Source organism: Aporhodopirellula rubra (assembly GCF_014192335.1).
In the GTDB taxonomy this organism is placed as follows: domain Bacteria; phylum Planctomycetota; class Planctomycetia; order Pirellulales; family Pirellulaceae; genus Rhodopirellula; species Rhodopirellula rubra.
Genome location: NZ_JACHXU010000004.1, coordinates 1 through 230686, shown reverse-complemented (window position 1 = coordinate 230686; position 230686 = coordinate 1). Strand labels below are relative to the sequence as shown.

Here is a 230686-nt window from a genome sequence, read left to right as displayed (position 1 = left end):
ACGGTCGAGAAGAGTTGCCGGTAATCTCCCATCGACGCGTTATCGATCACGTGTCGGTCGACAAGAATTTCACCCGAGTGTGCCGGATAAAGGCCGGTGAGAATCTTGGCAAGTGTGGTTTTCCCACACCCGTTGCCTCCGACGATGAATAACGCTTCGCCAGGACGGATCTGCATGTCGATCGGTCCCAAATGAAAGCCGGTCTCACCTTCGATCGGCGATTGATACGAATACGAGATGTCTCGCATTTCGATGCTACGGAATCCCGTGTCGGCGGAGTTGACCACGGGCGCCTTGGCGGGGTCGATCATGAGCCCGAGTGCGTTGATCTTGTTGAGCGAAATCGCCGCGTGATTCAGAGCCGGTAACCAACCGAGGATGTTGTCCAACGGACTCGTCAGATAGATGATGGTCAGCGTGTAGCCCATCAATGTTTCTGGCGTGACGGTCCACATCCGTGGCCAAACGAAGATCAGTAGTCCGATGCCAATGAACAGCGACAATCGTCCCCAGGTATGGGCGCCACCGAGAATGTCGGTGCCCTTGATCAAACGCTGTCGCATGGCCGTGTCGGCGGGCAAAAGGACTTCATAGATGAAGTCGATGCACCGACGATTGTTTGCTTTGAGCTCCTTGATGCCAAACACCATCGCTTGAAGTTGTTTGGTGACTTCGTCTCGGTCTTCACGAGCGCGTCGAAGGTGATAGTTCGCCCAGTGAACCCCGGCGAGATAACTGGCGACGGCGATCGATGCCATGAACACCGTGCAAAACGCCAGCGGGATCGAAAGGTTCGCGAGATAACCGATTCCGCTGACCAAAACCATCGCGCTGGCGCAGACGGATGGGAAATTGGACAGGGCCCCGGTGATGGCACCGACGTCGCCTTGCAAGGTTCCCAGCAGCCGGTGAGGGCCGACCGATTCGAGTTCGGGCAGTGGTGCCGCCATGATCCTGTTGCACAATTCGAATTGCAAACGGGCAGCAGTTGACTGGGACAATCGCGTCAAAATGCATTTCGAAAGGATCTGCAGTACCAACACGGCCACGCATGCAGCGACAAACAATGCAGGTAATACCGTTGACTGCATTCCCTCGTTGGAAAACGATTTGTGAATCAGCGTAATCAATGCCAACGTCGCGAGACCGCTGGCACCGCCGAGCACCACCGAAGCGAGGCTCGCCTTCCACGATGATCGAAGCATGAGGAAAAAGAGATTCATGGACGTCTATTCCCTCGTGGAATTCACTTGGTTGGCTCTCTCGAGATAGTTTGGGATCTGGCGTGTCGAATTGACGACTAGCCCGTGTGGACGTGTAGCAAAACCCACTCGACTAAACCAAGGCCAGTCCTTGATTTGACGTGGAAGGATGGGGGAGATGGGGGAGAGTCGCGTCGAGGGGGGGAGTGCCGGGGGCCGGAACATGGCGGCGAGCTGCGAGAAAAACGGTGGGCGTTGCTCCGTTAAGAGGAAGCTCCGGCAGATCGTGTCGATCTTGGGCGGTCGTTCGACCGTCGCGGCGGGGATTTCTGCGTGAGTATCCGGGGCCAAGGAAACCGTGTTCGGTGGGGACGGCTAGACAGTCGATAACAATGCCGCATTGCTAATCAAACAACCGGAGCCCGCGATGCAAAAAATCCAAGCCTACGCCGCACACAAATCAGGTGGTCCCTTTGAACCGTACGAATACGATCCAGGTGAATTGCAAACCCATGACGTCGAAATCGAAGTCGAATCCTGCGGAATCTGTCACAGTGACCTGTCCATGCTGGACAACGAATGGCAGTTAACGCAGTACCCATTTGTCGGTGGGCACGAAGTGATCGGGCGTGTCGCTGCGATGGGGGACAATGTTCCTCACCTGCAACTCGGCGACCGCGTGGGATTGGGATGGACTAGCCGCAGTTGCATGCACTGCAATCAGTGCATGTCGGGTGATCACAATCTCTGTCCATCCGCCGAAGGAACGATCACACATCAACACGGCGGATTTGCCGATCGAGTCCGTTGTCACTGGGGTTGGGCGACTAAGGTGCCTGAAGGCGTGGATGCGGTTTCGGCCGGACCGTTACTCTGTGGCGGGCTGACCGTGTTCAATCCGCTGCTGCAATACAATCTCTCGCCGACGTCGAAGGTCGGAATCGTGGGGATTGGAGGACTGGGGCACATGGCGTTGCAGTTTTGTGATGCTTGGGGGTGCGAGGTGACCGCAATTTCGCGTAGTCGATCGAAAGAGGAGGAGGCAAGAAAGCTCGGCGCGGATCATTTTCTCGCGACCGGAGAGGACGGTGCACTCGAGTCCGTTGCCGGTCATTTCGATTTGATTCTCAACACCACCGACGCTGAGTTGCCATGGGACGCGTACATCGCGGCGTTGGCGCCCCACGGCAAACTGCACACGGTGGGGGCAGCGCCGAAAATCGAGGCAACGGTGTTCCCGATGATCATGGGGCAAAAGTCGCTTTCGTCCTCGCCGACGGGCAGCATCGCGGCAACCCGAACGATGTTCGACTTTGTCGCCCGTCATGATATTCGGCCGATGACGGAGGTTTACCCGATGTCGAAAATCAACGAAGCATTCGAGAAGCTTCGAAACGGATCGCCTCGTTACCGTTTGGTACTCACTCGAGAAGTTTGATCGGCAACCAACGTTATCAATTGACGCGTTAAGATTCAGTGCCTTCGCGGTCGGTTCCGGCCGCAGGTGGAGCGATATGCGGCGAAGAGTATCGCTTTAGAAATTCTGCTGGCCAAACGGCGCGGAAAGACACCGCATTGTGAAGGTGCGGAAACCAAACGCAAGGAATTCGCGCTGAACACCGTCAGGTACAAACTGCGAGGCAATCCTCCTTCGTACTCGATGCGGGTGCTGCAGCGAGGTTGGTGCCGTCGCGCACGCCTTTGTTCTATTAAGAATCCAGTATCGGCGTCGGACATGGCAGCATTCGCCCGCTGTCCCCTTTCCGGTTTGAATCCGCACTCGCTCGTCTCTTTGCGAGCTGCCTGGGCGAGGGGCCGAGACTCACCGCCGCGATTGCGGTCGGTATGTGTACCAGCGGCGCGGTCCGCAAATGATTGACTCGTTTCTCCCGTGGCAGTGCCGCTTCCGGTACCAGCGCCGGTTCCACGCTCAGCAGGTTTCGTGCCCGTTTTGCTTCGGATTAGTCTTCGAATATCGCGTTAAGCGGCGATTTTGCTTGAATGTATAGATCTATTGGGCAAGGGATGGAGAAAATATTATCGAAAATGGTCAAAGCGTGGGATTTGAGTTAACAAGACTCGATGGATTTCGGTATGGTGTCAGTTGTTAACAAGCCGTTAGGTGCTTGTAGTGTTGTTTTTGGCCCCGTTCTCACCTCCTTCTCAAAAAAGGTAGTCGCATGAACCATTTTTCTCTTAGGCGACGGGCGTTCACTCTTGTTGAGCTGCTCGTTGTTATCGCCATTATTGGTGTTCTCGTCGGATTGTTACTTCCCGCTGTTCAAGCTGCACGTGAAGCCGCACGTCGGATGAGTTGTAGTAACAACTTCAAACAGATTGGTCTGGCCATCCATAATTACCACTCCGCATACAACCAATTGCCCGTTCATGGTGGTGGTACGATCGACAACACCACTGCGAACCAGTGGCGTCCTTCGGAGGTGTCGAACATGAGTAAGCTCAGCTTCCTCGTCGGTTTGACCCCTTTCATGGAACAGCAAGCGATCTGGGAACAGATCTCCAACCCGATGAACGAAGACACGCTCGGCAATTCGCCACCGGCGCCGAACCCGAGTGGTTCGGTCCAGGCACGTCGGGCAGCCGGCGCACCGTTCCCCGCGATGGGCCCGACGCCGGAAGATATTGCCTACTACCCGTGGGCAACTGAAATTCCAACTCTTCGTTGCCCGAGCGATCCAGGGAAAGGGCTGCCTTCACTCGGTCGTACCAACTACGCCGCATGTTTGGGTGACTGCTGTGACCGTGCCGAAGGCGATCTGCAACGCGTCGGCGGTGTCTGGGAACACAAGGCGAACCTCGTCGAAGAGTGCCGTGCTTCGCAGCGTGGTGTTTTTCGCGGCGTCAACAAGACCCGATTCCGTGACATCTTGGACGGTCTTGCCAACACGATCGCGGCCGGTGAAATCGCCACGGACCTGGGTGACAGCGACAACCGAACCATCGCCTTGAGCCATCAATCCGAAGGCTCCGGTTGGAGTTCGATTCGCGACATCCCACCGGTTAAGAACCGTTGCGAACCTGAGATCGATGCGACTCGTCCTCAGTTCTGGGTTTCGTCTTACGCAAAGGTCGGTGCCACCGACGGACGCGGTTATCGTTGGGCACACTACAACCAGTGCTTCTCTGGTTTCTTCACCGCCAACCCGCCTAACAGTGCTGTCTGCACGGGCTTCAATGCCGGCGGCGACGGATGGTGGAGTGCATCGAGCCGACACCAAGGTGGGGTGCACGTGTTAATGGCTGACGGTGCCGTGAAATTCATCACTGATTCAATCGAGAGCGGTGCCGCGAATACCGCCACGACTCGTCCAGAGTGGTTGATCAACAAATGGCTCAATCCTGGTGGAAAGAGCAAGATGGGTTTGTGGGGTGCGTTGGGTAGTCGTGCGGCCAAAGAGGTTATCGACCAAGAGATCTAGTCGATGTTGGGGAAGTTATGAAGCACCGCTTCATTAAAAGCGATCTTGTCATCACTCTTCCCCCACTCGAATCTAGAGGTGAACGCAGAAAGTACTTCGTGTACTTTCTGTGTCCTCGCCTCCCGATTTTTTAAATTGCGACCGGCAAACGCAGTTGCTTGGCCGGTCTTTCTGGGGTCGAACGCGGTTGCCCGTTCGAGTCAAGTCCCAATCCAAACGGCTTCATCGTCGGGCGGGCAACAGCAACGTGTGACTTAAAACGTGTAATCCATTTCATCGGTGTACGGAAATTTAAAGTGAAAAAGCTATTCATCCTAATAGGGTTGGCATTGGTTGTCGGTTGTGGCGAATCCCAACCAACAAACGTTGCCGAAGGGGCATCTCTTTCCGAGATCGAACAGTATCGACAAATGGTCGAAGAGTCCGAGAAAGCTGCGGCGGCGGGCTACGAAGAGGCCGAGGCTGCATACTCGGCGGATCCCAAAAGCTAGACGTTAACTAAAAACGAAGACAATATCGCCAGACTTTGAGGGACTGAATTCTGGCGAATCGAGAGTCTGTGAACGGACTCTTCATCATTAGAAATGCTGAACTTTGAGTCGACGCGAATGTGGCGATATCGGTTCAAATGTGATTACACAAGAATGCATTGCTTCGGGGGCATCCGACTGCGAGTCCTCTCGCGGTGATGTGACCTATTGAACTGCCCTTGCGTATTGCACCGGGAGAATGTCCTTGGCCACGTCGTCACGGAGTGCTTTTGCCGCGTGATAGGGCCAATAGGGGTCACGCAGCAATTCTCTCGCCAACATCACCATGTCGACCTGGCCGGAAGACACAGCTTCTTCCGCTTGTTCAGGTTCAGTGATCAGCCAACTGGTTGTCGTTGCAATTTCGGCTTCGCGGCCGATTCGCTCAGCGTGTGGCAGCATCATTCCCGGTGACCATGGGACTGCGTCGACACCGGGAGTCACGAAACCATGGCTGACGTCGAGCATGTCGAGTCCGGCGTCTTTCAACCGTCGTACTAGCTCAATCGATTCCTCGACCGTGACCCCTCCGTCGATCCAATCGGTCACGGACAGTCTCGCAGCCAACGGCAGATTTTCTGGCCAAACGTTTCGGACGGCAGTGAACGTTTCCATCAAAAATCGGATTCGATTCTCGAAACAACCGCCGTACTCGTCCTCGCGTTGGTTCGACAACGGCGAGTAGAACTCATGAGCCAAGTAGCCGTGCGCGAAGTGAATCTCGAGAAATCGAAAGCCCGCGGCGAGAGCACGTTTCGTCGAGGCGACAAAGTCGGATTGAACCCGTTTGATGTCTTCGATGGACATCTGGCGAGGGACCTTGGTAATGTTCTCGCCGAATGCGATTGCCGACGGTGCGATCGTTTCCCACCCGCCCTGCGATTCGCTGATTGAGTCGTCGCCTTCCCAGGGTTTATGGACGCTCGCTTTACGACCTGCGTGGGCGAGTTGGATTCCGGAAACCGCACCGTGTTGTTCCATGAACCCAGTGATTCTGGCAAACGGTTCGACGTGATCGTCGGTGTAGATGCCGCTGTCGGCGGGACTGATTCGGCCATCGGGCGAAACCGCTGTCGCTTCGACGACCACCAACCCGGCACCTCCGACCGCTCGTGACCCGAGGTGCACGAAATGCCAGTCGTTGGGCATCCCGTCGTTGGAGGAGTACTGACACATTGGCGAAACGGCTATCCGGTTTCGCATCGTGACATCTTTGAGGGTCAGCGGTTCGAACAGCTTGCTCATACGAGTTTGATCTTGTTTGCGGGAAAAGTGTTTTGGTGATGATTAGGGTCGGATTGTTGCCAGCGCTGGCGACCTAACGGGAGGCCGGTTAAACCTCTGACGAGGCAATGTCAGTGCGCGTCGGTTGCACTCGTTGCCGCTCCGCACGGCGTGCGGGTTCAGAGCAGCGTGGAGTGACTGACCATGGCACGAGCATGCCTTATCTGACTTCACGAATGTGAAACGGAAGCCGACCGACCACGCGAATGGCCGGGTGAAAGAGTGCGTCCGATCACGACTCCATCATCCCGGCATGTCAAGATTGGCTCGCGCGTCAGGAAATCGAGACCGCTGAGACTTGATTCACATTGGGCTGTGCATCGGCGAAGTTAGCCCAAACATTCTTTTGCGTCATCACCGCTGATCCGGTGACGGTGGAGAAAGCCACGTCTGCTGCGTCGCGACCGATGCCGATACGAACCAGCCCGACCGTCGACGCCAAACGTGTCGGATCGAACAGGTACCACTGACCATCCAAGAAAGCCTCGACGAAACCATGGTAGTCTGGCGGTTGAAGATCAACCGCGTAGCCGGAAACATATCGAGCCGGAATGCCCACGCCGCGACATAGCGTGATCGTCAGGTGAGCGTAGTCTCTGCAGACGCCGGTGCGTTGCAACAACACATCGGCTGCGGTGGTGGTCGCGTTCGTGCTCCCGGGCGTGTAGTCCAAGTGTTCATAGACCCAATCGCAGATCGCTTGTACTCGGGTAAATCCTCGTTCAATATTCCCGAATTCTTCAAACGCAAACCGTCCGAGCAGATCGCTTTCGCAGTACCGGCTCGGGTTCATGTAGGTCAGCACTTCCGCGGGCATATCAGCGGGCCGTGATTCTCCGACACTATCCGGCCGATCGATCTCGTGAGTGATCTCAACGGTAGCTTGGTAATCAACCGAGAACTGGCACGGCTCCACGATTACCCGGTGCAATCGATTGCCTTCAACGCCGACCTGGCAATTTTCGACATCGAGATTGGGCGTGAAGTTTAGCTGCTCGCTGAGCACGCGTTGGTGCGATGACCAGCCTGCCGCGATTTTGAAGAGGAAAATTGTCGTTTGTCGCACATCATATTGGAGTGTGCTTCCGATATTGATTTGAGTCATGTTCCGTTTGAATAGGTTGGAGTTTGAATGAGTTCTGACGCCCACTGCATCGGCAGATTGGCGAGAGATTCGGTAAGAGCTTGCGTCCATTGCGATGAAACCGATGAGAGTTCTGTTTCGGCAAATCGTTGGAAACGTGGTGTTGATTCGTGGTTGGCTAAGACGGCGAGGTCGATCGGGTAGTCCACGTCGGTGACGCTCGTGCGAGTCGCGTCGAATGCCAGGAACGCGAGAGCGACTGCGGAGGACAACGGCGTTTCGAATCGTAGTAAGCGATCCAAGATCGGTTTCCCGTAGTACGTGCGACCGATCATGAAGTACGGCGAATCAACTGCGGCCTCGACCCAATTGCCCTCCGGGTAAACGTAAAACAGTTGCGGGCTATCGTCGGCCATCAAACGTCCGCCAATAATCGCATGAAGATTGAAAGAATGGTTCGTGGCGGCGAGCGACGGGCCGTCTTCGGTTTTGACGCGTCGAAGTTGTTCACCGAATAAATTGGCGAATTGATAAAGGCGGTCTCGCGTGCTTTCCTCATTGCGGAGCGTTTCGTCAACGTACGTGATTGTTTTGTCACGTACCGATCGCAGCCCGCTGGTCATGGTGAATAACGACTGACCTGCGTGTTGGAATTCGGCGAGCTTTTGTTTGTTGACTTGCTCGCTGCCTTTGACGATTCGGGTGTCTGCGAGGGCAACGATTCCTTCGGCAACCTTAATGCCGACGCAAAATGTCATAACGAATCTCAAAAGGTGGATTAATCATTGTCAAAAAATGAAACCACAGTGAGAAAGCCGCCTTCGATTGACATCGAGTCTTCCATCACGGTTGTTTGATCACGAGACGAATCGTCATCGCGATCACCCCCTAAAGCACACGGTGCGCCATTGCGTGAGATGTTTCGAAAACAAAATGTGCCGTTGCTTCAGCCAGTCTCAAATACGCGGCATCCGCGCGTTGAACGTCGATTATTGGTGTGGGGGTCGAATGTGGCGGCGGTTGTTTTGACGCAAAGGAGACTCCGGTTGCTCGATCAGCGACCAGTTTGAGCGGCGGGCGGTCGACGGGGGCTCAGACGCAGTACCTCGTCGACGGTCGAATTACGCTATTTGCGTGCGACACGCCCGCTGGCCGTGAACAGGGGCGGGGGTGTTCGTGAGAGGCGGTGTTGCCTGTCGTTTTGCGGTCCGCAGATCTGTTACCCGGTCGCCCCGACGTCGGTGACCCATGCTCGCGCTTTGTCCACGTCAGCGACGTCGAAGTATTGAATCGTTGCGGACGTGAACGGTTTGCAGAAGACCGACATTCCTTTCTCCCAATTCGACTCTCCCACGATCGCAAGTCGCTCGATGTGAGAATGATGTTTCCAATCGAATTTGATGTCTTCCCAAAGGGCTCCCGCATCCCATCCGTGGAAGTCATGCAGAACGACAAGCATTCTTACCTTTCCAAATTCATCAATCTTGGATTCGATCGCCGGCAGAAATGCCTCATAGGCCTCGCTTGTGAGTTTGCCCGAGATTGCGATTTCGATGACCTTGCCGTTGTCGTGTTCGGTGATTGTGAATGACATCGTCGATGTTCCTTGTGAAGTGTGCGGAAGGTGTGACACTTCGGCATTGTTGCACATTGTGTGCGATTGTTGGGGGTGAGTTTCGTCGATCGACCAATCATAAATTTTTGGGAGATTTTTTATCTTTGGCATTCACTTTGGATGGCCTGTGTGACTGATAAACGATTCGCTTTCGTGAGAGATGGGGCTTAAAACGAGGGAATGGTCCAAGGCAACGGCCTGATAGTTGCGTTGTCTGCAACTGTTTCCCACCCGCACCCCCAACGCTGGCGGCATGTCATGAACACGACCGAAACATCCCTGCACGAACTTGCGTCCGAAGATGGAGTTGTCCGCGAGCGTGCTCGCAAGAAACTGGTCGCGTCCCGCGGGCACGAAGTTGTGCACGCACTCATTAGTGAACTCGTTGACCCTCGCAAACGGGTTCGATGGGAAGCGGCCAAAGCACTCGCCGAGATCGGGGACCCCGTTGCTGCGTTGCCGTTGGTCCATGCAATGACCGATGACGATGACGAGGTCGCATGGTTGGCGGCCGAAGGCGTCGCCAGTCTCGGTGACCCTGGATTGATGGCCGTACTCAGCGGGATCACGAGAGATTGCGATTCGTTAGAGTATTGCAAGGTTGCCCATCATTCGTTGAAAGAGTTTCGCAAGATCGGCAAGCACGACGCTATCATCAAAAAGGTCATGTTGGCGTTAGAGGGATTCGAGCCCAAGATGTCTGCACCGATTGCCGCGTACAAAGCGTTGCAGGAATTGAAGGTTGGCGTTGTGAAGGGATAGAGACCTCGTCGCCGATGCCGCGGTTCCTCTCAGGCTTGCTTGGTTCAACACGTGTGCTGAGCAAGGACACGTGGTCAGTGTCATCGTCCTATGGATCGACGGGAGTGGATTGGGTTGGATCGTTTCGTTGAGGTCGCCGGTGGATCATCGGCGCGCTAAGAGCACCAACACGCAGGCTCCGTCATCGATCACGTTGATGCCGGCCTCGCGGGCCAATCGGCTCGCCTCTTCGTCCTCTGCTCCCGGTTGCATCCAAGTATTCTGACGCCCACTTCGATTGCATCTGCAACAACCTGCCTCGTTACCTGCGGCGGTGTGATGACTGACAACGATTCGGGACGACGGGCAGATCCGCGATCCGCGGGTAGGCCGTATGCCCTTCGATCTGTTCGGCGACTGGGTTGAGCGGAAACGTTTCCCGGCCTGTTGCGACGAGGCCACGAAACACCTTGTTCCCATATTTGTGTTGGCGAGCCGAATCGCCTGCGACAGCGTATGTCTTGGCTGCGAGAAAAGAGTCAATCGGATTCATGCTTCATCGTCGGTGAAAAGTCGGTAACAGAGATGCTTCACGAGACTACATCTGTTGGCATTGTATTGAGGTGGTGGAGTGCCAATGTTCACGATCGCGATTCTTCATAAGCAGGAGTGTTGTCGAGTCGTAGTATTGTCGAGTCGCAAAGTGGTCATCTTTTCGCGTGCCGCTGAACGAACGGAACTCGTCCTGGCACGTTCGCTATCCCGGAACCTTATTCGTGTGTTCACGGCATGTTGTTGTTCACATCCGAAGTGTGAGTCGTGACTTGGGTTTCATCCCCTAGTCACGCCAACTGAAGTGACGACAATTTTTGCTGATCACCCATCACGAATCACCTTTGCGAGAGTTTGATGAGCCAGCTGCCTAACTGCCCCGAATGCGATTCCGAGTTTACCTACGAAGACGGCATTCTGCTGGTTTGTCCCAGTTGTGCTCACGAGTGGTCGCCCAAGGAAGCTGCCGCTGCCGCCGAAGATGATGCCACACGCGATTCCAACGGCAACGTTTTGGAGAGTGGCGACACCGTGGTTGTCATCAAAGACTTGAAAGTCAAAGGGTCGACGACGGTGGTCAAGGTTGGCACGAAGGTGAAGAACATTCGCATCGTCGATGGAGATCATGACATTGACTGCAAGATCGACGGCATCGGAGCCATGTCGCTCAAATCAGAGTTCGTCCGAAAGAGCTAAACGCATCGCGGATTGACTGAGCCGCCAAGGAGTTGGTGGAGACAGAAATTCCGTTACTCCAGACGCATAGACGAGCCGACGTCGATATCTTTCCGATCTTATTCGTGCACGCTTATCTGTTTAGCGGTTCGGTGAACTCGAACCGACGCAAGTGATGCCAATCGGTTCCCGTGACGACGTGTGAGATACCCCAATCGAGTTCAGAGGAATCGTCCGTGTCTGAGAAGTCGGTGCGAAAAAGTCCGGCCGCAATCGGGGCTTCCTTGACGGTGCCGATCGGGGCGAAGTTGATTGCGTCGGCGGCATACTGGATCGTGTTCTTCTCCGGTCCTTGAGTGACCAACGCGCAGACGCCGGTTTGATGGGGCCACACAATGCACTCGTGCCCGCCGATGATGACCGGGTTTAATTCCGATTTCACGTAAGGTCCCTTGGGATTGTTCGCGACCGCGACGCCCCATCCGATCGGAATGCCGCCTTTGGCTACCCAGTCTTTAAGATCGCCCTCGGCAAAACGTTGGTCGGGACCTCGGTGGTATCGACTTTTGTAGTACAGGAAATAGCGTCCATCGCGTTCGATCACGCTCGGGTCATGAGCGACCAAGGCGTCCCATTCACCTTTTTCATAATCACCGTGTGAGAGAACGGGGGCGGGGGCTCGGTGCCATGGGCCGTAAGGTGAGTCTGCCCACGACATTCCGATCTTGGTCCACTTGAAATCGCCTGGATCTGGATCGTCGAGGTTGGGTGCCGTTTGGTAGAACAGATAGTACTTGCCTTTGGAAACAAGAATGTTGGGAGTGAAAACGCTGCGTGCGTCGTACGTTCCCGGTTCGCCGCGTACGACCGCGGGCCCTTGTTCTTGCCACTGGATTCCATCCTTCGACGTCGCTAACCAGATGTCACCGAGATCCCACGGATAGGCGCGAAGGGTATCGGTGGCGTTGGGGACGCCCACTCGCAAGGGGCCGCCCGCGCTGCGTGTGTACCAAAGGAAATAGGTGTCACCCATCTTGATAATATCGGTGGGGTCGCGACGGATGATGCCGACTTCTCGACCGAGGCCTTCTGCGGCGGAATATTCGATTGCGATCGTTGCATTCGCCGGCGGCGTGTCGCTCCACTGGGAGTGATACTGCACGCGGAAACGCTCCTGTGCGGCACTCTCGGCGGCGCGGTTTTCTGCGGACGCGTCAGGCAATGCAACGTCTGACAGGCCGCTCAATGTCATGATCGACGCCAGGAAGATGAATGGGTGCTTGGTTCTCATTGCGATCGATTCGTGTCGTGGGGAGATGCTGCCATGGCGATGGGACGTTCGGTCAATAAAAGATGTTATTCGAACTGAATTGCCGGTCGCATTTTAAAAGAGTTGAGAACACAGCAAGATCGGGTTGCTTCGGTTCGACTGCGGCGTGCAACGAACTGATGCAAAAACGATACAATCTGTGTTGACGTTCTCCAGTATAAGTACATTGGCGTTTCAAATCACCGTAACATTGGAATGTTCGTTTGCGGCTAAAGGTCTATAGTCTTGCTCGCGACGACGTTCCCTCCACTGCCAATTGAAACGTGATCTATCGAGAGTGACACCAGAGGATCGACGCGGACATCATGCGACCTTGCCTAACGATTAGCCTTCTCGGTGTCTGTCTCGCCGTTTTGTCGTCTGCGTCGGTTGATGCCAATGAGGGGCTCAAACGCGAGCAGCCGAACGTTCTTTTCATCGCGGTAGATGATCTGGCTAGCGCGTTGGGCTGCTATGGTGATCCCACGGCGAGGACCCCGAACATTGATCGGTTGGCATCCATGGGGACTTGTTTCCAGCATGCCTACAACCAATTGCCGCTTTGCAACCCGACACGTGCGTCAGTGATGACGGGGCTGCGTCCGGATACGATCAAAGTCTATGATCTCGATCGACATTTTCGTGACGAGCTCCCCGACGTTGTGACGCTATCTCAGTCGTTTCAACGGGCAGGTTATTTTGCTGCTCGAGTGGGAAAGATATTTCATTACAACGTTCCGGCGTCGATCGGAACGGATGGCTTCGACGATCCCGCGTCGTGGAACCGAACGGTCAATCCGAGGGGGCGCGATAAAGACGACGAGGCACTTGTTTTCAACGCTGAACCACACCGGAAAATCAGCGGTGCGTTGAGTTGGCTGGCCGCCGACGGGAGCGACGAAGAGCAGACCGATGGCATGATCGCGACCGAGGCGATCAAGATCATGCGAGAGAAGAGGGGGGAGCCGTTTTTTCTCGGCGTTGGTTTCTTCCGCCCTCACACTCCGTATGTCGCGCCGAAGGAGTATTTTGAATGGTATCCACTTGAATCATTACGTTTGCCTGACGCACCGAGCGATGATCGCGACGATATTCCCACCGCGGCGTTCGCACACAACTGCCCCATGCCCAACTATGGACTCGATCAAGACACGCTGCTTCGGGCGACGCAGGCGTATTACGCATGCGTGTCATTCGTCGATGCGCAGGTCGGTCGACTACTCGACGCGTTGACGTCTTTGGAATTGGAGAACAAAACGATCGTTGTTTTCTGGAGTGATCATGGGTATCACTTGGGCGAACATGGTGGGATCTGGCAAAAACGGACACTCTTCGAGCAGGCGTCTCGTGCCCCTTTAATCATTCGCGTGCCGGGACAATCCGCACGTGGAAATTGTCAGCGGATTGTTGAGTTCGTTGACATCTATCCGACGCTAACGGACCTAGCCAAAATTGAGTCGCCGCCTGACCTCGCGGGCCGGAGCCTTCGTCCTTTGATTAACGATTCCGCTGCTCGCTGGGACAGAGACGCGGTAACCCAAATTTTGCGCCCCGCCGATGATCGCTTGCCCGAACCCGTTATGGGGTGCAGCATTCGCACCGAGCGGTATCGCTATACGGAGTGGGCGAACGGTAAGTATGGCGTCGAGCTATACGACCACCAAAATGACCCCAACGAGTTTGATAACTTGGCCTTCGATCCCGACAGTCGTGCTCGCGAGGTGATCGAGGAGTTGCGTCCTCGATTGCGAGCGAAGGCCTCCGGAGACATTCCGAGCGTGCCGGTGAATCCGGCTCGACTTTGATACACGCTATTTCAATCAGATGATGGAAGTTCACCTGCAATGGGCAGTTGACGAAGCTCACTACTCACTCGACGCACAACACGTTTGGCACGCGTCGTCCTCCGAATTGAATCTCTCATGATTAACCGTTTCGCATTCGTATTTCTTTTTGCCGCCCTCTGTCACGGGGCAACCGATGCCGGGGAACGTGCCAACGTCGTATTGATCGTCGCCGACGACCTTGGTTTTAGTGACGTCGGCTTCAACGGCTGCAAAGAAATACCGACGCCTCATCTTGATGCTCTGGCAGCAGACGGGGTGATTTTTGAGGCTGGATACGGGTCACATTCTTACTGCAGTCCCAGTCGTGCGGGGCTGTTGAGCGGGCGATATCAACAGCGTTTCGGGCATGAATGCAACCCAGGTGCCTACGGCGAAGACGACGTCGCGGGGTTGCCACTGAGTGAAACATTGATATCCGACGTGCTCGTTGAAAACGGATATCGCACCGGTGCGATTGGTAAATGGCATCTCGGTGACGCACCGTCTTTTTGGCCGACACGTCGTGGTTTTCAAGATTGGTTCGGATTCCCCGGCGGTGGCATGAGCTATTGGGGTGACGCAGGCAAACGCAAAGGCGTGATGCGAAATGGCGAGATCGTGCCCAAGTCCGAGTTGAGCTACCTTACCGACGATTTTTCGTCTGAGGCGGTCGAGTTTATTCAACGCAATCAGGCCGATCCTTTCTTTGTGTATCTCGCATATAACGCACCGCACGGTCCCGATCATGTCACACGCGAGCACTTGAAGAAAACCGAGCATATCGAATACGGAGAACGCGCCGTTTATGGTGCAATGGTCGCGGCGATGGATGAGGGAATTGGCCGTGTCGTCAGCGAGCTCAAAAAACACGACCTCTATGACAACACGTTGATTGTCTTTTTCAGTGATAACGGCGGACGTGCGGACCACGCAGTGAATTTTCCCTACCGTGGCCACAAGGGAATGTTGTTTGAGGGCGGGATTCGTGTCCCCTTTACGGTCACATGGCCTGCGAAGTTAGCCGGCGGACGCCGTTACTCACTACCGATCAGCGCCTTGGATCTCTTTCCGACGATCTTGGATGCTGCCCGTGTCGCAGTCCCTGAAGATCTCGAACTCGATGGCGTGAGTCTTTTGCCGTACCTGAATGAGGGCACCCAAACGGCTCCTCACGAAACGTTGTACTGGCGATACGCAGCCGGAGATGATCGCTATGGCTACGCGGTTCGTCATGGCAACGACAAATTGGTTTACAGCATTTACAAGGGAAAGCATCTGTTATTTGACCTCGCAAACGATCCGTGGGAGCGAAACGATCTGGCGGAACAACAACCTGAGAAAGTGGAACGAATGGTTGCGATCTACAAGGAGTGGGATGCGGGATTAGTGGAGCCAAAATGGGGCGATCCACATGGCGCGAATATCGGTAAAGAAGAAGGTCGGCGACAGGCTGCCGTCGACGCCGCATCGCGGGGCGAAAAATAGTGCGGGTCCTATCGAGGTGTTCGAGCCGGTGCTGTGTGCCGGAAGGAATGCGGTTGTTGTTGCGATGAGGATTCGCCGGATTGTTCGACGAGCAACGCTTTCACCTGTTCCAGTTCGCCGATTCGACGTTGGAGTTTGGCAATTTCAGCGTTGATGGAAACAAGGTTGCGTTGTTCGATGGGTGACATCAGGTCGTCGCGATGGTGATCCATTTTGCTGATCCGGTGCAGGATCGGTATCGTCAAGCTGAACGCGGCGATCACGATTGAGATGGCGGCGATTAATCGCCACACGGCCGCTGAATCGATTTCGCCAATAATCACCGAGCACAGTAGTAACGCGAACCCGAGAATGACCTGGCTGCTGACGAAGTGAATCCACCGAAAGCGTTTGGCGAGTTTTGCGACCGAAAGAAGGCAGACGTGAACGATCGCAACGGCGATGATCGACGAGCAGAGCGTCAATCGCCAAAACAGTTCACCCTCGATATCGCCCCAAATGCCGACCAAGAGAAGTGCCGCGGAGACGCCCGACAGAACAGTACCCGATTTTGGCAATACGTTTCGACCGAAAGGTTCGCGTGACATGTCGCACGCGAGACCGCAGAGGCTCGTGACCGCGACGACAATGGTTGAAATCATGACGTGGATTTCAAACCAACCCCACGTATCCCGCACGATAATGGCGATCCCCAGTATGGCACCGAACAAGACCGATCCGATGAGTCCATAAAGCAGCGGTTTTTTTATTCGACTGTCATTGCTCATTTGGGGACTCTTGAACTGGATTCGTAATTGAACGTGGGTTTCGGTTGAGAACTCTTGTTATCAGTGCCTCCAGGTGTGGCCGTGTTGCGCGCTATTTTGGGAAAAGACGATTGTGTGCGAGGTTTGATTGACGATTAACGCGGTGTGCCTCACAATTCGGCCCGATCGGATGCGTGGCTCATCCGAGTTTGTGTCCCAGAGAACTCGCCTCTCTGTTAGAAATTACTCTCCGGAAAGGGACCTTGAAATGGATGTCTTGACGAACGATCGTTTGGTTGACCGTGCCGAAGTCGTCGTTCGCCAGCGGATGAGTGGTCAGGCCGCAGGGCATGGAATGGACCATGTGCTGCGGGTCTTGAAATCCGCTCGCGCGATTCAGGCGGAAGCCGGAGGCGATTTGAAAATTGTGGAATTGGCGGCGTTGCTGCACGATGTGGGCGATGCCAAGTTTCATGATGGGGTCGAGCGGAGTGCCGAGTTCGCCCGCGAAATTCTCGGTGATCTGGGGGCGGAGTCAGCTTTGATTGATCACGTCGCCCATATTGTCGATAACATTTCGTTCCGAAAAGGAATCGATTCGAGTGAACTGTCGCTCGAAGGAAAAGTAGTGCAGGACGCGGATCGTCTCGATGCCCTTGGAGCAATCGGGATCGTGAGGACGATCGAATACGGCGCCGCATTCGGCCAACCGTTCTATCTACCCGGTGAGGATGATGCAAAAACCGGGGTCGGCCACTTTCACGAGAAGTTGTTCAAACTAAAAGCGTTGATGAACACCGATGCGGCGCGACGAATGGCCGTCGAGCGAGAGGAGTTCATGCGTCAATTCCTCGATCACTTCTTGAACGAATGCGGCGGCAGTCGTTAGTAATTGCTCTACCGACCGCGAGGGGAGTTGCTCGAACGAAACGTCCTGCGTTCTTCCGCGATGGCTATAATCATATGGCGTGAACCGCCCGGCTTTACCCTTCGCTTGATTGCTCCGCTGTCATCGGCCGAAGTCTTGGGCTTCACTCGAGTGTGAATCGTGCGGCCCTATTTCGGCTCGTAGTCTTGCCACATCCACACCAGCGTGTCGGCGAGGGTGGCTTCGAACACTTTGCGTTCGCAGTGTTTGCTGGCGCGGCTGAAGACGAATCGATAGTCGTATCCTTTTGCCTTTAACGCTGCTGCCGTGCGTCGATTCGCCATCACCCAATTGTGATAGGTTTCTTCACTGTCTTGGTGGCGAAGATCGTTTTCGGCGACGTGGGTGAAAATCCGCAACGGCTTTTTCTCGCTGTTTTCGATCAGCTTCATGCCGGAATGATATTCCCATGCGCCGAGCGGGTAGTCTGCTTCCTCCGGTGCATCGTGATCTTGTTGGTCAACGAACGTTCCCGAATAGGTGATCAGTCGGCGGAAAAGATCGGGACGGAACCAACCCATCGTCAACGCGGCGGCGCCTCCGCTGCTGCAGCCCATGGCAGCCCGTCCCCAGGGATCCTGCGTGAGAGCGAATTTGGGAAACGTTTTTTTGATGTCTGCATGGTTTGCGATGGCGGGCAGGACTTCCTCGTGAATGAATCGTGCCAATCGGTCTGACATCGTGTCGTATTCGAGGCCACGCTGGCTGCCGTAGCTGTCGTCGCCTCCGTTTTCTACCGCGATGACGACGAAGGCGGGAAGACGCCGGGCGGGATCGTCAGCAATGGTCAAGTTGTCCAGTGCGTTGCGAACGAGATCCATCCGGTTGGGCCCGTCATGCATGACCACGAACGGGGCCGGCGTGCCGTCACGATACTCGGCCGGGACATACACAAAGATGCGTCGATGAGTGCGGACTTTCTTCTTGGGGTCGAGAGTCAGGTCATCGCCGCGGAAGATCTTGCTGTCCGCTAGACGCATTTTGAACTCAAACGATTTGCCTTTTGGGTTTCCTCGATCGGTCAAGTCCGGATCGATGCTGTATTCCGGTCCCACGACAAAATCGCCGCTGCCGATTTTGCCGCTGGCATTTTCAAGGCTTTGTCCGTTCGTGGGTGTTGCGGCAACCAGCAGCGTTGCGACAAGAGTCGCCGTGCAAATGGTGTGAGAACGCGAGAGGAAGTGGTCGATGCGACGAGTGATTGAGATCATGATTTGATTGGGGTGGGATTGAGCTGACAGAAAAAGGGCAGGTCGAAATCTTAGTTGATCGGATCGGAAAGATTTGGCGGATTGTGGGCTGGTTGGCACAAGAAAGTGCGTTCGAGGAGACTCTTTCCGGAAAAAAGGGATTTTGTTTGATAGATTAGGAGTTTTCGACGGGTTAGCTCGCAAGGTCTCGCTGCGTCGTTTCTGCATTTGGCCGATTCCGTAGTTGCGTCCGTTCTGTCCTTTCGGGTGGATTGCTCGAGTGGCTGGGTCGGTCCGCCCTCGTGAATTGAAACGGTGAGTATTTCAAGGCATGGATCATCAAGAACCGCAGTTAGCCCAGGAGGATTTTGTGGCGTTGTTCACGGCCAATCAGCGGCGAATCTTTGGGTTTGTCGTGTCGATATCGCCGAGTTGGGCGGACGCCGATGAGATCTTCCAGCGAGTTTGTTTGGTGTTGTGGAAGAAATGGCCTAGCTACGAACACGAGGATAAATTTTTGGCGTGGGCGTTGCAAATCGCAAGATTCGAGGTCGTTAAATTCATGTCGCAGCGAAGTCGTCGCAAAGAAATTTACAGCGACGAGGCGCTCGATTCGATTCAGACTCGAACGTGTGAGATGTCTGCCGACCTAAACGAACGGATGGTTGCTCTGGAAAGATGTGTCAAAAAGCTTCCAGAGGAGCAGCAGGATTTGGTTCGTCGGTGTTATTCGGGGACCCAGAAGATCAAAGAGATTGCCGAGGCAATCGGGATCAATGCCCAGAATCTTTATTTGAAGCTCCAGCGGATACGCAAGGTTCTTCATCAATGCGTCGACAAGTCTCTTGCGGAAATGTGATTAGAAATGAGCCAATCTGAACGTAAAGTGCCGGGGCATTTGCTCGACGATCCCGAGGTGCGGGCCCTCTGTGACGCGTGTTGTGACGGTCTGGCTACGCCGCAGCAGCGAGCCGAGATGAGCGATTTGATTTCTTCGTCGCCCGAGGTCTTGGATTACGTTGTCGCGCATTCGTTTATGATCAGCCAATTGGTTGCGATCTCCGAAGCGCCCGAAGAGGTTGGTGCGGGCGTGGTTTCTCTGGAGTCGTCTCGGGTCAGTCGTCGCCTGTCGATGCGAAGGGTACTGGCGATCGCAGCGTCGATCGCGGTCGCGGTGGCGGGCGTTGAGTTGTGGAGAGGCGGCGGTTTCGATTCTCCGTCACTGCAGGCGAATCTCGCGGTCGTGGGCAGGATGCATCGCGTTACCGATGGTTCGAGTCCCCCTGAGTTCGTTAACGTTAATGAGCGGACGCGAGTCGATATTGATGAGGGTGAGTATGAGGTTTCGCTCAGCAGTGGTGTGAAGCTGACCGTTGCGGGGCCAGGCAATTTTGTCGTCGACAATCCGATGTATTGTCGGTTGGGCTTCGGGCGAATGACGGCCAATGTTCCTAAGGGAGCTGAGGGGTTTCGCGTTCATACGGGCGATGCTGAGATCGTTGATCACGGGACGCGGTTCGGTGTCGCGGTTGATCCCAACGGCGGCACGGATGTTGCCGTGTTTGAGGGGAAGGTCGAGGTGCTTTCGCGTGACGAGCAGCGAAAATTGTCTATCGGGCGAGCTGTCTCGGTGACCAGCAACGGCGCGATGTCTCGAATGCTGGTTGTGAAGCCGGATTCATTTGAGGTTTCAAAGCGAGTGCTCAGTTCCGACGGTCCGGCGATTACCTCGGTGCGAGACAATATCCGATCGAGTGACGAGATGGGGTACTACCGAATCGTCAATGAAGGTTTCGGGGAGGATCAGCCTGCCTACGTCGATCGTGTTCACCAGTGGAACGGGCTCGGGCGAGATGGGTTGCCGAAAGAATTGTTGGGAGCGGATTACATTTTGCCGTTCAATGACGACAAGACGGTCAGGGAAATTGAGATTACGGTCACATTGGCGCGAGCGTCGGATGTTTATGTCTTGTTAGACGCACGTGTGAATCCGCCGGCGTGGTTGGTGGATGGTTTTGTCGAGACGGAGTTGTCCGTTGGGATGGACGAGGGCGAGCGTCCCGGCCATCCCGAGGATCCGCGTCGAACGTCCGTGGGTGCAGGCAATTCGATCGACTACCGCTTCTCTGTATGGAAGCGGAAGCTCGCGGGCATCGGCACGGTCACCTTTGGTGGATTGCCGCAAATCGGTGAGTTCATGTCGATGTACGGGATCGTCGCGGTCCCGCTTTCTGGGGTGTCGACGCGCGAGATCGACGCGATCTAGTTTTCAGGTTTCTTGTTGTCGGGCTCTCCGGTTCTCCCGGGGGCCGGGCATCGTCGGCTTGCTCTTCGGGCGCCTTTTTCTTTCGGTGTTCAGCTCGTTCTTGCCTGTGGGGCTTCAAGCGTTTGGGGCTTCGGGCCTCTTTGTCTATGGGCGTTTGTGTCTGTGGTGTGGCTCGCCGTTGCGTCTTTTGTTGGTCGCCGTTGGGGATGTGTGCCCCGGTGTTTCGCGGTCGTTCTGGGGTGCAGGTCTTCTGTAGTGTGCTGCGGGTTTGCGTGGGTTAGCGTGCTATGGCGGTCCTGTCCGCCGCTAAGGCATGTTTAATTTGAAGAAATGCTGTTTTCTGTCGATAGATTTTGGTTCAAGGTGAGGTTGGCTTTTTAGAAGCGTGAGAAAGGCTTCATCTAGCATCATTTCACTTACCGAGAGATTTTCATGAAACGGAAAGCATTTACGCTTGTCGAATTGCTTGTTGTGATCGCAATCATTGGCGTCCTGGTTGGGCTTTTGTTGCCAGCGGTGCAGGCAGCTCGAGAGGCGGCGCGACGTATGAGTTGCAGTAACAATTTCAAGCAAATCGGATTGGCGATTCACAACTATCACAGTGCCTACAACCGTCTGCCAAAGCAGATGGGTGGTACCTTTTCGGGCGGTGTCGGTCCGGATAACGGCAATAACCTGAGTTGGATTCCAGCGACCCTGCCATTTATGGAGCAACAGGCGTTGTGGGAGACAATCTCCAATCCATATGGAAAGGATCGTTCCGGCGCTCCGATCTCCCCTGTTTATCCCTCGATGGGCCCGACGCCGGTCGACGTGGACTACGTTCCGTGGTTGACGCAGGTTCCCGGGCTTCGCTGCCCGAGTGACCCTACGGTCAAGATCGGCACCGAGACCGCTTTCACTAACTATGCTGCTTGCATGGGGGATTCCATTCACGAAAACCACTACGGCGGTGTCGGTGGGAATGGTGTGTCGGATACGTCGACGGGGAACACGTGGAACGAAGCGTTCCTGAAGCAGTTTGATCGCAGTATGTTTTTTGTCCGTCACACGGGTAAGTTCCGCGACGTTCTTGATGGTCTCTCGAACACAATCATGTGCGGCGAGATTGTGGTCGGCAACGGAACGGGCGAAAAGCACTCTTCGATGCACCGTGACTCGAGCGTGACTCATTACGGCCCGAATCACTGGAATGGTTTGTTGGATACAGAGCGTCCGCTCTACTGGGATCTGAGCCGAGCGAACGTGAACAACGATCAACGACGCGGCGCGAACTGGGCGTTGGGTCGGTGCTTCGATACCGGCTTCACAACAGTGGCTCCGCCTAATGGTCCTTGTGTCGGGCGGAATGTCGACAGGCAGGCCAGTTGCCCGGCAGCGAGTCGTCACCAGGGTGGTTGTCATATCCTGATGGGCGATGGTGCGGTTAAGTTTATCACTGACTCAATCGAGGCGGGTGATCAGTCGGCCGTGCCGGTCGGTTCCCGCAATCCGAAGCCCGGCTACGCCAGTCCGTATGGGCTGTGGGGGGCACTGGGGACAAAGAGTTGCAAGGAAACGATTCAGGTCGAGTTTTAATCGCTGTTTCGAATGTTAACGTCGCACTCGGCTGTGGGTGGTCCATGCTCGAGTGCTTTCTTCTAGTTTGCTTTCTGTAGGTTGTTGATTCTGATGTATGAAGTCCCAAGGTTTATGAATCTGGTAATGGCCCTCGCGTTGGTCTCGCCCGTTCTGGCGGTCACCGGTTGTGGTGATAGTGGAGGGCCGGTTGAGTTGCAGACTTACGAGCCGATTACGGAGGAAGAGAAGAAAGTGGTTGAAGAGAAGAAGGAGCGTTTGAAGGACGAGCCGCGGGGTTGATTGGCTCGCGTTAGCGAGTCTTTTAGCTTTCGTGTTTTATTGTGATGTGACTGCGGGTTGTGAGCTCTTCGGGGTCGGCAGCCCGCGTTGCGTTGGTTCTTGTCGGTTGCTCTCTCGCTGTGCTTGCTTTTGGTGTTTAGGCAGGGGCCTGGTGTTTGGGTGCTGGGGGGTCTCGGTGTGGTTGTGTGCGTGGTCGCCTATGTCGCGGTACGGAGTGTCGCAATGGGCTGTGTTGTAGTGGGTGATGTCGCGATTCGCAGTGCACTGTGAGTGGATGCTCGGGTGAGATGGCGTCGGCGCGTTTCCGTTCTTTGGGTTCGTTGTAGATGATGAGTATTCGTGTTCTTTTCGCGTCGGTCTGCGTTGCTTTGGCGGGTTCGGTGTTCGCTGGTTCGGTGTTGGCGGGGCTTCGTGCGCTGCCTGAGCCTGCGGACGACACGTTGCCTAGCGTTTTTCTGATCGGTGATTCTACCGTTCGCAATGGCGATGCTTCAGGCGGGAATGGGCAGTGGGGTTGGGGCGAGCCGTTTCGTGACTTCTTTGATCTGTCCAAGTTGAATGTCGTTAATCGTGCGGTTGGTGGGTTGAGTAGCCGTACCTATTTGACGTTTGGTTATTGGGAGGTCACGAAAAAACATCTGAAACCCGGTGATTTCTTGATTATCCAGTTTGGGCACAACGATGCGTCGCCGATCAATGACGATCAGAGAGCGCGCGGGACGATTCGCGGAAATGGCGATGAGGTGGAAGAGATCCTCAATCAGATCACGGGCAAGGGAGAAGTCGTCCATTCCTACGGATGGTATCTGCGGAATTATATTCGCGAGGCTCGCGAGAAAGGCGTACATCCAATTGTGTGTTCGCCTGTGCCTCGCAAATCCTGGGACGGTGGGAAAGTCAATCGGGCGACGTCGAGTTATGCGTCCTGGGCACGCGAAGCGGCCGCAGCCGAAGACGTGCCGTTTGTTGATTTGAACGATATCGTTGCCGAACGGTACGAAGCGATCGGTCAACCAGGTGTGGAGGAATTGTTTGCGGACAAACACACCCATACATCGCTGGCCGGCGCTCGGTTGAACGCTGAGTGCGTCGTTGCGGGGTTGCGGGCTCTCGCGCTCAAAGATCTGACGCAGTTTCTGTCTGTCGATGGCGAGAGGGTTTCGCGGGCGAGAGCGAGTCAAGTCGCGATCGTTGATCAGCGACCGGTGCTCGAGGAGTCATCTGAAGCGGACGGGGCGATTCTTCGGGACGCGATTCCAACTCTCTACATCATCGGTGATTCCACCGTGCGTAACGGGCATATGGATGGCGTGGGTTGGGGCGAGGTGGTCGGGCAGCACTTCGATCATGCGAAGATTAATGTTGTCAATCGCGCAATCGGTGGGCGAAGTACTCGTTCGTTCTGGCGTGAAGGTCGGTGGGATGATGTCTATCAGAAATTGAAGCCAGGTGATTTTGTGATCATGCAATTTGGTCACAACGACGGAGGACGCGTCGGCGATATCCGGTATAAGCGAAGACCGGCCCTGCCAGGGATTGGTGACGAGACGCAGGATGTCAGTTTGGACGATGGTCGTGTTGAGAGCGTGCGAACGTACGGATGGTATTTGAAGCGGTTTTGTACGGAGACGACATCCAAAGGTGCGACGCCGATTGTTTGTTCGCCCGTTCCACACAAAGACAACTGGCGCGACGGAAAATTTGTGCCGGACTTTGCCGATCATCGTAAATGGTGCGGTCAAGTGGCAGAGGAAATGGGCGCGAAGTTCGTCGATTTAACCGCGTTGATCGGGCGGCGGTATCAAGATCTCGGTGAGGCCGAGGTCGAGACGTTGTTCGCCGATGCGCGAACGCACACGAACAAGAAGGGGGCCGAAGTCAACGCGGAATGCGTTGTCGCTGGACTTCGATCGATCGCTGCGTTGCCGTTGAATCTCGTGATGACCGAGCGTGAGCAAGGGGAACGTGTCGGTGATGTCTCGGCTCCTCTCGTCTCGAGTCGAGCGGAGTAGGTAATGGCGAGTGTTGATGATCGAGACGAGACGCTTCGAGGCGTGAACACGCGAGTGAGCGTGATCCGTGTCGGCCGTGCGGCCGACACGCTGTCCTTGGTGGGGGCGTGTTGTCGTCTCGTGTTGGCGGTCTTCTTCATCGCTGTCCTGGGATGTGTCGAAAACGTTTCCAGCGAGATTGATCTTCAGGATCGAGCAGAGTCGGTTTTGACCGCGAAGGTCCCGGTTACCTCATCTGGAGACCTAATGCAAGAAGCGGTTACGGCGTTTTCGTCGGGCGATTTTGTGGCTGCTGAAGCTGCCGTGCGGAAACAATTAATCGCAGATCCGGGCGACGTTCAAGCGTTGTTATTGGCGGGCAGTGTCGCTGAAAGACTCAACGATTGGCCGATGAGCTTAGCGTTCTACCAGGATGCGATTCGGGAATCCGAGTCACCTCGTCCGGCAATGTTGGACGGGATAACCACCTCGCTGGTAAAAGCGGGGCGAGTCTTTGACGCGATTGAAGTCTTGAAGACGTTTGTTCAACGATTTGAGAACGTTCCCGATGCACGCTTTGATCTCGCGGGTTTAGCCTCGATGGTGGGCATGCCTGAGGCTGCGATCCCATCCCTGCGGTGGTTGTTTCAACACAATCAAGGTGATATGGAATCGCTTTTGTTGATGGCGAATCCAGCCAGGAGTGAGGCTGATCTCGAATTTTGCAATGAGCTACTGCTGGGAAGTGTTGGAGACATTCGTTTGCGTTACGCCGCCGCACGGATGCACGCTAAAGAACTTGAGTGGGCGAAGGTTCTCGAGCGTTTAGCGCCCGTTGTTGAGCATCATCCCAAGTTCGTGCCGGGTTTGGTGCTGTATGGCCGTGCATTGGTTGAGATGGATCGGATTTCTGAACTCGATGATTGGAGGATCGGTTTGCCACCGGGTATCGAAGACTCTCCCGAGTACTGGATCGTGATTGGGAAATGGTCTGAGGTGAATGGCAATCCCGAGCAAGCGGTCGAAGCATTTTTGACCGCCGAGCGACTTGATTCGGCGTGCTGTTATGATTATCTCGACGGGCTCTATCACAGCTTGGTTGAGCTGGGGATGGATGAAGAGGCGGCGCTCGTTGAAAAAAAAATGGAGCAACAGGTTCGGCTCCGCGACGCGTTCAATGTCTATTTGGGCCGTGACAGTCAGTCGCAAACGGCAGCGATTGCCGTGGCAGAGGCGATGGCGGAAATAGGCCGGATATGGGAAGCCGAGGCTTGGGCTCGCCACGCCATCGCACTTCGAAACGAGCCGGCGGCCGATCTTAAAAATCGATACCTCAAAATTCGCTCTACGTTAACGGCAGACACGCCTTGGGTAGTCGATGAGCAACGTTTGGCGAGTGCAATCGAGGTGGATTTCATTGATGCGACCAACGGCGAGCTTGCGGATTCGATCCAACGCCGTCCGAAGAACACTGCTCGCTATCAAACCAAAAGTCGTTGTCCGTCGTTTCGTGACGAATCACAGGCCTTCGGTTTCGAGCATACTTGCAAACTGTCCGCCGATGCAGAGGCCAACGGACATTGGTTGCATCAAAGTTCAGGTGGTGGGATAGCGGTATTGGATTTTGATTTGGATTCCCATCCCGATATTGTCGTGACAAACCTAGACGGTGAACCCCTGAAGGCCAACTCAACCTCCAACGCGTTATATCGAAACATCGGTGATCGGTTCATCGCCGTCGGCACACGGGCGGATTACGTGGATAATGGATTCGCCCAGGGGATCGCGATCGGTGACCTTAACGCGGATGGCTTCGATGACATCTTCGATGCGAATATCGGGCAGAATCGAATGTTCATCAACAATGGCGATGGGACATTCCGCGAGGTGGCCGAAGAAATCGGAATGACGGACGAGTCGTGGACTGTCTCGGCGGCAATCGCGGACGTCGACGGAGATGGCAATGCGGACATCTACGCAACGAACTACTGTGACGGTAATGAGCCGTTTGAGCGACCTTGTTTGGAGAACGGTCGGAACTCGGCATGTGCACCACTTTTGTTCGATGCGCAGGAAGACTGTGTTTGGAAAGGCGACGGGGATGGTACCCTGACCGACATGACGAGTCGATGGATGAGTCAGTCCGTAACGGGGCGTGGTTTGGGGGTGATCGTTGCAAACCTTGACGAGCGACCTGGTTTAGACGTGTACGTTGCCAACGATATGACAGCGAATCACCTATGGTCACCCGAGACAAAAGACGGGAAGTTCACGTTGACGGATTTGGCGTCGGTACGCGGCGTCAGTGTGAACGCAAAATCGCAGTCTCAGGCGTCCATGGGAATCGCGTTGGGAGACGCGGACGATGATGGCGATTTTGATCTGTATTTGACCCATTTTTCAAACGAATACCACACGTACTATGAACAGGTGCGACCGGGTTTCTGGCGTGACCGTTCCTTCCAACGAGGGCTGGCTCAGCCGACGATTCATCTGTTGGGCTTTGGGACTCAGTGGTGTGATTTCGACAACGACGGTGCCAAAGAACTCGTCGTCACAAACGGGCATATCGACGATTTTCATCAATCGAATGTCTCGTACCGAATGCCGGGGCAGGTGTTTCGAAGGACGCTCGATGGTCGGTGGGAAGAGTGTGAACGGACGGACCTCGGTGATTACTTCCGTGAAGATCATCTCGGCAGGGCGCTCGCGATTGCCGACCTTGATAGCGACGGACGAAAAGACGTTCTCGTCACGCATCTCTATGAGCCCGTTGCCATGTTGATGAATCGGACTCCGGACGTCGGAAAGACGATCGCGTTTACTTTGAAAAGCTCTCGAACCCATCGCGACGCGATTGGCGCCATTGTAACGGTAAAGCTGCGAGATCGTACGATGGTTTCCATGCTCGCCGCGGGTGACGGATACATGTGCAGCAACCAACGGCAAGTGTATTTTGGCCTTGGTGAACTCACTGGAATAGAAAGTGTCTCGGTGCAGTGGCCTTGTGGGGAAACGCAAATCTACGAGGGGCTCACTCCCGATAGTGAGTACTTGCTCGTTGAGGGCGAACCGCCTTTTCGATTGAGATCGTTTGCGGCGTCGGAGGGCAACCGTGTCCGTGAAATGCCTGTCGCTCGAATTCCGTCCGATGAACTTCAACATGGCCGGGTTGCCGCGAAATGAATTTGTACTTGAGAAAACTAGCCGCGTGGGCGTTTGTATTCGCTCTCACGATAGGCATCCGCGATCTACCAGGGGCCGAGCCGGCGTCATCGAATTCGGTGACGGTGGATGACGAATCGACTCCTTCATGGGCACCGCTGGATGAGTTTTTGTTACACCGAGGCGAATCAAAATCAAACGTTTGGCCGACCGTCCGACCGGAGATGCGACCGGGCGCTATTTGGTGGTGGCCCAACAGCGCGGTGACGAAGAATGATCTGAGTTGGAACCTCGAACTCTACCGAAAGGCGGGATGGGGAAACCTCAGTATCGTTGGTATCTACGGCGTGCGTGGCGAAGAGGAACGGGCGATCGATTTGTTCTCGCCGAAGTGGTTCGAGATGTATAGCTACACGACCAAAGAGGCGGATCGGTTGGGTATCAACATCGACCTGACGCCCGGCGGCGGATGGCGATGGGGGGGACCACACGTCTCGCGTGACTTTGCGGAGCAATCCTTTCGAGTCGACGGTGATGCGATCTCGGTTCTGTCGAAACGTGACGCAGTCAAACGGGCTGGGAAAGGTGGAAAAGGATTGACTGTAAATCCCTATAGCAACGCGGCGGTTACGCACCATCTCGATTGGTTTGATCGTCTCATGACTGCCCATCAGGGCAACCCACCACGTGCGTTTTACTACGATTCGTTTGAGAACACGGGCAATTGGGCGCCTGAATTTCTCGAAGAATTTTGCAAGCGGCGTGGTTATCCTCTCGAAGACCAGGCAGCGTTGCTCGGAGGCGAAGGAGACTCAGAGGAATCACGACGCGTGGTGGCGGATTACCGACGTACACTAAGTGAATTGTTGATTGATCGCGTTCGCGAGATCGCGGCGTGGGGAGACCAGAGGGGCAGCGGTCTACGGATGCAGGCTCATGGTGCACCGGCGAATTTGCTTGATATGTATGCCGCCGCCAGTATTCCGGAAACGGAAGTTTTCGGTGCGTCGAAATTTGCGATTTCAGGTTTCCGTCGCGATCCTCAGTGGATTCGTGCCGACCAACAAAGCGACATGGTGAATCGGTTTGCGTCCTCGGCCTCGCACGTGGCCGGTCACGCTTTGACGACATCGGAAAGTTTTACTTGGCTGCGAAATCACTATCACACTTCGCTCGCGCATCTGAAAGCCGAATCAGACAAGTTGCTGCTCAACGGCATCAACAGCATCTTCTACCACGGGGCCTGTTTTTCACCCGAAAAGACCGCATGGCCGGGGTGGCTCTTTTACGCGTCGACGCAGGCAAATCCTCGTAACTCGATCTTTCGCGATATTCCTGTACTTAACGCGTACATCACTCGCTGTCAGAGCGTGCTGCAGTCCGGGCGTCCTCACAACGACGTGCTGCTGTATTGGCCGGTTGATGATCTATGGATGAACGGAGGAACCGGCGAGCAGCGATTCACGGTTCATCATCCGGATTGGATAGAGAAAACGGCATGCGGTGAGGCGGGACGCTGGCTAGACAAACACGGCTACACGTTTGATTTTGTTTCAGACGAACAACTGCAAAAAACAGATTGTGGCGAAGCCGATCTGCAAACTCAGGGTGGCAATCGATATCGCACTGTTTTGGTCCCCGCAGCCAAGGTCATGACGCTTGGAACCGCGAAACGGCTAATTGAGCTGGGTCGTGACGGCGCGACCGTGTTGATTTGGAAGAGACTGCCTGACGAGGTTCCAGGCTGGTTCGATTACGGTGAACGTGAACAGCAGTTGAAAAATCTGTTCAAGGAAGTTGACTTCGATGCAGACGGAATGTCCGCGTTGGGACGCGGGAAGTTGATGCTTCATGACGATTTGGAAACGCTGCTTTCTGCAGCCGGTGTTGAACGTGAAGCCATGGTCGATCAGGGAATTCAGTTCATTCGTCGAATCGATTCAAAGCAGGTCTCATACTTCATTGCGAACCATACATCCGAATCGATTGACCGATGGGTGATGATCGCTTCTCCTTGCCAATCCGTTGTAATGATGGACCCGATGACCGGAACGTCCGGACTTGCCCCACTGCGTCAACGAAATGGTCTGACGGAAGTGTTTTTGCAAATCGAATCGGGTGAAACTCGCATCCTTCGGGCTGTCGTTGATGGTGAAAAAGATCTGAATGCCTGGGCCGTCAAACGCTCGGTTGGCGATCCGATCACGATTTCGAGACCTTGGGAACTAAAATTCATCGAAGGTGGACCGACACTTCCCGCGGATGCATCACTCGACCGTGTCGGTTCATGGACTGAGTTGCCGGACGATGAAGCCAAGCGGTTCGCGGGGGCGGTTCGGTACACGGTGAAAGTCGATGTCCCTGAAGCGTCGAGCGTCTCTCAACCGGATGGCTGGATACTGGATCTCGGCGATGTGCGAGAGAGTGCAAGAGTGTGGGTCAACGATCAGCCCATTGGCGTTGTGGTGGCACACCCGTTCCGGATTGATCTCGGTCAGCATCTGAAAAACGGTGAGAATGAATTGGCGATTGAAGTCACCAATTTATCCGCCAACCGAATCCGAGATTTGGATCGACGTGGAGTTGATTGGAAGAAATTTGAGGACATCAATTTCGTTGATCACCTTTACAAACCTTTCGATGCGTCGAAGTGGAGCCTAGAGGCGTCCGGGCTATTAAAACCCGTCACTCTATCTCCTTATCGTTTGATTGAGTCTCTCGATGATATCCCGTGAGCTATCAGCATGAACGTGACATGCGTCTACTGAACAACTTTTTGACCCTTTTATCACCTTTCTGTACTGCACTTGATTCATGACAACTCTTACACGTCGACAGTTTTTGACGAAGACCTCGATGGCCGCTTCCGCGGTCGGTGTCGCCGCTTCGTGCGGAGTCCATGCGAGTGTTGCTGATGCTGCCTCACGTTCACCCAACGAGGAATTGCGGGTCGCGGTCGTCGGGCTCAATGGACGAGGGAGATCGCACATCGATGGTTTTTCGAAAGCCTCTGGATCGAATGTTGTCGCATTCTGCGATGCCGATAAGAGTGTTCTAGAAAAACACGCATCGAATTTCGACAGTGGACGCAGCACCAAGCTGAAGCGGTTCGCTGATTATCGCGAAATGCTCGAAGACGATGAGATTGATGTCATTGCAATCGCCACGCCCAATCATTGGCACTCGCTGATGACGATCGACGCGTGTGTGGCTGGCAAACATGTTTATGTCGAAAAGCCGGTGTGTCATAGCGTTTGGGAAGGACGCAAAATGATCGAGGCAATGCAGAAATATAATCGTATCGTTGGTGCGGGTTTTCAGAACCGCAGTGACACGGGATTGCGAGCGGCGATCCCGTGGATCCAGGACGGCAATCTCGGAAAGATCACAGCCGTTCGAGGCCTTTGCAATCGAAATCGTAACTCCATCGGAGTGACTTCAACGCCTACCAGACCGCCCGCCGAATTGGACTACGACCTATGGCTGGGACCGGCTGCTGATCAGCCGATCTATCGACCGCAGATTCATTACGATTGGCATTGGGATTGGAATACCGGCAATGGTGACATGGGGAATCAAGGCCCGCACGAAATGGATTTAGTGCAATGGGTGCTCGGCGATCCAGGGCATCCCGTCAGTGTTCGCAGTATTGGAGGTCGTTTTGCCTGGAACGATGGTGGTAACACGCCAAACATGCAAGTTGCGACGTTCGACTTTGGTAATGGGATCCCGGTCGTATTCGAAGTTCGGAATATCCACAACAAAGAACGTGTGGGGCAATTCAAAGACGGACCCAGCGTCGGCATTGTCGTCACCTGCGAAGAGGGGGAATACCGGGGAGGTCGTGGCGGCGGTGCGGTGTACGATAAGTCCGGTAAAAAGATCAAGGATTTCAAGGGGGATTCCGGTTCGAAGCACATGTCGTATTTCACTCAGGCCGTTCGTGCCAATGATCCAGGGAAGGTGCGGTCGACGCTTGAAAGCGCGTTTCACTCTTCTTGTATGTCGCATCTCGCGAACATCTCTGTTCGTACGGGGGAGGGCATTCATGCGGCGGAAGTGGTCGATCGTGTTGGGGACGACGCGGCGACACGCGAGGTGATCGAGCGATTCTCCACCCAACTGAGTCATCTCAACGTTGATTTTGCGAAGACGCCGTGGCGTGTCGGCACTGCCTTGACGTTTGATGCCGCAACGGAACGTTTCACCGCCGGCGATAACGCTAGCAAAGCCAACGATTTGCTCAAACGTGACTACCGCAGCCCATTCATCATTCCTGATTCGATCTAGAAACGTTCACCTGTCGCAACAAATCAAATTGTGATGAGGTGGCTAATGAAGGTCTGATCTTGAGCATGAGGTTCGTTGCTCCCATTTAACGCCAACGTCGTGCGAACCCAAATTTGAAAAGCATTACGCTCCATCCATTCCATTCAACGACGCCTATTAAACCGAGATATCGAAATGAAAATACTGACTTACCTGTTGATGTGCTTTGTCGCCGCGTGTGCTTGTCCCTCGGTTTTGGTGGCAGATGAAACCGATCGCAAGGAACAACTCGCGTCTAAGAGCGCAACCAAATCGACCGTCGTGGAAGGTTTTTCCATTGCCGAAGGCGATCACGGTGTGACGATCATGGTCGACGGAAAACCGTTCGCCAGTTATGTCGTTGATGACGTCAATAAACCGTACTTTTGGCCGATCGTGGGACCGACAGGCAAACCGATGACGCGTGCTTTTCCGATGCAGAAAGTGCCGGGAGAATCGAGTGTGCAGCGCGATCATCCTCACCACCGCGGAATTACGTTTGGACATGAGAGCATTGTTGGCCCTGATCAGAGCGGCGGCGACAGTTGGCATGAATGGATCACCTTTGGCGGACTGCGTCAGGGACCAGGCAACAATCCAGATAGTGACCAACGAATCTCGACGATCGCTAGCATCAAGCATCTCGCCTTCACCGAGATGGAAGCCGATGCCGATCATGCCGTGGTTACCGAAATTTGTGACTACGTTGATCCCAATGGGAAGCGGTTTCTGTCGGAAGAGCGTCGCATGACTTTTCGAGCGCAAGAAGACTCTCGCAGTATTGACGTCGATCAAGTGTTCACCGCGTGCGACGGTGAAGTTTGTTTTGCGGACCGCAAGGACGCGGGACTGAGTATCCGTGTTCCGGTCGGAATGGCGATCGATAGCGGACAGGGAGGACGCGTTATTAACAGTGAAGGTGAAATGGATGACGACACCTGGAGTCGTGCGGCAAAGTGGTGTGACTATCACGGGATTGTCGACGGCGAGCACCTCGGAATTGCGTTTCTAAATCACCCGTCGAGCTACCGCTTCCCGACACGCTGGCACGTTCGTAGCTATGGACTGTTTGCTGCCAATCCGTTTGCGATGCAGTCCTATGATCCGTCGCTTCCCGATGGCACCACCACTCTTCAGCCTGGTGAGAAGTTGAAGCTGAATCATCGGATTATCTTTCACATCGGTGACGCTTCCGCCGCCGGAATCGAAAAGGCGTGGCAAGACTATGCCGAAACCGTGAAAGATTAGGGCGAAGGGGGACGTTGGGTTCTCGTTCCACGCGCGAAGGACGGATGAGCCAGATGTTCACGCCGTGTAAACGACGTGGCGTTTTTGAGAATGCATCTGTTTGTATTCTCACTTTGGTAACCAGTAACATTGCGATTTGATGACCGTTCAGTTTAGGTGTCCCTGCGGAAAGCGACTTTCTACCAACTCTCACTTCGCAGATAAGGTTGTTACGTGTCCCGCGTGCGGTCAAAGTCTCGCTCTGAAATCACCTTCTGGTAAGCCGGTTCTGAGATCGAGAGAGGCTGACGACCAAATCGAATCCGCGATTTCAGTGGCCAACTCATTGTCAGGGATCAGGCTTTCTACAGGCAGTGAGAAACTCAAAAGAGGTGTCGCAGCAGTTCAACAAAGAAGCGTTACTCACGTCCCTAAAGATCGCTTTGCTTATGTGGTTGCTGGATTTGGCGTGATCGCAGTCGGAATGGTTGCCGTGTTGTTATGGCTGAGCAATCGGGGGCCTGGAGAAACATTCGTAGCCAATGCGGCCGCGTCCAAGAATGGACCAATGCAGGTGGTGACGCAGGTTTCACGCAATCAAAAATACGATAGTACCGCACGTCCGATGGAGTACTTGGATCGGGGCTTGGTGGGTTTGGAGACTAAGGGAGGAGTCTTTCTGTCTTGGAGAATGCTAGGCACGGATTCAATCGACATTGGGTTCAATCTTTACCGCAATGGCAAAAAGGTGAATCCGCATCCGTTGACAAAGTCAACGAACTATCTCGACGTCGATGGTAATGTGAATGACAAGTACGCGGTGGAGATACTTGCAGCTGAGGGACCGTTGGAGAGATCTGATGCAATTTCAGTTTGGCCGCGAAAATCTGTGGTTGCGTCGGAAGCAATTCGGAAACGCAGGCCGGGCGTAGCGTTTAAGGAAATTCCATTGGCGTCGCCACCAACGGAACAGCATGTGCCTGGTGATATGAGCGTCGGCGATCTCGACGGCGACGGAACATATGAGCTCGTGTTTGAATGGGAAGGTCCCGAACCATGGATCGAAGCGATCGACTTGGATGGAAATCAGTTGTGGCGGATCTCTTGCGGGCCCAATACAACCGCACACAAACTCGCACTTTTGGTCTACGATTTTGACGGCGACGGACGAGCCGAGGTTGCTTGTAAAACAGGTCCTGGAACGAAAGACGGCTTGGGCAATCAGTTGAACCAAGGTCCCGCTGCGACAGATGATGATTCCGAAATTGTGGAGCGGATGACCAAGCATCTGACCGTGGACAAAGCGTATATCTCCATTTTTAAAGGGGATACCGGCGAAGAGCTTACGACGGTGCCATACCTGCCGGCGTTGGGATCGAAAGAGGAGATGAAGGAAAATTGGGGCGACGGTCATGGATATCGCGCATCATCGATTAAAGCGGCAGTTCTTCATCATAAGGGCATCGGGCCGCTGCTGGTTTTCACTCGAGGCATCTATACCCGAATTGCGATGGCCGCGTTCCACTGGGATGGCAAGCAACTGAAACAAATCTGGACGTTCGATACAAAGGGGCATCCACAGTACGCCGGTTATCGTGGCATGGGAAATCATAGTGTTGCCGTGGGGGATGTGGACAACGATGGATCAGATGAATTGATATATGGCGCTTGTGCGATCGATCACGACGGGAGGGGACTCTATACGACTGGTTTTGGGCACGGAGACTCGCATGCACTCGCCGATCACGACCCCGACCATCCAGGGCTTGAGTTTTTTCAGGGGCACGAGGACGACATTCACGGACTATCCATGCGAGACGCAGCGACGGGTGAAATCCTTTGGGAGATTGGTAGCAAGTCGGATGTGGGGCGAGCTTGGGCGGCGGACATTAACCCGGACTTTCGTGGATCTGAGTGTGCATCGAGTGCGACACCAAACTTGGACTGCCAAGGTCGCGAGATCATGACCAGATACAACCCTTATGATGCCGTCGTTTACTTCGATGGTGATCTTCAACGCGAGTTGAGGAAACGCACAGCCATCGATGACGGTTCTGGACCGCTCGGACGTATTCTGACAGGTTGGTATTTCGGGGCTGCGAATCTGCATTCCACAAAATATGACGCGAATCTTGTTGCAGATGTTCTTGGAGATTGGAGGGAGGAGATCATCTTTCGTCGTAGCGACAACCGTGCATTGCTGTTGTTCACCACTTGGATTCCCACCGAACACAAGAACTACACACTCATGCATGATCCGGTCTATCGAATGAATGTCGTCGTGCAGAACATCGGCTACAACCAGCCCGCGCATGTGGGCTACTATTTTGCCGATGGTCCCCCGAAACCCAATATCAGAATGGTCACTGACCATCTCAAAAAATAGACGTTCTATGAATGTTCAATTTACATGCTCATGCGGCAAACGACTTACTGCCGATTCTCGCTTCGCAAATAAGATTGTTTCGTGTCCGGTTTGTGGTCAGCATCTCACGCTTAAAGTTGCAGCGAAGAAAACCGATTTCAGCTCGACCGGATTCGATGATCTATCGCGGCTTAAGATTCCTGAATCCAGCGTGCCGCTGCCACGGCAGGTGATGCGGGAAACCATGCCGATATACCGCCGATCGGCCTCGGTGCGTTCTGCTTCACGGATGCGATTGGCGTGGTTGCCCTACGTCGTTGGCGGCGCGGGCGTTCTCGCCTTGCTCGGCATCGTTGTCGTGATGGTACGTCCAGCACATCGGGGGTTAAGCGAGACGGTTGTTTCCGAACGTGTTGGCGAATCCGTTGGCGATTTGGTTATGGATAGACCGCACGTCGCCGATTCGGTTTCTAAACCACGAGCCTCGCGTTTGAAGACAACGCAGACGACGGCACGTGCTGACGAAACATTCACTGCGGTGGCAGCACCCGTGACCCCGATTAGCCGACTCGTCGAGAAACTAGATAGAGGCTTAGTGGGGATTCCAAAGTCAGGATCCAGTGTGTTTCTGAGTTGGCGAATGTTGGGACTCGACCCAGAGGAAATACGGTTCAATATTTACCGGAGACCTAGTGGAGGCGACGAGATTAAACTTAATGAGTCACCACTCTATGCAACTTCGTTTTTAGACGATCAGTGGGATTCATCCCACGAACATACCTGGCGAGTGGTTGCGATCAGCGATGGTTTGGATCATGAGTTGGGCGGTTCATTTATATTGCCCGCCAAGTCTCCGACGCTGCCCTACTTGAAAGTGCCCCTTCAGCTACCCGAGGATGGGACGGCACCGGATGGAAAGGAATACACATATAGTGCCAACGACGCTAGTGTCGCTGATCTGGATGGTGACGGCGATTACGAAATTCTGCTGCGTTGGGAACCTTCGAATTCGTGGGGAGGCGGGCATCCCAATCGGTATACCGGCCCCGTATTAATCGACGCGTATACGCTAAGCGGTGAGCGTTTGTGGCGAATTGATTTGGGTATCAATATCAACGCATCCTCCCATATCACTCAGATCAACGCCTTCGATTTTGATGGAGATGGACGCGCTGAGATTGCTTTGCTGACTGCCGATGGTAGCGTCGATGGACGTGGGAAGGTTATCGGTGAACAGGGGGCTGACCATCGCAAGGCTGGCGGAACGGTATTGAGTGGAACAGAGTATCTCACGATCTTTGACGGTCTCACGGGGACGCAATTGGAGACCACTCAGTATGTTCCGCAACGCCATCCCGACACGACTGATCCGACACCTGACGAAATTTGGGACATATGGGGTGACAACTATGGCAACCGTATGAATCGTTTCAATTCGTGCGTGGCCTACCTGGACGGTGTGCATCCGTCTCTTGTGACGGCTCGAGGATACTATGGTGGCCGTGGACGTGGTGGTCGCACGTGTGTCACAGCCTGGACTTGGCGAGATGGGCGACTGAAGAAGATTTGGATGTTTGATACCCTTGGCCATCCCGAATTAGCGGGCTACATCGGTCAAGGTAATCACCAAGTCTCGGTTGCCGATCTTGACGCTGACGGACGTGATGAGATTGTTTACGGTGGTTGCGCGATCGACGACGACGGCACCGGCCTCTACACCACTGGGTTGGGACACGGCGACGCTCTGCACGTGACGGATATGGATCCGAATCGGCCCGGTCTTGAAGTGTTCGATATTCATGAAGGGCGTGGGCATGATGCGGGGATGGAATTCCGTGCTGCGGACGGTTCCGCGATCTGGAAGAAATTGCCTCACAAGGACGTGGGGCGGGGAGTGGCATTCGATATCGATCCAGCGTCCCCTGGATTTGAATTCTGGAGTTCAGGGGTCAAAGGGATCTTCAATGTCCATGGAGAGAGGATCAGCGAGAAGCGTCCTCGTTGGATCAACATGGGCATTTGGTGGGACGGAGATCTTTCTCGCGAAATACTTGACGGAACAGTGATCGACAAATGGGATCCGGTGGCAGAAGCCAATCGACGTCAGTTGACCGGCTACCAGAAGCCTTATTTTGGTTCGGCTAACAATTCTTCGAAGTCTAATCCCTGTCTCGTTGCTGACATTATCGGTGATTGGCGTGAAGAATTGATTTTGCGATCGCAGGATAGTTCGCGGCTAATGATTTTCGTCAGCACCCTACCGACCGATCATCGTCTTCGGACATTAATGCACGATCCACACTATCGAGTTTCGGTTGACTGGCAGAATGTCGGGTACAACCAGCCCCCGCATACGGGCTTCTATTTGGGGACAGGAATGAAATTGCCGCAACCGCCGTTCGCAATTCAATATCTAGATTGAACCCGTAACGGCAGGCGATTTCCGTTCGAGAATCAAGGGCCGGTTGGGGTTCAATACAAATGATTTACATAAAACAGCAGGATTAATTCAGATATGAAAAATTACAGCAACATCATCGCACTTGTTTTTAGCTTTCTCATCGTGCACGGGACTCTTTCTGCGGGGGAGGTTGCGGGATACCTTTTCGTGACCTTTAAATCGGAGTCAACGCCGATGACAGAGCAGGTCTATTTTGCTCTGAGCGAGGACGGACGTCACTGGGAGGCGCTCAACGATACCAAGCCCGTATTGGTGAGTGATTTGGGAGAAAAAGGCGTGCGTGATCCTTATTTGATTCGATCCCACGACAACACGAAGTTCTTTTTGATTGCGACCGACCTTTCGATCAATCTCAACCATGATTGGAGTCGAGCGGTGCGTTCTGGCAGTCACTGCATTGTCATCTGGGAGACGTCAGATTTGGTCAACTGGTCGGCTCCGCGCCTCGTCGAAGTTGCCCCAGAAGATGCGGGCTGCACTTGGGCTCCGGAAGTGATCTACGACAGCGAAAATGGCGAGTATTTGGTTTTCTGGGCGTCGACGACGGGGCGTGACGAATTCAGAAAGCACCGGATTTGGGCGGCCCGAACGAAAGATTTCGTTGCCTTCGGTGAACCGTTCATCTTCATTGAGAAGCCCACCACGATCATCGACACCACGATTGTCCAAGACTCGGGCAACTATTACCGATTCACCAAGGACGAGAAATTCAAAGCCATCACAATGGAAGTGGCACCGGAACTGAAAGGACCTTGGAGCGAAATCGACGATTTCAGCTTGGCAAGATTACGAGGTTACGAAGGGCCCGAATGTTACATGCTCGAGCCAGCGACCGGCAGCAAGCCAGCGACATGGTGCCTCATTCTTGATAACTATGCGAAACACCGCGGTTATCAGCCTTATATCACGCACGATCTCGCGTCTGGCCATTTCGAACCGCTTGAGGGATTCCAGATGCCGTTCCAATTTCGGCATGGCTCCGTGATGCCATTGACCGAGGCCGAATACCAACGCGTCAAGAATGCCTACTGAGTCCAGGATGGGACCTTCAAACACGTCCGTGTTGAGGCCGTCATGCGGGAAGGCCTCACGCTACTGCATTGGAATGCTGCCCGCATGCTGATTTCTCATTAACGTGGCGATCGCGTCCGGTTTGCGTCAGTTTGATCGCGGACGGATAGACTTTCTGTTGCCTCCTGTCGGAATATAAAACATGCTCAATCAAATCTTGGTGACTCGAACGTGGCACGGTCTTCTGTTGTGCTTTTCGATGTCGGCTTTGTGTTTCCCCGTTGCGGGTGCGGAACACAAATTCGATTTCGGTTCAGGCATTTCGCAACCGGGGGTTGTGAACGTGACGCCACAAACAATGTATGACTCAACACGAGGGTTCGGTTTTCTGAAGACCGAGGCCGCACGAACGGGAACGTCGTCGCTGTTTGCTGTTGATGTACCGGAAGGAAACTACGACGTCACGTTACGATTTGGTGATTCGGTGGATGCAACGTCTACCACGGTCAAGTCGGAAGCTCGCCGGCTCATGTTGGAACGGATCGAGACGGCACCCGGTGAGTATCAAACTCATACTTTTACGGTCAATGTGCGAAAACCGCCGATCAGCACGGGAGGCAGAACGAGGATCAATAGCCGCGAGATGGGGCCACCCGTGATTGCAGGTTGGGACGAGCATCTGACTCTCGAATTCAGCGGGCCTCGTCCCGGAGTTGTTTCGCTGGAGATCAAGCCTGAAACGCATGCAATCACTGTTTTCATTGCGGGTGACTCGACCGTAACCGACCAACGCAATGAACCCTGGTCCGGTTGGGGACAGATGATTCCGCGATTCTTCGAGCAAGGTGTGGCGGTTTCTAATCAAGCAGAATCGGGACTGGCGTTATTTTCTTTTGAGTCTCAAAAACGCCTTGCAAAAGTGCTGAGCATGATGAAGGAGGGCGACTACCTCTTCATTCAATTCGGGCACAACGATCAGAAAGACAAACGCCCGGACGCTGGACCGTTCACCACCTATCAGGCGAATCTGAAAAAGTTCATCGAGGCAACGCGGGATCACGGCGGCATTCCCGTCCTGGTGACGCCGATGGAGCGGCGGCGATGGAGTGGCGGGAAGCAACAGCAGACGCTCACCGACTATGCGCAGGCGGTTCGTCAGACGGGGGCGGCGTTGAACGTGCCGGTCATTGACTTGCACGCGATGAGTTTGGCGTTCTATGCCGCCCTCGGAGTCGAGAATTCCAAGCGAGCTTTCGTTCACTATCCGGCGAAGACATACCCTGGTCAGGACTCCGTTTTGAAAGACGATACCCACCACAACGTCTACGGAGCTTACGAACTGGCCAGATGTGTTGTCGAAGGGATCAAGTCAAATGTGCCCGAGTTAGCCAACTTTTTGGCGGAGGATGTCGGTAACTTTGATCCCGCACTTCCGGATGCACACGAGAGCATCAACATTCCTGTGACTCCGATACTCGGCGACGCTGAAACGCCCGCGGGCAACTGACGTTATTATTCGTGATTTCCTTCGGCGTGGTCGTGAAAACCACGATGAAAATGCAACCTACAGAGAGGCCATCCGTGTTACGTTCAGTTTTGATATCTGGCTTTGTCTTACTGGCAGCGTCGATGTTAGGCGGTGAGGCCATCGCACAGAAACGAGAGGTTGAGTCACCTACGCGCATTTCAGCGAGGCCAACCCTCTGCCAAGGGCACTGGCAGAGCGAAGCTGAAGCTCGGCTGCAGCTGACTCGTCTTGCACGTACGTACGAGACAGTTGAGCAGTGGCAGAACCGGGCTAAATTGATTCGAAAGCAGATCTTGCGAGGCGTCGGATTAGACCCACTTCCGATGCGTACTCCACTCAATGCGATTGCGAAGAATCGACGCAGCTATGACCAATACACGGTTGAGTCGATTGCGTTTGAATCGGTGCCGGGGTTCTTCGTCTATGGCAGTTTGTATCGTCCGGTGAACGGTCCTGCAAAGCAAGCTGGGGTTTTGTGCCCGCATGGCCATTGGAAAGGTGTTAGCGGTGGTCGGTTTCGATCCGATCATCAACATCGCTGTGCCACATTGGCTCGGATGGGCGCGACGGTGTTTTCGTACGACATGATCGGATTTGGTGACTCAGAGTTTTTGGGGTGGGATCATCAACATCCGCAAGTGTTCCAATTGCAGACATGGGCCAGTATTCGCGCTGTCGATTTTCTTGAGTCGCTGGGCGATATCGACTCAGAGCGGATCGCGGTCACAGGAGCCTCTAGCGGTGGTAGTCAAGCGTTCTTACTCACCGCGGTGGACGACCGGATTCGTGTTTCTGTTCCCGTAGCCATGGTATCGGCTCATTTTTTTGGTGGTTGTGATTGCGAGAGTGGGTGTCCGATTCATTTGACGCCCGATTTGGAAACCAACAACGTCGAGATCGCGTCTGCCTGTGCACCTCGCCCGATGCTGCTCGTTTCGGTCGGTGGCGACTGGAGTAAGAACACGCCGGAGGTTGAATTTCCATATGTCAAACATGTGTACGAATTGTTTGGTAGCGATTCCTTGGTTGAAAATTCACATTTTCCAGATGAAGGTCATGACTACGGACCGAGTAAACGCCAAGCCGTTTATGAGTTTTTAGTCAAGCATTTGGATCTCGATTCGTCCAACGTATTGGATTCCAAATCGGGGTTATTCGATGAAACGACCAACACAATCGAATCAACCGAGACGATGCGAGTTTTTGCCGACGCGAGTGAGTTGCCCGAACATGCATTGCCACCTGGATCGCTCATCGGCTTGGAGCGAAGCAGCGAGGCGTCCGGTAAGGAAAATTCATCATTGTCGCCATCAAATTGAAACAACCGTCGCGCCAGCTAGGTTCACTTTCTTCGTCTTTCCCACACACTCTCATTTAAGGTCACATCCAGAGATGTTTCGCAATTTGGCTATCGCGTTTTTGTTGGTGTGCTGCGTCGCCGTTGCCGCCAATGCTGCCCCCATTGAATACGTGGCCGACGCAGCAAATTCAGTGCGGGACGTGATTAGCATTGACGCGAGATGGGGATTCAACCGCGGTGATGTCTCCGCCGCGAGCATGCGGGAGTTCGACGATCGTGATTGGCAAACCGTTGATGTTCCTCATGACTGGGCGATTGCCGGGCCGTTTGCGAAAGATGCCCCCGCTAGCCGCGAGGGTGCTTTTCTGCCATCAGGAGTCGCGTGGTACCGCAAGCACTTTTCAATTTCAAATGACTTCATTGGTAAGAAGGTGTTCATTGAATTTGACGGTGTCATGGCCAACAGTGACGTTTGGATCAACGGTCATCACCTGGGCCATCGTCCCAATGGCTACGTGAGTTTTCGATATGAGTTGACCGATCATCTGAAATTCGGTGCAAATGAGGAGAACGTGATTGCGGTACGGAGCGACACCGCGAAACAGGTGGCTTCACGTTGGTACACCGGCAGTGGGATCTACCGGCATGTTCGCATGGTAGTCGTCGATCCGGTGCACGTTGCGTACGAAGGTGTCTATGTCACCACACCGGAGATCACTTCGGCTCACGCGACAGTTGACGTTGAAGTGCGGGTTGAAAACAGGAACGACAAAAAACGGGAAGTCAAAGTCAGCACGACGATCGTCGATCCTGATGGCACCGTTGTCGCGGAGGGGAATGCCGCAAGTGAATTGGAGTCGGGGGCTAGCGGTATGTTCGATGTTCACTCCGTTGTTGAGAATCCGGTGCTTTGGAGTTTGGAATCACCGAAACTCTATACCGTGATTGCCAAGGTGATTGTCGATGGCGTGACACGCGATCAAGTGAGCACGCCGTTCGGGATTCGCCGGGCCGAGTTTCGCAGTGACACCGGTTTCGTACTCAATGGCGAAAACGTGAAAATCAAAGGTGTGTGCTTGCATCATTGTGCGGGCGCACTCGGTGCGGCGGTGCCGGTGAGTGCCTGGGAACATCGCCTGAGTCGCCTGCGTGAGTTGGGCGTGAATGCGGTTCGAACGGCGCATAATCCCGTCGCTCGAGAGTTCCTGGATCTCTGTGATCGCATGGGAGTTTTGGTGATGGACGAGTTCTTCGACTGCTGGACGATCGGCAAACGGCGGGAGGATTACCATCACCATTTTCGCGAGTGGGCACATCGTGACATGGCTGATACGCTGCGTCGTGATCGAAATCACCCGTCCGTGATCCTGTATAGCGTCGGCAATGAAATCCACGACACTCCCAGGGAAGAACTCGCGAAGAGCATTCTGAAGGATCTTGTTGCAATTTGTCACGACATCGATCCGACGCGCCCAGTGACGCAGGGGTTATTCCGACCGAACGTGAGTCATGACTATGACAATGGTCTGGCGGATATGCTCGATGTGATTGGTACCAACTATCGTGACCTCGAATTGTTGCAAGCGTGGCGGGATCAGCCTGGGCGGAAGATCATCGGTACCGAGCAAGGGCACGATCGAAAGATTTGGCTCGCTTGCCGTGACAATGATCATCACGCCGGTCAGTTTCTCTGGGTGGGGATTGATTACTTGGGCGAGTCATGGCAATGGCCGGTGACGACGTACAACAGCGGGTTGCTCGACCGGACGCTGCGTTCTTACGCACGTGGTCGAGAACGGCAAAGTTGGTGGAGTGAGACGCCCATGGTTCGAGTGTTCCGTCGAATCGCTCCGACGGAGAAGACGCCAACGGATCCGGGCTACGAAGGCATTCAATGGAAACGACAGCAAGTTCTGTTTGACGATTGGTCGCCGAGAGCAACGGATGATCACGAAGAGAATGTGGAGGTATACAGCAACTGTGACGAGGTGGAATTGGTACTCAACGGCCGCTCTTTGGGAGTTCAAGCGTTACCGAGCGACGCGAGTGCTCGGAATTGGAGCGTTCCGTTCTCAGTGGGGCGTTTGATTGCGATCGGACGAAACGACGGCGTCGAGGTTGCTCGGGATGAGTTAGCAACGGCGGGGGAAGCGGCCCGGATCGAGGTTCGCGTCAACCGATCGACGTTGACTCCTGGTTTTGACGAAGTGGCGTACGTGGAGGTGACAGTAACTGACTCAAGCGGCGTTCGTGTTCCCCGGTCGGAATCTGAAATCGCATTTAAGGTGGATGGTCCCGGGAAATTGATCGCGGTCGATAGTGCGTCGATCGTTAGTCACGAGCCATTTCAGGCGAGTCGGCGTCGTGCGTTTCGAGGACGCTGTATCGGCATCGTTCGAGCGACGGATTCGAAGGGCGTCATCTCTGTGACCGCATCCGCGGAGGGATTGATACCGGGGGTTGCTAAGATTGACGTTTCGCCGGAGTAAAACCAAGGGTGGGTGGGGGCTAGATGTGATCGGGGGCGAGAGGTTAGGTATAGGCGTGAACGTCTGGTCAAGAATCCTCTCACACGCCTTGCTGAAGTTCTCATGAGTATCCGAACTCTCGTTGCTGACTATCAATCGCAGACGCACCGCGTTGCGATTTTACGATTGTTGTCAGAGTATTCGGCGGATCCGGCGATCGGCGGAATTGGACTGCCCTTTTCCGTTCGTCAGCGTGTCGTTGATGAGTTGGCTCGCCGCGAGAATGCGGTTTCGTTGCTCGCGATGGAGGAAATCACGGGAGCACCGCCGCAGGCCGTGGGGCTGATCAATGCCTTTGAGACCTTTTCGACGTTTGCGGCCATGCCGGTGCTGAATCTGCACGATGTGATGGTCACTCGTAGTCATCGGGGACGAGGAATCGGTCGGCGACTCATCGAAGCGGCGACGGACCTGGCGCGGCAACGTGGTTGTTGCAAGTTGACGCTGGAAGTGTACCGCGGCAATCAGGCTGCGGCGAATCTTTATCGCCGGTGTGATTTTCAAGACCCTCCTGGCAATCGCGATCTCGGAGAAACGATCTTCTTGGCCAAGTCGCTCAAAACTTGATGAATCAGAAATACGCAGTTCCGAAACTCAGAGATCAAAATTCTTTGGCTCGAAATTTGGTGCTGAGGTGATCACGCACGACTGAACTTCTGCAACGGAGTGTTTTAGCTGTCGCGCGAAAGTTTTTCGTTCTTCGTTGCTGTCAATCAGAACGGTCGCGATCGGTTGGCCACGTTGCACCGGAGTTCCCTCCGCGGGCTGGTCTGCGATTTGTATGCGAGTCGTCTGTTTCGGTAGAACCGCTGCGGTGAGATCGGTACGCCAATCAGGGGTGAGTTTTGAGAGATGAACGCGGCCGTCGTGACGACTGTAGACGATTCGTTTGGCATGGATGCTTTTTGCAGCATTTGATTCGTTATCGAACGTCGAGCGGAACAAGCTTATTTGGTTGTCGTAATCGTTTCCCAGCACGCTTTTAATGTGCATCGCCATGAGGGATTCGTTGCTGTCGAGTCGACCGGTCGCTCTCGCCTCGCGTTCGATCACTTCACACGAGGCGCTCGGCCGTTCATTCACTTCGAGCAGCCACCATTGATTTTGTCGGTCTTGGATAAAATCCAGGTTGAATAGGCCGCGTAGGCAACGCCGGTGGGCGACTGCTTCGGCGAGTTTTTGCATCGCGTTGATTTCTCGAGTCGTCAGAAGACGCCGAGTGTGATTGGTCGAAAGAGTTCGCGATCCGGCATAGACAAACGGACGTGCGCCAAACCGGACATGCATGGATCGAGTCAGGCCGAGCAGTTTGACTTCGTTGCCCGTTGCCAAAGCGACCAATCCATAGGGGCGGCCTGAGATTCGACGTTGCAGATAGACGTTGGTGGGCAATGTGTCGTTGGCGGATTGTCGATAGACTTCAATGCCGAGCCCGCCCGTAGAATTCACTCTCTTGATCAACCAGGAGGCGTTTGTTGGTTGGCGGTTTCCGTACGTTTTTGAAAAATCGGCTGAGGTGAGGGTTTCGGGAAAACGTAAGCCGCAGGCGAGGGCGAGCGATGCTGCCGCTTCGGGTTGGATCGTGGATTCATGCTGCATGCCGCCGACGCGAAGCGTGGTCGCGTGCTCGGTGCTGGCAAACTGAGCGATGGCGTGGGCTAAATTCTGTGCGTTGGAACGTTCCGCATTTGAAATGATTTGAAACCTTTTGCAGGCGGCGATGGTGTCTTGATCTCCAAACAAATCCATGCCGACGACGCGGCAATGCGATGCGGCGGATTGAGCGGCCCACCGGATTGACGCTCCGACCAACAATATGCGGGGGATTTGAGGCATTGGAGGACCGAAATGGGCGACCTGGTTGGCGAGGTTCGGTGGGTTTGTTACCGTTTCGTTTTGCAAGACCCACCCATCACTCTTGGAATTCGTAGCTCGTGGCGTTGTGAATGACGTGCACTCTCGAAACCTCTCCACGTGTGGGGTAAGGACCTCGGGTTCCCCACCGGTCGTTTCCCAAAACTCTTTTACTTAGAGGCATCCTGTCATGCATTTTCACATCGGAGAAGCCCTGGTCGGTGACGGCAACGAAGTCGCTCACATCGACCTAATGATCGGTAGCAAGAACGGTCCTGTCGGAACCGCTTTCGCAAACGCTCTGGCCAACCAAAGCGAAGGTCACACCAATTTGTTGGCCGTGCTCGAACCCAACGTCGCCGTTAAACCGTCGACTGTGATGATCACTAAAGTGACCATCAAGGGTATGAAGCAAGCCGTCCAAATGTTCGGCCCTGCCCAAGCCGCAGTCGCGCAAGCGGTTGCTGACGCGGTCAGCCAAGGAATCATCCCACGCGACGCAGCCGAAGAACTCGTTTGCGTTTGTGGCGTGTTCATTCACCCTGCCGCTGAAGATGACGAAAAGATCTACAAGTACAACTACGAAGCGACACTTGAATCGCTCAAGTCGGCGTTGGCGAACAAGCCGAGCGTGGACGACATGTTGGCTAAGAAAGATTCCGCGGCGCACCCTTTCAAGGGTTTCTAAATCATTCGTCGCCGAGCGATGATGCGGGTGACGTTGACGTTCGAGAACGTTGCCTGAGAAAAGCCAGTGGCTTTGCCGCGACAACAGCTTCGAGGGAAAAACCTCGAAGCTGTTTTTGTAAACAGACAGTTCTTTCGCAAAAGGTGAGCGAGTGATGGCCGAGAAAATTCTTCTGCAGTTCGATGTTGATTCGCATGCGAGTTCCTTTGATGCCATTGTTGCCATCGATGCGGGCGTGGACCGTTTGTTGCAATACGATTCGGTTGAGCCATCGGGCGTGGAGTCATTGGTTCACGGTGCCATGTTCACTCGCGGCGGGGACGATTTGAAGAGCACGGCGATTTTCGTCGGTGGCAATGATGTCAACCAAGCCGAAGAGTTATTCGGTGCGGTACAGAAAGCGTTTTTTGGTCCCGTGCGAGTGTCCGTGATGCTCGACGCATCGGGATGCAACACGACAGCCGCAGCGGCAGTGGCATCGATCACCAAACACATGCCGCTCGAAGGCGCAACGTGTGCGGTTCTCGGAGGTACCGGTCCGGTGGGCCGGCGTGTGGCGCATTTGTTAACGCGTCAGGGGGCACACGTCATCGTCACCAGCCGGTCGTTGAAGCGTGCCGAATCGGCATGTCATGACATCGCGGTCGGGATCGGTGCGAGCGACTCACACAGCAGCAACCTGGAAGCGGCGGCACCGGAATCTGACGAAGCCAAAATGGAGATACTCGGTCGTGTCGATGCGATCGTTGCGTGTGGTGCCGCGGGAGTTGAGTTGTTGTCCGCCGAAGAGCTCGGTTCGTTGAAGAAAATTCGGGTCGCGATTGACCTAAATGCAGTCCCGCCCGCGGGAATCGGCGGTGTCGAAGCGTTCGATAAAGCTAAGCGTCTGCGGGACGGCGATGACGACTCGCCGATTGTTTACGGACCGATCGGTGTCGGCGGGTTAAAAATGCGAACCCATAAAGCGGCAATCGCGAAGCTGTTCGAAAACAACGACGTGGTGCTCGATGCCAACGAAATCTATGACCTGACGATCGAACAAATGGGGTAGTTTCCCGGATCGGTTGATTCCCGCCGGTTCTTGGAAACTCGCGGTGAAGTTCGTTTCGTTGAGGTGATACGAAGTCTAACTCTTTTGCTGGCGATTCCAGTTTTCAACGGCCTCGTTTTGGATCAGGCTTGTTGACTTGCCGCTCGCGGTGGCGAGTCGTTTGGCTTCGTCGTCCTCGAGCGAGAACCGCTCCGTGCCGTCGGGTAGAGTGACGACTTTGCCCTTGGCGGGACCGTGGGCGGTTTCGACTTCGACGGCTCGGCGTGACAGTTTCGTTCGATCGAGGATTTGACGACGGATACCAATTGTCGACGTGTGCTGAAACAGGATGTTTTGCATGATGGCTGCTTTTGAACCACCGCAAAGCACGGACAGAACACTGGCGAGTCGTCCCTTCTTCATCACGCAGGGAGTTTGCCAAACGTCCAGCGCACCGGCGGTGAGTAGTCGCTGAGAGACGTCGGCGAGTTGTTCGGCGGTGGCGTCGTCGATGTTTGTTTCCAGCAACGTCACACGGTCCGATTCGACTTTGCCGGGATCTGCGGCCGCATCGTGCCGTTCACCCAACGTCACTCGCAGAACGTTTGCTTGTCCGGGTAGATCGCGGGTTCCGGCACCGTATCCGACGCGGTGAGGTGTCATCGGAGGTGGCGGGCCGAACGATGACGCGAGCGTTTTGATGATCGCGGCGCCGGTTGGCGTGGTCAATTCCGATTCGATTTCGCAGTACGCCAAGGGCACGCCGGTGAGGATTTCCGCGGTGGCGGGTGCGGGGACGGCCACGCGTCCGTGGTCGATCGTGATCGAACCGGTGCCCGTCGGGATTGCTGACGAGGTGACGCTGTCGATTCCGAGGGCATCGATCGCGATGGAGGTTCCGACGATATCGGCGATCGAGTCAACGGCACCGACCTCGTGAAAATGCACTTTCTGCAAACTGCAACCGTGCACCTTTGCTTCGGCTTCGCCGATACATTGAAAGATCCGTCGTGCCAAAGTTTTGGCGCCCTCGGAGATCGCGTCCGCTGCCTCAATCATGGCTTCGATATGATGGAGGTGGCGGTGGGCCTTCTGTTCGGGGTGCTCGACACGGATGTACGTCGCCCGGAATCCGCATTTCTTGACGTCATCGACGTGCAGTTTTAATTCCGCCACATTGAGTGAAGCGAGGCCGGTGCGGATCAGGTCGGGGTCAACGCCGAGGTCGATCAAGGCGCCGAGGGTCATGTCGCCACTGATGCCACTGAGACAATCGAAATGCAGGTTAGTATTCATGAGCAACAGTACAACAAAGCGACGTGGTTTTACCAAGCACCCCCATGAATTCTGAATAAGGTATCGAGCATGGTGACCGATTGACTCCGTCCACGTCCGCCATTCCGATCTGTATATGTTGATCCACACCCGTATCGCCGTTCTGACCGCGCCGCTGATGTTTTCACTAGCGGTTGCGTTCTTGGTTAGCCAGGCGGTGTTGATCGTGATATGGGTCGACGTGCCATCGATTCGCGAGAAAACGATCGCGTCGGATGTCTCTGTAGAGGAAGGGCGTAACAATCCGATTGATTTCGAGCAGGAGGACATGCCCGTTCTCGGTCCGGTTTCGCCCACGCAGGTGTTGCTCGAACGTCTCGCGATCGGGGTGATGTGGTTGGTTTGGCCGATCGTGATCGCGGAATCGATTTATCACTGGATCATCCGTCCGAAAACGCGAGCGATGCGTTGGTTCCACGTCTATTCGGTGGTGTTCTGTATTTGTCCGTCGCTAAGAATGTGTGCCAAGAGTGCGGAAATGCACGGCTATTTATGGCTGCCGGGACTCGGATGGCAGCGGCCCAACCGGCGGTTGAGGAGACGATTGGAACAGCATTTTAGCGTCCCGATGATTGGGATCGCTTTGCTGATTTTGCCTGTGTTGATCGTTGAATTCTTATTAAAAGACCAGGTTGCTCGCTATCAATGGTTGCGGGTTTCGCTGCACATCGGGACCGGCGTGATCTGGTTCGCGTTCGCGGCGGAATTCATTTTGATGGTTTCGATTGCCGAGAAAAAACTGGACTACATTCGCCGGCACTGGGTCGATTTGGCGATCATCGCGTTACCGTTTTTCTCGTTCCTGCGGTCGATGCAAGCGATGCGGGGAACTCGGATCGCGAAATTGGCCAAGCTCCCGCAACTGACCAAACTCGCTCGAGCCTACCGGCTACGGGGAACGGTCTTAAAGGCATTCCGGGCGCTCGTTTTGCTGGACGTGTCGGCGCGACTGTTTCGAAAAACGCCCGAGAAACAGCTCGTGCGTCTGCGTGCGGAACTTGAGGTCACCCAGCGAGAGGCTCGATTGATCCGATTGCTGATCGCAAGATTGGAACGCGAGGTCGACGAGCAAAATCAGGATTCGGAACCGGAAGACGCTGGCGAGGACGACATGGCGACTGAGGATTCGGTGGCTGACGATTCGGCGACGCAAGTTTTTCGGACACAGTAAACGCCAGCAAACACGGCACACGTTCGACTCGGTGGGCGGTCCGACGGAGAAGTGTCTGGTTCCAGTTGAGAAATACGCCATGGGCGTCCGCGGCATCCGTGAGTGTCCAAACTGCGTTCGCTTTGGTGATCATCCGCTCTGAATCGTCTGAACGATCTCTATTAGACAAACTAATTCGGGGTGAGCGGCGGTTGGTTGTCCGTATCGCGTCGGCAGTCCGGTCGGTGAGGTGTCGTTGCGTTCAAGGTTTTTAGTCCGATTGGATGCCCGGGATCCGGGGAAGCCGTGACAACCGATTTTTTCAGGTTTTTCTGAAACCATCGGTTCATCGATCGGGTACTGGTTGGCAAGCGGGTGGCTCTTTTCTGATGAATTCGGCGATGCCCAGCTTGTTTCGATCCATCTCGACCGTAACCTTACCGGCGGCGCTACAATGGCACCGCGATTGTTTTCGCCGTCGCTTTCGATCTGTAAAAAACTCAAAGGATGTTTTCGTGAGACGTTTGTTTGCCCCTAGCCTTTCCTTACGATCGGTCGCCTATGCGACCGCCATGTTGGCCACCTTCGCGGCGACATTGCTGCCCGTGAACAGCCTTTCAGCTCAGGAAGCACTGACACCGGTTGCTCCGCGCGAATCGTCGGGCGCTGTTGCGACGACGACCGAGCCTGTTGTGATTGTGACGATCGGTAGCGTCAATCAATTGACGCAGGATTTCAACTACCTCAGTGGCGCGCTCGGCCAGCCACAATTCGGCGGTATGTTTGCAATGATGGCCGGGACATTCACCCAGGGCGTCGACACCAGCAAACCCGTTGGCATTTTGGTGCCGTTGGTCGACGGTACACCGGAGCCGATCGCGTTGGTCCCGACCGCCGATGTCAAAACCGTGCTCAAGCGACTCGAAGCTCAAACCGGCCCTGCCGACGAACTCGATGATGGTACGCTCGTCGTCGCCATCGGTGCGAACACCATTTTCATTCGCCAGGTTGGCAATTGGGCGGTATTGGCACGAAACCGCAGCGTTCTCGACCAAGCTCCTGCGGACCCAGCCTCTCTAATCTCAGAAATGGGGACAGACTATGACATTGCTGTGCGTTTGGATATGCAGCAAGTCCCACCCGCGATCCGGGACGCCTTGATCGGTCAACTTCGCCAAGGCTTCGACCAAGCCATGGCACGTCAGGGTGGCGACGATGCCGAATCGGCACGTGATTACGCAGAACAATCGATGGCTCAACTCGAACAAGTCATCAGCCAAACCGACGACCTGATGATCGGAATCGACATTGACGCGACCGGACGACGGATCGTAGTCGATGCCTCTTTCACCGCGATCCCTGGAACCAAACTCGCAACGATCTACGCGGCTCAAAAGCCGATTCCATCGGCCTATTCGATGGTCGTGCGTGATGGCGCTGCCGCCTACATGCACGCCGCTGCGTCGATCAGCCCCGAAACGATTGAGCAAGCTCGCGGGAGTGTCGAGAATGCGATCAAGATGGCCAGCAACGTGCTCGGTAAATCGGACAAACTCAGTGAATCGGAAGTCGGCGAAGCGACCGAAGTGATCAACCGGATCGCTGATTTGGTTCTCGCCTCGTATGAAGAAGGCAAACTCGACGCTGGTGCGTTATTGCTCACCGACGCTGGTTCGATGAAATTCGCATTTGGTAGCTTCATCGCTGATGGTGGCGAAGCGGCATCGATCGTGAAGGACATTGCGAACAAACTTCAGGGCCACCGCGATGCACCTCGTTTCGAGTTCGATCGTGACACCTATCGTGGCGTCACGATGCACTTGGTCGAAGCCGAAGTTCCTGCCGATGAAGACGAAGTCCGTAAGGTCTTCGGTGATACCGTGCGGGTTCACATCGGTACGGGCGAAAAGTCCGTCTACGTTGCGTTGGGCGACCAGAGTGTCGACCTGATGAAAGAGATGATCGATGGTGCGGCAAGCCCGGTCGCCGCGAGCGACGATTTGGCTCGCATTGAACTGAACCTTCTGCCGATTCTGCAATACGCTCAATCGGTTGAGTCCAACGACGCGATCGCTTCGATGATCGATGCTCTGTCGCGAGCCGACGACGCCGGCACGCTCCGTGTCGTCAGCAAGGCGATCGATAACGGACAACGCAGTCGCATCGTCCTTGGCGACGGTTTGCTGCGTGCGATCGGTGGAGCCGTTCGTGAAGCTCAGATGAAGAAGATGCAACAGAACAACGGCCAATTCTAGAGTCGTTGAGTCGTTGAAGAATCGAAACTGCCTGGTACGAACGCGAGAGCGTGCAACGTACCAGGCAGTTTTTTTGTGCCGAATGGTTCCGCCGAATTGGCTTTGCTGGGGGATTGGCGAGGCTTACTCCCAGTGCGTCGGTACACCTTTGGACGGCATCTTTTCCCAATGCTAGCTGCCGTTTCTGGGACGCCGGTGATTGGGACCCTCAAAATCGCACTTTATTGAGTGAAAACGCTCATCTTTGAACCGCGACCGGCAGTGCGTAGAATTCGCGGCCCTGCAAAAAATCGCGAGAAAGGCACCTCATGAGATTTCGTTTCCCGATTCTGATCATCGATGAAGATTTCCGTTCCGAGAACGCGTCGGGCTTGGGCATTCGTGCGCTGGCCGAGGCGATCGAGGAAGAGGGCACCGAGGTGATCGGCGCCACCAGCTACGGGGATCTTTCGCAATTCGCGCAGCAGCAGTCACGAGCCTCTGCGTTCATCCTTTCGATTGACGACGAGGAAGTCCTCTCGGACGACGAAGACGAAGGACCTGCGATCAAAACGTTGCGCGAGTTCATACAAGAGATTCGGTTTAAGAACAACGACATCCCTATTTTTCTTTACGGCGAAACTCGCACGTCTTCGCATATCCCGAACGACATTCTGCGTGAACTGCACGGGTTCATTCACATGTTCGAGGACACACCGAAATTCGTTGCTCGGCACATACTGCATGAGGCTCGGGCGTACACCGATTCGCTCGCGCCTCCATTCTTCCGCGCGTTGATGGATTACGCCCGTGACGGATCGTATTCGTGGCATTGTCCGGGGCACTCCGGCGGCGTCGCGTTTCTAAAGAGCCCGGTCGGCCGAATGTTTCATCAATTCTTTGGTGAGAACATGCTACGCGCCGACGTGTGTAATGCCGTCGAAGAACTCGGGCAATTGCTCGACCACACCGGACCGGTTGCAGCGTCGGAGCGAAACGCGGCGAGAATTTTCGACGCCGATCATTGTTTTTTCGTGACCAACGGAACGTCCACGTCGAACAAGATGGTGTGGCATTCAACGGTCGCGTCGGGTGACATTGTCGTCGTCGATCGAAACTGTCACAAATCGATTCTTCATTCGATCATCATGACCGGCGCCGTGCCGGTGTTCCTCACACCGAAACGGAACCATCTCGGATTGATCGGGCCGATTCCGCTCGAAGAATTCCATCCCGAAAACATCCAAAAGAAAATCGAAGCGAATCCGTTCGCGAGAGGAGCCCAGGCGGCGCACCCGGATCGCAAACCACGAATTCTGACCATCACTCAGTCGACCTATGACGGGATCGTTTACAACGTCGAAATGTTGAAGGAGTTGCTCGACGGGCAAATTGGGACATTGCATTTCGACGAAGCGTGGTTGCCGCATGCGACCTTCCATGACTTCTATCAGAACATGCACGCGATCGGTCGCGACCGGGCGACCTGTGAGGAGTCAATGGTTTTCGCGACGCACTCGACGCACAAACTGTTGGCCGGGATTTCTCAGGCGTCGCAGATTTTGGTCAAAGAACCCAAGAATCATAAGCTCGACCGTCATGTGTTCAACGAAGCCTATTTGATGCACTCGTCGACATCGCCACAGTACGCGATCATTGCGTCCTGCGATGTGGCTGCGGCGATGATGGAACCGCCCGGTGGGACGGCACTGGTCGAAGAGTCGATTCTCGAAGCATTGAATTTTCGACGTGCGATGCGTAAGGTCGATGCGGAGTGGGGCGACGATTGGTGGTTCCAAGTTTGGGGACCGGACGAAATTCCTGAAACCGATATCGGCAGCCAATCCGATTGGATTTTAAAAGCCGACGATGAGTGGCACGGGTTCGGTAACATCGCGCCGGGTTTCAACATGCTCGACCCGATTAAGGGAACCGTCGTCACGCCGGGACTGAACCTGAATGGACAATTCGCTGACACAGGAATCCCGGCCTCGATCGTCACACGGTACCTCGCCGAACATGGCGTCATCGTTGAGAAGGCGGGGCTGTACTCCTTCTTCATCATGTTCACCATCGGGATCACTAAAGGGCGTTGGAACACGCTCGTCAGTGCGTTGCAGCAGTTCAAGGATGATTACGATAAAAACCTGCCGATGTGGAAAATCCTGCCCGAGTTCGTTGCGGAGTTCCCGCAATACGAACGAATCGGGCTCCGCGATCTTAGCCAGTCGATTCACGAAACGTACAAGGAAAACGACATCGCGCGGGTGACGACTGAGATGTATCTTTCCGACATGGCTCCGGCGATGAAGCCGTCGGATGCCTATGCGATGATGACACACCGTGAAATTGACCGCGTCGAGATCGATGACTTGCTCGGACGCGTCACGGCGGTTTTGTTGACGCCATACCCACCCGGGATTCCGTTGTTAATTCCCGGGGAGTGTTTCAATCGAACGATCATCGAGTACCTGCAATTCGCGCGGAAGTTCAACGAGAAATTCCCAGGCTTCCACACCGATATCCACGGGCTCGTCGAAGAGAGCGTTGACGGTCGTAAAAAGTACTACGTCGACTGCATTCGGACTAAGGCGGCGAGTGAGTCAACGGCGAGCGAGTAAACGGCCAGCGAGTAAACGGCGAGCGAGTAAACAATGTGACCTTCGGTTTTCGGTTACGCCAAGCCGAGCAACTGTTGTGTGGCCGCTGTGATGTCCGATTGGCGCATCAGTGACTCGCCAACCAGTATTCCCTTCACTCCGCCCGCTTTCAGATGCAGGACATCTGCGTGAGTTCGAATACCGCTTTCGCCGACGATCAACCGATCCGAAGGAATGTTTTTCGCCAATCGGACGGTGTGCTCTAAATCTGTTTGAAAGGTTCGTAGGTCGCGGTTGTTGATTCCTACCAATCGTGTCTTCGTTGCGAGCACGGCGTCGAGATTATCCGGTTCGAACAATTCAATTAAGGTTTGCAATCCGAGTAGCGAGGCTTGCTCGTCGAGCGTTCGCAATTCTTCGGGTGTCAAGCATTCCGCGATCAGCAGCACCGCGTCGGCACCCGCGGCACGTGCCTGCAACAATTGGTATTCATCGACGATAAAGTCTTTGCGCAGGATCGGCAGATCAACGCTCGCGCGGACCGCTTTAAGATAGTCGAGTGATCCTTGAAAGAACGGCTCATCCGTCAGGACGCTGATGCAGGCTGCACCTCCGGTCTCGTATGCCTTCGCGATTTCGGCAGGGTCAAAATCTTCTCGGATCAAACCTGCCGAAGGGCTGGCTCGTTTCACTTCCGCGATCAACCGTACATCTTCACCGGCGGCCAACGCGGCGTGGAAATCACGACAGGGCGGCAGGCCCGCGATGGCGGCAGCCAATTCTTCGTGCGGGACGAGTCGCCGATCTCGCTCGATCGTGGCTCGTGTTTTGACAAGAATATCGTCGAGAATCGTCACCGCGAGAAAACCTGATGCATGTCGAGAAGCCGAGGGAAAACGGGATGTTACCAAGCCGAGCTGACTCATCAAAGCCGCTCCCGCGTGATCGAGTTTCTGGGCGATCGGGGCACGCTGCCGTTGAGGGGGGCGTGACCGAATCGCATCAGCACTCGGTGCATTCCACTGAGTGTCCTTGTCCACAGATTCGTATCGGCACCTTCCTCGTCGCCGAGCCAATCCCGGCAGTCCTGATCTAGGGTCCGTTTGGGGGCAGGCGTCGGCTGCGAATAGGCCCTGTGCGAATGCGACGACGTCGGTTTGTTACGGACAAAACGGCCGAACCGCAAAAAAATTCTCGAAATCGGGCCCATCCGTGTCCGAATGCGAAATAGAACCCTATGTTAGGGGGTAGGTGCCTGTTTTTGGGCGCCGACTTGAAAACCGCCGGCAACACAGTTGCGTGCCTCCCCTTTCACCGGCCAAAGAGATGCTCCATCACCGAATTTCAAGCCGTTTTTTCGCTCCATGTGGTACGACAACCAATGCTCTCACGCTGGTTTTTCTGCTATGCGGAATTGGGATTTCGGCCGATCTGAATGCCGAGTCCATGCACGCGTTGGTGATCGGAAACGGGGCGTATCCCGACGGGGCGTTAGTAAATCCGGCCAACGACGCTCGGTTGATGGATAAAACGCTCCGGGAACTCGGGTTTGAAGTCACGACGCGGATCGATCAGACCCAACAGCAGATGGATATGGAGATTGCGGATTTTTGTCGTCGCGTCCCCAAAAACGGTCTCGCGTTTTTCTTCTTTGCCGGACACGGATTGCAGATCAACGGCGAAAACTACCTCGTGCCCGTGGATGCGAAGATTCACGACGCGGTTGCGGTGAAGTACAAAACCGTTTCGCAGAACTTTGTTATCGATTCGCTCGACTCTTCATCGAGCAATATGAACGTGGTCGTGTTGGACTGTTGTCGCGACAACCCGTTTCAGCGAGCTTGGAAACGAAGCATTCGCGGCCGTGGTCTCGCCGCCACGAGCGTGATTCCGGAGGGCACGCTGATTGCCTACGCGACCGCGCCGGGACAAACCGCGTTGGACGGCGAGGGAACGAATTCACCCTACACGCTTGAGTTGGCAAAGGCATTTTCAGAACGTCCCGAATCGGGCTTGCTGTTGCGAGACGTGTTTTTTACCGCCAGTGCCGCGGTGAAGCGATCAACGGGGCAACGTCCGTGGCTGAATCTTGATGCTTCGTTGGATGCGTTCTATTTGCGTCAGCCGAACAACCTGGCTTCCCGCGAAGAGATGGAAGAGGCGGCGATGCGAATCGAATCGGGCGCGTTGAACAACCCGCAAATTGCGTCGTCGGAATTACCGCCGCCTGCGGCCGAGCCATCTGCTGCGTTGCAAAAGAAGGGCAGCGAAATCACTGCGAAAGCGAAAGAGGATATCGCCAATGAAGGTGCCATTAAAACAACCAGCCAAGCACCTCAAAGTCAGTCGTTGGTACGGCAAGCGAACACATTCTTGTATGAAGGTGATTACGACTTGGCGATTGATGCGTTCTCGGCATTGATCGGCGACTCGAGTATTCCTGAAGAACAACGACGGCAAATTCGCAAGAGTCGCGGCGTGGCCTATCTCGGCAGAAGAAGCGATCGAGATATCGAACGGGCGATAGTCGATTATAAAGCCTCCGGTTCGAAAGGCGTTCACATGTCGATCATGGCTGACCAAGCGAATCTCAAGGTGGGTGCGGAAACCAAAGCAACAATCCGAAAAAATCAAATCGCGTTGGTGACCCTTTCGAAAGGGGATTGGTTATGGATCGAATCGGTGCAAGATGACCGGAGCATTCAAGGTTGGGTTAGCAAGTCGGTGTTCATGAAGAATTCACCACCGCCCAAGACGAATGTAACGTCCACAAAAGAGGTCGTTGTCGAGCAACCTAAAACCTCTCGTCCGGTCGTGTCATCGCAGGCGATGAATTCGTCTACCAATTCGATTCCGAGTTCATCCACGCAGAGTTTCCCGACGCAGAGTTTTCCGGTTCAATCGGGGACATCCAACGGCGTGATCAGTAACCAAGGTGTTGTGCAGTCCGTGCCAATGAATAGTTCTGGTCAATTCTCGCAACAGACAATCCCACGTTCACAGTCGTTTGGCCAAAGCAGCCAAGTTCAGCCCACCCGGCAGTTCTCGACACAGTCATCGAGCCAATTTCAGCAGCAACAATTTCAACAACCTCGGAGTCAATCTTCCGGTCGCCTGTTCCAAAACAACATATTCTCGAATTCTAACTCGAACTCGATGCAGAACAGTTCATCGCGATCGAGTACACCGAGCGGAGCGGATGGGTTTACCAAGAAGTTTATGCAGCGCAACGGGGGGCGTCCGCCGAGTATTTGGCAAACGCCAAAATGGGAATCGCCTGCTGAGATTCGTCGACTTCGTGCCCAAGGTTTGGTGCGTTAACGTATCGCCTGAATCGATCGTCCATGCCGCCGGTTCGCGTAGAGGCGACGGCACTTTGCGTCGTGCGGTCTGATCATGGTTCGTATTAGACCGCTCTGGTTTTTGTCTTCAGTCGCAAACGCGGTTCGCTGGCCGCGTTGATTCGGTGTGCTGAAATTGCAATGAATCCTTCTCGCTTGGATGCCCGTTCGCTCGAAGTCGTCCATGAACGCTCGCGATACTGCTCCTTCGCTTGCAGTTGTTCTTTCTGACTCACATGCCCTTTCTTCGCGTGTTCGGCTCGCTCTTTTCGGCCCGCTCTCCTCAACGCGAAACTCACTTTCAAGGGGCAGCGTGACGGGGGCGATACGCCGTTGAATATTTGAAACATCAGTAAGACGTTGAGTATGTGAAGTCGCATGCACGGATGAGTTGCTGGCGATCGATTCTCGATCGGACTGATTATCGAACGAATTTGTTTTGAGCCAGACACTGAAGCCGAGCACAACGATTCAACCTCGGGATTGGGTTGATCAATATGCCGAGGGATTGTATCGCTACGCGATATTCCGCCTGCATGAACGAATGTCGAGTAACGACGGCCGTGCCGAGCTTGCCTCTTTCGAGCGGAAGAGGGCCACTCTTAATAGCGTGAACAAACTGGTGGCATTGTCTGTCGAGGCGAAACAATGGATGAAAAAATGCATTGACGATTCCATGCGTTAAACACGTTGAAATCACGCCGAATCGGCTTCTAATCCCTTTTCCGCCGTCGCGTGATGTCGAATCGAATGGCGGATGCTTGGCAGCGATGCGCATCCACACCAAAGCAACCGACGGATTGGGCCTTTGCTGTGACGCGCCGCGCGAAAGTTTTCGCCGTTGATCTAAGAAAGATCGAATTGAGGCGTGCCGGATCATCCAACGAGAAGGAGGTTTGTGTGACGGATATCTGTATTGTCTTGCGAAAACGGATCGAGTTAGTCGATCGCATTACCGTTGAACTCGAGTCGTTGAGCCGCGGCGTTGCCAAATTGATTTTCCGCCAACTCGACCGGGCTTTTCCCGAGAGTTCGACGCCGCGTTATTCGGAGACGTCTTCGATTGTGTCCAACGGACATGACTATTGGTTCTATCCCCAGGGTGGGCCGAGAATGTTCGTCTCGAGGCTTCGGGCGGGGCAATGGTTTCGCATCGCCGATGTTTGTCAGGGCGTGATCGAACACGTTCAGCGGAAGATGGTCGGTATGAGGTTGGTTGCGGTTTGTTCTAACCAGCAACATGAGTGGTTGCCCGCGGGGCACGGAGTTGGACCGGTAACGAGAGTCGCGGAATCCGGGCTGAGTGGATCTGCCTCGGCAATCGCCGCGGTCACTCGTCGCCCGCATGAAAGCACAACGGACGTTTGCTCTCGTGATTTTTCAACACAAGATAGGATCGCAGTGTGTCTCCACAACTTTGGTATCTGAAGGACAACGAACTTTTTAACCAGTTGCATCCCGAGCAATTGACTCAGTTGGAAGCCTGCAGTCGCTCGCGTACTTTTGCGGCCCGCCGCCCCGTCTATTTGCCGAGCGAAACGGCGGACAGCGTGTTCCTGTTGGTCGCCGGACTGGTCAAGGTATGCAACCTCACGCATGACGGAAAGCAATCAATTCTGGCGTTCATCGAACCGGGAGAAGTCTTCGGTGAGCTAGCGATCTTCGACGGTGATGAACGCGACGAATACGTTGAGGCTGTGGAAGACTCAACCGTAATCGTGATCCCTGCGTGCGAACTGCAGCGGATGATGATCGCCAGTCATGATCTGTCGATGGCGATGACCAAAATGATTGGTATGCGTCGTCACCGAATGGAACGACGATTAAAGAACCTGTTGTTTCTGTCGAATCGTGATCGGCTGATTCATCTGTTGCTTGATTTGTCCGAGCAATTCGGCGTCGATGACTCGGAGGGCGTTCGAATCCGCATCAAACTGGCCCATCAAGAGATTGCAAACCTGATGGGCAGCACGCGCGAGAACGTCACGATACTGTTGGGACACTTGAAAGCCGAAGGCGTTGTCAATGTTGAACGTCGTCAGATCGTATTAACCGATCCCGAAAGACTGGCAGCATCGGTGAATCGAAAAATTGTTTTACACGTCGCCTGATTTTTTGGGCGATCTCACGTCGGTCGGTATCAGGTCTGTGTTGCATAGGCCGTGCTAGCGTCGACGGAAAGAGACTGCCGCCAGACAAGCGAACCAAGACGCGAATTCGAGCCATGTGATCACGAAATCGAAGAATGCGGTTCCCCGATACATGGAACCGGTGACTTGAGTAGTAGGGAAAGGGTAACCAAACCAAAATCGCAAATAGTAAAGAAACACGAGTCCACTCATGAACAGCCAAACTCGGCTGCGAGCAATGGAAAGAATGGCAACGCCCACGTCCAATACCATGGGTTTTGCGTCGGACAAAGTTGCCAGAACCAAGCGAGGGTTAGGAACACGGCTTCGCCGATTCGTCGCATCGATGTCTGAGAAAACGAGTCGTCTGAGGAACGGGCATGGAGCGTGCCTTGCCAAACGATCACCAAGGCAACGACCGAGAAAATCTCGCCTGTCACGATTTGAGTCAGGATGAAAGGAGTTCGATGTAGCGATAGACTCAGTCGCGACGCGAATGACCGCACGATTCCGACGCGGATTGGATCGGGGACGATCGTGAACCATGCGCTCTCGTTCGGTGAACGATCATCGTTTGGTTTGAGGTTTTCGTTGATGAGTGCGAACAGGAAATCATTCATTTCCCAATGTTGAAGAAAAGTGACCACGCCACGACTCGGGTCGCCAACTGAATTCGTAGTCGGTTTCATCGGCCGGAGTAGCAATGCCGTTGTCACCGCGACGAGTACGCCAAGAAGAAATATCGTCCGCACGCCAAGCAACGATGAGATGCCCGACTCGCGGCAAAACCTCGGGCACTATCGGCAGCGAACGTTCTTCATTCAGCGCAGGGATGATTACGACGACCAAATCGAGATTTGAACAATCGTTGTTTGCTCGAGTGTTCGTTAAGCCGATTGGTCATTGATGGGGCGATTGATCGTTGAGTCTCCAGTCGTAGGCGAGATAAGTAACTGCGACGGATGCGGGGGCGGTCGTCGCCGCGTCGTAGGCTTCCCGCGACGGAAGGTACGGTGCGATGGTTCGAAGTCGCGCCGATTGATCGGGACCGAAGTCCTCACCAAACCACTCGAGAATTGATGAAAGCTGAAACGTTCGCTGCGTGGGATCGTAGCGGAAATGGTTGCCCGATGCGAAGAACGCGTTGGTGTTAAGCGTCAACTGTGTTTCGAGCTGATCGGCAGTGTACGCGTTGTTGAGCAACCGAGGGCAACTTCGTGAGGCACAAACGATCGCGAAATGATTCCGTGGTTCGCCCGTTTTGCGAAGCACGTCGTGTTCGATTTGGTTGAGCGAATAGTCGGTACTGCCAACATTCAATAGCAGATCTTTCCAAATGTTGTACCCGAACACTTTCGCCGTGTGATTGCGAATGCTGGCCGCGGGGGATTCGTGGAGGATGCCGCGAACGGTGACGGCATTATAGGCGTTGATCCAGAACGCGAGCCGCGCTTCGTCGTGGGCGTTCAGGTGAGCGTTGGCGTGGGAGAGGCGTGGGAGAGGTGTGCGAGGTAGCGATCGAGCGTTTGCATGTCCCCCTTTGATTGCTGCCATGAGGTGTAGGCGACGTTGCCGTCAATGTCGACGAATCTTTTGAGTAAGCGATCCCAATCGCCGTGCTCGATTTGGCCCATCGAACTTTGTTCGTTCAACGGAACATCTCGACCCACGTGGATGTTATTTCCAGCAACGAGGTCGGACGCGAGTCCAAGTATCGCGATCACTCCGAGGATTCCCAGGAGGAGGGGACGATTGGGAGACGAATTCATGAATGGGACTCCGTTCGAGGGCAGGGCGGCGGGCATCAAGCGGTGAGGTTCCCTGGATGCTGCCCCCAAATGGTGATTCATCATCTCAGTCCGCCACGACGACTTTTGCGTCACATCGAAGATTCAGCCGGTTTTACAACATGTCTCGAGCGGATCTCGCACGATGGCATTGGATGTGCTGTGAGGAACTGCGAGGATCATAGGCTGTTGGTGGTTTTCGACGCGGCGGCGTTATCCTTTCGAGGCTCTTCGAGGGCGCTCACGAGGGAATTCGAACGCGGTGATGTAAGGATTCCGGTTCAACGGCGTCTAACCAGTGAACTCGGTAACCCTCGATTTTTTGGTTGAGAATACACGGTGCTTCGTTACGGTCGTGTCCGTTACGATTTGTCTGATAACACCCGCCTTGTAATTGTTCGTCTTGTACTCAATGGCTATCGAAATGGAAAACGACAAAGCATCGTCGATCGGATCGACGTTTGAGCGCAGATCTGAAACGACGGACGCCAGCGGGCCTGCGAGTTCCGCTCGGATCCATTCCATCATCCGTTGGATTTCGGTGATACTGATCCTCGGTTCGATCTTGATGATCTTTCGCTCATTGCCGTTTGATCAAGCCATGTCTGCGATGAAAACGTGGATCGCGGGGCTTGGTTTTTGGGGCCCGGTGGTTTTGACTTTGATGTACATCGTTGCGACGGTGCTGTTCGTACCAGGGACGATCTTAACTCTCGTGGCGGGCGCAATTTTCGGTTTGGGTGTCGGCACCGTGATTGTGTCTATTGGATCGACGATCGGTGCTTCACTGGCGTTTCTAATCGCACGGTACGCGGCACGAGATCGTGTCGCTAAACTCGCTGCGGGGAACCGCCATTTCGGTGCAATCGACCGCGCGATTGGCGAGGGCGGTTGGAAGATCGTCGGTTTGCTGCGACTATCACCTGCGATTCCATTTAATCTGCAGAACTACCTGTACGGGCTCACGCCGGTCGCGTTCGGCCCGTATGTGCTGACGAGTTGGGTCGCGATGTTGCCCGGCACGTTTCTCTACGTTTATCTCGGCCACGTGACTGGTGCGGCAATCGGTGCCGATCGCGAACGCTCGACGGCCGAATGGGCAATGTTGGCAGTCGGTTTATTAGCGACCGTTGTCGTGACGGTCTATGTGACTCGGATGGCGAACAGCAAACTCAAAGAGCAGGTGAGCGACGAGACGGGGACCGAGTCGTTCGCCAATGACGCCACACGCGACGAGTCGTCCGGCGAAGCATCTTTGGAAACGTCCGAGCCACGCCCAAACGGGAACAACGCGAGCAATTTGTCTGGTCAGACTCGGACAGTCCTTTTCGTATCAATTGCGATCGTGATGCTGGCGGTGGCGACTTATGTTCGGGTTCACGCCGAAACGATCGAGAAGTCGCTTAGTGGATGGTTCGGTCCTCCTCGCGTCGAGATGACTGAGAAATATTCGGCGGTTACGTCCGGTCCCACCGTCGATCATTCGCAACTCAACACACTGTTGCAAACGTATGTCAACGACGACGGCTGGGTTGATTACGAGGGGGTGCAAAAGGACGAGGCGAAATTGAATGAGTATCTCGAGCAAATCGCGAGAGCTCCGTTTGCCGATCTCGGGCGCAACGAAAAGTTGGCGTTGCTGATCAATGCCTACAATGCGTCCACGCTTAAACTCGTCATCGAGAATCTGCCGGTCGAGTCCATTCGCGATATTGCGGAGTCGCAGCGTTGGGATGCGGTGCGGTGGAAGGTTGGCGGGCAGACGTGGAGTTTGAATCAAATCGAACATGAACAGATTCGTCCCAATTTCGCTGAGCCGCGAATCCATTTCGCGTTGGTGTGTGCGGCGGTCGGTTGCCCGCCGCTGAGAAACACGGCCTATCAGGGGGAACGCATCGCCGAACAGTTACAGCAACAAACGGAGTACGTTCATCGACACGCGACGTGGTTTGAATTTGAGAGCGACGAATCGCGTCTGCGACTCACACGATTGTATGATTGGTACCGTGGCGATTTTAAACAGGCGGAGGGGAGCGTGACGAATTTCGCGGCGAAGTACTCCTCTGAATTGAGAGAGGCGATGGAGGCGGAGCAATCGCCAACACTCGATTGGTTGCCGTACGACTGGCGGCTCAACGGATTGAATAATCAGCAGCCACGATAACGCAGCCAAGAACATCCTCAGGAATTGAACACCGTCTTGGTGATCCTGAGTGTGCATCCAATTCACCATTTGTAATCACGAACTCTGCAAAACGATGTCGAACCTAATCCAACTTCAACCGCATGACGAGCACAATCGCGAACTCGAAGCGAACGTGCATCCGACAACGTGGACCAACCCGACGTCTAGCGATCCCTATCATCTCGTTGTGATCGGTGCCGGCACCGCGGGGCTCGTTGCTGCCGCCGGTGCGGCAGGGTTGGGGGCACGTGTTGCGTTGATCGAACGTGATCTGATGGGCGGAGATTGCTTGAACGTCGGATGTGTGCCCTCGAAAGGCGTGATTAGTTCGGCGCGAGTCGCCGGGGCGATCAAGAACGCGAGTGATTTTTCAATCCATGTTTCGGACGGTGTCGAGGTCGACTTCGCGGGCGTGATGTCCCGGATGCGACGGTTGCGAGCGAAAATCAGTCGCAATGACGCCGCGAAAAGGTTTCGTGAACTGGGCGTTGATGTTTACTTCGGGCAAGCAAGCTTTGTTGACTCGGAAACCATCGATGTCGCCGGCTCGAAGTTGAAATTCAAGCGAGCCGTGATCGCGACGGGAGCACGAGCCTCGGCACCGCCGATCGACGGACTCGATGACGTCAAGTATCTCACCAACGAATCGCTGTTCTCGCTCACCGAGCTTCCGAAACGACTAGGGATCATCGGTGCGGGGCCCATCGGTTGTGAAATGGCACAGTCGTTCGTACAACTAGGATCAGAGGTCTTTCTCGTGGAATCCGAACACGGGATTCTGACGAAGGAGGATCGGTCGGCCGCCGACATCGTTCAGAACGCGATGGAACGGGCGGGAGTGAAGCTGCTGTGTTGCGGTCGCAATTTGCAGATCAAGAACGATGGCGGTATCCGATTGACGGTCGACTCACACGGCAAGGCCTATGACGAGTCGGTCGACCAACTCTTAGTTGCGGTAGGCCGGGCGCCCAACGTCGAGAATTTGAATTTGGAAGGCGTTGGAGTCGACTACGATAAAAAGGGAGTCAAGGTCAACGACCATTTACAGACCACGAATCCGAAGATCTACGCGGCGGGAGATATCTGCTCGCAGTATCAGTTCACACACGTTGCGGACTTCATGGCACGGATCGTGATTCAGAACGCGCTGTACGCGGTCGGGCCGTTTGGCAAAAAGAAAATGAGCGATCTTGTCATTCCTTGGGCGACGTACACCACGCCCGAGATTGCTCACGTTGGTATGTACGCAAAGGACGCGAAAGACGCGGGGATCGAAATCGACACTTACGTTCAACCATTCGACGAAGTGGACCGCGCGATATTGGAAGGACAAGACGAAGGTTTCGTCAAAGTGCACACCAAGAAGGGAACCGATACGATTGTTGGTGCCACCATCGTTGCCGAAAACGCGGGTGACATGATTTCTGAAATGACGGTGGCGATAACGCACGGTCTTGGTTTGTCCAAGATCGGTAGCGCGATTCATCCCTACCCCACTCAGGCCGAAGCGATGCGGAAACTTGGTGATCAATTCAACCGAACGAGGTTGACTCCACTGAGCAAAAAGATGTTGGCAGGCTTGCAGCGATTTAATGTAGGCGGGTAGATCATGCTGGGATCTGGTGTGGGTGGGTTTCTCCTCACACGTCATTGACGGCGTTCGGGATCGAAAGCTCGATGCGGTCGATAAGCTATCCCCCTCTGAACTCACGCTCGCACGACTGTGTACTGGAACGCAATCAGTGGCGTGACGTTGTGGGCAGGTGGGGGCGACGCTAAAAAAAACGGGAGCAGTCAAGCTGCTCCCGAGTGAGGTTTGTCAGATGGCTGAGTTGAGAATCAGATAACTGACTGCATTCTTAAACAGGGTCAATCAGGAATGATACCCTGTCCTACTTTTTCTTTTTCATCCGCCGACGCTTGAATCTCATCGGCCGATCGCTCTGGTGGGATCATTTGTGGCTCTCCGCCACCTCCACAACCCGTGAACGTCAGTGGAAGACAGCAGAACGTGGACAGCATTATCAGTTGAAGGATTTTCATGCGTTTAATGGTCGTGTTGATGGTGTGGAATGCGTGAGCGAAGGATCGCCGCACGCATGATTATTTATCCGGGCAGTTGGGGGATACAAAGCCTATTTGTGGACAAGACAATGTGCGTCTTACAGTTCTGTCGAGATGATTTCACGGGATGCTCGTGTTCCCAAGGCTCCCCATACTCCATAGGGACTCGCGTCTCCGACGAGGTTCTGATTGGAGTCGCTGTAGAAGTAAGGAATTGGAGCGTCTGGGTTACCAGCGTCGATCGTATCGGTAATGAACTTCACGGCACCATCGCCCATTAGAACGTGCACACCACCTTGGTGTCGGCTACTCGCCGACATTGGGCCGGAGTAGGTTGCCGCAAACGTTGAGCCCGTGCAAGAAGGACTGTTTGGCGAGTGAACGGTGTAAAAGCCGGAGAACACAGGCCCCCAGTCAGCCCATCGAAAACCACGTTTGTCACCTGTGGCCAACAGTTTTACATCGCTGCTGGTTTGCCAGAATTGCGGTCGTGCCGGATCAACGAGGTCATCACACAAACCTGGCTCAAGGAACATTTGCCCGGCGGATGGAGCCTGGGTCGATGAGCCGCCGAGTGTCCGAAGATCTGTTCTGGCATCTCGGTCACCTAGGTCGGTTGCGATCTCACCGGCCATGATGGTGTTCGACAAGCCATCGAGCGTGTCGCGAAACTTCATGGTTGCGCGTGGGCGAAACATGCCCCGATGGCTGCCGCGTGAGCGAAGTCCTGCAGTGGCAACGGAGACATTTCCTGGATAGTTGATGTTTCGTCCCCATGGATGTGGATCCGTGTAATGATAGACGTAGTGGCTATCGCCGAGGCACGATGCATAGTTGGTTCGTCCTTGTGCAGGCAACCCTTTTCCAGGATCACTTGGGCAACGTAACGTCGGAATTTCGCTAGCCCAAGGAACATAGCCGTCTTGCGTCCAAGGGTTCGGCCCCATCGCGCTCCAAGGCCCCGTCATCGTGGTCCCGGTCGTATTCTCCATGTTGGGATTAGAGATCTTTTCCCAGAGTGCTTGCTGCTCAACGAAGGGCATCAAGCCAACCAGGAAACTGAGTCGTCGAGAACTACGTCCGCCGCCGGACGTGATGTTGCCGCCGCCATCGCCGAAGCCGTTGCCGTTGGCGCCGCCACCTTGCACGGGGAGTTGGTTGTAGGTGGAGTGATAATTATGGATTCCAAGGCCAATCTGCTTGAAATTATTGCTGCAGCTCATTCGTCGGGCTGCTTCTCGAGCGGCTTGAACCGCTGGTAAGAGGAGGCCAACTAGGACTCCAATGATGGCGATCACCACGAGCAGTTCCACCAAAGTGAAACCGCGATCTACTTTCTGTTTAGACATCTTCTTTCTCAGATTGTAAGTCGAATCGAAATGAGCAACGGTGCTCTTCGTGACGCGAGCGTTCAATCGGCGGTCTGTCTGTTTTTGGCGCAACTCGTGGGGCGAAGGCCAACACAGAGGACGGATGGATTGAAGGTCAACGTCCGAGAAAGACTTTAGAAAATGACCCGGCGGCATGATTGGATGATTCCATTGTCTAGCCGCGGTGCTGCGCACAAAGGAAGCTTGTCCTACCTAAGACGCCCAAGGGAGGTTCTTAACGGTTGGTTATCCGTCTTTGCGTGATTCGCCTTTTAAGGTTTTTGCGATGGGGAGACGCGTTTCTACCACGGGGTTTTGAGTCGGACGATTGGGAATCCGGCATTCAAACTGAATACGGTCCGGGATCTGGCCTGAGGGCTCCTGTGCGTTTTCTGTGGTTTTTTTATGGAAGTTTTCGTTAAACGGATGCGTTTGCATGATTGGGAATCCGCGGGCATCAACGAAACGCCCTCTGATCGTGCCGGTCTATGAGTTCATTGACCATTCCTCCTTCGTAGGACATCGTCTCCACGATTGCTGAAGCTGCCGTCGACGATCGAGATGCCCAACCCGCCGGCGAGTTCGAGCGCGCTCTGTGTTGTCCGGTCCAGTATTCGAATGTGTTTCTCAAGGTAATTCCTGATGGGATCATTCAGAAGGATTACGGCTGCGGGGATCCGACGCCGTCTGTTCGTCTCGGCGATTCAGTCTTGGATTTAGGCAGTGGGGGAGGCAAGCTGTGTTACCTCGCCGCGCAGGTCGTGGGCCGCGACGGACAAGTGAGCGGGATCGATTGCAATCAGGAATGCTCGATCTCGCTCGCAAGCATGCTCCCGCGGTGGCCGAGCAACTCGGCTATGCCATCGTGGAGTTTCGTTGCGGGGTGATTCAAGATTTGGCACTGGATCTTGATGCGCTGGAGGTCGAGTTATCGGAAACGCTGGTGAGTGATCCGGTCAACTATTCGACGCTGCAACATGCGGAAGAACGACTGCGTCGCGATTGCCCGTTGGTGCCCAACGATAGCGTGGATTGCGTGCTATCCAACTGTGTGCTGAATCTGGTTCGTGGCCAGGACCGACGTCAACTGTTCGCTGAAATCTTCCGCGTCCTCCGGTTCGCTGGACGTGCTGCTGAGCAACGTTGCTTGGACGCGTGTCAGCCGAGTACGTCCCTGATGCTGAGTGCATCCCAGATGATCGCGTAGAGAATCGCCCGGGGGTGCTCTCACGTGATGTTTTTCTTTCTTGTTAATGCGTTTGTGTCGGCAGGACTCAATATCTTCTTGAAGGATCGTTTGTGTCATTCGCGCTCCTGCGACAAAACACAGAGTTGGCGAATGCCGCTGCTTTTTCGCTGGCTCGTCGAGCATGGTGTGGAGCAGACACGTCATCGCAAAGTGAGCCGGCGGCAACGGACGTCCCAGCAAGCGTCCCCGATGGTTCGGGAACCACCGGGGACGTCGCTATGCCAAATCAGCCGGCGGGTGGATCGGGCTCAAGGTAGCCAGGCGTTAGCGGCGGCGACAACTGCGGCACTGCGAACGGGTGTAGCTGCGTGAGCATGATCCGTTGGCACACGATTGGACGGGTTGCCACTGTGGTGCCGAAGTGTAACTCGTCGGTGCATACGAAATCGGCGCCGACATGGTGTAGTGAACGCCGGTTGATTGAGGAACCGAGGACGCGACGGGGTAACTATTGACGGGGTAGCTGTTAACCGGCTGCGCGTAGGTCGTTCGACCGCCACAGTTGCCTGAAATGCATCCCGAACCGACTGGGATCGACGTGGTCTGAGTCAGAGTGAGTTGGGCGGGGGGATTCGTCACAGCAGTGGGATGCGCGTTTCCGCTGATGACCGTTTGAGCACTGGCGGTGCCGCAGAGGCATACCAGGACGGCGGAAAGGGAAATCGACAGATACTTCAAAGCTGGCTTCATCTTTGATCCTTTTTTGGGAACTCGGAGTGTCGCAGCCGAATTGGCTACTTGATGTTCGAGCATTCTTCCCGGCCGACCGTGATTGATCTGTGAGTCAGATCACAGTTGCCGAGATTCTTTTTTGGCGAGTTTGTTCACTGGCTAGGGCATCGAAGCGATCAGCCAGAACACTTGTCAAAGTGAACACATTGATCGCGGAGAATGAAGGAAACGTTTTTTGTAAGAAGCGTCGACGTTCACTGTCATCCTTCCACAAACACTTCTTTCACCCTTTCAATCGGGACCGACAACAGTGAATGCCGTCGGGATTCAAGGCTGTTGTCCCGTTTGCGTGGTTGAACTGATGAAGTGAGTGAAGGGCGATACGCAGTTTGCAGTTCAGCAGGATGGAAAAATGTATCTGTTCCCGAGGGAAGAACAGAAGCAAATGTCTAACCGGAATCCTGCGAAATACGCGGTCGGCAAATAGGTGATGGCCACCGTTGGGTTTCGGCGAACGAAGAAAGCGGCCAAAGGACGGTCGCTATCACATTTCAGAGGTGTCGTTGCTGAAGATGCACACATCCTGAAGACATGATCAGGACGCGTTTGCGTTCCCAAGAGCAGCGGTTGTTTGAACGAGTTGCCCGACACAATTTGCGAGCATGGACTGTTGTTTCTCCGCGCGAAGATGTCCGTGTTCGCAAAACGCCGCATTGGCCTGCGACAGCGAAAATTGGCTCGGTGTCACAAGCACGCCGATGTTAGACAGGATTTCGCGGACGTGACGCAGTCCGCGAAGGCCGCCGAAACCTCCCGGCGATGCGCTCAACAAGGCTGCCGTTTTTCCTCGATACGCTGTCAGGGGCGGTTCATCGGAACTCGACGATCGTGAGACCCAGTCGATCGTGTTCTTTAGCAGGGGAGTGATCGAACTGTTGTATTCGGGACACGCCAATAACAATCCCGCGTTGGCGAAAAAGAGCTCTTTTAGCCGTTTGGCATTCTCCGGCAGCCCGGACGCCGATTCGAGATCTTGGTCGAATAACGGGAGTGGATAATCGGCCAGATTTACGACCGTCACTTCCGCTCCGGCTTTGTGGGCACAGTCGACGGCGGCGTTGATCAACAATTGGTTGAGTGATCCGGTGCGAGTGCTGCCGGCAAAGGCCAGAATCTTGGGGTGAGACATACCTGGTTCTCGTTTTGCGTGGGTGGACGTGTTTGAAAAAAAGAGCGATCTCAATAACCACAAAAGATCGCGTTGATCGAGTTCGGTGGCAAGTGAGGGGGGATTCGCGTGACAGTGTGCGCACATGTGGGCAATTCAGCACATGTGAGTGACCGCGAGAAGCGAGGGTAACAATCCTATACGCTCCCATGATGGAGATTGTGAGATGGTTTGCTGAGGAAACATCTTGGTAGCACGGTGTCGTGAGGGGATTCGTGGCGAGAGAGTCGTTTGGTACAGCGAATGCATTTCGAGTGACCCGACGCGTATTGCAAACCACGTCGCTGACTTCTCCTCTTACATAGGGAAAACCAATCATGTCTGACACCGTCACGAAAAACGAATCCAATTCCGCGGCTGCAATGCATCACGATCACCGGCAATGGGAGAGCGATGTGTCCATGTGGCGAGACGACATTGACAACTGGAAAGACGGCCATCGTGCCGCGCTGGTCGAACTAAAACGAATCGAATCGAAATTGCGAGAACATGAAGCATCGCTCGATGCCCATTGCAACCAACTCGATTCACACGAAGCGAACACGTTGCAACATGAACACAGTGTTGCGGCGGATTGTCGAAACCATACGGAGATGAATGAACAATCCATTGTCGATCACGCCAGAGAGGCTGAGGCTCATCAACGTTTGTTCCAAGCACATGAACGCATTAAAAAACATCACCACACGGTGATGGCTCATGTGGCAATGTTGCAAGCGACGCTGAATGCCGCGATGTAACAGTTCGGCTCGACGCGGAGGGGCAGGTTGGGTTGGTAAATATGGAATGGATCGAAGTCCCGCAGTTGATACGTAATGCGGATCGCTTCCGTGAGGTGGTCACGATTATGGCCAAGCACGGACTCGCCGATTGGATGTCAGGCAATCCCGCGTATTGGATCGGGCGAATTCGTGGTGCTCCTGAAGTGGAATCCATGTCGACGGGCGAGCGGATCCGCGTTGTGATGACCGAATTGGGCACGACGTTCATCAAGCTCGGTCAAGTCTTGAGTACTCGGCCGGACTTGGTGGGACCGGATCTCGCCAATGAGTTCGCAAAGCTGCGGGCGAATGCTCCGAGCGATCCGCCGGACGTCGTTGTTGCCATGATAGAAACAGAACTCGGAGCCGGTATTGACGACCTGTTTCGGAAGTTTGATCACGAGGCAATGGCGTCAGCGTCGATCGGGCAGGTGCATCGAGCAACTCTCGCTGGCGGCGAGGAGGTTGTCGTGAAGGTGCAGCACGCGGGCATTGAGCGACGGATCGTCAACGATCTTGAGATCCTGGTCAAACTGGCCGAGATTGCCGAGGAGCAGTCCTCGCTGCTCCGCCAATATCGACCTGTTCAAACGATGAAAGAGTTTCAAAGGACGCTGATGCGCGAATTGGACTTTCATCGTGAACTGAGAAACATGAATCAGTTTCGAAAGAACTTCGCGGAAGCGAACGATGTTCGGTTCGCGAAGCCTTATGCCGAATACAGTTCGCGTCGCGTATTGACGATGGAGCGTTTTGGAGGCGTGAGTGTTTCGGACAAGGCGGCGTTGCAAACTCTCGGTTTGGACCTCAATGAGGTTGCCCATCGTGGAGCGACCGTTTTTCTCGACATGATCTTTCGGGATGGTTTCTATCACGCCGATCCGCATCCCGGCAATATAATGATCCTACCTGACTCGGTATCGGCTCAGGAGCAATCCGCACTCGCTGTCAAACCCGCGATCGGTCTGCTCGATTGTGGGATGATCGGCAGGATTGACGATGAACTCCGGGAAGATTTGGAGGTCGCATTGGTCGCGGCGGTTGGACGCGATGCCAAGGCCATTGCCGAGGTTGTCTCGCGGCTGGGGCAGGTCCCCGGCGATTTCGATGAGCCCGCTTTGGTGGCCGATGTCGCAGACATGATTGATGAGTATTCCGATCAGACGATTCGAGATTTCAACCTGAGTGCCTGCCTACGAGACGTGGTAGATATCATTCGCCAACATCACGTCTATCTTCCTGCGAAAGTCGCGATGTTGTTGAAAGTGCTGGGCATGTTGGAGGGAACCGCGCATCAGCTCAATCCGGATTTCAGTTTGGCGGAGCTGATCGAGCCGTACGGCGAAGGGGCGATGCGACGGCGATTTTCACCGCGACAATTGTATGGCCGAATGAAATCGCGGTGGGACGATTGGGACCGTTTGATGAAGTTGGTGCCGAAAGACGTCGCCGAAATTCTTCATAGTCTCAAACAGGGCAGTTTTGATGTCCATCTGCAACATCGTCGGCTCGAACCGATCGTCAATCGACTCGTGATGGGGATTTTGACCGCGGCACTCTTTGTCGGTTCGTCGGCGCTATGGAGTAATCAGGTCTCGCCGAAGCTCTTTGGCGTTTCGGTTCCCGGACTGTTTGGTTGTGGTACCGCAACACTGATGGGATTGAGGATTGCAATTTCGATCCGTCGATCCGGCCGGGCTGAGAATACTTGACTCGGTATCGACAACGACAGTGGTGAACGATGGCTGCCCTAACGGCGACACGATGTGTCAGTCTCGCAGGACCAGCACGGGGCAGTGTGCCAATCGGACAACTTTCTCGGCAACCGATCCCATCACCAAAGGGCGGACGCCGGTGCGTCCGTGAGACGGGATCACGATCAGTTCAATCGCATGCTTCGAAGCATACTTGCTGATGCCGTCGGCGGGATCATCGACAATCGTAGCAAACTGAATTCCCTGGTGCAGCGAGTCTCCAAACAGATCCTGCATCGCTTCGAGAGCCGCGTATTGATGTTGTTCGTTGATGCTGCGCACCTGTGCGGTGCTGTACCTCGCGGTTCCTAGGCCACCGCCGAGTTCGTAGCCGCCGTTGTCGTCGAACCCATACAGTTGTGAGGGATCGACGACGTGCAAGACGGTAATGTTGTCGTTGTCTCCGGCAATGCTGATCGCCGTTTCGATCGCGTTCTGAGCGTCCTCGGAAAAGTCGAAAGGGACCAGGATCGAGGTGTTTTCAAAGTGGTTCATTTCTTCGTTCGCATCCTTCGCTGGCAGACCAAAGGCGACGCGTCGTCATTGGGGACTGGAAACGCACATTCGGTTAAGGTGAGCGGCAATCGACGTGCCAAGTCATCGATGGTGACATTCGCATCGGTTCAGTAGGAGATCACGGGGACGAGTCGTCGTAAGTGAAAAGTGCGCGGGCAGTCTGTGCACATGCGGACGCGCGTTTGCGCGATGCCGCTCACATGTAGCTGTGCAGAGATCAGCCGAAACCATTTTTAAAATGGATCCACTATGTTTGCCCTTATGGCACGCCGCGTGCAATTTACCGATGTCGAGTAACCTCCATTTCGATCATTCGCATCAAGGAGACTGAGCGATGTCTGCTAAACAAAATGGCAAAGAGAAGAAAACAAAAGAAGCTTTGGTCGAAGTCGATCCCATGACTGAGCTGTCACAAATTCGTTCGAACTTTGATCGCATGCTGGGCGGAATGCTACGCGGTCATTGGGAAGAAGCTTGGAACGCGGGTTGGGGATGCGACGTCAAAGACGATCCGGCTGAGTTTTTCGTTCGGGCGGAAGCCCCCGGATTCGAACCCGATGAAATCGACGTGCAGATCAGTGGCAATCGCCTCGTGATGCAAGCCGAGCATGAGTCAGAAACGGATGATGCCCACGGAAAGTCGACGCGACACGGCAAGCTGTATCGAGCCGTGACGTTGCCCGCGGGGATCGATGAAGACAAGATTCAGGCGAGTTACAAGAATGGCGTTTTGGAAGTTCATCTTCCTAAGAGCGATGCCGTCAAACCAAAACGCATCTCGGTAACAGCGAGTTAGTCACCTTGATTGAGTAACAACCGAGGTTTTTGTAACCGCCACGAAGAGACGCCTGTCAGATGTTTGTCTGGCAGGCGTTTTTTATTTGCTTTCGCTGTGAATCAGTATCGTTTGGAAACCGTGACACTGAGAAAGCGAGCCGATCGTCGCTAGCCTGCAGCGGTCTATCTGAATGAGATTATCGCCGGTGTCCGAACGCGTCGCCGGAGGTGGTGGTCGCGTGTGGAGTGGGATCGTAATAGTGACGCGTGCTGGTCAATGGATCGACGTACTCCAGACGCATGAGACGTTCCGGCGTCAGTTCGACGGGGGGGCGCAGTTGCTGGAAATCGAGTAACGTGCCGTGATGGTTGGCAGAGAGGTAGCGTGAAATGCCTTGCAGGATGTTTTGAATCGCGTCGGGGCCCTCTCGATAAACTTCAGAGGTTACCATCGCGACATCGGCACCGGCGATCATCGCCTTGATTGCGTCTTCACCACATCTGACTCCACCGCTCGCCGCGATTGATAGGTCCAGTCCGCCCGCTCGTGCATGGATGATGCCTTCGAGTATCGTGCCGAGATAGTCCGTTGGAGATAGTTCCCATCGGATGGTCCAGTGCAAACGGTCGACATTGACGTCCCAGTGTGGTCGGTGTGAGAAAAGCACGAGGCCATCTACGCCCGCGTGTTGAAGTTTGTGAGCAATGGAGGCGAGGTTGGTGAATTGTTGGTTGAGTTTGATCGCGATCGGAATCGATAAACGTCCGCACAGATCGCGGGCGATTTGCAACAGTCGCTCTTCGACGTCATCGGCGGACTCATCGGGGGCGTGGATTCCTCGTTGCCAATTCAGTTCCAGTGCATCGGCGCCAGCGGATTGGATCTCTTCCGCAAACGTGAGCCACGGCCCCACCACGGCACCGTTGAGGCTTCCGATGATGGGGATCGGACAGGAATCTTTTAGCCGTCGAATCGTTTGCAGGTAGTTCTCCACGCCGCCGTTGTATCGATCTTGCTGCGGTTGATAACCGCTTTCTTGAATTGCTGCGATCGGATCATCGGACTTCATCGCCGCGTGAATCACTTGCTCTTGCAGAATGCTGGGCAAGACGATCGCGCCGGCTCCGGCATCGCAGAATTGTCGGACGGGCTCGGGTTCGATCGTGAGTGGGCAGGCTCCAACGATGATGGGGGAACGCAGTTCCATGCCGAGGTAGGAGGTCGTGAGTTCTTCGAACATGGTTTTAAATCCAAGAAAAGAAGGGGACGCTTCCAATGCGTGCATGCGGTAGCGGTGTGATTGAGAAGTGTCAGCTATTAAAGCCGCAACACTCGTTCCGATTAACGTAACCCCAGTAGCAATCACGTGAATTCTCATGATGGCTGCGCAACTTGCGCGGCCATCGTGCGGTATCGCACGCAAACGCCCAGTCCACGATCCTTTCGTTCGACGAATCATGCTCTTTTGTCGAGTGGTCTTGCGTTTGCATCAATCCGCTGCGCACCGGTCATACACCGGACGTTGATCTTGTTTCAGAAGCCCAGCCATGTTCAAACGCATTGTTCTTTTCGTTGTTGTCGCCGGTATCGCCGCCGGGGCATGGTTTTGGTGGAGTCTCGAACGAACTCGTCTTGCCGAAAACGCGTTGCCTCCGGAAATCGTTTCTGGAAACGGGCGAATCGAAGCCGTTCAAGTTGACGTGTCGGCGAAGTACGCCGGTCGCGTCATGGACATGATGGTCGAGGAAGGAGACATGGTGACGCCGGGGCAAGTTCTCGCTCAGGTCGACACGGCGGAATTGGAAGCAACGCTCGAAAAAGCGGTGGCCCAACACGCTGAGGCGGTCGAATCACTCGCCGAAACGGAGGCGGATATCGCGAGTTGCGAGAGTTCACTGCTGTTGGCGGCGAATAATCTCGAGCGGAGTGAAAAGCTGCTCAAGCGAAACGCAATGTCGCAAGAAGAATACGACACGCGAAAGAATGTACGCGAGGAAGCGATTGCCGCTTTGAAAAGTGCAATGGCCCATCGTCGTACGGCCGAACTCGCGATTGACGCCGCCAAAGCAGAAGTCAAACGTATCCAAACCCAGATCAACGATTACACATTGCGGTCAACGATCACAGGACGCGTGCTGTATCGGCTCGTGGAAGAAGGTGAGGTCGTTGCCGCCGGCGGGAAAGTGCTAACGGTGCTCGATCTCAGCAACGTTTACATCGAGATCTTTCTCCCGTCTGAGCAAGCGTCTCGATTGGCAATTCATGCTGATGCTCGTATTCAGTTGGACGTTGCGCCGCAATTCGTCATCCCGGCTGAAGTGGCCTTTGTGTCACCGGAGGCGCAGTTCACGCCGAAGCAGGTGGAGACGATGAAGGAGCGTGACAAGTTGATGTTTCGCGTCAAGGTTCAGATCTTGCCTAAATTGGTTAGGCAGCACATTGACCAAGTGAAGACGGGCATACGAGGCGTCGCTTACGTGCGACTCGACGATGACGTTCCTTGGCCCAAACGATTGCAGAATCTGATTCCCGAACCAACGATCGATGTCCCTCTGAAATCCACGAGCGAGCCGCCGGATCCAACTGTGGCCACGGTCAGCAACGCGAGACAGCGATGAACGTTGCGGAAACAGCTTCGGTCACTCATCGCTACGGAAAAATGACCGCGTTAGATGACGTCACGTTGAAATTGCCCGCCGGAAAAATGGTTGGTTTAATCGGGCCCGATGGAGTTGGGAAATCGACTTTGATCGGTTTGATCGCGGGCGCCAAACAGATTCAAGTTGGCGAGGTGTGTGTGCTCGATGGTTCGATGGGCGATTCGGCGCATCGCCAGGCTGTGTGTCCGCGGATCGCGTACATGCCGCAGGGACTCGGGAAAAATCTGTATGCGGAACTCAGCGTCGCCGAAAATCTGCATTTCTTCGGAAGGTTATTTGGGCAGAGTGCGCGGGAACGCGAGCAACGTATTGGCCGGCTCGTCAAAGCAACCGGGCTCGATCCATTTCGCGACCGACCCGCCGGCAAACTGTCCGGTGGGATGAAACAGAAACTCGGTTTGTGTTGCGCGTTGATTCATGACCCGGACCTCTTAATACTCGACGAACCCACCACAGGTGTCGACCCGCTTTCACGCGAGCAGTTTTGGAGCTTGATTGCTGAAATTCGCGAGCAACGTCCGGGGATGAGTGTTTGTGTGTCGACGGCCTACATGGAGGAGGCCGAGCGATTCGATTGGTTGATCGCGATGAATGCGGGCCAAGTCCTTGACGAGGGGACGCCCTCGGATCTCCGCGGCACGCAGTCGGCGACCTTGGAGGAGGCATTCATTCGACTGTTGCCCGAAAGCGAACGTGGCGAGATCGAGCCTCTCGTTATTCCACCGATCGCGACCTCCGATGGGCCGCCCGCAATTATTGCCAAGGGACTAACGCGTCGTTTCGGAAATTTCACCGCGGTCGATCATGTCAGTTTTGAGATCTCACGCGGTGAAATCTTTGGATTTCTTGGATCCAACGGTTGCGGCAAAACCACGACGATGAAGATGCTGACGGGGCTGTTGCCGGCGTCCGAAGGGGAAGCAAGGTTGTTTGGCAAAGTCGTTGACGCACGGAGTCTGCAAACGCGTCAGCGGGTCGGGTACATGTCCCAGTCGTTTTCGCTCTATGAAGAGCTCACCGTCCGACAGAACCTGATGCTGCACGCAAGGTTGTTTGCTATCTCGGAGAAGCAAAAACGAGTGAAGGAACTTGCGACGCGGTTCGGTTTAATCGAGGAACTCGATCAGTCGGCCAGTTCGCTGCCGTTGGGAGTCCGGCAACGTCTGTCTCTCGCCGTCGCCATTTTGCATCGACCGGAAATGTTGATTTTGGACGAACCGACCTCCGGTGTAGACCCGGTCGCACGGGATGGATTCTGGAGACTGTTGGTTGATTTGTCGCGTAAAGACAATGTGACCATCTTTATATCGACTCACTTCATGAACGAGGCGATGCGGTGCGATCGAATTTCGTTGATGCACGCCGGCAAAGTGCTCGCCTGTGATACTCCGACTCAACTCATCGAGGCACGGGGTGAAGAATCACTCGACCGTGCGTTCGTTGGATACATCCAGGACGCGATCCCGCCCGTGAACAGCGGACGAGAGGGGGCCGAGCAAGAGCCCAAATCGCAAGAACATCATTCGAGCGAGGTGGGCCAGAAACGGATCGAAGACGTTATCGGAAGCCAACATGCAGTGGGGACGGAGACCACACGTTCGACGAAACGAGTGCCGCGTTTCGCGTTCGGGCGATTGCTCGCGTACACCTATCGTGAGACGTTGGAAGTGATGCGTGATCCGATTCGCCTCGGTTTTGCGTTGGGCGGATCGGTGCTGCTGATGTTGGTTCTTGGTTTTGGGATGACGACCGACGTCGAAGACACTCGGTTTGCAGTTTTAGATCAGGACCAAACTCCAGAAAGCCGCACGTACGTGCAAAGCTTCCGGGGATCTCGCTATTTTCACGAACAACCTGAGATCACCAGTCACTCGGAGCTGCAGAGTCGGATGGTTTCGGGTGACGTTTCGCTTGTGATTGAAATTCCCCCCGATTTTGGTAGACGACTCAAACGAGGCGACTCTCCGGAGGTGTCAGCATGGGTTGACGGAGCGATGCCGTTTCGAGCTGAGACGATCAAAGGATATGTGGAGGGAGTCCATGTCAATTACCTCGCCGACTTAGCGCGACGGGCATACGGATCGACACCGAGTTTCTACTACGCCGATTTTGAGTCTCGTTTCCAGTACAACCCAGGGTTCGAAAGCATCAACGCAATGGTGCCCAGCGTGCCGGCAATGTTGCTGGTGCTCATTCCTGCGATCTTGATGGCGGTCAGCGTTGCGAAGGAGAAAGAACTCGGATCGATTACCAATTTCTATGTCACTCCGACCAATCGGTTGGAGTTCTTGTTAGGCAAGCAATTGCCTTACATTTGTATCGCCATGGTGAATTACGCACTGCTGACATGGATGGGGGTATATGTCTTTGGTGTGCCATTGAAGGGCAGCCTCGCCGTATTGACGATCGGAGCCATCTTTTATGTCACCGCGACGACAGGACTGGGTTTGGTGACATCTTGTTTTACGCACAGTCAAGTGGCCGCGGTGTTCGCTACCGCGATCGTTGCGATGATGCCGACGGTTCAGTTCTCTGGGATGATGCAGCCCGTTTCCACTCTGGGCGGAAGTGCCCAGCTAATTGGTTCGTTGTGGCCGACGACGTATTTCATGCGAATGAGCGTGGGAGCGTTCACAAAAGGTCTCGGGCTTCATGATCTCTCCGGTGATCTTTGGGCGTTGGCTGCTTTTTCGCCGGTTTTTGTTTTGCTCAGTGCAATCTTGCTTCGAAAACAGGAGAGATAGGCGGTGAAGAAATTATCCCGAACAATCACGCTCTTCGCCAACGAACGCTGGCGCAGCGTATTGGATGCATCATGAGATCCGCACGCAACATTTTCTGGCTCACGATCAAGGAGCTTCGCAGTCTGCGGCATGACAAGATGCTGCTCGCGTTGTTGTTCTTTGCATTGACGTTCAGCGTCTACAGCCAAGCGACTGGTATCTCTACCGAGGTTCATCATGCATCCATCGGCATCGTCGATGAAGATCGAACGACATTGTCTCGCAGTATCGCCAACGCCTTCTATCCGCCCTATTTCAATGATCCGGTCCCGATTTCAGCCGACGAAGTCGAGTCGAGTATGAACGCCGGGCGTCTGATGTTTGTGGTGAACATTCCCCACGGTTTCGAAGCTGATGTCATTTCGCTGCGCGGGCCTGAAATTCAGGTCAATATCGACGCCACCGCGGTCATGCAGGCGAACATTGGTGCGTCGTATATCCAGAATATCGTCAATGACGAAATCAATCGGTTCGTCACGGGCAGTGACGAGAGTTCCGATTTGACAGTTAATTTAGTTACCCGAAAAGCTTTCAATCCCAACGGCGACCCGACTTGGTTTGCCAGTATCACGGCGATTATCGATCAGGTCACGTTGTTGACGATCGTGTTAACCGGGGCGGCGTTGATTCGCGAGCGTGAGCACGGCACGATTGAGCATTTGTTGGTCATGCCGTTGACGTCTTTCGATATTGCGGTCTCGAAAGTGTGCGCCAACGGATTGGTGATTTTGATCGCCGTGATGATATCGCTGTCGTTGGTTGTTGAAACGATACTCGACGTTCCCGTTGCCGGTTCGAGATGGCTGTTGCTCGGTGGAATTGCCTTGTACCTGTTCTTTGCAACTGCGATGGGGATATTTTTGGGAACCCTATCAGGTTCGATGGCTCAGTTTGCGTTGTTGGTATTGTTGACGGTGCTACCGTTGCAAATGCTTTCCGGTGCGATCACACCTGTCGAGAGTCAGCCCGATTGGTTGCAACCGATCACGTATTTCTTTCCGTCGCGACACTTCGTGAGCTTCTCACAGTCGATCATATTTCGAGGTGCCGGAATCCGAGACGTTTGGCAGCAATTCGTTGTCACCCTGTCGCTCGGGCTGGTTTGTTTCTTGGCCAGTCTCTTCCTGTTCCGTCGCTCGATCGCTACCTCGAAATAGTCGTGGGTGAAACGATTTAGGGGGGCAAGCCGATTTCGACGGAAGCAGTCCGCGGTGATTGCTGGGCCATTGCGATTCGCTGTCGTGGTCATTTGTGCAGGCGGACGTGTCGTCTCCTCGAGCAGCAGTTCGTCTTGACTTCCGAATGGTTTACATGTAAAGTAAGTGCGTGGGTTAACACTGACTCTTTGGAGTGTGGGCGATGGCTCTTCGTGATGAACTGAAAAAACGCGGTCCGTTTGATTCGATCGAACAGGAAGTTGGATTGTCGATCATGCGGACCAGTGATCTGATCGAAAACCGGATTGCACGGCTGCTTCGCGAGCATGGTTTGACGATGTCGCAGTACAACGTGCTGCGGATTTTGCGAGGCGAGGGGAAACCAATGCCCTGTCTGGAAGTTGCCGACCGGATGATTCAAGTCGCTCCGGCGATCACACGGGTCGTCGATCAATTGCTCAAAGCCAAATTGATTGTGAAGACGCAATCTGAATCAGATCGTCGCGTGTTTTTGATCGAATTAACGCCCGCCGCGAAACGAACTCTCAAGGCCGTGGACGGGCCTCTGTTGGACCTTCACGCTGCTTTGATGGCGAACGTGCCCAAGAAAAGTTTGAAACTCTTAATCGAGATACTCGAGCAAACGCGTGACGGTATCGGCGAATGAAAATTTTTTCATGTTGCCTGTAAGATTCCCCTTTTTGGGCAGTATTCGTGTTGTTTGTAATCCATAACGCCCGGTGATCGCACCGCGGCTATGCGAGGGAATGAAATGGACCGTTCACGTCGAAATATGCTTTCTCTGACCGCCGCTGGTCTGATTCATGTTGCTGCCAAACCGGAAGCCGTCATTGGGGACGAACCGGTCGATACCGAATTTCTCGTTCGGGAAGCGGCCCAACGCGGTCACACCGACATTGGGTGGCTGAACAGCTTTCATTCGTTCTCGTTCGGTGGTTACTACGATCAGCGACACATGGGATTCCGTTCCCTGCGTGTGATCAACGACGATCGAATCGCCGCGGGGCGAGGATTCCCGACGCACCCTCACCGGGATATGGAGATCATCTCCTATGTCCTCGAGGGTTCGTTGCAGCACAAGGACAGCACGGGGCGTGGTGCAGTCATCACACCCGATGATATTCAGATGATGTCTGCGGGAACGGGGATCACTCATAGTGAATACAACCCTTCATCGACGGAACCGAACCATTTCTTGCAAATCTGGATCGAACCGGCGATGCGTGGTGTTCGCCCGCGTTACAGCGATAACAAGGTGACCATCGACGAGAAAGTGAACCAATGGAAGAAGATCGCGGGGCCTGACGGATCTGACGCTTCGGTATCGATTCACCAGGACGCGACGATTTACGCGACCCATTTACGTGCCGGCGGGGTGAGTGATTTCACCGTCGAACGGGCACGTCACGCATGGTTGCAGGTTGCTCGTGGGCAACTGATCGTTAACGGAACGAAACTCGGCAGTGGTGACGCTGTCGCGACCAGTCGAGCCACATCCATTCACGTCGAAGCCACCGAGGATACGGACGCGTTGCTGTTCGATCTAGCGTGACCAAACGTCGTCTTTGCGTATGCCGGTTGTTGGTTGGGCGACCGGCATTTTTGTTCTTTCTCCGTATCTCGATTTTGACACCTCAGAGGACTTAGATAATGACCAAACTACTTTACATCGAATCATCGCCCCGAAAGAGTCGTTCCAAGTCCATTCGCGTCGCAAGCGAGTTTTTGAACGCCTATCGCGAAAAGAACCCTAGCGATGAAGTCTTCACGATCGATCTGTGGGAGAAAACGCTCCCTGACTACGACGGTGACACGATCGACGCGAAGTACCAAGTTATGCACGGAAAAGGGGTCGACGAAAAACAAAAGAATGCATGGCAGGGGATTGTCGATGTGTGCGACGAATTCAAATCTGCCGACAAGTATGTGATCAGTCTGCCGATGTGGAACTTCGGGATACCCTACAAACTGAAACACTACATTGACGTGATCGCGCAGCCAGGCCAAACGTTCAGCTTCGATCCGGAATCGGGATACAGCGGTTTGGTGACGGGCAAGCCCATTGCCCTCGTCTACGCACGCGGTGGCGCGTATGGCAGTGACGACGCCAAGGGAATGGACTTCCAAAAACGCTACATGGAAATGCTGCTCGGGTTCATCGGCTTTACCGATATCCAGTCGATCGTGATTGAACCGACCCTGGCGGCCCCCGATGACGTGGCGGCGACTGAGGCTGCCGCGATCGAAGCGGCGAAGTCGCTGGCGATGACCTTCTAAGAGACTGACGTTCCGTTCATTCTCCGTTGTATTTGATCCCCTTACCTACCACTCGAAAATAAGAATGATCTATGTTGCTTAGCACTCCACGACAACTTTCGATCGGGCTGTTGGCCCTCCGCGTTGCATTCGGTTGCTTCATGATGGTCCACGGCATTCAGAAGGTCATGGGGTTTTCTGAAATCTCCGCCGTCTTTCCCGACCCGATCGGCGTCGGCAGTCAACTCAGTCTCATCATGGCCATTGGGGCTGAAGTCGGCTGTTCGATCTTGTTAATCCTGGGACTCGGAACGAGGTTAGCGGTAGTGCCTCTGGCGTTCACTATGATCGTTGCACTCTTTGTGGTGCACGGAGCTGATCCTTGGAAGATGAAGGAACTCGCGGCGTTGTACTTGGCGGTATACGCGGTGATCTTCATTACCGGACCGGGGGAGTTGTCGCTGGACCAGAAACTGTTCGGCAAGACAACGCCCGATCCTGAATGACCGATGGCACGCTGAACGGTCGCCCCCGCGAATGAGATGACGCAATCGATGACCGCGTCTTCAGCGAAGGTTCGTTGGGGCGTTTAGTTGATCGCCTTGGCCCGCTTTCGATTGGCGGGCCGCGGCTTGCGTGCCGGTTGAGTGTCTTCGCCGACATCATATTGTTCGCGAAGACGCTCGAGTTCCGTGGCGAGTCTTTTGCGAATTCCTGCGTACTCTGGATTGTTCGCTTCGCTCTTGAGTTCGTTCGGATCACGAGTCAGATCAAACAGTTCCCAAGTGTCGATTTCACCGCCGTCGTGATTGGGACCATAGTAGTGAATCAGTTTGTGTTGTCCGTCGGTAACGCCAAAGTGTCGGTTGACCGAGTGGGCGCCAGGGAATTCGTAGTAGTGGTAGTAAAACGATTTACGCCAATCGGCGGGCGTTTGGCCTTTGAATAGCGGTACGAGGCTCGCACCCTGCATGTCGTCAGGGATCTCGACGCCCGCGAGGTCGAGAAAAGTCTCGGCGAAGTCAAGATTCGACGTGATGTCCGTCGCGTTGACGCTGCCCGGTTGGATAACGCCCGGCCAACGCGCGAGTAGCGGCGTTACGAGTGACTCTTCATACATCCAGCGTTTGTCGAACCATCCGTGTTCACCCAAGTACCAGCCTTGGTCGGATGAATACACGACAACGGTGTTATCGGCTAAACCGTTCTCGTCGAGGTAGTCAAGCAGGCGACCGATTTCATCGTCAACAGATTTCACGCAACGCAGGTAGTCTTTCGCATAGCGTTGATATTTCCATTTGATGATTTCGGTTTCGGTCATCGAGTCACGCCGTTCCAAGTAGTCTGCGTTTTTAGCGGCGTAGGCGGCGTTCCATGTTTTCAACTGCTCGGGGGTCAGTCCACGAGGTGTGGTGAGTTTAAGGTCATTGTCGGTCATGTCGGATGCGATCGACATTGCCTGGTTTGATGCCGGACTTTCTCGTCCCTCGTAATCATCAAACAGGGTTTCGGGTTCAGCGATTTCAACGTCGTCGAGCCAATTGAGGTATTTCGGTGCGGGCATCCAGTTCCGGTGCGGTGCCTTGTGTTGGAACATCAGCATGAAAGGTTTGTTTTTGTCACGTCCGTCTTCCATCCATTTCAACGCTTTGTCGCCGATGATTTCGGTCGTGTATCCGACGTGGGGTTTCGTAATGGGGTTGCCGTCGGCGTCGGCCGTGATCATTGGAGGGTTGTAGTAGGGCCCTTGTCCCTTGAGCACGTCGTAGTAGTCGTATCCTTGAGGAGTCGAGCCGAGATGCCACTTGCCGATCACCGCGGTTTGGTAGCCCGATTGTTGCAGGAGTTTCGGGAACGTTTGTTGATCGCCGTTGAAGGTGTTGCCGTTGCGAATGAAGCCGTTGAGGTGGCTGTATTTTCCGGTTTGAATGACCGCGCGGCTGGGACCACAGATCCCGTTGGTCACATAGCATCGGTCGAAACGCATGCCTTCCTTCGCGATGCGATCCATATTCGGAGTCGAGATGCGACTGTCGTCGTAGGCGCTCAGTGCCTGCACGCAGTGGTCATCGGAAAAGATGAATATGATGTTGGGGCGATCCGCGGCATTCGTGAGGTGGCAGGTGATGTACCAGAGGCTGAATGTGATGGCGAGGCAGGCAAGGATTCGGTTCATGGTCTTGGGTGGGGAAATGCGAGTAGGCGGGAGGTGATCCAATCAGGCAAAACACAGGATAACAGCTTTGCGACACGCGTTCCCCTTTTCGATCGAGCGATATCGCGATGCATCACAATTCGTGTCACGAGGTGATTCAGGCGGTGTCGGATCGTGCGATGGGAAAGCGAGCCGTAGACCGCTACTGCTCATTTCCTAAATACTGCAACTCGACAAAGTAAGCACCACGATCACCGCCGGTGTCCGCGTCGGTCAGCCAAGTTTGCAGAAGCGTGTGGCCTTTGCCGAGTTGCACTTCAAACGTAGCCGAGGTGTCTTCAGGTTGGACGGCTTTCGATCGTTCCTGGTCTCCTACGGTCATTCGAACGTTGTTCGCACGCATGGGGGCCTTGCTGTCATCAGGGAAACGAGACAGACGGATGGTGTAGCGGCCACCGCGTACCACATTCAGGGCCCAGAAACCGTTGATCCACAGATTGTCATCACTGAGTTGTTCTTGCTTCCAAATGACATTGCCTTCCGTGGGGTGCCAGTCACGAACGGTTAATCGGCTCGGGCCCCGCGAAGGCACGCCGATTTGAAAGCGTGTGAACGCACCGTCGTTCGCAAACACGTCTTCGAAGTACTGCTCGTATTGTTTCTTGAGTGCGGTAACCCTTTCCGGGTGATCGGAGGCGATGTTTTGTGTTTGCCCCGGATCCTTCATTATGTCATAGAGTTCTCCGTTGACTAACCTCCACCGCTGCGTCATGACGGCATAGGGGACTCGACGTCCTCGGCTGCTCGATTGAGTAGCCATCTTGGGTTGATCGGATTGGCGTTCGACGAACATCGTTCGATCCGGCCAGGACGTCTGTTGGCCTTCGAGCAATGCGGCGATGCTATCACCGTCGAATCGAATGTCACGCGGGAGGGACAGTCCGCACATTTCAACCAGGGTGGGTAGCCAGTCGCGACATGATGTCAGTTCATTGACGTCGCGTCCGGCTTGCAATCGTTGCGGCCAGCGAACAAAGCAGGCGACACGATGTCCACCTTCATGCACCGAGCCCTTCTTCGCTCGCATGCCCGCGTTGAATCCGTTCTTTGCGTCCTGGGCGTCAACGCCCGCCGCGGTTCCGTTGTCACCCATGAAGATCACAATGGTGTTGTCGGCGATGCCTTGCGTTTCGAGTGTTTGGAAGAGCCGGCCAAGGTTTTCATCAAAATTGATGATTTGCCCGTAGAATTTCGCTCGCTCCGGTGGATGTCCCTGGGCGGTGAAGGGAGCGGAGTATTCTTCGGCGACCGTATGTGGGCTGTGCATCGCGTTGAGAGGCAGGTAGACGAAGAAACGCTTCTCTGATTTTTCAGAAACGAACCGCTGGCATTGCTCGAAGAAGACATTCGTGCAATATCCAGCGATCGTTTCCGGGGTACCGTTTCGATAGTACGTGTCATCGAAGTAGTCGTTCCCGATCGGGTTGCCGATCTCATCGATTCCGCCTGCGAAATGACGAACCACTTCTTGGAAACCACGGAAACGCGGTGCGTAGGGCCACGTGTCACCAAGGTGCCATTTGCCAAACATAGCGGTACGGTAGTTCGATGCGGCGAATACTTCCGCCATCGTGACTTCATTTGAGCGCAGCAATTGTCGCCCCTCGGTCACGGCCCACGCTCCGACGCGAGACGAGTATCGCCCCGTCATCAGTGCGGCGCGTGTGGGAGTGCATACCGGATCGACATGGTAGTTTTGCAGTCGAACGCTCTCTGCATGCAGCCGATCCAGGTTCGGTGTTTTTAACCATGGGTTACCATGGCACGACATGTCTCCGTAACCTTGGTCGTCGGTAACGATGACGATCACATTGGGTTGCGATTGGTCTGCTGCGTGAGTTAACTCAAACGGAGAAAGGAATGCGAACGCAATGACAACGAGATACGCAAAACGCGAGAGCATACTGTTTGCTTTTCTATAGAGGCGGGGCGACCGGCGAGTGAATTCGCGGGTTCGATCTGATGCGTGTCCCGCAATGGTGACATCATAGATGAAAGCTTCGCCGAATGGGCGGTTGGTGGCCTATTGTTCGCATAGGCGTTTTCAATTTGAGGGGTGAAGGTTTGAGAGCTTGGTTTGTGGTGACGGCAGACAAACGAACGGCTCGTGTGGCAGGTCGCGATGGTCGTTGCAACAAGTCAACGCTTGACTTGGTCATCGAGAGCTTGGCGACACGCGATGGCCGCCTCTCGCCACTGGCCGGCTTTTGCCTGTTCGACCATTGCCATCAACGCGATGTGGGATGGGTTAGTGGCATGCTGTGTAGATAGGGCTTCGTTGAGATGATTTTCAATCTGTGTGAGGCCTTCAATGCTGCGTTGATTGCAGACTCGGTAGAGCGCGATCGTGATATCGTATTCTCGCTCATTCAGTACGACAGGCTTTTGCGATAGCCACCAACCGATACCGAAGGCGAGCAACGCGACGACGATCACGGCGCCGATTCGAAGGCTGTTGTTTCGGCGAGGTTTATCAGGGCGATTACGTGCCATTAGAGTTTTTCCCAGTCGATGACTTCGTGTTCGTTCATGCTGGACAGTTCCGCCCACAAGAACAGGTCAATGAAATTGGTGACGAACCGAACCGAACCGTCTCCGAGGCAAACGAATCCGCCACCGGGGTGTTCGGAATACATCTGACCGACGTGGTAGGTCGGAAAGTTGACCGGGTGGATGATCGGGCTGCCTGTGATGTCGAGTTCGCCTCCGGATGGTCCCGCATGCACGAGTGTGAGTGTCGCCGCAGCGTCGGGGCCGTTCTCGGGGGACGTAAAGCGAGGATGGGTGAACGCACCGGGAACGACCCCGACCCACGTCTTCTCGCTCAGCGCCGAACTGTGTTCGCCAAAGAAAATCGTGTTCGACGTGCCGTCGAGCACATCGCGGAATTTCGTTTTCGAATTTCGAAAGAACGGACCGTCCGCAACGTTGGCTGCGTCTCCGTTGATCGGAACGATTTCGGTGGCCGAGGTGTAAATGTTCGTGAACACTTCGCCGGTTGCGGCCGAACCGCATTCACCCCAGCAGCTTTCCTGGCCATGACTGGCGACGTAGTGACTGCGTCCCAACCGCATCGGCTGCCCCGCGATCACGAGTGGATTGCCGGCCTCGTTGACGACGTCGAATGGTTCGTCACCGCCGGTGGCGCTCGGGCAGAGAAACATCGGGATGGTTGCCGCGATGGTCTCTCGGTTTGCATCTGCCCAAATCGGCTGGTCGAAACGAAGTCCATCGTGAACCGAGTTTCCTTCGGCAAATGGCAGCAGGCCAGCCGCCCATCCCCATCCGGGACCCGCATCCCATGTGACCGGATCCATCATCACTGACACCGGGGCCGACCCATCGGTCGTTGGGTGAGAAACATAACCCGCGGGGAAGCGTTGGTAGGCGGCGTGGTAGTTCTGAGCGGCCAATCCGACCTGCCGCAGGTTGTTGCTGCATGACATTCGCCGGGCTGCTTCACGGGCGGCCTGAACGGCGGGTAGTAGCAGTCCGACTAAAACGCCGATGATCGCGATCACGACCAAAAGTTCGATCAGGGTGAACGCATACCGGTAGTTTCCGTGTCGGCCAAAACGTTCGGACGCTGGGCTGGATGAGTCTCGGATTCGGGGGAACCAAAGAGTGTGGCAGCAGGCCTTTGTGAGGTTTGGATGCATTGAGTCCTCGGGGGCAATGAAAGATAATGTTGCGAAAAAGTTAGCATTGGCTAACTCGAGCTGCTTGGAAAAACGAACACTGAAATCGCCATTGTTCGAAGCCTTAGCAGGACGACGTCGCTTTCAGACGCGGCGGGATTGTGTTCGTGATCGAGTTATGTTTTCGAAGCGAGTTAGCACGAGCTAACTTTTGGTTTCGGTCGAAAATACTCGAGCGGGATGGGGATATCAAGGGGATTCAGCAGGAAAGGGCAATTCGCTAAGATAGAAAGTTCACTTTGTCGAGAGTTCTGGGTGGTGATTGCACCGCATTTTGGCCCAAAGGGAAAAATAGCTTGCCTTCGAAGACATATCAGCGAATTCGGTTAGACCATGCCAGCGAGGTGGCAGAGGATTACGTCGAAGCGATCGCCGACGCGATCGCCGAGCGAGGCGTTTGCCGGGCGATGGATTTGGTGAAACACTTCGCTGTGACGCACGCAACGGTTAACAACACGATCGGGCGATTGCAGCGTGATGGGCTGGTTGTGACCGAACCCTACCAACCGATCGAGTTGACCGCGGCGGGCAAACGATTGGCCACGCAATCGCGCAAGCGGCATGAAATCGTCGAGGGCTTTTTGAGGCGGTTGGGAGTCAGCGCGGCGACGGCGGCGACCGACAGCGAGGGGATCGAGCATCATGTCAGCAAAGAGACTCTCAACGCGATGAAACGCGTGTTGACCGACGGATGGCCGAGCGAGTAACGCCGAGCTTAGCTCATCGGAGTTGATTCCTACGAAAGGCTTCGTGGTCGAACGTTTGCGAGATCGTTGGAAAGACGCGATTTCGATTTGGCGATGGCCTTCATGCTGGCATTGATTGCGGCAAAAGGCGATGAAGTGATTGTTGTTCGCTGATGCGTTGCGGTCCATCGCGGAGTTCACGCAGATCTGCGAAACTGTTCTGAAATTCGCATCCGTTTGGAAAAGACGCCCGCAATGCAAAAACTCCTCTTCGACTATTTGCAGAGAATCTTGAACGCCCGTGTGTACGACGTGGCGAACGAGTCTCCATTGGAGTTGGCGAAAAAACTATCCTCCCGCTTAGGCAACCAGGTGTGGCTGAAACGAGAGGACACCCAGCCCGTGCACAGTTTCAAGCTGCGTGGTGCTTACAACAAAATGTCTCATTTGTCGTCGTCGGAATTGGCGCGAGGCGTTGTTTGTGCGTCGGCGGGAAATCACGCGCAGGGTGTGGCGCTGAGTGCTCGGCAACTTGGGTGTCGAGCGGTTGTTGTGATGCCGGTCACGACACCTCGATTGAAGTCCGACGCGGTGGCATCCCTTGGTGGCCAAGTCGTTTTGTTTGGTGATAGTTATTCCGATGCCTATGCACACGCATTGGAGTTACAAGAGCAGTATCAGTACGTTTTCGTGCACCCGTTTGATGATCCCAACGTGATCGCGGGCCAGGGCACCGTTGGAATGGAAATCCTGCGGCAACATCAGCACCCCATCCATGCGGTGTTCGTCGCGATCGGCGGAGGTGGTTTGATCTCCGGTGTTGCGGCTTACATCAAAGCCGTGCGTCCTGAAATTAAGGTGGTCGGTGTTCAGATGACGGACTCCGACGCCATGATTCGGTCGGTTCAGATCGGATCACCTGTCGACCTGAACGAAGTCGGACTGTTTTCCGATGGGACGGCGGTAAAGCGGGTCGGCGATGAAACCTTCCGGTTGACGCGTGAACTCGTTGACGAATTCGTCACCGTGGATACCGATGCTGTTTGCGCCGCGATCAAGGATGCGTTTGAGGACACCCGCAGTATCCTCGAACCCGCCGGCGCGATGGGGATTGCAGGAATGAAGCAGTACGTCGCTCAGAACGAGCTGCAGGGTGAGGATATTGTCGCCATCACCTGCGGGGCCAACATGAATTTCGACCGGCTGCGATTTGTGGCCGAACGGGCCGAAGCGGGTGAAGAACGTGAGGCAATGTTTGCGGTGACCATCCCGGAAGAGCGAGGCAGTTTCCGAAGGTTGTGCGAAACGATTGGTCAACGCGACGTGACTGAGTTTAGCTATCGGATGTCCGATGAGCGGGAGGCACATGTCTTGGTAGGTCTGGCCATCAACGATCGCAGCGACGTGGCGATCATCAGTCAGGACCTGAACGATCAAGGATTCAAGACACTGGACCTGGGCGAAGACGAGCTATCCAAAGAGCATCTCCGTTACATGGTTGGCGGACGGAGTCGTCTCGGTGAGAACGAACGGCTCTACCGATTTGAATTTCCTGAGCGACCGGGGGCGTTGATGCGGTTTTTGTCGCACATGCATCCCGATTGGAATATCAGCCTCTTTCACTACCGGAATCAAGGCGCTGATTACGGGCGGATTCTGATTGGAATTCAGGTCCCCGGTGGAGATTTGCCCGCGTTTCGAGAGTTCATCGAGACGCTGGGATATCGGTGCGTCGATGAAACGGCTAATCCCGTTTATCACCTGTTTCTTCGATAGCCCGAAACGGCGAACCGATCGGCGTGACTCGATGCCGATATAGTTCCTGCCGGCCCGTCTGTCGCGGGATCGTAGGACGGTTCAGCGTGCGAATCCCACACGCTCTCGCTCTTTAAAACGGATGTGTTTGGTGATGGAACCGACACGTTTTGTTGAGAGTTGAGGGAAGATGCCTGTCCCCGTATATGTGTCGTGGTGGAAGTTTTTTGATGGTCAACAACGAAGCCTCCAACGTTGTTAGTGTCTTCTCGAAACACTCCTTCAATAGTAGTGCGCTTGTATGCATTGGTGTACGGAGGCATCGCAGTGGTCCTGTATAGGTCTATTACAGATAGCCGAATGTTCGTTAAGGATTATTTAATGGACGCCCTTCGAGCGTGGTCGTAGCATTGACCGCTAGCGCTTGGTTAACGACGTGGTTGGGCCCGTTGTGTCGTGGCAAGTGTATCGGTATGTGCGTGACTATCCGAAACATTGAATCCTCAGTACTTGGAAAATTCAGATGCAAACAAAAGAAAAACGTCGAGGGTTTACTCTCGTTGAGCTTCTTGTCGTGATTGCAATTATCGGCGTCTTGGTTGGGCTACTGCTACCCGCTGTGCAGGCTGCTCGCGAAGCAGCTCGACGAATGAGTTGCAGCAATAATTTTAAGCAAATCGGACTTGGTATCCACAACTATCACTCCACATTTCAGTTGCTGCCTGTGCACCATATGGGAACACACTCGGCAACCGGAAGTTATGTTAACAGTGGAATTAGCAATGTGGCCAATGGGAAAGGCCACAACGAGTACACGCTGAGTTTTTTGGTTGGGATTTTGCCTTTTGTAGAACAGCAGGCCTTATGGGAACAGATCTCTAACCCGAACAACGAGACCTCCAGTGGTGGACCTCCCGGCAATCCATGGTCGCCGATGGGCCCTTCCCCACGACAGCAAGAGTACAAGCCTTGGATTACAGAAGTCACAACCTATCGTTGCCCGAGTGACCCTGGATTTGGATTGCCCGCACTCGGCCGAACCAACTACGGCGCATGTATCGGTGATTCGCCTGACAAGTCAGATTGCCGTTGGCCGGACAACCCCAAGAACGGAAAGCTCGTTTATACGCAAAACGACGTGATTGAAGCCAAAGCCGCCTATCGCGGCATGTTTCAGCCCGGTTTTCAGGGGAAATTTCGTGAAACGCTCGACGGTCTTTCAAACACAATCATGTGTGGTGAATTCGCCACGGACCTTGGTGACAAAGCGATCACGACGACGCTCATGATCAATGGGAACGCAGGGAAATTACGCAATAATCCCGGTGATGCCTGTCGGCAATACATCGATCCGGAGCGGCCGACGTTTTATATGAGCGATATCGACTACAACAACAGTAAGAACGGGTTTGCCAAGATTTTCCAGATGCGAGGTTATATCTGGTCCGACGCCCGCTCGGGATTCAGTTGTGTGACGACCATTTTGCCTCCTAATACTGAATTGTGCATGTCGGGTGGTGACTCGGGATATGGGTTGGCACCGGCATCGAGTCGTCACCAAGGAGGCGCTCATGTATTGATGGGCGATGGTGCTGTGAAGTTCATCACCGATTCGATCGAAGCGGGTAGCGATTCAGCGGGTTGCGTTTGGTCGGGCGGGACCGGCACGCGTGCTCCTGGCTCACCGAGCCCTTATGGGCTGTGGGGTTCGCTCGGAACGCGAGCGTCCAAAGAAGTGATTGATGAAGAGTTCTGAGTTGTTCGCTTAGTTGTGCGTCTCGTCCGTGTGCCGTCTCTGGCATGAGTTGCATGCTCCGCACGCGGACGAGTGTTTGAATTCTAGTTGTTGTTACCACTTCCCTTATTTGAGATGCAAATTTGATGACTCGCTACTATCTCTTGAGAATCGCCCTTATCACAGTTGGTTTCCTTGCGGTTGGCTGTGACAAAGAAGAGAACCGTACCGTTGAAACGCAAGGTGAACTGTGGGACGAACGCGCCGCCTTTTATGCAAACGAGGATAACTTTAGCGATGCGGAGTATGTGGACGAGGAAACCGAGGAATAAATGTGGTCGTGAAGGGGGCGGGCGATTGTGCTTTGATTGCTTGCTCTCTAAAACGCCGTTGAGCGTAAGGTGTTTTGGAGAAGATCGATGCGTGTCCGATAGGCGTGTGCATCAATGAGGACGATTCAAAATCAACACGGGAGGCGTTTCGCTCTCCCGTGCTCCGAACCAGATGTCGTTTTCACCGGATTGATCCAGCGTCATGATGATCGTCAGCGGGCCGGGGTTTTTGACCGCGGCGCTGACGTCGACTTCCACCACCTGGCCGCGCGCCACGACACCGCGATGTTGTGCCACCTCGATCGTGGGTTGAGGGGCAATGGATTCGGTGAGTTTGGCTTCGTTCCAATCGCTGTGATCGCCGACGAAGAATCGAAGCGTCCCGCTGCCCGAATCGATGGCTTGGGTGAGACGTAGTTTTGCCGACCGGAATCGATTCAGCTCAGGAAGATCAAATCGCAAATAAACGATCCGGCGGCCACCCTCTACTTTGAGAAGCTGGAACTTTTTCTCGCGTTGTCCTCTATCGAGTGTCAGGTCATCGGTTGGTGAAAGCTGAACCGATTCAAGCGGCGAGGCGGCCAGGTCTTGGACGGCCAGGTCATCGGAGGTGGCCATCTGCTGAGAGCCGACTTGGACCGCCGCGCGATCGCTATTACGGGTGAGTGTGACACTGCCCTCGTAGACTTTGATTTCTGTGTTTGCTGACGCAACGAGCGAGAATACTGTGCCCATGACTTCGATCGTCGAGTGTCCGGTTAGGACCTCAAAGGCAGGCATGCCGTTTTGTCGTGGCGCGATCTCAAAGAACGCCTCGCCTTGGATCAATCGCACCTGTGAGGGGGCGTTTTCGAGTTTCAGGGTGGAGTTGGTTTCCATCGAAACAATCGATCCATCGTTCAATCTCAACATTGCTTGCGTTTGTGAGTCGCAGACAACTTCGTCGTGTTCGTGAAGCTTGAATCCGGGAGTGGCACGGAACAGATCGTCGTCACGTCGCACTACGAGGTCGACGGCGCCCGAAATGCTCATGCACACGCCGATCGAATCGCCCGAGTCGCGATGGATCCAATATCCCGCCGCAAATGCGACTAGGATTGTGGCAGCGATGGCGGCAAACGCGACTCGCCAATGCGATCGTGCGGGAGCGACATCACAAGAGGCGGTCAGCGATTGAAGCTCGGTTTGTTCAACCAGCGTTTCTCGGAGGAGAACGTTGACGCGAGATTCCTCCTGAAACCGGCGGCGGTGACGATCCGATGAGGTGACTGCCGAATGCAGTTCCGCAGTGTCGGTTTCGGAGAGGTCATCCTCGAAATACGCGGTTAGCAGTTGTTGGAAACGCTTGTCGTCCATCACGCGTTCACCTCCTGAATCCGTTGGGCCTCGTTGCTGTCGATGCAAACACGGAGTTGTGCTCGCAAACGCGATAACGTTGTGCGGATTGAACCTTGGCGAATGGCCGCCGAATCCGCGAGAGCTTTCCCTTTGACGTTATGGCCGTATCGCAGTAGCAGGAGTTTTTGCATCCGGTCGGGCAACCGCTGGAAACATCGCCGCAGCGCCGTGCGTTCGCGTCGCCACGTGTCGTCGTCGCCGTCTGCCGCGATCAACGCCAATTCGCCAATCATCTCGCTGAGTCCGTTGGACGGGGCCTGAGCCTGGCGTCGCCAGTGTTGCAGGACAATATTGCGAGCGATTCCGCACGCCCAAGGAACGAAATTTCGGGTCGGATCGAATCGCTCTTCGTTCTTCAAAATTTCAATCACTGTTTCTTGGAACAGATCCTCGGCGACTTCAAAGTCACGCACCATCGACACGATCACCGCGAGGATTCGCGAGCGATTTTCGCTGATCGTGAGAAATGTCGAGATCGAACCTTTGTCCATCAAATTGGCCACTGGTGGATTGACGATTGAGTGGGGAATCGTGCGTTTGCCTTTTGCGGGTGTCTGCCATTTGTCTATTGGAATCTCAACTCCGAATCGTGCACAAGAAAACAGAGGTTTTGATGCGGAAAGTTTTTTGTGCACGGTTGCCAGATGAATGTAAATAGCACTTCAGCAGAACCGGGAGTGCTCTCGGCGGACAGACAAATACTCAGAGCGAGGCGGATTGATGAATCGGATTATTGGAGTGGTGGCGTTTTGCGTTGGAGGGATCCTGGTCGCTGGGCACGTGTCGAACGTTGCTGCGGAGAAAGCGTCGAACCAAGACGCCGTGTCAATCTCTGGAGAACGCCAGCAGTGGCATAACGTGACGCTGACGATCGACGGCCCGAATGCGTCAGAAGACGGGAACCCGAATCCATTTTTGGATTATCGGATGCAAGTTACGTTTCACCATCCTGCCTCCGGTTTGACCTATCGCGTGCCTGGTTATTTCGCCGCCGATGGTGACGCGGCAAATACGGGGGCGACGTCCGGCAACCAGTGGCGGGCTCATCTCGCGCCGGATCACGCTGGGACGTGGTCCTACGAGGTGTCGTTTCGTCAGGGGCCCAATGTTGCGATCTCAGACCAGTCCGACGCCGGATCCCCGGTCGATCCTGTTGATGGATTGAAAGGTGAGTTTGATATTTCCGAATCGACGAAAAGCGGGCGTGACTTTCGCGGCAAAGGGCGTTTGAATTATGTCGGGAAACACCATTTGCGATTCGCCGGCAGTGGCGAGTATTTCCTCAAGGCGGGCGTTGATGCACCGGAGAATTTGTTGGCTTACCGCGACTTCGACGGCGACTTCAAAACCGATGGCAAGAAGGACAATCTGGTCAAGGACTGGGCCCCGCACGTGCAAGATTGGCGAGAGGGCGATCCGACGTGGCAAAACGGTAAAGGGAAGGGCCTGATTGGTGCGGTCAACTATCTCGCCTCTCAAGGTTTGAATGCGTTCTCATTTCTGACGCTCAACATCGACGGTGACGATTGCAATGCGTTCCCCTACACGCGGTACGACGAACGCGGACGCATTGACTGTTCACGGATGGATCAATGGGCGATTGTTTTTGAGCACGGGACACGCAACGGCATGTACCTCCATTTTAAGACGCAGGAAGCCGAGAATGTGCATCTGCTCGATGAGGGACATTTGGGACCGCAGCGGAAGTTGTACTACCGAGAGCTGATCGCTCGATTTGGTCATAACCTTGCTCTGAACTGGAATCTCGGTGAAGAAGTTGGTTACAAGAGCAACCCAAACACTCAGGACAAGAAAGATTGGGCTGACTATTTTTGGACGCATGATCCGTATCAGCACCCGATTGTCATTCACAACGGAAACAATCACTTCGATTTGCTAGGCAACGAATCCGCGCTAACGGGGTTCTCGCTTCAAACCAACAAGGAAGATTTTCGAAACGTTCACAATCGAACTCGCGAGTACATTCGTCGTTCGGTTGAGGCGGGCAAACCATGGGTGGTCGCTTGTGACGAACCCGGCGATGCCTCTCACGCGTTGGTTCCCGACGAGGAAGATCCGACACGAGACAATGCCCGAAAGAACGCGTTGTGGGGAAATCTCATGGCGGGAGGTGCTGGGGTTGAGTGGTATTTCGGATACAAACATGCTCATAGTGACCTAACGTGTCAGGATTTCCGTGTTCGTGAATCGATGTGGAAACCGTGCCGAATCGCACTTGAATTTTTTGAGAATGAGAAAATTCCGTTTTGGGACATGACTAATGCGAATGAACTGGTTGCGAATCAAGATGCCTATTGCCTTCGCCAAAAGGGGGAACTGTATCTCGTATTTCGAAAACATGGTGGGCCTATCGAAGTCGATCTGGCGGAAGCCACCGGGGTGTTTGAAGTGTTGTGGTTCAATCCGCGAGCGGGAGGTTCGATGCAGCATGGATCCACCAAAGCTGTGATGGGAGGCGGCAAGGTTGCGATCGGGACTCCGCCGGGCAACGACGAGCAAGATTGGTTGGCGATCATCCGACCCGGTGACGAGAAGTTTAGAAGCGTTGCGATGGTCAGCGAGGCGAAACGATCCCCGTCGGGTGAAGGCAGCGCGGCACCGAAGACTTCCGCGACTCGCATGGTGCTGTCGGCTCTCAATGATTTTCAGTTCACGCCCTCGGGTGAATTCGTCATGGGGTACAAGGACAACGCGCGACGTGCGATGGCGATCGACGCGGCAAAACATCAAGACAAATTTGCCGCCGCGGAATCCACGTTTCAAGGCAAGCCCGGCACCTACGATCTCGTGCTGACGACGTTGACCGAGACCGATGGAGAATCGTCGTACCGCGTTCGCGTCGCGGGCAAAAAAATTGGTGAAGTACAGAATCCGGGAGCGAACAAAGATTACCAGCCAATCAAGCATCGCTTTCGCAGAGTCGCTCTTCAGCGTGGAGACACGATTCGAGTCGAGTTTAACTCGGCGTCTAATGGGAAAATTCCCGAAGGGACTGGATTTGCGTTCTCTCGCGGGCGATGGCGGTCGATTGAGTTAATCGCTGAAGGCGGCGGCGGCGGCGGCGGCGGCGCGGCGCAGGCAAAACGTCAGACTCAAACTTCCGTTGTAGCTACGGCGGGCGAGTCGGTGTTTGAAATGACCTACGATCCGTCAAAAGCGAAAAAGGTGCATCTTCAGTCTGGTGGTGTGGTCGTTGTCGAAGCGGAGAACTACGATGCGGTCGATCGGCAAGAACATCGTCAGTGGTGTCTGACCACGTTGGAATCGACACCAGGCATTCAACCGGATCCTGATCCGAGTCACGCCGAAGGAGCGGTTGGTGGTGCCTACCTTGAACTACTACCGGACACGCGCGTCACGCATGCGGACCCGTTGGTTCGCGGCGTCAGTTTTGCTCCGCGAGGTGGTCAGTGCAGCGTCTTGTACTATCCGATCGTGTTTGAGGAGCCTGGTCGCTATTACGTTTGGTCGCGAATCTGCTGTACCGGTTCGGAAGACAACGGGATGCACGTGGGGATCGATGGCGAGTGGCCCGAATCGGGGCAACGAATACAGTTCACCGGACGCCATGGGCAGTGGCAATGGGATTCACGTCAACGGACCGAAAAGGTCCACACGGGTGTGCTCGGTCAAATTTGGATCGATGTCGCCGAACCAGGTTTGCACACAGTGATGTTTTCGATGCGTGAAGACGGATTCGAATTTGATCGATTCCTGTTGACCCAAGAGAAGAACGCGATGAAGAGCAAGAGTCTCGATGCGGGACCCGACGCCAGCCCGATGCGTTAGAATGCCAACGGTGCGGTCGGATTGATTCTGAGTTGGCATTTCCCGCCGCCGGTTTTCTAACGAAATTCCCCAACCGGCATTCGCCCCAAGGTCGTTCTTTATGGACCGGCCTTGGGGTGCTTCTCTCAATCCGGTGGTCGATCAATTCTAAAATGGACCGCGATGTCCGGGCTCCCTCGTTGAGGTGAATAGGGAGGTGATCGAGGCATGTGAAATCGGGTAAAAACGTGTCTTGCACACTGCCTCTCGATCTTTTTGCGATGACCAACATGTCCCCCATCAGCCAACTGATCCGTGACCGACGGACGATCAAACCGAAGTTCTATTCCGATCAACCCGTTGATGAGGCGATCGTGAACGAGTTGCTCGAAAATGCGAATTGGGCGCCCACTCACGGGATGACCGAGCCATGGCGTTTCACCGTCTTCACCGGTGAGGCACGGACAAAGTTGCGTGACTTCATGGGCGAGACGTACCGAAGTCTGACGACCGAGGAGACCTTTAAGCAGAACAAGTATGACGGGATGCAAGAGAGTGTGATGCACGCTCCCGTGGTGATCGCCATCGGAATGAAACGTCAGGACAGTGGGAAGATCTCGCTTCTCGATGAATTATTGGCGGTCGGTTGTGCGGTTCAGAATATGCATCTGACCGCGACGTCTCACGGTCTCGGTGGATTCTGGTCGACGAACATTGTCGCGACGAGCGACGCAATGCGAGACTACATCGGTCTCGACAGTGGCGACCAGGCTCTCGGTTTGTTTTACGTCGGTCATCCCGCGTGTGATTGGCCGGAGGGAACACGCGGCGCGGTTGATGACAAAGTCCGATGGGTACGTGCATGAGCGATCGGGGCTAGCGCATCTTCTAAGAGAATCTCGCCAAGGTCGTCCAACTTAAGGGGACTGAATTCCGGCGAATCGAGCTACTGCGTCAATGGGCTCGTCAGCACTTGAAATGCTCTCGAGGCGATTCGGAGATGACTCGCGGCGAGGACGGAATTGCGCCGAGTCCTTGATTCTAACGTAAGCGACTCGCTGCATTTTCGACGCTGAGGTCGTATCGCGATCGAGCAGAAATGTATCGCATTTGCGTAGGGTGGTGTTCGCGATCGGTGAGGGTTTGAATGATGTTTTTTGCGTGAATTGCAGTGCGAAACGGGGGTTTGTCGCGTCCGGATCGCCGTCTGAGTGTGTGAACGTGCGACTAGCTTTTGGGATGCGATTCTGGATTTAATGCAGGCAGGCAAGGCGATCGAGCAAGGCTCGGCTAACGGAGATGGTCTGCTCGTTACTGACGAGTGTCGGCTGATTAGCACGTCTATCGCATCCGCCGGTTTGCTATGCCCGTTTAGACCGTTCACCCGTCCACCTTTGCTCCCTCACATTCGAGGTCGAGTCGAGTTCCAAGGTAAAAATATGTATCACATCATTCGTCAAGGATTTCACTGTCTGTTGTTTGCGTCAGTCGTTGCTTCGATCGGCAATTGCGGCCAACCTGTCACAGTGTCTGAGCGAGATTACTCGGCTTACTTGTTTGCTTACTTCACAGGTAATGGTCCGGGCGAAGAGCAGATTCGCTTTGCCCTTAGCGACGATGGTTACCACTTTGAAGCTCTCAACGATAATGATCCGGTAATCGATTCTTCCGAAATCAGTACGTCCGGCGGAGTCCGTGATCCGCATGTTCTGCGAGGGGTGGATGGGGAGACGTTCTACATGGTGGTGACAGACCTTTACGTCCCCACGATGGGATGGAAAAACTTTGCCATGGTGCTGATGAAGTCCAATGATTTGGTTCATTGGACGTCGACTAAAATCAACATTCCCGAAACGTTTCCAGATCGGTTTGGCGACGTGTACCGAGTTTGGGCGCCACAGACGATCTACGATCCGGCGGAAGAGAAGTACATGGTTTACTTCTCAATGAAGGAGGGCAACGATCCCGACAAAATCTATTACGCCTACGCCAACGAAGACTTTACTGGATTTGAGTCTGCTCCCGAGCAGCTCTACTTTAGCCCGACCAACAGTGCCTGCATTGATGCCGACATCGTTTTTAAAGACGGCAAGTATTCGATGTTCTATAAATCGGAAAGTGGAGGTGGCATCCGGTTGGCGGTTTCAGATCGACTGACGAATGGGTACCAGCTCCACACGTCGGATCGCGTCGATTGTTCGCGCGACGCGGTGGAGGGGTCTGGGATTTTCAAGTTAAACGATTCCGACCAATACATTTTGATGTATGACGTCTATACGAAAGGGAAGTACCAATTCACCACGAGCAGCGACCTCAGGTCTTTTGAGGTCATCGATAGCGAAGTCAGCATGGACTTTCATCCGCGGCACGGAACTGTCATGCCGATTACAAGTGAGGAACGTGACCGTTTGCTCAGGCAGTGGGGGGATTTTTCTCCGGTCTGCGAATCTGAGCACGTCAACCGTCTCAATGTCGTCGTCAATGATGAAACCGGGGCAATTGAGTTGCCCATCAAGCCGGATGTCGACGTGACGAGATTGGATCCTCAATTCACTGTCGCGCATGATGCCGACGTGCGTCCCAAGGGGCCTCAGGATTTTTCAACCGGGCCGGTCGAGTACACGGTTTGGCTCGGCAATGAACGGGTCAGCACGTTCAATGTGTCTGTGGTGGTGAATCGTAACCCTGTGATTCCCGGCTACTTCGCGGATCCCGATATTCTCTATTCACACCAATTGGGAAAGTTCTTTCTCTATCCAACGAGTGACGGATTCGATGGGTGGAGTGGTACCTACTTCAACACGTTTTCGTCCACGAATTTGGTGGATTGGGTTGATGAGGGATGCATTCTCGATCTGACAAAGGATGTCGAGTGGGCCGACCGACACGCATGGGCGCCGTGCATCATCGAAAAGAAGGAAGATGGCGGGTACCAGTATTATTACTACTTTACTGCTGCTCAGAAGATTGGCGTCGCGGTCGCGAGTCATCCGTCGGGACCGTTCGTCGACAGCGGGCGTCCGCTGATCGATTTCAAACCTAGCGGAATCAACCGTGGACAAGAAATTGATCCCGACGTTTTTCACGATCCCCTCAGTGGGAAGGATTACCTGTATTGGGGCAACGGATACCTCGCCGTTGCAGAACTCAATGAAGACATGATCTCGATTGATCGGTCAACGATTCGGACCATCACACCCGACGGGACTTTTCGAGAGGGCGTTCATGTTTTCGTTCGTAACGGTACGTACTATTTTTTGTGGTCGGAGAACGATACGCGAGACGCGGACTACCGTGTCCGCTATGCGACCGCTAAATCGCCGATTGGTCCTTTGGAGATCGCCAACGATAATTTAGTTATCGCAAAATCTCCTGAGGCTGGCATCTTTGCCACCGGGCACTGTTCCACGATTCAAGTTCCGGGAACTGATCAATGGTACATCGTCTACCATCGCTTTACGTATCCGAAGGGGATCGAAATGGGAAGGGCGGCAGGTTATCACCGGGAAGTCTGCATTGACCCAATGCGGTTTGACGATCGCGGGAGAATCATTCGCGTCACCCCGACGCACCGAGGCGTCAGTCCGGTTGTTCCGCTCGCTGAATGAGCGAGGCGAACGGGACGGGCTCGGGGAACGGGTTTGCGCAAAAGCGATGTTTTTATGCGCGATGTGTATCTGTTGGATGACGCTGTGACGGGATATGGTGGGATGAGTCGCCGCTAATCGAGGCTACGTTCACCTTCGGTCCCCTTCTAAGGCTAAGGCAATGTCACGCCATTCCTGTTGGTCGTTTATTCGTTGGAATGCGTTTATTTGCTTGTTTTTGAGTTGCGTTTTCGCTCAAGCGGAACCGATCGGTAGCGTCCGTGTGCATGTTGATCAACCGACCGTTGCATTGCCTGACACGTTGTACGGGCTGTTCTACGAAGACATCAACTACGCAGCGGACGGTGGGCTGTACGCGGAATTGGTTCAGAACCGATCGTTCGAGTACTTTCCCGTCGAGGGCTGGAGTTCACGACGTGGGCAAATGCAACCCATGTATGCCTGGGAAACGATTGAACCCGCCGGCGGTCATTGCGTTGCCACGGTCGAAGATGCCACGCCTCTGAATTCCCGCAACCCACATTATCTTCGTCTTCAGATCGAAAAGGGGAGTGATGGCGCCGGCATTGCCAATTCGGGATTCGATGGTATCCGGGTTGTTGAGGGTGACGTTTATGATTTCTCGTTTTATGCCAAGCGAAACGTCAACGCTGATTCGCCCGTGCGTATTACGCTGAAGACTGAGGACGGCGATATCGGTTCAGGGCGAATTGACGGTCTAAGCGAAAGTTGGGCGAAGTACGACGTCTCCATCACCGCAAAGGAGACAACGAGCAACGCGTCATTGGCGATCACGTTTGTGGGAGCCGGCGTCATCGAAATGGACATGATTTCGTTGTTCCCTCGCAAGACATTCAATGGACGAAAGAACGGTCTGAGAGCCGATCTGGTTCAAGCTTTGGTCGATCTCAAGCCCGCTGTGTTTCGCTTTCCCGGCGGTTGTATCGCTCACGGTCAAGGGCTCGACAACGCGTATCGATGGAAGGACACCATCGGTGATGTCGCGGAACGCAAGCCGAACTGGAACCTATGGGGGTATCATCAAACGTATGGGTTGGGCTATTTCGAGTACTTCCTGTTGTGTGAGGATATTGGAGCCGAGCCGCTCCCGATTTTGGCCGTTGGTGTCAGTTGTGGTTTCCGGGATCCTCGCGAAAACGCTGGCATGGACGACTTGCAGGAATGGATCGACGACGCCGTTGATTTGGTTGAGTTTGCCAATGGGCCCGTCGATAGCAGATGGGGCAAGATCCGAGCCGAAATGGGGCATCCTGAGCCGTTCAACTTGAAATACGTTGGGCTCGGTAACGAGGACCATCACACGCCTCAATTTGAGGAGCGGTTTCCGCATTTCGTTCGTGCACTCCGCCAGCAAGCTCCTGAGATCAAGATCGTGGGAACGTCAGGATTGGGGCCGGAAATTCCGATCTATGAATTCATGAACACACACGGATGTGATCTTTCAGATGAGCACTACTATGAGTCACCTGAGTGGTTTCTGAGCCAGACACATCGGTTCGATGACTTTGATCGAAACAAGACGAAAGTGTTCGTCGGTGAGTATGCGTCCAAGGGAAATCGATTGTTCAACGCCGTCGCGGAGGCGGCTTACCTGACCGGTATCGAACGCAATGCGGATATCGTTCAGATGACAGCGTACGCGCCTCTATTTGCCCGCTACGGATTTACGCAGTGGACGGCTGCCGATTTGATCTGGTTTGACGAAAAGACTGTTGTTCGAACGCCGAACTATTACGTTCAACAATTGTTTAGCTTGAACAAAGGCGATCAGTATCTGGCCAACGAAACTCAGTTCCGGTTAGACCTTTCTTTGGAAGGTACGCCGGCAAGAGGACGCGTCGGTGTCGGGACGTGGGCCTCGCAAGCGATCTTCGACGATGTCAAAGTGATTGCCGGCTCGGAGACATTGTTCGGTGAGGCGTTTGATGGGACCGAAGGTTCCGAAGTCGCGAGTGTGATAAATGGCAGCTTCGATGTCGTGGGCGGTGTGTGTCGCCAAAATGACGTGTCCGCGACTCCGGCGATGAGGTTGTTCGATCGTTCGGTGGAGGCCGACGAGCTGATTATCTCGATGCGAGCCAAGAAGACAGGTGGTGATGAAGGATTTCTGGTCACGTTTGGCCACAAACCGTCGGATTCGCACTATTGGTGGAACATCGGTGGATGGGGGAACACCGAACATGGGGTGCAGTGTGCCGTCGCGTCGGATCCAACCAACCGCGTCCGTTTGGCAACGACGCCAGGAACGATCCAATCCAATGTGTGGTACGACATTCGAATCGAGATCGGTGATTCACGAATCTTGTGCTATTTGAATGACCAGTTGATTCACGACGTGGCGATCACCAAGCCAACGATTAGTTTTGCTGCTAGCAAAGAGACTGCAACCGGAGATGTGATTCTCAAAATTGTGAATCCGAGTGATCAAGCCTGTCCGACTCAGTTCGAGTTGAGCGGGGTTGAACGCGTTGATCCGGTCGCGAAGTTGACCGTGTTAACGGGAGGTCGCGACGACGTTAATGATCGGATGAATCCGAATCGAGTGTCGCCACAAGTGAGTGAACTCAACGTTGCGTCGGAATTTAGTCACACGATCGCCCCCATGTCGGTGCAATTTATTCGCGTTCGGACGGTGAAATAACGCGAGACTGTATGGCGTTGTTTGTCGACGCGTGGTGATTGACTCCGCCTCGGTTACGAACAAATCTCAATCGACTTTGTGGTTTCTTAAAAAACGCTTCGGCCGTGGACAGGACGCACGCGGTGACGTTCAGCTAACATGACATGACCACCGGAGGAAATGTGACCGGAAGAAAACTACCAACCAATCGAACTATGAACAGCCAGCCCAAAGTCGCATTACTCGTCGAAACCGCTCGCGGTTACGGGCGACAAATGTTGCGCGGGATTGTTCGTTACAGTCGGCTGCACGGGCCATGGGGGTTTTGTCTGACACCCGGCGATTTCGAGCAAGCGGTTCCCAAGGTTCGCGAGTGGGGCGGGACGGGGATCATTGCCAGGATCGAAACACCGCGGGTGGCTCAGGCCATTCTTGATTCGGGATTGCCAACGATTGTGTTGGATTTATCTCGGAGTCAACTCGCTGCAGAGAGTCCGTTGTTGCGATTCAGTGAAGTTAAATCGGGGTCGAGCGACGCTGGCGTGATGGCGGCCGAGTATCTGATCCAACGAGGGTTTCGTGAGTTCGCGTTTGTCGGAATTCCTGACCGCGTTTGGTCGAAAGATCGCGAAGAGGGGTTCTGCAAAGCGATTCGCAATGCCGGTTTCGACGTGCATGTGTATCAGCCGCCGAAGTCGCGTCGAGAGCGAGTGTTGGAACGAGAGCAGCCGCGTCTCGCGAAATGGCTCGCATCGTTACCACGGCCGATTGCGGTGATGGCGTGCAATGATGATCGGGGGCGGGAAGTCGCCGAAGCGTGTCACTTTGCGGACATTAAAATCCCGGAAGAGTTGGTGCTGATCGGCGTCGACAACGATGAGTTGCTGTGTGAGCTTGCCGATCCACCGTTATCTAGCGTTGCGCTCAATGCAACGGGTGTCGGATTTCGAGCGGCGGAATTGCTCGATCGAATGATGAAGGGTCAGGTTGTCGAGCCGCAATGCTTGATCGCCGAACCTCTGAGCGTGGTGACACGGCGCAGCACCGACATGATTGCGATTGATGACCCCGAGGTGGTAGAGGCACTTCGGTTTATCCATGATCGCTCAAACGAACCGATCCAGGTCGCGGACATTTTGCGACGCGTGGATATCTCGCGGCGAAACCTTGAGTTGCGCTTTTCACGAACGGTGGGGCGTACTTTGCATGCGGAGTTGCAACGCGTGCGATTGGAGCGAGCGCGAACGTTGTTGGCGGAATCGGACTTGTCGGTTCCCAAAATCGCGACCGCGTCTGGCTATGGAACACCGAGTTATTTCATTCAGGTGTTTCGGACCACGTACGGGACGACACCGTCACGATATCGGCGAGACTTGCGTGGCGAACGTGATGCCGCGAAGCCAACGATTGAGTCCTAGTGGCTCGGTTTCAGCGGTCGAGGTTTTTCGTCGGTGATCCGTTTGCGATTCTTGGTGACGTTCGTTGCCATCGGTGTTCGCTCGATCTGCTCGTGGTAGCGATTGGATGCAATGTGTGCGCAATTGCGACATTTTATTGCGCAGCCGTTGACTTGTGACTGGCCTTTTGAGGTTCTAACCTCCACGTAGATCGATTGTGGTGTTGTCGATCACGCCGGTGCGGTTCGCCAGACGCGGGTTGGTGTCCGGCTTTGGTTGTTTTACGTGTGGCTCAAAGAGTTTTGCCCCAATGGTTTTTCAGGACGCCGGTTTATGAGCGAGTCGATAAAGAAACAGTATACGATTGGCGTCGATTATGGGACTAATAGCGTTCGGGCCTTGATTGTCGACGTTAGCAACGGAGCGGAAATCGCATCCGCAGTGTTTGATTATCCCAGTGGCGAACAGGGTATTCTGCTCGACGCGAAAGATCCCCATTTGGCTCGGCAGAACCCGGCGGACTATATCGAAGGGTTTTATGCATCCGTAGTCTCGGCGATCGAGCAAGCCGCAGTGGGAAGCGAGTTCACACCTGAGTCGGTGATCGGGATCGGTGTCGATACCACAGGTTCCACTCCGATACCGGTTGATCGCGATGGTTTGCCGTTATCGATGAATCCCGAGTTCGAAGATGATTTGGCTGCGTATGCATGGTTGTGGAAAGACCATACATCGGCGTCCGAAGCTGCTGAAATCACGACGCGAGCTTCTGAAGGTGACGAGGCCTATCTCGATAAGTGTGGCGGCGTTTATTCGAGCGAGTGGTTCTGGGCAAAGATCTTGCATTGCAAACGAACGTCGCCACGCGTTTTCGAAGCCGCCTATGGTTGGGTAGAACTGGCCGACTTCGTTCCCGGTTTTATCACGGGCAATCTCGATCCTGCGAACATCCCCCGTGGTATTTGTGCGGCTGGACACAAAGCGATGTTCCATCCTGATTGGGGAGGATTGCCGAGCGCACCTTTTTTGAACCAACTCGACGCTGGTTTGGCAAAGGTTGCCGAACACTATCGAGCGGATACCTCGACGTGTGATGAAACGGTCGGCGGTCTCACCGAGGCGGTGGCGAAGCGTGTTGGGTTGCCTAGTGGAATCCCGGTCGCGGTCGGTGCCTTTGACGCTCACATGGGTGCAGTCGGGGCCGGTGTCAAACCGGGGACGTTGGTGAAGATCATGGGCACGAGTACCTGTGACATTACGGTTTGGCCGTTGGACCAACCACTTGCAGATATTCCTGGGGTTTGTGGGATCGTGCCCGGGTCTGTCCTCCCAGGAATGTACGGGCTCGAAGCAGGCCAATCTGCAGTCGGGGATATTTTTAATTGGTTCGTGCGGCAGTTGGTTCCCGGCAATCATTCAGCGACGGGAGATCCTCACGTCTCGCTGACACGGGAGGCTGAAAAGTTGCGACCTGGTGAGAGCGGACTGCTAGCGCTGGATTGGAACAATGGGAACCGAACGGTGTTGGTCGACCCATTGTTGAGTGGTTTGGTTGTGGGGCAAACGCTTCATACAACGGCTGCCGAAATGTACCGCGCCCTCGTCGAGGCGACTGCGTTTGGGGCGTTGACGATTATCAATCGTTTTGAATCCTACGGTGTGAAGATTGAAGAGGTCGTCAACTGCGGCGGGATCGCGGAAAAGAATCCGATGGTGATGCAAATCTATGCCGATGTTTGCAATCGCCCGATGAAGATCAGCCGTTCGGCACAAACCTGTGCACTGGGGGCGGCCATCTTTGGCTCCGTCGTCGGCGGAGCTCATCCGACTGTTTCGGCGGCCCAGCAAAAGATGACGGGTACGAAAGAAACTGTTTTCTATCCACGTGAGTCAGCGGTCAAAGTTTACGCGGAGTTGTATCGGCTCTATGAGCAACTGCACGACGCGTTCGGTACCAGCAACTCTACCGGCGGAATTGACAATGTCATGAAGGATCTGATCGCGATACGTCGCCGAGTCTCGGAGGATGCTAACGAATCATGTTAGAGGAACTGAAAGAAAGCGTTTTCAAAGCCAACCTTGATTTGGTCGACCAAGGGCTCGTGACACTCACGTGGGGAAACGTCAGTGGGATCGATCGCGAACAGGGATTGGTCGTGATCAAACCTAGTGGTGTCCCGTACGACCGTATGGATCCGACACAAATGGTAGTTGTGGACCTCGATGGTAAACGCGTCGAAGGCGACTACAACCCATCATCGGATACGCCGACGCACGTATTGCTGTATCGGCAATTTCAGTCGATCGGTGGCATTACACATACTCACAGTTCGTGCGCGGTGATGTATGCCCAGGCTCGGCGGGAGATTCCGTGTTATGGGACGACTCACGCGGACCACTTTCATGGCACCGTTCCCCTAACGCGTGCGTTGACCGCCGATGAGGTCGAGGCCGACTACGAAGGTAACACAGGGCGTGTCATTATCGAGCGGTTTGCAGGAATCGATGCCGCGTCGATGCCAGCAGTATTGGTCGCCGGTCATGGCCCATTTTCATGGGGCAGCACCGCACAAAAGTCCGTCGAGAACGCGGTCGCGTTAGAAGCCGTCGCTCGAATGGCAATGGGGATGATGCAAATCAATTCGGAAGCGACAGAGCTCGAATCCTATGTGTTGGATAAACACTATCAGCGAAAACACGGTCCCACGGCGACCTACGGACAATCGTCCAACACGCACCTCACCTAACTAATGAATTTCAAACTAGTGAACGCGATGCAAAACAGCACACAAGAAATATGGTTCGTCACCGGCAGTCAACACCTTTATGGTGAAGAGACTCTCCGAACAGTCGCTGACAATAGCCGCCAGGTGGTCGCCGGTTTGAACGAGGCGAACCGTTTGCCGGTTGAAGTCGTGTTTAAGTCGGTGGTCACGACCGCTGATTCCATTGTACAAGTCTTCCGTGATGCAAATAACGCTCCCGAGTGCATTGGGGTGGTTTGTTGGATGCACACGTTTTCGCCAGCAAAGATGTGGATCGCGGGATTGTCGGTATTGGATAAACCGATGGCTCATCTGCATACACAGTTCAACCGCGACCTGCCTTGGTCCACGATCGACATGGACTTTATGAATCTGAACCAAGCGGCTCATGGTGATCGCGAATTCGGATTCATCTGCACACGGATGAGAAAACCGCGGAAAGTCGTCGTGGGACATTGGCAGGACGAGGACGTGCATGCCCGCCTGGCATCATGGACGCGCGCCGCAATCGGCGCCGCGGAAATGCGAAGCCTGAAGGTTGTTCGCTTCGGGGACAACATGCGTCAAGTTGCGGTCACCGAAGGTGACAAAGTCGAGGCGCAGATGAAGTTTGGGTTGGAGGTGAATACCTACGGCGTCGGCGATTTGGTGCAACACATCGAGAACGTCTCCGACGCGGCGGCGACACAGCTCGCCGCCGAATATGATTCGCTGTATCGCGTCGCTGATTCGATGCAGCCCAACGGGCCACAACGTGATTCTTTGGTCTATGCCGCTCGAGTTGAGATCGGTCTGAGGAGCATTCTCGACGAAATCGGCGCTCGCGCGTTTACGGACACCTTCGAGGATTTGCACGGGCTCGACCAGTTACCCGGTATGCCGGTGCAACGATTGATGGCAGACGGATACGGGTTTGCAGGAGAAGGTGATTGGAAAACCGCGGCGTTGGTCCGTGTGGCTAAGGCTATGGCGAGAGGAATGGAAGGAGGGACTTCATTTATGGAGGACTACACCTATCATTTCCATCCCGATGGGCATCGTGTTTTGGGAGCACACATGCTCGAGATTTGTCCTTCGATTGCGAACGGCAAACCAACCTGCGAAATTCATCCGCTCGGCATTGGTGGGAAGTCTGATCCGGTGCGTTTGGTGTTTACCGCGCCGCCCGGACCGGCGATCAATGTCGCGATGTTGGACATGGGGGATCGTTTTCGGATGTTGGTCAACGAGGTTGATGCGGTTGCGCCCGAGCATCCGTTACCGAATCTTCCGGTGGCGAGTGCGTTGTGGGCACCACGTCCGGATTTGAAGACTGCGGCAGCCGCGTGGATCTATGCCGGCGGACCTCATCACACCGTTTTCAGTCAATCGCTCACGAGCGAGACGATCGAAGATTTCGCAGAAATGATGGATGTCGAGTGCCTTTTTATTGACGGCGACACCCATTTGCGATCATTTAAGCAACAACTGTAGCGAGGATGCGGAGTCGTTGTCCGCATGGCTCGTTTTCAGATTATCCCTTGTAACACGCTGGGGATGATTTTCATTTCATTTTAGAGTTTAAACTCGGACCAAAGCCAATGATGGAAACAATCGATTGGGTGATGATCGCCCTCTATTTCGCGGTGCTGCTAGGGGTTGCGTGGTGGGTGATCGCGAAAGGCAGTGAGACCGCAGACGACTATTTTCTAGCCGGGCGGAATCTCAGTTGGTGGGTGGTGGGTGCGTCCATCTTTGCCTCGAACATCGGTTCAGAGCACCTCGTTGGGTTGGCCGGTTCGGGGGCCAGCGATGGTGTCGCGATGGCTCACTACGAGCTTCACGCGTGGTGTTTGCTGGTGCTCGGGTGGGTGTTGATTCCGTTTTACATGCGGTCTCAAGTCTTCACGATGCCGGAGTTTCTGGAGAAACGATACAGCCCGGCGTGCCGTTGGGTGTTGTCGTTAATTTCGCTGGTGGCGTATGTCGTTACCAAGATTGCCGTTGGAATTTTTGCGGGCGGAATTGTGTTTTCGGTATTGCTGCCGGAGATGCGTCTTGGACCGCTCGATAGTTTTTGGATCGGGTCGATTTTGGTCATCGTGTTGACCGGGGCGTACACGGTGTTGGGCGGATTGCGAGCGGTGGCCTACACGGAAGCGCTGCAAACATTGATTCTCATCATGGGCTCGATCTTGGTGACTTACTTTGGTTTGCAGGCGTTGGGAGGTTGGTCGGAACTGCGTGCGATTTGCGGTTCGGAAATGTTCAATCTTTGGAAGCCGCTGGTTCCCGAGGGTGTCGAGGCGACATGGGCTCCGGTTCGCGAGGAGGGCCGGATGGCATGGTATTTCAACGATAATTATCCATGGTTGAGTATGCTGTTTTGTGCTCCCGTGATTGGACTTTGGTACTGGTGTACGGACCAATACATCGTTCAACGCACGTTGGGGGCGCCTAATGAAACGGAAGCTCGCCGCGGATCGATTTTTGCCGCGTTGTTGAAGCTCCTCCCCGTCTTGATCTTCATTATTCCCGGCATGATCTGTTTCGCTTTGGCGACAACGGGACAGTCCGAAGGGATCAGCAACGTGTTGATTGGAGACGACGGAGAGGTGATCCGCGAGGAAGCACAAAAGGCATTCCCACTCTTGGTGGCAACGGTCCTTCCCGCCGGAGTTCGAGGCATAGTGGTGGCCGGTTTGCTCGCGGCGTTAATGAGTTCGCTCGCGGGGGTCTTCAACGCATCGGCGACGTTGTTCACGATGGATTTCTATTCGCCGCTTCGCCCGAACGTTTCTCAAGAACGACTCGTTTGGATCGGTCGAATTGCGACTTGTGTGATGGTGCTGATCGGTTTGGCGTGGATCCCAGTGATTCAGGGTGGCCGCGGATTGTATGACTACCTGCAAGGCGTGCAGGCGTACCTCGCTCCGCCCATTTTCGTTGTGTTCTTCTTCGGAATCTTTTGGAAACGGCTCAACGGGCCCGGGTGCTTGGCTGCATTGCTGGTCGGTTTTGCAATGGGATTGTTCCGTCTTGCAATTGACACTCCTGTGAAGCTGATGGAGGACTTTGCGTACACGGAAGGATCGTTCTTGTGGGTCATGAACAACACGTTCTTCCAGTATTACAGCATGTTGATTTTGGCCGTTAGCGCAATTGTGATGATTGCGGTTAGCTATGCCACGAAAGCACCTGATTACGAAAAGATCAGCGGGTTGACGTTTGGTACCCTGACGGATGATCAACGAACCGAGACTCGGGAAAGCTGGAATGCCGTGGACGTATTGGCGTCAGGTGCCGTCATCGTGGCGATCCTGGTGGCGTACCTTTATTTCCAAGGATGAGAACCGCCTGAACGCTTCCGAAGCATAGGATTTGAGTTAAAAGAGATCGTTGACGAGTTCCCAGAAAGGAAGGTCGGATTCGTCGGTTGGTTCTTCGTGCGGCTCAAATGCCTTGTCAACCGCGAGTCCCCACTGATCTACGGAAACGGGATCAGCGACGGTTTTCGTGTTGAGTGAAGTTAGTCCGAATGTGGATGCCCTAATTGAGTCGGGGGTCGAATCGATGTCGGATTCAAGGCCGAGTTCTGAGCAATCTGTAGCAGCTGGCCATGTGCTAACGCATAGCCGCGCGGCGCAAAATTGCCTGCAAACATCTCTTCCGAACCAATCATCGGTTCGCCATCGGTGAGATTGCGGCTAGGAAACAGGCCGGTCAGCGCGACGGCATGGTTCACGGTGCCGTAGGGCATCCGGTTGTCGATCAACTGATTGCCACCGGTGGAAACGGAGGTCAAATATTCGACGGTTTGAATCGACCCCGGATCGACCTCAGCGGCTTGATCCATGAAGGGCAGTCGCCTGACTCCGCTCTGCAGTCCATCGTTCATCACATCGCTGGAATCAACACGGCCGTCGAGCCCCAGTGCATGATCCTGTTCATGCAACAAGGCCGTCAATAGATCATCTTGCCCATCGCGAGCGTAGCAGTATCAGGTGTGAACACGCCATTCACTTCGTGGAACTCTTCATTGACCAACGGCGTCTGATCAACGAACCACAGATTCCCGGCCGCGTTGTCGTCGATCGTGATCACACCCACCCGATACTGAGCAAGTTTGTTCTCGCCGAGATCCGCCACCTGATACTGCAGGCTTTCCAGTTCCTGAATCTGCTCACTGGAAAGTCCAGTAGACTCCCAGATGCTTTTGGCGTGCTCGGCGAGTATTTGCGTTTCTTCGAGGCTGATAACGTCGGCGGCGAGCAAGCGACGGGCTTCGAGTGATTCGACGTGGCGTTGGAGTCCACGGCGGCATTTGGGGCGGTGACGCTGTTTTCGAGATTGACTGTGTTTCCGGCTTTGGGCGTTCCAGGCAGTTCTCAACCAGTCAGTCATTGTCAGCTTCACTTTCGTTCATCGAAAGGTTTGGAAGCGTGGGGATGAGTCTGACGGCCCAAAAATGTGTCTTTTTGAACGCGTGCAAACTCGCGCAGGCTTCCTCGCTTAATAGAAGTGAATTCTCGACGCGCGGCTTGAGGAATCTTGATTTGCGGGGGGCGTGGTCTCAATTCGGCGTGCCCTTTTCGTGGCGAGAACAGCCGTGTGGCATTTTTCGCTGCGAGCCTCGGTGGGCTACCGTTTGCCGCGAAGTCGTCGTTCGAGGTCCTGTCGATCTTCGTCCGTTACGTCCGCGTTTGGCAGTAGCTTGCCAACGATATCGGGGGAATCAGAGAGCCAGCGTCGCAAGAGTCGGGCATTGACTAGCCGGCGATCTGATTCGTTCTGGATTTGGCTCGCCCATTGATACGCGGAATCGATGTCGGCATGGGATTCTTCGCCGATGAAACCTTGCAAGGCTTCGTCACGACGTTTGCTCGGCGGCAGGCTATCGATCCACTCCACCAAACTGGCACGATCGATCGGGTGCCACCACTGGGCAATCAGTTGGTAGTGGTCGTCCGAACGGAGATGCTCCGGAAGACGCGTTTCGATCCACTCAAGGATCAGGGAAGGCGGTGACGGTTTTTGACGCATCCAAGTTGCGATGATCTGCCATCCTTGTCGTGGGTTCTGTTGGCCCTGAGGGAGGCCCGCGATGTAGTTTAGCGCGGCATCGGTATCTTCCGTTGCCAACTTCCAAACCACGGATCCTGATTGCAGAAAACTGCGTAAACGATCCGATTCAAACTTCGCAACTTCTTTGGCCCACGTCTGAGCATCGAGGTCAAACTCAGGCATCTCCGTGTAACCGATCAAGTCTTCGGCTTCCTGATCATTAAGGCGGCGAAGCAGATCAAGGCTCGCCAATGGGGCTCGTTCGTGAATGGTTGCTAGCACCGCTTCCAACCCGTGAGCACGACAGTAGTCCGACTCAATTCCTGATAACCATTGCCGAGTGGCATCGACATCCGTTACGGCCCACATCGTGGAAACGTCGGCTACTCGGTGTGCCAATTCATCGGACGCGTTCGAAAAATCAGTCACGCTCAGCAAGGCAACCTGTTCGGCGAGAGGATAGCCGCGAATGTTTTCGGCGACCCAGAATTCCGGTTCCTTAATCCGCTTGACCGCTTGCAAGCGTTCCTGTGGAGTTAACCAAGCGTGGCATGAAGAAAATAGTTGGCCCGCTTTGGAATCGAGCGGTTCGTCGCGACGAAGAAGGTCTCTCAGTTGATCGGGTGCGTCGACCACAGCGTCGGTTTGATCATGCGGGATCGCGTTTTGCAGGTTGTGATAGGCCTCGGCGTATTTGTATCCGAACAAGACCGCCGAAAAACGGTTGAAGTGTGTGTTGTCTGGCTTGGGCGTTAACCCATCGGATGACACAAAGGCGGCATGGGGCAGTTCAAGTGCGACCTGTCGGTGAGCCCAGTTCACTCGGCGTCTTGAGTCATTCCAGGGACGCTCGGGAAATTGTCCGAGTTGGCCGATCAAGACGACCGGATCGCTCCCGCATTCGGCACGCAATCCGTTGAGGACGTCGAGCAGATTGGTCTTGTATTGTTGGGAGCGTTTCGGCGTTGAGTCACCTTCGCCCTGGTGCCACAGAATCCCTTTGATCGTGCCATGTTTTGCCGCGGCGTGGATGCGTTTGACCGCGTCGTCATAGGGGTGTGTTTTGGTTGACTCATGGAATCCTCCGGGCAACCAACACTCAATCGGCGATCCACCGACCGCACAGGGGATCAGCCCAATGGAGATATCAGGATGCGAGTTTGCTAGGCTGATTCCGAAAGATCGGCCCGGTCCCACGCCCGCGATCTTGGGTTTGTCGAAATGCATCGGATCGATCGCGGGCACCCACTGCTGGTCCTCGGTCCACATGAACACTCGGTCGTGCGGTTGGCGATCGGCGTCGGTCACTTCGCCGCGTCCTGCCATGTTGGATTGGCCTGCTAATACAAACAGGTGAAACGATTCTTTGTTTGGCAGTTCGATGGTTGGTTGCGTGACGGGTTTCGTGTCTTCCTGTCCGACAGAAGGACGCGCCAACAGGGCCAGTAGTATCCAACATGCCGTGATGACTCGCGAGGTGATCCTATTCATATTCTTACTGATGGTCGTCGTTTGTGGGGGCTGTTCGTCAGAACGTTGCACGACCTCAAAATGTAGCAGAATCAGTATTGGCTATCTGAGCGGGATGAGATTTTAGGGCGAGTGGCCTCCGTCAATCGGCCATGTCTGAGGAGAACGCATCGTGAGATTGAATGTCTTTGCGTTGATGTGCGAAGTGACAACGGAGAATGCATGCGATCGCGTAGAAGGCCCATGCCGACGAGAGTAGCTGCAGAGAAAAAACGGGCGAGAAACGCGTCGGCACCCAGTTCCAAATGTCAAACGGGTCGTATTGAGTGAAGGATCCGATCAAGGCAATCGGGTAGATAAGGCACATCAAAGCTGTCCACGGGATGCGTTTGAAAGAACTCGGACGGACGCTTAACCCATTCGATGTGATAAAGAATGCCCAAATGTCAATTGGCAGTGAGTCTGTCCAGTAGGCGATGGCGATGGGCCAGACAAATTGAAAAAGACCGAATCGATAAACGACTTTGCTCGTATGCCGGGCGAGTGGACGCGGGATCAGCGTCACTCCTGTTCGTGTGAAGTCGAGCGATTCGGCGTTGGGAGGAGCGTACGGGTTCACGTTTTTTGATGTGGATCGTATGGCTCGATCCCACTCGACTTGGCCTGCCAGTACTCCGCTTTGAGCCGGTTCTCATCCAACACATTGTAAAGGATTTCGCAGTCGCAGAATCCGCCCTGAAGCATCAAAACGTGAAAGACATCGAAGAGTTCGTTTTCAGTGATGCCATTGCTTAATAGGAGAGGCTTTGCGTTGCGATAGTCACCCCAACACTGAGCACGCCTTACGGTCGTGTCGTTGGGGCACATGATGTCGTCGAGTTTGCGAAAGAAGCCGATCGCCGTGAGGATTCGCATGACGTCGGGTGTGATATCCGCGATCAATTCTTCGTCGGGGTAACTTAAATCGTCAGGCGATTCGCCGGGCGCCAGTTCGAACCAAACCGACGTTGAAAGATTCTGCTCTTGATAGTCAGAGGGAATCAGGTTGGCGAGAAAGTGCCAACGTTGGTACGGATAGATCAGTGCAAACTTTGCGTCTGTGAAGTAGACGGCTAAACGCGATGGATCCTGCTGCCAATGCTCGACCCGCACGTCCATGTCTGGATAAGATGACGAGACAAATCCCCGGATATCATCAGCGATCTGTTGGGCGGTTCGACTCATCGATGCCTCGGGAGAGCGTTTTCCAAGATCATAGGGGTGGCGGCGTGACTGCGGCGCAGCGGTCAATGCGTGATGCTCTTTTTGGAGAATCATTTGCCCAACTCAAGCGTTGCGAAGCTGAAGGTTACGTACGCGAGCGGTTCGCCCGCAACTGAATCCTTGGACCTCGCATGAGTGGTGGCAATGGTCTGCTTAGAATTTTCCACGCAGATTCATCTTATCGTAACTGAATCTTAGACACTCGAAGTGCGTGATTGGAGAAGAACGCGAAATCAAGGGATCGCTATCGAATCACGCGTCTGCAGAGAACCGGAACGAGAAGAATGCCGTCAACCGATTCCTCGGTTCGAGCACGTGTTGAGTTCGCATTATGGGTGTGATCACGAATTTGGTGTTTGATAGAAACCCAGGTCATATTCATTAATGTGGGCTTTGCCGTCGCCCGACGGTGGACTACCGTCGGGCGAACGGGCTGCGGATGGTGAGTTTACATCAATTGTGGAAACGCTCTATCCGGAGACGCCTTTGGCGATGCGGTCTCCGACCGTTTGGTCAATGTTTCGCCAGTATTCGAAGGCACGCTTGAGAACGGGTTCGGTAACGTCTTGCTTGAGATGGCCAACGACGTTTGAGACGAGACGGTCGCGTGCGGCGTCATCCATCACCTCACGTACTAACGTGCCTGCTTGTCCCCAGTCGTCGTCATCCTTGCGGAGTGTGTAGGCGGCACGAACAAATTCACCGTCGGCTGACCACGTTGCCGAGTCTGGGAAACGTTCGCCGTCCGCCTTCGGGCCACCTTTGGAGTTCGGCGCGTAGACCGGGTCGGTAACATTGTCGACTCGCAGGGCACCGTCTTTGCTATAGCTATGGACGGGGCATCGTGGACGGTTGACGGGAATTTGTTTGTAGTTGACCCCCATGCGAGCGCGGTGGGCGTCGGCGTACGCAAACATGCGCCCGAGTAACATCTTGTCGGGGCTCGCGCCGATACCCTGGATCATGTTGTTAGGCTCAAACGCAGCTTGTTCGATTTCGGTGTGAAAGTCGGTCGGGTTGCGATGGAGGGTGAGTTTGCCGACCTCGTGCAGTGGGTAGTCAGAATGCGGCCAAACCTTGGTCAAATCGAACGGGTTGAAGCGATACGTTTTCGCTTCCTCGAAAGGCATTATTTGAACCTTCAACGTCCAGCTCGGATGGTCGCCATTCTTGATCGAGTTGAAGAGGTCGCGGCGGTGATAGTCTGAATCGGCACCGGCGATTCGCTCGGCTTCGTCTTGCGTGAGGAAGTCGTTTCCTTGGTCGGTTTTGAAATGGTACTTCACCCAAAACCTTTCTCCCGCTGCGTTGACCCACATGTACGTGTGGCTGGAATAGCCGTTCATGTGTCGCCAATTTTTGGGGATCCCACGATCGCCCATTAACCACGCGACTTGGTGTGCCGATTCAGGGGACAACGTCCAGAAGTCCCACTGCATGTCGTGGTCACGCAGCCCGTTATCGGCTCGTCGTTTTTGCGAGCGGATGAAGTGTTGGAACTTCATCGGGTCACGAATGAAAAAAACCGGCGTGTTGTTTCCGACCATGTCGTAGTTCCCCTCGGGAGTGTAGAACTTGATCGAAAATCCGCGTGGGTCACGCCATGTGTCCGGGCTCCCGCGTTCGCCCGCGACGGTTGAGAATCGCATCAGCGTGTCGGTCTTGGCGCCAGGCTGAAAGACGACGGCTTTGGTGTATTGGCTGACGTCGGCGGTGACTTGGAAGAATCCGAATGCACCTGATCCCTTTGCGTGAGGTTGGCGTTCGGGGATCCGTTCACGGTTGAAGTTCGCCATTTGTTCGATCAGGTAGTGATCGTGCAAGACGATCGGGCCGTCTCGGCCGACGGTCAGTGAATGCTCGTCGCTGGCGACTGGAATCCCGCCGTCGGTGGTGGTCGGTTTGGGATTTTCGTTTGGCATGAGAATCTTCTACTCGGTAACGGAGTCTTGGAAAGAGAACCGGCGTTGGCCGATTTCAACGTAACGCCACCATAACGGCGGGCGCGGTTGGTGTGTCGGTAGCATTTTGTGCGCCAAAAAAATCCTTTTTTGACGCAAGCCGGACGGGCCGCCAGCCAACGTGTTGCCGAGCATCGAGAATCGATGCGGGATAAGGTTGCCCACGCAGGTCTGCATCTAGAGCGACCGCGAAGGACGGCGATCGCGAGCAGGCAGGTCTGCGGCGCCGGCGACGTGGGTTACGGCGATGCAAATCGGGATCGCGGGACCAAAACGATCCGATGACGAAAGAGGATCGTTCGTCGGTTTGCATGGTCACCGATCGCGGAATCGCGATCGATGACCGTTCATCATGGTTGACTCGGTATGGTCTACGACGCGTCTAGCCTACGTCGCCCGTTCGCCACTGACCGTCGATCAGTCGCATCGTCTCGGCGGTCGGAGCGGAGTCTTGCAGAAGAGCGGGAAGACGGGTGGGACGAATGTTGTCGAAGCTGGTCAGCTTTCCGAAACGCAGCAGCGACGCGGGCACTCCGACGGCGGTGAAACCGGGGTGTCCTGTCGCGGGATACGGACCGCCGTGGTTCATCGCGGCGCTGACGGCGACTCCCGTTGGCATTTTGTCGTTCAGGATTCGGCCGACTTTTGGCTCGAGAACGAATGAGATCTTTTCAACGTCGGTTTCTTCGCTCGCGTCTTCTTTGGAATAGATGCACCCAGTGAGGTTTCCTTCGAGATGATCGATGACGTCGCACAGTTCAGCGATGTCTTTGGCAACCACCAACACCGACGCGTTACCGAACGCTTCGGTTTGGAAGCCTTCGGGGTCAGACAAAAATTTGGCGCCATCGATCCGCATCAGAGTGTTAGCGAATGCACACCGGTCCGACTCCGGTTCACCACCGCCGGTCAACAGGTCCGCACCAAGGTCAGTAAGGATCGAGACGCTCTTGCTCAACGACCGGGCGACTGCAGGCGAGAGGAGTGTGCCCGACTGCGTCGAGGCAAAGCGATCTTTCACGTCGCTGATGAATGATTCGGTTTCATCGCCGGCGACCAGCAGCACCATTCCAGGATTGGTGCAGAATTGGCCGGTTCCCATCAGGACGCTGGTGACGAAGTCGTTGACGATTGTTTCGTTCCGTTCGACCAGTGCACCGGGAGTGATCACAACTGGGTTCACGCTCGATAGTTCGAGGTAGATCGGTTTGCCGGCGCGATCGGCTGCGGATTTGAGCGTCAGACCTGCGGATCGACTGCCGGTGTATCCGGTGGCGCCAACACGCGGGTCAGAGACGAGGCGTTCGCCGTCGGCATGGCTGGTACGGTAGATCAACTGAACCGTTGCTTCGGGAAGGCCGGTTTCGACAACGGCTTCGTGTGCGAGTTCCGCGAGGAGACGGGTGGTTTCCGGGTGCGAGCTGTTGGCTTTTCCGATGACCGGATTTCCTGCGGCGATCGCGGCCGCGAAGTCGCCGCCGGCTACGCTATTGAACGCGAACGGAAAATTGTTAGGCCCGAAGACGCAGACCGGACCGAGGGGGCGATAGCAAGAACGAATTCCGGCTTTGGTATCGATTGTCGGCAGTGCCCAATTGCCGCTTCGGCATGAATCGGCGGCCGCCCGCAATTGGTTGCTCGTGCGGGGCAACTCGACGTCGCCGAGTCGTGGCGAACGGGCCAATCCGGTTTCGGTGTATGCGGCTTCGACGAGCGCGTCTTTCGCGGCTTCGATCTTGTCGGCGTAGAGGTACAGGAACTCAGCGATCTTCGCGGGCGGTACGCGACGCAGTTCCGCGGCCGCTTTGTCGGCGGCTTCGAGTGCGGCCTCGCAATCTTCCCACGTGCTGACCGGGAACGCTTGCGGGAGTTCCGAGTTGTGATTGGGGTCGGTGGAATGGAAAGTCGATTGCGGGGTTGCGTTGCGCCATGATCCGGCAATCAGAACACGAGCGACATCGGTGGAGACAGTGGACATGATGGATGCAGAGACTCGAAAGGGGGTTGGAGCGACACGTCTACATCCTGGAACATTCCATAGATCTTCTCAACCGGGCATCAACGACTTGGACGCACGTCGTCGAGCTGTTTTTCAAGTTCACGCATGCTTCGCGAGAGCAGCACACGTACCGCAACGTCGGTCTTGCCGAGTTGTTCAGCGATCGCTTTGGTGGGAAGCCCCTCGACATAGCGAAGGCGAATCGCTTGCTGTTGTTCCTCGCTGAGGGTGCCGATCGCCTCGCTCATTCGATGCATTCGCACGTCGCGACTGACCGCTGCACTGGGTGACGTCATGCTGGCCGCGAGCAATCGTTCGAGCCCACCGTCGCTTTCGTCGCCGCCCGACGCGCCTGGAGCATGGATGGATTTTTGTCTGCCAAAGTCACGGATTTTTGCGTCAAAATGGAAGCGATGGGCGTCAACGACTCGCCGCCGTGCGATCTGTTGTAACCACTGCATGGGGGCATACTGGTCCAGCGGCGCCGTCGCCAATCCCGAAACGGCGGTAGCGGAGATCTCCTGGATCAGATCGTCGAGTTCGGTCACCGCGAGCAAATGTTCGCCGGTGATTGAACGAACGAACCCGGCGAGCTTATCGCGATGGGTGGCGATGTATTCCGCTAACGCTTCGACGTCTCGCGACTGGATCTTTTCGATCAGCATTTTGTCTCGGTTCATCGGATGATCTTCCTTCGATGTAGTCTTGCGTCGAGTTAAGGGAGAGTGTGCGTACCTATGACAATAACAGATCAATGGGAAAAGGACCCTTTGTCCGGACACTGCGGGGCCGGTGGGGAAGAGTCGGCCGAAAAACGAAAAAAGCCGTGTCCAAGAAATCTTGAACACGGCTTCCTGTTTGGGAGTGGCGAGTCAGCCGGTGAAGGCTGGCCCGTTTCCGTTTTTCTTAACGCATTGCCAGGGTGGTGGCGTCGAAGTCGAATTCGAGTTCGACGGTGTCACCGGCAGCGACGTTGATCGTCCGTTCGTTGCGGATGCTCCGTCCGGCTACAGTCGCACTGACGACGACGGTGTAGTTTTCCCAGCTCTCACCAGCGGCGAGTTGGGTGGTGCGGAACGTGCGAACGCGACCGAAGCCGTTAGTTTCGTTTCCGGCGAGGGTAACGACCGCGTTGGCGGGAACGTGAAGCTGAACGACGGTTTCGGTCGTATCGGCTTCTTCCGCTTTCGCTTCGGCTTGCGTGTTTTCTTCCGCTTCGTCAGCGGCAGGCTGAACATCGTCGGCGTCTTGTTGGAAGACCATTCGTTCCATGTCACCAGGACGCAGTTTGATCGTCTTCGTGTCGCGTTGCTCACGTCCGTTGACGTCGTACGAGACGACGACTTCGTACGTGTAGAGGTAACCCTCTTTGAGCCCACGTGACATGAATTGACGAACCATTCCGTCGCTGGTCGTTTCGTGACCGTTGACGGTGACGCGTGCCGATTCCAAAGGAACAGCAACGGTCAACAGAGCGGCGTCGTCATCAAGGGTTGGCTTGCGAGATTCGTAGCTCGCGCCGCTGTCGATGATGGTGCCGTCGATAACCGAGCCACTCATGGGAGCGGACTCACCATGGATGACGCTGCCTTCAACGGGATAGCTGCCCGACTCGATGACGGTGCCCGATGGATAGGATTCCACGGGGTAGCTCGATTCGATCATCGGAGCGGAGTAGGTAACCGGTGGTGTGTAAGCAACCGGAGCGACATAGCCGCCGACGCTGCCGTGGGAAACCGGAGATACCGAAACGCTGCTCGAGTAGTACCCACCGCTGCTGCCACCACTGCTGGCGCCGCCGCTGGAGTACGACGCGATGTAGCCACCGGATGAACCGCCACTCGAACCACCACTCGATGCACGAGCGGCACGTTTGGCTTGGATGTGAGCACGAAGGCGACTGAACAATCCGCCACCCGATGACCCACCTGAGGAGCCTCCCGAGGAAGCGTAACTCGCCGAGTACGAACCGCCTGATGAAGCGCCGCCTGAGGAGCCTCCTGACGATCCACCTGACGAAGCACCATAGCTGCCACCGGACGAACCGGAATGACGAGCGGCAATGCGTGCACGCAAACCGGAGAGTAACCCGCCACCGCTACTGCCGTGGACGAGACCGCCGGAGCTGCCTCCGCTGCCATAACTTCCGTAGCTCCCGTAAGAGCCACCTGCTTCGGCTGATGCACTGAGTGTCAGTGCCAGCGTGAAGCATACCAACAGGTGAAAACACCTCATGTACGTTCCTCCATCCTTCGTTGTCTTGGTTAAAAAGTGGATGCCGCCGGCGATCAAGGTTTGAAAAGGACTCTCGCAACCGGCTCGGGCTGAGCCCATTGGTCGTGATCGCAACGTTTTCGGCGAAAATCGAAAGCGATGCGTCTGGCGGTGCGGACCTCGAACGCCTACTTCGCCAGTTGATAGGATAGCGAGACAGGGGGGGCGATCAAGCAGTCTGGGTAAAATTTAACGGCTCATTTTCTCGATCTGGACATCGTCGAAGTCGACCCGACCGGTAGCCCCGAACAATCCGATGCGGATGATCGCTTCCTTGGCTGCGGGCGGAACACGCAGCACACGGCTGTCTTTTTTCCAATCGCGTGTCCCCCGGTAAGGACCCAGCGTGATCATTCCGAGATCACGGCGATTGGCGTCGTAATAGCTTATCGCGAGCATGGGCCAAGCGTCCGATTCCGGACCTTTGACGACATTGTCGGTGCGGACACGCGCCGATAGGCGGATGGTGGAGACTTGGCTGCCGTCGATGGCGATCCCCTGTAATAGGTGCGAACCAAGCCCCGCCGTTTGGTTTTCGAATCGAGCCATCGCGTTCCCGTCTTCAACAAAACGGGTGACCTGACGTCCGTAATACCATCCTTCGATGAAGTCGGCCGGATTCGGTGCCGGAGCGCCGAGCGGGTGCAGTGCGTCGCGGATCGCATCAACGCCCACGGGTTCGGTGCCGACCGGTGGAACCTCTTCAGCGGGTTTGGCAGCGGGGCTTGCCTGTTCGAAATCGCCGTTGACGATCACGGGGTTTGCCGGGTCGGGCAGTGCTTTGCGGCCCGACTCGGCTGTGCCCGTCATCGGAACGAAAAGCGTCGGTCGCAGCGGTTCACGGATGAGTTTGCCGTCTCGTTTGATCATCCGGTACAGCGTTTGTTGATACCGCTCGCCGACGGGAATGATCATCGAGCCGCCTTCGCGGAGTTGTTCAACCAGGGGAACCGGCACTGACTCGGGGCTGCAGGTGACGATGATCTTGTCGAACGGAGCTTTATCAGGCCAACCGAGAAAACCGTCGCCGATTTTGGTGTGGACATTTTCATAACCGAGTCGATCGAGCACTCCCCGGGCCGTCAGCCCGAGCGACTCGACGATCTCGATCGAGTACACGTCCGCGACGAGGGGGCTCAACACGGCAGCCTGGTAACCGCTGCCGGTGCCGATTTCGAGCACCCGGTCGGTGGGCTGCGGGTCGAGGGTTTCGGTCATCGACGCGACGATGAAGGGGCTGCTGATGGTTTGTGCAGCACCGATCGGAAGCGCCATGTCAAAGTAAGCTTTATCGCGAACAGCAGCGGGAACGAATTCGTGACGCGGGGTTTCCGCGATCGCCCAAAGAACGCGTTCATTGATCACGCCCGCAGTTCGGATCCGTGAATCGACCAAGCGTTTTCGCGCCGCAGCGTAGGGATCGGGTTTGGAAGACGCACCGCTCTCGCTGCTGCCGGATGATTGTGCCAAAACGATTCGGGAGGGTTCAGACACGATGGAGGGGACCGCGAAAGCAGGGGGAGGTGAACGATGAGTGGAAGCAGTTGAACTCGCGGCATCAACATCGGTGTCGGCAGGGATATCCTGCGAGGCAACCGGTGACGCGAATTGAACGGTCAGCCACGCCGACAACGCGACTGAAAAACACAGGGGCAACGATTTCACGATCTACTCTCCGGCTCGCAATAAAACGGGGACACCAAAAATATCGCGGAACAGAGAGCTGTTCACGCGGAGGGCGAGTTGCTCGAGTGACACGTCTTCGACACCCGGAACGGAAATCACCATTTGCTTCTCTTGACGCGTGCACTGGACTTCGCGAATGCGTCCGCTACGGGTGTCATCCAACGCGATCGCCAGTCGCAACATCGCAGCCATCTTAGTCACCGCGACGCGATCCTTGCGATCGAGCGAGCTGTATCCTTCATGGGACGATTGTGGTGAAGCGCGGCGGTGGTACCGAGCGACCAAGGCGACAAGTTGCAGTTCGTGTCGGCTGAGCCCGAACAGTTCGCTGTTGCGGATCAGGTAATAGGCATGTTTGTGGTTGCTGTGCAGGTTCACGTACAACCCGACTTCGTGCAGCAAGGCGGCGACATACAGCAAGACTTCGTGTCGGGCATCGAGTTGGTGTTCGACGGTGAGTTGTTCGAACAACCCGCGGGCGAGTTCGGCGACCGCGCGGGCGTGAGCCTGATCGACGTCGTACTGCTGTCCGAGTGAGACCGCAGAGCGGATGATTTGTTGGCGAAATTCACTCGTCCAATTACCGCCCTGTTCGATGTCGGCGAGCAATCCGTCACGCAGGTTTGCACCACTGACAAAGAGGTGTTGCAGTTCGAAGTGTTTGGCAAACAGGGTGTAGGCGAGCAATGAAACCGAGAGTGTTTCGGCTTCCACGAACGTCGCACCGAATTTCTCAACGATGGCATCTTCGCTCATCGAGAGAATCTGGCTGGAGAGTTTTTCCAATTTGGAGGTCGGTAGTTTGGTGAGCGAATGCTCATCCCAATCTTCGATCAAACGGTGAGCGGCAAATCGAATGTCACCGCCCATGACAACTAACTGCAATGGCGCGTCGGCTTTCAGTTCTTCAGCAATGCGAATGACAAACCGGCGAACGTGTGTTTCGAGAAGGTTGCGCAACTGCGCCCCACGCAATCCCGTCGCATCGAGTTCTTGGATCAATCGCAATGATCCCAAACGGAAAGAGTCGGAATGCAAGACGTTGCCGCCGCGGATCATCAACAATTCCGTGCTGCCGCTGCCGACCTCGATGACCACCGATTTGGACTCCGCCGTTTCGGCCCGTGCCATCAACATGGGCGTGATGCCCATGTACGTGATTCGGTTGACTTCCGCTTCGTCGATCGGCTCGACATCGAGCCCCGTGGCGACATAAACGCGGTCGATGAAGGCCATCCGGTTGGACGCCTCGCGTACGGCACTGGTGGCGACGACGCGGATGTCTTTGGTGTCGGTCACGCCGTATTCGTTGAGCACCCGTCGGAAACGTTTGAGCACGGTCGCGGCCCGTTCGATCCCTTTGCGGCTCAGGCGTCTGGTATCAAACGCGTCGCGTCCCAGGTCAACGGGCTGCAGCAGCGATTCGAGCGTTCGGATTTGGCCGTCGGAGTAAATTTCTGCGATTGCCATGCGGATGCTGATCGCGCCGATGTCGATGACCGCAACGGTCCGCGGGGAATTCGCCGACGCAGCGGCTTCGACGTGAGGTGCGGTTTGGGTGGTTGGCGGGGTCATGATCGTGGGGCGGCCTCCAAGCTATTTTCGTTTCGCAGTACTTTGTCGGGCAACACGCCATATTCGAGTAAGACCTGTTCGGCCTCTTCCCCACCGAGGCAGACTTCCGCACGCCAGCCGTGTTCGCGAGCGGCGAGCACGTTTTCCTCACGATCGTCGAGGAACAAGATTGTCTCGGGCGACGCGTTGGCAATCTTTCCGGCGTGGTCTGCCGCGGTCTCGTAGATGAGTCGATCGGGTTTCATCGACTGCACTTCGTGGCTCACGACACAAACCTCAAAGGGGCCTTCGAGGACCGAGTAGGCCTGCGAGTTGACCCAACTCCAATGCGCGTTGCACGTGTTGCTGAGAATCCCGATGGGCATTCCCGTTTGACGGACCGCACGCAGGACGTCACGCATCGATTCGATCGGCGTGAACATGTCGCTGATCGCGGTCAGGATCGCCTCATCGCCGACGTTCTCGAATGCGGTGGTATCGACGCTATCGGCGGCCGCGGCACGCATTTGCTGACGCACGGTGGCGGCGAAGTCCGGTTCGTTGATCTGTCCGCTTTCCAGTTTGTTCTGCAATCCCTGGATGTTCAGGAAATCGTCGACATGGGAGGCGTCACCGGCGAACAGGTTGGCCACGTTTTGACAGGCGAGCCGTCGATCAAACGCGACCAGAACGTTTCCGAGGTCAAAGTAGACGAAGCGGATTTCGGAGGAAGATAGTGGCATGCGGGCGAATTGCGATCGATGGGATGGTGGATGTCCAACCCATCATAGCCATGGCGGCCACTATCCGCCAAACACCCCCTGCCCGATTCGAACGAGCGTTTCCGGCCGGATAAGCCGACGTCCTGGGCCGCTAGACGAAGGGGGAATGGTTTCTCCTGAGAGAAAGCCCGGTTGAAAAGCCGAATTATTTCTCGGCTTCGCTGACCTTGCTGACGACTTTGTCGATCAATCCGTACTTGCAGGCTTCGTCGGCCGACATGAAGCGGTCACGGTCGGTGTCTTCTTCGATTTTCTCGAGGGAGTGACCGGTGTGCTCGATCATGATCTCGTTCATACGAGTCTTGATCCGACGCAATTCGCCGACGTGAATTTCGACTTCACGAGCGGTTCCCTGCATTCCGGCGAGCGGTTGGTGGATCATGATCCGGGCGTTTGGCAGCGAGAATCGCTTGCCCTTGGCACCGGCGGTCAACAACACGGCGCCCATCGAAGCGGCCTGCCCCATGCAGTAGGTCGCCACGTCGCAGCTGACGAACTGCATCGTGTCGTAGATCGCCATTCCAGCCGTGATACTGCCGCCGGGCGAGTTGATGTACATGTGGATGTCCGCCTTCGGATCGTCCGATTGCAAGAACAACATTTGAGCGACCAACGCGTTGCTGATTTGGTCGTCGACCTGTTGGCCGAGGAAAATGATGCGATCCTTCAGCAACCGGCTGTAGATATCGTAGGTGCGTTCTTCGCGGCCGTTGCTTTCAACCACGTAAGGGATGACTGGCATATTTCTAACTTTTGTCTTGTGAATTAATTGAATGGAAAAGAAGAAAGAGGTTTCGGTTCGCTACTCGAGTTGACGATTAAGCTTCGTCTTCGTCGGCGGCGACCTCTTCTTTTTTGAGCAAATCGTCAACCAAGCCGTATTCTTTGGCCTCTTCAGCGGAGAGGAAGAAATCGCGATCGGTGTCTTTGGCGATTTGGTCGACCGATTTGCCGCTGTGCTCGCTGATGATTTGATTGAGTTTGTCGCGGTATCGGAACATTTCCGAAGCTTGGATTTCGATATCGCTGACCTGACCCGACACGCCGCCCATCGGTTGGTGCATCATCACGCGGCTGTTCGGCAGGCAGAATCGTTTGCCTTTGGCACCGCCGACGAGCAACACGGCCGCGCCGCTGCACGCTTCACCAACGCAGTAGGTCGCGACGGGGCACGAAACCATTTGCATCGTGTCGTAGATCGCGAGCGTCGCCGTCACGCTGCCGCCCGGCGAGTTGATATAGAAATGGATGTCCTTGCGGCGATTTTCGCTCTGCAAGTACAAAAGTTTCATCACGATTTCGTTCGCATTGGCGTAGTGAATCTCGCCTTGCAAGAAAACGATTCGATTTTCCAGCAAAAGATCGCCCAACGTCATTTGACGCTGACGCTGGTAACCCTGACTGGCATGGCTGCTAGCCATGCGATGATCGGAGATCGAGTTTAAGCCACCGGCCTGCAGTGGCGATAGAGAACCAAACGGATCGGACATTCGAAAATTACCTTCAGGGGTACATAGTGAGTTTCTTCAGCTGCCAGTGTTCGCGATTGGCAATCGGGTGACAAGACCGGTTCACGTTCGACTAGGCTGTATGCGCAGTTTTCCCCTCCTTTGACCCCGCCTCTCCCGCCTGGAATCCCCCGATGAAGCCCGTTTTTGCTGGCCCCTGCCGCTCGAAATCCGTTTTCCGTTGTTCATTGAACGTGTTTTTGCGATCTCGGGGGCCCGTTCGGTGGTTTCTCCCGATGGGGGCTATCGTTGCAGCAATCGGCATGATCGGGGCCGCCCCCTCGGCGAGTGGTCAGGAGAAACCAGGGCCGCAGACTAATGTGGCGACCCATTCAAAGGCCGAATCCCTGTACGACTCGCCTCTGAACGCCACCGAGGAGGAATTGAGCGGGATTCTCTCGCCCGAGGATCGAATCAAGGCGATCAAACGCTGGGATTCGGATATCGCGCGCTTTGAAAAGTTGGACAAGAGCGAATCGTATCCCGAAAACTCGGTCATGTTGCTCGGCAGCAGCAGCATTCGATTGTGGAAACAAGCCGCCGAGATGCTCGCACCCTATCCCATCATCCAACGCGGTTACGGTGGCGCCCGGCACGCCGACATGGTCGTTTTCGCGCGGCGGTTGATTTCGCCGCATCAGTTTCGCGCTCTCGTGGTCTTCATCGCCAATGACATCACCGGCTCCAAAGAGGATCGGACCGTCGAGGAAGTTCACAAAATGGTGATGCACCTCATTGGCGTCGCTCGGCAATATCAGCCCGACTCGCCGATTCTGCTGGTGGAGGTCACTCCGACGCAATCAAGATGGAAAGTTTGGCCGGAAATCCGCAGCCTCAATGCGATGTTTCGGGAAGTCGCTCTGACCGAGCCGAATGTTTATTGCCTCGCGACATCGGAATACTATCTCACCGCGAACGACATGCCTCGGACGGAACTGTTCATCGGTGACCAACTGCACCAGAACGAGGCCGGCTATCTGATTTGGGGCGACTTGATTCGCCGTCGTCTCGACGAGATTTTGTCGGACGAAGAGGTTCAGGTAAACGCTACCGCTGGTTGATGAGCCAGTCGATTTGGTTGGTGCGGCATCGAACGTGAAACCTGCCGAGATTCAGGAGAGCGATTCGTCTTCCTGTTCGAGCAGGATTCGCAGACGCCGCATCGCTCGGAGGTATCGCATGCTAGCGGCGGGCGGTTGCAGGCCGAGTGCCTCGGCAATTTCGAGGTTCGTTAGATGCTCGTAGTGACGCATCCAAATCACCTCGCGGTCGGCGTCGTCGAGGCGGTCGATCGCGGACTCAACACGCCCGGCGATTTCTCGCTGGGTCGCGACCGCGGCGGGAGTCATCGCGGGGTCACAGAGCTGGATCGCGAGGTCGACCGAGGATTCATCCACGCCGCCGCGTCCGCCCGAATGCATGGGCTGTTCGCGGTCCATGTTTCGTTTCGCACTGACGCGATGACGCCGGTACGTGTCGATGATCTGGTCCCAGGCGATTTGCCGTAGCCATAGGTGAAACGCCATCACCGGGTCGTCGAGATACTTGTCGAGCCGGCCGCTCGCTTCGACGAGCACTTCCTGAACAACGTCGCTGACGTCGACGCGTTGCTGGACTTTGCGATCGAGCCGCATTTCCACGAGGCGTCGAACGCCCTCACGGTGCCGATCTAGCAATCGGTTGACCGCATCCGGGTCGCCATCGCGGGCTGCCTGGATAAGGACCTCGGTGTTTTCGCCACGCGGCCAAATCGACTTGTTCATCTGTGTTGAATGTCTCCTGGCTGTATCGTAGCGGTTCGGCTACGTCCGGGGGACTGACTGCGTAAAAAGACGACGCAGCAGCGACGTAGATCGCTGTCGTGCTGAAGCGATCAAACGTGGGATTTGCCCGACGAGACGGTTAATTGTCAGTCCGGTAAAAAGCCTCACGGCCGCTCGACTCAGACGCCGCGCGGCCGCAGGATTGGTTAACACGGTATTCTCTCGCACCGCTGCTTTACACCGTTTGTTTCGCGTGTTTGCCTTCGGCGAATTCTTCGATCGCCTTGTCACAGAACGCGGGCAAGTCGTCCGGGTTACGACTGGTGACGAGACCCTCATCGCAGACGCACTCTTCGTCGACCCAGTTGGCTCCGGCGTTGGTCAGGTCGGTCTTGAGGCTCGGCCACGACGTGACGCGTCGGCCATCGACCACACCGGCTTCGATCAGCGTCCACGGTCCGTGACAGATTGCGGCAACGGGTTTGTGTTGTTTGAAGAAGTCACGCACGAAGTCGACTGCTTCGTCGTTGACCCGCAACGCGTCGGGGTTGAAGACACCGCCGGGTAAGACGAGTCCGTCGTAGTCAGATGCGCTGACGTCACCGACCACTTTATCGACATCGAATTGGTCGCCTTGTTTCTCGTGGTGAACACCCTGGACTTTGCCGGATTTGATCGAGACGAGATGCACGGTCGCGCCGGCTTTCTTGATCGCGTCCCAGGGTTTCGTTAATTCGACTTGTTCGAACCCGTCGGTGACGAGAAATGCAATCGTTTTGTTATCGAGTTTGTTCTTGCTCATTAGGTTTCCTTCTTTCGATCGTTATTGAGCCAACGTGGTTGGTTGGCGTTCAGAACTATTAGGCGTCGAGGCATCGACCGCGAACCGCAAATGGTTCGCGATCGAAACGCTGACGCAACGATCGAAGTCAGGAAGCGATTGCCATGCCAAAGTTGGGGCAATCGGATTGGCGAGTTTAGACTCGTCCCATCTCTTGCCAGAGTGCGGCCGACGCGTGGATGCCACGATGGAAGTCTTCGAGCGAGAACTTTTCGTTCGGGCTGTGGGCGGCATCGTCGTTCTGACCCCATCCCAGCAGCAGCACGTCGCACTCGAGCACTTCTTGGAAACGAGCGAGGATGGGGATTGAGCCGCCTTCGCGAATCATCACGGGGGCCACGCCGAAGGCGGTTTCCACCGCGGTGACTGCGGCTCGGGTGTACGGACTGGTTGCATCGGCGAGCATCGCACCGGCGCCGTGATCGGGTTTGAGTTCAAACTTCACGCCCGTCGGGCAGTGCCGAGTGAAGTGATCACGGAGTTTTTGCGTGATCGCGATAGGATCTTGGTTGGGGACCAGGCGGTGGCTGAATTTCGCCGACGCTTTCGCGGGCAATACCGTCTTCACTCCTTCGCCTTGGTGTCCTGAGGTGAGCCCGTTGATATCGAACGACGGCCGCGCCCATCGGCGTTCGTCGGTCGTGTATCCCGGTTCCCCGGCGAGTGCGTTGGCTCCGACACTGCGGGCGAACTCTTCATCGTCGCTGCCGAGTTGTTTCCACGCTTCTCGTTCGATTTCGGGGATCGGCAAAACGTCATCGTAGAAGCCTTCGACGGCGATGCGTCCGTCCGGTTCGATCATGCTCGAAAGCATCTGGCAAAGTGCGATCGCCGGGTTCATGACGGCTCCTCCGAATGAGCCGCTGTGCAGGTCATGGCTCGGTCCGTCGACGAAGAGTTCATACGTCGCGATACCTCGCAGGCCGCACGTGATCGCGGGGCGTCCAGGGCCGTACTGGCTGCTGTCGCTGACCACGACGACGTCGCAGGCGAGCGTTTCGGAAAGCCGCGGCAGGTGTTCTTCGAGGTTCGCACTGCCGACCTCTTCTTCGCCTTCAATCAAAAACTTGATTTGCACTGGAAGGGTGCGTCCACTGCCGATCCATTCGCAAACGGCGAGTACATGGGTGAGGACTTGGCCTTTGTCATCGGTCGCACCGCGGGCAAATATCTTGCCGTCGCGAATGACCGGCTCGAACGGGGGACTCGTCCACAAATCCAACGGTTCGGGCGGTTGAACGTCATAGTGTCCATATACCAGTGCGACCGGCGGGGTTTTTCCGTCGACCGGTTCGGGGAGTGGTGTTTCGGCGTAAATCAGCGGAAACCCGGCCGTCGGGATCGATTCGGTTTTCAGGCCCGCGGCCTCAAACTTATTCTTGACCCATTGGGCGGCCTTGTGAACATCTTCTTTAGCGGACGAGTCACTGCTGATGCTCGCGATCCGCAGCCACTGAATCAGTTCCTCCTCGAAACGTCCGGCATTCTGAGTCAGGAAATCGACAAATTCATCGGGCAGCGAGATGGCGGGATTGGTCATGAGCGTGTTTCGAATGGGGAGAGATTTTGGCCAACATTGAGTGTCAAAACGATTGTCCCAACGAGGGGAATTGTGACGCCGTTAACCCCTGCGGGTTGGGCGAAACGTGCCAGGACCGCCTGTGCAACCTTCGGAAAAATCAATACTTCAGGTCTAACAGGTGTAATCGTCTCGCGGCTACAATAACGTTTTTGCGGAACAATCGTGAACCGCATCAAACAGGAAGCCGTTCGCACTGAGAATTTACTCATCTGCAGCGAACCGATCAGGAGAACTCCAGGAACCATGTCCAACGAAGAGAGCATGTTTGACGAAGTCGTCGCCGTTGCCGTTGCCGAACCGGAAACCCAGCACGACCAGCGTCAAGGCACAAAACCGAAACGACAACCGCCGTATCACGTCATTCTTTGGGACGACACCGACCACAGTTTCGATTACGTCATTATGATGATGAAACGTCTGTTCCGAATGCCGATCGAGAAGGGCTTTCAGGTTGCCAAAGAAGTCGACTCCAGCGGTCGTGCGATCTGCATGACCACCACCCTCGAACTCGCCGAACTCAAACGCGATCAAATTCACGCGTTCGGAAAAGACGAACTGCTGCCGCGATGCAAAGGCAGCATGTCCGCCACGATTGAACCGGCCGAAGGTTAATTCGCAGATATGAAGTCTCGCAGCGCAGAAACCATTTTAGATGAATCCTATCTCGAGACGCGGGCCAAACTGCTCGAGGTTGCGGCGATCCTCGACCGCATCGATCGAGCCAATGGCGAGGGAGGGCGTTTGCCGGGTGATGCTGCGAAACGTCGCGAGCAACTCACCCAAGCGATCAACATTCTGTTAACCGATTCGGCCGATCGTGCTGAACAGATTCAACAGTTGTTCTCGCGTGAGTATGACCCCGATTGGCGGGCCACGTTCGGATTGCTGCCCGAACACGCATCGAACTCCGCCCCCCAATCACGAGAAAGCTGAAGCGATGGATTTCATTGACCCGCACCTGCACATGGTCAGCCGGACGACGGATGATTATGAGACGCTCGCGAGAATGGGATGCGTCGCGATTAGCGAACCGGCGTTCTGGGCTGGATTTGATCGTGGCAGCGCCGACGGATTTCGCGACTACTTCGAACAACTCACCGCTGTCGAACCCAAACGGGCCGCCCAGTTCGGAATCCAACATCATTGTTGGCTCTGCATCAACGCCAAAGAAGCCGAGAACGTGTCGTTGTCGCGTGAAGTGATCGCGATGATTCCGGAATTTCTCGATCGACCAGGCGTTCTGGGGATCGGCGAAATCGGTCTCAATAAAAACACGAAGAACGAGGCGACCGTCTTCCTCGAGCACCTTGATCTGGCGATCGAGCACGATCAGTTGATTTTGATTCACACGCCGCACCTGGAGGACAAGTACCAGGGAACGCGGATGATTCTGGACATGTTGTGTGACGATTCGCGAATCAATCCCGATCGGGTGTTAGTCGATCACGTCGAGGAGCACACGATCGGCGAAGTGCTCGACCGTGGTTTTTGGGCCGGCATGACGTTGTACCCCGTTACCAAATGCACGCCCGATCGTGCGGCCGACATGATCGAACGATTCGGCGGTGAACGGTTGCTCGCCAACTCGGCGGGTGATTGGGGGGTGAGCAAGCCGACGGCTGTGCCGGACCTCATCTATCAAATGCGTCGCCGGGGTTGTGATGAGTCGTTGATCCGGCGCGTCGTGCACGACAATCCGAGCGAGTTTTTCGCGAAGAGCGGAAAATTCGCAGCACCGGTTCGATAGAACAGTGCAACCATCGCTGCCGGTCGCGGTCCCGACGTCGTTTTCGGAATCCGGCAGCATGTCGCGATTGGGTGGCTTTGCCGAGTGATATGATTCCCTGTGCGATCTCGGACCCGTGATCGCTGGCTCTCAACACTCTGCAGAAATTGCTGATGACTTCCCATCGGATCGGGGGCGTGATTCACGCCTATCAAAAGTACGACCCCACCGCGTTCCCGCCACCGACGCAGGCGCCGCCGGATCTCGTCACGCCCGCGTTCGAGCAGGCGATGATGTACGGGAATTTTCGTCAGTTGACCGATGAGGAACTCGCCAACGCGGTTCGGTTGGATCCGTCTCAAATCGCCGGGCTGGGGCCGAGTATCGATTTTCTGCGGGCGTTGCTCGAAGAACGCAAACGCAAAATTCTCGAGACCTACGAAACTCGGGGCGTCAATAAGAAGGCACGCAAAGCGTTTCAGAAGGCCGCTGGCCGCGTACGCCCGCCGGCAAAGATGGAGAAATTGTTTCGCACCGCGGTCAATCAAGAACAGCCGTTCATGATCGAACGGTTGTGGTATCAAACCGGCGACGATAACAGCGACCTGGCGCGTGACCTGCTCGCGACCGGTGCCGCGATGAGTGACAAGCACAATATCGAAGAGTTGTCGACGAAGTACGAATTCACCGGTAATGAATCGATGACGGTGCCGCAGGCTCTCGAGATCAAAGAGGAACTCGAGAAAATCGACGAACTGCTCGAACAACTCGATCAAGCGGAGAAAACCGCTCAGATCGGGATTATCGACATGGATTTGCTGTCCGAGTTCGCGCAGCCCGGAGACATGCAGCAACTCGAAGAGATGCGTACTCAGGTCGAAAACCTGCTGCGAGAGCAAGCCGAGCGTCAAGGTCTCGAGCGTCGGGCTGATGGCAAAGGTTTCAACCTGACCCCGCAAGCGTACAAAATCTTCCAGGGGCGATTGCTCGAACGAATCTTCAGCGAACTGGCGCCCTCACGCAGCGGACGGCACGAAGGTGATGTCGTCGGAGAGGGGGCTGTCGAATTGCAGCAAACCAAGCCATACGAATTTGGAGACAGCGTCGCCAATCTCGACCTGCCTCAAACGATCATCAACGCCTTGATCCGCCATGGCGATGAGCGACCACTGAGGCTGCACAGTGATGACATCGTCGTCCATAAAACCCGCAACCACCCCAAGTGTGCGACCGCGGTCATCATGGACATGAGCGGTTCGATGAGATACGACGGGCAGTACATCAACGTCAAACGCATGGCGCTCGCCTTGCAGGGGCTGATCAATAGTGAATACCCCGGTGACTTTCTCCGGTTCATCGAGATGTACACATTCGCAAAACTCCGTTCACCCGGAGAGATCATTGAGTGCATGCCCAAGCAGGTAACCATTCACGATCCGTGGGTTCGACTGAAGTGCGACATGAGCAATCCCGAGATCAGCGAACAGCAGATCCATCCGCACTTCACGAACATTCAGCACGCCCTTCAACTCGCCCGGCAGAACCTCGTCAATTGTGACACGCCCAATCGGCAAATCGTGTTGATTACCGACGGATTGCCCACGGCGCACTTCGAGGACGAAACGTTGTACATGTTGTATCCGCCCGATCCTCAAACCGAGGCGGCGACGATGCGTGAGGCGGCGTTGTGCCAGAAAGAAGGGATCACGATCAATATCTTCTTGATCCCGAGTTGGTCGCAGAGCGAAGAAGACATTCGATTCGCGTATCGAATGGCGCAGTCAACGCGGGGTAGAGTGTTCTTCACCAGCGGTAAAGATCTCGATCGATTCGTACTATGGGATTACGTCCAAAACCGCCGCGACATCATCACGTAAGATCGGTTGCGACGCACGTCTATGGCCCTTGAGTTGTTGCAGCAGCGGTGGACCGCCCAAGATGCCTTCGTCCCAGGCCATTTCCTTCGATCCCGTAGCTACCGTCGCGAAACGGTGGACCGCGGTTTCGCGAACCTCGCGATTTGCAAGTTCCGCGATCTATCGAGAGCCGACCTCATTTGCAGAGATCTTCGACGACCGCCAAGCCGCGAGATGTTTCGTTCCGCCGCGTGATGCGAGTGAATGCTTCACGCTGCGGTTTTGTTCTGCCACTCGTTATCGGATCGTGACCGATGAGCCTTCGGAGAGAATTCCGAAAACGTCTCGAGAGTAGTTGCCCGCGATGCTGATACAGCCTTCGTTGGTGGCGCTGTCCGTTTTGGGGCTGCCGTGCAGGCTGATGCCTTGACCGAGGTCGATCCACATCGACCCGTAGGGGTTGCGTGGGCTGCCTGGTGGGATCGGCGTTCCGGCCATGTCGTAGTACGTCTTGGCCGATTTCTTTTCTTGGATGGTGTACGTTCCCGGACGTGGAGCGGGATCGTTGCCGATTCCTACGGGGAAGCGTCCGGCGTAGAGATCACCTAAAAACAAGGTGAGTTCTTTGTTTTCCAAATCAACATCTGCTCGGAAAGGGCCACGCACAACTTTCAGATCTGTTCCCGGCAGAACGGTGACCGGGTCGCTGACGCCGTTGATGTTGGCCAGCAGTTGCCACGGCACGTCGTATTTCTGAGCGATGTCCATCAGTGTTTCGTTGGAACCCACGCGATGAGGTTCTTCGAGCAGGTGTTCGGGCGAATAGATCACGTCACGTGCGAGCGGATCGAGTCGAACCAGCAGTTGTTCTCTCTGGTCGCTGCTGAGGTTCGGTGTTTCGTAGAACAGGCTCAGCGTCGCGAGTGCTTCACGCCGGCGGTCTGCATTGAATTGGCGGTCCGCTGTTGCGATTGCGTTGGCGAGTCCGGCGGCGGCGACGTCCGATGCGGCTGATTTCGCCGACGGCAACGCGGACGTTTGGCTCGAGGTGCTTGGGACATCGAGGTAGCCGAGTGAATCGGTTGCACTCGTTTGCGAGTCGGAAATCGACGTGACGCTGTTCTCGGTCATGCGGATCGCTTCGTTGGGATCCGGCAAACTGAAATCGGCACCGGTGGTCGGGTAATCGCGACCAGGGTCGGCAGAGATGGTGACCGCGGTGGCCGACTCATCCACGTCGGGCAGTCGGCTGACGCCGCGCGGTGTATCGAGATCGCTCATCTGGAACGATTCGTTTGAAAATTGGTCGTCACTCGAATCAAGGTTCGTTTCGAGATCGGCGAAGGTTTGGTCGACCGAGTTGAAACTCGATAACGGACCGTTCGCATTGTCGAGTGACGGATCGGGCTCATTCGCCGGGGCCGACATCGAGAAGTCGTCAAACGCGGTGGGGGTGCCGTCGTCGATACCGAAGCTGCCGAAGTCGTCGGGCAGGCTGTCCATGCCCGATTCAACCAACAGGGATTCGACTCCTTGCGGTAACGGGTCTGGCGGTGTCGTCATTGAGACGTACGCACTGTACAGCACGGTCATCATGAGAACAACAATTGCGGATGTCTTCAGCGTTTGCACGGCGGTCTCTCCCTGCCGGTGGCTGTCTGACGATCGACGCGTTCGCCGAGAAAGGCGTGCGTGAAGATAGGCAAACAGGTGTGCGTGGAAACGAATGAGCGGCAGCACCACAATCCTTGCGGGCCCGCATCGACCCAAGGCATAGCGGAATGGGCGATCTCGAATCCAGGTCAAATTGATTCTTTTTGGCCCAAATGCCTTCCATTTCCCTCTCGGTGGGGGAGGTCGCGGACGCCTTTGGATCGGAGAAATCGAGCCATCCATCCCGAGATGTCACGAATCCGAAAGCATTTCCATCGCTGCCATAACTACCGTCGCTCAACGGTGCAGTGGTCCTGGCGAACGTACCTCGTTCGAGACCGACGCCATTTCCTGAAACGACCCATGGGGCCGGTTTTCTCCAGACTGCCTCGTTTCTATCGCTCTACCCCGAATTTTTCCCGGTCCGTTTGTAAGGCGATGAGCGGTCTCCGGTATTCCTTTCAGACACCGCTTCGGCGGGCAACAAACAATTCAATCAGACGCTGAAAAGTTCACGCGGGAGACAGGAAAATGGGATTCGATTTAGTCGGTAGGGTCGTTTTGGTAACGGGTGCGAACCGGGGTATCGGGCGATCGATTGTCGAGGAAGCAATCCGACGAGGTGCGAGCAAGGTCTATGCGGCCGTTCGCAAACTTGATTCGGCGGCATCGCTGGTCGAGCAGTTCGGCGATCAAGTCGTGCCGATTCATGTCGACCTGGAAGACCCCGCGTCAATTACCGCCGCAGCGAATCAGGCCCGCGAAGTGGATGTTGTCGTGAATAACGCGGGCGTTTTGACCGTTTCGTCGGTGACGGATCCGGTGGCGTTCGAGTCACTGAAGTATGAGTTCAACGTCAATGTGTTCGGAATGCTGCACGTGGCTCAGGCGTTCGCTCCCGTTTTGAAGGCCAACGGCGGTGGCGCGTTCGTGCAGCTCAACAGTGTGGCATCGATTAAGTCGTTTGGTGACTTGGCCACGTATTCGGCGTCGAAGGCGGCGAGTTACTCGCTCACGCAAGCTCTCCGCGAATCGCTGGCCGAGCAGGGAACGCGAGTTGTCAGCGTTCTCCCGGGGCCGATTCAGACCGACATGGCGGGCGATGCGGGCTTCACAGAGATCGCGGAGCCTCCTGTATTGGTCGCTACGGCGGTTTTCGATGCCGTTGAGGAGGGGCGGTTCCACGTGTGGCCTGACTCGATTGCGAAGCAATTTGGAGAAGCGTATCAGAGTTTTGCAGAAAAAATTATTGAAGCTGAAGTGCAGGAAAACCCTGTGTGATGCGATGTCGTAGTGGGGTGGTGACAGGTTGGTACAATGCCGTGTCCATTCACGCACCCCTCTGAGGCATCCCATGACCGAGACTCCGCTGACGCGAGCAACACTCTTGCTCAGGTTGCGTGACACAGCGGACACGGAAGCGTGGGAAGCATTTCTCCGCGACTACGGGCCGATGCTTTATCGGTTTATTCGCAGTCGTGGTTTGCAGGACGCCGATGCGGCGGATGTTGTCCAGGACGTTTTGCGAAGTGTCGGGATGGCGATCGATCGATTCGATTACGCCAAAGAGAAAGGCGGCTTTCGGGCGTGGTTGTTCACGATCACCCGCAACAAGTTGTCGACGTACTTTGAAAAGCGAAAGCGAGCGAGCCCGACGGCAAACGACACTGCCCAGCTCGAGTTGCTCAAACAGGAGTCCGCCGGCAAAGACGAACTCCAGGAGAGTTGGGATCGCGAGCACCAGAGGCAGATCGCGGCGAAAGCGATGCGGTTGCTCCAGCCCACAATCGAACCGAATACTTGGATGGCTTTTACCATGACCGCAGTCGACGGAATGACGGCAGAGGATGTGGCCACGCGGTTGAGTATGTCCAAAGGGGCTGTTTATGTCGCGAGGAGTCGCGTCACGGCCAAACTTCGAAATGAAGTCGCACGGATACTTGCTGAAGAAGATGCAGGAGAGCTGGTTTGAAAGTTATTGATCAATGTCCCGACCCGGTCGAACTGAATGAACTCATTCAGTACGAGTTATCGGAAGCCGATACCGACCGAGTGACTCAGCACTTGCAGGATTGCACGACGTGTCAGGAAAAGCTGCAGACGATTGCCAGTGGTGATCTTCCGATCGAAGACCTCGTCCAAGGAATGAATGCGGAGAACCCGCTGCGTGACTCTGCGCTCTGGCCCGCGATTGATGGTCTCTCTCGAGAGATCCGTTCGCAACCGACGATCGATTTGGATGGCGGCAGTCAATCGCCTACGGATGCCGGGCCAACTCACGCCGCGCCGCCATCGTCGCTTCCCGATGATCTGAGTTTCTTGGAACCATCGGATGACCCGGCGTACCGAGGTAAGCTTCAGCATTTCCAGATCGCTCGGGTGATCGGGCGTGGTGGGATGGGCGTTGTGCTCGAAGGCTTTGACACGCATTTGCATCGCAGTGTTGCGATCAAGGTGTTGAACTCACAGTTCCAAGCGAACGATTTGGCGAGGCAGCGTTTCTGTCGCGAGGGTCGCGCTGCGGCCGCGATCTCGCACGAACACGTTGTGCCGATGTATCAGGTCGCGAAAGCGAACGAAGGCGAGATCGCTTACCTCGTGATGCAATTGATCGAGGGGGAAACCCTGGAGAATCGATTGCGTGGTGGTCAGCCGTTGCCGCCGATTGACGTTGCGCGGATTGCTATGCAAACGGCCGCGGGGCTGTCGGCTGCGCACAAGCGAGAGATGGTGCACCGGGACATCAAGCCTGCGAACATCATGATCGAAGCCGAGACGAACCGTGTGAAGCTGACTGACTTCGGACTCGCTCGTACGGCGGACGATGTCAAGTTGACGAAGACGGGAATGGTGACCGGGACACCGCTTTATATGTCGCCTGAGCAATCGCTCGGTGAGAACGCCGATGAACGAAGCGATTTGTTCTCGCTCGGTGCGGTGATGTATGAGATGGCGACCGGCATGGCGCCATTTCAGGCACCGTCGGCACTCGGTGTGATGCAGCGGATCGTGAATCACACACCCGAGCCTCCGCACAAGGTGAATCCCGCGATCAAGCGGCCGCTGTCCGATTTGATCATGTCCTTGCTCGAGAAGTCTCCGGCCGATCGTCCCGAGTCCGCTGCGGAAGTCGCGACGGCATTGGCGTCGATCGTCAGTGAGTACGGACCCATTTCGCCGTTGCAGGTGCCCAGCATCGCGGCGAGCGAAGTTAAAAAATTATCGGGAAGCTATCGCCGCGGTGAGCGTCGTTGGGCGATCGCGGCGTGGGTCACCGCTGCGGTCGCGATCATGGTCGCTATCGCTAGTTTCGTGATCATGCGACCTGATCTAGGCGACGATTTTCCTTCGGTCGTCTTGCCTGACAATCCGGGAACGGTTTGGGCGTCGGACTTTTCGCCGGGGGGCAGCACTCTCGCGGCCGCGGTCGAGGATGGTAGTGTTCGTATTTGGGACGGTGCCTCGCAAACGTTGCAGAAGAGTTTCAACGCGCACCGGGGTGTTGTTTGGTCGGTGGCCTATCACCCGACACGTCCGATGTTGATGACCAGTGGTGACGATGCGACGATCAAACTTTGGGACACCGACGATTATGAAGTGATCCGCGAATGGAAGGCGGCCGGCTCGGTTCGTGGCGTTGCGTTTTCCCCGGATGGTAACCGCGTCGTCGCGGGAGACCGTGACGGGGGGCTGCATGTGTACGACATCGATACCGGTGAGGAAGTCAGGTCGGTGACCACCCCGGGAACGATCTTGGGCGTGGACTATTCTCATGACGGAAAGTTGATTGCCAGCGTCGGTCATGACAAAGTACTTAGGTTGTTTGACGCTGAAACGTTGGTGGAACGTCAATCGATGTCTGGGCATGACGGAACGATCTACAACGTGCGTTTCGCACCGAAGGGGCCCTTGGTGGCGACGGTCGGTTGGAACAAAAACGTGAGGGTCTGGAACAGCGAGACCGGTAAGGAAATCCTGAATCTCGCCGGCAGTGAAGGTGATGTATGGAGCGTGTCGTTCTGCAGCGACGCTTCGCACCTGATCACGGGCGAACAGATGGGTGCGGCCCGGGTTTGGGACCTCGCAACGGGGAATCCTGTCTCGACACTTCGGGGACACTCATCCGCCGTCTATGACGTGGCGATGAACCCCGCTTCGCATCAGATTGCCACGAGTAGCCGCGACGGTACGGTGCGAATTTGGGACATGAGCCGAGTCGCCGACTAGACGATTCGCAATGACCCTGACCCCCGGGTTCGATCGAATCGGGGACGGCATGAACCGCACACTTGGTCGGATCGCGAAAGTGTGCGGAGTTGGGGCAATTCTTCCAATCGCGATGTGGATGTCACCGCGGCAAAAGGTCTCATGCCGTGCAGGATGTCGGGTGATTCGGCGACCGGTGTAACCGCCGTCATCAGGCAGTGGACCTCGTTCCGTCGAACACGGTCATGGACGAACACGGCGTTGGGAGACCACGTGCTTTGCCCGTTGTGCGGCGCGAGTTGCGTGCGGTGACAGAGTTGCGTGCGGTGACAGGCACGTTTCTTTGGCGACCGTTGTCTTCAGGAGTGGATTACGGTTTGTTTGCCGAACGTTTGCCCGCGTTCTTCTTTGTCGCGGAGGACCAGACGCCGCTATCTGTCGACGCTTGTTTGATGTACAAACGTCTTGTTGTCAGCAGCGAGGTGACGATTGGAATAGAATCGTATTCCACGAACGGTCCGAGATCGCCGGTTGGGATCGCAGGACTCGAATGAGAAGAAGGGGCCAAAAACTGCTCTTTGGCCGACTGGATCGCCCATTCGCGATCTTTTTAAGATTGATGGATCAAAAATTGCCCGGAATTGACAACCGTTTACCATTGTCTGATTAAGAAGAGGGTGGCTGAGGGGACTCGAACCCCCGACCTTCGGAATCACAATCCGACGTTCTAACCAACTGAACTACAACCACCGCATGTTTTCGGGAGCGAATGACGATGCTCGTACTGCTCCTCGAAGGCTGAAACAATATCTTTCCCGTTCCGGTCGGTCAATGGCTCCGGGGTGAGAAGTAATCGTAAAAAATTGTGATTTTGTCCATTTAATTACTATGCCTAACGTTGTCGTCACGCGAGTATATCTCGACAACAAGATGTATTTTGACGAAGGGGCTATTTTCGATCATGAATCATTGGGACGACTACTCCGGCGATGACTGGATGCGTCCGAGCAGTTCTCGCGAAACACAGGTCAAAATTGATGAAGGCCGAGCGACCAAGGGTGTTTCGAAGCGTCCAAGATTAGAAAAATCACCTTGGAAGCCTGGCGACCAGATCGCAGGATTTGAATTGCAGAGGCCGATCGGCTCAGGGTCTCACGGATGGGTCTATGAAGCTCGGGAGACCACGACCGATAAAATCCTCGCTCTGAAACTGTTTCCGAACGTTGATCCGAAAGAAGCCGTCCGCGCGAAGACTGGGTTTCGCCGGATGAGCAAATTGCGGCATCGTGGATTGGTGCGGCTGTTTCGGATTCACCACGAAAACGACCTGCTCGCGTTTTCGATGGAACGAATTGATGGTGATAACCTCGTGCAGGTTCTCCGTTATTGGAAACGTTTGCCGATTGCCGAGGCATGCGAGAATCTCGCCGAGATGCTCCGCCAGGTCGGTTCGGCACTGGCGTGGACACACGCGAATCAGTTGGTTCATCGCGACATCAAGCCGACCAACCTGATGCTGACCGGCGACGGGAAGCGGTTTGTGATTATCGATTGCGACCTGACGGGTGAATTCGCGGCCGAGAGCGATCCGGAGAATATCCGCGGTTATCTCATTTGGACGCCCATGTATGTGGCTCCCGAAGTGTTGTTCCGGCAGTCTTATTGCCCGGCCAGCGATATCTTCAGTCTCGGGATGGTCGCGCTCGAAGCGATGCGGATGTTTTCGTCGGCCGAACGTCGCAGAGACCTGCAGAATAATGACTCCTGTCCCCCTGCGTCGGAAAACAACGAGTTGCAGGACGTCGTGATCCCTCGTGACGAACGAAGCCGCGAAACGGACGAGGCACACATTGCATCGGCGATGATCGGTTTACACCCGGCGATTCCGGAGATGTTGATCGATGTCGTTAACGAGATGTTATCGCCGGATGTTTCCGATCGTCCAACGGCGCTTTCGCTGTCTCGACTCGGCAGGTCGCCGGTCGTGGGAAGTCCGCTGGCCGGTCACAACAACTCGTCTGCTCGTGCCTATCGTTTGACCGAGATCGCACGTGAGTCAGAGATGACCACTTTCCGTCGATGGTGCCACCAGGTGCTCGGCGGCGAGATGCAGCGGTTGCATATCGACGGCACCTCGGGAATCGGCAAGTCCACGTTCCTGCAGATGGGCATCGAGCGTTTGCGTTCGCAATCATGGCCGATGGTATTTGTTGCGAGATGTCAACGTTTCGAGCAACGTCCGTTGCAGGCGTTCAGCCAGATCGCGGACGAAATCGTGATGCGTTTCCGTCGCGGCGGTATCGAAAAAATCTTTGTCGATTCGGTGAGCGAGTCGATCCTGCAGACGGTGTTACCGAGTTTCGAAGAAATACTCGAGGTCGATTGGTCCGAACCGCCGATTGTGACATCGCCGACGCGGCCCGGCGGTCTTGACGCGGCGATGAAGGTGGTCAATCAGCTTCGCCAGATGGCGCCGGTGTTCTTTGTCATCGATGATGTTCAATGGGCGGACCAGGACACGATCCAAGTGCTCGATCACTTGCAGGCCAATGCGGGGCTCCGGCATGGGCCGCCGCAGTATCAAGGATTCGGCCTCATCACCGTTTCGCGATCCGATGGGGATCAACAACAGATCGCCGCCAACGAAACGATCTCGCTTAACCCGCTCGCTCGCGATCTCACGTCGGAAGCGATCGTATCCGAAGCGACGCTGCATGGCCTGGCGTTGACTCCGACGCAGTTGGAATCGCTGAACGACCAGATCGACGGGCAACCTTATCGGCTCGAGGCGTATCTCGCTGAGTTGGCGCCCGACGGCTTATTGCATCAGCGATTAACGCGAATTTCGACTCAGGCCCTTGATGCCAACGAGGGGGGGGCCGAAACGGCGGAGAACGTTCACGACGCACCTTCGATCGAAGAGGTTTGGCAGCGGCGTAAGGATCAATTGAGTCAACACGTGTCTCAATTACTCGACACGATCGTGATCGCGGGACGGCAGGTTTCGTTTGCGGAGCTGTGTTTGATCCATCCGAATACGGCGTTGCTCGAAACCGAACTCGAGGAACTCGCAGAGAAGGGGCTTGTTTTCCGTGATGGACGTGATGGTCAATACATCCGTGTCTGGCACGACCGTTTGTCGAAACAGCTCCTAGACCAAATTCAAGCCGATCGTCGAAAAACGTTGCATCGCCAATGGGCTGAGGGATTGGCGAAGGACGGGATGGCAGCGGGGCGTATCGCTGAACACTACGAACAAGCGGGTGACACGCAACAATTTGTCGTATGGGCGAAGCAGGCTGCGGTCCAGGCGTTGCAAGTTTACGCGGAAATCGAAGCGGGAAAGTGGTACGGGATCGTTGCCTCGCATACCCACGGCGATGAGCGTATCGAATCGCTGCGTCACGCGGCTGAGGCGATGCAGCGTGGTGGTCGCCTGTTTGAAGCCGCCGCGCATTATCGCGAACTCGCCAATTCATTCACCGGCCAAGCCAAGCTCGAGGTCGAGCTGGATGAGGTACTGTGCTCGATTCGTTCGGGACGCTTTGCCGAAGCGGTCGAGCATCTCGATCCGCTCTTGGCTCGGTTGAAGCTCCCGCGGCGAAAACCGGTTTGGCGACACAAGCTGTCGCTGATGTGGAACCTGATACGGCAGTCGGTTTCCAAGTGCGAGATCGAACTGCGTGAATCTCACTCGCTGCCGATGCGTCCTCAGTCGAAGGCGAATCAGATTGCCGCCTGCCAATCGTTGGTGCGTCCGTTAAGCATGATCGACAATTGGCTCGCAGCGGAGCTGAACGTTTTCAATCGTCAGAATGTCGCGAGATATGGCTCGCGGAACGAACAGATCGAAGTGCTGATCGGTAACGCGGTTTTCGGTGCCTACTTCCCTGGTAGGAATCGCCGTAAAGCGGTCGACTCGTTGTCGCAGTTACGCGCCACGCTCGGCGATGCCGATTCAACAGCGGCGTATGGCGACGTCCATGCGGGGATGGCGTGGGTGGCGGCGTTGAGCGGAGAGTGGACCGAGGCGATCAAGCAGGCGAAAGACAGCCGCGACTTTTATGCTCGTAGCGAGGCACATCGCGGGTTCGAAATTGCCCACACGAGTTGTTGTGAATCGATTGGTTTTTTCCAAGTCGGTGATCTCACTTCGCTCGCGGCCATGATTGACGACATGCAAGCCGAAGGGCGAACGTCGAACGACTATTTCATCCTCACAATGGGATCGTTCGGCTACAGTTCTGTGGCGTTCATGATGCGTGATGATTTGCAAACGCTCGACATGAATTACGACTTACTGAACCCGAGCATGAGTAAGATCGGGGATGACGCGTTCTCTCTCGTCATCCAGATGGAACGGTTGCTTCGTGTGACGTACCTCAATTCGGCGGAGGACACGGATTCAGCGATTCGCGAAATCCTTCCACTGTGCCGTCGGTCGGTCGTCTATCGGATTCAAATGATGAAGATGCTAATCACGGAGTTAACCGCCGTGGCGAGCCTGCGATTGCTCTATGAGGATGACGCTGCCGGCGTCAAGAAGTTCAAACATCTGATCAAAGAATTACGCTCGCATCAGATCGATTCGGCCACCACGAAAGCCGATTTGGTGGAAGGCATCGCGTTAGCCCGTTTACCGCGCAAGTTTGCCGGCGGCGAAGAGGTTTCGCTCAAGAAGGCGAAACATTTGTTGGAGTCCGCAAGTGTGTCCGCGGAGAGTCAACAGATGACGCCATCGGCTCTCGCTGCTCGCGACGAGTTAGCTCGATTGACCAATCCGAATCATGAGTCCGAGCTCGAGAAATTCTTGGTCGACCAAGGCGTGGTCGATCCGATCGCGTTCGCAAGACTCTATCGCGGCGGCATGACGACGTAGACGGAATCGTCAATGAGATCGATGCTGCGTCATCGGTTTGGTGCCATCATGGGATGGCACAGGCGGCGCGTCACCGAGACGCGGTATTTTGAGACGCTGTGTGCGATGAGGGTTAGCACCGCCTGTTCGCGAGGGTGGTCGACGCTCGGCTGCTTTGGATCGAGCGTTATCACGAACGATGTCGCCGCCATCGCCAGACTTCGGGGGACCGAATCCTGGCGAGTCAAACTGCGGTGAGCGGGCACGTCATCATTTGAAGTGCTTTACGCTGCCCGTCGGTAGCTTTCGTTGGAACTAACGGGGATGCGGATTGCTTCGACCTGCTCGTCGCAACGCAGCGCCGAGTTAGTGCGTAGGGCTTTCGCGATCGCGGTTTGAGCCATCGGTGCGGTGGCGCGACGGATAGCGGAGCCGACTCCGTAAGAGAGGCAGGTCGCGATGAAACGTCCGAGGCTCTTGCCCCATCCGCCGGTGCCGAATTGATCCGCGATGGCTTGCAGTCGCCGATGGTTGGCATCGACATCGGCTTGGTAATCGCCCAACAGCGAATCGCTGTCTCCAATCCGAATGTTGCAGTCTCGACTGACAACACAACGCCATCCCGCTTGACGTGCGAGCAGGCAGTAGGCCATCGACGTTTCGACGACGTCGTTGCTGCCACGCAATGATCCGGTCAAACTGCGGAGTAGGTCCCGGCGCCAGAAACTGGTCGTCAAGAAGCCGCCATCGATGCGACTGCCTTTGCCGGCTTTGACGGCGTCGGTTCCTGCGGCAGCCATTTCGCATGCCGAGCCTGCCGATTGACGCCATCCTGCGTTGGCGATTTCGTTACTGTCGGAGTGTCGGACGACGGGGGCGACGACACCTGCGTCGTGGTGTTCGAATTCCAACAGGGCTTGATCGGCCCAATCTTGCCCCGCGACGTGTCCGTCGGCGAGCACATGCACGAATCGTCCGCGCGCCACGGCGGCGGCTTCACCGATTTGCTGAATCACGCTCGTGGTACCTGCGTCGACAAAATTGACTTCGTCGCCGAGTTCGAACGGATCGTCGTAGTTGCCCGCGTGGGGGACAATTACTTCGCACGCATCAGGTCGATGCTGCAGCACACTAACGAGGGAACTTTCAAAAGAAGTCGTGTCTCCGCAGTGAGGAACGACAATGGTCAACCGCGGGATCGTGGGGAACTTTGGCACCGCTGCACCTGCATGGGTCAAATTCGAAAAAATAGCCTCGGATCACTCTCAAACGAGTGACTCCGCCGGTGTCAGGAACCCGCGTGAGAACGGGAGCGACACTGCCTATGGGTTTCGGAATCGATCGGTCATGTGGTTGAGTCGATTGTCGGGTGACCTGTTGAAATGCGACAAGTCGCGCCGACGTGAGTTTGCATGAATCCGCTAATCGTTAGCGTTTACCAGCGGCAAGGTTAGTTTCAAGAACAGCGGTAAAGTTTAACGGCATGTTCACGGTACCATCTTGCCGCGTCGGCCAACTGCTCTCGGCGATGGCGTTCTTTGTCAGAAACCGTCTCGGAAGGCTGCGGTTCGATCCGGCGGGCGAATTGATGCAGCGTTTCACTTTGCCGGCGAACCCAACCTAATCGTCGAAGTCGGCGGTCCATTGTGCGCCGAGCCGAGGCCAGGGCAGCCGCGTTGGCGTCCGCGTTTCCGGTCCGCCGGCGCCACCAGAGCCAACCCGTCAGGGCGAATAACAGGGGTAGCTGTAGCACGCGGAAGATCATCGCCAACGCATCGGTCACGCGTAACGACATGAGGTTGCCCCACAGTGTTCGCACCCAATGGGCGGCGGCGAATTCCTCGTCCAGTGAAGTGAGGTTGAAATCCGATTGTGCCAGAGTTTGGCTGGATAGGTCGATCGTTTGGTAGACGCGTCCGGGCGTCGACTCGAGTGAGTACCATCGTTGGCGTTGGTCGTCGTAATACTCTACCCAAGCATGCGCGTCGCGATTGCGGGCGATGTAATAGTCTCCGCTGTCGCTCATTTCATCCATCACGTAGCCGGTCACATAACGTGCGGGCACGCCTTGGCTGCGGAGCATCAGGGTGGATGCCGATGCGAACAATTCGCAGTGTGCGGGATGCCGTGTCCGGAGGAAGTACGTGATCGGATCGAGCCCGGAGGGGGCGGCCTCGGTTTGCAGCGTGTATTGAAAGTTGTTTTGGAAGTAGGACGCGATGCGATCAGCTTTGCCTCGCGAGGATGCCGCCCCTTTGCAAACCTTCGACGCGATCGGGGCGATCGAATTTCGCAATTCCGCATCCACTGACGTTAACAACTCGAGAGCCGCAGGAGAAAGTTCCTCTTGCTCTGGTTCCGCCGCAACACCTGCCACCCAAGGCTGTGACGTGTCGATGCCTCGGTCGATCAAACCATGCGAAGTGATCCCGACTCGTTCGCCACGTGCTTCAATCCAAAATGCCGCCGACGGTAAAAAAATCATCGCTCCCCGCTCGGGTTGCCCATGAAGTTCGACTGTCGCGACAAGGTTAGGCCCCGATTGGTTGTTCGCAACGAAATCGGATTGATCCGTAACGGTTTCTTTCGCGTCCGTGCGGGAGGTGTTCCGCGAACCATCGCGTTCGAACATTTTTAATCCCGCCACCGGCCCCGACGAGCCACTGACGCTTAGCGAAAACCGATATCGGTTGGAGCCGCCGCTGCGCACCAGCGGAACTCGTGCCTCGGAGATGCGTTCTGCCCGCTGAGCACGGTAGACTCGGCCTACCGAGCCGTCTTGGTTTCGTTGGATCCACCGTCGTTGACTCCGCCATGAACGTTCGTGGTAGTCATCAAAGACGTTGCCGCGCAGGTAGCCGGGGGATGCCCCGCAATAACCGAGTAACGCGATGCCTTCTGGGTCGCTGAGCATGCTCTTTCGCACGCTGCCGAGTCGGTGTCCGGATACATAGCCACTGCTCGAGATCGGGAGGCTCGTGTCGGCGTCCTCGAATCGGTCTTTCAACTGCGCGAACACTTCGGCTTGGAGGTCAGGTAAGACAACGCCGGTCACCTGTGTGATTGCCGACGCCGCGATCAGCACCAGTGACAGTGTGAAGAGCGTGTAGGGCCATCTTTCGAAGTGGAAGCCGCGATCGTGTTTTTCGGTCACCGTATAAGGTCGCTTTTGTCGCGACAAAATGATCTGTGCCGAAATCACGAACCCGATCATGCTGGCCAGGCCGACCGCGGTTTGGGCGGGCAATGATCGGCTCACGCCACCGCCTGCGATCGTGACCATGATCGCAATCAATCCCACGACGAGCATCGTTACGTGTCCGCGGTGAGGCCAGATCGCCCACAGAATGCAAAGGACCGTGACGCAGTAGTGCGCGATCAAATCCACTGCGAGTAATAAGATGCTTGAGGCGTCCGTGATCCCGTGGGCCATCCGCCACGAAAACGTCACCAGAAGTGCGGCGATCAAGGTGAACCCTACTACCAGCCGCCGCCCGATCGTTCGCCACTGAATTTTGCTCTCCCTCTTAGTCGGCGTCGACGACGACGTTGTGGGCAACGTGGAAGCGAGTCGCAGGCGACGGTTGTCGAGCAAAATGCCGATCATCAACGCGGCTAGGACAAACGTCAAACACGTCGGAGAGGTCGAAAACGTCTGTCCCACGAACAGTGCCAACGAAGCGATGACGCCGCCGAGCAGGAGCCGGTTGTCGATCCATCGATACTGAAAACGTTGCTCGGTCACTTCATTTATCCGGTTGTCTCGGAAACCTGTCGTGTGGAGTTCGCCATGTGTGTTTTCATCGCGGGACGCGGTGGTTTTTCTGCGCGGTCGATCTTTCGAATGTCTCGGTGCGTCACCCACCGCGTTCCAGGCGGGATGGTGATCGAGACGTTTTCGCGAGATTGGCACGACATGACTAGCAGCGAGTCGCCTCCAGACAACTGCATCTCTCGCGTCCAATCATCGAGGTCATGTGCGAGTGTCTCGCTCGGCGGTATCGGTTCCAACGTCGCAAGCGCGATCAGCAAATCGCTCGGGTCGCTTCCCGCTTCGCAGCGGAACGCTTGAAGGCGGTCGTCCTGCGTCACCCACAGTGTCACGGCGGCACCGTTTCGAGTCAGGGTTTCGATCGATGACGCGGCAATGGAAAGGATTCGCTCGAAAGGTTCGTGGGTATTTTCGTTGGTGCGAGACCACGAGCTGATTCGTCGGGTCCAGCGTTCGCGTGAACGGGGTTCGTCGTCGCAGACGTTGTTGACCCAGATGCTGATCGATCTCGCCGCCGGAGTGCTGAATTCACGCACGATCGGTTTGCCGAGTCGAGCCCAAGATGAAAAGTCCCAACGACGTACGGGGACACCTTCGCGATATTCGCAACTGCCGATGTAATGGATCTGTTCACCCTGTGAAATTCGAGTCGCAATCCCACGCAGAGTATTTTGGAGTGTACGCCAATGTTCGTCGTCTTCGCTCGACAGCGGTTTCGGTGTGACGGCAATTGTCGTGTTCGGGTCGACGTTGAGGTGCGTGCGAAACAGATAGAACGGAAAGAAACAATCGACTTCGATCACCGGCAAGGGGTGCAATCCGCGTCGTTGAAACGTCACATCCTTCAACGCTGACGTTTCCCCGCCGGGTGGCAACCAGTCGCAGCGTTGGTTGCGTTCGATCCAAAGGTCCATGCCCGGCCAGCGGCCTTGGTTAACGAGGTGCCCTGGGATTTGCGTGGACGTCCCCATCGGCAAACAACGGGGCGCGTTCACCGATGCGTGCAGTTGTGGTGCGGCGAGATAATTGATCGTTCGCCCCACGATGAACAGCGAAATGCACGTCGCGAACATGCCCGTCCAGGGGTATCCCCACACGATGTTCAGCGACACGATTCCGATCAGCAACAGTGAAACCGAAGCCCCTGTCATTGATCGCCGCAGTCCCATCACCCACCGCCATGGGTTGAGGAATCGTGCTGTCCGCGTGATCGCGTTTAGCATGAAATCATCTTCCTCGGTCCGGGACAGCGGGGCGACGCACTGAGATGCTCCGATGTGAGTAATGGGATTAGGGCGGTGGCGGTTTCGATATCGAGATCGCCGCTGCTTGAGTTCACCGTGCGGCTACTTCGCCGCGACCGGATCAGTGTAGAGGCGATGGTTTGCGTTTCCACCTGAACGAAGATAGGTCACCAAGTCGACGATCTCTTCTGCAGTCAGCGTGTCGAGCAATCCCGTCGGCATCATGCTAATTTTAGCTTCGAACGTTTCGGCGATGTCGTCACGGTTGAGTTTCGTCAGCGAAGATGGATCGAGCATGTTAGTTAACACGTTGAGTTCATTTCGATGCATGTTAATGACCCGGCCGGTGACGATTTCGCCGTCCTCGGTCAGGAACTGAGTCGCACTGTATTGATCGCTGATCACTTTGCTCGGTTCGATGATCGAAACGAGCAAGTCGTGAACGCTGAACTTTCCTCCTGCGCTCGTCAGGTCCGGTCCTAGGATACCACCTTGTAAACCCATCCGGTGGCATTTGAAGCATTGGGCGACGGCAAACATATCTTTGCCATTTTCGAAATCCGCTGGTCGGGTGGACGCGTTGACGACGCCTTCGAGTTCTTCGACGGTCCACTGTTTGACCATTGGGCGTGCTTCTGTTGGTTCTAAATCGTCCGTCACGATCGGAGGAGAGATCGACGAGGCCAGGCGTTCGCGGTCCGCGTCGCTCAGATGGCTGATGAATTCTTGTTTAATATTCTTCAGGAAACCTCCGAACGACATGCCGCCGCGAGCGGTTGCCATTTCATGGAACCATCCCAGGAGCCGTTTGCGTTTGTCGTCGTCCCATCCTTCGCTCGCCCCTCGCAGTGTCATGGCGTAATGGATTTGGCTTTCCTGGCTCGGTGATTCGAGCAATTTCGTCAGCACGCTCTCGGTCGATCCGGGGGCACGTAAGTAGACCAACATCATGGCGAGTTCACGGTCGAGTGAATCGGTGCCCGATGGGAACTGGCCGTCGAGTTTCTTAATCAGTGCGGCGCGTTGGTCATCGTTGAATTCACCCAGTCGCATGGTGACCAGTCCTGCGGCCCGCAGGAACGCGATTCGGTCGTCCGGCGTCAATGAGTCGAATGGCAGAGTTAGCAAACTGGCTGTTGCGGCGGCCTGATCGGTCGGTTTACCGCATCGTGCCAAGGCGATGATGCCGAGCGTTCGTGTACGAGGCGATTCCGCCGAAAGGATCGGTTGTTTCCAAAGTTCGACGTTGCGGTGTTCAAGGGCCACGCGAGCGGCGAAGCGAACGGAGCGGTCGTCATGGTCGAGATGTTCGATCGCCATCGAAACCGCTTCGTTCATTCCGCACGGCAATGCCTCGTCATCGACATGGAGCGATTCGAGTTGACCGCGGAGGACTCGCAACGAAGCGGCGTCGACTTTTTCGGCTGACAGATTGTCGTCAGGTTCGGAGTCCGATGGGGCATCGCCGGAGTAAAAGATGCGGTACAGGCCGCTCTGTGTTTCGCGGCCGCCAATGGTTAGGTACATCGCGCCGTCGTGGATCACCATGTCGGTCGCCGGGAGCGGAGCGGCGTTTGCAAACGTTTCGTAGGTTCCCGAATAGGTCGAACCGTCGTCATTTAGAAACACGGCATGGATGCTGCCGTAACTCCAGTCGGCAATGAACAGGGCATCGCGATACTTCGCCGGGAAGTTCGATCCGTATCCAAAACAGATACCAGTCGGTGAACCGGGGCCGATGTCAACGGCCGCACCGAAGGAATCCGGGTAGTAGGCAGGCCACTTGCCGGTTCCGTTTCGCCATCCGAATTCGGCGCCGCTGATCACGTGGTTAATACGAGTCGGTCGATACCAAGGCGTGCCGACGTCCCATTCCATGTCCGCGTCATAGGTAAACAGTTCGCCTTCGTGATTGAGTGCGATGTCGTAGGGGTTTCGGAATCCGGTGGCGATCAATTCGCGGTTACTGCCATCGGGATCGAGAGACATGATGAAGCCGCCGGGGGCCAGTCGGTTGGCGTTGTGTCCACGCGCGTCGGGCATCCGTCCGAGCAGGTGGTCCTCATCCCAATTACGTGGCACTCGGCTGTGCTCGATCGTTTCAGGCAACGTCGTGTTGTTGCCGGCGACCATCAAGATGCGTTTGCCATCGGGGGTGAGGATCAACCCGTGTGGGCCGTGTTCGGAGCCGCCATTGAGCGGCACGATATGTTCCTTGGTGTCGTATTGGTCATCGCCATCGGTGTCTGTTAACCGGTACAGGCCCGAAGGTTGGTTCCGTGAGTTCACATTGGCGTAGAGTGAACCGAACGCACACAGCAAACCTTGTGCACCTTCAAAGTCGATGTTGAGTTTCTCCACAACCGCATTGGGTTCAGACACGTCGATCCGAAACAGTCCACCGAGTTGGTCGCATGCGATCAATCGGCCCTGGGGATCAACGGTCAGGCTCACCCACGAGCCTTCGCTTTCAGGATCAACCTGATGAATCAGTTCCACTTCAAAACCCGCCGGTACTTTGAACTGATCCGGTGGCGTCACGCCGAGTCCTCCTGCTGAACTCAATCTCGCTGCAGTTGCTAGCAAGCAAAGGCTCACGATGACCGAGATGGATTTTGGATGCAGTGTGATTCGGTGCATGGCATAGGGCTCGGGGCAATGTGGTAGGAAGGGAACGAGGCGGGAGTGAGAAGTGCCAGTCTAGCTGGCGCTGCGGAGGAAGACTAACCATTGCCGCCGCCGATCACGAGTTTTGCGTTGCAATCGGTGCCGTGTGCGGGGCGCAAAAGATCATAAAAATGTTCACGTAGAGCCCAAGAACGCGGAAAAACACTTGCGAGACACATCGGCAGAGAATTACGATGGAGCTGACGCGGGACATTTACCGTCTTCTTTTCTTCATCCTGTATTGATGAGAGCACTGCTCAAATGATTCATTACACATGCGATCGTTGCCATCGTTCGATCGACACCGACGAAGGGCCACGGTATATCGTTCACATTGATGTTGAAGTCGTCGCGGTCGAACCTGTCTTGGATATCGAAGAAGAAGTGGTCGATTACTTGTCCGACCTCAACGACGCGCTCGAGCAAGAGTCCTTGGCGTCGGCGATTTGCGATGAAACAGACGAGCCACTCGATTATCTGCACGATGCGTTGTCACGCGGCGACGATATCGACCATCTCGATTCGGCGTTTTCGCCGTCACACCCAGCAGGAATGCTCGATGAGGACACCGATCCGATTCCACCGAGTTTCGATCTGTGTCCTCAGTGCTATGCGCAGTACATGAAGAACCCTCTCAGTCGTGAGCGATCGCTGAAGTTGCATTTCAGCAACAACTAGTCCGCGGCGAGACTCCAAGGACGCGGACTGATCGCAAATCGAACCGTGTCGCGGGGCGTCGGTTTGCCCCGTTGGTACCGTCCTCGCGGATTGGCGACACAAAAAACGCTTGCCTGGACGTAATCGCCAACGCGGTGGCGTCTGGGGGTGACGCCGTTTGAAGAGCTGGTTCGTTTGGCCTGTCGTGTTTGGCTGAGTTACGAAATCGAACTGGCCTGCCCATGCGTGTTGGCGCCACGTTGCCAACAGGATCGCGTCATGCCAGCAGAGTCGTTACGCCGACAGAATTGTTATGCTGACAGGGCGCTGTTCGGGCCGTTTTTGGGGAAGTTCATTTCGCTGAGCGATTTCGGGGTTAACCCGGCCGAGCGAAACAGGCGGCTGAGTGCGACCATCGTTTGGTGCCATTGCAGTAGCACTTCGGGGGTCCCCAGCGTGAGCGAGTCGTTTCGGTCGAATCCTTGTTCGCTGACCCGGATTTCCGGAGCGAGGGTCAGCAGGGCTTCGATTGCCAAATGAGCGTGGCGATCACCATCGCTGAGGTCCGCGTCGTCATAAATCCAAACATGAGACTGCATCGCCGAGTCGATCAGGTGCATCGCAGCGGCCTCGCTGTCGATGGCTTCGACGATGACGTTGCGGCTACCACATTGAACGTAAAACTTTGCCATGACGTTTTCTCTTCCGTGAAATTGCGAAGGGGGGATTCAGAGTGGCGGGCGGCATCACCGGGGATGCGGGGTGCCGTCTGCTCGACAGTGATAAGATCGCAGGGCCATGGACACGTTTGGTCACTTCACGGTTTTCGCCTGTGTTTTGGTGGGATTGGGGGGCAGGTTGCGTTTTTTGGGGGCTAGGAAGTCGCGGTGAGGGTTGGTGGTTGAGCGGGGGGCGGATGAGGAGCGTTTTGCCGCTTTGGGACGTGAATTGAGGTATCCGATGGGGCTTCGATTTGATTCCCGGGCCCCCTGCAGAGCCTCATTCTCCTAATCCCACCCCCGCGGGAAAACTTTTCAGTCCCCGCTCGGACGCTCTCCATTTACAAAACTGCACCGCGATGCGTAAACTGTCGGGCTTTCCGCTGTCTCTTGTGTTCTTTTTACACGCCGCCCGTGTTCGATTCCCTCTCCGAAGGATTGCAGTCCGCTTTCAAAAGTTTGTCCGGCAAGGGCAAACTGACCGAGAGCAATATGCGCGACGGTCTGAAAATCGTCGAAGAATCGCTGCTGGAATCGGACGTCAGCTACAGCGTCGTGAAAGATTTCATGTCGCATGTCAGCGACAAAGCACTCGGGAAGCGAGTTTTGCTGAGCCTGCGGCCTCAGGAAGAACTCGTCCGGATCGTTCACGAAGAGTTGGTCGAGACACTCGGCCCCGTGGACCCGTCGTTGCACCTGAATGCCGACCGGCCCACCATTTTGATGCTCTGCGGGTTGCAGGGTAGCGGGAAAACGACGACATGCGGCAAGCTGACTCAAATGCTCCGCGAGCAAAAGATTGAGCCCTTGCTCGTGGCAGCTGACTTGCAACGCCCTGCTGCTATTGAGCAGTTGAAGGTGATCGGCGAGCAACTCGGCGTGCCCGTCCATACCGAAACCGATCACCAAGACCCCGTCAAAGTCTGTCAAAACGGTGTCGCACGTGCGAAACGTGATGGCAACCGGGTCGTTATCTTGGACACGGCCGGACGACTCGCCATCGACGAAGAGTTGATGGCCCAGCTCAAGAAGATTGACCGTAAGGTCGGCCCGGATCAGGTTTACCTCGTCGTCGACGGGATGACCGGCCAAGACGCCGTCAATAGTGCCGGCGCATTCAACGACGCCCTCGAGCTCGACGGCGTGATTATGACCAAACTCGACGGCGACGCCCGTGGTGGTGCGTTGTTGTCGGTCAAACAGGTCACCGGCGTCCCAATCAAATTCATCGGAACCGGTGAGCGTTTTGACGCCCTCGAGCCGTTCCGTCCCGAAGGGATGGCCAGTCGCATCCTGCAAATGGGCGATATCGTCGCCGCGGCACGCGAAGCTCATCGGATCGTTGACGAGAGTGAGCGTGAATCGCTCGAAGAGAAAATGGCATCAGGCCAATTCTCGCTCGACGATTTCAAAAACATGATGCAGAAGATCACCCAGCCCGGCCTGATGGGGCGGATGATGAGTCTGATGCCTGGAATGGGCCAGTTCAAAGACGCGATGGAGAGTGCCGAGGCCGGTGGCCAGATGAAGCAAATCATCGGGGCGATCAACTCGATGACTCCCGCTGAACGCAAGAATCCAAAAATCATCGACGCGGCCCGTCGGACTCGGATCGCCGCTGGTGCCGGGGTTCAGTCGTCCTCGATCACTCAGTTGATCAAGCAGTTCGACACGATGAAGCCGTTGATGCAAATGATGGCTGGCAAGGGCGGTGGCGATCGCATGGCGATGCTCCGGCAATTGCAGTCCAGTGGTGCCTTGACCGATCCGAGTATGGGCGGCGCCAAAGTAAAACAATCGACAGGAAAGCGATTGTCGCCCGCCGAACGGGCAAAACAACGCAAGGAGCGTGACAAACTCAAACGCAAGATGAAACGAAAAGGCCGCTGAGTATGATCACCTCTCTTATGACTCAAACGATGGGTTCGCCTCATCGACGCGGCTCTTGAGCCCGCTGGACGAGTCACACTCCTGAGCGAGGGACAGGCGTCCCAGGATCCGACGCCGACCCCACTCTCACGATGACGTTTTTAATCAACCAACCGAACCAATCTACGCTAATTTTTTTTGGAGACCCCACCGAGATGGCAGTCAAAATCCGCATGAAGAAAATGGGACGCACCCACCGTCCTTTCTTTCGTGTATGTGCAATGGACCAACGTAAACCGCGTGACGGACGCGTGATCGAAGAACTCGGTGTCTACGATCCGATGTGTCCCGAAACCGATGCACGCGCACAACTCAAAGGCGATCGCATCGATTACTGGTTGAGCGTCGGTGCTCAGCCATCGGAAAAGTGCGCCACACTGATCAAAAAGTACGGCACAACCGGTACTCATCTCGACGCCCAACGTGAGGCTCTCGAGCGTCTCGGTCGTCGCAAAGACTACACGCCGGCTCCCGTGACCGCGTCGCCTCAGCCGAAGGCCGAAGAGCCTAAAGCCGAAGCCGCACCTGCTGAAGAAGCTCCCGCGGAAGAACCTGCTGCTGAAGCGGCTACCGAAGAAACCGCTTCCGAATGATATCCGTCGCCGGAGTCGTGAAGACTTTGGCCCCACCACTCGCCGAGCCCATGCCCCGTGAGGATTGACGTTGTAACCCTGTTTCCCGCGATTTTCGACGGTTACCTGACGCAAAGTTTATTGCACAAGGCGATCGTTCGCGGACTGGTTGATATCCAACGTCATGATTTGAGGAATTGGGCCGAGAATGTGCCGCATCGCAAAGTCGATGATCGTCCATTCGGCGGTGGCCCGGGAATGTTGATTCAAGTCGAACCAACGGTGAGTTGTGTTCGCGAAGTCGAGTCAGAAATTTTGAGCGAAGGGGATCAGCCCCCGGTGCGAAAGATCCTGCTCACCCCGCAAGGCAAACGTTTCGACCAACGACTCGCAGAAGACATTGCGACGAGCGAACGGATCATGTTGCTCTGCGGCCGTTACGAAGGTTTTGATCAACGGGTCCATGACATTTTGGAGCCGGAAGAAATTAGCGTAGGTGACTTTGTCCTCAACGGAGGCGAGGTCGCTGCAATGACCATCATCGACGCCGTGGTTCGGTTGATTCCCGGAGTTCTCGGTGATGAAAATAGCCATCAGGATGATTCGTTCAGCCGTGGAAATCGGTTGTTAGAATTTCCGCAGTACACACGTCCTCGTGAATTCGAAGGTCACTTCGTTCCCGAGGTATTGCTCAGTGGAGATCACGCGGCCATCGCCGCGTGGCGTGCCGAGCAAACACAGATTCGAACGAAGGCCCGTCGCAGCGACCTGCTCGATGAGCCGAAATAACCGGGAGCGAATGCTCTCGGACGCTGCTTTGAGCGAAGGCTCGGGCGGTAACCAGCGACACGCTGAACGAACCTAACAAACATCCATCCACCCCGAAACGATACGAGAGAGCGTCATGAGCAATGCCATCATGGACATGGTCAATAAGGCCAACCAAAAAGAAGAAACCCCCAAATTCGACATCGGTGACACCGTCGATGTGCACACCAAGATCCTCGAAGGCGCCAAAGAACGCATCCAAGTGTTCAGTGGCGTTGTGATCGGTCGTTCGGGCAAGGGATCCCAAGAAATGTTCATGGTTCGCCGCATCGTTGCAGGCGAAGGTGTGGAACGTAAGTTCCCAGTGCACAGCCCACGCATCGACAAGATCGAAGTCAAACGCAGTGGCGTTACCCGTCGCGCTAAGTTGTACTTCTTGCGTGACCGAGTTGGTAAGGCAGTTCGCCTGAAAGAACGTCGCCGCGTCTAGTCGATTCGTGACGAGGGCACGTGAGGCGTGGCCCTGGTTCGAATTGTGACGCACAACATCGAGGACCGGCGAATTGATCAACCGATCCTTTCGCCTTCCCTCCTTTAATCTGTGCACGACGCACCACGTTGAACACCATGAGTGAATCCGCCGACGAATCAATGGTTGTCGAACCCGCTTCTCCGGAGCGGGTTTCTTTTTGGACCGAGGACCTGCTCGCCATTGTGATCGGGTGGACGATCCTGGTGGTCTCGTTGGCCTGCGTTCGGTTCGTCACTCCTGTATCAGAGTCTCAGGCATTGGATGCTCAGGCATTGGATGCGGCCACGGTCGCTGCGGTGGAGCCCGCAACGGAGGCGGAGAGCGTTCTCGCGCCGTGGGTTGGCAAGCCAAAGCGGTGGTACTCCAATCCGATGGATGCGTTTCGCAAAGAAGGGAAATCGGACGACTCGCAGCCTGTCTTCGCGCCGGAGTTGTCGCGTTTGAGCGGCGTGGTCGGCGCGGCGTTGATTATTGGTGGGCTTTTCACGCTCACCCTGATGTTGACCGGCGGGCGCGGCCACGAGTTTTTGATCGGATTCCCCGCTGTCTTCTTGCTGGGATTACTCGCCTATGTGATGGCTGGCCAAGCCGTCGTGAGTGCCTACAACCTTGAATACGCTCTGTGGGCTCTGCTCGTCGGGCTCGTTATCAGCAACACCGTTGGCGTTCCTCAGTGGATTCGGGGGGCCGCGAGAACCGAGTTCTACATCAAGACCGGGTTGGTGCTGCTCGGGAGTGAGATTTTGATGAGTCGCCTGCTCGCGCTCGGGTTGCCGGGGGTGTTTGTCGCGTGGGTGGTGACGCCCATCGTTTTGATCACGACGTTTTGGTTCGGCCAAAAAGTGCTTAAGATCAAATCGCCGACGCTCAACATGGTAATCTCGGCCGACATGTCCGTGTGCGGTGTCTCGGCGGCGATCGCGTCGGCGGCCGCGTGTCGGGCCAAGAAAGAAGAGTTGTCTCTCGCGATCGGAATGTCGCTCTCGTTCACCGTCATCATGATGGTCGTGATGCCAATGGTGATCCGGTTTACGGGAATGGACGAGGTGCTCGGTGGGGCATGGATGGGCGGCACGATTGACTCGACCGGCGCGGTTGCTGCGGCGGGTGAATTCCTCGGGGATCGCGCACTCGAGGTCGCCGCGACAATCAAGATGATTCAGAACATTTTGATCGGCGTCGTTGCGTTTGGGATCGCGGTGTTTTGGACGACGTACATGGATCGAGATCCCGCGGCAAAGACCAGTGTCGGTTGGTCAGAGATTTGGTTGCGATTTCCCAAGTTCATTTTGGGCTTCATTGCCGCGTCGGTCGCGTTCTCTTTGATTGCCGGTTTGCTCAGCGACGGTGCGTTGTGGACGTCGGCTTCGATCGGTGTCACGAAAGGATTGCGAGGTTGGTTGTTCTGTCTCGCGTTCGTGAGCATCGGGTTGGAAACGAATTATGCCGCGATCAAAGACAATCTGAGTGGTGGCAAGCCGCTGTTGTTGTACGTCTGCGGTCAATCGTTGAATCTGGTCCTGACGCTCGCGATGGCGTATCTGATGTTCAAGGTCGTGTTCGCCGAATCGGGAATGTAGCCCGGTTCGATGGCGGCGAGTTCGTTACGCTGATTCAATCGCGAACAACACGTTCGCGAAGCCTTGTTGCCGTGCCGCGTCGAAGACGTCAATGCAATCGGCGGCGGTGACGGAATCGTCCGGATCGATGATGACGATCGCGCTTTTGTTGATGGCCGCCATCGCGGCGAGTTTCTCACGAGCGGTGGCGAGATCGGTGATCGTAATCGCACCGATCTGATAGCTGAGTCCGCGGTCATTCGCAATAATGCGAATGATGACTTCATCGCGTCGGTCTTCGGTGAGTAGGGATTCGGTTCGGGGGGAATCCGATTCGATTCCAGATGCATCGATCGCTTCGGCAGCTTTGGCGGGCATCGCGATTCTGCTCGCGAGTTCGGTTTCCGGTTTGTCGAAACTGCTCGTCCAAACGAAGAACACGAGCAATAAGAACACGACGTCGATCATCGAGGTCATCGCGAGATCGTCGTTGCCGGATTCGTTTCTCGCGGGGGCCTTCATGGCGCTGTCCCACCGGCGGTCGAGTTGCCTGAGTTTGGATTGACGACGATCGAAACGTCTCGAATCTGAAGGCTCGCGATTTCCTTTAGAACAGGTTCGATCTTTCCGTAGGGGACAGATTGGTCGATTCGCAGACGAACCTGGGTGGGCCGGTTCGCGGTTGATTCATCGCGCCCGTTTACCCAGTCCCGAATGCGGTCGGGAAGTTCGGTCATCGAGATTACTTCCCCGCCGAAGTATATTTTTGAGTTCGCGTCGAGGGTAAGAGTCAGTGGGCCCGCCTCTGAATCCGGCAGCCTGCCAGTCCCTGCGCTCGCGAGGGTTACGGGGTGCCGATTTTCTTGGCGAGAAAGATGGCTCGAGACGAGAAAGAAGATGATCAACAAAAAGACGATGTCGATCATTGGTGTCATCGAAATGCGGTCTTGCCCGCGTCGCGAATTCGATCGGTTCGATGACGGTGATCTCACGAGAAGGCTCAGTGACGTTTCGCGATTAAAGTTGGGAGAAGAGCGGCGAGATGCGAAATCTCGTTCCGTTTTTCAATCATAACCCGACGCACGACGATGCGAAACGGAACGCGGCATGCTGGATCGCCGCAGGTTGTTTTATGGGGACGCCGTAAACACGTCGAATTTTCTGGAATGGCGATTTTGGTGTTGATCGCCAGCTATGACCGTTCGGAGAGCCATCGTTCGATCGCGATTCGGTTGGACTCGAACGCCATGTCGTTGAGGATTTCGGGGCCGGGGATGCACCATTGGTATTCGCACAATTCGCTCGGAGCGAGTTGAACGTTGTTCGATGATTCGACTCGGCACATGTAGAACAGATCAATTACCTGAGCGGTCACCCCGTGGTGGGTGTATTGGTTGGGACCCGTCATCAGTAGTTCGCACTCGCAAACTTTGAGCTGAGTCTCTTCGAGGACTTCCCTCGCGAGTGCTTCCTCGACCGTTTCGTCGCGATCAACAAAACCGCCCGGCAGCCCCCATTGGTTCTTGCCGGGGTCGCGTGCTCGGCGGACGACCAGCAGTCGATCCTGCTCATCTAGTACGAGTCCGCCGACGGCAGCAACCGGACCGAAGTAGAACGCAAAATCGCACTCGGCGCAGTGGAACGGGATCGAGCCGGTGTTGGTGTTCGCGGTACCGCATCGTGGGCAATAGTGGAACGCGTCTTCGAGCGGTTGGGAGATAGGAGATGCCACGCAATTTAACCAACTGTAGTATCGAAACGAGAAACCGAACCGTCGTGAAACTGTGCCGCGCGGATCACGCCGGCGCCTTGGAAGCCCGCGCTAAGGCGACGAAGTTCTTCCTCCGAGGCGATCACGCCCATGCCGAGAGACTCAACGTCGGCATCGGCCAGTCCGCTGTGTAGGAGCACTCGGTAGCTCGCTAGCAATCCGGCGAGTTTTTTCGCGAGTACTCGGTCCATGCTCCAGTTTGCGTATTCTCCGGCCGAGGCGGCATCCGTTTCGGCGAGAGACGATTCGGCTTCATCATTGCGGTCGCCATCTTCGGTTTGGTCGGCTTCGTCACTGAAGTCATCCTGGTACTGATCGGCGAGCGCGGCGGCGAGTTCGTCGGGCGTGTCGTGTTCGTCATCAGGATCCGCGGATTGTTCGCTGCTCTTGGTGAGTTCCTTCGTCCAGTCCCGGCCCGGCGTTTCGTTGACGCGTGACCAAACGACGATCGTTCCGTCGCCCTCGATGTGCCGACTCGCGGCGATGACGGCACGTGCCACGTTGGACCATGTTTGAACGTTGGCATCGCCATCGAGGGCCGCGACGATGAGTTCGGAACGCGGGCGAGTTTCGCTTTCGTTGGTATCACTTCCTTTTTCGGAATGGAGTGTGTCGAGTTCGTCACGAATCGCGTCTGGTGTGCCCGTTAAAATACGGGCAACGCTGCCTGCGGCGTCGGCGGAAACCATCATCAGCAACTGCACGCCGAGCAACCATCCGATTTCGTTCGCCGTGCCCTCTGACGTTTGGCGGCTCGACGTGTTCTGGAATCGATGCATCGTCGATGCGTCGGCAAACATTGGGAAGACACCGGTTTTGTCGAGACGTTCGATCGCGTCGACGGCGCGGGCAGCCACAATCGGAATCGTGAAATCAGCATCCACCAAATCGCGAGCCAGGTAGATCGCTTCGGCGTCAGCATCGGCAGCGACGTAACGCAGCTCTCGCCGGTCTCGGGCGGCATGACGACTCACTGAGATTGGCATCTCGCCCGTTGCGGGGGCCGGCGAAGTCGTATCCGTATCTTCGTCGCTGTCTTTAATGTTGTGGAAACGCGTTGCCAGCGATTCGTAGCACGCGTCAGACGCTTCGGGCCAAAGGACAATGCTGACACGTCCTGCCTCGCACGCGCGGGCCACCTGGATCACGCCCTCGAGTACTTCGGCGACACGTGGCACGTTCGGGTCTACCGCTAACGCAACATGATCTCCCGCGAGCACCGCGTCACTAATCGATGGGTAGTCGACTGGCGCCTGGAGAGAAATCTCAGCCAGGCGGGTGATCGCTTCCGCGGAATCGTCGCGTGGTGCGGAGCGATACTCGATCGGACCTGCGATCGAAACGGGACGCAGTTCCCACATCTCTCCGGGCACGGCGTGTCGGTAGTCCGCAGCAGCAACGACCGGCAGCGAGATGTTTGGTTTGGAGGAAGGCATGTGTGTCGATTGTGATGGAGGTCGTTGAAAGTGGTTTGGCACCGTGGTGCTCGCGGCGGGCCGTGCCGGGTGTTTAGCACGCGGTGTCGCTTTGCGGGCAAACGAGTATGCTCGCGGTAGTCGCATGGCCGCGGATTTGCGGTGAAGGTTCGCTCAGGCAGTGAACGGCGTTGAAAGGGCATTGCGTTGATCCAGTGTGTTGGAAGAACGCATTGCAAAACGATGACGGGGTATCGGACGCAAAATCGCACGCGGGAGTGCCCCGCGATCACGGCTTGTTGTTCGTAGGCCGCTTACGATTGCTTCTTGCCTTTGTCGTTGTTGTTTCCTTTGCCGTTTCCCTGACCTTTGCAATTGGCTTGGCCTTTGCCTTTACCTTTGGCGTTCGCTGGGCTGTTTGCGTTCGCTTGCCCGCCGCCGTCTTTGCTAGCGATTTTGGCCCAGGTGTCACGCAGTCCTACGATCCGGTTGAACACCATTTCGTCGTCCCGGCTGTCCTGGTCGACGACGTAGTAGCCGAGTCGTTCGAACTGAACGCGGTCACCCACTTTGGCTTCGCGCAGAGCCGGTTCCACGAACGCGGTTGTCGTCGACAGCGAGTCTGGGTTGAGGTGATCTAGGAAGGTCTTGCCTTCCGCAACGCTGTCGGGATTCTCGACCGAGAACAACCGGTCGTAGTTTCGCACCGTAACTTCGGCGGCATGTTCGCAGCTCACCCAGTGGATCGTGCCTTTGACCTTGCGGCCCGACGTGTCCTCGCCGCTCTTCGTTTGTGGGTCGTACGTACACAGGATCTCGATGACATTCCCGTCGGCGTCTTTAACGACGTCGTGGCAGTCAACGATGTAGCCGGCCCGCAAACGTACTGCGCCACCTTTTTTCAAGCGGAAAAATTTTCGAGGTGCTTCTTCCTTGAAGTCGTCTCGTTCGATCCACAACGATCCGGAAAACGGGATCTCGCGACTGCCGGCGGATTCATCGCCGGGGTTGTTCACGGCCGACATCATCTCGACAGGCGATCCGTGTTCGTCCCAGTTCGTGATGGTCAGTTTGACGGGGTCGAGGACCGCCATTCGCCGCGGTGCGACGTCGTTAAGGTGTTCGCGAACGGCGTTTTCCAATCGGACAACGTCAATGGTGCTGTTGAATTTCGCAACGCCGATGTCGGCGCAGAACGCACGGATCGATTCGGGCGTGTAGCCACGGCGGCGCAGGCCGACGATCGTTGGCATTCGTGGATCATCCCAACCCGAAACGTGCTTCTCCTGAACGAGTTGCAAGAGTTTGCGTTTGCTCATCACGGTATATGTGATGTTCAGCCGGGCGAATTCGATTTGGCGGGGGTGGTGGATTTCGAGTTTGTCGCAATACCAATCGTAGAGCGGTCGGTGGTGTTCGAACTCGAGCGTGCAGATCGAGAAGGTGATCTTCTCGATCGAGTCACTTTGTCCGTGCGCCCAATCGTACATCGGATAGATGCACCATTGATCGCCTGTCCGATGGTGAGGCACGTGCGCGATTCGGTACATCACGGGATCACGCAAATTGATGTTCGGGTTCGCCATGTCGATCTTGGCACGCAGAGTCTTGGCGCCGTCGGGGAACTCGCCCGCTTTCATCCGCCGTAGCAGGTCCAGGTTTTCTTCCGGTGTGTTGCTTCGTCCGGGGCTCTCGCGCCCGGCTTCGGTCAGCGTGCCTCGGTATTCGCGGGTTTGTTCGGCGGTAAGATCGCAGACGTACGCATGACCGTCGGTCACGAGTTTCTCCGCCCACTGATAGAGTTGCTCGAAATAGTCGCTCGCGAAGTGCAGGTTGTCCCATTGAAAACCGAGCCAGCGGACGTCTTCTTGGATCGAGTCAACGTACTCGGTGTCTTCCTTGGATGGATTCGTGTCGTCGAAACGAAGGTTGCACGTCCCGCCGAGGTCTTTTGCCAAACCAAAGTTGAGGCAGATACTTTTGGCGTGGCCGATGTGCAGATACCCGTTCGGCTCAGGTGGAAAACGGGTGCGAACGGCGTCGAATCGTCCTGAAGCGAGATCCGAGTCGATGGCTTGTCGGATGAAGTGCCGGTGGGCTTTGTCTGGATTAGGGTTTGAATCATCGCCGCCTGACGAATCGGCGGCGTTTTTTGGATCGGCAGCGTTTGGGGAATCGTCAGGGCGAGGGGAAGCGTTCACGGCAGGAATGGGCCTCGGGAGCGGATGAGTCAAAATGAATGAAACGACAATTGTGACCTGTCGAGCCGTTTAGGGGTAGCGGAACTGGACGCGGGTTTTTCCCACGCCATTCTCGCTGTCCAAGGCCGCGATGAATGTCGAATCCGGGAGCAAATCGCCACAGTGCATCCGCGCAGTCGCAGTGATCCGAGCCATCGGGCGATTTCGAAATCGAGATCGATCTAGACGGTCAGCCACGTCAGGGTATCAAATCAGTTGAGGTCTTCGAAACTGATGACTTTTGGCCACGTGAATCGGAATTCGCTGCCGCGTGGGGAGACGTTGTGGATCTCGATTTGACCACCCGTCGTTTGCACCAGCTTTTGCACGATGGTGAGACCGAGTCCGGAGCCCTCGTCGCCGTTTTCCTGATGCAGCTTTTGGAAGATCTCAAAGACCTTCGCGTGGTACTTGCTTTCGATCCCAGGTCCATCGTCAGTCACGCTGAAGATCAGTTCGTTCTCCGTCTCCGTGTACGTGATCTTCACAGTGCCCGAGTCGCGGTCATGATGTTTGACCGCGTTGTCGATCAGGTTTTGGAACACACGCTGAAGTGGTTCGCGGACGGTCATCCATGAGAAGTCTTTCTCCGGCAGCACGATTTCAAAGTTTGGTGGAACGTCGGCGAGTTCGACGGCATCGGTGAGCACCTCGAGCAGTTCAACGCTTCGCTGCATGTGGTTGCGGTTGCCCACGCGTGAGTACTCGAGCAGTCCCGACAACAACGCGTCCATCCGTTCGACTTGATCCTGCATCTTCCTTAGATGTTCGAGGACGTTATCAGGTAGTTCGACCTTGGCATCGGCGGCGTCCTCACGGACCCAATTGGTGAGGTGGATCAATCCTCGCAGCGGGGCACGCAGGTCATGTGACGCCACATAAGCAAATTGTTCGAGGTCCCGATTACTGCGCGCGAGGGACTTCGAAACCGCCTCGCTTCGTCGCAGCATCTTGCGGACTTCTTCTTCGATCAATTTTTGATCTGTGATGTCGATCTGCGTACCCACCATGCGAATCTGGTTACCCGCCGAATCGTGGACAAATTGCCCTCTGGACTCAAACCAGCGGTACTCCCCATCGGTGTGACGCAATCGATACACGTTGAGGTATTCGTCTGATTTGCCTGACTGAAAATCCTCCAGGCAGCCGACCGCAGTGTCGTAATCATCGGGGTGCAAACCGCTTTTCCAAACGTCGACGTTCCATTCCACATCGGTATCGTGGCCGAGTTGATTGTGGAGTTCCGGCGAGATGTACACGTTGCCCGATTTGAGATCCAAGTCCCAAAAGGCGACTTTCGCAGATTTGATTGCCAACAGAAGTTGTTGTCGATCGCGTTGGTTTTCGGACAGGTCGTATGTGTGAACGATCAGGAACGGTTGGTCCGCGGCCTCCTCGTTGTAACTCACATTGACGAGTACCGGGAATTCATTGCCCTCACGGTCTCGATGCGTCGATTCGTGATGGACTCGTTTGAGTTTCCGGAATTTCTCCCATGTGTCTTTCCATGAGATGTTTTCATACCGGGGCGTGACGTCGAAAACTTTCATCTTCGACATTTCTTCGCGGGAGTATTTCAGCGACTCGCACGCGTGTTTGTTGACGTAGAAAAACGACCCGTCTTCGAGGATCAGAAAAACCGAGTGAGATAATTCGTTGGTTATCTCTTGCCAATTCAGAGTTTTTGTCAACATCAGGCTGGGTTCCGAGAGGTGGTCGTCCTTGATTCAATCACCGGCCCGTAATGTACCACGCGAGATTCAAACCGTCTGTCGCGTTATTAAGAATCCTTGCGTTCGGTCGGGTTCAGTAGGTCATATCCCGACAAACTGTCGTCGATGTGAGTCTCCAGGTCATCATGGCTGTCATTTAATCCGATTCCGGAGAGTTCGATTCCTGACTGATCAAGAAGTTTGTCGCCGCGTACCAACGTGCCGTCTTCGAGTTTGGCACGAATCTTTGCCTTAGTGGCTTTGATACGATCGTTGCGTTCCTCGACTTTTGCTTCGCGACGTTTGAGTTTGTGATAGCGTTTTCGAAACGCCTCTTCTCCCTTTTCGAGATCCGCGAGGCGTTTGGCGATTTCAGCCTCGGACGCTGACGCAGTTGATGGCGAGGCCTTATCGGACGGCGACGCGATGATCACACTGGCCGTCGAAGCATCTGAAGTCGGGCCCATCCCTGCCATGGCCACGTTCGGTTCGGGAACCTCGATTCTGCGCCAACGCCGGATCAGCAATGGGCTGACGAAGATTCCGTTGGCCGCGATCATCATTAATCCAAACGTCGCCATGCCGAGGCCCAAGGCAATGCCCCCGTGGACGGCAACGGCGATCGCTAACGTGATCGGACGTGTCCACCGTGGCCAAACCAACGCACAGTAGAACACTTCCCAAAAAAGAGTGACGTGCGTCAGCGCCGTGAAGAAACGTGGATACGCAGCGAGGAAGGTGACATCCAGCGATTGGTATTCATAGTTGCCGATCGCGTACCACATGGCAGTTCCGTCCCACCAGAGTTGGCCGCGCGCTTTGGCTAATCCACCGAACAGGTAGATCACGCAGAGGTGAATTTGCAGCAATCGTGTGGCCACATTCGCCGATACACTCGGGGCATCACTTGGGAACAGCCATTTGAATTTCTTCGAGGTCGATTCGGATCCGGCTGAGAAACGACGCCGCAACCACGCGTCCACCGAAAACACCGCCCCGCACGGAGCGAAGGCGAGGTACATGGCGCAGTAGGTCACGATCTGATCGAGGCCAAAAAGGCTGCCCAACAATCGATGGATCAACATCAGTTGAAACCACAGCGCCAACGGTCCGGTGATCCGTGTCAGGAACCCGACCATGAACGATGCCGAAACGAGGATCGTGACGAAGTGATGCACTCCGATCATCGCGGGGCTGTCGACGTTCCAGAGGTAAGACCACGCCGCGGTCGGTTCACCCAGCGTTCCGTCGTGCAGTGCGCGTGACGCGTCGTTGTTGATCCAGGCGTCAACGCCCAAGAACGATTCCAAATTGGTCGCCAGGACGACGTGCGAGTAAAGCAGCATCGCACCGGTGATGATGCGCAGGACCGCGAGGGTTTCGACATGCCGCGCGGCAAACCAAAACTCATCCCAGGAATCGAGAAACTCGCTAGCGGAATTCTTTAGACGTTGTTGGAGGCTGGTATTGGAAGTCATTGTGGGCTGACTCCTTCGGAGACCGGAGGCACCACGGCACGTTGGCGATCGATTGGTACTGTCGTCTCTGAATCACGTTCGCGTTCGTCCGTGGTTTCGGACGTTTCTGAACGATCGCGAATCGGTTCGCCGGAAGGAGCGGGGACGGTTTCACGCGGTTCAGGTTGCGGCAAATCTTGCGGGAGCACTCCGAGCAATGTGTCTAGTGTGATCGGAATGTCTTCGAGCAAAACATAGGTCGGTGGATCGTTCAGCGGTGTCGGTTCGTTCGCGTACGGAACGAAGTCCGGAATCATGTGTTCGAGCCGGTCAATCTTGACGTCCTGCGCGTCAAACTTTTTCTGCAGGTGGCGGATCATCGAATCGGCAATCATCTCATAACGTTGTCGGCCCATCCGCCATGCTTTGAGTTCTTCGATCGGCAAATCCGAGCCGACCAATTTCGCGGCTTCGCCGGGCAAAGCCGGTTGGTAGGCGTCGTTCAAAAATTCGGCCAACATGAAATGCCGGTGGTAAAGCAGGCGCGGCCACTGATCATCCAGGCTTGGATACAAACGCGTTTCGACGTTCGCATCATTTGCTTCGGCGGAGTCGTTTTCGCCTGAGGAGATCTCGACCCGCATCAAATGGCTCGGACCCGGATCGGGCGCAAAGAATGCGTACCCGCGATCGAGGTAGAGGAACTGTCCGTACGCCGCGAGCGGTGATAGCAGCAGCGAAACCGAGGGCGAAAGACCGCGTGGGCCGCGACTTTGAAACGCCAACGGAGGCGCGATGACGGCGGACAAATGGGCCAGAATCAATAGACTCAGTACGATTCTCAGCCGTCGCGAGATTCGTGGAGAGGTCGGAGGGGACAAGCGAAAACCGGTCGATAGTGGGCGTTGACGATAGTCCTTTCAAAATAGTCAGTCGGGCGACGATGTATAGCCGTGACATTCGGGCGTTTGGTCGCGTGGGGCCAGTCTCCGCAACCCGTACCGCGACCTCGGGGGAACGTTACAATCCTAACTCACGCCCCCTTTCGGGGATGTTTCGCCTTCGACAAACCAGTGAGTGCATCATGTTTCTATTGTGGTATGTTTTGGGCCTCGCGGCCTACGCCGCCTTCCGGACCCTACCTGGCTGTCTGTACACGGTTTCGCCTGACCAGCGAGCGGTGAAGACCCGATTCGGCGCCGCCGAAGTGCTGCCCATGGTGGCTGAGTCGCCCGACATCGCGCCGCCAATCGATCCCTCGCTCAGCAACGAGGAACGCGAACGCTACGCGTACCCGCAGGTTCGCGTTATCGGACCTGGTGGTCCCTATTTCAAATTGCCATGGGAAACAGTGCACCGCGTCAGTGTTGCCACCCACGCGGTTGATCTCTCATGGGACCCGTCGAAACGCCAGGACACAATCGAGGCGGTGACGAAGGATAACTTGACGACTGGCGTGAACGGCCAAATTCGATACCGGATCAGCGAGAGCAACCTGTACCCGTTTCTGTTCGGGGTCAAGAGTCCGCTCGAGCATGTGATGGGGTACTTCGTTTCGGTGTTGCGAGAGCGGATTGCCAATTTCACCGATCCCAAAGGTGCGAGTTTGCTCAGTGCAGCCGAAGAGGAAGAAGTCGATGAAAGCCAAGGGAAGGGTAGTGCGGTCGAATTGTCCGAGGGCGTTTCGATCAATGATCTCCGTAAAAACCTACCGCTACTCAATCAGTACATGGAAGAACAATGTCGTTCGACCACCGGACGGTATGGGATCGAACTCGATGCCGCGTTGATCACCGAAATCGATCCGCCACCGGAAGTCGATCGGGCGTTGTCTGCGATTAACAGCACGCGCAACCAAGTTGCCGCTGACATCAGCACCGCGCGTGCGGACTCCGAGCAACAGATCACGATGAGTGCTCGTGCCGTTGAGATCGCGACCAACAACGCGCAAGCCGAAGTGGCACCGCTGCAGGAACTCGCGGGGACCTTGGGAACGATTAAGAACGAAGGAGGATCGTCATGTTTGAAAGCCTATTTGCGAAACGCGAGGGTCCCACTCTATGGGCTCGCTTCACGTGTTGTCCTCAACAATTCGCGTTCCAAATAATCCCAACATTCTCATAGGCTAATTCCATGCAAATCTTCTTATTTATTCTCGGTGTCGCGACGATCCCGATGATTCTGACCTTCGCCCGCGCGTTCGGGATTTACACCTGTGTCAACGAATGTGAGGCTCAGGTCTTCACGCTCTTCGGCAAAGTCATCGGTACGCTCAACCGGTCCGGATTGCACTTTCCGATATCGCACTTCGGTATGCGTGCGATGTTGATTCCATTCTTTGGAAAGCGATACGTCGTTAGCACGGCATTGCGTCAACATTACCTGCGCAGCCAAATGGTGAACTCGGAAGAGGGAACCCCGATGGGTGTCGGTATTTGGTATGAAATGCAAGTTGCTGACCCCGTCGCCTACCTCTTCATCAATGCCAATCCTGATGGATCGTTGCAAGCGAACGTAACGAGTTCGACGATCTCGACGTTGAGCAATCTGGAAATGGAAACGATGCTCGAGGACCGGCACAGTCTCAGTCGAACGGTCCGTCAAGCGGTTTCGCCGCTATCGGAAAAATGGGGTTACCGGCTCGGGTCGGTTTACATTCGCAAAGTCGAATTCACCGACATGCAGATGGTTCACAACATCACCGAAAAGGTCGTCAAACGGTTGGTGCAGGTGACCAGTGCGATGAAGCAGGACGGCGAAAACCGCGTCGGACTGATCAAGAGTGAAACTGCGTTCAAGGTCAGCCAGAAAATGGCCGAGGCCGCTGCGGCGCGTCCGGAAATTGTTGGTCAGAAGCTGAACGAGATCGGGAAGAAGGATCCCGAAGTTCTCGATACGGTGCTCGAAGTCATGGAGATCAACCAGTTGCTCGAAGCCGGTGCGTCGATCGACATCCTTCCCGAGTCGAGCAACGTGCTCGTGCAATTGGGCAGCTCGAAGGAGTAGCCGATTTTCGGAGTCCACCACCATCTCACGTGAGTCCGTCTCACGTGAGATCGGACGTGGCGTACCGAGTTCGCGACGCGGTGGAAGTCAGAACATTCCACCGCCGCCCATTCCGCCGCCCATTCCGCCGCCCATTCCGCCACCCATTCCGCCACCCATTCCGCCACCCATTCCGCCACCCATTCCACCGCCCATTCCGCCACCCATTCCGCCACCCATTCCGCCACCCATTCCGCCACCCATTCCACCAAATGGGCCGCCTCCGGGAGAAGACGGTTGGGTTGCGATCGGATCAGGGCCGAAGTGCGTTTCTCGGAGCGATCCCATGAAGGATTCAATTTGGTCGTGAGTGGATGTCGTCGTGCTGATCAACAACGCAGGACGGCCCTGCGAGCCATTGCCGATCGGCATGATCGTGCTCGAGCCACCGAGTGCTTCCCATTGATCCGGCTCGAATGAACTCTGAATGAGTTCGATGACGACGTTGTAGTCACCACGCGGTAAACCGGTGCCCTCGAGAAAATAGATTCTTGGTCGGAGCTCGGTTCGTGCGTCGTCAAGAGTCGTGATGATGATGGCTTCGTCACGCACGGTGTACGTCAATTCGAGCGGTCGGAGGATCGAGTTGAGCACGACTTCAACCGATGCGCTTCGGCCATCCTCGACGGGCGGTTTGGACTCGATCGCTTGCGTTTTTCCAGTGGATGGCTGCGGTTTTGATTTTTTCGATGGTTGTGTGCTCGTTGATCCAAATGGGTCGTTGGATGGATCGAAAGCGGTAACCGGTGTCACGGTCGGTGAAATCCCAGAATAAAACTGCACGGGGGTGTCATCGGTAAGACCCTCTTCTTCTAACGCGTTTAAGTTGATCCGGATAGGGAATGCAGTTTCACTCGCCAAGTGGGCAACGGCTTCGACTAGAGGTGTATCGACAAAATCGACGGCGACTTTGGTCGCCAGGACTTCGTCGACTTGTTCGACGAGTTCATCGGATAAACCAATCCATTTGTCAGTCGAGATTCCACGACGGGTGAGTTCTGCGAAATCGGCGGTGATGACGAGTCCTTCGTCTTGAACCTCGGCGCGCAGGCCCAGTGGTTCGAGTGTTTTACGAAGGATGGTTCGTAGCGGTTGTTTGTCAGTCGAGATGTTGAGAGCAGTGCCTGTATCCAAAAGGTCGGTGAGGCCGATCGCACGTCGGTCGAGTAGGACAGCGATTCCGAGTGCGCCTGACAAGGATTCATCGAGATCGTTGAGCGAACAGGTCAGATCGATGCTGACCACGTCATCCATTTTTTCGGCCACGGTGTGGGCAACGTCGGTGCGATGCTCCGGTGCAGGGGAGGGTTGCCGTTCGGGATTCGATGGAGCGTCTGTCGGTGGCGGCGTTGTGGCGAACGATGCAGCTTGACCGACCACGAGAGTCGCCGCATCGGTGTCGCCGTTTGGGATTTTCGAAATGCGAACGGTCAGTGGCTTGCCGTCGGTCTCCCCAAAAGCGGGAACTTGAGTCAGCCAGATGCCTACCAGCGCAGCCGAGGTAAGGCATCCGGCGGTTGCCCATGAAGCGATGCGAATCATTGGAGTTCCTGAAGAGAGAAGAGAAGGAATGTGGAGAGGTTCTTGGCCCGCTGTTGCGTTGGTTATCGAGGACGCGTCGGACAGGTTGAGTTCAGAGGGAAGGGTACGGCGGGCGGCGTCGGCAGCGATCGCGTCCGAGACACGGAGAGTTTGAGTTGCGGCGAAGGCCATCACCGGAACGATGCCGCGGTGTCTCAGCCGACGGGCTAAAACTTGTTTGCCTCGTTGGACGTGGCCTCGGACTGCTCCCACGCTCGATTCAATTCGTTGGGCAATTGCCTGGTAGCTTTGCCCATCGATGAGATGCATGACGATTGCTGTGCGGTAGTGTTCCGGCAATTCGGCGATCTCTTCGTCGAGCACGGCGGCCTCGTGGCGTCGTGTCAATTGCGTCAACGCTTCGTCGTGCTCGCCGGGGATCTCATTCATCTCGTTGTGACCCAGATTGGACCGACGCATGTTTGCGGTGCCGGCCCCACGTCGTTTTCGCATTACCGCACGACTGGCGCGAGTCGCGACCCGATGGAGCCAACCGGCGAGGCGATCAGGGTTGCGAATTCGATTTGCCGATTGAGCCAAGCAGACCCAAGTGATTTGAAACGCATCATCGGCGTCCTGCTCGCTGAGGCAATGACGACGGCAAACGCTCAGTACCAACACGCGGTACCTGCGAACAAGTTCGTCTAACGCCGCACGGCATTGATCGTCCCGCCATCCGATGAGGAGATCACGGTCGCTCAATCCGGAGAACATTGTGTCGGTCGAATCAACGATCGGCGGAGGTTCTGGTGATGGGGGCGGCAGAGGACGCGGCGGCGCGGTCGGCGGGTGAGGGGCGTTCGTTTTCATGGTATCTAACTACTAGGGTATCGAAGTCAGATGCCGGCGCGCTGAATTTGCTTTTTTTCGATTGATTCCTCGGTTTTTTTGGCTTGCCGATGGTTGAGCACCACTGTCGGTGCCGGGGACATGTTCTTGTTAGATGTTTTCTTGCTTTGCGGGCAACGTCTTGTTTCCAACGAAAAACGGGACTGGTCTGCGATAGCAAGCCAGTCCCGTGAGTCGATCTCGTTGAATTATTCGCGTCGAAGCGAACCAGGCGTGTTAGCCGAGTTCCCAGCCTGATCGATATTCGCGTTGGACGAATTGGTTGACGGATTCCACGTTAGGGCTGGTTAAGTCCTTCGCGTTCCATTCGATCCGTTGGCCTTCGCCGGCCCGCATGGCCAAGTTGCCGACCAGGATGGTTTCGGTCAGGCGACCCGCGTAGCCGAAGTTGGCCATCGTTCCGGGTTCGTATTCGCCCTTGATCGTGCTGACGAATTCCCATTTTTGACGTTCGTCACCGGAGGCTTTGAACGGGATCCGCGGCAACGTTTGCTCGGGCACCTGGTAGTCTTCGTATTTGTCCTCAGGCAACAGGTAGTACTTCGCGCCGTAGTCATCAGGCGAGAACAACAGTCCCTTGCTGCCGACGACGACAGCACCGGACATTTTCGGGCCGCCTTCGCGTTGTTTTGCGATTCGTTTTTGGAACGATTTCGGCAATTGCGAGATGATGTCGTCCGAAGGAAGGTTTCCGCCGTCGTACCAGTAGAACTTACATGCGGGCAGTCCTTCACGTTCTGGGAATTCGAACATCAACGCACTGCTCGCAGGGAACTGTTCGCCTTCGACGATGCCAGGGTTTTTCACCGCGGTCACGGCGACCGGGTCCCACAGTTTCAGTGCCATGACGGGCATGTTGGTCGTGTGGCAAGCCATGTCCCCCAACGCGCCGGTGCCAAAATCCACCCAACCGCGCCAGTTGAACGAATGGTAAGCACCGGAAACAAATGGACGCATCGGTGCAGGGCCGATCCACGCATCCCAGTTCAATGATTCCGGAACCGGATCCACTTTGTCGGGACGTCCGCCGCCCTGTGGCCACACGGGACGGTTTGAGAAGATGTGAACTTCGCTGACGTCTCCGATCGCGCCGCTGCGGATCACTTCGACGGCTTCCCGCAGTCCATCTTCGCTGGTGCCTTGATTACCCATTTGGGTGATGACGCCCGTTTTTTCGGCGGTTTCCCGCATCAGTCGGGCTTCCCGGATCGACCAAGTCAGCGGTTTTTGGCAGTAGATATGTTTGCCCATGTTCATTGCCCGGACGCAGGCCGCGGCGTGAACGTGGTCTGGGGTGCTGCAGGTGACGATGTCGATCTTGTCGCCGAGTTTGTCGAGCATCTCGCGGAAGTCATCAAATTTGGCGGCGTCGGGAAATTCGCGTCCCTTCTTAGTCAATGTGTCACCATCGACATCGCAAAGGCCGGCAATGCGAACGCCTTGGTTTCCGATGTGACTAGTGTCACTGCCACCTTTTCCTCCCACACCGATACAACCGGCTGCGAGAGCGTTAAGTGCGGATTCAGGTTTCGTATCGGAGGCGAGCGACGTTCCGGCCCAGTAACCGACACTGGCGGTCACGGCTGCGGATTGGCCCAAGAAACGACGACGATTAGTTCGGTTGGTCATGCGAGAATTTTCCATGTGGTGAGCGGGTAAGGAGGGGGGGGTGGTGGGAGGTCTCCGGAGACAAAACGCATTGCTTGATCCGAAACCCAGGAGGCGGAAGATCGCTTGATCACAGATGTCGAACGATTTTCCGATGGTGCCCAGCTTAACAAGCTGCGATGCCCTCGACAATCAATAGGTTTGCAAAGCGACCGGTGTCGCCGATCCGAAGTGGAGCGATCGTAATGGCGGGATGCGGGAGGGGAATTACCCTACTCCCAGTGGTTTGCCACGGATTTGCTCAATCCCAAAACGCATCAGATTGGCGTCCAAGGCGGGGTTTTTCCGTGATTGCGTGATTTGACGCTGCCGTGAGTTTGGGGATGCATTGTAATTTTGAAGCTGTGTCGGTATTTCGGCGCGACCGCGTGACGCCAACGAAAAAACCCCGTGTCGGATCAATTCCGAGCACGGGGTCATTGTTAGGTTTCAGTTTCGCCGTCGAGCGGGCTTAGTCGAGTAATGATCTCTTAGGAGCTCGCCCTGCCGGGAAAGTGAAGTTCTCAGTGGCATCCGCAAGGTGCTTCGCAACCGCAAACTGGCTCGCAACCGCAGGTTGGTTCGCAACCGCAAGCTGGCTCAACGATTTCGCAGCAGCCGGCGTCGCAGGCGCTCTTCTTGCTGAACATGCGAGCGAAGAATCCACCGAATGGGCGGCAAGGTGCCGAGTCGCAGCAAGCTGGCTCGCAACCACAAACTGGTTCGCAGATTGGCTCGCAACCGCAAACTGGTTCGCAAATTGGCTCACAGCCACAAACTGGCTCGCAAACTGGCTCGCAGCAACCGGTGTCGCAGCAGCTCTTCTTGTGGAAGAGGCGTTGGAGCAAGCCCATCTTTGGTGCACAGCAAGGCTCTGCTCCGCAAACTGGTTCGCAGCAAACAGGCTCGCAACCGCAAACAGGCTCACAGCCACAAACGGGCTCACAAACTGGTTCGCAACAAGCGGTGTCACATGCGGATCCGCAACCGCCGAACAGGGATTTCAGGTGGCCAAAGGCGCTGGCGCTGGAGGCGTTTCCGGCAAGCAGGGCAACGGCCAAAACAGCTGGTACAAGAATACGACGCATCGTACAGGTCTCCGTGGAATTTTTTGAGAGGAAGGTTTCGATCGCCACACGACGGTTATCGTTTCGATTGGGAGGGTCAACGACGACGCTGTGTGATTTGCGTTCTCGGTAAATTGAAAGCAAGATACCGTTGCACAAGTAGGTATCGGACGGCATGAGTGTTTCGGCAGCATCAAGTTTGCGAAATCTAATCGGAATGGCTCAAGACCCTGCAGACTGTAGGATTCGCAACGCATTGCTCGATCGCTACGGATCGACAAGGCCGCTCGAGGAATCTGAATGTTTTTGAACCCCAATTCGCTTGACGCGCCCACAATCGTATGCACCACTGAAGTTCCCGGTGGTCTTTGATCCGATTCGGCGTCCCAACCCCAACGCACCCCAAAAACTCACACGCATCTAGGCAACAATGAATCTTCTTCGCTGCGGCGCCGTTTCCGATCCCGTCTCTCACGTGACGCTACCTGCAATCTTATTGGCGACGTTCTTGGTTTCCTTCCCGGTGGCCCATCGAGCGTGTGGAGAACAAACCGCTGCGCCGGAGGCCGCCTCAGCGGATGCGGCGGACGAACGATCGTCTCAAGAAAATCTGTTGCGGAAGATGACAACCGAGGGCATTGAACTCACCAATGACAAATCGTTTGTGTTGCCGGAGCCCAGTTTCGTTTCGGTCACCGGCGAGCCCGCCGACAGCCCGTCGGCAATGAAGGCGTTGGAGACTCTTGCGGGGCGACATGGTGTGAGCCGGTTCACGCGGGATTCCGTGGTGGCGCCGATCTCGGTGCAAACCGATTCGATCAAAAATGATGAGGGCGATCGCATCGGGCATTTCATTGATGTCGCGTTCGTCGTCCATCAGTCGATTGCTGAAATTCGGAAATCGGAAGCGCTCGAGGACTTTAAATCGGATCCAGATTCGCCGGAGAAAACGATCGAACTGAGCGACCAAGACAATCCGGAGGAGTTGGAGAAGAACAAAACCCGGTCACTGACCAAACAGGAACTCGCTGATTTCAACGTGACCCTCGACGGGCAGTACGAGGCTCTCGGATATCTGCAGATGCCGTTGCTCAGCAAGGTTGTCGTTCGTGGGGTCGCTCGGGCGAGACGTTCGATCTGGTCGACAGATGACGAAACCGCTCCGATCATTTTGACTTGGTTGTTGGATTCACGGTTCGGTTCGCCAACGCCGGATCCGGAATCGATCTCGAATCAATGGCGGGCGATTGAACGCAATTCCGTTGGCGAGAAAGAGCTCGGTCCGCCACATCCTTATGCCGGTATGGGGGGGTACGTCGCGATCACTCCGGTGCCGGGACAAGAACAAGCGTCCATTATCCAACTCCGTTTCGTTCTTCACGAACCCCACGATTGGTTCGACGGCCGCAACCTGCTGCGGAGCAAATTGCCGATCCTCATTCAGGACCGAGTCCGGAATCTGCGGCGTGAGCTGCAGGACTGAGCGGTTCGCTTTCCGGCAGAACCGACGAAATTGGGGCCGCGCCGGCCGCTGGCCGGGCCCGTTCAGGGTGGGGGTGACGCGAGCGGAGCATCCGCCGATCGTCGGCTGAACGCCAAAACCGGTGGAATCGGCAAACCCTGAACCTGAAGAGGGAGTGATTCGTAAAGAAAATCCGCCGCCGAGCGTGTGATTTCGATATTGAGCGAATACAATTGGCGGTTCTTCTCGTCTGACGATAGACCTTTCTCTCCCTAAAACCCAACGCCCATCATGGCCGCACGCGACGATTCCGTCATCCGTGGCAGCTTGATCGCTTGCCTGATTTTCTTGGTCCTTTCTCTGGCCTTGAATTTCTTCCTGTATCGCTGGGGCAGCGTCGAGTCGCTTACCGCAGTAGCGTCCAAAGATCGCTTGACCTCCGCTCAATCGGAACTGCAAACGCTTCAGAGCCAGGCGACAATGATGAAGGCGATGCTAGGCGTCGGTGGATTGACCCAAGCTCAGTTCGACCAACTGACCTCGAGCACGGGCGGGGACCCGGACATGGAAACGATCGAACGGCAGTTCGCCCGTGATATGTCCTATTTCGGTCCTGAAGTCGATCCGCAAAACCGCAACTATCCGAACCTCCCCGAGGTGCTCGTCAACGCGATTCGGTCCCGGAACGTTCAGTACGGTCAAGCACGTGATGAAGCGACCAAGATTCGGGTCCAAACGGCCTCGGAAGTGGATCTCGCGCGGAAGGCACAGGAGCAGGCTGAATCGGACAAAGACAAAGCGAACAAGCAACTCGAAGTGGAGATGTCAAAGTACGCCGAAGACCGCGAGAAGATGAAGGAGACCGGCGAAAAGAACAAAGACACGCTCCTGCAAACCTCGAAGAAGCTCAACGCACTGAGCAAAAAGTTGCAGACCGAACTCGCCAACTTCAAAACACGTGAAGACAAACTGCTCTCGACAATCAACACGCAATTGATCGAGTTGACCAAACTGCGCAGCGATAACTTCGAAAGCACACAAGGTGTGATCACGTACGTCGTCCGCGACGGCAACGTGGTGAACATCAACTTGGGATCGTCCGAAGCACTCCGTCCTGGCGTGACGTTTGGAGTGATCGACGGCGACGAAACCCGCCTGCAAGATGCCAAAGTGAAAGCGACCATCCAGGTCACGAAGATTCTCGGCGAGCATCGTGCCGAAGCCCGTGTCGTTGCACGTCCTGAATTCCGCTATCCGATCATCTCGGGCGACAAAATCTACTCGCCGTTCTGGTCACCAGGCCGACGCGTCAAGATTGCGTTGGGATGGAACATCGATCTCGATGGCGATGAGCGACCTGATACCGAGGGTGTCGCCTCGATGGTGCGTGCCGCGGGAGCGGAAGTCGCCGCGATCCTGCAGCCCGACTTGAGCACCGATGGTGATTTCGACAGCAGCGTCCGATTCCTCGTTCTCGGCGAACCACCTGAGGCTGATGGCGAAGCCGATGCTCGCGAAGTCGTGGCACTCGGCCGAGCGAAGACGATGGCCAAGGAACTCGGTGTGACCGTCATCCCGGCGTGGAAGCTGCAAGCTTATTTGCGAACGATCGACGATTCGTTAACGACCCCGTTGGGATCGGCCGTCCGCGGCAGCGACTTCGCTCCAGATCCATCGGACGCACCCGGTCGTTTGCCAAACAACCTGCCTTCGATCTTCCAGCAAGACAACTCTGGCGTGCAAACGACGAACGAAATTCTCGCCCCTTAGATGGCCTGAATGAGTCACCGGCATTCTCTCGGGAATGTCGGGCTCTCGAGAATATCGGTAGCCCCCGCGAGAGAGCCGGCGGGGGGCGTGAGAAGGTGCCGCGAGTGGGTGGCCCCTTTCGCGGGTGACATTGCCGATTTTGAGTTCGCTACTGACTTGCGTTTGCTGCAACGAACGCCGCGTCACCCTTGGCTCGGTGGACGCGGCGCGAAACCTGCCCGCGGTTCTGTTAGGACTCTGCGGCTTATTTTCCGTTTGCCGCGACGGTTGGGCGAACGTCGACGAATTGCATGCCGGCCCGACATGCGGCGTCGAATCCGAGTGGTGAATCTTCAAAGACCAGGCAACGCGTCGGATCGACGTCGAGCAATCGGGCGGCGAGCAAGAATGCGTCTGGTTCCGGTTTGTGCAGTTCGGTGTCTTCGCTCGTAACGATGGCGCCAAACCAGTCGAACGTTTCGATTTGTTTGAGTTGACGCTCGACGATCGGACGGATTCCACCGCTGGCGACGGCCATCGGCATTTGGCCACGGTGTCGGGCGGCACAATCGCAGACGATCTGCAGCGGTTGCAGTTCGCCCATCAAATCCTCAAAAGCATCTTCTTTGGCTTGAGCGGTGGCGTCGACATCCACACTGACATTCTGTTCGCCGCACAAGATGTCGATAATCTTGTCCGTGGGCATGCCGCCCATCGAATAGAACCGAGGCTCGGGGAATTCCACGCCTCGTGCCAGCAAAGTGTCACGCCACGCGCGGTAGTGCAGTGGCATCGAATCGGTGAGGGTGCCGTCACAGTCGAAGATCAGAGCGTCAAAGCGTTCTGAGAGGTCGTCCTGCCACCAACGCAGTTCATTGAATTCGTTCAAGCGTTCATCTCTTTCGCCGCAGCGATTTTTTGTTGCCGAGTGTTTTCGATACTTTGTTGCATGTCGGGGAACATGCGCCCGGCATCATCGGTGAAAACGCGTCCGATTAAAAGGTCCGTCACATTGCCTCGATACTGAGGGAACTCTCGCATGAACCGGCCGATGCTGAAATCTTTGTCGTAGAATGCATGCACGAGTTTGCGGATTCGTTCGGCACCGGCTTTGAATTCGGGAGCCCATTTGCCGAGTTGGTCGCCCGAGAGGTCGTTGTTTTGCAGACCCTCGACGACGGCATCACCCGCCCGCACACCCATCTCTAAGGCGAAATACACACCGGACGAGTACACCGGGTCGATGAATCCGAACGCGTCACCGACGAGGACCCATCCCGGCCCGGCGTGCTGTCGCGTCATGTAGGAAAATTCTTTCGCCGTTGTGAATTTGCCAACGCGGGTGGCGCTGCTTAGGCGTGGGATCAGGCCTGGGCAACTCGCGAGTTCCTCGCCGAAAATTTCTTCCGGTGTGCCTCGGCCCTTGAGCAGATACTCATGATCGGCGACGCATCCCACACTCGTGATGCCGCGAGATTGTGGGATGAACCAGAACCACGCGTTTTTGTTTTCGCTGTTGAGGATGATCGTGGCGCCTTCGTTGTCCCCATCGCCGCGAATCGCGTCTTTGTAATACGTCCAGATTGCAGCTTTCTTCAGGTTTGGGTTGACCTCTTTGAGACCGAGGCGACCGGCGATGAAACTTTGTTGTCCGGTGGCATCAATCACCACGCGGCATTCGATCGTGTGGTCTTCGCCTGCCGCATCACGGACAACCACACCGGTCGCGCGAGGTGGCGTGTCGGGAGAGTCCGCAGGATCGAACTTGACTTCGACGAGCCGTGTCCGGTCGTGGCAATCCGCACCCAATTCCGCGGCCCGGTCGAACAGCATCTTGTCGAATTCGCTTCGTTCGACTTGCCATGTGGTGCTGCACTCCCGTTCGTCGTGTTCACGGAAGAAAAACGGTTCGGACTCTTTACCTGTGTGCGTCACAAATTGAACGCTCTTCTTCTGTTGCCATCCAGACGTTTTCATCTGGTCGATCAGCCCGAGACGTTCGAGCGGCCAGTAGGCCTCCGGCATCAGGGATTCCCCCACGTGGAAACGTGGCACGGCCTCACGTTCGATTAACAAGGTGCTAAGGCCAGCCGAGGCAACGATGGAGGCAGCGGTTCCGCCGGCGGGGCCCCCGCCGACGACCACACAGTCATAGGACGTTTTCATGGTTTAACACCGGTTCTCAAAATCATGGTGAGAGGATTTTAGGATGTTCATCATCCGATAGGCATCGCAACTATATCCGCCGAGGAAGCCCCCCGGTGCGTCGCTGTATGCCTTGCCATGTGATCTGCGTGGGTGTGGCGGTCGTCGGACCCGAGAAGGCGGGTATGGGAGAGCCCAGTACGGAATGTTCGCGTTCGGCCCATACCGCCGTGTTTACGACGGGTGAGTGGCGGTTTCGAGCAGGCTGCTGATCAGGGGCAGTAATTGCTTCTTGCGGCTGACCACGTTGTCGAGTTTGTAGAGATTGTCTTCGAGTTGTGGGTAATTGATCTCATCCCAACCGTCGGGTTCTCGGCTCATGAGCAACAGGCTGCCGTTGCTGGAAATGTCCGTGACGAGCAGGGCCGAAAAGTCCAAATGGTTTTCGGTCGCGAGTCCGCTGAGCGCTTTGGCGAGTTCGGTTTGTCGCTGCCAAAAAAGGTCGAATCCGATTTCCTCGATCTGTGAAATCGAAAAACGCTTGCCCCCTTCTTCGAACTGCTTGCAGTCTTCCCGCACCACTTTTTCCGGAGTACACGTACGCAGGGCAGAGCCGACTTGGAAAAAGTCCGTTGCGAACTGCTCGAGCGAAAGGTTGCAGAACGTTTGCAGCCACGCGAGGATGTCGCGGTCGACGTCCGTCGTTGTGGGCGAACGCAGGTAAAGCGTGTCGCTGATGATCCCTGAGGCCATGCAGAGAGCGATGCCCGGTTCGGGTGTGATGTTCGATTGGCGGAACAGTCTCGCCACGAGCGTGCAAGTCGAACCGACGGGATCCATCGTGAACTTGATCGGACCGGTCGATTTTAGCGATCCGCCAAGGCGGTGGTGATCGAGCACCTCGATAATGTCGGCTTCGTCGGCGCCCTCGACGGCTTGTCCCATTTCGTTGTGATCAACGAGGACGAGTTGCGGACGGGGCGGGTGGACGAGGTCACTCTTGCTCAGCACGCCGATGAGTTTTTTGCCATCGGTGACGGGGAAAACCGGTTGGGCGGAGCGGAAGATTTGTTGTTTTGCCGTCGTGACCGGCATCTTCGCCGGCAACGATTCGAAGTCCTTGTCGATGGCATCGGCGATCACTTGGGCCGCCTTGATTCGCATCGTCGTCGTTGCGGTGTCGAGTTCGCTCGTGATCACCGCGACGCCCCGGTTTCGTGCCAACTCCATCAGGCCGCTCGACAGTTCGAATCCGCCGGTGACGACGAGGGCGCGAACGCCCATTTCGAGCGCGGGCAACTGGATCGTCGGTCGGTCACCGCTCACCACGAGAAGGCGGTCGACGGGGTACTGGCTGAGTCGATCGGTGAAACCGCCCGCGCTCATCGCACCGACGGTGACGATCAGGTCTTCGGTCTCGTCCGGATTCACCGCGTGCTGGAACTCTCCGCCGAGCACCGAAACGATGCTGCGAAGGGTCGAGCGAACACCGCGTGATTGCCCGCCGTCGACGCCGCCTTTGAAAACCAGTTCGAGCAATTCGAGCAGCGTTGCCAAACCGATCAGAGTGTCGTTTTCGTCGAGAACCGGGATCGATCGGAGCCCGTGGGCGTTCATCAATTTGTAGACGTCGTAGAAAACGTCGTTGGGTCTCGCGAAGATGACTTCACGGTTGCAGATGTCGTCGAGTTCAGGGCGGACGTCCATGATGATTCGCGGCATCGCGAGTTTGGCTTGCCGGAGGGCGAACTCGGTTCGCTCATTCGGGGCTCCACAACAGGCGGCGACGGCATCAGGGCGTGTCGTTCTTCGTAAGTACTCGGCGTAGGCGAGTGCACTACAAATGGCGTCGGTGTCGGGATTGCGGTGTCCGAAAACATGGACGGTCATGAGCGTTTCGTTATTGCAGAAAAAAATGTATGGATTTCGTCGACAATCTTAGTCGGTTCGCTCATTCGTCCAACACCCTGGACACGACAACTCAGCCAACCTTTTTCGGGGCCGATGATTCGGCAGCCATCGTTGCGAAGCGTCTCGATGTTGCGTTGGACAGCCGGTTGGCTCCACATCGGGTCGCTCATGGCCGGTGCGAGCAAGACGGGAGCGGTATTCTGCAGATACAAGGTGCTGAGCAAGTCGTCGGCCTGGCCATTCGCCAATCTCGCCAGGACCGAGGCCGTCGCCGGCGCGATTACCATCGCGTCCAGGTCAACGGCCAATTCGATGTGTGCCCCGAGTGGGTAGCGCGGGTCGAACGATTTTGTCGCGACCGGTCGCCCCGACAATGCCGCCAGAGTCGTCTCTCCAATGAACTCCGACGCCCCCGCGGTCATCACGACTTGGACGTGATGACCGGCTTGGGCGAGTTTGCTGCAGAGATCGGCGGCTTTATACGCGGCAATTCCGCCGGCGATACCCAGTAAAATCCGTTTCGCGGGTGTTTGGGTCATGCTAGTTTTGCTCGGACTCGTTCGAGCAATGACTTGGTTGCCCGGATGCCTGCGTACTCGTCGAGTTGGCCACCCTCGTATTCGATGCCCACGTATCCGTGGTATCCGAACTCCATCACGATATCCATCATCTTGAAGTAATCCGTGTTGGTCTCGTTCCCTTCGGCGTCGAAGTTGTGCGTTTTGGCACTCACAGCTTTGGCGTATGGCATCAAGGCTTGTACGCCCAGGTAGCGATCGAACGACAGCGGATCGTTGCCGCGACGGATATCGAAATTACCGAAGTCGGGCAGCGTGCCACAGTTATCCATTCCGACTCGCTCCATCACCACGGCCAGCCAAGCACCGTTGCTGCTGAGTCCGCCGTGGTTTTCGACAATAACGTTGATGCCGTGCGGTGCCGCGTATTCGCAGAGTTGGCTGAGGCCGTCCGCGGCGTAACCGATTTGCTCGAGATAGGACCCGCCGCTCGCCGCGTTGACTCGAATCGAGTGGCAGCCGAGGAATTTAGCCGCGTCGACCCACTGGTGATGGTTCTCAACGGCTTTTTTGCGGCCAGCTTTGTCAGGGTTGCCGAGTTGCCCTTCGCCATCGACCATGATCAAAAGGCTCTTAACGCCTTGGTCTTCGCAGCGTTTCTTCAGGTCGCCGAGATAGGCTTCGTCGCGGGCCTTGTCTTTGAAGAATTGGTTGACGTATTCGATTCCGTCGATGCCGAAGTCTTCTTTTGCGATTCGAGGGAAGTCGAGGTTGGTGACCCCTTTGGACGCATCGCGGAGCGTGCGGTGCAGCGACCATTCGGCGAGCGAAATTTGGAAGGGAGCGTCATCGTGCGAGTGACTGTGTTCGCCTTCGTGAGCAGCAGCGAAGCGTGGCGCGATCGCGCCAACGGCAGCAGTGGCGGCCAGGGTTTGCAGAAAATTACGGCGGGGCAAGGCGGGAGTCGTCATAGTCATTCGCTCTTTAGGGTGGGGGAGGCGGGAGTTGGTACGATTCTACTTCGGTCCGTCGGGTTTGGCGATAAGTGGAGGCGGTTGAACGCCACATTGCTCAAGTAATGCGTTTCGGCGAGTGATGATTTTTTTCTGGGCTTCGGACAGGCGTTCGGCGCCCGCGGCGGTCTCTGCGGGGAAGCGGATTTTTCTGAGCGTTTTGACCGCTTCACCGGGCAGACGCATGACTTTCAATTGAATTTGGGCGACCCGAATCAACGCGTCTGCCGACATCGGTCCGCCATGCTCGACAATTAACTGCAGCGGAGTCAACGCGGGCAGGTACTTCTTTTCAGACGCCAGTAGCGAGGCGAAATCAAACAGAGTTTTGTCAGCGAGTCCTGGGGCCAAGCCGAGTTGTTGGAGTTTTCCGAAGTGTTGCTCCGCGAGCATCAGGCTGCGGGTCGAGAGGGATTGCCGCAACAGCATCGCGATGCGGTTGAAGTCGGGGTGGGCTTCGGCGATCTGTTGAGGTGACGGCGGTGGAGCGGGGGCTTTCCCTTTGAGTCCCAGCAGACCTCGGCGTTTTCCTTTGCCGTCCTTTCCCGAGTTAGGCGTTGGTGCCGTGGTCGTTGTCGCGGTCCCCGCTTGGCCACTGTTGTTTCGCGGGGCGATGGTGGTCGCTTCGCCTTTCGCGGATCGTGCCATCGTGGTTGATCTGGCCGCCATGTAGGATGCGTTGCTGGTCGATGCCGTTGATGACGTTGCCAATGCCATCGAAACCGCATCGTGCCGCACGTCGACCTTCTCAGCCAGTCGCTCTCTTCGCTCGTCACTGCACAAGAACGTGTATCCGTGCAACCATTCGTTGCGCGAGATGATGTCCCAGTCTTCACAGTCGACCCATTCCATTCGCAGCATCACGAACGCCAGCACGACACCAATCATCAGCGACATCAAGTGAAAACCGGCTTGCCAAACGAGTAGTCCGAGAAAGAAGAACATGATCAATTCGATGAAGAGGTACGCTGTCGCGAGTGTTGCAATCTTCAGTTCGGTCATGATGCCGCCACCCATCTTTCCGAGTCGGGGGACGAGCAGCAGGAACATGCAGTTCATCTCATTCTCGGGAGCCCACATCAGTGCCATGGCCATCATCACGTAGATGCCGTTGTCCGCCCCTACGGCGGTCATTTCGCTGACCGCGGGAACCGCAAACGACAGGGCGTAGAAAAGGCACTGCGCGAGAGCGCCACAAAAAATGTGGGTGGCGAAATAGATGATGCTGAACAGCAACCCGCCGATTTTGCCCTCGATCACCAAACCGAAGCTCCACAGGAACAGCATGTTGACGATGAGTTGGAATGGATGGATATGCAAAAAACAATGCGTGATCCACTGCAGCGGATGGATGCCGTCAAAGGTCAGTGCCAGCCATTTGACGTCGTCGAGGCTGAGGTTTCCTGTCGCCACCTGGATCGTCGTCGCGGTGTAGGCCATCACGTTGAGTGCCACGATCGTTCCCGTCGCGATCGGGTAGTGATAGATCGGCGCGTCGGTGGAGTACGGGAAGAAAAGCACGACGAGGTTCCTTGCGGACGTGGCGTGTTCAGCGATCGGTGCTCAGTCGGCGTTCCACGCATTGGTGTATCAAACGCCGAGAGTCCAGTGACTTTGTCTGCGAACTCAGTCTAGCGTGACGGAGTTGCCGGTGTCACTACTTTTGCCGCATCCGTGAGTTTTGCACGTCCGTCATTCACGCCAGGCTAAGGTGCATGCGCAAAAGAAAGGCGACCGGTGTTGAACGCCGGTCGCCTTTGAATGAGTGCGAGTTGAATCGGTGTTATGCCAATCCCATCGCGGCGGCTTCTTCGGTGAAGATCGTTTGAGCTCGGTCGGGGCCGACCGAGAGAATGCCAACGGGCACGCCAACGAGTTCTTCGATTCGTTTCACGTAGGCCAGAGCTCCCGGTGGGAAGTCGGACATGCTGCGGGCGTGGTCCACGGGGCTGTTCCAGCCTTTGATCGTTTCCAGGACTGGTTTGCAGCGGCGGAGTTGGTCGGCGTGGGCGGGAACGTGATGGATTTCTTTGCCATCGAGTTCGTACGCGACACAGACTTTGAGTTCTTCGAAGTGAGCGAGAACGTCCATCATCATCAACGCCAATCGGCTGACGCCGGACAGGCGAGCGGTGTAACGAACGGCGACGGCGTCAAACCATCCGCAGCGTCGTGGTCGTCCGGTGGTCGTGCCGAATTCGTTTCCGAGTTTACGGATCTTGTCGCCGGTTTCGTCGTCGAGTTCCGTTGGGAACGGTCCGCCGCCAACGCGAGTGCTGTAGGCTTTGCAGACACCGAGGACGTGGTCAATCCATTTGGGAGGCACACCCGCGCCGGCGCAGACGCCGACGCCGCTGCTGTTACTGCTGGTGACGAACGGGTACGTCCCGTGGTCAATGTCCAGTAGCGCGCCCTGTGCGCCTTCGAACAGCAGGGTTTGGTTGGCTTCCGCCGCATCGAGGATCAGGTCCGTGGTGTCGGCGATCATCGGTGCCAATCGTTCGGCCCACGATGCTGCCAAGGGCACCATCTTCTCCGGCGAGATCGATTCGAGTTCTTCGTCCGTCGCGCCGAGTTGACGCAGTAGCACGGTTTTCTGTTCGGCAACCGTTGCGATCCGTTCGTCGCGTGATTCTTCGATCAAGTCAATCATGCGGATCGCGTGGGTGCGGCCGACTTTGTCTCGATAGCACGGGCCGATGCCGCGGTTGGTCGTTCCGATCGATTCGCCGCGAACGCTGACTTTGTTGATTGTCGCGTCTTCGATCATGTGCCATGGCATGACCAGGTGTGCTCGTTCGCTGACCTTCAAGTTGTCGGCAACGTTGATGCCGCGTGGGGCCAGCCCGTCGATCTCTTGCAGCATCGTGGTCGGGTTGATCACGACACCGGGGGTGATGAAGTTTTGCACGTCGCCGTGGAGGATTCCCGACGGAATGTGATGCAGTTTGTAAACCTCATCACCGGCAACGACGGTATGTCCGGCGTTGGCACCGCCCTGATAACGGATCACACAATCAAAACGAGGCGCCAATAGATCGACGAGCTTACCTTTCGCTTCGTCTCCCCACTGCAAACCAATGACACATGTACCGGACAAGAGAGCTTCCTTCGGATGAAATATGACGTAACAGATAACGGGTCACAGGCGTTCTCGCCCGTGACCCGAGGGCGGGTGCTTCCGGTGAAGGAAGCGTTCGATGATTGACGCCGCAGATCTTATACCTGAGATCCGAGCGGGCGCGATCCTGTGACAGGTTGACGCCCCGCGTTTCGGCGAGAGTGGGGCGTGTCTAGCTCGACGAAGCGGCTTTGACGACGGCCTCTGCATTGATGTTGAAATGCTTGTAGACGGCATCGAACGGGGCACTGGCTCCGAATCCACTCATGCCGACAAACTTGCCCGCCGATCCGATCCAGCGGTCCCATGACATGCGGATGCCGGCTTCGATCGCCACGCGGTTGGTGACCGCCGGTGGCAGGACTTCATCAATGTACGACTGGTCTTGTTGAGCGAAGATGTCCATGCATGGCATGCTGACGACGCGAACTTTCTTGCCCGCTTCGGTCAGCGTTTTGGCTGCGTCGACGGCCATGTAGAGTTCACTGCCGCTGCTCATCAGGATCACATCCGGGGTGCCCTCGCAGTCGCTGAGAATATAGCCGCCGCGGCTGCAACCGGAGGCCGGTGCATAAACGGTGCGGTCGAGGGTTGGCATGTTTTGTCGCGACAGAACCATCGCGGCGGGGTGATCGCCGTCGAGCATTGCGGTGCGATAGCACTCTGCGACTTCGTTGGCATCGCCGGGGCGATAGACGTTCAGTCCAGGGATCGAACGGCATGCGGTCAGGTGTTCGACCGGTTGGTGAGTCGGTCCGTCTTCGCCGACGCCGATCGAATCGTGCGTCAGGATGTAGAGCGTTGGCAGGTGCATGATGCTGCTCAACCGCATTCCGCCACGCATGTAGTCCGTGAAGACAAAGAACGTTGCGGCGTAGCCACGTAGTCCCGACAGGCACAATCCGTTGGCGATCCCCGCCATCGCATGTTCGCGAATACCGAAGTGCAGGTTGCGGCCGCCGTACTGTGCGGGCAGGAAGTCGCCCGCACCGTCGAACGTGAGATCCGATTTGTTGCTCGGTGCGAGGTCCGCTGAACCGCCGATCATGAAAGGCAGGTTGGCGGCAATCGCGTTGAGGACTTTGCCAGAACTGTTGCGGGTCGCATCGCCCTTTTCGCTTGGTTCGAAGACGGGGATGTCTTTGTCCCAACCTTCAGGCAGTTTGCCGTCGAAGATCGCTTGCAGTTGAGCTGCTTTTTCCGGTTCAGCGGTTTGGTATTTTTCCCAGGCTTGATCCCAGGCTGCCGACGCTTCGCTGCCGCGTGCTCCGATGCCGTCGGCGAAGTGTTTCTTGACACCGTCGGGGATATAGAACTTCTCGTTTTCGGGGAGGCCATAGCTCTTCTTCGCCAGTGCCACTTCGTCCCAGCCCAGTGGGGCACCGTGAGCGCCGTGGGTGTTTTGCTTGTTCGGGGCACCGAAGCCGATGATACTCTTGACGACAATGAGGGTCGGTTTGTCGTGGCAGGCGGCGAAGGCGGCGAGTGCTTTGCCGAGGGCTTCGATGTCGTTGGCGTCGTCGACGTGCAGCACGTTCCATCCGAGGCCCTCGAATTTCTTGCCCATGTCTTCGCTAAACGCGAGGTCCGTATCACCTTCGATCGTGATGTGGTTGTCGTCGTAGATCCAGCACAAATTGTCGAGTTTCAGGTGTCCGGCAACCGAGGCGGCTTCGCAGGCGATGCCTTCCATCATGTCACCGTCGCTGCAGACGGCGTACACGTTATAGTTGAACAGGGTCAGGTCATCGGTGTTGTAATTCGCCGCCAACCATTTTTCGGCCATCGCCATGCCGACGCTGTTACTCACGCCCGCGCCGAGTGGGCCGGTCGTCGTTTCGATTCCCGCGGCTTCGGCGTACTCGGGGTGCCCGGCACAAACCGATCCGAGTTGGCGGAAATTTTTGATGTCTTCGAGTTTGATCGACTCGCCACCGGTCGGCTTGCCGAATTTGTCGGTTGCTTTGGTGCCGATCAAATGCAGTGTGCTGTAGAGCAGCATCGATGCATGTCCGCATGACAAGACGAATCGATCGCGACCGGGCCAGTGAGGCCGCGCCGGATCATAAGCCATTGTGTTTTGGAACAATTGATAAGCGATCGGCGCGAGCGCCATCGGCGTGCCCGGGTGTCCACTGTTGGCTGTCTGTACTGCATCCATACTGAGCGTGCGGATCGTATCTATCGCCAGTGTTTGTAGATCTGTCGAGGTCGCTGTCATGAACCGTGCCGAGGGGTCAGGGGTGAAATTAATTTGAATGAGATGGCCGAGAAAACGCGTTAAATACCCATTTGGGTTCCGTTTTGGGCCCGCAAAAGCCTAGCCACCCAGGCCTAATCGGGGAAGAGGGCAGGGCCTTGGGGAGCGGAAGTCGGCCTAAATGCGAATCGCGGGGATCAGTCCTGCGGTTGGCTGAGTGTGGTCAGCAGCCGCGTGACGTAATCGCCGCCTCGCTTGGGCGAATCTTTTCGGATCTTGCTGAGCGATTCGAAAGTCTTGCCGGAGTGTCTCAGCACGGCCTCGCGGTTCGCATCGATGACGTTGAGCGCCGCAATCCCCACGAAATAACCATCCTCCGGTAAATCAGCCAAACGCATCAGCTCTTTCGCCGCCCGCTGTTGTGCGCCGGTGTCGTTGATCCGGATGAGGATGTCACACGCAGCCACGCGGACACTGGCGTTGGGGTCTTCGGTCGCCGTCATTAACGTTTCCATCGCCGAGGCGATCTCCTCGTTCGACAAGACCGTTCCGTGGGAGGCCAGTCCCAGTGCCAATCCGCGACAGCCCCAAAAACGGATCCCCGGGGCGTCGCTGGCGCAGAGTTTTTGCATGGCGGCGATCGTGTGGGCATCACAGGCTTGCCATGCGTCGCCGGCCTCCCATGCGGCGTCGACCAACGCGTCAACGTCGAACCGGTCCGATAGTGCGAGTGTCCGGGGAGCGTCCGGTCCCGATTGCCGGTGCATTTCCGCTTCGGTCAGTAACCCGAGGTCGCCGGTGGATCGCATCCACTGCTTAGTCGCTTCTCGCATCTCGGCGAGTTTTGCAGCATGCTGCGGCAGTTGCGCGATGTTGTCGACCTCGTCAGGGTCGGACTGAAGGTCAAACAGTTCCTCGGTCGGTTTGACTTGCCAGAATTTTGATTGGGCATCGTTGAGTTGTCCGGCGTCGTTCATCTGTTTCCAAATCCGAGTGGTCGGGGTTTGGAACATGAAGTCGACGTGTTTCAGGTAGGGACGGTCGGGATAGAAGTGCCGCATGTAAACGAAGCGGCCATCGGTACATGAACGCACCATATCGATACGCTCGTCCATGCGTCCGCGATATCCGAACAGCAAGGTCTTGGCATCGCCGGCATGCTTGCCCATGAATGGCACGCCCTGCATGTTCGCTGGTGGAGCGGAGCCGGCTAGGCTGATTGCCGTCGGGCCGAGGTCGACGAAACTGACCAATCGATCCGAAATGCCGCCTGGCAAATAGTCGGCTGGCGCGAGTTCCCGGTAGGCTTCGGGGACATGCACGATCAACGGAACTTGAAGTCCCGAGTTGAACGGCCTGCGTTTGCTCCGCGGCATGCCGCTGCCGTGATCGCCGTAGTGGAAGATAATAGTCGAATCCGCGAGACCGGCTTCGGTGAGTTCAGCAATCGCCGCGCCGACCATGGCGTCCATTTCGGTTAACCGGTCGTAATATTGCGCCCAGTCACGCCGAACCTCCGGTGTATCGGGGTGGTACGCGGGCAAGACTGCTTTCGCGGGGTCGTGCACCAGCGTGTGAGGTTTGTTGCGGATCTTACTCTCGTGGCTGATTGTGTAATTGAACACGCTGAAGAAGGGTGTGTCGTCGCTGGGGCGATTCTTCCAGTGCGCTTTGCGACCGCTTTCGTGCCACCCCGCGTCGCTGTCGCTTTCGCGAAAGTTGTAATCGGTCTTGGTGTGGTTGGTGCAGTAATATCCAGCTTCGCGAAGCACCTGCGGATACAGCTTCATGCCTTCGGGCAGGCTGGCGCTGCTGCGCATGTGTTGCCCGCCGAGGCTGGTGGCGTGCATTCCGGAAATGATTGTTGTACGTGCCGGTGCGCAGACCGGTGCGTTGGACCAGCACATTCGATATCGCAGCGAACGGGCGGCGAGTTCGTCGATGCAAGGAGTGTCCGCATAATCGTCGCCGTAGCATCCGAGTTCGGGGCCATTGTCTTCGCTCGTTAGCCACAAAATATTCGGGCGTGGTGGTGTGGTGCCGGTGCTGTCTGCGGCCAAAGTTTGCCCGCAGACGATGGTGCAAACGACCATGCAGAAGAAGAGGCATGCGGCCGATCGGAGACGTGGTTGCAATTGTGTTTTGCGAGAGAGGTTCATGGGAAGGGTGTCGGTGGGGAGGGGGGGGACGGTGGGGGTGGTTTCGGTGGGAGTGTTTTTTCGAATGCATTGCCGGAGAGTGAGTATAGCGGACCCTCTCATGCGGCGCGGTCGTCGGCAGGCTATCGGGTTTGTGGATTGTCTCGTTCGGCGCGGGGTTCAAAACCACCGATCCGCCGTCTATTTTGATCCGGCCGTTCGATCCGCCTGTACCTCCGAAATCGGAACTTCCTCTCGTGACACTCAATCCCCAACTCTCGGTTTGTATCGACGCTGTTTATGAAGGCGTCGGCGAGTCTGAAGCGATCGCTCGCGTTGCCGAAACCGGAATCAAAGCGTTCGAGTTTTGGTGTTGGTGGGAAAAGGATCTGGACCAATTGATTCGCGACCGGGACAAGCACGGAATGACGATCGCGTCGTGCTGCACCAAATTTGTTTCGCTCGTTGATCCGGGTAAACGCGAGGAATATTTGCAAGGGTTGGAGGAGTCGATCGAGGCGGCGCAGCGTCTCGATTGCAAGACGTTGATTTCCCAGGTCGGCGATTTTCTGCCGGGCGTGTCGCGTCAGGACCAGCATCAGTCGCTCGTCGATGGTTTGCGGCAGGCGGCGCCCCTGCTCGAGCAGGCCGGTGTCACGTTGGTGATTGAGCCGTTGAATGATCTCGTTGACCACGTCGGCTATTACCTGGTCAAAAGTGATGAGGCGTTTGAAATCGTCAGCAAAGTCGGCAGTGACAACGTCAAAGTTGTGTTCGATATCTATCACCAGCAGATCAGTGAAGGTCACGTGATCGATCGCTTGACGCGAAACATCAAGGACATCGCTCACTTCCACGCTGCAGGGAATCCGGGGCGGAATGAGTTGACCCGGGGCGAGCTGAATTACCCAGAGATCTTTGCCGCGATCCGTGAGACCGGGTACGAGGGCTACGTTGGTCTGGAGTATTGGCCGGTTGGTGATGCCGACGCCAGCCTGCGGGCGGCGGTCGAGATGGTGGCGTCGCCACGCTAATGGCGTCGCGATGTGGTGCCAGCGGTCGGCTTAATCTGCATGCAACCACGTGAGTTCTTGTGCAACGGCGATTGAGCTAAGTTGCCGTTCGGGTAGCTCGGTTTAGCTCCGGCAGTCGAACCAGGGGCAGGTTGCCCAGGGGACGCTACCTGGCGGGCTCGCCGTGGATCAGCCGAGCAGGTCGATTTCAGGTTCGCCGAACACTTTATCCGTGGACTCTTCGTCGTCCTCGGTTCGTTGCGTTTGCGAAGCGATCATGTCGAGGGCACTTTCGATCGACGTTGATTCTGGAGACCCGACCGTTTTCTGCAGCGGGCTGCTGAGCGAATTATTCGTGATCAGATCTTCGAGAGACACGCGGCGTCCGAGCGGTGCGATTTGTCGTTCGAGTTCCGGCGCGGGTACGATCTCTTGGTCCTCGTTGTCGCTGGCGATGTCACCCGATGCGCCGGAGCGATTCCGGTCGGGCGTGGGTTCTCCGCCCGGTTCGTTGCCCACCGTGCCGCCACCGCCGCCGCTGGAAACGTTGAGTTCGTTGATCACCAGCAGTGCATCGAGCGAGGTAACCATTCCGTCGTTGTTGACGTCGTATCCGTATCCGGGGTCGCCTTCACCAACCGGGCCGGGGCCGTAGGTGTTCAGGTAGTTGATGATGGCAAGGGCGTCGCGGGCACTGACGTCGCCGTCTCCGTTGACGTCTTCGGGAAGGTCGTCGTTGTGGAATGGTTTGTCGTTTTCGACAACGGAAACATTGAACTCGACCTCGACGGGGGCGATCCCACCGGAGTCAGGTGTGGCGGTGACCTTCAACAGGATTTCGTCGTCGAAGTCCGGTGTTCGCTCAATGAATTCGTCATCGGCAAGACGAAGCGTCGAGCCGTCAAAGATGAACCGGGGGTCATCGACGGTGAGCGTGTGTCCGTTTGCGGCCGGATTGCCCGCGATCGTGAGGTCACCAACGACATCGCCGGGTTCGAGTTCCAGCACCGTGTCATCGGTGAGCCGGAAGTCTTGCGGGATTTCAGGTGCGTCGAGGACAGTGACCAGGAACGCTTTGGTGAATGAATCGTCTTTGTACGACGCGGTGATGTTGATCGAGACCGTCAGGTCTGCCTCGCGGTCGAGGGCCTGATCGTCTTTGAGTTTGAGTTCGCCGAACACGATTTCGAATCGTTCATCATCGACGGTGAGCGTGTGTCGATCGTCGAAGTCTTGGTCGACAACCGAGATCGATTTGATGATTTCGCCGGGGGCGTTTTCGCGAACCGTGGCGCTGCCCGGTGTGATGTCGGTAACGGGATCGTCGGCATCCGTCACCGAAATCGACGTCGCGTATTCGATGTTTGTTTCCGTGTCGGGGTCCGTGACGCTGAAAATCAGCGGGATCGTCCATTCGTTTTCGAAATCGAGGCGTCCCGGGCCGACGAACACGATTTCACCGTTAATCACGGCAAAGCGATCGTCGAGGACGCGGTTGTCGTTGAGGATTTCGATTTCGTGATTGTTGAGAATATCGGCGTCGATAATGTTGATGATTCCGATCGGATCGAAATCGCCGCCGGGGTCCGCGGGGAGGATGTTTTCAGGGACCGGATCGAGCAGTATCTCGACGCTGGTTGGTGCGTCAGGGACGGGCGTGACGTTGATCGTCACTACGGCTTCCGTCGTGTCGCGGCCGTCATGAACGATCACGGTGAAGATGTCGGTGCCTTCGAAATCGTCGAATGGCGAGTAGGTGATTTGGCCGTTGAGGTTCAACGTGGCGGCGCCGGAGGTGGGGATTCCGGTCGGCAAAATGATGTATCCCGAGTCGCCGTCGGCATCCGAGACGCCCGCCAGCAATCCCGGTGCGGGCGAGATGAGGTCGCTGTCTTCGGCAACGGAGATGACCGGTGGCTCAGCAAATTGTGGTGCGGAGTTTTCGCCGATCAATCGCACGCCAAAGCGGGCCGGTGCCGAGTCACCGCCGGCAACGAGAACGCGTGCGGGGGCCGGACGCCGTAGCGAAATCTGGGAAATTCCCGCCGTTCCCGCAACGGCGATGCTGTGTAGGTTCGCGTCGAGGGAAACGGCCGCGACATCGCCGATTGCTGACAGGTCGATAGCTAGGTCGGCGACAACCGATCCGGTTTCGCTGTCGATCAATCGCATGCCCGCGTCGTGAGGCGAGCCTTCGGTGCCAAACGATCGCGGTGAAAGAGTGACGATCAGTCCGCGGGCCGCGTCGATGCCCGCGATCGCTTCGGTATCGTCGATCGTGTACAGCGTGGCGAGGGTGCCCGAATCCACGTCGTGAACCGACAGGGCGTCGCCCGAACGCAGCACCAGGAGTCCTGCTTCATCGTGGAATGCGACCACTTCGCTGGCGCCGCTGACGATGATCGGGGGCGATAACATCGACTCGTCTGAATTACTCCAGAAGCTGATCGCCAGGGTTTGTGTGGATCCGCCGTTGCCGTCGTCGACCAACGAGGCGTGGCTGATAACGCTTCGTGTCGGGCCGTCGTTGGTTCGTGGTGTGGAGTCGCCCGTAACGACGGCGCCGGGATCGACCATGACTCCTGTCGCCGTGATTGCAAGGTTGTTGGCGTCGATCGCCCAGAGTTCACTCATGTCGGAATTGCCCGCCGGAGCGGCCACGGCAATCCCTCTTCCCACGTCATCGCTGCCGATCGACCCGAACGCCACGCCGCCTGGTTGGGTGAACGAATTCAATGTCGAGAGTGAGTCGTCGATGATAGAAAGAACGGTGCCGCCGACATCGTCATTGGCGACCAGGATTGATCCGTCGGCGAGGCGGGCGATGTGGGTAATGTCACCGCCGAAGCTGGTTGGCGCGCCCACGGTTCCGTCGCCGGCGAGCGTCTGTAGGTCCGTTCCGGTGGCGAAGACGGCCGCGGCGATTCGTTCATTTGGCCCGCCGATATCGACGGGAGCTGCTGCCGTGGCGGCCGTGATGTCGTTTCGCAGGACCGCGTCATGCAGGAACTTAGCCGACATCGGCGTCGTTTGAATTTGGCTCTTCGTTGCGTTGAAAAGCCGTACGGCGTATTCGCCATCGGGCATGTTTTCGATTGCGAAATCGCCCGCTGCATCGGACAACGCGTACCGTTCACCCTGATCCATTCGGGCGTTGTTGTTTTGGTCGACGTAAACCAATCGCCCGCTCAGGCCGGATTCAGCCTCGTCTCGACGGAACGAATCGTTCACGTCATTGAAGACGCTCCCCACGATCGCCGCCAAAACTCGCCGGTCGTCCAGGACCTGGAGTGACAGCCTACGGTGAGTGCGTCGCGGGTGACGTGGCATGGAAATCGATGTGTGGGAATGGATTGTTCGAAATGAGGTGAATGCCCACCTCATTACGCGTCGGCGACTCGGGCATTCCGCCCTGCTTTCAGCGTAACCTGCTCGTATGCGCAAACGGACCGCACAACAGCAGAGAGACTTTGCTGTTGAGTGCGACGTTGGCGGAGGGGGAAAAGTTCCCCTTCCTGGGGCAAAACACCCGGGAAAACGTCGTCAACGCGAAACGGTTGGCGTATTATAAACGCCGACAGGTTCGCTGAGTCACTGCAAAATATGTAGGAATCCAGCCAATTCTTGCCAGGTAAACGCTTTCTAAATCAAAACGTTCGTTTCTTGCGGACCCGTTTTTTGGCGAGCCACCTTTCCCGCGAGCCAACTCTCCCGAGAGGAAGGCGACCCTAGAATTGGTGTGGATCACGCGGGAGCCCTTCCGTCTTCATTCCATGATCAAAAATACTCCACGATGATTACCCCACTGATCAACCTTCGTCCTCCTCGCATCGTGGTCGTCCTGATCGCGGTCGCCGTGGTGCTGTTCGTGACGCCTGTCGTCGGTTCGGCCCAGGACCCCAGTAATCCGTATCCCGATGGTGATCCATCAGGTTACGGTTTCGATGAAAACGGTGGCGGTCCGCCCGTCGACAAGGACGCACTTCCGCCAGCGAACTTGACCACCGGCCCGACGCCGATGGCGGTTTGGCAGTTGGTACAGCCGGATTGGAGGCCGCTGCGTCAAGAAATCGATCAGTTGGTTGCCGCGTCGAAAATGCCCGTTCCGCCTCGCGTGGAAGGTCCGACGCTTCGAAACGAAGCTCATGTCGCGTTTCGATACGGGCACCTGCCTCTCGCTCACGAATTGTTCTTCGCGCATGTCGCGTTAGCGGATGAGCAGGCCCTCGAGGACCTGAAGAAACTGCAGTTCTGTGCTTATTTCAGACGCCCGGTGTGGGCCCTCCGTTGGGGCGTTTCCATCGGGCTGCATGGCGACACTGATGTCACAAGCTACTCGCCGATCCGAATCGATGGCTCGTCTGATGGTCGAGGAATGGGCATGGATGAGTTCGGAGGCGGCATGGAAGATTTCGACGATCCTAGAGGTGGTGGCCGGCGTCCGGGCGAGCGACCCGGTCAAGGGCCGCCCGATGACATGATGATGGACGAAGAAATGATGATGGAAGAAGAGATGATGATGGGGTACGACGACGAGTTCGGGCGGTCGGGCGAGCGCGGGACGGCCAAAGTCGAGGCTTCGATTCCCGATCCACAGGTCACCGATCCCGCAATTACCGAGCGATTTGACGATCTCATGGGCGCGGTTGCCTCAACGGTTGCTGAGGGGATGCGTTCGAGAATCGAAAAGGGCCAATTCGGCCACGCTCTCACCGAAGTCGATCCGGAGGCCAAGGACCAGGGCTACATGGTGGGCGGCGAGAGCGTTCCGCAGGCCGAAACCCGGATGTGGATCCCCGGCGTCGTTTACCTCGGTGAAGGCAGCATTCAAGAAATGTCGAAAGCCGCCGTCCAAGCCAATATTGAACTCTTGTTGCATTTCGACGTTGCGTTGAAAGAGGTCCGCGGCGGAACCACTCAAAACTTGACGCGAGTCAAAGTCCTCGATTGCAAAAACGGAAAAACGGTCGTTCTCTCGGGAGCGATGGACAGCCGCGAGGTCCAGCGTCTGCAACAGACCAATCGCGGGACCGCCGAAAGCCACCTGACCGAAGCTCTCGAGAAGTTCTGGAGCATCATCGACAGCAAAATCGCGGTGACACCGTTTCCTCAGTTGACCCCGGAAGTCGCTCGCCGTCGGGTGACCGGCCTGTTGGCGGATTCGTCGCTCTCGCCGCTGCGGAAATTGGCGGAGATCCGGTTCCTCGGCGTCTCCGGATGGCTGACCGAGGAGGAAGTCGAGCAGGCGTTTGATATCGCGATCGGTGCCGACGGGATGACGGTTCTGTACGGTTCACCGGCTGATGCGATTGAGATTCTGCGAGAACTCGCGTTGCAAAACGTCTCGCAATCGCCCTGAGAGGAAGCGTGTTCTCTCGCTTAATTGTGTCCGTTCTCGACTCGGACGCCGATCCTTGCCCTCGCCGCTGCCTTTTCGCCGCTGACTTTTTCATGACACCGCTCGCCTCGAAGCCATCTGCGATGACGCCGCACGTGACGCCGCGGCGTTTCCGGGAACCGCATTGCCTGCCGGTCCGATTCCTCACGCCGAAATCGGCAAGGCAAATGTTGGGGGGGCGTGCGGACTGCTCGCGGTGGGTGGTTTGGTTTTTTTGTTTTGCGGGGCTGGTTCTGTGCGGTTGCTCTGATCCGGGGCGTGACACGTATCCCGTTTCTGGATTGGTGCGATTTCCTGACGGAACCGTTTTGCGAGACGGATCGGTCGAGTTTGAAATCATCGGTCGGAAACCAGCGGTCACAGCAACCGGACAAATTGGTCCCGACGGGACGTTTACGTTGGGCACTTTTGCGGCCGACGACGGGGCTCTCGCGGGACGTCACCGCGTCGCCGTGGTCAGTAATTACGTCATCGGCACCGGTGCCGAGCGTCCTGGGATGATCCCGGAGACCAAGCTGGATCCGCGATACCGCAGTTTCGACTCTTCCGGGATCACACTGGAAGTTGAGCCTGCGGAGAACCAAATCGTCATCGACGTCGAATTCGCCCCCTAAAAGTCGCTTTTATCGCCAGCGGTGGCGTCGAAGGATACCTTGTTGGATCACGGGTCGTCTGACTAAAGTGTAGGGCGCCAAAGAGTTTTTGCACCAACTGCTGTTTTTGAACACGTTCCGTGAGGCCGGGATTTCTCCCGTTTTTGATGACCGATTCCAATAATGTTGCCGAAGTCGAAGTCGCCCAAAACGAACTCGCCCATAGCCTCGGCGAATTGAAAAAATCCGCCGATATCGACATCAATACCTATGAAACGCAGGAGTGGCTCAGCTCCCTCGAGTACGTGCTCGAAAGCCAAGGCCCCGAACGCGTTAAATTCCTCATCGACCAACTTCGTGACCGGGCCGCCGAACACGGCGTGACATTGACTGCGGACACATCCACGCCGTACGTCAACACGATTCCGCCTCACAAGCAGCCCGCCTACCCGGGCAACCGTGAGCTCGAACGACGCATCAAATCGATCATCCGCTGGAACGCGATGGCAATGGTCGTCCGGGCGAACAAACGTGGCGGTGGCGTCGGTGGCCACATCAGCACCTTTGCCAGTAGTGCGACGTTGTACGAAGTCGCCTTCAACCACTTCTTCAAAGGTCGCGGCGCCGACGGCTATTCAGGAGACTCGGTTTACTTCCAAGGTCACGCCTCGCCGGGGATGTACTCGCGAGCGTTCGTAGAAGGACGACTGAACGAAGAGAAACTCGAAAACTTCCGCCGCGAACTCTCCGAAGGCGGCGGCCTGAGCAGCTACCCGCACCCGTGGTTGATGCCTGAGTTCTGGGAATACCCCACCGTCTCGATGGGTCTCGGCCCGATCATGGCGATTTACCAAGCCCGGTTTAACGAATATCTCAACGACCGTGGGTTGAAGAACACCAAGGGGCAAAAGGTTTGGGCGTTTCTCGGTGACGGCGAATGCGACGAACCGGAAACCCTCGGCGCGATCGGTTTGGCCTCGCGTGAGAAACTCGACAACCTGATCTTCGTCATCAACTGCAACCTGCAGCGTCTCGACGGACCGGTTCGCGGGAACGGCAAGATCATCCAGGAACTCGAATCGATCTTCCACGGTGCCGGATGGAACGTCATCAAGGTCATCTGGGGCAGCGAGTGGGACGAATTGCTCGCCCGCGACAAGACCGGATTGCTCGCCAAACGGATGAATGAGGTCGTCGACGGCCAGTACCAGAAATACACGTCGATGCCCGGCAGCTACATCCGCGAGCACTTCTTCGGCAAGTACCCCGAATTGCTCGAACTGGTCAAACACCTTTCCGACGAAAAACTGGAGAAGATCCGCCGTGGCGGTCACGATCCGGAAAAGGTCTACGCGGCTTACAAGCAAGCCACCGAGATGAACAACGGGAAACCGACCGTCGTTTTGGCAAAGACCGTCAAGGGATACGGTCTCGGCGAAGCGGGCGAAGGACGCAACGTCGCCCACAACCAAAAGAAGATGAACGAAGCCGAGTTGCTCGAGTTCCGAACCCGATTCGGGATTCCGATCAGCAACGAAGAAGTCGGCAACGCACCGTTCTACAAACCACCGGGCACCAGTGCCGAGATGAAGTATCTGCAGGAACGCCGCAAAGAACTCGGTGGTCCCGTGCCGAGTCGTCCGGCATCCCCGCCAACGATCGACGTTCCTTCGATGGAGGACTTCGGTAAACTCATCAGCAAGCTTGAGAACAAGAGCATCAGCACCACGTTTGCTGTCGTTCAAACTCTCATCGCGATGTGCCGCGATAAGAAGATCGGCAAGAACGTCGTGCCGATCGTGCCTGACGAATCACGCACCTTCGGTATGGAAGGCATGTTCCGTCAGTTCGGTATCTACGCCCACGCCGGACAGCTTTACGAGCCCGCTGACTCGGACCAAATCGCGTTCTACAAGGAAGCCCAGGACGGCCAAATCCTCGAAGAAGGCATCACCGAATGCGGCTCGATGAGCAGCTTCAACGCCGCCGGGACAGCGTACAGTTGCCACGGCGTGAACATGATTCCGTTCTATATCTATTACAGCATGTTCGGTTTCCAGCGTGTCGGTGACTCGATCTGGGCTGCCGCCGACATGCGTGCCAAGGGCTTCCTCGTTGGTGGTACGGCCGGCCGCACCACGCTCAACGGGGAAGGTCTCCAACACCAAGACGGACATAGCCTGCTCAACGCGATCGCGTATCCGACCGTGCGTGCTTACGACCCCGCATTCGCGTACGAAGTCGTCGTGATCGTGCAAGAAGGTCTGCAACGCATGTTCGCCGATGGCGAGCAGTGCATCTACTACATCACGGCCGAAAACGAAGAGTACATGCACCCCGAAATGCCCGAAGGATGCGAGCACGGCATCGTGAAGGGGATGTACAAATACAAGAGCGTCGATGTCGACGGTTCGAAGAAACGCGTTCAGTTGTTCGGCAGCGGTGCGATCTTGAATTGTGCTCTGAAGGCTCAGGAAATCCTGGCCGAGAAATACTCGGTCGCCTCGGACGTTTGGAGCGTCACCAGTTACACGCAGCTCCGCCGCGAAGCCGGTGCCTGCGAGCGTTGGAACCGACTGCACCCGACCGAAACACCTCGTAAGAGTTACCTCGAAGAAACGCTCGAAGGCGTCGAAGGTCCATTCATCTCGGCCAGCGATTACGTTCGGGCACTCGGAGAGCAATTGACTCCGTGGGTCCCAGGCGACTACTACGTGCTCGGGACAGACGGAATGGGACGTAGCGAAACCCGCGAAGCCCTTCGTCGTCACTTCGAAGTCGATGCCGAGTCGATCGTGATCGCAACCCTCTACCGATTGGCCAAGGCCGGTGAATTCGAAATGTCGGATGTCGCCGCCGCAATCAAAGATCTCGATTACGACGCCGAAAAGATCGACCCGTACTTCGCCTAATCCGGCGTTCGGGTCCGAGCGAGCAGGTCACAGGTGGACCTGAAACGCTTTGCCTGTCACCTTTTTCTGATGCACCTGTTACCTGCTGCCTTTCACCCTTATATCTCTTGCTCCCATGCCTGCAGTCAAACTTCCTGAACTCGGCGACGGTATTGAATCCGGCGACGTCCTCGAAATCTTCGTATCCGTCGGTGACGTTATCAGTGCCGGTGATGACATCATCGAGATGGAAACAGACAAAGCAACGGTTCCTGTGCCCTCGGACGTCAGCGGCAAGGTGACCAAAATTTCGGTCAGCGAAGGCGATACCGTTCCGATCGGTGGCGATCTGATCGAAGTCGAAGCCGCCGAAGGTGCCGACGCAGCACCCGCCAAACCTGCACCAGCCGCTCCGGAGCCCAAAGCGGAGGCGAAGCCAGAACCCGCGTCTGAGCCGACTCCGGCACCCAAACCAGCTCCCACGCCCGTTTCGGCCGCGCCTCCTGCGGACAAGCCTGCCGCACCGGCGGCGCCCGTCGCACCGGCGACCATTGAACGTCCAATGGCGGATAACGTCACCGTTGCCGACTCCGGCTCGATTCCTGCTGGTCCCGCCATCCGGCGTCTCGCTCGTGAAACCAGCGTCAACTTGGCCAACGTCCAAGGCACGGGCCCTGGCGGACGGATCACTCGAGATGACGTTCTCGCCGCCGTGCGTTCGGCGAACACCACCAAAGCCGCATCGGTCAGCGGTTCCTCCCGCCCGGCTCGTCCTGCCGCATCCGCATCGGCGGGTGGCTCGGATCTGCCAGGTACCGAAGGGCAAGACGAATTCGGCCCGATCCGAGTCGAACGCATGAGCAAGATCCGTAAAACGATCGCTGCTCAAATGCATGTTTCTTGGTCGAGCGTTCCACGCGTGACCAACTTTGACGACGCGGATATCACCGACCTGGAGCGTCTGCGTCAGTCTAGCAAAGACGACTACGCGGCTCAGGGTTTGAAACTCACTACGATGCCATTCTTGATCAAAGCCGTCGCGACCGCGCTGCGGCATCACCCGGCGATCAACGCCGTGATCGATAGCGACAACGAACAGATCATCTACAAAGATTACGTGAACATCGGAATCGCCGTGGATACCGATCGCGGCCTCGTCGTGCCGGTTCTTCCAGACGTCGATCGCATGGGCATCCCAGACATTACTCGTGCCCTGGCCGAAACGGCCGGTAAGGTACGTGGCGGGCAATTCGCCGTCAGTGATCTCAAGGGCGGGTCGTTTACGATCAGCAATCTCGGTGCGATCGGCGGCCAATACAGCACACCAATCGTGAACGTTCCCGAAGTCGCGATCTTGTTGGTCGGACGCAGTCGGAAATTGCCTGTCGTGATGCCCGATGATTCGATTCAGCCACGGTTGATGATGCCGCTGAGCCTGTCGTACGATCACCGGCTCGTCGACGGCGGCACCGCTGCTCGCTTCCTCAACGACGTGATCAGTTACCTGCAAGCACCGAGCCGCTTGTTGCTCGCGTTGTAGGACGAAATAGACAGGAAAGGGCGCGCGTGAGCCATTCGCTTCGGATCGTTGTCTCCGAAACGATTCGTCGCGAGCCCTGATGGAATGTCACGAAGCGTTCGTGACAGACAACCGGCACCCCTCCGGTTCTGAAAAACTAACGTTAAATAACTCGCGTCTACTGCACCATTTCCCGCACCGCAGGCTCGCCAGAACGGACTCGACGCTCGATAAAAGACACGACGGAATTTATGTCATCGAATCTTCGAATTCTCGTCGGAGTCTGCACCTACAACGAAGCGGGGAATGTCTCCTCCCTGCTCAGCCGAATCTCGGACGCGCTGCCCGATGCGGACATCCTCGTTGTCGATGATGATTCGCCTGACGGAACGGCCGAACGGGTTCGACAATTTGCGGAGTCTCGCGACCGAGCTGACTCGATTAAATGCCTCGTTCGAGATCAACGCGGGCTCGGTGGAGCGATCCTTGCTGCAATGATCGCCGCGATCGACGGCGGCTACGATCTGTTCTGCAATCTCGATGCAGACCTGTCCCACGACCCTGCCGATTTGCCTCGATTGGTTGCGGCCGTTGGTGACGGATGCGATGTCGCGGTAGGCTCACGTTATGTTCCCGATGGGGAGATTGTTGGTTGGCCCCTTCGTCGAAAATGGATGAGCCGGTGGATCAATCTGATCGCTCGGCGACGCCTCGGTCTGCCCGTGAACGATGCCAGCGGTTCGTTTCGGTGTTACCGCGTCAGTAAACTTGCTGAACTGGATCTCGATGATCAACCGTCCGAAGGTTATTCGTTTCTGCAAGAAGTGCTGCTCAAGCTACATCACCAAGGTGCGACATTCACGGAAGTCCCCATTACGTTTACCGAGCGAACCATCGGCGACAGCAAGCTGAATTTTCGCGAGGCGATTCGTTCCGGTTGGACTGTGCTGCGAATGCATTCCAAGAGCTCCTGAACGGCTGTTGTTGAACATTCGCGATGACGCACTGACTCGTCAATGCCAGTGGTGTGCCCGCTTTAGGACTGCGAATCGCTCTCGATTGGGAACGCATTAACGGAATCGACCAATGTCTGTTTGTCGCAGCGGTTTCAGGCCCGTGTTTGTATACAATGGCATGTCGCGATAAACATGCTGTCTCGTACGGCCTCATCGCGTTTCCCTCCATCCTCTTCCTCCCCAACCCAACGGAAGTTCTGCTGATGTCCCGTCCCGACGATTCGGTTTCCCGCCGCAGTCTCCTTTCACGTTCGCTGGCCACCGCCGCCGGTGCCGCGACGCTCGCATCCGCCGGTTCGGTCGTCGCGCAAGACGCCGTCGCCGCCACACCCGCCACTGAATCAGTCGATGCCAAACAAGGTCGACTCAATCAGTCCGTCTGTAAATGGTGCTACAAGAATTTCAGCTTGGACGACATGTGCGTTGCCGCCTCGAAGTTAGGTATGGTCGGCATCGATTTGTTAGGTCCAGATGATTTTCCAACGCTGAAAAAGCATGGGCTCGTCTGCACGATGGTGGGTTCACACTCGCTCGCAAATGGATTGTGTGACCCCAAATTTCACGACGAGGCACTTGAGAAAATGAATGCCGCCATCGAAGCGACCTCGGCGGAAGGTTGGAAGAACGTGATTTGCTTCAGCGGGAACGCTCGCGGAATCGATCGTAAAACCGGAATGAAGAACTGCGTTGACGCGTTGAAGAAAATCGTTCCCGTCGCAGAGGCCGCTGGTGTCACCCTGCAGATGGAACTTCTCAACAGCAAAGTCAACCATGCGGACTACATGTGCGACAACAGCGAATGGGGCGTTGAGTTAGTGAAACAAGTCGGAAGCGATAACTTCAAGTTGCTCTACGACATCTATCACATGCAAATCATGGAAGGGGACATCATTCGAACGATTGAAAAGAACCACCCTTACTATGGTCACTACCACACCGCAGGAAATCCTGGGCGTCACGAACTCGACGACACGCAGGAGTTGTTCTACCCGCCTATCGCCCGCGCGATCGCCGACACGGGGTATGACGGGTACTTCGCGCACGAGTTCATTCCCGCTGGCGATCCGATGACGGGACTGCAAAACGCGGTCGCGCAGTGCATCGTTTAACGGACATGCGGATGACGCCCTGAAATGGTTCCTGTTCTGAGGCCGCGATCACCTCGTGGTGGTCATGGCCTCCTGCTTACTGCGCGAGTTCGTGCGAATTGGGCTTTTCTCGCAGTGTGACGATAACGGTTTCGGGGCTCATGTTTTGAACGCGGAGTTCCCTTGGGATGTTGACGAGGTTGGGCTCCGTCTGCCAACTGAGCACCCGACGTCCGTTGACGTCTTTGACTTCGAGAGACACCGCCAACTCGCGAGGGTTGAGAACCGCGAACGCGGGTTCGGATCCCGATAACGTGACTTCCGCGTGGGTTGGTTTCGGATCGTCAATTTCGAGCGTCGCAGGCAGGTTGCGATATTCGATCGGTACCACCAGGGTTCGCTGGATTGTGTCGGTGTGGTAGGCGAACAACAGCCATAACGTGACCGCTGCGAGAACGGCTGTCAATTTGGTGAGCCAATCGACGCGTCTTGATTCGCGATTCCGACAACCGTCACCCGATTGCTCGCAAAAGTACGCGCGAAGATGCTCGGCGACGTCGGCAGGTTCGATTACGGTCAACGTTGAATCGCGAGCGAGCGAGATCGTGCCACGCTCTTCGGAGACAACCAACGCGATCGCGTCGCTGCATTCGGCGAGGCCCAACGCCGCAGCATGGCGTGTGCCGCCATCGTGGATCTGTGATAACTGCGTGGTCAACGGCAGATGAAGGCCCAATTGAGCGATCCGGTTTTGCGTGATCAGCACGGCGCCGTCATGCCCAGGGGATTTCGGGTGAAAGATGCTCAGCAGCAATTGCTGGCTGATCTTTCCATCGACATCAATGCCTCCACGGACATGTCGTTCCAGCGGTTCGCGACCGGGAAAAATGATCAACGCACCAATGCGATTATCGGCCATATCGGCAACCGCTTCGGTGATGGTGTCGACGATCTTCCTGCACGGCAAATCAGCATGCGAGCGACGGAACCAACGTGACGAGGCCAGTCGTTCGAAGCCGTGCCGAAGGTCATGTTGGAAGACGACCACCATGGCGATCAACATTCCCACCGAACCGTAATGGAATGCCATCGTGGTCAAATAAAGATCGAGCCAACGGGCGAGCAAAAAGATCACGCCCAACACGCAGGCAACGATCCCAAGTGATCGCGATGCACGGTCACGTAGCCAGACGAACGTCAAATACAGCAACGAAGCAACGATCGCGATGTCGAGTAAATCAGCGACTCGTATCGATTCAACCAATTCGTTGAGCTGAAACCACATTACTTCACCATGGTGGTTTGAAGCGTTTGAGAATGTGATCGGCAATCATCTCGCGACTGTCTTTCGCAGGCAGTCCAGTGTTGCGTTCGATTGTGGCAATCTCATCGGCGACTTCAGGGTCTTTGATGATGTCTCGAAACCAAGTTGAGTAGTCACCATGTTTGAGGTGATGAATCCAAGTTTCGTCATCAATGCCGGACGCCGTTTTGATGAATTCCTTGAGATTGCCTGTGGCTAGCGACATTCGGTTGTCCACTCCACGAAAGACGAATTGAAGTTCCTCATCCATCACTCCTTCGTAGTAGCTGTGTTGGTGACGTTGCCCCTCATCGCGAGGTGACAGGCGGCTAAACCATACCGGGTACCGTTCGCCTCTTCGCCATGCTAACGCACCATGTTGGCATTCGATTTTGGGGCGGTCGAATGAAGGGAGTGCGTCACCCATGAGTTGACAACATTGTTCGATCGCGTCTTCGGGTTGCTCCGCGATCGAGATGATCCAATCAACGTGTTCGAGCACCGCGGGGGAAATTCGGTCGTGATAGGCGGTGATGAAAATGATTCCGGCTAACTCGTCACCACTCCACATCTTGGCCGGTTGCCAGTCTTTCGGTGCCGCATAGTGAGCCTCGTCCACGATGATCCAGTGTGGCCTTCCCGTGCGACTGCGTAGTTCGGAGAGGGCGCGGAAGAGTTTGTTAAAGTATTCGGGGCGGTCGTCTTTCGCGATGCCGAAAAAACTCACCACGCAATGATCGTCTGGCGACTCGAGAACGCCGACCACCTCTTCGACGTCGGGTGCACGTTCCGCAGTGCCCAACGTGATCGACCCATCGAGCCCGCGGTAGTCGCCCTCTGGATCAACGACACAGCACTGTTCGCCTCGTTCGGTGAGCGATTCCATCACTCGAATTGCGAGTTTGCTTTTACCGCCACCCGGACCGCCGGTCACCAGCACGCTTTCGCCATGACTCGCAATCGAGAATGGTTCGCCGTCGAGTCGAGTTCCAAGGACGAGTTGTCGGTGCGGACGATGCCGAAGTTCGTCGAGGTCATTTTCGATGATCATGTCGATCAATTCTTCCACGCCTTTTCCACGCGGATGACGGAGAACCACGTCCGCCATCGCTTTCACTCTCGGGAGGGCATTGTCGACCGCAGCAGCGGCGCCACACGAACGCATCATCGCTTCGTCGTTTTCCGCGTCACCAACGGCCACGACATTGTGTGACGAGAATCCGATCCGCTGCAACGCCTTACTTAACCCGAAGGCTTTGTTAACGCCGCTGGGCAACAGCATGACGGCGTCCTTGTTAAAGATGATCTGCAAGTCGATTTCAAACTCGCGGATCACGTCTAGCGAAATCGTTTCAAAGGGTTGCCAGGTTGCGACGATGCATCGACCGGTTTCAAGACGGTGAACGCCGCGTCGGGTGAGTTCCGCAGCAAACTCGGGAGGTGGCGGGGCAGCTAGGAGTGTTTCTTCTCCCGTGGTTGGATCGAAAAGCAACGCGCCGTTTTCCGCAACGATGTGATGAAAGAGTGAAACCTCGGGGAACAGTTCGAGCACCGGTTCCAAACGGCGCCCTGTCACCAAGATGAGTTTTCTGCCCGAGTCACGAAGTCGCCGAAGCGCCTCGACCGTGGAATCATCGACGCGTTCGTCGTGGGCGAGCGTGCCGTCGTAGTCGGCTGCGAGAACGTGATAACGCATCAACAAGACTCGTGGTGTGTAGGAAAATTCGACTGTGTTTCGGTTTGCCGTTCATGCTCAATTTTGTCGGTGGCGGTTCGTCTCAACTTGGGTTGCGGTCGGTGAAAGAGTGGTCGGACGTCGATCAGACTTGCGGTTTTGAGTCCCCGTGCGACGTTGGGTCGCTGGGGTCACTACGATGCCGGGTCTGATCAGCCGGCCCGTGTTTGCCACGATTGGTTCGGCAAATCCTGTGGGTTTGTGCGTCTGAGGTGAAGGAATACTCAACGGTAAAGCATCCTTTGCTTTGGTACTCGAAGTTCAGTCTTCGGTTCATCGTCCAAGATGCATTCGGTGTGCCAGATCTCGAGCGACGCTTGTTCACCATGCGTGAATAGGGACTGACGCCGCGAAATGTCGATTCGGCAACACGGTCGAGCAAGTATCGGTTCTAACCCGGTTCGCTTGTTCAACGGGGCGCGAATGACTAAAGTCAATCCGATCGATATCCTGGAGAGTCAACGGCCATTGGTCGGTCGGTGTCGACAAACACTGAGGCTTGTGTCAGATGAAATAACTCTTCCGTGACTGAGTAATTCTGGCATCTGAAGTTGGCTCCCCTCATCCCCATAACAAAGGAATGTTCTTTGTCCGAATCCACACGACCATCCGGTGACACGACACCGCCGCAGGATGACGCGGATCGTCATCAAGTCGTGCGTTCGTTGTTTAATCAGGCTGTTGCTCTTGAGGACACCGAACGACGATGGTTTCTCCAAACGCTCGAAGACCGTGATCTCGCCGCCGACGTCGAACGGTTGTTGGAGTCGTCGGCCTGTTGTGGCACGTTTCGTGATAAGAATTCATCCTGCGACGGCAGCTAGTTTTGCTGATTGCGGAGACTCGGCCAACCGACTCTATTCGATAACCAAGGGGCTCTTCTGAGCCGCTTCGGCGTCCAGCTTTTGACGCAGTTCGTGTTAGAACTTTAAGCGAGCTTTCTGGTACGCGCCTGCTTGAAGATATTGGTTCGGCTGGTTTTTTGCGTTCCATTGGTTCCACAACGCGGCGAGTTGTTGGCGGAGTTCGGGACGTTCGTTGACGATGTCATTCGACTCGTAGGGATCACGTTCCATATCAAACAGCATCGGTTTGTCGCCGACGTCGGTGCGTGGCAGGAGGTATTTGGCTGCCTGTGTGCGAACGGCCCAGTGCTTGCCGCTTTCCATTCGCCAGTAAAGTGCCTCGTGAGGGACGCCGTCTTTTTGCCCCGTCACGTATGGAATCAGGTTCACACCCTCGAGTTCGGGACCCGAGGTGTCTCCGTTGCCCAACGCGACCGCGGTAGCCGCGATGTCTAACGACGAGACGGGAAGATCGTACGTCGTGCCGCATTCAATCCCGTTGGGTCTATAAGGGGAATCTCAATGGTCATGGTCGGGAGACTCCTTGGTTCCGCGGAAATCGAAAACCTGGTCCTGCTTTGGCCGTTGTGCGTCAGGGAAACTACATCAAATCACCAGGGTGGTTGGAGCGTGGAGATGGAAACTACTTCGTGGTTCCTTCGGCAACCGGGTGCTCGCGTGATCTCACCGACGGGATTGATTTGGACGAAGATCGCGATCTGTTTTTGAGTTGCTACATTCACAAAAAGCGTTTGGCTGAAAAGGGCGTGAAGAAGTCGACGGCGGGAATTTCCTTTCATCTCACGCCGTCTGCGGATGGCTCTCGCAAGTCACCAGGACCAGAGAGCGTCGTGTTCTTGTGCTCGATCGCGCAGAACGAACGTTTGCTCTGCTCGACGGGAAAGGGACTGCATAATGTGGGGAAAATGCTCGATACGGATCGTACGTACCTATTCGTTCTGAAGCTAAAGATTCGTCGCGACGAACCCGACACCATCATGGCGTGTGCATTGAGTGCTGATGACGCCCCTCAAGTGATCGAACCGGCTCAATGGGACGTCGTATCCAAACCCTCTTATCACTCCGGAATCATGAAGACTCTTAACTTGTGGAGTGATACCTTTGCGATTACCGCTATTGATGAATTGCGGATTGGTGACACATGGGAGTCGGTCGGTCGTTCGTTTGAGAGAGTAATGATTGGCGGTGGCCAGCACGTGCCAAGCGTTTTAGTTTGTGAACAAATTTCGGGCATAGGTGGCGTTATGCCCGCATGCGGTTTCGCGGTTCAAAGTCGTCCCGGCGGCGCTGGTTGATGGATGCGATACCGATCGGCGGTTGGTGCTTCGGGGTTCCGGATTCGGTAAATCGACTCGACGCATGTGTGCTCTCGCGACCAGGTTGGATGCGAGAGCATTCCACGGGAGATAGGTCAAACCACGCAGCGAAAACGGCCCTCCATGAGTGTTCATGGGGGCCGTAAGAGGTTCGATTGTTTGTGGTGTTAGACACCGGGGTCACGTTGGGTGCTGGCGTCACGCACCGAAGAAGGCGACTGAATTTGATCTAGCGAATTGTTGGTTTACTCACGCGAGAATATCGGTGGCGACGTTTCCGTGTACGTCGGTCAGGCGAAAGTCGCGACCGGCATAGCGATAGGTAAGTTGCTCGTGATCGAGTCCGAGCAGATGCAGGATCGTCGCGTGCCAATCATGAATGTGGCACTTGTTCTCGATCGCTTCGTAGCCGTGTTCGTCAGTCGCACCGTAGCTGAATCCACCTTTGACGCCGCCTCCGGCCATCCAGGTCGTGTAGCCCTTGTTATTGTGGTTGCGGCCGTCACCGCCTTGAGCGGCAGGGGTCCGTCCAAATTCGCCGCCCCAAATCACCAGCGTGTCTTTGAGCATGTCACGTTGTTTGAGATCTTGCAGCAATCCCGCGATCGGCTGATCACAGGCTTCGGCGCGGGCTTTGTGATCGACAGATAAATTCACGTGTTGGTCCCAGTTCCCGTGGGTGACTTCCACAAACCGGACACCGGCTTCGACAAATCGCCGGGCCAACAAGCATTGCTTGCCAAAGCTCTCCGTCGTGGCATTGTTGATGCCGTACAAATCGAGTGTCGACTGAGTTTCCTCGGACGTGTCCATCAGGGACGGCATGGCATCCTGCATTCGGAAGGCGAGTTCGTAGGATTCGATCATGCCTTCGATTCCGGGCTGGTATTTTTCCCGTTTGAGCTTTTCCTCGTTAAGTCGTTGAATCAGGTCGAGTTGTTTGCGTTGTTGTTTTTCCGAGAGGTTTGGGTTGCGAATGTCGGGAACGCTTTCGCCACTGTTGCCGCGCCCGAAACGCGATGACCGCCCGACTTTCGATCCGCTGTAGATCGCGGGCAAAAAGGAACTGCCATAATTTCGCGAGCTTCCCGAAGGAGGATTGAGCGAGACGAATCCTGGCAAACTTTCGTTCTCGGTTCCTAGCCCGTACAACGTCCACGCGCCGAGCGACGGGCGGATGAACTGTGCTGTGCCGGTGTGCATTTGCGTCATCGCTCCCGGATGAACCGGTTGATCACACTGCATCGAGCGGATGAGCGTCATGTCGTCCGCGTGTTTGGCGACGTTGGGGAAAATGTCCGAAATCCACAACCCGCTGTCACCGCGTTGGCGGAACTCCCACGGCGATTTCAGCAAGGATCCGCCGTATTTGCCGGACTTGCCGTGGTCTTTGGCGAGTTGGGGTTTGTAGTCGAACGTGTCGACGTGCGAGGGGCCACCTTGCATGCAGAGGAAGATCACGCGTTTGGCCCGCGCGGGAAAGTGAGGCGTCTTAGGCGCCAGCGGATTCGTTGATGCCGCTTCGGCGGCGGCTCGTTCATTGCACATCCCGGCGAACGCGAGGTACCCGAAACCGGCTGACATGCTTTGCAGTAGGTGACGTCGTGAGAACATGGTATTTCCAGTTAATCGAGATAGCGGAATTCGGCGGACGCGAAGAGGCTTTGACAGAGTGCGTTGATGGTGTCTTTGCTCCGCGATCGAAAGCCGGTCGTGGATGCAAAATCACGAATGAAGGACGCGGCGGCGGTGCGTTCGGATGACGTTGGGGGACGTCCATAGGCCAACAGAAACGCGTATTCGAGTCGGTCGTTGGGGGACGTTCGTTCGCGAATCACTCGGTCGGCGAACGCCTCGCTTTGCTGAATGACAAAGCGATTGTTCATCATGTAGAGAGCTTGGTTAGCGGTGTTCGACGATTCTCGCGTACCGATGATCGTGCTCGCGTCGGCAAAGTCGAAGACGGAAAGCGATCGAGGCTCTTCGTCGCGAACGATTGTTAAGTAAACGCTGCGGTGTTTCGCATCTTCTTGGTTGAGTTGCCCGGTGATCTTTCGAGCCACCTCTTCGGCGATCTGATTTCTTGACCCTCGCTGCATTCGACGACGCGATTGTCCTGCGGATTCAAATGCTTTGCGGGCAATGTCGCGAGGGTTCCCTAAGACGCCTCCGGTGACTCGTGTGAATCCTGCCTTGGCGACTTCCGAACCGCGAGGGCGTTCGAAGTCAATTTCGCCGCTGACGCTGAGCATGGCATCGCGGATGGCTTCGGCGTCCAATCGTCGTGGGTTGGCTCGCCATACGAATGCGTTGTCCGGATCCGCCTCGTGCGATCGACGATCATACGCGGTGTTCATCCGATAGACGCGAGACGTGGTGATGGTTCGGATGATCGATTTGGTCGACCAACCCGATTGCATGAACTGCACGGCGAGCGTATCGAGCAATTCGGGATGACTGGGTGGTTGCCCTGTGACGCCGAAATCGTCCGCCGAGCTGACGATTCCTTGTCCAATGAGGTGTTGCCAAATCCGGTTCACCATCACGCGAGCAGTGAGTGGATTCGCTTCGCTGCCGATCCACCGCGCCAGTTCGAGTCGCCCGCTTTCGTCTTCATCGATATCCGGTTGGACGCTGCACAACACTTGTGGAAAGCCACGCTCGACGCTTTGCGCGGGTTGATCAATTTCGCCTCGCACGAGGAGGCGAACGTCGGACGGACGTTTGCGTTCCTGCACGCCCATGCAATAACTGCGTGGGTTGCCGTCTTCGTCAACGACGCCCAGTTTGGCCGACAACATGGACATTTCATTGAGTAACCGCAGTCGCGTCCGTTGCGCGTTGGCGGCGTTGCCGCTGGAGTTCGCCGAACCGCGACCGAGCGTGGCGATTTCTCGTTGTTTCTCGGCCATTTCATCGCGGAGGTCTTGCAACTCTTTTGCGGTGTATCGTTTGTCGTAGGGGTTGGGATCGTCAATTGGCAGTCGTAGCAGGCTGCTCGATTGCCGTGTTTGCGCGTTGGTAATCGTTCCGAACTCGGACGGTGGGTTTCCGAAATAGGTGGTCATGTTGGCGAACACTCCCGCCAACGCGTAGTAGTCGGCTTGAGGGATCGCGTCGAACTTGTGGTCGTGGCATCGGGCACACGCGACTGACGTTCCCAAGAAGACTCGCGTGGTCGCGTCGATTTGTTCGTCGACCAAGTCGGCTGCGAACTGAACCCGGTTGGCTTCGTTAAGGTTTTTGGGGCCGATGGCCATGAACGTGGTGGCGACTAGATTCTCCGCCCACTGCTCGTCGGTTTTCGCGGGCATCAGATCGCCTGCGATTTGTTGTTGGACAAACTGGTTGAACGGTTTGTCTTCGTTCATTGAATCAATCACGAAGTCGCGGTAACGCCACGCATGGGGATAGGTTTGGTTGACTTCGCGCCCTGTGGACTCGGCGTACCGAACGACGTCGAGCCAGTGTCGCCCCCAACGTTCGCCAAACTGATCCATCTCCAATAAACGGTCGACGACATAAGCGATCGCCTTGTCCGGATCTGACTTCCATCGATCCGCAAACGCTTCGATTTGCGAGGGAGTCGGAGGCAGGCCAACGAGGTCAAAGCACAGACGCCGCAGCACCTTGTAAGATTCCGCATCATCGGCCGGTGCGAGTTCGTTCTCTTCCAATTTCGCGAGAACGAATCGATCGACATCTGTCCGTGGCCAGTCCGCGTTATTCACCGACGGGGCGGCATGGGATACGGGTGGCTGGTACGCCCAAAATGTCTCCTTGGCTTGTTCGATGTCCTCTTCGGAGATCGAGGGACGAATCTCAATGACTTCGTTGACACGCGGATCGGGCGCCCCCATTTCAATCCATTGACGGAAATCGTCGATGACGTTCTGCGGCAACTTCCGCTTCGGCGGCATCACAAAGTCTTCGTGGATGATCGCGTTGTAGAGCAGACTCTCATCAACGTCGCCTGGCACCACCGCAGGGCCGCTGCTGCCACCGATGTGCGTCAACTCTCGCGAATCCAATCGCAGCCCACCGCGAACGTTCCCCGATTCATTGGAATGGCACCCGTAGCATTCTCTGATGAGGACGGGGCGAATCTTCGCTTCGAAGAACTTCAGTTGTTCAGCGGTGGGTTCGTCCGCCAGTGCGGGCGCGACGACGCCCGCGACCAATAAAATGGCCGAGATTCGGATGCGATACATGATAAGTCTTCGTGCAGAAAGAGAAGGAGTTCTTAATTCTCGAACGGTTGCTTATTCAGCCAAAGGCCGCTTTGGGAGATCTCCGCCCGGAGTCGCGTCTTCGTTACCCGCATTGCGGCGTTTTCTTTGCATCATGTCGCGAGCCTTTGGCCCTGCTTGGTCACCGTTGCGAGCGAAGGGAGGACGCTCGCCGTTGCCGCCCATTTGGCCGCCACGACGGTCACGCATCATCGTTAACAACGCGGTCAACTCAGTCGAGTCGAGCTTTTCGTCGCCGTCTTTGTCGAATTGTTCGATCAGTCGACCGACCATTTGTGCGGGATCGCGATCAGCCATGCCGCCGCGTTGGCGTCGTTGTTCGCCGTCTCGAGCTTGCCCTCGTCCCGGTCCGCCGCGATCTTGCCCTTTGGCGTCATTGTCACGTCCCGCCCCCAGTCGGTTTGGCGGTTGAGCTTGGGTTTGGCAAGCGAACAGAAGGGCACACGAGACAGCAAGAAAGGTGGCGGACAGTTTCATGGTCGGCTCCAGAGAGAGAAGGATAAGACGAGGCGGGGCACTTGGGTAAAACTCCGTTCTACATGACAGGTTTCGCGAATATCCGTGTTTTGCTCAATTCTCGCGTCGCTTCGTGACCGGAACGTTTGTTCGCATCCACTGTGGTTGCAGCGTCCTTGTTCTTGTGCCGCCAATAAGAAAGGCAGCGGATTTGCGTTGTCCGCGGTTCCGCGACTGCATCTGAATTTGGATGCCAGGACAGATGAGTTACAATTCAACGAAGTAAATGTTGCCCCTCCTCGGATCAGGAATTCTATGAACATCATCGACGCCGCCGTGCGAACGGCATTCGTTGCAGTTTGGTTTGTCGGGAGTTGGACGACGGAGGTAACTGCGGACTGGCCGAGTTGGCGAGGCGCGGACGATCACGGCAGCGTCGCCGAGGGGACGTATCCGGTTGTGTTAAACGAGGCCGCGATTCAGTGGCGCAGCCCGTTGCCTGGCAAAGGTTGTTCGACACCGATCTTGTACAACGGCAACCTTTACGTGACCGCACCGCTCGATGGGAAAGACGGGATCTTGTCGATCGACTCTTCAGGAGCCCAACGGTGGATCACTTCGTTCTCAACGGAAGTTTCCGGAAAACATCGAAACGGTTCGGGCTGCAACGCGTCGCCCGTCACGGATGGTGAGACAGTGTTTGCTTATTTCAAGAGCGGAACGTTCGCGGCAGTTGCGCTGGACGGGACCCAACGTTGGACAACGAATCTGGTGGAACGTTTTGGCGAAGATAAGCGATTCTGGGATCACGGAACGTCGCCCGTTCTCACGCAAGACAACGTGGTGGTGGCGCGGATGCATGCTGGCGATTCTTGGTTGGCCGCGTTCGATAAAGAGACCGGTGAACTGGTGTGGAAGGTCGATCGAAACTACGACGTGCCCAAAGAATGTGACCAGTGTTATACGACGCCGTTGGTAATCAAGCATTCGGGCCGGGAAGCGATTTTGGTTTGGGGGGCCGAGCATTTGACGATCCATGACGCCTCCGATGGGAAGGAGATTTGGTCGTGCGGTGATTTCAACCCGGAGGGCAATATGCTCTGGCCGGCGATCGCAACGCCCGTCATCGTCGACGACGTCGCGGTCATTTGTTTTGGACGTAACGACCGCGGAGTGCCTCGATTGCATGGAATCCGACTCGACGGGAGTGGTGACGTTACCGAATCCAATCACGTGTGGTTCCGTGACGATATCGGTACGTTTGTGCCAACGCCCGCAGTGCATGACGGACGCGTTTATATCGTCCGCGATAAGGGCGAGGTGGAGTGCATCGATCCGGCGACGGGCGAGACGATTTGGAGTGACCGATTGCCGAAGAATCGAGCCAACTACTACGCGTCACCTTTGATCGCCGGCGGGAAGCTCTACGCAGCACGGGAGGACGGCGTCGTTTTCGTGGTGGGGATCAACGACTCGCATTTCGAACTGCTCTCGGAGAACGACTTTGACGAACCGGTAATCGGTTCTCTCATCCCCGGCGCGGATCGACTGTTTGTCCGCGGTGAGAAGCATTTATTTTGCTTGGCTGCGACTGATGAGGCCAAACGCCAGGAAGCGCGTCCGTGATCGAGACGCGGCGCGGGGACCCGCCGATGAGTGCTTGTCGCTAAACGGTCGCGTTTAGCAGTCGGAGTAACGATCGATGATTTTGTCCAAGAACACTTGTTGGTCTCCCGCCCAATGTTCGTCCGAAAAAATCTCGACTTCGTTCCAACCGGAGAATCCCGCTGCCTCGACCATGCGACGGATTCCTCGGATGTCGATGCAGCCGTCTCCCATCAATCCACGGTCGTTGAGGAAATCACGCGTGGGGACTCGCCAATCACAGAGGTGAAACCCGAAGAGTGCGTTGAGTTCACCGGCGAGTCGAATTTCGTTCTCGAGATCCGGATCCCACCATGTGTGATAAACGTCGACGGCGATGCCGACCCACGGGTTGCGAACCGACTCGCAGATCGCACGGGCCTCCGCCATTCGATTGATACAACTCTTGTCGGATGCGTACATCGGGTGCAGCGGTTCGATCGCGAGTTGAACGTTATGCGACTGAGCATCTTCGATCAACGCTTCGATGCCCTCGCGGACCCACTGACGCTGAAGTTCGAGCGGTTCGCCCGGCGTCGCACCTACGACGAGGACTAACATCTCGGCCGAAATTTCAGCGGCGGTCTCGATCAGTTTGCGGTTGTTTTCAATCCGGCTGATACGTTCGTTGGCATCCGGATCACAAAAGAACCCGCCACGAACGAGTGCGGGAACTTTCAGGCCGGATGTGTTGACGATGTCACGCACTTCCGCGTTGCTCATGCCTTCGATCGCTTCGACCCAAATGCTCATCCCGGTCACACCGGATGCGGCATAACGATCTGCCGCGATCGGCAACGCCCATGGTTTGGTCGTGATGGTATGGACCGCGAGCCGATCGCGTGAGGGTGATTCGTTCGAGTCAGGATGCATGGGTTACTGCTTTCTCAATCGAGACCCAGGTTTGATCGCCGGCCGACCGAGCACCCGCCTCGGCGAGACGTACTCCCGCTGCGGCGGACACGAGCGACCACGGGAAATCGGCATCACCCGCACAATGTCGGATGAACAGTTCCCACTGTATCTTGAACGCGTTGTCGTATTCGGCGTTGTTAGGAACTGGTTGCCAATTGTCGTAGAAATTGATGGGTTGAGGAACGTCCGGGTTCCAGGTCGGCTTCGGTGTGGCCGCCTCGTTTTGAATCCAACATTCTCGCAATCCCGCGACTGCCGAACCGTTGGTCCCGTCAACTTGAATCGTCAATAAGTCATCGCGTCGAACGCGTGTGGTCCACGAACTGTTGAATTGACACGTCAGGCCGCTCTCTAAAATAAAGATCGCGTAAGCCGCATCGTCGGCGGTGCAGCGATAGGGTTTACCCGATTCGTCGATCCGCTCGGGAACTTCCGTCGACGCGTGAGCGAGCACGCGGTCCACAGGGCCGAATAAATCGTTGATCAAGTATTCCCAATGGCAGAACATATCGATCATCATGCCGCCACCATCTTCGTTGCGGTAGTTCCATGAGGGACGCTGTGCCGGTTGGTCTGCGGTGTGGCCCGTGAAAACCCAATACCCGAACTCAGCTCGAACACTGAGTAAGTCACCGAAGAATCCTTGGTCGCGGAGCATGCGTAGTTTGCGAATTCCCGGCAGCCACAATTTGTCCTGGACGGCACCGTTTTTGACGCCCGTCCGCTCGGCGATCTCGGCGAGTTCCATTGCCGATTCGAGTTCCGTTGCGATCGGCTTTTCGCAGTAAACCGACTTGCCATTCTCCATCGCCTTTTTGAGCAGTCGCGGACGCATCTGCGTGCTCGCCGCGTCGAAGAAGATTTCAACGCTGTCATCGGCGAGTACTGAGTCGAGGTCCGTCGTCCACGCGATCGATTGCCCGGTCTCCTTGGTCGCCACCGTTTCGGCGAGATGTTTCAATTTGTCGGGATTGCGTCCGACAAGGATTGGCTCGATCGGTTGCCAATCGCCGCTCGACAGTTGAACGCCACCTTGCCGCATGATCGCCAAGATGGATCGGATCAAGTGTTGGTTCGTACCCATGCGACCGGTCACACCGTGCATCGCAATTTTCATTGGTGCCAAATTCATGCTTCGAGCCTTTCGAGGATTTCGGTGAGGATGGCAACGTCGCAATCAGGACGCGTGGGGCTGCCGGGATAGGTGCGTGACGTTTCGATCCATCCACGCGCCTTTAGAAACTGCGCCGCGTTGTGCTTGTATGCAGGGACAGGCGAACGGAAGGTGAGGAAGCCGAGATACTGCAGCAGGTCGTTGAGCTGATAGAAATCGTTGTCGCCGCTTTCCCACATCGCATCACGTTTGGCGAATTCCGCGGGAGCGAACGTGCTCAGGCCTAGCAGGTAGTCACTGCCATACATCACCATGTCGATGGCCAAGTCGTTGCCGGTCAACACCATGAAGTCCGGTCGCACCGAGTCGCGAATCGCCAATCGCTGCCACTCCAATTGGCGATTAAGTGATGAATGTTTGGCGCCCAAACACTCGGGGATTTGTATCAGTTTTTCGTAAACGTCCAGGTCGTAGATCGCGCCGAAGGGAGCGAACATTTCTCCCAGTTCGAACGCGTAGAAACCACCGGAGTGTTTTCCGATCTGCGAGTACGCCTCGAGTACGCCATCGCCGGATTGTTCGGTCAATCCATAACTTTGGAAAATGACCGGTTTGCCACCGCAAGACATGATCTCGTCCATCCGTGATCGGTAGGCGTCCATGTTGAGTGCGTCGCCGGACTGATCACCGACAAATGCCCCCGCGATAAAGGGGCGACCATCGGTGACGTGCTGTGTTTCTTTTAAGACCGCGAGTCGTTGCTCTTTACTGATCAGGTTCCCGTAACCGGTGTCCATGTTGACGGCGGGAACGAGTCCCGCGTCGGACGTTCTCGCGACGTGATCGCGGAACCCGGGCCAATCAATTTTGGTACTCGAGAGCATGGGCAGCAGGATCGCGGACATGCCGGTGATCTTCCGCTGGTAACGTATCGGAGGTGTGTTGTTCATCATGGCGGCAAAGATACACGGCGCGCCGGTAGATGGCTTGGCGATTTGAGCACGAGCTATTGGCGTTTCGGGCAAATCCGTTCACAATGGGGTGACGCCGGCAACAAACGCACCCGCAACTCGGACTGCTCCTTCGTGAAACGATCCAATCCCGTGAGCCAACCCAGCGAGACCCGATCGTCACCGGTGCCCGCAAATATGCGAGCCAACGGGTTGTGGGTGTTCGAGAGTCGTCACGCCGAGACGTTTGCAATGTCGGTCACCCGGCATACTTTTCTTAAACTATTGTGGATCCGCGAAGGGCGTGCGAGGATCGAATTTGGGGACGAATCGCAGGATTGCGAAACGGGCAATTTGGTGATCGTTCCGGCACGCACACGCCACCGTATCGTCGATTCCCCCAACACGCCGGTATCGCTGTGCGGATTAGGGGTCAATGAAAAACAACTCAAAAGTTTGTCCCCGGTCATGCCGCTGTTTCGTTGCGGTGTTTTTGCGGGACCCCAAATGAGTACGTTGCGGATCGAGCATCAATTTCGAAAGCTGCTCTATCTCGTGGACCAGGATGACGTCGCGAGTGAGTTGTCGTCCGTCGCCGTCGCGTTGGAACTGCTCGCCGAGTTGGCATTGAACTTGACGTCGCCATCGGTCGACGATCAGAATCGCAATCGTAACCGAGCAACGAATGTCACCGGCCGCGGTTCAATCAATGAGGAACCGCCGGATCCGATGCTCGAAGCCTACTTGGATTGGCTGCATCGGAATTTCTATGAGCCGCTGACGCTCGACGACGCGGCAAAGTCATCCGGCATGTCGCGTCGCACATTTACAAGTCGATTCAAAGCACGGACGGGCGCGACGTGGCTCGAGTATGTGAACTCGCTTCGGGTGCGTCGGGCCGAAGAACTGCTGTTAGAGGCTGATCGCAAGGTGACGTCGATCGCGTTCCAATGTGGTTTTGATGATTTGTCGACGTTCTACCGAGCATTCAAACGGATCACCGGTAGGACGCCCGGTGGATGATACCATTAATGCAAAAACCGTCCGGTTCCTTTCGGAGACCGGACGGTTGGTCGTGTTGCTCGTTAGACCGCTTCGTCAGAACTAGCGAGCGACTTCAATCATCTCGACTTCGGCCGCGAGCGAATCCGTTGAGTGGTTGCTCAACGAGATCCAGCCGTCGGCTTCGGGTTTCGCTTCACGAATGGCGTCGAAGACGGCAACGGAAACTTCAGGATAACGCTCGGCGAATGCAGCCGCTTCTTCGGCGAATGCTTCGTCCTTCAGTTCGGTGACGGCAGGCGTCTTGGCTTCGGCACAGCAAGGTTCCATCGTCATTTCGCACGGATAGCCAACGGGCTCACAGCAACCCGTGTCGCCGCAACCGGAATCGCAGCAACCAGAGTCGCAACCGTTTCCGCAGCAACCACGCAGTTTGCTGCTGCACGATGGGCAGCAGTGGATTGCGGTCCAGTCGTAGACGCAGACGACTTTGCTACCTTTTTCGCTGCCGAGTTTCTTGACGCATCGCACTTTACCACACTTTTTCAGTGGTCCGCATTCCCATGGGAAACGCAGTGGTGGAATGCAGATCGCTTCGCACTCGACAACGAACTTTTTCGTTTCGACTTCTTCACGTTCAACTGTGACTTGGCAACGGCCTTCTTGGCAGAAGCAGCAGCAGGGGCCGAAGGCACTGGCGGAACTCGCCAGCGACATCACGGCGGCAGCAGCCAACAACCCTAAGGGGATGATTCGGTTCATCGGAAAATCCTTTTTAGATGTATTTGCGTTTGGTGTCTGCGGCGCCCGCACCGGACGCGGCAATCATGTAATTCAGCGTCAGGAAGTAAGCCTGACCAGAGTTCTCGGCCCCTGCCGTCGAGGGCAGGGGCACTTTAGGGGTTGGTTTAGAAGTCGACCATGAAACGGGCACCGTAGATGTCGTAGTTGCCCTTTCCGACCAAGTCGGTGCGATCTTCGATGTTGCCGGTGATGTAGTTGAACTGCATACGGGCGTTCTCATTCCAGTGCCAGTTCAGACCAAGCGTCAACGATTCGGCTTCGCCACCGGCTACGTCTTCGTCGCTGAAGTCAGCATAGGAAAGGCGTGCCGCGATTTGCCATGCACCCCAGCCCGCAGCACGTCCGCCACCAGCAGTGTCAACCAACCAGAAGTTCTCGAATGGTTTGACACGTCCTAAGGTGCCGCTTTCGCGATCCCATGGAATGTGCTCACCGGTCAAGAAGTAGCTAACGTACCCATACGCACCGTGCAGGTGCACGTCTTCGAATCCATTACGTGAACCCCAGTTGCTTTGGTATTCACCGACGAGCTGAAGAGCACCAAGGTTAACGACGCTTTCAAGGCCAAGGACATTGTAGTAGTCGAGACCTGCGATGCGTCCGGTGTCCAGCCAACGCGTGCCAGCGGTACGTCCTTCTGGACGGGTGCGGAAACGGCTTTCTGCAACGGCACCTTCGTCCTCGTCTTGGTTAGAACTGACGTCAGAGTGGGTTCCCGAGATCGCCCAGTGTGCGTATCCGCGACCGCCACTCGTTTGGTCGTACCAAATCGTGTTGGCCAAGCGACCTGCAAATTCGAGTTGCAGGTGATCGCCGACGTAGTTGCCTTCGTCTTGGACGTTACGTCCGTTGAAGACACCGTAACGCCAGTTCCATGCCTCGTTGTCGGAAACGCCGTACGCCTGCAAGCCGAGGCGACGCGCATCTTCGTTAAACGCTTCGATAACAAAGGGGCGCTCGATGAAAACGTTGTAACGTGAGCTGTTGAGGTGATCGAGACCGTAGGGACGTTTCTGATTACCGAGCAACACTTCTCCGAGGAAGGGAAGGTCGGTCCATCCGATAAACGCGTCACGAAACTCCGAATCGTTTCCGCCTGCGAGTTCCATTTCGATCTTGTAGATCATGTTGTCTTTGATCTTGCCTTTGACGCCGAAACGCAAACGACGGAAGCCAAGACGGTTCGCTTCGTCGGTGTCGTTGGCAGCAATTTCGTTGATGTTGTCATCGTGATCGAATCCCCACGCGTCGACGTGAACACGACCGCTGACCTTCATCGTCGACTTGCTGGTACCGCTGACGACGATGCTCTTGTTGCCTGCGAGGCCTTCCACTTTCTCGAGGGACTCTTCCAAGTCACCCATGTCTTCACCGATGGCGGCGATTTTTTCAGAAAGTTTCGTGATGTCGCTGTCGCCTTCTTCTGCGTCGGCGGCTTCATCTGTATCGATCGGCTCTGCGATCGAGTCACCAACGGGTTCCTCGACGGCGTACGAGTAGGTCGAGTCGAGGAAGTTTCCAAATTGGTCTGCTGAGGCACTCTGGCTCATGAATGCGATGGCCGACGTGCAAAGGAGTCGAAAGAGAGTCCGTTTGCGGACTGTTAAAAAGCCGGAGTCCATGGATGACGCCTTCTGTTGAATTGCTATGACCTGGCGTGATACACCAGTGGGCCGACCGTCTCCTGTGCGCGTTCATTTTTGTTTAACGCGTCCCTGCGGTGGATGATCTCGGTAGCTTTGTGTGCCAAAGCCAGGAAGAATCCGTCCTTCCCCCATTAACACATTTCGGGAGAACCGGCTTCGCAGTCGCTCGGGAAGGATGTGACTTTGGAGCATCTTCATCAAACGAGACGATCGAAATCGGACAATCAGAACAACCGGACGGTCGTTCGATGAGATATCGCCGAGATTATTAATTTTTGACGGTGTTCTTCACGAAATGTGCTATTTGCAGAGGGGGTAGCCCTCTAGAGGTGCGAGCACAGGCTCGTTACTGCTCAAACATCGCAGTAAGGCCTTCGTTGAACTGACCGCGAGTTAAGACGGTCGAGATTCCATGTTGTCGTGCATCACGAATCCGTTGGACCTGAACGTGGGGCGCGTAGGCGATTACCTGGGCATCAGGAAAACGCTGGTTCACGTCCGCCATCAGTCCGTCGACGACTTTGGATCGCGTCGAGAGGTCCACCACAATAAAACGAACCGGATGCTCGCTCTGCTCCGGCAGGTTGCCCGCTAATTTGAATTCGAGTCCTGCGCCAGTAGCCGCCGCACGAACTCGCGAGGCAAAAATCAAATCGCCTGAGAGAAAGACAACCATTCCCGTCGAGGGCGATGAATCGTCTGAACCGGAGGCTTGCGAAATTGCGTCGGAATCGTTCATTGCGGAATCGGAATCAGAGGCCATGGAGGCGGGACTCGGTGAGAAAGATGTCTGGCTTTGCGGATCGTAACGGATGCGGTCACAAATTGCATCGCGTGGACAGGAGCGACCACTTATCGGACCGCAACGACCCGTGATGAGTCTCGGTTCGTCATTTCATAGGACCGGTTTTTCGATTGCGTCGGCGCCGGCTTTTCGATCGCGGTGGTGGTGGCGTCTTCGGATGGTGGACGCCGTCGTTGCGGGGCCGATGGCTATGGCAAACTGTGGGCCGCTAAACACGCACACACTGTGGCTCGTTGCCAATAAAGGCTGCGACAAACCGCCATGTGTACTCATCGGGAATCGAAGTGGTTAGGATACACCACGGTTCGGCTATTAGGGTTCACTGAATCGAGCTGGATCATTTGCAATCCGTTTCCCGCCTGAAGCACGGTCGACTAATAGATGTCTCCCGATTTCGATCATATGCCTGAAATGCCCGCCTCCCGAAACGAATCAAGTGGGACTGATTCTGAACCGTCCTCGCAAGGCAACGGGAGCGGATCGACGACGACCCACGGCGGTCTCGTCGCGGATCAGTTTTCTCTCGAAAATCAAGCCTCCCAGGTCGTGACCGACGCGGTCGTCGCGGCCGCCGGTCAGGGAAGCGTTGAGGATCTCGAGGTCAAAGATGCCCACGTGATTTTCAACACGGTTTGGAATGATCTCGAAGAGGAGATCGGACACGAAAACCTACGCTTCACGAAAGAGCTGATTCTGCTAGGCGGTGCTCCTGGTAGTGGTAAAGGGACGAACAGCGAGTTCATCGCGAAAGTCCGCGGACTCACCTGCCCGCCGATCATCGTCAGTGACTTGCTTAATACGCCTGAAGCGAACCGTATCAAGGAAGCCGGCGGGATGGTCGGCGATACCGAGGTGGTTGGGATTCTGTTCCGCAAACTGCTCGAAGAAGAGTATCGTGACGGATGTATCCTCGACGGTTTCCCTCGAACACGCGTGCAGGTCGAATGTCTGCACTTGCTCGTTCAGAAAATGAACCAGCTCTACCGCGAGTACCACACTACACCTCTGGCGATTAACTTTCGCAAGCCAACCGTGCACGCGGTTGTCTTGTTTATCGATGAAAAGACCAGCATCGAACGTCAACTGCTGCGTGGTCGCCAGATCGCCGAACACAACGAGCGAGTCGCTCTCGAGGGTGACGGCGAGATTATCGAACTGCGACCCACTGACCTGGATCCGATTGCCGCGAAGCGGCGGTACCGTGTCTTTAAAGAAAAAACGTGGGACGCGTTGCAATCGCTCAAGCAAATCTATCACTACCACTTCGTTGACGCCGATGGTGCGATCGCAGATGTCGAACGGAAGATTCGCTCCGAACTCGATTATCAATCCTCGCTTGAGCTCGATCCGGAAACATATGACGCCGTCCGCGGGCTACCGCTGGCGACAGAGATCGGTGTTCATGCACGCCAAGAACTCGTTCGCCGTCTCGATAGCTATGAACTCGAACACCGAGAGTTGTTTCATCAGGTGATCGCGGTAATCGCACAGCGGTTCATGCCGATCGTTCAGCGACACGCGATCGCAGGATTATCGATCATCAACAGTGAAGACCATTTGTTTGATGACCCCTTGGCACTCGCCATGGTCATCGACATTTTCGCTGAGCGAGGCTTCCGAACGGTCGCAAACATTAACTTGGCCGAGACACCGGATCACTTCGATCTGAAGACCGGCAAGATTACTTGCACGACCAAGAAAATCTTCCGCTTCCAAGTCAGATTTGAAGGCAGCGAGATCCGACGCGGCGGTCGATAACCTTGGTAAAAACACTGCTGCTCGTTCCCACCGCGATGGAGCGAGACCGGTTGATGATCGGTCTCGCCGACTGCGGCGAGGCAGGGGCCCTGTTTGCGAAATCGACACGTGTCGAGTTGTGCGGATTTGGGATCGCCGCAGCGGGCGCGTTGACGATGCAGCATCTCAGTATGCATCGCCCCGAACGAGTCGTACTCGCGGGGATCGCGGGATCTCTCCGTGCGGATTCGCAATCGCAATCCGAGTGTCAGGTGGGAGCGGCCTATTGGTTCGACACGGTCGTCATCGACGGCATCGGGGTGGGTGAACAATCGAGCTTCGTTTCGGCCAATGAAATGGGGTGGCAGCACGTTGCACCGGAAGTTGAGACGCCGGGGGTGGGCGATCGTATCGAGTTAGTCGTGCCTGGATCGGTCAGCCCTCGACGGCGCCAGCGATGTCTCGTCACCGGTTGTGCCGGATCGTCGAATCGCTCCATGGCGGTGATGCGTTCCCAACGCGTTCAGAAAACACTGCAGGCGATGGGCGAAACGGACACCGTCGTGGCGGCGGAAGACATGGAGGGATTTTCCGTTGCTCTCGCATGTGAGGTCGCCTCATTGCCCCTGTCAATTGTTCGAGGAATCTCCAATCAGGCGGGTGATCGTGACCACGCCGGGTGGCAGATCGACGAGGCCATCAACGCCGTCGCCAAGGGATTGGTCGAGCATTTCGGCTGATCTTCTCACGCCAGGCTGTTTTGCTAGCAAGTCTTGAGGCGAGCCCAGATGCATTGGTTTCCGGACGGGGTGCATGACAGGGTTTGTTAGGTTTCTTTGATTTTGGTGTTGCGACGTCGATGGCGGAAGCCGTCGTTTCTTTGGCCTCGGCGATGCCAGAAG

The 230686-nt window shown here is 55.8% G+C and carries 174 protein-coding genes, 1 tRNA gene and 1 pseudogene (1 of these 176 cut by a window edge); 92 read left to right on the top strand and 84 right to left on the bottom strand.

The window, feature by feature from the left end; translation table 11 throughout:
- A protein-coding gene (locus FHS27_RS07455; RefSeq protein WP_009095865.1) for a cyclic peptide export ABC transporter crosses the window boundary here: on the bottom strand, window positions 1-1223 show its 5' portion. The gene continues 400 nt to the left of window position 1, outside the view; 1223 of the gene's 1623 nt are visible here — the first part of the coding sequence; it begins with the start codon at window positions 1221-1223; its stop codon lies beyond the left edge, outside the window.
- Window positions 1224-1629: 406 nt separating this feature from the next.
- On the opposite strand from FHS27_RS07455, the gene ahr reads away from it, so the two are divergent.
- The 3 genes from ahr to FHS27_RS07440 all read left to right on the top strand — a co-directional run bounded on the left by ahr (window position 1630) and on the right by FHS27_RS07440 (window position 5133).
- On the top strand, window positions 1630-2640 hold the full coding sequence (gene ahr, locus FHS27_RS07450) for an NADPH-dependent aldehyde reductase Ahr (protein WP_184303670.1): 1011 nt from the start codon (window positions 1630-1632) through the stop codon (window positions 2638-2640).
- A 742-nt stretch (window positions 2641-3382) separates the two neighbouring features.
- Complete coding sequence (locus tag FHS27_RS07445) at window positions 3383-4642, top strand: DUF1559 domain-containing protein (protein WP_184303667.1); 1260 nt, start codon at window positions 3383-3385, stop codon at window positions 4640-4642.
- A 296-nt stretch (window positions 4643-4938) separates the two neighbouring features.
- Window positions 4939-5133: a hypothetical protein gene (locus tag FHS27_RS07440; protein ID WP_184303665.1), complete on the top strand. Its 195-nt coding sequence runs from the start codon at window positions 4939-4941 to the stop codon at window positions 5131-5133.
- Between the two features lie 204 nt (window positions 5134-5337).
- Here FHS27_RS07440 and FHS27_RS07435 read toward each other — a convergent pair whose 3' ends face one another.
- The 4 genes from FHS27_RS07435 to FHS27_RS07420 all read right to left on the bottom strand — a co-directional run bounded on the left by FHS27_RS07435 (window position 5338) and on the right by FHS27_RS07420 (window position 9134).
- Window positions 5338-6417: an NADH:flavin oxidoreductase/NADH oxidase gene (locus FHS27_RS07435; RefSeq protein WP_184303663.1), complete on the bottom strand. Its 1080-nt coding sequence runs from the start codon at window positions 6415-6417 to the stop codon at window positions 5338-5340.
- Between the two features lie 313 nt (window positions 6418-6730).
- Window positions 6731-7561 (bottom strand): transglutaminase-like domain-containing protein, encoded by an 831-nt coding sequence (locus FHS27_RS07430; protein ID WP_184303661.1) that lies wholly within the window; start codon window positions 7559-7561, stop codon window positions 6731-6733.
- Window positions 7558-8298, bottom strand: a complete 741-nt coding sequence (locus tag FHS27_RS07425) for a proteasome-type protease (RefSeq protein WP_184303659.1) — start codon at window positions 8296-8298, stop codon at window positions 7558-7560. Before FHS27_RS07425 ends, FHS27_RS07430 begins: the two co-directional genes overlap by 4 nt.
- Window positions 8299-8759: 461 nt before the next feature.
- Window positions 8760-9134 carry a SpoIIAA family protein gene (locus tag FHS27_RS07420; protein ID WP_184303657.1) on the bottom strand — a complete coding sequence of 125 codons (375 nt, stop codon included), beginning with the start codon at window positions 9132-9134 and terminating at the stop codon, window positions 8760-8762.
- Between the two features lie 279 nt (window positions 9135-9413).
- On the opposite strand from FHS27_RS07420, the gene FHS27_RS07415 reads away from it, so the two are divergent.
- Entirely contained in the window at window positions 9414-9917 is a 504-nt protein-coding gene (locus FHS27_RS07415) for a HEAT repeat domain-containing protein (RefSeq protein ID WP_184303654.1), read from the top strand.
- A 144-nt stretch (window positions 9918-10061) separates the two neighbouring features.
- Here the strand turns inward: FHS27_RS07415 and FHS27_RS07410 are convergent.
- A pseudogene (locus FHS27_RS07410) lies at window positions 10062-10449 on the bottom strand (CoA-binding protein).
- Window positions 10450-10805: 356 nt separating this feature from the next.
- On the opposite strand from FHS27_RS07410, the gene FHS27_RS07405 reads away from it, so the two are divergent.
- Entirely contained in the window at window positions 10806-11144 is a 339-nt protein-coding gene (locus tag FHS27_RS07405; RefSeq protein WP_184303652.1) for a zinc ribbon domain-containing protein YjdM, read from the top strand.
- Window positions 11145-11256: 112 nt separating this feature from the next.
- Here the strand turns inward: FHS27_RS07405 and FHS27_RS07400 are convergent, their stop codons facing one another.
- A complete protein-coding gene (locus FHS27_RS07400; RefSeq protein ID WP_184303650.1) occupies window positions 11257-12414 on the bottom strand; it encodes a glycoside hydrolase family 117 protein in 1158 nt (385 codons plus the stop codon).
- Between the two features lie 344 nt (window positions 12415-12758).
- On the opposite strand from FHS27_RS07400, the gene FHS27_RS07395 reads away from it, so the two are divergent.
- Window positions 12759-14237, top strand: coding sequence for a sulfatase (locus FHS27_RS07395; RefSeq protein ID WP_184303648.1), 1479 nt, complete (start codon window positions 12759-12761; stop codon window positions 14235-14237).
- A 117-nt stretch (window positions 14238-14354) separates the two neighbouring features.
- Window positions 14355-15743, top strand: a complete 1389-nt coding sequence (locus tag FHS27_RS07390) for a sulfatase-like hydrolase/transferase (protein ID WP_184303646.1) — start codon at window positions 14355-14357, stop codon at window positions 15741-15743.
- Between the two features lie 8 nt (window positions 15744-15751).
- Here FHS27_RS07390 and FHS27_RS07385 read toward each other — a convergent pair whose 3' ends face one another.
- A complete protein-coding gene (locus FHS27_RS07385) occupies window positions 15752-16510 on the bottom strand; it encodes a hypothetical protein (RefSeq protein WP_184303644.1) in 759 nt (252 codons plus the stop codon).
- A gap of 247 nt (window positions 16511-16757) precedes the next feature.
- Here FHS27_RS07385 and FHS27_RS07380 point away from each other — a divergent pair, with 247 nt between their 5' ends.
- Window positions 16758-17378, top strand: coding sequence for an HD domain-containing protein (locus tag FHS27_RS07380; protein ID WP_184303642.1), 621 nt, complete (start codon window positions 16758-16760; stop codon window positions 17376-17378).
- 167 nt (window positions 17379-17545) lie between these two features.
- Here FHS27_RS07380 and FHS27_RS07375 read toward each other — a convergent pair whose 3' ends face one another.
- Window positions 17546-18628 (bottom strand): alpha/beta hydrolase, encoded by a 1083-nt coding sequence (locus FHS27_RS07375; RefSeq protein WP_246419241.1) that lies wholly within the window; start codon window positions 18626-18628, stop codon window positions 17546-17548.
- A 310-nt stretch (window positions 18629-18938) separates the two neighbouring features.
- Between FHS27_RS07375 and FHS27_RS07370 the strand changes: the two genes are divergently transcribed.
- The 16 genes from FHS27_RS07370 (at window position 18939) to FHS27_RS07295 (ending at window position 45184) form a co-directional block, all read left to right on the top strand.
- Window positions 18939-19466: a sigma-70 family RNA polymerase sigma factor gene (locus FHS27_RS07370; RefSeq protein ID WP_184303640.1), complete on the top strand. Its 528-nt coding sequence runs from the start codon at window positions 18939-18941 to the stop codon at window positions 19464-19466.
- A 6-nt stretch (window positions 19467-19472) separates the two neighbouring features.
- Window positions 19473-20873, top strand: a complete 1401-nt coding sequence (locus tag FHS27_RS07365; RefSeq protein WP_184303638.1) for a FecR family protein — start codon at window positions 19473-19475, stop codon at window positions 20871-20873.
- Window positions 20874-21305: 432 nt separating this feature from the next.
- The gene (locus FHS27_RS07360; protein WP_184303636.1) at window positions 21306-22451 is read left to right on the top strand and encodes a DUF1559 domain-containing protein; all 1146 of its coding nucleotides are present in this window, start codon (window positions 21306-21308) and stop codon (window positions 22449-22451) included.
- 114 nt (window positions 22452-22565) lie between these two features.
- The gene (locus FHS27_RS07355; RefSeq protein WP_184303998.1) at window positions 22566-22733 is read left to right on the top strand and encodes a hypothetical protein; all 168 of its coding nucleotides are present in this window, start codon (window positions 22566-22568) and stop codon (window positions 22731-22733) included.
- 326 nt (window positions 22734-23059) lie between these two features.
- Window positions 23060-24745 carry a rhamnogalacturonan acetylesterase gene (locus FHS27_RS07350; protein ID WP_246419239.1) on the top strand — a complete coding sequence of 562 codons (1686 nt, stop codon included), beginning with the start codon at window positions 23060-23062 and terminating at the stop codon, window positions 24743-24745.
- Window positions 24746-24748: 3 nt separating this feature from the next.
- Window positions 24749-27910: an FG-GAP-like repeat-containing protein gene (locus tag FHS27_RS07345; RefSeq protein ID WP_184303633.1), complete on the top strand. Its 3162-nt coding sequence runs from the start codon at window positions 24749-24751 to the stop codon at window positions 27908-27910.
- An 8-nt stretch (window positions 27911-27918) separates the two neighbouring features.
- Window positions 27919-30624, top strand: coding sequence for a glycosyl hydrolase (locus FHS27_RS07340; protein WP_246419238.1), 2706 nt, complete (start codon window positions 27919-27921; stop codon window positions 30622-30624).
- Window positions 30625-30703: 79 nt separating this feature from the next.
- Complete coding sequence (locus tag FHS27_RS07335) at window positions 30704-32179, top strand: Gfo/Idh/MocA family protein (RefSeq protein WP_184303948.1); 1476 nt, start codon at window positions 30704-30706, stop codon at window positions 32177-32179.
- Window positions 32180-32353: 174 nt separating this feature from the next.
- The gene (locus FHS27_RS07330; protein ID WP_184303629.1) at window positions 32354-33445 is read left to right on the top strand and encodes a DUF6807 domain-containing protein; all 1092 of its coding nucleotides are present in this window, start codon (window positions 32354-32356) and stop codon (window positions 33443-33445) included.
- Between the two features lie 430 nt (window positions 33446-33875).
- Entirely contained in the window at window positions 33876-35810 is a 1935-nt protein-coding gene (locus tag FHS27_RS07325; RefSeq protein WP_184303627.1) for a rhamnogalacturonan lyase family protein, read from the top strand.
- Between the two features lie 7 nt (window positions 35811-35817).
- Window positions 35818-38211 (top strand): rhamnogalacturonan lyase, encoded by a 2394-nt coding sequence (locus tag FHS27_RS07320; RefSeq protein WP_184303625.1) that lies wholly within the window; start codon window positions 35818-35820, stop codon window positions 38209-38211.
- A 93-nt stretch (window positions 38212-38304) separates the two neighbouring features.
- Window positions 38305-39282 carry a glycoside hydrolase family 43 protein gene (locus tag FHS27_RS07315; RefSeq protein WP_184303623.1) on the top strand — a complete coding sequence of 326 codons (978 nt, stop codon included), beginning with the start codon at window positions 38305-38307 and terminating at the stop codon, window positions 39280-39282.
- 181 nt (window positions 39283-39463) lie between these two features.
- Window positions 39464-40768 (top strand): rhamnogalacturonan acetylesterase, encoded by a 1305-nt coding sequence (locus FHS27_RS07310; protein ID WP_246419236.1) that lies wholly within the window; start codon window positions 39464-39466, stop codon window positions 40766-40768.
- A 344-nt stretch (window positions 40769-41112) separates the two neighbouring features.
- Window positions 41113-42108, top strand: coding sequence for an alpha/beta hydrolase family protein (locus FHS27_RS07305; RefSeq protein ID WP_221224935.1), 996 nt, complete (start codon window positions 41113-41115; stop codon window positions 42106-42108).
- 73 nt (window positions 42109-42181) lie between these two features.
- Entirely contained in the window at window positions 42182-44578 is a 2397-nt protein-coding gene (locus FHS27_RS07300; RefSeq protein ID WP_246419235.1) for a glycoside hydrolase family 2 TIM barrel-domain containing protein, read from the top strand.
- A gap of 102 nt (window positions 44579-44680) precedes the next feature.
- Complete coding sequence (locus FHS27_RS07295; protein ID WP_184303621.1) at window positions 44681-45184, top strand: GNAT family N-acetyltransferase; 504 nt, start codon at window positions 44681-44683, stop codon at window positions 45182-45184.
- A gap of 27 nt (window positions 45185-45211) precedes the next feature.
- On the opposite strand, the gene FHS27_RS07290 is transcribed toward FHS27_RS07295, so the two are convergent.
- Window positions 45212-46453 carry an ATP-grasp domain-containing protein gene (locus tag FHS27_RS07290; protein WP_184303619.1) on the bottom strand — a complete coding sequence of 414 codons (1242 nt, stop codon included), beginning with the start codon at window positions 46451-46453 and terminating at the stop codon, window positions 45212-45214.
- Between the two features lie 208 nt (window positions 46454-46661).
- On the opposite strand from FHS27_RS07290, the gene fae reads away from it, so the two are divergent.
- A complete protein-coding gene (gene fae / locus FHS27_RS07285; RefSeq protein WP_009095934.1) occupies window positions 46662-47159 on the top strand; it encodes a formaldehyde-activating enzyme in 498 nt (165 codons plus the stop codon).
- Between the two features lie 154 nt (window positions 47160-47313).
- On the top strand, window positions 47314-48210 hold the full coding sequence (locus FHS27_RS07280) for an NADP-dependent methylenetetrahydromethanopterin/methylenetetrahydrofolate dehydrogenase (protein WP_184303617.1): 897 nt from the start codon (window positions 47314-47316) through the stop codon (window positions 48208-48210).
- Between the two features lie 75 nt (window positions 48211-48285).
- Here FHS27_RS07280 and larC read toward each other — a convergent pair whose 3' ends face one another.
- Window positions 48286-49485 carry a nickel pincer cofactor biosynthesis protein LarC gene (larC, locus tag FHS27_RS07275; protein ID WP_184303615.1) on the bottom strand — a complete coding sequence of 400 codons (1200 nt, stop codon included), beginning with the start codon at window positions 49483-49485 and terminating at the stop codon, window positions 48286-48288.
- A gap of 115 nt (window positions 49486-49600) precedes the next feature.
- Here larC and FHS27_RS07270 point away from each other — a divergent pair, with 115 nt between their 5' ends.
- The 3 genes from FHS27_RS07270 to FHS27_RS07260 all read left to right on the top strand — a co-directional run bounded on the left by FHS27_RS07270 (window position 49601) and on the right by FHS27_RS07260 (window position 55529).
- On the top strand, window positions 49601-50695 hold the full coding sequence (locus tag FHS27_RS07270) for a potassium channel protein (protein WP_184303612.1): 1095 nt from the start codon (window positions 49601-49603) through the stop codon (window positions 50693-50695).
- A 551-nt stretch (window positions 50696-51246) separates the two neighbouring features.
- Complete coding sequence (locus FHS27_RS07265; RefSeq protein ID WP_184303927.1) at window positions 51247-52929, top strand: hypothetical protein; 1683 nt, start codon at window positions 51247-51249, stop codon at window positions 52927-52929.
- Between the two features lie 308 nt (window positions 52930-53237).
- Window positions 53238-55529 carry an Orn/Lys/Arg family decarboxylase gene (locus FHS27_RS07260; RefSeq protein WP_184303610.1) on the top strand — a complete coding sequence of 764 codons (2292 nt, stop codon included), beginning with the start codon at window positions 53238-53240 and terminating at the stop codon, window positions 55527-55529.
- Between the two features lie 53 nt (window positions 55530-55582).
- Here the strand turns inward: FHS27_RS07260 and trpC are convergent, their stop codons facing one another.
- Window positions 55583-56365: an indole-3-glycerol phosphate synthase TrpC gene (trpC, locus tag FHS27_RS07255; RefSeq protein ID WP_184303925.1), complete on the bottom strand. Its 783-nt coding sequence runs from the start codon at window positions 56363-56365 to the stop codon at window positions 55583-55585.
- Between the two features lie 469 nt (window positions 56366-56834).
- Between trpC and FHS27_RS07250 the strand changes: the two genes are divergently transcribed.
- Entirely contained in the window at window positions 56835-58829 is a 1995-nt protein-coding gene (locus tag FHS27_RS07250) for a caspase family protein (RefSeq protein ID WP_184303608.1), read from the top strand.
- An 85-nt stretch (window positions 58830-58914) separates the two neighbouring features.
- Here FHS27_RS07250 and FHS27_RS07245 read toward each other — a convergent pair whose 3' ends face one another.
- The gene (locus FHS27_RS07245; protein WP_184303606.1) at window positions 58915-59229 is read right to left on the bottom strand and encodes a hypothetical protein; all 315 of its coding nucleotides are present in this window, start codon (window positions 59227-59229) and stop codon (window positions 58915-58917) included.
- Between the two features lie 520 nt (window positions 59230-59749).
- Here FHS27_RS07245 and FHS27_RS07240 point away from each other — a divergent pair.
- Both FHS27_RS07240 and FHS27_RS07235 read left to right on the top strand, forming a co-directional pair.
- Complete coding sequence (locus tag FHS27_RS07240) at window positions 59750-60277, top strand: hypothetical protein (protein ID WP_184303604.1); 528 nt, start codon at window positions 59750-59752, stop codon at window positions 60275-60277.
- Window positions 60253-60960, top strand: coding sequence for a Crp/Fnr family transcriptional regulator (locus FHS27_RS07235; RefSeq protein WP_184303602.1), 708 nt, complete (start codon window positions 60253-60255; stop codon window positions 60958-60960). Before FHS27_RS07240 ends, FHS27_RS07235 begins: the two co-directional genes overlap by 25 nt.
- 227 nt (window positions 60961-61187) lie before the next feature.
- On the opposite strand, the gene FHS27_RS07230 is transcribed toward FHS27_RS07235, so the two are convergent.
- From FHS27_RS07230 to FHS27_RS07220, 3 genes are all read right to left on the bottom strand, one after another.
- On the bottom strand, window positions 61188-61598 hold the full coding sequence (locus FHS27_RS07230) for a hypothetical protein (RefSeq protein WP_221224934.1): 411 nt from the start codon (window positions 61596-61598) through the stop codon (window positions 61188-61190).
- Between the two features lie 280 nt (window positions 61599-61878).
- Entirely contained in the window at window positions 61879-62532 is a 654-nt protein-coding gene (locus FHS27_RS07225; protein ID WP_184303598.1) for a DUF547 domain-containing protein, read from the bottom strand.
- Window positions 62445-62747 (bottom strand): hypothetical protein, encoded by a 303-nt coding sequence (locus FHS27_RS07220; protein WP_184303596.1) that lies wholly within the window; start codon window positions 62745-62747, stop codon window positions 62445-62447. The genes FHS27_RS07225 and FHS27_RS07220 overlap by 88 nt, the downstream gene beginning before the upstream one ends.
- 442 nt (window positions 62748-63189) lie before the next feature.
- Here FHS27_RS07220 and FHS27_RS07215 point away from each other — a divergent pair, with 442 nt between their 5' ends.
- Entirely contained in the window at window positions 63190-64929 is a 1740-nt protein-coding gene (locus tag FHS27_RS07215) for a VTT domain-containing protein (RefSeq protein WP_184303594.1), read from the top strand.
- A gap of 94 nt (window positions 64930-65023) precedes the next feature.
- On the top strand, window positions 65024-66556 hold the full coding sequence (locus FHS27_RS07210) for a mercuric reductase (protein WP_184303592.1): 1533 nt from the start codon (window positions 65024-65026) through the stop codon (window positions 66554-66556).
- 263 nt (window positions 66557-66819) lie between these two features.
- Here the strand turns inward: FHS27_RS07210 and FHS27_RS07205 are convergent, their stop codons facing one another.
- The gene (locus FHS27_RS07205) at window positions 66820-66993 is read right to left on the bottom strand and encodes a hypothetical protein (RefSeq protein WP_184303590.1); all 174 of its coding nucleotides are present in this window, start codon (window positions 66991-66993) and stop codon (window positions 66820-66822) included.
- A gap of 119 nt (window positions 66994-67112) precedes the next feature.
- Window positions 67113-68363, bottom strand: coding sequence for a DUF1559 domain-containing protein (locus tag FHS27_RS07200; RefSeq protein WP_184303588.1), 1251 nt, complete (start codon window positions 68361-68363; stop codon window positions 67113-67115).
- 641 nt (window positions 68364-69004) lie between these two features.
- Between FHS27_RS07200 and FHS27_RS31615 the strand changes: the two genes are divergently transcribed.
- Both FHS27_RS31615 and FHS27_RS07195 read left to right on the top strand, forming a co-directional pair.
- Window positions 69005-69271, top strand: a complete 267-nt coding sequence (locus tag FHS27_RS31615) for a methyltransferase domain-containing protein (RefSeq protein ID WP_390852872.1) — start codon at window positions 69005-69007, stop codon at window positions 69269-69271.
- A complete protein-coding gene (locus FHS27_RS07195) occupies window positions 69190-69591 on the top strand; it encodes a methyltransferase domain-containing protein (protein ID WP_246419271.1) in 402 nt (133 codons plus the stop codon). The genes FHS27_RS31615 and FHS27_RS07195 overlap by 82 nt, the downstream gene beginning before the upstream one ends.
- 306 nt (window positions 69592-69897) lie before the next feature.
- Here the strand turns inward: FHS27_RS07195 and FHS27_RS07190 are convergent, their stop codons facing one another.
- Both FHS27_RS07190 and FHS27_RS07185 read right to left on the bottom strand, forming a co-directional pair.
- Window positions 69898-70323 (bottom strand): hypothetical protein, encoded by a 426-nt coding sequence (locus FHS27_RS07190; RefSeq protein WP_184303586.1) that lies wholly within the window; start codon window positions 70321-70323, stop codon window positions 69898-69900.
- A gap of 577 nt (window positions 70324-70900) precedes the next feature.
- Window positions 70901-71494 carry an NADPH-dependent FMN reductase gene (locus tag FHS27_RS07185; protein WP_184303584.1) on the bottom strand — a complete coding sequence of 198 codons (594 nt, stop codon included), beginning with the start codon at window positions 71492-71494 and terminating at the stop codon, window positions 70901-70903.
- Between the two features lie 356 nt (window positions 71495-71850).
- Here FHS27_RS07185 and FHS27_RS07180 point away from each other — a divergent pair, with 356 nt between their 5' ends.
- Together FHS27_RS07180 and FHS27_RS07175 are read left to right on the top strand one after the other, a co-directional pair.
- Complete coding sequence (locus tag FHS27_RS07180) at window positions 71851-72273, top strand: hypothetical protein (protein ID WP_184303582.1); 423 nt, start codon at window positions 71851-71853, stop codon at window positions 72271-72273.
- 41 nt (window positions 72274-72314) lie between these two features.
- The gene (locus FHS27_RS07175; RefSeq protein ID WP_184303579.1) at window positions 72315-74006 is read left to right on the top strand and encodes an ABC1 kinase family protein; all 1692 of its coding nucleotides are present in this window, start codon (window positions 72315-72317) and stop codon (window positions 74004-74006) included.
- A gap of 57 nt (window positions 74007-74063) precedes the next feature.
- On the opposite strand, the gene FHS27_RS07170 is transcribed toward FHS27_RS07175, so the two are convergent.
- Window positions 74064-74543 carry a universal stress protein gene (locus FHS27_RS07170; RefSeq protein WP_184303577.1) on the bottom strand — a complete coding sequence of 160 codons (480 nt, stop codon included), beginning with the start codon at window positions 74541-74543 and terminating at the stop codon, window positions 74064-74066.
- 355 nt (window positions 74544-74898) lie between these two features.
- Here FHS27_RS07170 and FHS27_RS07165 point away from each other — a divergent pair, with 355 nt between their 5' ends.
- On the top strand, window positions 74899-75360 hold the full coding sequence (locus FHS27_RS07165; RefSeq protein WP_184303575.1) for an Hsp20/alpha crystallin family protein: 462 nt from the start codon (window positions 74899-74901) through the stop codon (window positions 75358-75360).
- A 178-nt stretch (window positions 75361-75538) separates the two neighbouring features.
- On the opposite strand, the gene FHS27_RS07160 is transcribed toward FHS27_RS07165, so the two are convergent.
- Complete coding sequence (locus tag FHS27_RS07160; RefSeq protein WP_246419234.1) at window positions 75539-76582, bottom strand: dihydroorotate dehydrogenase-like protein; 1044 nt, start codon at window positions 76580-76582, stop codon at window positions 75539-75541.
- 307 nt (window positions 76583-76889) lie between these two features.
- Between FHS27_RS07160 and FHS27_RS07155 the strand changes: the two genes are divergently transcribed.
- From FHS27_RS07155 to FHS27_RS07125, 7 genes are all read left to right on the top strand, one after another.
- The gene (locus FHS27_RS07155; RefSeq protein ID WP_184303571.1) at window positions 76890-77960 is read left to right on the top strand and encodes an HlyD family secretion protein; all 1071 of its coding nucleotides are present in this window, start codon (window positions 76890-76892) and stop codon (window positions 77958-77960) included.
- Entirely contained in the window at window positions 77957-80746 is a 2790-nt protein-coding gene (gene rbbA, locus FHS27_RS07150; protein WP_184303569.1) for a ribosome-associated ATPase/putative transporter RbbA, read from the top strand. The genes FHS27_RS07155 and rbbA overlap by 4 nt, the downstream gene beginning before the upstream one ends.
- A gap of 71 nt (window positions 80747-80817) precedes the next feature.
- Window positions 80818-81942: an ABC transporter permease gene (locus tag FHS27_RS07145; RefSeq protein WP_184303567.1), complete on the top strand. Its 1125-nt coding sequence runs from the start codon at window positions 80818-80820 to the stop codon at window positions 81940-81942.
- Between the two features lie 202 nt (window positions 81943-82144).
- Window positions 82145-82609: a MarR family winged helix-turn-helix transcriptional regulator gene (locus FHS27_RS07140; RefSeq protein WP_184303565.1), complete on the top strand. Its 465-nt coding sequence runs from the start codon at window positions 82145-82147 to the stop codon at window positions 82607-82609.
- Between the two features lie 105 nt (window positions 82610-82714).
- A complete protein-coding gene (locus FHS27_RS07135) occupies window positions 82715-83515 on the top strand; it encodes a pirin family protein (protein WP_246419233.1) in 801 nt (266 codons plus the stop codon).
- Between the two features lie 98 nt (window positions 83516-83613).
- Window positions 83614-84240 carry an FMN-dependent NADH-azoreductase gene (locus FHS27_RS07130; protein WP_184303560.1) on the top strand — a complete coding sequence of 209 codons (627 nt, stop codon included), beginning with the start codon at window positions 83614-83616 and terminating at the stop codon, window positions 84238-84240.
- A gap of 71 nt (window positions 84241-84311) precedes the next feature.
- Window positions 84312-84725, top strand: coding sequence for a DoxX family protein (locus FHS27_RS07125; RefSeq protein ID WP_184303558.1), 414 nt, complete (start codon window positions 84312-84314; stop codon window positions 84723-84725).
- Window positions 84726-84808: 83 nt separating this feature from the next.
- On the opposite strand, the gene FHS27_RS07120 is transcribed toward FHS27_RS07125, so the two are convergent.
- The 4 genes from FHS27_RS07120 to FHS27_RS07105 all read right to left on the bottom strand — a co-directional run bounded on the left by FHS27_RS07120 (window position 84809) and on the right by FHS27_RS07105 (window position 90093).
- Entirely contained in the window at window positions 84809-86395 is a 1587-nt protein-coding gene (locus FHS27_RS07120) for a sulfatase family protein (RefSeq protein ID WP_184303556.1), read from the bottom strand.
- A 181-nt stretch (window positions 86396-86576) separates the two neighbouring features.
- Complete coding sequence (locus tag FHS27_RS07115; protein WP_184303554.1) at window positions 86577-88337, bottom strand: arylsulfatase; 1761 nt, start codon at window positions 88335-88337, stop codon at window positions 86577-86579.
- Window positions 88338-88573: 236 nt separating this feature from the next.
- Window positions 88574-88927: a hypothetical protein gene (locus FHS27_RS07110; RefSeq protein WP_221224932.1), complete on the bottom strand. Its 354-nt coding sequence runs from the start codon at window positions 88925-88927 to the stop codon at window positions 88574-88576.
- Window positions 88927-90093, bottom strand: coding sequence for a DUF1559 domain-containing protein (locus FHS27_RS07105; RefSeq protein WP_184303552.1), 1167 nt, complete (start codon window positions 90091-90093; stop codon window positions 88927-88929). The genes FHS27_RS07110 and FHS27_RS07105 overlap by 1 nt, the downstream gene beginning before the upstream one ends.
- 335 nt (window positions 90094-90428) lie before the next feature.
- Between FHS27_RS07105 and mntR the strand changes: the two genes are divergently transcribed.
- From mntR to FHS27_RS07085, 4 genes are all read left to right on the top strand, one after another.
- Window positions 90429-90839 (top strand): manganese-binding transcriptional regulator MntR, encoded by a 411-nt coding sequence (mntR, locus tag FHS27_RS07100; RefSeq protein WP_184303550.1) that lies wholly within the window; start codon window positions 90429-90431, stop codon window positions 90837-90839.
- Window positions 90840-91073: 234 nt separating this feature from the next.
- Window positions 91074-92594, top strand: a complete 1521-nt coding sequence (gene ilvA, locus FHS27_RS07095; protein ID WP_184303548.1) for a threonine ammonia-lyase, biosynthetic — start codon at window positions 91074-91076, stop codon at window positions 92592-92594.
- A 502-nt stretch (window positions 92595-93096) separates the two neighbouring features.
- Complete coding sequence (locus FHS27_RS07090) at window positions 93097-94329, top strand: DUF1559 family PulG-like putative transporter (RefSeq protein WP_184303546.1); 1233 nt, start codon at window positions 93097-93099, stop codon at window positions 94327-94329.
- A 125-nt stretch (window positions 94330-94454) separates the two neighbouring features.
- Window positions 94455-94640: a hypothetical protein gene (locus FHS27_RS07085; RefSeq protein WP_184303544.1), complete on the top strand. Its 186-nt coding sequence runs from the start codon at window positions 94455-94457 to the stop codon at window positions 94638-94640.
- Between the two features lie 111 nt (window positions 94641-94751).
- Here the strand turns inward: FHS27_RS07085 and FHS27_RS07080 are convergent, their stop codons facing one another.
- Both FHS27_RS07080 and FHS27_RS07075 read right to left on the bottom strand, forming a co-directional pair.
- Entirely contained in the window at window positions 94752-95996 is a 1245-nt protein-coding gene (locus FHS27_RS07080) for a FecR domain-containing protein (protein WP_184303542.1), read from the bottom strand.
- The gene (locus FHS27_RS07075) at window positions 95996-96529 is read right to left on the bottom strand and encodes a sigma-70 family RNA polymerase sigma factor (RefSeq protein ID WP_184303540.1); all 534 of its coding nucleotides are present in this window, start codon (window positions 96527-96529) and stop codon (window positions 95996-95998) included. Before FHS27_RS07075 ends, FHS27_RS07080 begins: the two co-directional genes overlap by 1 nt.
- Window positions 96530-96758: 229 nt before the next feature.
- On the opposite strand from FHS27_RS07075, the gene FHS27_RS07070 reads away from it, so the two are divergent.
- From FHS27_RS07070 to FHS27_RS07030, 9 genes are all read left to right on the top strand, one after another.
- Window positions 96759-99848 carry a DUF5060 domain-containing protein gene (locus FHS27_RS07070; protein WP_184303538.1) on the top strand — a complete coding sequence of 1030 codons (3090 nt, stop codon included), beginning with the start codon at window positions 96759-96761 and terminating at the stop codon, window positions 99846-99848.
- 260 nt (window positions 99849-100108) lie between these two features.
- Complete coding sequence (locus tag FHS27_RS07065; RefSeq protein WP_184303536.1) at window positions 100109-100693, top strand: nitroreductase family protein; 585 nt, start codon at window positions 100109-100111, stop codon at window positions 100691-100693.
- A 573-nt stretch (window positions 100694-101266) separates the two neighbouring features.
- Window positions 101267-103435, top strand: coding sequence for a family 43 glycosylhydrolase (locus FHS27_RS07060; RefSeq protein WP_246419232.1), 2169 nt, complete (start codon window positions 101267-101269; stop codon window positions 103433-103435).
- Between the two features lie 160 nt (window positions 103436-103595).
- Window positions 103596-106097, top strand: coding sequence for an alpha-L-arabinofuranosidase C-terminal domain-containing protein (locus FHS27_RS07055; protein ID WP_184303534.1), 2502 nt, complete (start codon window positions 103596-103598; stop codon window positions 106095-106097).
- Window positions 106098-106291: 194 nt separating this feature from the next.
- Complete coding sequence (locus FHS27_RS07050) at window positions 106292-107494, top strand: AraC family transcriptional regulator (RefSeq protein ID WP_184303532.1); 1203 nt, start codon at window positions 106292-106294, stop codon at window positions 107492-107494.
- Between the two features lie 312 nt (window positions 107495-107806).
- Window positions 107807-109519 carry a ribulokinase gene (locus tag FHS27_RS07045; protein WP_184303530.1) on the top strand — a complete coding sequence of 571 codons (1713 nt, stop codon included), beginning with the start codon at window positions 107807-107809 and terminating at the stop codon, window positions 109517-109519.
- A complete protein-coding gene (araD, locus tag FHS27_RS07040) occupies window positions 109513-110220 on the top strand; it encodes an L-ribulose-5-phosphate 4-epimerase AraD (RefSeq protein ID WP_184303528.1) in 708 nt (235 codons plus the stop codon). The genes FHS27_RS07045 and araD overlap by 7 nt, the downstream gene beginning before the upstream one ends.
- Before the next feature lie 3 nt (window positions 110221-110223).
- The gene (araA, locus tag FHS27_RS07035; protein WP_221224931.1) at window positions 110224-111711 is read left to right on the top strand and encodes an L-arabinose isomerase; all 1488 of its coding nucleotides are present in this window, start codon (window positions 110224-110226) and stop codon (window positions 111709-111711) included.
- A 107-nt stretch (window positions 111712-111818) separates the two neighbouring features.
- A complete protein-coding gene (locus FHS27_RS07030; protein WP_184303526.1) occupies window positions 111819-113567 on the top strand; it encodes a sodium:solute symporter in 1749 nt (582 codons plus the stop codon).
- A 179-nt stretch (window positions 113568-113746) separates the two neighbouring features.
- On the opposite strand, the gene FHS27_RS30995 is transcribed toward FHS27_RS07030, so the two are convergent.
- The 14 genes from FHS27_RS30995 to FHS27_RS06960 all read right to left on the bottom strand — a co-directional run bounded on the left by FHS27_RS30995 (window position 113747) and on the right by FHS27_RS06960 (window position 129760).
- Window positions 113747-114184 (bottom strand): tail fiber protein, encoded by a 438-nt coding sequence (locus FHS27_RS30995; RefSeq protein WP_246419231.1) that lies wholly within the window; start codon window positions 114182-114184, stop codon window positions 113747-113749.
- Window positions 114181-114621, bottom strand: coding sequence for a hypothetical protein (locus tag FHS27_RS07020; RefSeq protein ID WP_184303523.1), 441 nt, complete (start codon window positions 114619-114621; stop codon window positions 114181-114183). The genes FHS27_RS30995 and FHS27_RS07020 overlap by 4 nt, the downstream gene beginning before the upstream one ends.
- Before the next feature lie 237 nt (window positions 114622-114858).
- Window positions 114859-116772, bottom strand: coding sequence for a sialate O-acetylesterase (locus tag FHS27_RS07015; protein WP_184303521.1), 1914 nt, complete (start codon window positions 116770-116772; stop codon window positions 114859-114861).
- A gap of 121 nt (window positions 116773-116893) precedes the next feature.
- Entirely contained in the window at window positions 116894-117370 is a 477-nt protein-coding gene (locus FHS27_RS07010; RefSeq protein ID WP_184303519.1) for a hypothetical protein, read from the bottom strand.
- Window positions 117367-118068, bottom strand: a complete 702-nt coding sequence (locus FHS27_RS07005; RefSeq protein ID WP_184303518.1) for a DUF2695 domain-containing protein — start codon at window positions 118066-118068, stop codon at window positions 117367-117369. The genes FHS27_RS07010 and FHS27_RS07005 overlap by 4 nt, the downstream gene beginning before the upstream one ends.
- Window positions 118069-118484: 416 nt before the next feature.
- Complete coding sequence (locus FHS27_RS07000; protein ID WP_184303515.1) at window positions 118485-119936, bottom strand: catalase; 1452 nt, start codon at window positions 119934-119936, stop codon at window positions 118485-118487.
- A gap of 421 nt (window positions 119937-120357) precedes the next feature.
- Window positions 120358-121953 (bottom strand): aldehyde dehydrogenase (NADP(+)), encoded by a 1596-nt coding sequence (locus FHS27_RS06995; RefSeq protein WP_184303513.1) that lies wholly within the window; start codon window positions 121951-121953, stop codon window positions 120358-120360.
- An 80-nt stretch (window positions 121954-122033) separates the two neighbouring features.
- Window positions 122034-122654, bottom strand: a complete 621-nt coding sequence (locus FHS27_RS06990; RefSeq protein WP_184303511.1) for an RNA polymerase sigma factor — start codon at window positions 122652-122654, stop codon at window positions 122034-122036.
- Window positions 122655-122880: 226 nt separating this feature from the next.
- Window positions 122881-124209 carry a TIGR03000 domain-containing protein gene (locus FHS27_RS06985; RefSeq protein ID WP_184303915.1) on the bottom strand — a complete coding sequence of 443 codons (1329 nt, stop codon included), beginning with the start codon at window positions 124207-124209 and terminating at the stop codon, window positions 122881-122883.
- A 228-nt stretch (window positions 124210-124437) separates the two neighbouring features.
- Window positions 124438-125913 (bottom strand): protein-L-isoaspartate(D-aspartate) O-methyltransferase, encoded by a 1476-nt coding sequence (locus FHS27_RS06980; RefSeq protein ID WP_184303509.1) that lies wholly within the window; start codon window positions 125911-125913, stop codon window positions 124438-124440.
- Between the two features lie 3 nt (window positions 125914-125916).
- Window positions 125917-127509, bottom strand: a complete 1593-nt coding sequence (locus FHS27_RS06975) for a Ppx/GppA phosphatase family protein (RefSeq protein WP_184303507.1) — start codon at window positions 127507-127509, stop codon at window positions 125917-125919.
- Window positions 127506-128231 (bottom strand): HAD family hydrolase, encoded by a 726-nt coding sequence (locus FHS27_RS06970; RefSeq protein ID WP_184303505.1) that lies wholly within the window; start codon window positions 128229-128231, stop codon window positions 127506-127508. Before FHS27_RS06970 ends, FHS27_RS06975 begins: the two co-directional genes overlap by 4 nt.
- Window positions 128232-128415: 184 nt before the next feature.
- The gene (clpP, locus tag FHS27_RS06965; protein ID WP_184303503.1) at window positions 128416-129012 is read right to left on the bottom strand and encodes an ATP-dependent Clp endopeptidase proteolytic subunit ClpP; all 597 of its coding nucleotides are present in this window, start codon (window positions 129010-129012) and stop codon (window positions 128416-128418) included.
- Between the two features lie 76 nt (window positions 129013-129088).
- Complete coding sequence (locus tag FHS27_RS06960) at window positions 129089-129760, bottom strand: ClpP family protease (RefSeq protein WP_184303501.1); 672 nt, start codon at window positions 129758-129760, stop codon at window positions 129089-129091.
- A gap of 254 nt (window positions 129761-130014) precedes the next feature.
- Between FHS27_RS06960 and FHS27_RS06955 the strand changes: the two genes are divergently transcribed.
- Window positions 130015-130839, top strand: a complete 825-nt coding sequence (locus FHS27_RS06955) for a GDSL-type esterase/lipase family protein (protein ID WP_246419229.1) — start codon at window positions 130015-130017, stop codon at window positions 130837-130839.
- Between the two features lie 51 nt (window positions 130840-130890).
- On the opposite strand, the gene FHS27_RS06950 is transcribed toward FHS27_RS06955, so the two are convergent.
- The 3 genes from FHS27_RS06950 to FHS27_RS06940 all read right to left on the bottom strand — a co-directional run bounded on the left by FHS27_RS06950 (window position 130891) and on the right by FHS27_RS06940 (window position 133922).
- Entirely contained in the window at window positions 130891-131541 is a 651-nt protein-coding gene (locus tag FHS27_RS06950; RefSeq protein WP_184303497.1) for a sigma-70 family RNA polymerase sigma factor, read from the bottom strand.
- 235 nt (window positions 131542-131776) lie between these two features.
- Window positions 131777-132343, bottom strand: coding sequence for a type 1 glutamine amidotransferase domain-containing protein (locus tag FHS27_RS06945; RefSeq protein ID WP_009101522.1), 567 nt, complete (start codon window positions 132341-132343; stop codon window positions 131777-131779).
- Window positions 132344-132518: 175 nt separating this feature from the next.
- Window positions 132519-133922 carry a dipeptidase gene (locus tag FHS27_RS06940; RefSeq protein WP_184303494.1) on the bottom strand — a complete coding sequence of 468 codons (1404 nt, stop codon included), beginning with the start codon at window positions 133920-133922 and terminating at the stop codon, window positions 132519-132521.
- A gap of 204 nt (window positions 133923-134126) precedes the next feature.
- On the opposite strand from FHS27_RS06940, the gene FHS27_RS06935 reads away from it, so the two are divergent.
- The 4 genes from FHS27_RS06935 to FHS27_RS06920 all read left to right on the top strand — a co-directional run bounded on the left by FHS27_RS06935 (window position 134127) and on the right by FHS27_RS06920 (window position 137567).
- A complete protein-coding gene (locus FHS27_RS06935; protein ID WP_315854478.1) occupies window positions 134127-134576 on the top strand; it encodes an ATP-dependent Clp protease adaptor ClpS in 450 nt (149 codons plus the stop codon).
- 9 nt (window positions 134577-134585) lie between these two features.
- Window positions 134586-134897 (top strand): hypothetical protein, encoded by a 312-nt coding sequence (locus FHS27_RS06930; RefSeq protein WP_184303492.1) that lies wholly within the window; start codon window positions 134586-134588, stop codon window positions 134895-134897.
- Between the two features lie 4 nt (window positions 134898-134901).
- The gene (locus tag FHS27_RS06925) at window positions 134902-135711 is read left to right on the top strand and encodes a TatD family hydrolase (protein WP_009101533.1); all 810 of its coding nucleotides are present in this window, start codon (window positions 134902-134904) and stop codon (window positions 135709-135711) included.
- A gap of 152 nt (window positions 135712-135863) precedes the next feature.
- Window positions 135864-137567, top strand: coding sequence for a hypothetical protein (locus FHS27_RS06920; protein ID WP_184303491.1), 1704 nt, complete (start codon window positions 135864-135866; stop codon window positions 137565-137567).
- Between the two features lie 276 nt (window positions 137568-137843).
- On the opposite strand, the gene FHS27_RS06915 is transcribed toward FHS27_RS06920, so the two are convergent.
- A complete protein-coding gene (locus tag FHS27_RS06915; RefSeq protein WP_315854477.1) occupies window positions 137844-139178 on the bottom strand; it encodes a L,D-transpeptidase family protein in 1335 nt (444 codons plus the stop codon).
- A gap of 552 nt (window positions 139179-139730) precedes the next feature.
- Here FHS27_RS06915 and FHS27_RS06910 point away from each other — a divergent pair.
- The 4 genes from FHS27_RS06910 to FHS27_RS06895 all read left to right on the top strand — a co-directional run bounded on the left by FHS27_RS06910 (window position 139731) and on the right by FHS27_RS06895 (window position 143959).
- Entirely contained in the window at window positions 139731-140480 is a 750-nt protein-coding gene (locus tag FHS27_RS06910) for an SDR family oxidoreductase (RefSeq protein WP_184303489.1), read from the top strand.
- Window positions 140481-140553: 73 nt separating this feature from the next.
- A complete protein-coding gene (locus FHS27_RS06905) occupies window positions 140554-141171 on the top strand; it encodes an RNA polymerase sigma factor (protein ID WP_184303487.1) in 618 nt (205 codons plus the stop codon).
- Window positions 141168-143426: a WD40 repeat domain-containing serine/threonine protein kinase gene (locus FHS27_RS06900; RefSeq protein ID WP_184303485.1), complete on the top strand. Its 2259-nt coding sequence runs from the start codon at window positions 141168-141170 to the stop codon at window positions 143424-143426. Before FHS27_RS06905 ends, FHS27_RS06900 begins: the two co-directional genes overlap by 4 nt.
- Before the next feature lie 224 nt (window positions 143427-143650).
- Window positions 143651-143959, top strand: coding sequence for a hypothetical protein (locus FHS27_RS06895; RefSeq protein WP_184303483.1), 309 nt, complete (start codon window positions 143651-143653; stop codon window positions 143957-143959).
- A 122-nt stretch (window positions 143960-144081) separates the two neighbouring features.
- Here FHS27_RS06895 and FHS27_RS06890 read toward each other — a convergent pair.
- Window positions 144082-144155, bottom strand: a tRNA-His gene (locus tag FHS27_RS06890).
- Window positions 144156-144366: 211 nt separating this feature from the next.
- On the opposite strand from FHS27_RS06890, the gene FHS27_RS06885 reads away from it, so the two are divergent.
- Window positions 144367-148284 carry a serine/threonine-protein kinase gene (locus tag FHS27_RS06885; RefSeq protein ID WP_246419227.1) on the top strand — a complete coding sequence of 1306 codons (3918 nt, stop codon included), beginning with the start codon at window positions 144367-144369 and terminating at the stop codon, window positions 148282-148284.
- A gap of 263 nt (window positions 148285-148547) precedes the next feature.
- On the opposite strand, the gene FHS27_RS06880 is transcribed toward FHS27_RS06885, so the two are convergent.
- From FHS27_RS06880 to FHS27_RS06865, 4 genes are all read right to left on the bottom strand, one after another.
- Window positions 148548-149480: a glycosyltransferase family A protein gene (locus FHS27_RS06880; RefSeq protein WP_315854476.1), complete on the bottom strand. Its 933-nt coding sequence runs from the start codon at window positions 149478-149480 to the stop codon at window positions 148548-148550.
- 239 nt (window positions 149481-149719) lie between these two features.
- Window positions 149720-152008 carry a transglutaminase family protein gene (locus FHS27_RS06875; RefSeq protein ID WP_315854475.1) on the bottom strand — a complete coding sequence of 763 codons (2289 nt, stop codon included), beginning with the start codon at window positions 152006-152008 and terminating at the stop codon, window positions 149720-149722.
- Window positions 152009-152013: 5 nt separating this feature from the next.
- The gene (locus FHS27_RS06870; protein WP_184303479.1) at window positions 152014-153258 is read right to left on the bottom strand and encodes a DUF58 domain-containing protein; all 1245 of its coding nucleotides are present in this window, start codon (window positions 153256-153258) and stop codon (window positions 152014-152016) included.
- A 123-nt stretch (window positions 153259-153381) separates the two neighbouring features.
- Complete coding sequence (locus tag FHS27_RS06865; RefSeq protein ID WP_184303477.1) at window positions 153382-155919, bottom strand: c-type cytochrome; 2538 nt, start codon at window positions 155917-155919, stop codon at window positions 153382-153384.
- Window positions 155920-156207: 288 nt separating this feature from the next.
- Between FHS27_RS06865 and FHS27_RS06860 the strand changes: the two genes are divergently transcribed.
- Window positions 156208-156624, top strand: coding sequence for a hypothetical protein (locus FHS27_RS06860; RefSeq protein ID WP_184303475.1), 417 nt, complete (start codon window positions 156208-156210; stop codon window positions 156622-156624).
- 290 nt (window positions 156625-156914) lie between these two features.
- Here FHS27_RS06860 and FHS27_RS06855 read toward each other — a convergent pair whose 3' ends face one another.
- The gene (locus tag FHS27_RS06855) at window positions 156915-157295 is read right to left on the bottom strand and encodes a hypothetical protein (protein WP_184303473.1); all 381 of its coding nucleotides are present in this window, start codon (window positions 157293-157295) and stop codon (window positions 156915-156917) included.
- Window positions 157296-157736: 441 nt separating this feature from the next.
- On the opposite strand from FHS27_RS06855, the gene ffh reads away from it, so the two are divergent.
- From ffh to FHS27_RS06830, 5 genes are all read left to right on the top strand, one after another.
- Window positions 157737-159212 carry a signal recognition particle protein gene (gene ffh, locus FHS27_RS06850; RefSeq protein WP_184303471.1) on the top strand — a complete coding sequence of 492 codons (1476 nt, stop codon included), beginning with the start codon at window positions 157737-157739 and terminating at the stop codon, window positions 159210-159212.
- 212 nt (window positions 159213-159424) lie between these two features.
- Window positions 159425-159844 (top strand): 30S ribosomal protein S16, encoded by a 420-nt coding sequence (gene rpsP, locus FHS27_RS06845; RefSeq protein ID WP_221224946.1) that lies wholly within the window; start codon window positions 159425-159427, stop codon window positions 159842-159844.
- 57 nt (window positions 159845-159901) lie between these two features.
- A complete protein-coding gene (trmD, locus tag FHS27_RS06840) occupies window positions 159902-160612 on the top strand; it encodes a tRNA (guanosine(37)-N1)-methyltransferase TrmD (RefSeq protein ID WP_184303468.1) in 711 nt (236 codons plus the stop codon).
- Window positions 160613-160727: 115 nt separating this feature from the next.
- A complete protein-coding gene (rplS, locus tag FHS27_RS06835) occupies window positions 160728-161081 on the top strand; it encodes a 50S ribosomal protein L19 (protein ID WP_009101563.1) in 354 nt (117 codons plus the stop codon).
- A 137-nt stretch (window positions 161082-161218) separates the two neighbouring features.
- A complete protein-coding gene (locus FHS27_RS06830; protein ID WP_184303466.1) occupies window positions 161219-162703 on the top strand; it encodes a YeiH family protein in 1485 nt (494 codons plus the stop codon).
- A gap of 24 nt (window positions 162704-162727) precedes the next feature.
- Here FHS27_RS06830 and FHS27_RS06825 read toward each other — a convergent pair whose 3' ends face one another.
- The 8 genes from FHS27_RS06825 to FHS27_RS06790 all read right to left on the bottom strand — a co-directional run bounded on the left by FHS27_RS06825 (window position 162728) and on the right by FHS27_RS06790 (window position 172158).
- Window positions 162728-163204: an ExbD/TolR family protein gene (locus tag FHS27_RS06825; protein ID WP_184303463.1), complete on the bottom strand. Its 477-nt coding sequence runs from the start codon at window positions 163202-163204 to the stop codon at window positions 162728-162730.
- A complete protein-coding gene (locus FHS27_RS06820) occupies window positions 163201-163674 on the bottom strand; it encodes an ExbD/TolR family protein (RefSeq protein ID WP_184303461.1) in 474 nt (157 codons plus the stop codon). The genes FHS27_RS06825 and FHS27_RS06820 overlap by 4 nt, the downstream gene beginning before the upstream one ends.
- 200 nt (window positions 163675-163874) lie before the next feature.
- Window positions 163875-164414 (bottom strand): NUDIX hydrolase, encoded by a 540-nt coding sequence (locus FHS27_RS06815; protein ID WP_184303458.1) that lies wholly within the window; start codon window positions 164412-164414, stop codon window positions 163875-163877.
- Between the two features lie 5 nt (window positions 164415-164419).
- Window positions 164420-165889, bottom strand: coding sequence for a transcriptional regulator (locus FHS27_RS06810; RefSeq protein ID WP_184303456.1), 1470 nt, complete (start codon window positions 165887-165889; stop codon window positions 164420-164422).
- Between the two features lie 293 nt (window positions 165890-166182).
- Complete coding sequence (locus tag FHS27_RS06805; protein WP_184303454.1) at window positions 166183-168069, bottom strand: glutamine--tRNA ligase/YqeY domain fusion protein; 1887 nt, start codon at window positions 168067-168069, stop codon at window positions 166183-166185.
- Between the two features lie 251 nt (window positions 168070-168320).
- Window positions 168321-169802: a PAS domain-containing sensor histidine kinase gene (locus FHS27_RS06800; RefSeq protein WP_184303451.1), complete on the bottom strand. Its 1482-nt coding sequence runs from the start codon at window positions 169800-169802 to the stop codon at window positions 168321-168323.
- A gap of 86 nt (window positions 169803-169888) precedes the next feature.
- Window positions 169889-171298 carry an HTTM domain-containing protein gene (locus FHS27_RS06795; RefSeq protein ID WP_184303449.1) on the bottom strand — a complete coding sequence of 470 codons (1410 nt, stop codon included), beginning with the start codon at window positions 171296-171298 and terminating at the stop codon, window positions 169889-169891.
- The gene (locus tag FHS27_RS06790) at window positions 171295-172158 is read right to left on the bottom strand and encodes a hypothetical protein (protein ID WP_246419222.1); all 864 of its coding nucleotides are present in this window, start codon (window positions 172156-172158) and stop codon (window positions 171295-171297) included. Before FHS27_RS06790 ends, FHS27_RS06795 begins: the two co-directional genes overlap by 4 nt.
- A gap of 203 nt (window positions 172159-172361) precedes the next feature.
- Between FHS27_RS06790 and FHS27_RS06785 the strand changes: the two genes are divergently transcribed.
- Both FHS27_RS06785 and FHS27_RS06780 read left to right on the top strand, forming a co-directional pair.
- Complete coding sequence (locus FHS27_RS06785; RefSeq protein WP_173405350.1) at window positions 172362-173384, top strand: SPFH domain-containing protein; 1023 nt, start codon at window positions 172362-172364, stop codon at window positions 173382-173384.
- Window positions 173385-173410: 26 nt separating this feature from the next.
- Window positions 173411-174283 (top strand): SPFH domain-containing protein, encoded by an 873-nt coding sequence (locus tag FHS27_RS06780; protein ID WP_009101577.1) that lies wholly within the window; start codon window positions 173411-173413, stop codon window positions 174281-174283.
- A gap of 87 nt (window positions 174284-174370) precedes the next feature.
- Here FHS27_RS06780 and FHS27_RS06775 read toward each other — a convergent pair whose 3' ends face one another.
- Window positions 174371-176713 (bottom strand): RNA polymerase sigma factor, encoded by a 2343-nt coding sequence (locus FHS27_RS06775; protein ID WP_184303447.1) that lies wholly within the window; start codon window positions 176711-176713, stop codon window positions 174371-174373.
- 255 nt (window positions 176714-176968) lie between these two features.
- Window positions 176969-178381 (bottom strand): Gfo/Idh/MocA family protein, encoded by a 1413-nt coding sequence (locus FHS27_RS06770; RefSeq protein ID WP_184303445.1) that lies wholly within the window; start codon window positions 178379-178381, stop codon window positions 176969-176971.
- A gap of 1515 nt (window positions 178382-179896) precedes the next feature.
- On the opposite strand from FHS27_RS06770, the gene FHS27_RS06765 reads away from it, so the two are divergent.
- Window positions 179897-180949, top strand: coding sequence for a hypothetical protein (locus FHS27_RS06765; protein WP_184303443.1), 1053 nt, complete (start codon window positions 179897-179899; stop codon window positions 180947-180949).
- A gap of 270 nt (window positions 180950-181219) precedes the next feature.
- Window positions 181220-182698 carry a hypothetical protein gene (locus FHS27_RS06760; RefSeq protein WP_184303441.1) on the top strand — a complete coding sequence of 493 codons (1479 nt, stop codon included), beginning with the start codon at window positions 181220-181222 and terminating at the stop codon, window positions 182696-182698.
- A gap of 244 nt (window positions 182699-182942) precedes the next feature.
- Here FHS27_RS06760 and FHS27_RS06755 read toward each other — a convergent pair whose 3' ends face one another.
- The 9 genes from FHS27_RS06755 to FHS27_RS06715 form a co-directional block, all read right to left on the bottom strand.
- The gene (locus tag FHS27_RS06755; RefSeq protein ID WP_184303439.1) at window positions 182943-183566 is read right to left on the bottom strand and encodes an HAD family hydrolase; all 624 of its coding nucleotides are present in this window, start codon (window positions 183564-183566) and stop codon (window positions 182943-182945) included.
- Entirely contained in the window at window positions 183563-184843 is a 1281-nt protein-coding gene (locus FHS27_RS06750; RefSeq protein ID WP_184303437.1) for an NAD(P)/FAD-dependent oxidoreductase, read from the bottom strand. Before FHS27_RS06750 ends, FHS27_RS06755 begins: the two co-directional genes overlap by 4 nt.
- A gap of 213 nt (window positions 184844-185056) precedes the next feature.
- A complete protein-coding gene (locus FHS27_RS06745; protein WP_184303435.1) occupies window positions 185057-186712 on the bottom strand; it encodes a putative manganese-dependent inorganic diphosphatase in 1656 nt (551 codons plus the stop codon).
- On the bottom strand, window positions 186709-187272 hold the full coding sequence (locus tag FHS27_RS06740; RefSeq protein WP_184303433.1) for a flavoprotein: 564 nt from the start codon (window positions 187270-187272) through the stop codon (window positions 186709-186711). The genes FHS27_RS06745 and FHS27_RS06740 overlap by 4 nt, the downstream gene beginning before the upstream one ends.
- Entirely contained in the window at window positions 187269-188222 is a 954-nt protein-coding gene (locus FHS27_RS06735) for a sugar phosphate isomerase/epimerase family protein (protein ID WP_184303430.1), read from the bottom strand. The genes FHS27_RS06740 and FHS27_RS06735 overlap by 4 nt, the downstream gene beginning before the upstream one ends.
- Window positions 188223-188267: 45 nt before the next feature.
- Window positions 188268-189785 (bottom strand): rhomboid family intramembrane serine protease, encoded by a 1518-nt coding sequence (locus tag FHS27_RS06730; protein ID WP_184303427.1) that lies wholly within the window; start codon window positions 189783-189785, stop codon window positions 188268-188270.
- Between the two features lie 262 nt (window positions 189786-190047).
- Complete coding sequence (locus FHS27_RS06725) at window positions 190048-191364, bottom strand: adenylosuccinate synthase (protein ID WP_173405347.1); 1317 nt, start codon at window positions 191362-191364, stop codon at window positions 190048-190050.
- Window positions 191365-191557: 193 nt separating this feature from the next.
- A complete protein-coding gene (gene tkt, locus FHS27_RS06720; protein ID WP_184303425.1) occupies window positions 191558-193606 on the bottom strand; it encodes a transketolase in 2049 nt (682 codons plus the stop codon).
- 176 nt (window positions 193607-193782) lie between these two features.
- Window positions 193783-195744 carry a sulfatase family protein gene (locus tag FHS27_RS06715; RefSeq protein WP_246419219.1) on the bottom strand — a complete coding sequence of 654 codons (1962 nt, stop codon included), beginning with the start codon at window positions 195742-195744 and terminating at the stop codon, window positions 193783-193785.
- Window positions 195745-195980: 236 nt separating this feature from the next.
- On the opposite strand from FHS27_RS06715, the gene FHS27_RS06710 reads away from it, so the two are divergent.
- A complete protein-coding gene (locus FHS27_RS06710) occupies window positions 195981-196757 on the top strand; it encodes a hydroxypyruvate isomerase family protein (RefSeq protein WP_184303424.1) in 777 nt (258 codons plus the stop codon).
- Window positions 196758-196925: 168 nt separating this feature from the next.
- On the opposite strand, the gene FHS27_RS06705 is transcribed toward FHS27_RS06710, so the two are convergent.
- Window positions 196926-200066, bottom strand: a complete 3141-nt coding sequence (locus FHS27_RS06705) for a dockerin type I domain-containing protein (RefSeq protein ID WP_246419214.1) — start codon at window positions 200064-200066, stop codon at window positions 196926-196928.
- A 463-nt stretch (window positions 200067-200529) separates the two neighbouring features.
- Between FHS27_RS06705 and FHS27_RS06700 the strand changes: the two genes are divergently transcribed.
- The 6 genes from FHS27_RS06700 to FHS27_RS06675 all read left to right on the top strand — a co-directional run bounded on the left by FHS27_RS06700 (window position 200530) and on the right by FHS27_RS06675 (window position 209262).
- Window positions 200530-202095: a hypothetical protein gene (locus FHS27_RS06700; protein WP_221224926.1), complete on the top strand. Its 1566-nt coding sequence runs from the start codon at window positions 200530-200532 to the stop codon at window positions 202093-202095.
- 8 nt (window positions 202096-202103) lie between these two features.
- Window positions 202104-202748, top strand: a complete 645-nt coding sequence (locus FHS27_RS06695) for a hypothetical protein (RefSeq protein WP_246419212.1) — start codon at window positions 202104-202106, stop codon at window positions 202746-202748.
- Between the two features lie 146 nt (window positions 202749-202894).
- A complete protein-coding gene (gene aceE, locus FHS27_RS06690; protein WP_009101623.1) occupies window positions 202895-205639 on the top strand; it encodes a pyruvate dehydrogenase (acetyl-transferring), homodimeric type in 2745 nt (914 codons plus the stop codon).
- 115 nt (window positions 205640-205754) lie between these two features.
- Entirely contained in the window at window positions 205755-207158 is a 1404-nt protein-coding gene (locus tag FHS27_RS06685; protein ID WP_184303420.1) for a 2-oxo acid dehydrogenase subunit E2, read from the top strand.
- Window positions 207159-207388: 230 nt separating this feature from the next.
- Complete coding sequence (locus tag FHS27_RS06680) at window positions 207389-208111, top strand: polyprenol monophosphomannose synthase (protein WP_184303418.1); 723 nt, start codon at window positions 207389-207391, stop codon at window positions 208109-208111.
- A gap of 245 nt (window positions 208112-208356) precedes the next feature.
- Window positions 208357-209262, top strand: a complete 906-nt coding sequence (locus tag FHS27_RS06675; protein ID WP_184303416.1) for a hydroxypyruvate isomerase family protein — start codon at window positions 208357-208359, stop codon at window positions 209260-209262.
- A 76-nt stretch (window positions 209263-209338) separates the two neighbouring features.
- Here the strand turns inward: FHS27_RS06675 and FHS27_RS06670 are convergent, their stop codons facing one another.
- Window positions 209339-210526, bottom strand: a complete 1188-nt coding sequence (locus FHS27_RS06670; protein WP_184303413.1) for a diadenylate cyclase — start codon at window positions 210524-210526, stop codon at window positions 209339-209341.
- Between the two features lie 4 nt (window positions 210527-210530).
- Window positions 210531-212240 (bottom strand): HAD-IIB family hydrolase, encoded by a 1710-nt coding sequence (locus tag FHS27_RS06665; protein ID WP_184303411.1) that lies wholly within the window; start codon window positions 212238-212240, stop codon window positions 210531-210533.
- Between the two features lie 626 nt (window positions 212241-212866).
- Between FHS27_RS06665 and FHS27_RS06660 the strand changes: the two genes are divergently transcribed.
- Window positions 212867-213103 carry a hypothetical protein gene (locus tag FHS27_RS06660; RefSeq protein ID WP_184303409.1) on the top strand — a complete coding sequence of 79 codons (237 nt, stop codon included), beginning with the start codon at window positions 212867-212869 and terminating at the stop codon, window positions 213101-213103.
- Between the two features lie 96 nt (window positions 213104-213199).
- Here FHS27_RS06660 and FHS27_RS06655 read toward each other — a convergent pair whose 3' ends face one another.
- Window positions 213200-213514: a hypothetical protein gene (locus tag FHS27_RS06655; protein ID WP_184303407.1), complete on the bottom strand. Its 315-nt coding sequence runs from the start codon at window positions 213512-213514 to the stop codon at window positions 213200-213202.
- A gap of 188 nt (window positions 213515-213702) precedes the next feature.
- Between FHS27_RS06655 and FHS27_RS06650 the strand changes: the two genes are divergently transcribed.
- On the top strand, window positions 213703-214440 hold the full coding sequence (locus FHS27_RS06650) for a hypothetical protein (RefSeq protein ID WP_221224925.1): 738 nt from the start codon (window positions 213703-213705) through the stop codon (window positions 214438-214440).
- 270 nt (window positions 214441-214710) lie between these two features.
- On the opposite strand, the gene FHS27_RS06645 is transcribed toward FHS27_RS06650, so the two are convergent.
- From FHS27_RS06645 to FHS27_RS06635, 3 genes are read right to left on the bottom strand one after another with little or no spacing between them, the layout of a single operon-like run.
- Entirely contained in the window at window positions 214711-216075 is a 1365-nt protein-coding gene (locus FHS27_RS06645) for a DUF1501 domain-containing protein (protein ID WP_184303403.1), read from the bottom strand.
- A gap of 11 nt (window positions 216076-216086) precedes the next feature.
- Window positions 216087-218672, bottom strand: a complete 2586-nt coding sequence (locus FHS27_RS06640; RefSeq protein ID WP_184303401.1) for a PSD1 and planctomycete cytochrome C domain-containing protein — start codon at window positions 218670-218672, stop codon at window positions 216087-216089.
- Window positions 218673-218723: 51 nt separating this feature from the next.
- Window positions 218724-219188 (bottom strand): hypothetical protein, encoded by a 465-nt coding sequence (locus FHS27_RS06635; protein WP_184303399.1) that lies wholly within the window; start codon window positions 219186-219188, stop codon window positions 218724-218726.
- Between the two features lie 294 nt (window positions 219189-219482).
- Between FHS27_RS06635 and FHS27_RS06630 the strand changes: the two genes are divergently transcribed.
- Complete coding sequence (locus FHS27_RS06630; protein ID WP_184303397.1) at window positions 219483-220793, top strand: outer membrane protein assembly factor BamB family protein; 1311 nt, start codon at window positions 219483-219485, stop codon at window positions 220791-220793.
- A gap of 54 nt (window positions 220794-220847) precedes the next feature.
- Here FHS27_RS06630 and FHS27_RS06625 read toward each other — a convergent pair whose 3' ends face one another.
- The 3 genes from FHS27_RS06625 to FHS27_RS06615 are packed head-to-tail and all read right to left on the bottom strand — an operon-like array spanning window position 220848 to window position 223793.
- Window positions 220848-221684 (bottom strand): sugar phosphate isomerase/epimerase family protein, encoded by an 837-nt coding sequence (locus FHS27_RS06625; RefSeq protein ID WP_184303394.1) that lies wholly within the window; start codon window positions 221682-221684, stop codon window positions 220848-220850.
- A complete protein-coding gene (locus FHS27_RS06620; protein WP_221224924.1) occupies window positions 221674-222858 on the bottom strand; it encodes a Gfo/Idh/MocA family protein in 1185 nt (394 codons plus the stop codon). Before FHS27_RS06620 ends, FHS27_RS06625 begins: the two co-directional genes overlap by 11 nt.
- Complete coding sequence (locus FHS27_RS06615; protein WP_184303392.1) at window positions 222855-223793, bottom strand: dihydrodipicolinate synthase family protein; 939 nt, start codon at window positions 223791-223793, stop codon at window positions 222855-222857. Before FHS27_RS06615 ends, FHS27_RS06620 begins: the two co-directional genes overlap by 4 nt.
- Before the next feature lie 150 nt (window positions 223794-223943).
- Between FHS27_RS06615 and FHS27_RS06610 the strand changes: the two genes are divergently transcribed.
- Window positions 223944-224813, top strand: coding sequence for an AraC family transcriptional regulator (locus FHS27_RS06610; RefSeq protein ID WP_315854473.1), 870 nt, complete (start codon window positions 223944-223946; stop codon window positions 224811-224813).
- Between the two features lie 81 nt (window positions 224814-224894).
- Here the strand turns inward: FHS27_RS06610 and FHS27_RS06605 are convergent, their stop codons facing one another.
- The 3 genes from FHS27_RS06605 to FHS27_RS06595 all read right to left on the bottom strand — a co-directional run bounded on the left by FHS27_RS06605 (window position 224895) and on the right by FHS27_RS06595 (window position 228005).
- Window positions 224895-225554: a hypothetical protein gene (locus FHS27_RS06605; protein ID WP_184303390.1), complete on the bottom strand. Its 660-nt coding sequence runs from the start codon at window positions 225552-225554 to the stop codon at window positions 224895-224897.
- Between the two features lie 146 nt (window positions 225555-225700).
- Window positions 225701-227218, bottom strand: coding sequence for an OprO/OprP family phosphate-selective porin (locus FHS27_RS06600; RefSeq protein ID WP_246419209.1), 1518 nt, complete (start codon window positions 227216-227218; stop codon window positions 225701-225703).
- A 370-nt stretch (window positions 227219-227588) separates the two neighbouring features.
- Window positions 227589-228005: a histidine kinase gene (locus tag FHS27_RS06595; RefSeq protein ID WP_184303388.1), complete on the bottom strand. Its 417-nt coding sequence runs from the start codon at window positions 228003-228005 to the stop codon at window positions 227589-227591.
- Window positions 228006-228458: 453 nt separating this feature from the next.
- On the opposite strand from FHS27_RS06595, the gene FHS27_RS06590 reads away from it, so the two are divergent.
- The gene (locus FHS27_RS06590) at window positions 228459-229805 is read left to right on the top strand and encodes a nucleoside monophosphate kinase (protein ID WP_246419205.1); all 1347 of its coding nucleotides are present in this window, start codon (window positions 228459-228461) and stop codon (window positions 229803-229805) included.
- A 2-nt stretch (window positions 229806-229807) separates the two neighbouring features.
- Window positions 229808-230524 carry a phosphorylase family protein gene (locus FHS27_RS06585; RefSeq protein WP_184303383.1) on the top strand — a complete coding sequence of 239 codons (717 nt, stop codon included), beginning with the start codon at window positions 229808-229810 and terminating at the stop codon, window positions 230522-230524.
- Window positions 230525-230686 lie beyond the last annotated feature (162 nt).

Coding starts and splice junctions, on each gene's coding strand:
- ahr (WP_184303670.1), top strand. CDS start 1,630: ATGCAAAAAATCCAAGCCTACGCCGCACACAAATCAGGTGGTCCCTTT.
- FHS27_RS07445 (WP_184303667.1), top strand. CDS start 3,383: ATGAACCATTTTTCTCTTAGGCGACGGGCGTTCACTCTTGTTGAGCTG.
- FHS27_RS07435 (WP_184303663.1), bottom strand. CDS start 6,417: ATGAGCAAGCTGTTCGAACCGCTGACCCTCAAAGATGTCACGATGCGA.
- FHS27_RS07430 (WP_184303661.1), bottom strand. CDS start 7,561: ATGACTCAAATCAATATCGGAAGCACACTCCAATATGATGTGCGACAA.
- FHS27_RS07425 (WP_184303659.1), bottom strand. CDS start 8,298: ATGACATTTTGCGTCGGCATTAAGGTTGCCGAAGGAATCGTTGCCCTC.
- FHS27_RS07420 (WP_184303657.1), bottom strand. CDS start 9,134: ATGTCATTCACAATCACCGAACACGACAACGGCAAGGTCATCGAAATC.
- FHS27_RS07415 (WP_184303654.1), top strand. CDS start 9,414: ATGAACACGACCGAAACATCCCTGCACGAACTTGCGTCCGAAGATGGA.
- FHS27_RS07405 (WP_184303652.1), top strand. CDS start 10,806: ATGAGCCAGCTGCCTAACTGCCCCGAATGCGATTCCGAGTTTACCTAC.
- FHS27_RS07400 (WP_184303650.1), bottom strand. CDS start 12,414: ATGAGAACCAAGCACCCATTCATCTTCCTGGCGTCGATCATGACATTG.
- FHS27_RS07395 (WP_184303648.1), top strand. CDS start 12,759: ATGCGACCTTGCCTAACGATTAGCCTTCTCGGTGTCTGTCTCGCCGTT.
- FHS27_RS07390 (WP_184303646.1), top strand. CDS start 14,355: ATGATTAACCGTTTCGCATTCGTATTTCTTTTTGCCGCCCTCTGTCAC.
- FHS27_RS07385 (WP_184303644.1), bottom strand. CDS start 16,510: ATGAGCAATGACAGTCGAATAAAAAAACCGCTGCTTTATGGACTCATC.
- FHS27_RS07380 (WP_184303642.1), top strand. CDS start 16,758: ATGGATGTCTTGACGAACGATCGTTTGGTTGACCGTGCCGAAGTCGTC.
- FHS27_RS07375 (WP_246419241.1), bottom strand. CDS start 18,628: ATGATCTCAATCACTCGTCGCATCGACCACTTCCTCTCGCGTTCTCAC.
- FHS27_RS07370 (WP_184303640.1), top strand. CDS start 18,939: ATGGATCATCAAGAACCGCAGTTAGCCCAGGAGGATTTTGTGGCGTTG.
- FHS27_RS07365 (WP_184303638.1), top strand. CDS start 19,473: ATGAGCCAATCTGAACGTAAAGTGCCGGGGCATTTGCTCGACGATCCC.
- FHS27_RS07360 (WP_184303636.1), top strand. CDS start 21,306: ATGAAACGGAAAGCATTTACGCTTGTCGAATTGCTTGTTGTGATCGCA.
- FHS27_RS07355 (WP_184303998.1), top strand. CDS start 22,566: ATGAATCTGGTAATGGCCCTCGCGTTGGTCTCGCCCGTTCTGGCGGTC.
- FHS27_RS07350 (WP_246419239.1), top strand. CDS start 23,060: ATGATGAGTATTCGTGTTCTTTTCGCGTCGGTCTGCGTTGCTTTGGCG.
- FHS27_RS07345 (WP_184303633.1), top strand. CDS start 24,749: ATGGCGAGTGTTGATGATCGAGACGAGACGCTTCGAGGCGTGAACACG.
- FHS27_RS07335 (WP_184303948.1), top strand. CDS start 30,704: ATGACAACTCTTACACGTCGACAGTTTTTGACGAAGACCTCGATGGCC.
- FHS27_RS07330 (WP_184303629.1), top strand. CDS start 32,354: ATGAAAATACTGACTTACCTGTTGATGTGCTTTGTCGCCGCGTGTGCT.
- FHS27_RS07320 (WP_184303625.1), top strand. CDS start 35,818: ATGAATGTTCAATTTACATGCTCATGCGGCAAACGACTTACTGCCGAT.
- FHS27_RS07315 (WP_184303623.1), top strand. CDS start 38,305: ATGAAAAATTACAGCAACATCATCGCACTTGTTTTTAGCTTTCTCATC.
- FHS27_RS07310 (WP_246419236.1), top strand. CDS start 39,464: ATGCTCAATCAAATCTTGGTGACTCGAACGTGGCACGGTCTTCTGTTG.
- FHS27_RS07305 (WP_221224935.1), top strand. CDS start 41,113: ATGCGTACTCCACTCAATGCGATTGCGAAGAATCGACGCAGCTATGAC.
- FHS27_RS07300 (WP_246419235.1), top strand. CDS start 42,182: ATGTTTCGCAATTTGGCTATCGCGTTTTTGTTGGTGTGCTGCGTCGCC.
- FHS27_RS07295 (WP_184303621.1), top strand. CDS start 44,681: ATGAGTATCCGAACTCTCGTTGCTGACTATCAATCGCAGACGCACCGC.
- FHS27_RS07290 (WP_184303619.1), bottom strand. CDS start 46,453: ATGCCTCAAATCCCCCGCATATTGTTGGTCGGAGCGTCAATCCGGTGG.
- fae (WP_009095934.1), top strand. CDS start 46,662: ATGCATTTTCACATCGGAGAAGCCCTGGTCGGTGACGGCAACGAAGTC.
- FHS27_RS07280 (WP_184303617.1), top strand. CDS start 47,314: ATGGCCGAGAAAATTCTTCTGCAGTTCGATGTTGATTCGCATGCGAGT.
- larC (WP_184303615.1), bottom strand. CDS start 49,485: ATGAATACTAACCTGCATTTCGATTGTCTCAGTGGCATCAGTGGCGAC.
- FHS27_RS07270 (WP_184303612.1), top strand. CDS start 49,601: ATGTTGATCCACACCCGTATCGCCGTTCTGACCGCGCCGCTGATGTTT.
- FHS27_RS07265 (WP_184303927.1), top strand. CDS start 51,247: ATGTTGGCCACCTTCGCGGCGACATTGCTGCCCGTGAACAGCCTTTCA.
- FHS27_RS07260 (WP_184303610.1), top strand. CDS start 53,238: ATGAGATTTCGTTTCCCGATTCTGATCATCGATGAAGATTTCCGTTCC.
- FHS27_RS07250 (WP_184303608.1), top strand. CDS start 56,835: ATGCTCCATCACCGAATTTCAAGCCGTTTTTTCGCTCCATGTGGTACG.
- FHS27_RS07245 (WP_184303606.1), bottom strand. CDS start 59,229: ATGCGACTTCACATACTCAACGTCTTACTGATGTTTCAAATATTCAAC.
- FHS27_RS07230 (WP_221224934.1), bottom strand. CDS start 61,598: ATGAATGATTTCCTGTTCGCACTCATCAACGAAAACCTCAAACCAAAC.
- FHS27_RS07225 (WP_184303598.1), bottom strand. CDS start 62,532: ATGGCAGCAATCAAAGGGGGACATGCAAACGCTCGATCGCTACCTCGC.
- FHS27_RS07220 (WP_184303596.1), bottom strand. CDS start 62,747: ATGAATTCGTCTCCCAATCGTCCCCTCCTCCTGGGAATCCTCGGAGTG.
- FHS27_RS07215 (WP_184303594.1), top strand. CDS start 63,190: ATGGAAAACGACAAAGCATCGTCGATCGGATCGACGTTTGAGCGCAGA.
- FHS27_RS07210 (WP_184303592.1), top strand. CDS start 65,024: ATGTCGAACCTAATCCAACTTCAACCGCATGACGAGCACAATCGCGAA.
- FHS27_RS07205 (WP_184303590.1), bottom strand. CDS start 66,993: ATGAAAATCCTTCAACTGATAATGCTGTCCACGTTCTGCTGTCTTCCA.
- FHS27_RS07200 (WP_184303588.1), bottom strand. CDS start 68,363: ATGTCTAAACAGAAAGTAGATCGCGGTTTCACTTTGGTGGAACTGCTC.
- FHS27_RS07195 (WP_246419271.1), top strand. CDS start 69,190: ATGCTCGATCTCGCTCGCAAGCATGCTCCCGCGGTGGCCGAGCAACTC.
- FHS27_RS07190 (WP_184303586.1), bottom strand. CDS start 70,323: ATGAAGCCAGCTTTGAAGTATCTGTCGATTTCCCTTTCCGCCGTCCTG.
- FHS27_RS07185 (WP_184303584.1), bottom strand. CDS start 71,494: ATGTCTCACCCCAAGATTCTGGCCTTTGCCGGCAGCACTCGCACCGGA.
- FHS27_RS07180 (WP_184303582.1), top strand. CDS start 71,851: ATGTCTGACACCGTCACGAAAAACGAATCCAATTCCGCGGCTGCAATG.
- FHS27_RS07175 (WP_184303579.1), top strand. CDS start 72,315: ATGGAATGGATCGAAGTCCCGCAGTTGATACGTAATGCGGATCGCTTC.
- FHS27_RS07170 (WP_184303577.1), bottom strand. CDS start 74,543: ATGAACCACTTTGAAAACACCTCGATCCTGGTCCCTTTCGACTTTTCC.
- FHS27_RS07165 (WP_184303575.1), top strand. CDS start 74,899: ATGTCTGCTAAACAAAATGGCAAAGAGAAGAAAACAAAAGAAGCTTTG.
- FHS27_RS07160 (WP_246419234.1), bottom strand. CDS start 76,582: ATGTTCGAAGAACTCACGACCTCCTACCTCGGCATGGAACTGCGTTCC.
- FHS27_RS07155 (WP_184303571.1), top strand. CDS start 76,890: ATGTTCAAACGCATTGTTCTTTTCGTTGTTGTCGCCGGTATCGCCGCC.
- rbbA (WP_184303569.1), top strand. CDS start 77,957: ATGAACGTTGCGGAAACAGCTTCGGTCACTCATCGCTACGGAAAAATG.
- FHS27_RS07145 (WP_184303567.1), top strand. CDS start 80,818: ATGAGATCCGCACGCAACATTTTCTGGCTCACGATCAAGGAGCTTCGC.
- FHS27_RS07140 (WP_184303565.1), top strand. CDS start 82,145: ATGGCTCTTCGTGATGAACTGAAAAAACGCGGTCCGTTTGATTCGATC.
- FHS27_RS07135 (WP_246419233.1), top strand. CDS start 82,715: ATGGACCGTTCACGTCGAAATATGCTTTCTCTGACCGCCGCTGGTCTG.
- FHS27_RS07130 (WP_184303560.1), top strand. CDS start 83,614: ATGACCAAACTACTTTACATCGAATCATCGCCCCGAAAGAGTCGTTCC.
- FHS27_RS07125 (WP_184303558.1), top strand. CDS start 84,312: ATGTTGCTTAGCACTCCACGACAACTTTCGATCGGGCTGTTGGCCCTC.
- FHS27_RS07120 (WP_184303556.1), bottom strand. CDS start 86,395: ATGAACCGAATCCTTGCCTGCCTCGCCATCACATTCAGCCTCTGGTAC.
- FHS27_RS07115 (WP_184303554.1), bottom strand. CDS start 88,337: ATGCTCTCGCGTTTTGCGTATCTCGTTGTCATTGCGTTCGCATTCCTT.
- FHS27_RS07110 (WP_221224932.1), bottom strand. CDS start 88,927: ATGGCACGTAATCGCCCTGATAAACCTCGCCGAAACAACAGCCTTCGA.
- FHS27_RS07105 (WP_184303552.1), bottom strand. CDS start 90,093: ATGCATCCAAACCTCACAAAGGCCTGCTGCCACACTCTTTGGTTCCCC.
- ilvA (WP_184303548.1), top strand. CDS start 91,074: ATGCAAAAACTCCTCTTCGACTATTTGCAGAGAATCTTGAACGCCCGT.
- FHS27_RS07090 (WP_184303546.1), top strand. CDS start 93,097: ATGCAAACAAAAGAAAAACGTCGAGGGTTTACTCTCGTTGAGCTTCTT.
- FHS27_RS07085 (WP_184303544.1), top strand. CDS start 94,455: ATGACTCGCTACTATCTCTTGAGAATCGCCCTTATCACAGTTGGTTTC.
- FHS27_RS07080 (WP_184303542.1), bottom strand. CDS start 95,996: ATGGACGACAAGCGTTTCCAACAACTGCTAACCGCGTATTTCGAGGAT.
- FHS27_RS07075 (WP_184303540.1), bottom strand. CDS start 96,529: ATGGACAAAGGTTCGATCTCGACATTTCTCACGATCAGCGAAAATCGC.
- FHS27_RS07070 (WP_184303538.1), top strand. CDS start 96,759: ATGAATCGGATTATTGGAGTGGTGGCGTTTTGCGTTGGAGGGATCCTG.
- FHS27_RS07065 (WP_184303536.1), top strand. CDS start 100,109: ATGACCAACATGTCCCCCATCAGCCAACTGATCCGTGACCGACGGACG.
- FHS27_RS07060 (WP_246419232.1), top strand. CDS start 101,267: ATGTATCACATCATTCGTCAAGGATTTCACTGTCTGTTGTTTGCGTCA.
- FHS27_RS07055 (WP_184303534.1), top strand. CDS start 103,596: ATGTCACGCCATTCCTGTTGGTCGTTTATTCGTTGGAATGCGTTTATT.
- FHS27_RS07050 (WP_184303532.1), top strand. CDS start 106,292: ATGAACAGCCAGCCCAAAGTCGCATTACTCGTCGAAACCGCTCGCGGT.
- FHS27_RS07045 (WP_184303530.1), top strand. CDS start 107,807: ATGAGCGAGTCGATAAAGAAACAGTATACGATTGGCGTCGATTATGGG.
- araD (WP_184303528.1), top strand. CDS start 109,513: ATGTTAGAGGAACTGAAAGAAAGCGTTTTCAAAGCCAACCTTGATTTG.
- araA (WP_221224931.1), top strand. CDS start 110,224: ATGAATTTCAAACTAGTGAACGCGATGCAAAACAGCACACAAGAAATA.
- FHS27_RS07030 (WP_184303526.1), top strand. CDS start 111,819: ATGATGGAAACAATCGATTGGGTGATGATCGCCCTCTATTTCGCGGTG.
- FHS27_RS07020 (WP_184303523.1), bottom strand. CDS start 114,621: ATGACTGACTGGTTGAGAACTGCCTGGAACGCCCAAAGCCGGAAACAC.
- FHS27_RS07015 (WP_184303521.1), bottom strand. CDS start 116,772: ATGAATAGGATCACCTCGCGAGTCATCACGGCATGTTGGATACTACTG.
- FHS27_RS07005 (WP_184303518.1), bottom strand. CDS start 118,068: ATGATTCTCCAAAAAGAGCATCACGCATTGACCGCTGCGCCGCAGTCA.
- FHS27_RS07000 (WP_184303515.1), bottom strand. CDS start 119,936: ATGCCAAACGAAAATCCCAAACCGACCACCACCGACGGCGGGATTCCA.
- FHS27_RS06995 (WP_184303513.1), bottom strand. CDS start 121,953: ATGTCCACTGTCTCCACCGATGTCGCTCGTGTTCTGATTGCCGGATCA.
- FHS27_RS06990 (WP_184303511.1), bottom strand. CDS start 122,654: ATGAACCGAGACAAAATGCTGATCGAAAAGATCCAGTCGCGAGACGTC.
- FHS27_RS06985 (WP_184303915.1), bottom strand. CDS start 124,209: ATGAGGTGTTTTCACCTGTTGGTATGCTTCACGCTGGCACTGACACTC.
- FHS27_RS06975 (WP_184303507.1), bottom strand. CDS start 127,509: ATGACCCCGCCAACCACCCAAACCGCACCTCACGTCGAAGCCGCTGCG.
- FHS27_RS06970 (WP_184303505.1), bottom strand. CDS start 128,231: ATGCCACTATCTTCCTCCGAAATCCGCTTCGTCTACTTTGACCTCGGA.
- clpP (WP_184303503.1), bottom strand. CDS start 129,012: ATGCCAGTCATCCCTTACGTGGTTGAAAGCAACGGCCGCGAAGAACGC.
- FHS27_RS06960 (WP_184303501.1), bottom strand. CDS start 129,760: ATGTCCGATCCGTTTGGTTCTCTATCGCCACTGCAGGCCGGTGGCTTA.
- FHS27_RS06955 (WP_246419229.1), top strand. CDS start 130,015: ATGGGGGCTATCGTTGCAGCAATCGGCATGATCGGGGCCGCCCCCTCG.
- FHS27_RS06950 (WP_184303497.1), bottom strand. CDS start 131,541: ATGAACAAGTCGATTTGGCCGCGTGGCGAAAACACCGAGGTCCTTATC.
- FHS27_RS06945 (WP_009101522.1), bottom strand. CDS start 132,343: ATGAGCAAGAACAAACTCGATAACAAAACGATTGCATTTCTCGTCACC.
- FHS27_RS06940 (WP_184303494.1), bottom strand. CDS start 133,922: ATGACCAATCCCGCCATCTCGCTGCCCGATGAATTTGTCGATTTCCTG.
- FHS27_RS06930 (WP_184303492.1), top strand. CDS start 134,586: ATGAAGTCTCGCAGCGCAGAAACCATTTTAGATGAATCCTATCTCGAG.
- FHS27_RS06925 (WP_009101533.1), top strand. CDS start 134,902: ATGGATTTCATTGACCCGCACCTGCACATGGTCAGCCGGACGACGGAT.
- FHS27_RS06920 (WP_184303491.1), top strand. CDS start 135,864: ATGACTTCCCATCGGATCGGGGGCGTGATTCACGCCTATCAAAAGTAC.
- FHS27_RS06910 (WP_184303489.1), top strand. CDS start 139,731: ATGGGATTCGATTTAGTCGGTAGGGTCGTTTTGGTAACGGGTGCGAAC.
- FHS27_RS06905 (WP_184303487.1), top strand. CDS start 140,554: ATGACCGAGACTCCGCTGACGCGAGCAACACTCTTGCTCAGGTTGCGT.
- FHS27_RS06895 (WP_184303483.1), top strand. CDS start 143,651: ATGGACGAACACGGCGTTGGGAGACCACGTGCTTTGCCCGTTGTGCGG.
- FHS27_RS06885 (WP_246419227.1), top strand. CDS start 144,367: ATGAATCATTGGGACGACTACTCCGGCGATGACTGGATGCGTCCGAGC.
- FHS27_RS06870 (WP_184303479.1), bottom strand. CDS start 153,258: ATGCTAAACGCGATCACGCGGACAGCACGATTCCTCAACCCATGGCGG.
- FHS27_RS06865 (WP_184303477.1), bottom strand. CDS start 155,919: ATGCACCGAATCACACTGCATCCAAAATCCATCTCGGTCATCGTGAGC.
- FHS27_RS06860 (WP_184303475.1), top strand. CDS start 156,208: ATGATTCATTACACATGCGATCGTTGCCATCGTTCGATCGACACCGAC.
- FHS27_RS06855 (WP_184303473.1), bottom strand. CDS start 157,295: ATGGCAAAGTTTTACGTTCAATGTGGTAGCCGCAACGTCATCGTCGAA.
- rpsP (WP_221224946.1), top strand. CDS start 159,425: ATGAAGAAAATGGGACGCACCCACCGTCCTTTCTTTCGTGTATGTGCA.
- rplS (WP_009101563.1), top strand. CDS start 160,728: ATGAGCAATGCCATCATGGACATGGTCAATAAGGCCAACCAAAAAGAA.
- FHS27_RS06830 (WP_184303466.1), top strand. CDS start 161,219: ATGAGTGAATCCGCCGACGAATCAATGGTTGTCGAACCCGCTTCTCCG.
- FHS27_RS06825 (WP_184303463.1), bottom strand. CDS start 163,204: ATGAAGGCCCCCGCGAGAAACGAATCCGGCAACGACGATCTCGCGATG.
- FHS27_RS06810 (WP_184303456.1), bottom strand. CDS start 165,889: ATGCCTTCCTCCAAACCAAACATCTCGCTGCCGGTCGTTGCTGCTGCG.
- FHS27_RS06800 (WP_184303451.1), bottom strand. CDS start 169,802: ATGTTGACAAAAACTCTGAATTGGCAAGAGATAACCAACGAATTATCT.
- FHS27_RS06795 (WP_184303449.1), bottom strand. CDS start 171,298: ATGACTTCCAATACCAGCCTCCAACAACGTCTAAAGAATTCCGCTAGC.
- FHS27_RS06785 (WP_173405350.1), top strand. CDS start 172,362: ATGTTTCTATTGTGGTATGTTTTGGGCCTCGCGGCCTACGCCGCCTTC.
- FHS27_RS06780 (WP_009101577.1), top strand. CDS start 173,411: ATGCAAATCTTCTTATTTATTCTCGGTGTCGCGACGATCCCGATGATT.
- FHS27_RS06775 (WP_184303447.1), bottom strand. CDS start 176,713: ATGAAAACGAACGCCCCTCACCCGCCGACCGCGCCGCCGCGTCCTCTG.
- FHS27_RS06770 (WP_184303445.1), bottom strand. CDS start 178,381: ATGACCAACCGAACTAATCGTCGTCGTTTCTTGGGCCAATCCGCAGCC.
- FHS27_RS06765 (WP_184303443.1), top strand. CDS start 179,897: ATGAATCTTCTTCGCTGCGGCGCCGTTTCCGATCCCGTCTCTCACGTG.
- FHS27_RS06760 (WP_184303441.1), top strand. CDS start 181,220: ATGGCCGCACGCGACGATTCCGTCATCCGTGGCAGCTTGATCGCTTGC.
- FHS27_RS06750 (WP_184303437.1), bottom strand. CDS start 184,843: ATGAAAACGTCCTATGACTGTGTGGTCGTCGGCGGGGGCCCCGCCGGC.
- FHS27_RS06745 (WP_184303435.1), bottom strand. CDS start 186,712: ATGACCGTCCATGTTTTCGGACACCGCAATCCCGACACCGACGCCATT.
- FHS27_RS06740 (WP_184303433.1), bottom strand. CDS start 187,272: ATGACCCAAACACCCGCGAAACGGATTTTACTGGGTATCGCCGGCGGA.
- FHS27_RS06735 (WP_184303430.1), bottom strand. CDS start 188,222: ATGACGACTCCCGCCTTGCCCCGCCGTAATTTTCTGCAAACCCTGGCC.
- tkt (WP_184303425.1), bottom strand. CDS start 193,606: ATGACAGCGACCTCGACAGATCTACAAACACTGGCGATAGATACGATC.
- FHS27_RS06715 (WP_246419219.1), bottom strand. CDS start 195,744: ATGAACCTCTCTCGCAAAACACAATTGCAACCACGTCTCCGATCGGCC.
- FHS27_RS06705 (WP_246419214.1), bottom strand. CDS start 200,066: ATGCCACGTCACCCGCGACGCACTCACCGTAGGCTGTCACTCCAGGTC.
- FHS27_RS06700 (WP_221224926.1), top strand. CDS start 200,530: ATGATTACCCCACTGATCAACCTTCGTCCTCCTCGCATCGTGGTCGTC.
- aceE (WP_009101623.1), top strand. CDS start 202,895: ATGACCGATTCCAATAATGTTGCCGAAGTCGAAGTCGCCCAAAACGAA.
- FHS27_RS06685 (WP_184303420.1), top strand. CDS start 205,755: ATGCCTGCAGTCAAACTTCCTGAACTCGGCGACGGTATTGAATCCGGC.
- FHS27_RS06680 (WP_184303418.1), top strand. CDS start 207,389: ATGTCATCGAATCTTCGAATTCTCGTCGGAGTCTGCACCTACAACGAA.
- FHS27_RS06675 (WP_184303416.1), top strand. CDS start 208,357: ATGTCCCGTCCCGACGATTCGGTTTCCCGCCGCAGTCTCCTTTCACGT.
- FHS27_RS06670 (WP_184303413.1), bottom strand. CDS start 210,526: ATGTGGTTTCAGCTCAACGAATTGGTTGAATCGATACGAGTCGCTGAT.
- FHS27_RS06665 (WP_184303411.1), bottom strand. CDS start 212,240: ATGCGTTATCACGTTCTCGCAGCCGACTACGACGGCACGCTCGCCCAC.
- FHS27_RS06645 (WP_184303403.1), bottom strand. CDS start 216,075: ATGTTCTCACGACGTCACCTACTGCAAAGCATGTCAGCCGGTTTCGGG.
- FHS27_RS06640 (WP_184303401.1), bottom strand. CDS start 218,672: ATGTATCGCATCCGAATCTCGGCCATTTTATTGGTCGCGGGCGTCGTC.
- FHS27_RS06635 (WP_184303399.1), bottom strand. CDS start 219,188: ATGAAACTGTCCGCCACCTTTCTTGCTGTCTCGTGTGCCCTTCTGTTC.
- FHS27_RS06630 (WP_184303397.1), top strand. CDS start 219,483: ATGAACATCATCGACGCCGCCGTGCGAACGGCATTCGTTGCAGTTTGG.
- FHS27_RS06625 (WP_184303394.1), bottom strand. CDS start 221,684: ATGCATCCTGACTCGAACGAATCACCCTCACGCGATCGGCTCGCGGTC.
- FHS27_RS06620 (WP_221224924.1), bottom strand. CDS start 222,858: ATGAATTTGGCACCAATGAAAATTGCGATGCACGGTGTGACCGGTCGC.
- FHS27_RS06615 (WP_184303392.1), bottom strand. CDS start 223,793: ATGATGAACAACACACCTCCGATACGTTACCAGCGGAAGATCACCGGC.
- FHS27_RS06605 (WP_184303390.1), bottom strand. CDS start 225,554: ATGAACCGAATCATCCCCTTAGGGTTGTTGGCTGCTGCCGCCGTGATG.
- FHS27_RS06600 (WP_246419209.1), bottom strand. CDS start 227,218: ATGGACTCCGGCTTTTTAACAGTCCGCAAACGGACTCTCTTTCGACTC.
- FHS27_RS06595 (WP_184303388.1), bottom strand. CDS start 228,005: ATGGCCTCTGATTCCGATTCCGCAATGAACGATTCCGACGCAATTTCG.
- FHS27_RS06590 (WP_246419205.1), top strand. CDS start 228,459: ATGCCCGCCTCCCGAAACGAATCAAGTGGGACTGATTCTGAACCGTCC.